At 56.0% G+C, this 230686-nt stretch carries 182 protein-coding genes and 1 pseudogene (2 of these 183 only partly in view); 119 read left to right on the top strand and 64 right to left on the bottom strand.

The features are described from left to right. The 5 genes from EQG79_RS16100 to EQG79_RS16080 form a co-directional block, all read left to right on the top strand. On the top strand, positions 1-894 hold the end of the coding sequence (locus EQG79_RS16100) for a SusC/RagA family TonB-linked outer membrane protein (RefSeq protein WP_129602562.1). Its footprint begins 2256 nt before the window's first position; 894 of the gene's 3150 nt are visible here — the last part of the coding sequence; its start codon lies beyond the left edge, outside the window; it ends in the stop codon at positions 892-894. Between the two features lie 30 nt (positions 895-924). Beyond that, positions 925-2514, top strand: a complete 1590-nt coding sequence (locus EQG79_RS16095) for a RagB/SusD family nutrient uptake outer membrane protein (protein ID WP_165358913.1) — start codon at positions 925-927, stop codon at positions 2512-2514. Between the two features lie 87 nt (positions 2515-2601). Further along, complete coding sequence (locus EQG79_RS16090; RefSeq protein WP_129602558.1) at positions 2602-4188, top strand: glycoside hydrolase; 1587 nt, start codon at positions 2602-2604, stop codon at positions 4186-4188. 8 nt (positions 4189-4196) lie between these two features. After that, positions 4197-7622: a VCBS repeat-containing protein gene (locus tag EQG79_RS16085; RefSeq protein ID WP_129602556.1), complete on the top strand. Its 3426-nt coding sequence runs from the start codon at positions 4197-4199 to the stop codon at positions 7620-7622. 135 nt (positions 7623-7757) lie between these two features. Next, complete coding sequence (locus EQG79_RS16080) at positions 7758-11087, top strand: tetratricopeptide repeat protein (protein WP_206445593.1); 3330 nt, start codon at positions 7758-7760, stop codon at positions 11085-11087. Between the two features lie 116 nt (positions 11088-11203). Here the strand turns inward: EQG79_RS16080 and EQG79_RS16075 are convergent, their stop codons facing one another. Further along, on the bottom strand, positions 11204-12079 hold the full coding sequence (locus EQG79_RS16075) for an AraC family transcriptional regulator (protein ID WP_077923258.1): 876 nt from the start codon (positions 12077-12079) through the stop codon (positions 11204-11206). 102 nt (positions 12080-12181) lie between these two features. Between EQG79_RS16075 and EQG79_RS16070 the strand changes: the two genes are divergently transcribed. The 3 genes from EQG79_RS16070 (at position 12182) to EQG79_RS16060 (ending at position 16928) form a co-directional block, all read left to right on the top strand. Next, entirely contained in the window at positions 12182-13534 is a 1353-nt protein-coding gene (locus EQG79_RS16070) for a sugar porter family MFS transporter (RefSeq protein ID WP_077923257.1), read from the top strand. A gap of 122 nt (positions 13535-13656) precedes the next feature. Further along, complete coding sequence (locus EQG79_RS16065; RefSeq protein ID WP_129602552.1) at positions 13657-16434, top strand: sugar-binding domain-containing protein; 2778 nt, start codon at positions 13657-13659, stop codon at positions 16432-16434. Between the two features lie 92 nt (positions 16435-16526). Continuing rightward, positions 16527-16928: a hypothetical protein gene (locus EQG79_RS16060; protein WP_129602550.1), complete on the top strand. Its 402-nt coding sequence runs from the start codon at positions 16527-16529 to the stop codon at positions 16926-16928. Positions 16929-17047: 119 nt separating this feature from the next. On the opposite strand, the gene EQG79_RS16055 is transcribed toward EQG79_RS16060, so the two are convergent. The 3 genes from EQG79_RS16055 to EQG79_RS16045 all read right to left on the bottom strand — a co-directional run bounded on the left by EQG79_RS16055 (position 17048) and on the right by EQG79_RS16045 (position 19952). Beyond that, positions 17048-17524: an FKBP-type peptidyl-prolyl cis-trans isomerase gene (locus EQG79_RS16055; RefSeq protein ID WP_077923254.1), complete on the bottom strand. Its 477-nt coding sequence runs from the start codon at positions 17522-17524 to the stop codon at positions 17048-17050. 70 nt (positions 17525-17594) lie between these two features. Continuing rightward, positions 17595-18971, bottom strand: a complete 1377-nt coding sequence (locus tag EQG79_RS16050) for a sensor histidine kinase (RefSeq protein ID WP_129602548.1) — start codon at positions 18969-18971, stop codon at positions 17595-17597. A 6-nt stretch (positions 18972-18977) separates the two neighbouring features. Then, positions 18978-19952 (bottom strand): acyl-ACP desaturase, encoded by a 975-nt coding sequence (locus tag EQG79_RS16045; protein ID WP_236648877.1) that lies wholly within the window; start codon positions 19950-19952, stop codon positions 18978-18980. A 224-nt stretch (positions 19953-20176) separates the two neighbouring features. Here EQG79_RS16045 and EQG79_RS16040 point away from each other — a divergent pair, with 224 nt between their 5' ends. Beyond that, positions 20177-20944, top strand: a complete 768-nt coding sequence (locus EQG79_RS16040; RefSeq protein WP_129602546.1) for a lysophospholipid acyltransferase family protein — start codon at positions 20177-20179, stop codon at positions 20942-20944. Positions 20945-20949: 5 nt separating this feature from the next. On the opposite strand, the gene EQG79_RS16035 is transcribed toward EQG79_RS16040, so the two are convergent. Further along, positions 20950-22344, bottom strand: coding sequence for a sigma-54-dependent transcriptional regulator (locus EQG79_RS16035; RefSeq protein ID WP_129602544.1), 1395 nt, complete (start codon positions 22342-22344; stop codon positions 20950-20952). 73 nt (positions 22345-22417) lie between these two features. Between EQG79_RS16035 and EQG79_RS16030 the strand changes: the two genes are divergently transcribed. From EQG79_RS16030 to EQG79_RS16005, 6 genes are all read left to right on the top strand, one after another. After that, positions 22418-24124: an ArnT family glycosyltransferase gene (locus EQG79_RS16030; RefSeq protein ID WP_129602542.1), complete on the top strand. Its 1707-nt coding sequence runs from the start codon at positions 22418-22420 to the stop codon at positions 24122-24124. A gap of 178 nt (positions 24125-24302) precedes the next feature. Beyond that, positions 24303-25550: an efflux RND transporter periplasmic adaptor subunit gene (locus EQG79_RS16025; protein ID WP_077923250.1), complete on the top strand. Its 1248-nt coding sequence runs from the start codon at positions 24303-24305 to the stop codon at positions 25548-25550. A 66-nt stretch (positions 25551-25616) separates the two neighbouring features. Continuing rightward, a complete protein-coding gene (locus EQG79_RS16020; RefSeq protein ID WP_077923249.1) occupies positions 25617-26294 on the top strand; it encodes an ABC transporter ATP-binding protein in 678 nt (225 codons plus the stop codon). A 271-nt stretch (positions 26295-26565) separates the two neighbouring features. Continuing rightward, positions 26566-28947 carry an ABC transporter permease gene (locus EQG79_RS16015; RefSeq protein WP_129602541.1) on the top strand — a complete coding sequence of 794 codons (2382 nt, stop codon included), beginning with the start codon at positions 26566-26568 and terminating at the stop codon, positions 28945-28947. A 72-nt stretch (positions 28948-29019) separates the two neighbouring features. After that, complete coding sequence (locus EQG79_RS16010) at positions 29020-31491, top strand: ABC transporter permease (protein WP_129602539.1); 2472 nt, start codon at positions 29020-29022, stop codon at positions 31489-31491. 2 nt (positions 31492-31493) lie between these two features. Continuing rightward, complete coding sequence (locus EQG79_RS16005; RefSeq protein WP_129602537.1) at positions 31494-33863, top strand: ABC transporter permease; 2370 nt, start codon at positions 31494-31496, stop codon at positions 33861-33863. A 65-nt stretch (positions 33864-33928) separates the two neighbouring features. Here EQG79_RS16005 and EQG79_RS16000 read toward each other — a convergent pair whose 3' ends face one another. Both EQG79_RS16000 and EQG79_RS15995 read right to left on the bottom strand, forming a co-directional pair. Further along, a complete protein-coding gene (locus EQG79_RS16000) occupies positions 33929-34225 on the bottom strand; it encodes a hypothetical protein (RefSeq protein ID WP_129602535.1) in 297 nt (98 codons plus the stop codon). A gap of 54 nt (positions 34226-34279) precedes the next feature. Then, the gene (locus tag EQG79_RS15995) at positions 34280-34723 is read right to left on the bottom strand and encodes a PDDEXK family nuclease (RefSeq protein ID WP_077923244.1); all 444 of its coding nucleotides are present in this window, start codon (positions 34721-34723) and stop codon (positions 34280-34282) included. A 286-nt stretch (positions 34724-35009) separates the two neighbouring features. Here EQG79_RS15995 and EQG79_RS15990 point away from each other — a divergent pair, with 286 nt between their 5' ends. The 9 genes from EQG79_RS15990 to EQG79_RS15950 all read left to right on the top strand — a co-directional run bounded on the left by EQG79_RS15990 (position 35010) and on the right by EQG79_RS15950 (position 52142). Next, positions 35010-36143 carry a glycoside hydrolase family 88/105 protein gene (locus tag EQG79_RS15990; RefSeq protein ID WP_129602533.1) on the top strand — a complete coding sequence of 378 codons (1134 nt, stop codon included), beginning with the start codon at positions 35010-35012 and terminating at the stop codon, positions 36141-36143. 4 nt (positions 36144-36147) lie between these two features. After that, positions 36148-36462 (top strand): L-rhamnose mutarotase, encoded by a 315-nt coding sequence (gene rhaM / locus EQG79_RS15985; protein WP_129602531.1) that lies wholly within the window; start codon positions 36148-36150, stop codon positions 36460-36462. A 144-nt stretch (positions 36463-36606) separates the two neighbouring features. Then, positions 36607-39021: an ABC transporter permease gene (locus EQG79_RS15980; protein WP_129602529.1), complete on the top strand. Its 2415-nt coding sequence runs from the start codon at positions 36607-36609 to the stop codon at positions 39019-39021. 210 nt (positions 39022-39231) lie between these two features. Next, positions 39232-41682, top strand: a complete 2451-nt coding sequence (locus tag EQG79_RS15975) for an ABC transporter permease (RefSeq protein ID WP_129602527.1) — start codon at positions 39232-39234, stop codon at positions 41680-41682. Positions 41683-41742: 60 nt separating this feature from the next. Beyond that, on the top strand, positions 41743-44133 hold the full coding sequence (locus EQG79_RS15970; RefSeq protein WP_165358912.1) for an ABC transporter permease: 2391 nt from the start codon (positions 41743-41745) through the stop codon (positions 44131-44133). A 17-nt stretch (positions 44134-44150) separates the two neighbouring features. Continuing rightward, entirely contained in the window at positions 44151-44789 is a 639-nt protein-coding gene (locus EQG79_RS15965) for a GIN domain-containing protein (RefSeq protein WP_129602523.1), read from the top strand. A 9-nt stretch (positions 44790-44798) separates the two neighbouring features. After that, on the top strand, positions 44799-47243 hold the full coding sequence (locus EQG79_RS15960; RefSeq protein ID WP_077923237.1) for an ABC transporter permease: 2445 nt from the start codon (positions 44799-44801) through the stop codon (positions 47241-47243). Between the two features lie 12 nt (positions 47244-47255). After that, on the top strand, positions 47256-49688 hold the full coding sequence (locus EQG79_RS15955) for an ABC transporter permease (RefSeq protein WP_077923338.1): 2433 nt from the start codon (positions 47256-47258) through the stop codon (positions 49686-49688). Between the two features lie 60 nt (positions 49689-49748). Beyond that, positions 49749-52142, top strand: coding sequence for an ABC transporter permease (locus tag EQG79_RS15950; protein ID WP_077923236.1), 2394 nt, complete (start codon positions 49749-49751; stop codon positions 52140-52142). 4 nt (positions 52143-52146) lie between these two features. Here the strand turns inward: EQG79_RS15950 and EQG79_RS15945 are convergent, their stop codons facing one another. Then, positions 52147-52512, bottom strand: a complete 366-nt coding sequence (locus tag EQG79_RS15945; RefSeq protein WP_129602521.1) for a hypothetical protein — start codon at positions 52510-52512, stop codon at positions 52147-52149. 7 nt (positions 52513-52519) lie between these two features. Between EQG79_RS15945 and EQG79_RS15940 the strand changes: the two genes are divergently transcribed. After that, the gene (locus tag EQG79_RS15940) at positions 52520-52825 is read left to right on the top strand and encodes a LytR/AlgR family response regulator transcription factor (protein WP_129602519.1); all 306 of its coding nucleotides are present in this window, start codon (positions 52520-52522) and stop codon (positions 52823-52825) included. Between the two features lie 397 nt (positions 52826-53222). Here EQG79_RS15940 and EQG79_RS15935 read toward each other — a convergent pair whose 3' ends face one another. Together EQG79_RS15935 and EQG79_RS15930 are read right to left on the bottom strand one after the other, a co-directional pair. Then, positions 53223-54116 carry an NAD(P)H-binding protein gene (locus tag EQG79_RS15935; RefSeq protein WP_129602517.1) on the bottom strand — a complete coding sequence of 298 codons (894 nt, stop codon included), beginning with the start codon at positions 54114-54116 and terminating at the stop codon, positions 53223-53225. A gap of 4 nt (positions 54117-54120) precedes the next feature. Next, positions 54121-54558, bottom strand: coding sequence for a nuclear transport factor 2 family protein (locus tag EQG79_RS15930; protein WP_129602515.1), 438 nt, complete (start codon positions 54556-54558; stop codon positions 54121-54123). Positions 54559-54716: 158 nt separating this feature from the next. Here EQG79_RS15930 and EQG79_RS15925 point away from each other — a divergent pair, with 158 nt between their 5' ends. Continuing rightward, positions 54717-55100 (top strand): winged helix-turn-helix transcriptional regulator, encoded by a 384-nt coding sequence (locus EQG79_RS15925; RefSeq protein WP_077923230.1) that lies wholly within the window; start codon positions 54717-54719, stop codon positions 55098-55100. Positions 55101-55680: 580 nt separating this feature from the next. Here the strand turns inward: EQG79_RS15925 and EQG79_RS15920 are convergent. From EQG79_RS15920 to EQG79_RS15910, 3 genes are all read right to left on the bottom strand, one after another. Next, a complete protein-coding gene (locus EQG79_RS15920; RefSeq protein WP_077923337.1) occupies positions 55681-56595 on the bottom strand; it encodes a helix-turn-helix domain-containing protein in 915 nt (304 codons plus the stop codon). Between the two features lie 50 nt (positions 56596-56645). Beyond that, positions 56646-57647: an aldo/keto reductase gene (locus tag EQG79_RS15915; protein WP_129602513.1), complete on the bottom strand. Its 1002-nt coding sequence runs from the start codon at positions 57645-57647 to the stop codon at positions 56646-56648. 387 nt (positions 57648-58034) lie between these two features. Then, positions 58035-58451 carry a winged helix-turn-helix transcriptional regulator gene (locus EQG79_RS15910; RefSeq protein ID WP_077923228.1) on the bottom strand — a complete coding sequence of 139 codons (417 nt, stop codon included), beginning with the start codon at positions 58449-58451 and terminating at the stop codon, positions 58035-58037. Between the two features lie 102 nt (positions 58452-58553). Between EQG79_RS15910 and EQG79_RS15905 the strand changes: the two genes are divergently transcribed. Continuing rightward, positions 58554-59417, top strand: coding sequence for an SDR family oxidoreductase (locus tag EQG79_RS15905; RefSeq protein ID WP_129602511.1), 864 nt, complete (start codon positions 58554-58556; stop codon positions 59415-59417). Positions 59418-59558: 141 nt separating this feature from the next. On the opposite strand, the gene EQG79_RS15900 is transcribed toward EQG79_RS15905, so the two are convergent. The 7 genes and pseudogenes from EQG79_RS15900 to EQG79_RS15865 all read right to left on the bottom strand — a co-directional run bounded on the left by EQG79_RS15900 (position 59559) and on the right by EQG79_RS15865 (position 65777). Continuing rightward, positions 59559-60311: an alpha/beta fold hydrolase gene (locus EQG79_RS15900; RefSeq protein ID WP_206445592.1), complete on the bottom strand. Its 753-nt coding sequence runs from the start codon at positions 60309-60311 to the stop codon at positions 59559-59561. 152 nt (positions 60312-60463) lie between these two features. Then, complete coding sequence (locus tag EQG79_RS15895) at positions 60464-61045, bottom strand: TetR/AcrR family transcriptional regulator (protein ID WP_129602509.1); 582 nt, start codon at positions 61043-61045, stop codon at positions 60464-60466. Between the two features lie 440 nt (positions 61046-61485). Continuing rightward, a pseudogene (locus EQG79_RS31320) lies at positions 61486-61888 on the bottom strand (ABC transporter permease); the annotation flags it as partial. Between the two features lie 81 nt (positions 61889-61969). Continuing rightward, positions 61970-62794, bottom strand: coding sequence for a helix-turn-helix domain-containing protein (locus EQG79_RS15880; protein WP_129602507.1), 825 nt, complete (start codon positions 62792-62794; stop codon positions 61970-61972). Next, positions 62791-63594, bottom strand: a complete 804-nt coding sequence (locus tag EQG79_RS15875; RefSeq protein WP_129602505.1) for an alpha/beta fold hydrolase — start codon at positions 63592-63594, stop codon at positions 62791-62793. Before EQG79_RS15875 ends, EQG79_RS15880 begins: the two co-directional genes overlap by 4 nt. A gap of 438 nt (positions 63595-64032) precedes the next feature. Continuing rightward, positions 64033-64959 carry a helix-turn-helix domain-containing protein gene (locus tag EQG79_RS15870; RefSeq protein WP_129602503.1) on the bottom strand — a complete coding sequence of 309 codons (927 nt, stop codon included), beginning with the start codon at positions 64957-64959 and terminating at the stop codon, positions 64033-64035. 110 nt (positions 64960-65069) lie between these two features. Then, positions 65070-65777: an NAD(P)-dependent oxidoreductase gene (locus EQG79_RS15865; RefSeq protein ID WP_206445591.1), complete on the bottom strand. Its 708-nt coding sequence runs from the start codon at positions 65775-65777 to the stop codon at positions 65070-65072. A gap of 486 nt (positions 65778-66263) precedes the next feature. Between EQG79_RS15865 and EQG79_RS15860 the strand changes: the two genes are divergently transcribed. From EQG79_RS15860 to EQG79_RS15830, 7 genes are all read left to right on the top strand, one after another. Further along, on the top strand, positions 66264-66842 hold the full coding sequence (locus tag EQG79_RS15860; RefSeq protein WP_077923219.1) for a Crp/Fnr family transcriptional regulator: 579 nt from the start codon (positions 66264-66266) through the stop codon (positions 66840-66842). Positions 66843-66946: 104 nt separating this feature from the next. After that, positions 66947-67624, top strand: a complete 678-nt coding sequence (locus EQG79_RS15855) for an NADPH-dependent F420 reductase (protein ID WP_077923218.1) — start codon at positions 66947-66949, stop codon at positions 67622-67624. Between the two features lie 43 nt (positions 67625-67667). After that, entirely contained in the window at positions 67668-68585 is a 918-nt protein-coding gene (locus tag EQG79_RS15850; protein ID WP_240699371.1) for an alpha/beta fold hydrolase, read from the top strand. Between the two features lie 55 nt (positions 68586-68640). Further along, positions 68641-68997, top strand: a complete 357-nt coding sequence (locus tag EQG79_RS15845) for a nuclear transport factor 2 family protein (protein WP_077923217.1) — start codon at positions 68641-68643, stop codon at positions 68995-68997. Positions 68998-69049: 52 nt separating this feature from the next. Next, on the top strand, positions 69050-69622 hold the full coding sequence (locus tag EQG79_RS15840) for a PPC domain-containing DNA-binding protein (protein WP_201723576.1): 573 nt from the start codon (positions 69050-69052) through the stop codon (positions 69620-69622). A 149-nt stretch (positions 69623-69771) separates the two neighbouring features. Then, the gene (locus tag EQG79_RS15835) at positions 69772-70740 is read left to right on the top strand and encodes a zinc-binding alcohol dehydrogenase family protein (protein WP_129602501.1); all 969 of its coding nucleotides are present in this window, start codon (positions 69772-69774) and stop codon (positions 70738-70740) included. Positions 70741-70777: 37 nt separating this feature from the next. Beyond that, a complete protein-coding gene (locus EQG79_RS15830; RefSeq protein ID WP_077923215.1) occupies positions 70778-71458 on the top strand; it encodes a hypothetical protein in 681 nt (226 codons plus the stop codon). 41 nt (positions 71459-71499) lie between these two features. On the opposite strand, the gene EQG79_RS15825 is transcribed toward EQG79_RS15830, so the two are convergent. The 3 genes from EQG79_RS15825 to EQG79_RS31685 all read right to left on the bottom strand — a co-directional run bounded on the left by EQG79_RS15825 (position 71500) and on the right by EQG79_RS31685 (position 73161). Beyond that, on the bottom strand, positions 71500-72195 hold the full coding sequence (locus EQG79_RS15825; protein WP_077923214.1) for a LamG domain-containing protein: 696 nt from the start codon (positions 72193-72195) through the stop codon (positions 71500-71502). Positions 72196-72580: 385 nt separating this feature from the next. After that, positions 72581-72841 (bottom strand): recombinase family protein, encoded by a 261-nt coding sequence (locus EQG79_RS31690; protein WP_317126254.1) that lies wholly within the window; start codon positions 72839-72841, stop codon positions 72581-72583. Then, positions 72817-73161, bottom strand: a complete 345-nt coding sequence (locus EQG79_RS31685; protein WP_317126253.1) for a recombinase family protein — start codon at positions 73159-73161, stop codon at positions 72817-72819. Before EQG79_RS31685 ends, EQG79_RS31690 begins: the two co-directional genes overlap by 25 nt. A gap of 330 nt (positions 73162-73491) precedes the next feature. Between EQG79_RS31685 and EQG79_RS15815 the strand changes: the two genes are divergently transcribed. Then, the gene (locus EQG79_RS15815) at positions 73492-73866 is read left to right on the top strand and encodes an antitoxin Xre/MbcA/ParS toxin-binding domain-containing protein (RefSeq protein WP_240699370.1); all 375 of its coding nucleotides are present in this window, start codon (positions 73492-73494) and stop codon (positions 73864-73866) included. 3 nt (positions 73867-73869) lie between these two features. Then, positions 73870-74337 (top strand): RES family NAD+ phosphorylase, encoded by a 468-nt coding sequence (locus EQG79_RS15810; protein ID WP_077923212.1) that lies wholly within the window; start codon positions 73870-73872, stop codon positions 74335-74337. 302 nt (positions 74338-74639) lie between these two features. Here the strand turns inward: EQG79_RS15810 and EQG79_RS15805 are convergent, their stop codons facing one another. Further along, on the bottom strand, positions 74640-75041 hold the full coding sequence (locus tag EQG79_RS15805) for a nuclear transport factor 2 family protein (protein ID WP_099084725.1): 402 nt from the start codon (positions 75039-75041) through the stop codon (positions 74640-74642). Positions 75042-75150: 109 nt separating this feature from the next. Further along, positions 75151-76014 carry a helix-turn-helix domain-containing protein gene (locus tag EQG79_RS15800; RefSeq protein ID WP_129602499.1) on the bottom strand — a complete coding sequence of 288 codons (864 nt, stop codon included), beginning with the start codon at positions 76012-76014 and terminating at the stop codon, positions 75151-75153. Positions 76015-76492: 478 nt separating this feature from the next. Between EQG79_RS15800 and EQG79_RS15795 the strand changes: the two genes are divergently transcribed. The 8 genes from EQG79_RS15795 to EQG79_RS15760 all read left to right on the top strand — a co-directional run bounded on the left by EQG79_RS15795 (position 76493) and on the right by EQG79_RS15760 (position 86701). After that, the gene (locus EQG79_RS15795) at positions 76493-77311 is read left to right on the top strand and encodes an SDR family oxidoreductase (protein ID WP_206445590.1); all 819 of its coding nucleotides are present in this window, start codon (positions 76493-76495) and stop codon (positions 77309-77311) included. Positions 77312-77369: 58 nt separating this feature from the next. Next, positions 77370-78275 (top strand): helix-turn-helix domain-containing protein, encoded by a 906-nt coding sequence (locus EQG79_RS15790; protein WP_129602495.1) that lies wholly within the window; start codon positions 77370-77372, stop codon positions 78273-78275. 253 nt (positions 78276-78528) lie between these two features. Then, a complete protein-coding gene (locus EQG79_RS15785; protein WP_129602493.1) occupies positions 78529-78921 on the top strand; it encodes a DoxX family protein in 393 nt (130 codons plus the stop codon). 853 nt (positions 78922-79774) lie between these two features. Beyond that, a complete protein-coding gene (locus EQG79_RS15780; protein WP_077923208.1) occupies positions 79775-80116 on the top strand; it encodes an acyloxyacyl hydrolase in 342 nt (113 codons plus the stop codon). 247 nt (positions 80117-80363) lie between these two features. Continuing rightward, positions 80364-82727, top strand: a complete 2364-nt coding sequence (locus tag EQG79_RS15775; protein ID WP_129602491.1) for an ABC transporter permease — start codon at positions 80364-80366, stop codon at positions 82725-82727. A gap of 196 nt (positions 82728-82923) precedes the next feature. Beyond that, positions 82924-83361, top strand: coding sequence for a S41 family peptidase (locus tag EQG79_RS15770; protein ID WP_201723575.1), 438 nt, complete (start codon positions 82924-82926; stop codon positions 83359-83361). Positions 83362-83572: 211 nt separating this feature from the next. Then, positions 83573-85996, top strand: a complete 2424-nt coding sequence (locus EQG79_RS15765) for an ABC transporter permease (protein ID WP_129602489.1) — start codon at positions 83573-83575, stop codon at positions 85994-85996. A gap of 312 nt (positions 85997-86308) precedes the next feature. Then, positions 86309-86701 carry a VOC family protein gene (locus EQG79_RS15760; protein WP_129602963.1) on the top strand — a complete coding sequence of 131 codons (393 nt, stop codon included), beginning with the start codon at positions 86309-86311 and terminating at the stop codon, positions 86699-86701. Positions 86702-86721: 20 nt separating this feature from the next. Here the strand turns inward: EQG79_RS15760 and EQG79_RS31640 are convergent, their stop codons facing one another. From EQG79_RS31640 to EQG79_RS15725, 7 genes are all read right to left on the bottom strand, one after another. Then, positions 86722-87009, bottom strand: a complete 288-nt coding sequence (locus EQG79_RS31640) for a peptidase associated/transthyretin-like domain-containing protein (RefSeq protein ID WP_394343311.1) — start codon at positions 87007-87009, stop codon at positions 86722-86724. Between the two features lie 358 nt (positions 87010-87367). Beyond that, positions 87368-88666 (bottom strand): M20/M25/M40 family metallo-hydrolase, encoded by a 1299-nt coding sequence (locus EQG79_RS15750; RefSeq protein WP_240699369.1) that lies wholly within the window; start codon positions 88664-88666, stop codon positions 87368-87370. 269 nt (positions 88667-88935) lie between these two features. Continuing rightward, positions 88936-90039, bottom strand: coding sequence for a phosphopantetheine-binding protein (locus EQG79_RS15745; RefSeq protein WP_129602485.1), 1104 nt, complete (start codon positions 90037-90039; stop codon positions 88936-88938). Continuing rightward, positions 90036-90455: a hypothetical protein gene (locus EQG79_RS15740; RefSeq protein ID WP_129602484.1), complete on the bottom strand. Its 420-nt coding sequence runs from the start codon at positions 90453-90455 to the stop codon at positions 90036-90038. The genes EQG79_RS15745 and EQG79_RS15740 overlap by 4 nt, the downstream gene beginning before the upstream one ends. Continuing rightward, positions 90455-90832, bottom strand: coding sequence for a photoactive yellow protein (locus EQG79_RS15735; RefSeq protein ID WP_077923200.1), 378 nt, complete (start codon positions 90830-90832; stop codon positions 90455-90457). The genes EQG79_RS15740 and EQG79_RS15735 overlap by 1 nt, the downstream gene beginning before the upstream one ends. Positions 90833-90880: 48 nt before the next feature. After that, on the bottom strand, positions 90881-93649 hold the full coding sequence (locus EQG79_RS15730) for a PAS domain-containing protein (RefSeq protein WP_129602482.1): 2769 nt from the start codon (positions 93647-93649) through the stop codon (positions 90881-90883). Between the two features lie 862 nt (positions 93650-94511). Further along, complete coding sequence (locus EQG79_RS15725; RefSeq protein WP_129602480.1) at positions 94512-95735, bottom strand: ABC transporter permease; 1224 nt, start codon at positions 95733-95735, stop codon at positions 94512-94514. 189 nt (positions 95736-95924) lie between these two features. Between EQG79_RS15725 and EQG79_RS15720 the strand changes: the two genes are divergently transcribed. The 3 genes from EQG79_RS15720 to EQG79_RS15710 all read left to right on the top strand — a co-directional run bounded on the left by EQG79_RS15720 (position 95925) and on the right by EQG79_RS15710 (position 97841). Beyond that, entirely contained in the window at positions 95925-96302 is a 378-nt protein-coding gene (locus EQG79_RS15720; RefSeq protein ID WP_129602478.1) for a MerC domain-containing protein, read from the top strand. 29 nt (positions 96303-96331) lie between these two features. After that, positions 96332-97285: an NAD(P)/FAD-dependent oxidoreductase gene (locus EQG79_RS15715; RefSeq protein WP_129602476.1), complete on the top strand. Its 954-nt coding sequence runs from the start codon at positions 96332-96334 to the stop codon at positions 97283-97285. A gap of 109 nt (positions 97286-97394) precedes the next feature. Beyond that, on the top strand, positions 97395-97841 hold the full coding sequence (locus EQG79_RS15710; RefSeq protein ID WP_236648872.1) for a hypothetical protein: 447 nt from the start codon (positions 97395-97397) through the stop codon (positions 97839-97841). A gap of 187 nt (positions 97842-98028) precedes the next feature. Here the strand turns inward: EQG79_RS15710 and EQG79_RS15705 are convergent, their stop codons facing one another. The 3 genes from EQG79_RS15705 to EQG79_RS15695 form a co-directional block, all read right to left on the bottom strand. After that, on the bottom strand, positions 98029-98991 hold the full coding sequence (locus tag EQG79_RS15705) for an NAD(P)-dependent alcohol dehydrogenase (RefSeq protein ID WP_129602474.1): 963 nt from the start codon (positions 98989-98991) through the stop codon (positions 98029-98031). A gap of 189 nt (positions 98992-99180) precedes the next feature. Further along, positions 99181-99663, bottom strand: a complete 483-nt coding sequence (locus EQG79_RS15700) for a hypothetical protein (protein ID WP_240699368.1) — start codon at positions 99661-99663, stop codon at positions 99181-99183. Positions 99664-99688: 25 nt separating this feature from the next. Then, on the bottom strand, positions 99689-100261 hold the full coding sequence (locus tag EQG79_RS15695; protein WP_129602472.1) for a TetR/AcrR family transcriptional regulator: 573 nt from the start codon (positions 100259-100261) through the stop codon (positions 99689-99691). A 229-nt stretch (positions 100262-100490) separates the two neighbouring features. Between EQG79_RS15695 and EQG79_RS15690 the strand changes: the two genes are divergently transcribed. Genes EQG79_RS15690 through EQG79_RS15680 form a run of 3 tightly spaced genes read left to right on the top strand, consistent with a single transcriptional unit; the run spans position 100491 to position 104488 of the window. Further along, the gene (locus EQG79_RS15690) at positions 100491-101309 is read left to right on the top strand and encodes a 2Fe-2S iron-sulfur cluster-binding protein (RefSeq protein WP_129602470.1); all 819 of its coding nucleotides are present in this window, start codon (positions 100491-100493) and stop codon (positions 101307-101309) included. An 18-nt stretch (positions 101310-101327) separates the two neighbouring features. Then, positions 101328-102341, top strand: a complete 1014-nt coding sequence (locus EQG79_RS15685) for an FAD binding domain-containing protein (RefSeq protein ID WP_077923192.1) — start codon at positions 101328-101330, stop codon at positions 102339-102341. A 20-nt stretch (positions 102342-102361) separates the two neighbouring features. Then, on the top strand, positions 102362-104488 hold the full coding sequence (locus EQG79_RS15680; RefSeq protein WP_129602468.1) for a xanthine dehydrogenase family protein molybdopterin-binding subunit: 2127 nt from the start codon (positions 102362-102364) through the stop codon (positions 104486-104488). 176 nt (positions 104489-104664) lie between these two features. Here the strand turns inward: EQG79_RS15680 and EQG79_RS15675 are convergent, their stop codons facing one another. After that, a complete protein-coding gene (locus tag EQG79_RS15675) occupies positions 104665-105225 on the bottom strand; it encodes a GrpB family protein (protein WP_129602466.1) in 561 nt (186 codons plus the stop codon). A gap of 241 nt (positions 105226-105466) precedes the next feature. After that, on the bottom strand, positions 105467-105982 hold the full coding sequence (locus EQG79_RS15670) for a hypothetical protein (protein WP_129602464.1): 516 nt from the start codon (positions 105980-105982) through the stop codon (positions 105467-105469). Between the two features lie 227 nt (positions 105983-106209). Here EQG79_RS15670 and EQG79_RS15665 point away from each other — a divergent pair, with 227 nt between their 5' ends. The 5 genes from EQG79_RS15665 (at position 106210) to EQG79_RS15645 (ending at position 111816) form a co-directional block, all read left to right on the top strand. Then, positions 106210-106728: an RNA polymerase sigma factor gene (locus tag EQG79_RS15665; protein WP_129602462.1), complete on the top strand. Its 519-nt coding sequence runs from the start codon at positions 106210-106212 to the stop codon at positions 106726-106728. Further along, positions 106712-107512 (top strand): HEAT repeat domain-containing protein, encoded by an 801-nt coding sequence (locus tag EQG79_RS15660; protein WP_077923186.1) that lies wholly within the window; start codon positions 106712-106714, stop codon positions 107510-107512. Before EQG79_RS15665 ends, EQG79_RS15660 begins: the two co-directional genes overlap by 17 nt. A 184-nt stretch (positions 107513-107696) precedes the next feature. Continuing rightward, positions 107697-108476, top strand: a complete 780-nt coding sequence (locus EQG79_RS15655; protein ID WP_129602460.1) for a DUF4097 family beta strand repeat-containing protein — start codon at positions 107697-107699, stop codon at positions 108474-108476. 39 nt (positions 108477-108515) lie between these two features. Further along, positions 108516-109217 carry a DUF4097 family beta strand repeat-containing protein gene (locus tag EQG79_RS15650; RefSeq protein ID WP_129602458.1) on the top strand — a complete coding sequence of 234 codons (702 nt, stop codon included), beginning with the start codon at positions 108516-108518 and terminating at the stop codon, positions 109215-109217. Positions 109218-109368: 151 nt separating this feature from the next. Further along, on the top strand, positions 109369-111816 hold the full coding sequence (locus tag EQG79_RS15645) for a TonB-dependent receptor domain-containing protein (protein WP_129602456.1): 2448 nt from the start codon (positions 109369-109371) through the stop codon (positions 111814-111816). A 2-nt stretch (positions 111817-111818) separates the two neighbouring features. Here EQG79_RS15645 and EQG79_RS15640 read toward each other — a convergent pair whose 3' ends face one another. The 5 genes from EQG79_RS15640 to EQG79_RS15620 form a co-directional block, all read right to left on the bottom strand. Then, the gene (locus EQG79_RS15640; protein WP_077923182.1) at positions 111819-112103 is read right to left on the bottom strand and encodes a hypothetical protein; all 285 of its coding nucleotides are present in this window, start codon (positions 112101-112103) and stop codon (positions 111819-111821) included. 43 nt (positions 112104-112146) lie between these two features. Beyond that, positions 112147-113121, bottom strand: coding sequence for an arabinan endo-1,5-alpha-L-arabinosidase (locus tag EQG79_RS15635; RefSeq protein WP_129602454.1), 975 nt, complete (start codon positions 113119-113121; stop codon positions 112147-112149). Positions 113122-113208: 87 nt separating this feature from the next. Beyond that, positions 113209-113880 carry a DUF3823 domain-containing protein gene (locus EQG79_RS15630; protein ID WP_077923180.1) on the bottom strand — a complete coding sequence of 224 codons (672 nt, stop codon included), beginning with the start codon at positions 113878-113880 and terminating at the stop codon, positions 113209-113211. Positions 113881-113885: 5 nt separating this feature from the next. After that, complete coding sequence (locus EQG79_RS15625) at positions 113886-115733, bottom strand: RagB/SusD family nutrient uptake outer membrane protein (RefSeq protein ID WP_129602452.1); 1848 nt, start codon at positions 115731-115733, stop codon at positions 113886-113888. Between the two features lie 21 nt (positions 115734-115754). Next, entirely contained in the window at positions 115755-118919 is a 3165-nt protein-coding gene (locus tag EQG79_RS15620; RefSeq protein WP_240699367.1) for a SusC/RagA family TonB-linked outer membrane protein, read from the bottom strand. Between the two features lie 850 nt (positions 118920-119769). Between EQG79_RS15620 and EQG79_RS15610 the strand changes: the two genes are divergently transcribed. The 4 genes from EQG79_RS15610 (at position 119770) to EQG79_RS15595 (ending at position 127124) form a co-directional block, all read left to right on the top strand. Further along, positions 119770-120549 (top strand): phytanoyl-CoA dioxygenase family protein, encoded by a 780-nt coding sequence (locus tag EQG79_RS15610; RefSeq protein ID WP_129602446.1) that lies wholly within the window; start codon positions 119770-119772, stop codon positions 120547-120549. 279 nt (positions 120550-120828) lie between these two features. Next, the gene (locus EQG79_RS15605; RefSeq protein WP_129602444.1) at positions 120829-123213 is read left to right on the top strand and encodes an ABC transporter permease; all 2385 of its coding nucleotides are present in this window, start codon (positions 120829-120831) and stop codon (positions 123211-123213) included. Between the two features lie 134 nt (positions 123214-123347). Further along, positions 123348-125765, top strand: coding sequence for an ABC transporter permease (locus EQG79_RS15600; protein WP_129602442.1), 2418 nt, complete (start codon positions 123348-123350; stop codon positions 125763-125765). 219 nt (positions 125766-125984) lie between these two features. Beyond that, complete coding sequence (locus tag EQG79_RS15595) at positions 125985-127124, top strand: PA14 domain-containing protein (protein ID WP_129602440.1); 1140 nt, start codon at positions 125985-125987, stop codon at positions 127122-127124. A gap of 741 nt (positions 127125-127865) precedes the next feature. Here EQG79_RS15595 and EQG79_RS15590 read toward each other — a convergent pair. Beyond that, positions 127866-128645 (bottom strand): hypothetical protein, encoded by a 780-nt coding sequence (locus tag EQG79_RS15590; protein WP_129602438.1) that lies wholly within the window; start codon positions 128643-128645, stop codon positions 127866-127868. A 46-nt stretch (positions 128646-128691) separates the two neighbouring features. Next, a complete protein-coding gene (locus EQG79_RS31030) occupies positions 128692-128853 on the bottom strand; it encodes a hypothetical protein (protein WP_165358910.1) in 162 nt (53 codons plus the stop codon). An 81-nt stretch (positions 128854-128934) separates the two neighbouring features. Between EQG79_RS31030 and EQG79_RS15585 the strand changes: the two genes are divergently transcribed. From EQG79_RS15585 to EQG79_RS15495, 19 genes are all read left to right on the top strand, one after another. Then, a complete protein-coding gene (locus tag EQG79_RS15585) occupies positions 128935-130506 on the top strand; it encodes a sensor histidine kinase (RefSeq protein ID WP_129602436.1) in 1572 nt (523 codons plus the stop codon). Positions 130507-130585: 79 nt separating this feature from the next. Then, on the top strand, positions 130586-131272 hold the full coding sequence (locus EQG79_RS15580; RefSeq protein WP_129602434.1) for a LytR/AlgR family response regulator transcription factor: 687 nt from the start codon (positions 130586-130588) through the stop codon (positions 131270-131272). Positions 131273-131458: 186 nt separating this feature from the next. Beyond that, on the top strand, positions 131459-131989 hold the full coding sequence (locus EQG79_RS15575; RefSeq protein ID WP_129602957.1) for an RNA polymerase sigma factor: 531 nt from the start codon (positions 131459-131461) through the stop codon (positions 131987-131989). After that, the gene (locus tag EQG79_RS15570; RefSeq protein WP_240699366.1) at positions 131973-132815 is read left to right on the top strand and encodes a HEAT repeat domain-containing protein; all 843 of its coding nucleotides are present in this window, start codon (positions 131973-131975) and stop codon (positions 132813-132815) included. Before EQG79_RS15575 ends, EQG79_RS15570 begins: the two co-directional genes overlap by 17 nt. 71 nt (positions 132816-132886) lie before the next feature. Then, positions 132887-133753 (top strand): DUF4097 family beta strand repeat-containing protein, encoded by an 867-nt coding sequence (locus tag EQG79_RS15565; protein WP_129602432.1) that lies wholly within the window; start codon positions 132887-132889, stop codon positions 133751-133753. A gap of 5 nt (positions 133754-133758) precedes the next feature. Beyond that, a complete protein-coding gene (locus EQG79_RS15560) occupies positions 133759-134586 on the top strand; it encodes a DUF4097 family beta strand repeat-containing protein (RefSeq protein WP_077921722.1) in 828 nt (275 codons plus the stop codon). 175 nt (positions 134587-134761) lie between these two features. Then, positions 134762-137161, top strand: a complete 2400-nt coding sequence (locus EQG79_RS15555; RefSeq protein WP_129602430.1) for an ABC transporter permease — start codon at positions 134762-134764, stop codon at positions 137159-137161. A gap of 316 nt (positions 137162-137477) precedes the next feature. Beyond that, entirely contained in the window at positions 137478-138038 is a 561-nt protein-coding gene (locus EQG79_RS15550) for a hypothetical protein (RefSeq protein WP_129602428.1), read from the top strand. Positions 138039-138070: 32 nt separating this feature from the next. Next, positions 138071-140488, top strand: a complete 2418-nt coding sequence (locus EQG79_RS15545) for an ABC transporter permease (protein WP_129602426.1) — start codon at positions 138071-138073, stop codon at positions 140486-140488. 245 nt (positions 140489-140733) lie between these two features. Beyond that, the gene (locus EQG79_RS15540) at positions 140734-141141 is read left to right on the top strand and encodes a hypothetical protein (RefSeq protein WP_129602424.1); all 408 of its coding nucleotides are present in this window, start codon (positions 140734-140736) and stop codon (positions 141139-141141) included. 22 nt (positions 141142-141163) lie between these two features. Further along, positions 141164-141622: a hypothetical protein gene (locus EQG79_RS15535; RefSeq protein ID WP_077921718.1), complete on the top strand. Its 459-nt coding sequence runs from the start codon at positions 141164-141166 to the stop codon at positions 141620-141622. A gap of 12 nt (positions 141623-141634) precedes the next feature. Then, on the top strand, positions 141635-142573 hold the full coding sequence (locus EQG79_RS15530; RefSeq protein ID WP_129602422.1) for a winged helix-turn-helix domain-containing protein: 939 nt from the start codon (positions 141635-141637) through the stop codon (positions 142571-142573). Between the two features lie 67 nt (positions 142574-142640). Further along, positions 142641-143708, top strand: coding sequence for a DUF4097 family beta strand repeat-containing protein (locus EQG79_RS15525; RefSeq protein ID WP_129602420.1), 1068 nt, complete (start codon positions 142641-142643; stop codon positions 143706-143708). 165 nt (positions 143709-143873) lie between these two features. Then, complete coding sequence (locus EQG79_RS15520) at positions 143874-146870, top strand: FAD-binding and (Fe-S)-binding domain-containing protein (protein ID WP_129602418.1); 2997 nt, start codon at positions 143874-143876, stop codon at positions 146868-146870. 122 nt (positions 146871-146992) lie between these two features. Next, positions 146993-148075, top strand: a complete 1083-nt coding sequence (locus EQG79_RS15515) for a hypothetical protein (RefSeq protein ID WP_129602416.1) — start codon at positions 146993-146995, stop codon at positions 148073-148075. A gap of 115 nt (positions 148076-148190) precedes the next feature. After that, on the top strand, positions 148191-148892 hold the full coding sequence (locus EQG79_RS15510; protein ID WP_129602414.1) for a 3-keto-disaccharide hydrolase: 702 nt from the start codon (positions 148191-148193) through the stop codon (positions 148890-148892). 102 nt (positions 148893-148994) lie between these two features. Further along, positions 148995-150176: a CaiB/BaiF CoA transferase family protein gene (locus EQG79_RS15505; RefSeq protein WP_129602412.1), complete on the top strand. Its 1182-nt coding sequence runs from the start codon at positions 148995-148997 to the stop codon at positions 150174-150176. Between the two features lie 49 nt (positions 150177-150225). Continuing rightward, positions 150226-150507, top strand: a complete 282-nt coding sequence (locus EQG79_RS15500) for a hypothetical protein (protein WP_077921711.1) — start codon at positions 150226-150228, stop codon at positions 150505-150507. A 39-nt stretch (positions 150508-150546) separates the two neighbouring features. Further along, a complete protein-coding gene (locus EQG79_RS15495) occupies positions 150547-150861 on the top strand; it encodes a hypothetical protein (RefSeq protein WP_129602410.1) in 315 nt (104 codons plus the stop codon). A 74-nt stretch (positions 150862-150935) separates the two neighbouring features. On the opposite strand, the gene EQG79_RS15490 is transcribed toward EQG79_RS15495, so the two are convergent. From EQG79_RS15490 to EQG79_RS15470, 5 genes are all read right to left on the bottom strand, one after another. Then, the gene (locus tag EQG79_RS15490; RefSeq protein ID WP_129602408.1) at positions 150936-152126 is read right to left on the bottom strand and encodes a DUF748 domain-containing protein; all 1191 of its coding nucleotides are present in this window, start codon (positions 152124-152126) and stop codon (positions 150936-150938) included. A gap of 111 nt (positions 152127-152237) precedes the next feature. Further along, positions 152238-153005 (bottom strand): pentapeptide repeat-containing protein, encoded by a 768-nt coding sequence (locus tag EQG79_RS15485; protein WP_129602406.1) that lies wholly within the window; start codon positions 153003-153005, stop codon positions 152238-152240. 126 nt (positions 153006-153131) lie between these two features. Further along, the gene (locus EQG79_RS15480; RefSeq protein ID WP_077921707.1) at positions 153132-153479 is read right to left on the bottom strand and encodes a hypothetical protein; all 348 of its coding nucleotides are present in this window, start codon (positions 153477-153479) and stop codon (positions 153132-153134) included. 43 nt (positions 153480-153522) lie between these two features. Further along, the gene (locus EQG79_RS15475) at positions 153523-154317 is read right to left on the bottom strand and encodes a PD-(D/E)XK nuclease-like domain-containing protein (protein WP_129602404.1); all 795 of its coding nucleotides are present in this window, start codon (positions 154315-154317) and stop codon (positions 153523-153525) included. Positions 154318-154383: 66 nt separating this feature from the next. After that, a complete protein-coding gene (locus EQG79_RS15470) occupies positions 154384-155037 on the bottom strand; it encodes a hypothetical protein (protein WP_077921705.1) in 654 nt (217 codons plus the stop codon). 241 nt (positions 155038-155278) lie between these two features. On the opposite strand from EQG79_RS15470, the gene EQG79_RS15465 reads away from it, so the two are divergent. The 8 genes from EQG79_RS15465 (at position 155279) to galU (ending at position 169086) form a co-directional block, all read left to right on the top strand. After that, positions 155279-155644, top strand: a complete 366-nt coding sequence (locus EQG79_RS15465; RefSeq protein ID WP_077921704.1) for a helix-turn-helix transcriptional regulator — start codon at positions 155279-155281, stop codon at positions 155642-155644. Between the two features lie 222 nt (positions 155645-155866). Continuing rightward, positions 155867-159016 carry a SusC/RagA family TonB-linked outer membrane protein gene (locus tag EQG79_RS15460; RefSeq protein ID WP_236648765.1) on the top strand — a complete coding sequence of 1050 codons (3150 nt, stop codon included), beginning with the start codon at positions 155867-155869 and terminating at the stop codon, positions 159014-159016. Positions 159017-159052: 36 nt separating this feature from the next. Further along, positions 159053-160840 (top strand): RagB/SusD family nutrient uptake outer membrane protein, encoded by a 1788-nt coding sequence (locus EQG79_RS15455; RefSeq protein ID WP_077921702.1) that lies wholly within the window; start codon positions 159053-159055, stop codon positions 160838-160840. A gap of 276 nt (positions 160841-161116) precedes the next feature. Further along, the gene (locus tag EQG79_RS15450) at positions 161117-164644 is read left to right on the top strand and encodes a SusC/RagA family TonB-linked outer membrane protein (protein WP_240699365.1); all 3528 of its coding nucleotides are present in this window, start codon (positions 161117-161119) and stop codon (positions 164642-164644) included. Positions 164645-164662: 18 nt separating this feature from the next. Further along, positions 164663-166432 carry a RagB/SusD family nutrient uptake outer membrane protein gene (locus tag EQG79_RS15445; protein WP_129602401.1) on the top strand — a complete coding sequence of 590 codons (1770 nt, stop codon included), beginning with the start codon at positions 164663-164665 and terminating at the stop codon, positions 166430-166432. A 117-nt stretch (positions 166433-166549) separates the two neighbouring features. Further along, on the top strand, positions 166550-167026 hold the full coding sequence (locus EQG79_RS15440; protein WP_077921700.1) for a hypothetical protein: 477 nt from the start codon (positions 166550-166552) through the stop codon (positions 167024-167026). A 161-nt stretch (positions 167027-167187) separates the two neighbouring features. Continuing rightward, positions 167188-168183, top strand: a complete 996-nt coding sequence (locus tag EQG79_RS15435) for a mevalonate kinase family protein (protein ID WP_077921699.1) — start codon at positions 167188-167190, stop codon at positions 168181-168183. A gap of 36 nt (positions 168184-168219) precedes the next feature. Then, entirely contained in the window at positions 168220-169086 is an 867-nt protein-coding gene (gene galU / locus EQG79_RS15430; protein ID WP_129602399.1) for a UTP--glucose-1-phosphate uridylyltransferase GalU, read from the top strand. Positions 169087-169149: 63 nt separating this feature from the next. Here the strand turns inward: galU and EQG79_RS15425 are convergent, their stop codons facing one another. The 6 genes from EQG79_RS15425 to EQG79_RS15400 all read right to left on the bottom strand — a co-directional run bounded on the left by EQG79_RS15425 (position 169150) and on the right by EQG79_RS15400 (position 187228). Further along, on the bottom strand, positions 169150-174378 hold the full coding sequence (locus tag EQG79_RS15425; protein ID WP_240699364.1) for a hypothetical protein: 5229 nt from the start codon (positions 174376-174378) through the stop codon (positions 169150-169152). 89 nt (positions 174379-174467) lie between these two features. Next, positions 174468-176951, bottom strand: coding sequence for a CotH kinase family protein (locus EQG79_RS15420; RefSeq protein WP_129602396.1), 2484 nt, complete (start codon positions 176949-176951; stop codon positions 174468-174470). Between the two features lie 181 nt (positions 176952-177132). Then, the gene (locus tag EQG79_RS15415) at positions 177133-180129 is read right to left on the bottom strand and encodes a sialate O-acetylesterase (RefSeq protein WP_240699363.1); all 2997 of its coding nucleotides are present in this window, start codon (positions 180127-180129) and stop codon (positions 177133-177135) included. Positions 180130-180298: 169 nt separating this feature from the next. Continuing rightward, positions 180299-183280: a sialate O-acetylesterase gene (locus EQG79_RS15410; RefSeq protein WP_240699362.1), complete on the bottom strand. Its 2982-nt coding sequence runs from the start codon at positions 183278-183280 to the stop codon at positions 180299-180301. A gap of 575 nt (positions 183281-183855) precedes the next feature. Then, on the bottom strand, positions 183856-185637 hold the full coding sequence (gene aspS / locus EQG79_RS15405) for an aspartate--tRNA ligase (RefSeq protein WP_129602394.1): 1782 nt from the start codon (positions 185635-185637) through the stop codon (positions 183856-183858). A 121-nt stretch (positions 185638-185758) separates the two neighbouring features. Further along, positions 185759-187228: an amidohydrolase gene (locus EQG79_RS15400; RefSeq protein WP_129602392.1), complete on the bottom strand. Its 1470-nt coding sequence runs from the start codon at positions 187226-187228 to the stop codon at positions 185759-185761. A gap of 105 nt (positions 187229-187333) precedes the next feature. On the opposite strand from EQG79_RS15400, the gene EQG79_RS15395 reads away from it, so the two are divergent. From EQG79_RS15395 to EQG79_RS15380, 3 genes are all read left to right on the top strand, one after another. Beyond that, entirely contained in the window at positions 187334-188299 is a 966-nt protein-coding gene (locus EQG79_RS15395; protein ID WP_129602390.1) for an HNH endonuclease, read from the top strand. A 521-nt stretch (positions 188300-188820) separates the two neighbouring features. Further along, positions 188821-189090, top strand: coding sequence for a hypothetical protein (locus EQG79_RS15385; RefSeq protein WP_099085126.1), 270 nt, complete (start codon positions 188821-188823; stop codon positions 189088-189090). Next, entirely contained in the window at positions 189090-189500 is a 411-nt protein-coding gene (locus EQG79_RS15380) for a type II toxin-antitoxin system VapC family toxin (RefSeq protein ID WP_129602388.1), read from the top strand. The genes EQG79_RS15385 and EQG79_RS15380 overlap by 1 nt, the downstream gene beginning before the upstream one ends. A gap of 284 nt (positions 189501-189784) precedes the next feature. On the opposite strand, the gene EQG79_RS15370 is transcribed toward EQG79_RS15380, so the two are convergent. Both EQG79_RS15370 and EQG79_RS15365 read right to left on the bottom strand, forming a co-directional pair. Next, entirely contained in the window at positions 189785-190957 is a 1173-nt protein-coding gene (locus EQG79_RS15370) for an ATP-binding protein (protein WP_129602386.1), read from the bottom strand. A gap of 48 nt (positions 190958-191005) precedes the next feature. Further along, entirely contained in the window at positions 191006-192163 is a 1158-nt protein-coding gene (locus tag EQG79_RS15365) for a cysteine desulfurase family protein (RefSeq protein WP_129602384.1), read from the bottom strand. Positions 192164-192241: 78 nt separating this feature from the next. Between EQG79_RS15365 and EQG79_RS15360 the strand changes: the two genes are divergently transcribed. Further along, positions 192242-192520, top strand: coding sequence for a hypothetical protein (locus tag EQG79_RS15360; RefSeq protein ID WP_129602382.1), 279 nt, complete (start codon positions 192242-192244; stop codon positions 192518-192520). A gap of 174 nt (positions 192521-192694) precedes the next feature. Here EQG79_RS15360 and tnpA read toward each other — a convergent pair whose 3' ends face one another. Continuing rightward, the gene (tnpA, locus tag EQG79_RS15355) at positions 192695-193156 is read right to left on the bottom strand and encodes an IS200/IS605 family transposase (RefSeq protein ID WP_129602380.1); all 462 of its coding nucleotides are present in this window, start codon (positions 193154-193156) and stop codon (positions 192695-192697) included. A 1156-nt stretch (positions 193157-194312) separates the two neighbouring features. On the opposite strand from tnpA, the gene EQG79_RS15345 reads away from it, so the two are divergent. The 5 genes from EQG79_RS15345 (at position 194313) to EQG79_RS15325 (ending at position 200821) form a co-directional block, all read left to right on the top strand. Continuing rightward, positions 194313-195785, top strand: a complete 1473-nt coding sequence (locus tag EQG79_RS15345) for an MFS transporter (RefSeq protein ID WP_240699361.1) — start codon at positions 194313-194315, stop codon at positions 195783-195785. A gap of 133 nt (positions 195786-195918) precedes the next feature. Continuing rightward, positions 195919-197733 (top strand): arginine--tRNA ligase, encoded by a 1815-nt coding sequence (gene argS, locus EQG79_RS15340; protein WP_129602373.1) that lies wholly within the window; start codon positions 195919-195921, stop codon positions 197731-197733. Between the two features lie 23 nt (positions 197734-197756). After that, positions 197757-198377, top strand: coding sequence for a glutathione peroxidase (locus tag EQG79_RS15335; protein ID WP_077921683.1), 621 nt, complete (start codon positions 197757-197759; stop codon positions 198375-198377). A 79-nt stretch (positions 198378-198456) separates the two neighbouring features. Beyond that, positions 198457-199365: a 1,4-dihydroxy-2-naphthoate polyprenyltransferase gene (locus EQG79_RS15330; protein ID WP_077921682.1), complete on the top strand. Its 909-nt coding sequence runs from the start codon at positions 198457-198459 to the stop codon at positions 199363-199365. Between the two features lie 445 nt (positions 199366-199810). After that, positions 199811-200821, top strand: a complete 1011-nt coding sequence (locus EQG79_RS15325) for an IS110 family RNA-guided transposase (RefSeq protein ID WP_077919261.1) — start codon at positions 199811-199813, stop codon at positions 200819-200821. A gap of 207 nt (positions 200822-201028) precedes the next feature. Here the strand turns inward: EQG79_RS15325 and EQG79_RS15320 are convergent, their stop codons facing one another. Further along, the gene (locus EQG79_RS15320) at positions 201029-201961 is read right to left on the bottom strand and encodes a TatD family hydrolase (RefSeq protein ID WP_129602371.1); all 933 of its coding nucleotides are present in this window, start codon (positions 201959-201961) and stop codon (positions 201029-201031) included. 150 nt (positions 201962-202111) lie between these two features. On the opposite strand from EQG79_RS15320, the gene EQG79_RS15315 reads away from it, so the two are divergent. Then, entirely contained in the window at positions 202112-202780 is a 669-nt protein-coding gene (locus tag EQG79_RS15315; RefSeq protein ID WP_129602369.1) for a DUF4136 domain-containing protein, read from the top strand. Positions 202781-202889: 109 nt separating this feature from the next. Beyond that, positions 202890-203561, top strand: a complete 672-nt coding sequence (locus EQG79_RS15310) for an OmpW family outer membrane protein (RefSeq protein ID WP_077921679.1) — start codon at positions 202890-202892, stop codon at positions 203559-203561. 22 nt (positions 203562-203583) lie between these two features. Here EQG79_RS15310 and EQG79_RS15305 read toward each other — a convergent pair whose 3' ends face one another. The 3 genes from EQG79_RS15305 to rpsU form a co-directional block, all read right to left on the bottom strand. Beyond that, positions 203584-204258 (bottom strand): EboA domain-containing protein, encoded by a 675-nt coding sequence (locus tag EQG79_RS15305; protein ID WP_129602367.1) that lies wholly within the window; start codon positions 204256-204258, stop codon positions 203584-203586. Positions 204259-204319: 61 nt separating this feature from the next. Then, the gene (locus tag EQG79_RS15300; protein ID WP_129602365.1) at positions 204320-205219 is read right to left on the bottom strand and encodes a tyrosine-type recombinase/integrase; all 900 of its coding nucleotides are present in this window, start codon (positions 205217-205219) and stop codon (positions 204320-204322) included. Between the two features lie 184 nt (positions 205220-205403). After that, complete coding sequence (rpsU, locus tag EQG79_RS15295) at positions 205404-205601, bottom strand: 30S ribosomal protein S21 (protein ID WP_077921676.1); 198 nt, start codon at positions 205599-205601, stop codon at positions 205404-205406. Positions 205602-205658: 57 nt separating this feature from the next. Between rpsU and EQG79_RS15290 the strand changes: the two genes are divergently transcribed. From EQG79_RS15290 to EQG79_RS15255, 8 genes are all read left to right on the top strand, one after another. Further along, a complete protein-coding gene (locus EQG79_RS15290) occupies positions 205659-206606 on the top strand; it encodes a Ppx/GppA phosphatase family protein (protein WP_077921675.1) in 948 nt (315 codons plus the stop codon). A 136-nt stretch (positions 206607-206742) separates the two neighbouring features. Continuing rightward, positions 206743-207738, top strand: coding sequence for a bile acid:sodium symporter family protein (locus tag EQG79_RS15285; RefSeq protein ID WP_077921674.1), 996 nt, complete (start codon positions 206743-206745; stop codon positions 207736-207738). Positions 207739-207816: 78 nt separating this feature from the next. Continuing rightward, on the top strand, positions 207817-208233 hold the full coding sequence (locus EQG79_RS15280) for a MarR family winged helix-turn-helix transcriptional regulator (protein WP_236648756.1): 417 nt from the start codon (positions 207817-207819) through the stop codon (positions 208231-208233). 35 nt (positions 208234-208268) lie between these two features. Beyond that, complete coding sequence (locus EQG79_RS15275) at positions 208269-208742, top strand: DinB family protein (RefSeq protein WP_077921673.1); 474 nt, start codon at positions 208269-208271, stop codon at positions 208740-208742. Then, positions 208739-209269, top strand: coding sequence for a DUF4442 domain-containing protein (locus tag EQG79_RS15270; RefSeq protein ID WP_129602362.1), 531 nt, complete (start codon positions 208739-208741; stop codon positions 209267-209269). Before EQG79_RS15275 ends, EQG79_RS15270 begins: the two co-directional genes overlap by 4 nt. 157 nt (positions 209270-209426) lie before the next feature. Beyond that, positions 209427-210029, top strand: a complete 603-nt coding sequence (locus EQG79_RS15265) for an alpha/beta hydrolase (protein WP_317126256.1) — start codon at positions 209427-209429, stop codon at positions 210027-210029. A 230-nt stretch (positions 210030-210259) separates the two neighbouring features. Beyond that, a complete protein-coding gene (locus EQG79_RS15260) occupies positions 210260-211060 on the top strand; it encodes an alpha/beta fold hydrolase (RefSeq protein WP_077921671.1) in 801 nt (266 codons plus the stop codon). Next, positions 211057-212634: a sensor histidine kinase gene (locus tag EQG79_RS15255; protein ID WP_077921670.1), complete on the top strand. Its 1578-nt coding sequence runs from the start codon at positions 211057-211059 to the stop codon at positions 212632-212634. The genes EQG79_RS15260 and EQG79_RS15255 overlap by 4 nt, the downstream gene beginning before the upstream one ends. 26 nt (positions 212635-212660) lie before the next feature. Here the strand turns inward: EQG79_RS15255 and EQG79_RS15250 are convergent, their stop codons facing one another. Continuing rightward, positions 212661-213356 (bottom strand): hypothetical protein, encoded by a 696-nt coding sequence (locus tag EQG79_RS15250; protein WP_077921669.1) that lies wholly within the window; start codon positions 213354-213356, stop codon positions 212661-212663. A 16-nt stretch (positions 213357-213372) separates the two neighbouring features. Beyond that, a complete protein-coding gene (locus EQG79_RS15245) occupies positions 213373-214119 on the bottom strand; it encodes an SDR family NAD(P)-dependent oxidoreductase (protein WP_129602358.1) in 747 nt (248 codons plus the stop codon). Positions 214120-214508: 389 nt separating this feature from the next. Between EQG79_RS15245 and EQG79_RS15240 the strand changes: the two genes are divergently transcribed. The 14 genes from EQG79_RS15240 to EQG79_RS15175 form a co-directional block, all read left to right on the top strand. Further along, positions 214509-215495 carry a glycosyltransferase family 2 protein gene (locus tag EQG79_RS15240; protein ID WP_129602356.1) on the top strand — a complete coding sequence of 329 codons (987 nt, stop codon included), beginning with the start codon at positions 214509-214511 and terminating at the stop codon, positions 215493-215495. 114 nt (positions 215496-215609) lie between these two features. Further along, complete coding sequence (locus EQG79_RS15235) at positions 215610-216773, top strand: 3-dehydroquinate synthase (RefSeq protein ID WP_129602354.1); 1164 nt, start codon at positions 215610-215612, stop codon at positions 216771-216773. A gap of 81 nt (positions 216774-216854) precedes the next feature. Beyond that, positions 216855-218084 carry a metabolite traffic protein EboE gene (eboE, locus tag EQG79_RS15230; RefSeq protein WP_077921749.1) on the top strand — a complete coding sequence of 410 codons (1230 nt, stop codon included), beginning with the start codon at positions 216855-216857 and terminating at the stop codon, positions 218082-218084. Positions 218085-218127: 43 nt separating this feature from the next. Continuing rightward, positions 218128-219516: an alkaline phosphatase family protein gene (locus EQG79_RS15225; RefSeq protein ID WP_129602352.1), complete on the top strand. Its 1389-nt coding sequence runs from the start codon at positions 218128-218130 to the stop codon at positions 219514-219516. Positions 219517-219555: 39 nt separating this feature from the next. Beyond that, the gene (locus EQG79_RS15220; protein ID WP_077921664.1) at positions 219556-220113 is read left to right on the top strand and encodes a hypothetical protein; all 558 of its coding nucleotides are present in this window, start codon (positions 219556-219558) and stop codon (positions 220111-220113) included. A gap of 154 nt (positions 220114-220267) precedes the next feature. After that, complete coding sequence (locus EQG79_RS15215; RefSeq protein ID WP_236648754.1) at positions 220268-220726, top strand: hypothetical protein; 459 nt, start codon at positions 220268-220270, stop codon at positions 220724-220726. A gap of 59 nt (positions 220727-220785) precedes the next feature. After that, positions 220786-221961, top strand: a complete 1176-nt coding sequence (locus tag EQG79_RS15210; protein WP_129602348.1) for an Rpn family recombination-promoting nuclease/putative transposase — start codon at positions 220786-220788, stop codon at positions 221959-221961. Between the two features lie 157 nt (positions 221962-222118). After that, positions 222119-225601, top strand: coding sequence for an isoleucine--tRNA ligase (gene ileS / locus EQG79_RS15205; RefSeq protein ID WP_129602346.1), 3483 nt, complete (start codon positions 222119-222121; stop codon positions 225599-225601). Between the two features lie 108 nt (positions 225602-225709). Next, the gene (locus EQG79_RS15200; RefSeq protein ID WP_129602344.1) at positions 225710-226465 is read left to right on the top strand and encodes a hypothetical protein; all 756 of its coding nucleotides are present in this window, start codon (positions 225710-225712) and stop codon (positions 226463-226465) included. Continuing rightward, a complete protein-coding gene (locus EQG79_RS15195; protein WP_165358909.1) occupies positions 226462-226866 on the top strand; it encodes a hypothetical protein in 405 nt (134 codons plus the stop codon). Before EQG79_RS15200 ends, EQG79_RS15195 begins: the two co-directional genes overlap by 4 nt. Before the next feature lie 6 nt (positions 226867-226872). After that, positions 226873-227901, top strand: a complete 1029-nt coding sequence (locus EQG79_RS15190; protein WP_129602340.1) for a sensor histidine kinase — start codon at positions 226873-226875, stop codon at positions 227899-227901. 2 nt (positions 227902-227903) lie between these two features. Next, on the top strand, positions 227904-228587 hold the full coding sequence (locus EQG79_RS15185; RefSeq protein ID WP_129602338.1) for a LytR/AlgR family response regulator transcription factor: 684 nt from the start codon (positions 227904-227906) through the stop codon (positions 228585-228587). Between the two features lie 545 nt (positions 228588-229132). Then, the gene (locus tag EQG79_RS15180) at positions 229133-229537 is read left to right on the top strand and encodes a hypothetical protein (protein WP_240699360.1); all 405 of its coding nucleotides are present in this window, start codon (positions 229133-229135) and stop codon (positions 229535-229537) included. Positions 229538-229620: 83 nt separating this feature from the next. Beyond that, positions 229621-230686 carry the 5' portion of a metallophosphoesterase gene (locus tag EQG79_RS15175; RefSeq protein ID WP_129602335.1) on the top strand. 1274 nt of this gene lie beyond the right edge of the window, so the window shows 1066 of its 2340 coding nt (coding positions 1-1066); its start codon is at positions 229621-229623; the stop codon falls past the right edge of the window.

Raw genomic sequence — 230686 nt, 5'->3', positions numbered from 1 at the left:
CTGCGGAACCGGGGCTGGGAAGCGACCATCAACTACGGCGACAAAAAAGGCGACTTCGGCTATAACGCCAGCCTGATCTTCAGCCACGTAAAAACAACGGTACGTCAGCTGTACGGTACGCTGGCCTACCTCGACGGCGGGGGCAACGACTACCGCGAAGGCGAACGGTTCGGTACCATTTCGCGGACCTATGCCGGTGGGATTCTGGGTGCTTTCTATGGCTACAAAGCCGATGGTATTTTCCGGAATCAGGAAGAGGTCGATGCATACCGGGGTCCCGACGGACGGCCTATCCAGTCCGATGCCAAACCCGGCGATCTGCGCTTTGCCGACGTGAACGGCGACGGCGTGATCAACAGCGACGACCGTACCATCATCGGCAACCCATACCCCGACCTGACGGCTAACTTCAACCTGCGGCTGAGCTACAAACGCTTCGACCTGACGGCCGACATGTATGGTGTCTTCGGGCAGGACGTGTTCAACACCGTGAAGCGCTACTTCACCCTGGGCGATTACTTCTCGAACGTACAGGCGGGGTCGTACAACAACGTATGGCGGCCCGACAACCAGGACGCGCCCAACCCGAACCCCAACGCTACGGCGGGTAACTTTCAGTCGTCGAGCTACTACGTCGAGAAAGGATCGTTTGTTCGGGGGCGCAACTTCGTCTTCGGCTACAACCTGCCCGACAACCTGATCAAAGGCATTCGGGCGTGCCGGGTATACGTGGGCGCGCAGAACCTGTTCACCATCACCAACTATACGGGGGTTAACCCGGAGGTGCAGTCGAACAGCGGCAACGGCACCACGCCCCAGTTGGGCATCGGTATCGACCACGCCCAGTATCCCGTATCCCGCAACCTGCAGGTTGGCTTGAACCTGTCTTTCTAACCGTCTTCGCAGCAAATCCATATGAATACAATGCGTCTTTTTCAAACGTCAATCGTAGCGGCTGCGCTGTCGCTCAGCGCCATCGGTTGCAAAGAAAGTTTTACCGATCTCCCGCTCAATGGTATCCAGACCGTCGAGAACCTGAAGGTGTTCGACACGCCGGAAGGGACGGTCAACTACGTAAATTCCTGCTACAGCGCCCTGAACTGGGACGACTGGTGGCAGGTGCAGTTCCGGCGGATGGTCTTCGAGTCGGCCACGGACGATGGCTGGCTGGGAAATACCGAGCAGTGGGGTAATGCGGCCGGCGACCTGCCCGTGGCCCACTTTCAGGGGTTAAGCCCGAACGATGGTAACACCGAAAACTACTGGACCTTCAATTACTTTGGCGTACAGCGGGCCAATGTCGGTATCGAGCGGGTCGCTACGGCGCCCGTCAACGATGCGCTGCGGAAACGGCTGGTGGCCGAAATGAAGTTTCTGCGCGGCTGGTTCTACTTCGAGCTGGTCAAGAACTGGGGCGACGTGCCGCTCTACACGGTTCCCCGAACGGCCAACGATACGCCGGTGCCCCGTACGCCGAAGGCGCAGGTATACGAGCAGATCATGAACGATTTTCAGGAAGCGGCTCAGGACCTGCCCCAGCGTAAAGACTATACCGGGCTCGACAAAAGCCGGGCCTCGAAAGGGGCCGCGCTGGCGTTTCTGGCCAAAGCCGCCTTATGGGCCGAGAAATACGACGTTGCCGAACAGGTAGCCAAACAGCTAATGGACCTCAACGAGTACTCGCTGGAGCCGGAGTTCGGCAACATCTTCCAAGCCAGCTACTACAACGGACCCGAGTCGATTTTCGAGATCAGCTCCAGCGTGCTGAACGGCAACGTACGGGGCGTTACAGCGGGCTCCCGCAATGATGGAGGCTGGGGCTGGAACGTACCCAGCAGCAACCTGGAGAGCGCCTTCCTGGCCGAGAACGACACCGTTCGGCTGACCCGTACCATCATCAAACACGGACAGCGGGTATGGGGCGATCCGGCGGCTTCGGGAACGGGTATATTCGACGCCCGGCCGAGCGGCAACAAGTCGGGCCGGATCTGGCGCAAATTCTACGTGCCGCGGGGCAAACGGGTTGTGCCGAACCAGAGCTACCAGTCGGTATGGGTGCCGGTGCCGTATATTTTTATCCGCTACGGTGAGGTGATGCTGATCTATGCCGAAGCATCGGCCCGGCAGGGTAAAGCCGCCCAGGCACTCGACGCGCTGAACGCCATTCGCCGGCGGGCCAAACTGCCCGTCAGAACCGGCCTGTCGGGCGAGGCCCTGACCGACGCCATCATTGCCGAACGGCGGCTCGAACTGGCGGGTGAGCTGAGCTTCCGCTGGGACGACCTGCGCCGGGTACGCAAAAACGGGAAACTGCTGATTGCGTCGGTACTGGGTCCTAATGGTAGCTTCGTACGCTACAATGCAGCCAGCAAAGATCCGTTCGAAACGGCTACCAATACCGAGCCGCAGAATAAAGGCACGCTATTCAGAGAAGGTGTAAACGAGCTGCTGCCCATTCCGGCGCGCGAGGTCAACGCATCGAACGGCGTGGTGACCCAGAATCCGGGCTACTAACCAGTAAGGCCGGGCAGATGATGGCTACGTGAGCCCGTCTGCCCGGTTTTGTTTATTTCCTGACCTGTCTGTGACGATCCTAGCTACATGAACAAACTGCTTATCTATACATCGGTTCTGCTGCTGTCATGCTCCAAAGGGGGCGTTGTACCGGCCCTGCCACCCGCCCAGCCGGAGCCCGCAAAAAAAGTCGTGGTTACGCTCGACAATGAGTTTCAGACCATCCATAGTTTTGGCGCATCGGACTGCTGGTCGGCAAAGTTTATCGGCAAATGGGCCGACGAAGCCAAAAAAAACCAGATCGCCGACCTGCTGTTCAGCCTCGATACGCTGGCGAACGGGCAACCGAAAGGAATCGGACTGTCGCTGTGGCGCATGAACATCGGGGCGGGGAGCTTCGAGCAGGGCGCTGCCAGCAATATTACCGACGAATGGCGCCGGGAAGAATGTTTTCAGAACGCGCAGGGGCAGTACGACTGGACCAAACAGGCCGGCAGCCAGTGGTTTCTGAAGGCGGCCCGGCAGCGTGGCGTTCCGTATACCCTCGGGTTCAGCATCTCGCCACCCGTTCACATGACCGTTAACGGAAAAGCTTTTTCGCCCGGCGGAGGTTCGCTGAACCTGAAAGCCGACCGCATGGCCGACTTTGCCAATTTTCTGGTAGAGGTCTGCCGGCATTTTGAGTTCACCTACCTCAGCCCGATCAACGAACCACAGTGGGACTGGAAAGCAGGCAACGACGGCAAGGCTTCGCAGGAAGGATCGCCCGCCCAGAACAGCGAGCTGCTGGCCGTTAGCAAGGCCCTGTCTGACAAGCTGGTCTCGACGGGTAGCAAAACGACTATCGTAACGGGCGAAGCCGGTCAGATCGACTACCTCTACCAGCGGGCCGAGTCGGGCCGGGGTAATCAGCTGGCGCAGCTGTTCGGTACCAGCGGCCCGTCGCTGGCGAACCTGCCCAAAACGGAGCGGGTGCTGGCCTACCATAGCTACTTCAGTACCTGCGACGATGCGAATCTGGTCAACAGCCGCCAAACCGCCCTGCAGGCCGCCCGAGCCGCCGGGAATACAGCCCTCTGGCAGAGTGAATTCGGCATTCTGGGCGATATCTGCGGGAAGTACAACGGCTATCCGCGCAATACCGGCATCGATTACGGCCTGTACGTAGCCAAAGTGATTCATAATGATCTGGCGGTTGCTAATGTAACGTCGTGGCAGTGGTGGCTGGCCATCAATCCCTACGATTACAGCGACGGACTGGTCTATATCAATGGCCTCGACGGTCAGTACAAAAACCATGATAATGCGCGTGAGTCAGGCCAGGTCATCGATTCGAAGCAGCTGTGGGCCTTCGGTAACTACGCGCGCTTTATCCGGCCGGGTATGAAGCGGGTCCGTGTGCAGATCGAGAATAATCCGGACCCGGTTGCGCAGGCGGGTAGCTACATGCTGTCGGCCTATAAAGACGAAGCCAGCCGGAAAATTGTGCTGGTAGCCGTCAACATGACCGATCAGGCCGTGTCGCTGCCGCTCTCGGGCCTGTCGGTAACCAGCAACCGGTTTACGACCTATACCACCAGTCAGGTCAAAAGCCTGGCCCGGGCCACTGCTGCTGCCGATGTGATTCAGATGGAGCCTAAATCCGTAACGACCCTGGTCGGCACGTATAACTAAGCAACGGCATGCGTACTGGCTGGTTTTGGTGGCTGTATGTGCTGGTCGGCTTCAGCAGCGGGTGCGCGCCGGATCCGGAAACCGCCAGCCGCTTCGTCGTACTGTCGCCCGCAAAAACGGGTGTCCGCTTCACCAACCAGATTTCCGAAAACGATTCGGTGAATCTGGTGGTGAACGAATACACCTACATGGGCGGGGGCGTTGGCATCGGCGATTTCAATCGGGATGGGTTACCCGATCTGTTCTTTACCGGCAATCAGGTCAGCAGCCAGCTGTATCTGAACCGGGGCGCCTTCCGGTTCGAAGAGGTGACGAAACGGGCCGGGCTACAAACCCACAACTGGTGTACAGGGGTTAGCGTGACTGACATCAACCAGGACGGCTGGCCCGATCTGTATGTTTGCACAACCGGCGCCGGCCAGACTCATCACAACCTGCTTTTTATCAATAACGGCCGCATCGAACCCGGCGGAGTGCCCACCTTTACCGAGTCGGCCATAGCCTACGGACTGGCCGACTCGGGCTTTTCGACCCAGGCCGCTTTTCTGGACTACGACAAAGATGGCGATCTGGATATGTATCTGCTGCGGCATAAAACCGGGGCCGAAAACCCGAACGACATCCGCCCCAACACCATCGACCCCGCCGACCCGTCGGCTGACCGGCTATTCCGCAACGAAGGGACGGTCCCGGGCAGGAGTGCCCCGGGCAGGACTGCCCATCCGGTATTTCGCGACGTATCGGTCCGGGCGGGGATACAGGGCGGGGGCTACGGGCTCGGCATCGTGGTTACCGATCTCAACCAGGACGGCTGGCCCGATCTGTACATCGGCAACGACTACCTCGGCAATGATTTTCTGTGGCTCAACAACCAGGACGGTACGTTCTCCAACACGGCCCCGACCAGCCTGCGCCATCAGAGCTACTCGACCATGGGAACCGATGCCGCCGATCTGAACAACGACGGTCGGCCGGATCTGGTCACGCTCGATATGATGCCGGCTACCGACGAGCGCAAAAAAATGATGTTCTCGTTTCTGAGTTTCGAGCGTCACGAGCTGGAACGGCGGGCCGGATACGCGCCTGAATTCATGCGTAATATGCTTCAGCTGAACGTAGGCGACCAAAACCAGGCCCGAAAACGGGTGCCGCTCTTTGCGGAAGTAGGACAGATGGCGGGTGTTGCCGAAACAGACTGGAGCTGGAGCGTACTGCTGGCCGACTTCGATAACGACGGCGCCAAAGATGTTTACATTACCAGCGGTATGGGCCGCGACCTGATCAACGCCGACTTTGTACAGTACCGTGCCGACATCCCCGACGATCCGCAGACGGGCGCGGTGGGCCGGCAGCGGGCCGTCCGGCAACGGCTGGCCGAACTGGGCGAGGTGCCGCTGCCCAATCATTTCTACCGCAACCGCGGCACAACGGGCGGGACTACCCCGCGGTTCGATGACGAGTCGGCCCGGATACGCGGTGCCGAACCAGCCCTGTCGAACGGAGCTGCCTACGCCGACCTCGATAACGACGGCGACCTGGATCTGATTGTCAGCATGCTCAACAAACCGGCGTCTATCCTGGAGAACACGGCCCCGCCGACCGATGCGCACGCCATTACGCTGCGGCTGGAAGGCCAGCATCCGAACCGGCAGGGCATCGGCGCTACGGTTCGGGCTTACGCGGGCGGGCAGCTGCAAACGCTGGAGCAACACCCCGTACGTGGCTTTCTGTCGACGGTCGACGATCGGCTGCATATCGGGCTGGGTCGTGCTACTCAGCTCGACTCGCTGGTCATTACCTGGCCCGACGATCGGCAGCAGACCCTCCGCCATTTGCGCGCCGACAGTGTATACACTCTTCGGCAGGCCAGTGCAACCGCCCGCCCGGCCGACAGGGTACAACAACAGGTGCCCTGGCTGACCGACGTGACCGACCAGCTGGGCGTGGGGTACCGGCACCAGGAGACGTTTTTCAACGATTACTCGTTTCAGCGCCTGTTACCCCGCCGGTACTCGCAGCCCGGCCCCTATCTGGCCACCGCCGATCTCAACGCCGACGGCCGTACCGATTTTTATGTGGGGGGCGCCTTCCGGCAGACGGGGCAGCTGGGTATTCAGCAGGCAGACGGTCGCTTTGCGTTGCAGCCGCTGCTGGCCGGACTGAAACTCGAAGAAGATACCGACTGCCTGTTTCTGGACGCTGACGGCGATACCGACCTCGATTTGCTCGTAACGAGTGGGAGTGTAGAGTTTGCTCCCGACTCTCCGCATTACAAACCCCGGCTGTACCGGAATACGGGTTCGGGCCGGTCGCCCCGGTTCGTGCTGGACACGACGGCTTTTCCGGCCAGCGTGCGTGTCAGTACGGGCTGTGTGGTAGCTACCGATTTCGACGCTGATGGGAAAACAGACCTGTTTCTGGGGGGGCGTATCGTGCCGACCCGCTATCCCGAAGCCCCGCGCAGCTACCTGTTACGAAACACCGGACCGGTTGGGCAGCCGGTCCATTTTGAGGATGTTACGGCCCGGCTGGCTCCCGAACTGGTCACGCCCGGTATGGTCACGTCGGCGGTCTGGACCGACACGAACCAGGATCACCGCCCCGACCTCGTCCTGGCGGGGGAGTGGATGCCGGTTCGGGTATTTGTGCAAACGCCACAGGGCACCTTTCAGGATACCGGCACGGGCAAAAACGGACTGGCTGCCAGTGCCGGCTTCTGGCGTCGGCTGGCCGCGGCTGACCTGGACGGGGATGGCGATACGGATATCCTGGCCGGGAATATGGGGCTCAATCACTCGTTTCATGTGTCGGCCCGGCAACCGGCCTGGCTCTATGCCGCAGACTACGACGATAACGGGACCATAGACCCCATTCTTTGTCACTACATCCGCCAGCGCGACGGGGCGTATACCCTCAGTCCGGCCCTCACCCGAAATCAGTGGGCGGCCCACATGCCCGCCATCCGGCAGCGCTTCCCCGACAACAGCAGCTATGCACGGGCTTCGCTGGAGACCATCCTGCCCGAAACCATGCGTACGCGGGCCCGGGCCCTGCGCTGCGAAGAAACCCGGACAGGCTATTTCGAGAACCGCGGCAACGGACGGTTTATGTTCCATCCGTTGCCTGACGAGGCTCAGTGGGCACCCGTCAACGCCCTGCTGGTAGCTGACCTGACCGCTGATCGGATTCCGGACCTGTTACTGGCGGGTAACGATTACCAGACGGAGGTGGGCCAGGGGCAGCAGGATGCCTCGTACGGGCTGCTGCTGGCCGGTCGGGGCCGGGGCCGGTACGCGGCTGTGTCGGCCCGGCGCAGTGGTCTCCGACTGCCGGGCGAGGTGACCGACCTGAAACTGGTTCAGATGCGGGGTCAGCAGGCGGTACTGGTGGCTACCAACAACGACCGGCTGCGCGTTCTTCGGGTTCGGCCATAAGGGGAGCGGCAGGTCGGCCCGGCTGCGGTTAGTAAAATCGTAACATTCTCCATCTTTCTTTTGATTTATCCATTTTGTAGCCAGCCACGATTGCTGAATTTTGACCTTCATTCAGTACCTGAAAAAATGGCAAGTATGACTACGGATGGTCAGGCAGTAAGGGCCTGGGAGGAGCCGGTATCCATTCCCACGTATGAAGTAGGGGCGCCTGAGAAAAACCCCATGTTTCTGGAAAAACGGGTGTATCAGGGCAGCAGTGGCATTGTTTACCCACATGCCGTGATCGAAACCATTGCCGATACCCGGGTCGACAAAACCTATCAGGCGGTTTATCTGGAAAATGCGTACCTCAAGATCATGATCCTGCCCGAGCTGGGCGGACGGATTCAAATGGCGTATGATAAGGTTAAACAACGTCATTTTGTCTATTATAACAGCGTCATAAAACCCGCGCTGGTGGGGCTGACCGGCCCCTGGATTTCGGGAGGTATCGAGTTCAACTGGCCGCAGCACCACCGGCCCAGTACCTTTGAGCCGGTCGACTTCAGCATAGAAGAGCAGCCCGACGGCGCCAAAACGGTTTGGGTGAGTGAAGTGGAGCGTATGTTCCGAACCAAAGGGATGGCCGGGTTCACCCTGTATCCCGATCAGGCATACCTCGAAATTCGCGGGGTGCTGTACAACCGAACCCCGGTGCCGCAGACCTTTTTGTGGTGGGCCAATCCGGCCGTACGGGTCAACGAGCATTATCAGTCGGTGTTTCCGCCCGATGTGTACGCGGTTTTCGATCATGGCAAACGCGACGTGTCGGCTTTCCCCATTGCCAAAGGGACCTACTACAAGGTCGATTATGCGCCCGGGACCGATATCTCCCGCTATGCGACTATTCCCGTACCGACGTCGTACATGGCTATTGCCTCGAAATACAACTTCATGGGTGGCTACGAGCACGACAGCCGGGGTGGCCTGCTCCACGTGGCCGACCATCACGTATCGCCGGGCAAAAAGCAGTGGACCTGGGGTAACGGCGAGTTCGGCTACGCCTGGGATCGTAACCTGACCGATACCGATGGCCCGTACATCGAGCTGATGACCGGCGTGTATACCGATAACCAGCCCGATTTCTCGTGGATCATGCCGAACGAAGAACGGCGGTTTACGCAGTATTTCATGCCCTACAGTGAAATCGGTCTCGTCAAAAACGCTACCCGGGAAGCGGCTATCAACCTCGAGATCGAAGCGGGCCACGTGCACCTGAAAGCCTACGCGACGGCCCGGTATCCCGACGCTGTTATCCGGCTGACGAAGGACGGAGCGCCGGTTTTTGAGCAGACCCTAACCATTTCGCCGGAGCGGCCTTTCCTGCATACACTGGCCCTGTCTGTCGACCAGCCGGAAACCCTCCGGCTGAGTCTGGAAACCGCCGACGGCACCGAACTGGTTGCGTACCAGCCCGACGCGCCCGTCGAGAACGAGATTCCCAAACCCGCCGAAGCCGCCCTCGATCCGCAGGAGATCGACAGCAATGAACAGCTGTACCTGACCGGCCTGCACATCGAGCAGTACCGGCATGCCACCTACGCAGCCACCGATTATTACGAAGAAGCGCTGCGCCGGGACCCCGCCGACGTCCGCTGCAACAACGCTATGGGGCTCTGGAATTACAAACGCGGGCAGTTTGCGCAGGCCGAGCCGTACTTCCGCCGGGCGGTACAGACCCTGACGCAGCGTAACCCCAACCCGTACGAGGGTGAGCCCTACTACAACCTGGGCCTTTGTCTGCTCATGCTGAACCGGCCCGACGAAGCTTACGACGCTTTTTTCAAGGCCACCTGGAACGGCGCCTGGCAGGACACCAGCTACCTCGAGCTGGCTCGCATAGCTACCCGCCGGAAGCAGTACCGCCAGGCGCTCGAGCTGGTCGATAAGTCGCTGATTCGCAACGGTCACGGTCACCAGGCGAGGCATCTGAAGGCGGCTCTGCTCCGGAAACTGAACCGGCTGGCCGATGCCCGCCAGGCCAATGCCGACGCCCTCTTGCTGGATGGGTTCAACTTCGGGTGCGGCTATGAACAGGTGCTGCTCGGGCAAACGGACATGGCCAATCTGAACATACGGATGCGGCAGTACGTACACAATTACCTGGAATACGCCATCGACTACATGCGCGCCGGGCTGTATGACGAAGCCGTTGGGTTGCTGATGGAAACCGTTCGGGCCGACCGCCCCACCTACGCGCTGGTCTATTACTTTCTGGCCTATTGCCGGGCGCAGCAGGGGCAGACCGATGCCGTAGCCGACTGGCTGCAGCAGGGCGCCCAGGCGAGTCCGGACTTTGTTTTCCCGAACCGGCTCGAAGAGCTTGTGGTGCTTACGTGGGCCCTTGAGCAGCAGCCGACCGATGCCTTTGCCCACTACTACCTCGGAAACTTCTGGTATGCCAACCGGCAGTACAACAACGCCATTGCCCACTGGGAGCAGGCCGCAACGCTGAATCCGGCCTTCCCCACGGTTTTCCGAAACCTGTCGCTGGCTTATTATAACAAACGGCAGAATCCGGAGAAGGCGCTTCAGGCGCTGGAAAAAGCATTTGCCCTCGACCCTGCCGACGCGCGGGTGCTGATGGAGCTGGATCAGCTTTACCGAAAGCAGCAGGTGCCGCATACCCGGCGGCTGGCGTTGCTGGAACAGTATCTGCCCCTGACAGAACAACGCGACGACCTGTATCTGGAGCGGATCACTCTGTGTAACCAGCTGGGGCAGCACGAAAAAGCCCGGACCCTGCTCGCCAGTCGTCAGTTTCATCCGTGGGAGGGCGGAGAAGGAAAAGTTGTTCGACAGTACCTAATCTGTCATATCGAGCTGGCCAAACAGGCGCTGCAGGCCGGTAACTATGAACAGGCGCTGGCCCTGCTGACGGCCGCCGAAACGTACCCGACCAATCTGGGCGAAGGAAAACTGTATGGCGTGCCGGAGAACGATATTTTTTATCTGAAAGGACAGGCCTATCAGGCCCTGCGCGATGTACAGCTGGCCCGGTCGTATTTTGAGCGGGCAACCCAGGGGCTGAGCGAGCCGGTGCAGGCCGTTTTTTACAACGACCCCCAGCCCGACACCATTTTTTATCAGGGCCTGGCCTGGCGGGCGCTGAACCAGCCCGAGCGGGCCGAGCTGCTGTTTCGGCGGTTGATCCAGTTTGGTGAGGCTCACCTCAACGACACCATCCGGATCGACTATTTTGCCGTTTCGCTGCCCGACCTGCTGGTGTTTGACGCCGACCTGAACGAGCGCAACCGGATTCATTGCTACTACCTGATCGGACTGGGCTATCTGGGGCTAGGGAGTGCCTACGCCCGGCAGGCCCTGGATGCCTTCGATCGGGTGCTGCAGCTCGACCGGAACCATCAGGGGGCAGCCCTCCACCGAAAAGGGGTGAACCAGCCGGCTGCTGTCTCTATTTTGTGAGTTCGTTAGTTGCCCATATTAGCTGATTGTGGACTGGCAGCCGGCCGATCGCTTCCATCGGAGCAGGCATGGCTGTCAGTTTTGTGTTTACCCGAACGGGAGCCAGGCATACTTCGTTAGGTCGTTTCTTTTCGGCGAAAGTCGCGGGGTGGGATGCCCATCACCCCCGTAAACACCCGGCTGAAGTGGTAGGGGTCGCTGTAGCCAACCTGGTAGGCCACTTCTTTGATCCGGAGGTGGCTGTACTTCAGCAGCTGACAGGCTTTCTGCATTTTGAGGTAGGTAAAGAAATTAATGGGCGCGCTCTGGACTTTCTGCCGAAACAGGGCCGAGTAGTGCGAAGCCGACATATTGGCCACCCCGGCCAGTTCATCGAGGGTGAGACTCTGGCTCAGGTGCTGCTTCATGTAGGCAATGGTCCGGCTAACGGGGTCCTGGCTGGCCGACGCGTCCCGGTCGGGGTTGTAGACCGAGGTTTTGAAGGTGGACAGAAAATGGGCGAGGCTATTGTTGGCATAGACCAGACTGTCTTCATTGAATGACATTTCTACGTGGGCGATGATGTCGTCGAACAGTGAAAACCGCTCATCGCGGGCCAGTACGGTAACCGGCCCCGGCTCCTGCTGCAGGAAGGTCAGGAAATGGGCCGATCGGGTGCCGGTAAAATGTATCCAGTAAATGGTCCAGGGGTTAAGCTGATCGGCTCCGTAGGCGTGGGAGACATGGGCCGGTAGAATACAGAATTGATTAGCGGTGATGGCGTATTTACTGGCGCCAGTCCGGCACCAGCCTTCGCCCTGTACGCAGTAGATCAGGATATGCTGCGGGCAGCCGCTGCGCCGTTCGCGGTCGTGAAACGCAGCCTTCGGGTAGTAGCCTATATCGGTGATGTACAACGATTCGCAGAGCGGATGAGTCGCCATCTGGGTCAATACATCAACGGGTAAACTGGCGCTGCGCTGGCCGGTGAAACCTTCCTGTTTTTTGATCATGATCGAATGCGTACAGTAATTTCGTCCATCTATTTAGTAAGAATGACTATGTAAAAGTACAATATGAACTGGTATTTTTGCTACTTTATAACCGAATAGTGTATGAATTCAACCCTGTCAACCTCTCCTGCCAACACGCATTATTCACTGGGCATCTCGTTTATTTCGGCCCTGGGAGGCTACCTGTTTGGGTTCGATTTCGCCGTCATTTCGGGGGCTCTACCGCTGCTGAGGGGCGTTTTTGGGCTAAATGCCTGGTGGGAAGGGTTCATGACCGGCTCGCTGGCGCTAGGCTGTATGGTTGGCTGCGTCGTGGCCGGAAAACTGGCCGATCAGTATGGTCGGCGCCCTGCCCTGATGGTAGCCGCGGGGATCTTTGCGGCCTCGTCGGTCTGGATGGCGCTTTCCAGCAGTTTATCTATCTTTATGCTGGCCCGGTTTGTAGCTGGTATCGGTGTTGGGATGGCATCCATGCTCAGTCCGCTCTACATAGCCGAGGTGTCGCCCGCCGAAATTCGGGGGCGAAACGTAGCCATCAACCAGCTGACGATTGTGATTGGGATCCTGATCACCAACCTGGTCAACTACGGCCTGGCCGATAACGGGCCCGATGCCTGGCGCTGGATGTTTGGCCTGGGGGCTGTTCCTTCGGTGGCGTTTCTGGTGGGGGTAATCTGGCTGCCCGAGAGTCCCCGCTGGCTACTACAGAACGGGCATACCGCGCGGGGTACGGCTATCCTCCAGCGCATCGGCGGCCCGGCCTTCGCCGATAAAACGGTGGCCGATGTCAACAGCGCTTCGGTAGGGCAGGGCAACATATCCCTGTCGACCCTGTTCGAACCCGGTATCCGGTCGGCGGTGGGGGTTGGAATCGGGCTGGCTATTTTTCAGCAGCTGTGCGGCATCAACGTGGTATTCAACTATACATCCACCATCTTCGAAACCGTAGGCGCCAACCTGGACCGGCAGTTGTTCGAGACGGTAGCGATCGGGCTGGTAAACCTGGTTTTTACGGTCGTAGCCATGTGGCAGGTTGACCGACTGGGGCGCAAGCCGCTGATGCTGACCGGCGCTATCGGGCTAACGGTGCTGTACGTCGTCATTGCGATGCTGCTGCAGAACGGCGCAACGGCGGGGCTGCTGTCGGTGTTTGTGCTGCTGGCTATTGCCACTTACGCCACATCGCTGGCTCCTGTAACCTGGGTGCTGATTTCCGAGATATTTCCGAACCGGGTTCGGGGGCTGGCCTCGTCGGTAGCCATTCTGGCTCTCTGGGGTTCCTATTTCGTACTGGTATTTACCTTTCCCATTCTGGCCGAGACGCTGGGTACGTACGGCCCGTTCTGGCTCTATGCGGCTATCTGCCTGGTCGGCTTCGTGTTCGTGCTCCGTAATGTCCGCGAAACCAAGGGCAAAACGCTGGAAGAGATGGAAGACGTTTTTCGGCCCCACTGACTCCGGTTCGGCGCTCAGTCTCCGCTGTTTTGTCCGTTCGGTCACGCGCTACGGGCCAACCGTCACGACCCCTCAGGAAGCGCCGGGCGTGGCTTAATCGACTACTAATCACTTTGCTTGTTATGAAAAAAATAGGTCTGCTGGTACTGGCTGCTCTGGCTGGCGTACCCGGATTGGCTCAGGATAAACTGTCGCTGGCGGGTACCTGGGAAGTAGCCTTCGACAAGGGCGACGACGCGGGCGTTCACCGATGGCAGAACCGGTCATTTCCGCACAGGATGCAGCTGCCCGGCACCACCGACGAAGCCCGGCTGGGCGACTCGCTGACCCTCAAACCGGCGCTGAACCGGGAGTCGCTGTATCAGCTGGCCCGGCGCCATCGGTACGTAGGAACGGCCTGGTACCGGTGCATCGTTACCATTCCGGCTGGCTGGCAGGGTCGGCAGATCATCCTGTCGCTGGAGCGGGTACTCTGGCAAAGCCGGGTCTTTGTCGACGGGCACGAAGCCAGCGGACAGGAGGAAAGCCTGACAACGCCCCACCGGTACGACCTGACCCGATGGCTCAGCCCCGGCCAGCATACCCTGCTCATCCGCATCAACAACACCCGCCAGTACGACATCAGCTACCAAAATCTGGCCCATGCCTATACCGACGGTACCCAGACCATCTGGAACGGTGCTATCGGTTCGCTGACGCTGACTGCCCACGACCCGGTTTGGATCAGCCATGTCCGTGCCGATCCCAGTCTGGCCGCCAGACAGGTAAAAGCGCAGGTTCAGTTGCACAACGGCAGCGGACAGCCCGTATCGGGAAAAATGCAGCTGGTAGCGCGGCTGAATGGTACGGACCTACCCGTATCGGAGCAAGTGGTGCGGCTGGACACCGGTCGGCACCACCTGACGTTTACCTATGATCTTGGCCCGGCGGCCCGGCCTTGGGATGAGTTCTCGCCCAATGTGTACCAGCTGACAACCGTCTTTGTGGCCGACGATGGCAAAAGCCGGAGCCGCTACCAGACCTCGTTTGGATTGCGGCAGCTATCGACCGAAAACAGTCTGCTGCATATCAACGGACGCCGATTGTTTCTGCGTGGCACGCTCGAATGTGCCATCTTTCCGCTGACAGGGCATCCGCCCACCGACCGCGCCGGCTGGCAGACCGTGTTTATGACGGCCCGGCAGTACGGCCTCAACCACCTGCGTTTCCATTCGTGGTGTCCGCCCGAAGCGGCTTTCGACGTGGCCGACTCGCTGGGTTTCTATCTGCAGGTCGAGTTGCCGATGTGGAGCTTACAGGTGGGACAGGACCCCAAAGCTGACCGGTTCATCCGCAGCGAGGCCACCCGTATCAGCCGGGAGTACGGTAACCATCCGTCGTTCTGCTTCTGGTCGATGGGAAACGAGCTGGAAGGGAATTTCGATTTTCTGAGCCAGCTCGTGAATGAGCTTAAACAAAACGATGCGCGCCGGTTATACACCACCACTACCTACAGCTTTCAGCCCCCGCACGGCAGCTGGCCCGAAGCCGCCGACGACTACTTCATAACCCAGCAAACCCGGCTGGGCTGGGTACGCGGCCAGGGTATTTTTAACTCTCAGTCGCCGGCCTTTACCGACGATTACTCGGCTTCGCTGAAAGGGCTGCCCGTTCCGCTGGTGACGCATGAAGTCGGCCAGTACGCCATGTTCCCCAACATGGCCGAAATAGATAAGTACACGGGTGTGCTGGCGCCGGTCAACCTCATGGCTATCCGCGATGACCTGGCCCGCAAACAACTGCTTCCCCTGGCCGATGCGTATCTGAAAGCGAGCGGCCGGCTGGCGGCCATCCTCTACAAGGAAGAGCTGGAACGGATTCTGCGCACCCGGGAGGCCAGCGGCATTCAGCTCCTCGATCTGCACGATTTTCCGGGGCAGGGAACGGCCGATATCGGCCTACTCGACGCCTTCTGGGCGAGTAAAGGAATTCTGACGCCGGAGACTTTCCGGCAGTTCTGCTCGCCCGTTGTTCCGCTGCTGCGCTTCCCGAAGGCTACTTACACCAATCAGGAGACCTTCCGCGCTACGGCCGAGCTGGCCAACTTCGGCGCTGGTCCGCTGGTGGGCATAACCCCCGAATGGATTTTACGGGACGATGAGGGCAGGCAGCTGGCCGGTGGGCGACTGCCCCGCAAAACCGTAGCGGTCGGTAACGGACACGAACTGGGGCCGATTGAGGTGCGCCTGTCGGGTGTTAAAACCGCCCGTCGCCTTACCCTGACGCTGTCGCTGCCGGGTACGCCTTACCGCAATAGCTGGTCGATCTGGGTTTATCCGGCTACGCTGCCTGCCGAACCGGCCGATGTACTCGTGACGCAGTCCCTTTCCGAAGCCGGACAGGCACTTCGGGCGGGCCGTAAGGTGTTGTTCAACCCCGACTATACCGCGCTTAAAGGCGTTACCGGTAAGTTCGTACCTGTATTCTGGAGCCCGGTTCATTTTCCCGATCAGGCGGCTACCATGGGACTCCTCTGCGACCCGAAACATCCCGCTTTCCGGGCTTTCCCGACCGATTTTCATACCGACTGGCAGTGGTGGGACCTATGCACGAAATCGACCAGTCTGGTATTGCCCGACAACCGGCTGACACCGCTCGTCCGGCAGATTGACAATTTTGCCAACAACCGGCAGTTGGCCAGCCTGTTCGAAGCCAATGTAGCCGGCGGACAACTGATGGTGTGTAGTTTCGATATCAGCCATGATTTGGCCAGTCGTCCGGTAGCGCGGCAGCTGCGGCATAGTTTACTGACCTACATGAGTTCTTCGGCCTTTGCGCCTTCGGTAGCGCTGGAGCCCGGTCAGCTGGCGTCGCTGATGCGTACTGAAGCGGTACCGGCCCTCGACAAAAGCGGTCGGTAGGCGGCCCGGCCGATGGGTTTGTCGGAGATCAGGCAGGTAGCGTGTTGAACAAACGAAGCCGCGAATGGGTAGTTATAAGAGCACTCAACATCATGAAAAATCTGCTTATACTACTGACGTTGCTGCTGATGGGAGTATCAGCCCCGGCGCAAAACAAACCGGCTACCACGACGCCCCCCGCTGTGGTATCGCTGGTCGAGGGCATTACAGACAAACGCTTCCTGCCCGATACGGCCTTCGCGGCCCTGTCGGAAGAAGACCAGACGCTGCTTGCCAAAGAACCCGTAGCCAACTGGGGGCTACCCCAGGAGTCAGGCCAGTATATGACCTACTACAATCTGGTAATCGGCACCCGGTCGTACCAGCTGGTGGTTACCCGGGCCCCGCGGTCATCGTACCCCACGGCTACGCTGCTGCGGTTTACCACCCCCAAATCCAAGCCGGAACCAATAGCGCGGGGTACCCTCAGGCCGAAAGAAGAGAAGCCGAAGTAGACTGGGTCTATGAACGAGGCCGGAGCAGTTGGTGGGGACACGAACAGCAGTTTTGAACGGCGCCCGGGTCCATTGGTCGTTCGGGTGGCGTAGGCGCGTAACACGGCACCGGCCCGTACCTAGTTGATCCGAACCAGATCGATGTCGAACACCAGGATCGAATTGCCCGGAATACCCGGCTGATCCTGCGCGCCATACGCCAGCGAGGGCGGCAGGTAGAGCGTGATGCTGCCGCCAGGCGCAACGAGTGGAATCCCTTCCTGCCAGCCCAGAATCAGCTGGTTCAGTCCGAAACTTACGCCCGAGCCACTGTCGAACGTAGTACCGTTGGTGAGTTTGCCGACATAATTGACCGTTACGTTCGAGCAGACCGTTGGTTTGGCGCCCGAACCCGGCGACTTAACGACGTAATAAAACCCCCGTTCGTCGGCGGTGGCGTTGATCCCTTTACTGTCGAGAAATTGTTTGAGGGCCGTTGTTTCGGCCTGGGGCGCCCGGGTGGTTACGGCCGTCGCGTCGCAGGGGGTCTGATCGTTCTGGCCACAGCTGCCAGCCAGTAGGGCAAGGGCCAGTAGGGCCACGGTGTAGTTCTTCATTCGGTTGGATTGGCTCAGTAGAGCTATTCGGTTTGGTTGGTATTTGTGGGTTGCTGCGATGGGCATCCGGTCAGAAAATCAGTCTGAACGTACTGCCCTGACCCGGTACCGAATCGGCAGTAAGATGCCCGCCGTGCAGCTGCATGATCTGTCTCGACAGGCTCAGTCCGATGCCCGACCCGGTTTTTTTGGTGGTAAAAAAAGGAATGAAAATCTGTTCGAGCGCTTCGGGTTCAATACCGGGGCCGTTGTCCGACACCGAAATGACGACGTGCTGACCGTCGGGTACGGCTTCGAGCTGAATACGGGGGTTTTGTGTTTTCTCCAGACTCTCGACGGCGTTCTTGATCAGGTTGATCAGGACCATTTCGATCTGGCCCAGGTCGGCTTTAACGATCAGGTTCGGCGAACTCGTGCTGAACTGAATGCCCAGCTTCTGGGCATTGGGCAGCACCAGCTGCTCGATATGCCGAAGCAACTGCTCGACCGATACTTCGTCGAGCACCGGCTGCGGAATGGAGGTGAAGTGCCGGTAAGCATCCACAAATCGCATGATGCCTTCGCCCCGCTGCTCAATGGTCATCAGGGCATCGCGCAGGTCGGTGAGCGCCCCAGCCATGGCCGCCCCCGATGCCGCTTCCGGCTGATCGGCGGGCCCGGCAGGGTCAGGCTCCAGGGCCGGCACGAGGTCTGTCTCCACAATGTCGCGCATGGTGCCGGCCAGCGACACAATCGGCGTAATCGAGTTCATGATCTCATGGCGCAGCACCTTGGTCAGGTTTTGCCAGGCTTCAAGTTCGCGCTGCTGCAGCTCGGTGCCGATGTTCTGGAGCGACACGACCGTTACCAGCCGCCCGCGCAGCCGGACCGACGTGCAGCGTACCGACAGCTCGTTGCCATTGCCGGGCTGGTAGACTACCGGGGCCGACGACTGCGTTTCGGAGCGGAGCAGGGCCACCAGATCCGGATGGGTGGCGTTGAGGTCGGAGAGGGTGCGTAGCCGGTAAATACCCAGCAGCCGCAGGGCCGTCTGGTTCGTTAACTCAACCTGGCCGGCCGCATCGAAGGTGAGCAGCCCTACGCTGACGTGCTGAACAATGGTATTGACGTAATGCAGGTTCGCTTCTTTCTCGGCCCGCGCCTGTCGGAAAGCCCCCAGCACCTCGTTGAACTGATCGTTCAGGCTATGAAAGGTAGGGCCCAGGTTACTGTCGGCCCGGAACGCCACCGCAAAGTCGGAGTACCGGACCGACTCCAGAAAGCGCGTCAGCTTCCGGTTCAGCCCCGTCGTATAATGGTACAGGTTGACCGCCAGGACGAAGGCCGGAATCAGCAGGAGCGTCAGCCAGAACGAGTTCGCCTGCTGCCAATACAGCGTGACGATCGTGCCGGTGAAGACCACGATACCCGCAATACGCCAGCCAATGCCGAGGGCGAACCGGTTCATAATGGCTTACCCGATCCAGCTGAATTGATACTCGAGCGTCGGCACTTTGGTGCGTTCGGCAATCCGGCGCAGCCGGGCGGGCAGGGCCATCAGGTAGTCGCGGGCGCGCTGACCGGCATCGTTCAGGTCCGTCACGTTGGCGATGTTCCAGTCGGTCAGCAGCGAGTCGGCAATATCGATGTAGTCATGGGTGGTATATACGCCCAGGCGCTGGGCCGCGTCGGAGAAGTGGCTGAATGTCTGGCCGATCTTTACGCCGGTTTCGCGCAGGAAATGGGCGGGCATCACGATTTTCTTGCGCATCATGTCCTCGAACGCCAGCATCATTTCTGACGGGTCTACGTCGAAGATCTGGCCCACAAATGCTTTATAGGCTTTGGCATGGCGCATTTCGTCCGAAGCGATAACTCCGCATATTTTAGAGAGCTGGGGGCAGCCTGCCTGCTTGGCCAGGGTAGCGGTCCGGCGGTGCGAGACGTTGGTAGCCAGCTCCTGAAACGAGGTATACACAAAGTTGCGGTAGGGGTCGCGGCCGGTACCGATGTCGAAACCGTCGGCAATCAGGTACTGGGTCGATACCTCCATCGCGCGCATGTTGACCCGGCCCGACAGATACAGAAACTTGTTAAGCAGGTCGCCGTGGCGATTTTCCTCGGCCGTCCAGCCCCGGATCCACTGGGTCCAGTTTTCGGCTTTTCCCTGCTCGACGCCTTCCATCCCCATCAGCCACGACTCGTAGGTAGGCAGGGCTTCTTCGGTAATGGTATCGCCAATCAGCACGGCAACGTAGTCGTACGAGAGTTCGCGGGCGCTTTCGCGCAGCTGTCTGATATCGTCCAGAAACGACTCTTTCGTGGCATCGGGCAGCAGATCGGCCGGTTGCCAGTTGGTCTCGATGGGCTTGAGGTAGTCGCCGAGGAGCGTATCGATTTTTTCGCCCACGAAGCGCATGACTTCAATACGGGAGCCGGACAGTGTCATTGGGGAGGTCACGATATATCGGGGTAAGGGGTACTGGCTTACGCTTGTTTACCGAATCGGAAGGCAGTAACCGCTGTGAAGATTAGGTTAAATAAAAAGACAAAGTACGTTTAAAACGCGCGATCGTTCTATTGAATTCCACCTTTTATCTATGCGTAGCGACCTGCGTTGCTAAATTTGGTCCAAAATGCATGTTCGGAGCGAGTCTGCTCTGGTCGGGTGGTATGAAAAAACTTCTGGATTATGTGCTGAGCAGTATCTATCTGCTCTATTTCGGGTTGGTCCTGCTGGTCTTCCACGTGCTTCAGGTTGGCGCGTTTCACCTGTTCGGCAAGTCGGCCCACAAGACGGTCGTCGACTGGCTGAACGCCAGTATTGCGTTTGGGTGGTACCTGACCGGCTCCCGTATCCGGTTTAGCGACGTGAGTCACCTGCCCACCGACCGGCCCATTATCTTCGTGGCCAACCACCAGAGCATGTTCGATATTTCGCCGATGATCTGGTTTCTGCGTCGCCACACGCCTATTTTCGTGTCCAAAAAAGAGCTGGCCCACGGGATTCCCAGCATCTCGTATAACCTGCGCCGGAGCGGGGCCGCCCTCATCGATCGGAAAGATCCCAAGCAGGCCATCACCGAAATTGCCCGGCTGGCCAAACACATTCAGCAGACCAGCCACTCGGTGGTTATCTACCCCGAAGGAACCCGATCAGCATCGGGCCAGATGCGGCCGTTTGCTACGGGTGGCCTGGCGGTGCTGCTCAAACGGGCTCCTGCTTCGCTCGTAGTACCGATCGCCATCCGCGGTACGGGTCATTTTAACCCCACCGGCATCTTCCCGCTCCGGTCGTTCTCGCGGCTGTCGTGGACGGTGCTGCCCGGTATAGAGCCCGCCGGTAAGTCGGTCGATGAAGTGGTTCGCCAAGCCGAAGAGGCCATTGCCCACGAGCTGAACGTAGCCGTACCCGGCACCCGGACGGGCGCTATCGACTGAGCCGACTACAAGCCGAACTTCTCCAGCCGCCGGTACAGCGCCTGTCGCGACAGCCCCAGTTCCCGGGCCACATCGGTGATGCTCCCCTGGTATTTCAGCATGGCCTGCTGAATGGCTTTGCGTTCCAGATCTTCCAGTTGCAGGGTTTCGCTGACGGGCGAAGCGGTAGAGGGGTTTTTCCGGAATACGAAATCGCCCGGTTCGAGGGTGGCGCCTGCCGACAGGATGACGGCCCGCTCAACGGCATGTTGCAGCTCGCGCACGTTACCCGGCCAGCCGTACTGTTTCATCTCGGTCAGCAGCGCCGGACTCAGGCCCGTTACCGGCCGGTTATACTGTTTGGCGTACTGCCTGACGAAATGTTCGGCCAGGGGTTTGATATCGTCGGGGCGCTGGCGGAGGGGGGGCAAGGCCAGCTCGATGGTGTTGATGCGGTAAAGTAAATCCTGCCGAAAGGTTTTCTCGGCTACGCGTTCGTTCAGGTCGGCGTTGGTCGCGCAGATCAGCCGCACATCGACCGGCCGGCCTTTGTTGCTGCCTACGCGGGTCACCTGCCGCTGTTGCAGAACGGTGAGCAGACGGGCCTGCTGCGACGGCGTCAGGTTGCCGATCTCGTCGAGAAAAATGGTGCCGCCTGCCGCTTCTTCAAACCGCCCGGCCCGGTCGTCGCGGGCGTCGGTAAATGCCCCTTTCACGTGGCCAAACAGTTCGCTTTCGAACAGACTCTCGGTCAGGGCGCCCACGTCGACGCTGACAAACGGCTTGTTGTGGCGGTTCGACTGTTCGTGGATAGCCCGCGCAATCAGGTCTTTACCGGTGCCGTTTTCGCCCAGAATCAGTACGTTGGCATCGGTAGGAGCCACCCGCTCAACAGTGTCGAGAACGGGGCGCATGGCCGTTCCGATGATCGACGTGGCTTTACCGGCAGCCGGGCTACCGCCCGGGCCCGACCGGCCCCCGCGGTTGGCTCCGGGTCGACCCGACGATTTGTTGGTGTCGCTGGATGAGCTATCATCGTCGGGTCGGTTGATGGCCGCCCGGATCGTTTCGAGAAACTTGTCGTTCTGCCAGGGTTTGAGTACGAAGTCGACCGCTCCGGCTTTCATAGCCCGCACGGCCATGTCGACATCGCCATAGGCCGTAAAAAGCACCACCCGCGCCTGCGGGTCGATATCCAGAATCCGCTCGAGCCAGGCAAATCCTTCGCGACCACTGCTGACGTCGCGCTGGAAATTCATGTCGAGTACAATGGCATCATAGTGGTTGTTGTTGAGCAGGAATGGTAGTTTTTCGGGATTTTTCTCGATATCTACCGTACCCAGATGTCGTTTGAGCAGCAGCCGAGCCGCCAGCAACACATCCGGATCGTCGTCTACGACTAGGAGTTTAGCAGTTTGCATAGATCAAAGATAGGGTGATGAGGTATTTCGTTGCTTACTTTGGGAAAAATCGCTTACGGGCACTACCTGCCGAATGACCCAGACTTATGTTTTGCCGGACCGCTGGTTCTATGCCCTCACGGCGGTTGGCGTGTTGCTGAATGCCACGGGCCTGTTTCCGCCCGTACTCGAACCCGATGGAGCGCTCTACGCCTGTATTGCCAAAACGATGGCGCAGTCGGGCGATTTTGTCAATCTCTACGCCGTAGGGGCCGACTGGCTCGACAAGCCGCACTTCCCGTTTTGGGTGGTAGCGGCCAGCTTTCGACTGTTTGGGGTCAATACCGTGGCGTATAAGCTACCCGCACTGCTGTTTTTTCTGGCTGGTGTAGTCTACACCTATCGGTTTGCGCGACTAATGTACACAAAAGGGGTGGCGCAGGTTGCCGTACTGGTGTTGCTGACGGCTTTTCACGGGGTATTGTCGAACAGCGACGTCCGGGCGGAACCCTACCTGACGGGGCTCATCATTGGGGCGGTGTATCATTTCTGGCGGGTGTACTGCGGTTCCGACCGGGCGCCTGGCCAGTGGCTTCAGCTGGGGCTGGGGTCGTTGCTGACGGGCTGCGCGCTGATGACAAAGGGAGTTTTTGTGCTGGTGCCCATCGGCGCCGGCCTGGTGCTGCATTGGTTGCTGACGGGCAACTGGCGCGAGCTGCTGCGGCCGCGCTGGTACGGGGCGGTGGCGCTGTCGCTGCTGTTCACCCTACCCGAAATCTATTGCCTGTACCAGCAGTTCGACCTACACCCCGAAAAAGTGGTTTTTGGGCAAACGGGCGTGTCGGGCGTGCGATTTTTCTTTTGGGACAGCCAGTTCGGCCGGTTCTTCAACACCGGGCCGATCAAAGGCGAGGGCGACAAGTTTTTCTTTGTTCACACCCTCCTGTGGGCCTTTTTGCCGTGGTCGTTACCGCTCTACCTGGGCGTTGGTCGGGCCGTGGCCGGGCTGGTCAAACGCCGGAATCCGCTGCCGGAGTACGTATCGCTGGGGTCGGGGCTGGCTACGTTTGTCCTGTTCTCGCTGTCGGGCTTCCAGCTGCCGCATTACATGAATATCGTCTTCCCCTTCTTTGCTATCCTGACGGCTCAGTATCTGGTAAGCCTCTCTCCTGCGGTGCTGCGCCGGTGGACCCTTGGCCAGTCGGTTATCGGGGGGCTGCTGGTGGTGCTGTCGGTTGGATTGCTGCTGGTGGCGCAGCCCGACTACCTGAGCGGAGCGCTGGGCTGGGTGGCGGCCATGGTGCTGGCTACGATGCTGCTGTTCCGGACAACGGATCTGCTGTCGCTGATGGGGCGTATGGTGGCGGCTGTGCTGGTGCTGTTCGGGGTGGTGAACCTGTTTTTGTATCCGGCCTGGCTCGATTATATGGCGGGTCGTACGGCGGCCCGGCTGGTCAATGAACAACCGGCCCGCCCCCGGCCGGTCACCCTGCTCTACATGCCGGGAACGGGCGTTGGCGGGGGCAGTTTCTGGTCCTATGAGTTTTATGCCAGCGGACCAGCGCGCTACGTCCGGTCCGACTCGGCGGTGCAGGCGCAGCTCCGCCCGGGGCCACAACTGACATTTACCACGGCTGCCGACGCTGACTCGCTGGCGGCCCGTGGATTCGGGATTCGTCGGCTGGCTACCCTGCCTTATTTCCACGTCAGCACCCTGTCGTACGAGTTTATCAACAAACAGACCCGTGCCAAAACCCTGGAGCCCTACGTGCTGGTGCAGATCCGCAGCCGGGCTGACTGAGGGCCGGGTGCTGAAAGCGGACAGGAAATGTCCGATAGCGGACAGCCAGACTCGCGAATATGCTGATAATTGCTTCGTTATCAGGGTTATAGTAAAATTGGCATAGCATTGGCACAATCAGGGGTAAATGACCAGGTTCGAGTCGTTGCTGCTCGTTTGCCTTTTGACACGTTAACTTATGGATCGCGCCTTACCTAAACGCTTCTGGACTCAACAACGCCTGCTGCTTTCGGGCGGTAGTGTATTGATTCTGGGTTTGCTGGCTTACACACTTTTTTTCGCCGACCGCCGTTCGAAACTGAACGTCGAGAAAGACAAGATCACCGTATCTGCCGTCACGACCGGCCCCTTTGAAGATTTTATTGCGGTAACGGGCGTGGTGATGCCGCTGAAAACGATCCGGCTCGACGCCATCGAGGGGGGCTACGTCACCGATAAACTGGTGGAGGGCGGTACCCAGGTGCAGAAAGGGCAGGTATTGCTCAAGCTGGAAAACCAGAACCTCAAGCTCAGTTTCCTGCAATCTGAAACGGAAGCCAACCGGCTCGTCAACGATCTCCAGAACACCCGCCAGCGGCTGCAGATCGAACGCTTTACCCTCCGCAAAACCCTGGCCGACCTCGACGCCCAGATCGAGCAGGCCAAAGATGCCTACGACCGGCAGGTCAAGCTTTTCAAAGATAAGGTCGTTTCGGAAGAAGATTACCTGAGGGCCAAACGCACGTACGAGCGGCTGTCGGGGCAGCGGAAGATCGAGATCGAGTCGCAGAAATACCAGGAAGACAACGCCCGGATACAGATCAAGCAGCTCGAAGAGACGCTGGCCCGCACGCAGCGGAACGTAGCCCTCTGGCAGCAAACCCTCGACAATCTGGTGGTGAAGGCACCCGTAACGGGGCAGCTTTCCAGCATCGATGTCGAGGTAGGGTCGAACATTAACCGGGGGCAGAATATTGGCCAGATCGATGACCTGAACGGGTTCAAGATGCGGGTCGGGGTTGATGAACACTACATCAGCCGGGTGTTTGCTGGTCTGAACGGCTCTTTCGAGTTCAACGGTAAAACCCACGCCCTGACCATCAGCCGGGTGTATCCGGAAGTGAAAAGTGGCCGCTTCGAGGTCGATATGATCTTTCCGAACGGCGCTCCGGCGGGAATCAAACGGGGCCAGTCGTCGCCGATTCAGCTGGAACTGGGCAAAGCGGCTCAGGCTACGCTGCTGCCGGTGGGTGGTTTCTTCTCCGATACGGGCGGTAACTGGGTTTACGTGGTCGACAAGTCCGGCAAACGGGCTACGAAGCGCCCGATCACCCTGGGTCGTAAAAACCCCGAATATTATGAAGTGCTGGAAGGTCTCCAGCCCAGCGAGCAGGTCATCACCAGCAGCTACGAGAATTTCGGGGATAACGAAGTGTTGGAGTTTTAATCTTTTGCCAGGAAAACCTAGTCTGTCTATCCCTGCCCATCGTGCAGCCCTGTCCAGAATATAACTATGATCCAGACAATTAACCTTCAGAAACTGTTTGCTACCGAAGAAGTAGAAACCACCGCCCTCAATGGCATTTCGATGGACGTCAAAGATGGGGAGTTCGTCGCCATCATGGGTCCGTCGGGTTGCGGCAAATCGACCCTGCTCAATATTCTGGGTCTGCTCGATAACCCTACCGACGGCGAATATAATTTCTACGGTACGGCGGTGGCGAGGATGACCGAACGCCAGCGGGCCCAGCTGCGCAAAGGCAGTATCGGCTTTGTGTTCCAGAGCTTCAACCTGATCGATGAGCTGACGGTCTACGAAAACGTCGAGCTGCCGTTGCTTTACCTGAAAACCCCCGCCGACGAGCGCAAACAGCGCGTAGAGGCCGCCCTGGAGCGGATGGCCATCATGCACCGCCGTAATCACTTCCCGCAGCAGCTGTCGGGTGGTCAGCAGCAGCGTACGGCCATTGCCCGGGCGGTAGTGGCCAAGCCCAAACTGATTCTGGCCGATGAGCCGACGGGTAACCTCGATTCGAAAAACGGCGAAGAGGTCATGAAACTGCTCGGTGAACTGAACGACGAGGGAACAACTATCATCATGGTAACCCACTCGCCCTACGACGCCGGTTTCGCCCACCGCATCGTAAACCTGTTCGACGGTAAAGTCGTCACCGAGAATTTCCACGTCTAAAGACCGGCCCGGGTGGTGACGGTAACCCACGCCATCCGGATAAGTGGTCCGTGGGGACACGGACCGTGGTGCGTGGGGTCAGTCACCGTGGTGCGTGTCCTCACGCACCACCCATGCGTCAGAAAAGCCATCCGGATAAGTGGTCCGTGGGGACACGGACCACGGTGGTGGGGCGGGCGGCTGCCACCGTGATCAACCACGGGGACTACGGCGCCGACCGTACAGGCCGTTGTCAGGAGACAGCTTGATTTGGTTATAAATAGTACCCTTTATGTTTCGGAATTATTTGACAATCGCCCTGCGGACGCTGTGGCGCAACCGGCTGTTTACGGCTATCAATATAGTAGGGCTATCGGTCGGGCTGGCTTGTGTGGTTGTGCTGGTGCTGTTTGCCCAGCAGGCGCTGACCTTCGACGGGTTTCATACACAGATCGATCGGATCTATTCGGTGCAGACGCAGTCTGACGGCCAGGCTTACAACCAGACCGTATACCCGATTCTCGATCAGATGCTTCGTGATTACCCCGAGATCGAGACCGGAACCCACGTGCAGAGCTGGAACAACCCCTGGATCCAGTATGGCGACAAATACATTCAGAAGCAGACGGCCTATGTCGACTCTACCTTCTTTCGTATTTTCAGCTTTCCGCTCAAGTATGGCGATCCGGCTACGGCCCTGCGCCAGAAACGATCGGTCGTCCTCAGCGACGAGACGGCACAGAGCCTGTTTGGGGATGTGAACCCGGTTGGAAAGGCCGTCACCCTGGACGATTCGCTATCCTACACCATTACGGGCGTGCTGGACAAAATACCGTCTAACTCGTCGCAGCAGTTCGAGGTGCTGATGCCAGCGGCCAACCTGATGGATTTTCCGGGCTTCAGCGAAAATGCTGACTGGTACAACGGCTTCGCTACGGTCTTTGTGCTGCTTCGGCCCGATGCCGACAAAGCCGGGCTGGAAGCCAAACTGCCGCAGCTCGTCAAAAAACACTTTGCGCCGGAAGGGCAGAAGCGCATCATCCGGCTGGGAGCCTATAAAGAGTTCATTCATACCGAAAACCCTACCTTTTCGAACCTGATCTACGGTGCCGTTACGATTGCTGCCTTTCTGCTGATCATCATCAGTATCAACCTGATCAACCTCAATACGGCGTCGGCGCTGCCGAGGGCCAAAGAAGTAGCCATGCGGCAGGTGGTTGGCGCCACGCGCCAGCTGGTGCTTCGTCAGTTTTGGGTCGAATCCGGGCTGGTGGTGCTGGCGTCTCTGGCCTTGTCGGTCCTGTTTGCCGTATTTTTCCTGATTCCGCGTTTCAACCAGCTGCGCGACGGGCGTATGCAGTTGGAAATTGCGTGGGCAACCGACTACCCAACCATACTGACTGTTGCCGGTATTGCCATCCTGGTGGCGCTCGTAGCGGGTACGTACCCGGCTTTGTATCTGTTGGGCCTGAAAACGACTGAGGCCGTAAAAGGTAAACTCGCGGCCAGTCCCGGCCGGGGTCGCCTGCGGCAGAACGCCCTGATTGTACTCCAGTTTACGCTGGCTGTCATCTTTATGCTTGGCACGATCGGGTTGCGGGAGCAGATCCAGTTTATGAAACAGGCCGACCTGGGCTACGACAAAGACAAGGTGCTGGTATTTAAAACAGATCTGGCTTACCGGAACGAAGCGGCTGCCCGATCGCAGGGCCAGGCTATTCTGGCTAAGCTCCGGCAAGACCCTAACGTGGTTTCGTTCACCAGCTCGGAGCTGACGCCGGTTAACTTCTGGAACAACTTCAACAGCTACTACCCCGACGGCGACGAAGCCCGGCAGGTGCGCATTCGACACGTAACGGGGGCCGTCGGCTTTACCGAAACGTTCAAAATTCCGCTCCTCGAAGGGCGCAACTTTTCGGACAAGACACCGGCCGATTCGGTCAACCACGCCGTCATCCTAAACGAGTCGGCCATGAAAGCCTTTGGCTGGACAACGGCGGTCGGTAAGAAGCTGCGCCAGCTGAATAACAACGAGGTTTTTACCGTGGTCGGCGTCACTAAAGATTATCATTACCGCAGCCTGAAAGAGCGGGTCGAGCCCATGCTGCAGTGGTACGGCGGTCGGGAGCAGCTGAGCAGCTTCCTGTCGGTGCGGCTGGCTGATGAAGACAAGGCCCCGGCGCTGATCCGGGAGCTGGAAACCCAGTTTGGGAAAATACCGGCCCGCCGAACGCTGTCGTATGTCTACCTGGCCGACGAGATAGGAAAGACCTATCAGTCGATCGAAAGCATCTGGCGGATGGTCAGCTTCGTGACCATAATAGCCATCCTGATCGCCTGCGCGGGTATTTTCGGGCTGATCTCGCTCGTGGCCCGGCAGCGAACCAAAGAGATTGGCGTTCGAAAAGTGCTGGGGGCCTCGGTGGTCAGTATAGCTGCGCTGCTCTCGTCCGACTTCATGAAACTCGTGGCGCTGGCCATTCTGATTGCTTCGCCCCTGGGCTGGTGGCTGGGGGTTAAACTGCTCTCTTATTTTGCGTACCATACCCAGGTGCAATGGTGGTACATTGTGGTAGCCGCTTTGCTGGCTATCGGTATCGCGCTGGGGTCGGTTATCTTCCAGGCCGTTCGGGCGGCTCTGGCAAATCCGGTGACCTCTCTACGGTCGGAATAAAAAACAATGAATGGATGATGTACAACGAATACCGTTCATCAGCATCCCCATTATCCGGTACTCCCCAACGTCATGCTAACGAACTATCTCAAAATCACTTTTCGCGGTTTGGCCAAGAACAAGGCCTTCTCGTTTATCAACATCGTTGGGCTGGCAGCGGGACTGTCGTGCTGCATGCTTATCTGCCTCTACGTCTACGACGAACTGAGCTACGACACGCATCACCCCGACATAGCGCAGTTATACCAGGTCGGGACGGTGTTCGTAAACCCCGATGGGGAGGAGAAAACGGCCGCCACCCCCTACCGCCTGGCCGATGCGCTGCAACAGGAATACCCCGAAATTGGCAGCACAACCCGACTGGTGGGTCTTTTCGGCGACGACAAGACGTTGCTCCGCGCCAACCCTGTCGGGAACATAGCGAACAGTAAACCAGCCGTCTTCTACGAATCGAAAGGTTACCTGGCCGACCCAACGTTCTTCTCCTTTTTTCGGTATGACTTTGTAGAAGGCAACCCCAAACAGGCCCTGGCCAATCCTCACGCTATTGTGCTGTCGGAGACAATGGCGCGTAATCTGTTCGGTAATCAGTCTGCCCTGAACCGGACCATTCACATCGAGAGTAATACCAACGGCGTGGGCGACTACACCGTCACGGGTGTGTTCCGGCCCGGCACCGTGCCCTCGCACATCGACGCCCGGTTTTTTCTGTCGTATGCCGGGGGGGGCCTGTCGCAGTACATCAACGGCACTACGGGCATGGTAAGCAACAACATGTTTTTTACCTACCTGAAGCTGAAGCCCAGCACCGACGCCCGCAAGCTGGAAGCCAAACTGCCCGCCTTCGTGGAGAAATACATGCGGAAAGACCTGGCCGTGGCCGGGCGCGACAAAAAGCAATTTCTGACCGCCGTGCGCGATATTCACCTCCATACCGACCTGACGCACAACGTAACACCCAACGGGAGTCTGACGTACCTCTATGTGCTGGGCAGTATTGCGCTGTTCACGCTGCTTATTGCCTGCATCAACTTCATGAACCTCAGCACGGCACGGTCGGGCAAGCGAGCCGCCGAGGTGGGCGTCAGGAAGGTACTGGGCGCCGAGCAGGCGTCGTTGGTGCGACAGTTTCTAAGCGAAGCGCTGCTGTTCAGCGGGTTTGCCTTTGTGCTGGCTCTGGGGCTGGTTTGGCTGATGACTCCGGTTTTTGAAGCCGTATCGGGCAAAACGATGCATTTTTCGTTGGGTCAGCGGCTGGGACTGGTGGCTACCTTCTTTGGGATTAGTTTGGCTACGGGTCTGCTGGCGGGCAGCTACCCGGCTTTCTACCTGTCATCGGTCCGGCCCATCACCGTGCTGAAAGGCGGGGTTGGCCGGGCGGGTGGGTCACTGGCAGCCGTATCGTTGCGCAAAGGGCTGGTGGTCATGCAGTTCACGCTGTCGGTGATGCTGATGATCGCGCTGGTGGTCATTGCCCGCCAGATGAATTACCTTCGCTCGGCTGATCTGGGATTTGCCTCAGCGCATCAGCTCATTATTCCGCTTCGGAGCGAAACGGCAAAGACCAGCTACCCAGCCCTGAAACAGGCATTGGTCAGCACGGCGCAGGTACGTTCGGTGGGGGCATCGGCCTATTATCCAGGTATTTTCAACCCCGAAGACGCCCGGCTTTACGGCGAAAAGCAAGTTGCGGCCGATGCCAAAGTGACTCGCATGAATCGCGTCGATGCAACGTACCTGCACACAATGGGCATCGAACCCGTGGCGGGTCGGCTCTTTTCGGTTCAATTTCCCGGCGACACGAGCAACCGGGTTATTTTGAACGAGAAAGCGGTGAAGGAACTGGGCTACCCTTCGGCTCAGGCAGCTATTGGCAAGCCCGCCATCGCCAACCGAGACTCGGAAAACTACCGCAGCATAATTGTCGGCGTAGTGAAGGATTTTCACTTCGAAGACCTGCACGTACCCATTACACCCTTTGGGTTCACGCTCAATCTGAACGGCAACTACAATTACGTCGTGGTGAACCTCAAGCCCGGCGATATGCAATCCACCCTGCAATCACTTGGCAGCGTCTGGCAGCGGTTCAATTACGCCGAGCCGTTTGAATACAGTTTCCTGGACGCCGAATTTCAGAAGAATTACGAAGCCGAAAATCGCCTTTCGACGCTGGTAAGCTACTTTACGTTTATCGCGATTCTGATTTCGTGTCTGGGTTTGTTCGGGCTGGTATCGTTCAATGTAGAGCAGCGGGTGAAGGAGATTGGCGTTCGGAAGGTGCTGGGCGCAACCGTCGGCAACGTGGTGATGCTGTTGTCGAAAGACTTCCTGAAACTCGTGCTGATGGCGGTGGTGCTGGCCTCTCCGCTGGCCTGGTGGGTCATGCACCGGTGGTTGCAGGGCTTCGCCTACAAAATCGATATTGAGTGGTGGTACTTCGCGCTGGCGGGTTTGCTAGCGGTGGGCATCGCGCTGCTGACGGTGAGTTTTCAGAGCGTAAAAGCCGCTCTGATGGACCCGGTAAAATCACTAAGAGCAGAGTAACTATGCTTAGAACCTATTTTCTCCTCGCCTGGCGAAACCTACTCGCCAACAAACTGGCCTCCCTCATCAACATTGTGGGGCTTTCTATTGCAGTGGCCTGTAGTATTACGGTGTTTCTGACGTTGCGAAACTTCTGGACACTCGATGATTTCCACGCCAATGGCGACCGGATTTACATGCTCGAGTACGTGCAGAAACATCAGGACGAAACCCGCACCTTCGGCGATGCCCCCGCACTTATGGCCAACGCCCTCGCGGCCGATTTTCCGCAGGTGAAACACACGGTGCGGGTCGAGCGAGAAAACGTAACGGTCTATCGGAACGAGAGCGTCATCAGTGAGATGATTACCTATGCCGATGCTAATTTCTTCGATGTCTTTACGTTCCCACTCGCCCAGGGTAGCCCGGCCGCCCTCCGCGACCCGTCGGCCCTGATTCTGAGCCACGACATGGCCCTGAAATACTTCCCCGATCAGAATCCCATCGGGCAACCGTTCACCGTTTTGACCGGCAGTCGTGAACAGAAACAGTTTGTGGTGCGGGGTGTGGCTGCGGACTTTCCAGACAACATCGGCTTCAAATTCGCACTACTTACGGGTTACCATCCGGTGCATACGGCTCTGAAAAATCAGGACTGGAGCAGCCACATCAGTGCGGTTTTTGTGGAATTGCACCCGCGGGCCAACATTGCCACGCTGGCCCGCCAGATGAAGCCCTATATGGTCCGTTACAACGCCCGCAACCCCGAAAAACCCATCGAGTCGTTTGTGTTCGATAACCTTCGGCAACCGGCCCAAAACGCCTACGACGTGGATCGCCGACCCGCCGAAGCCAACCATCCGCTCATTTCGCTGGTGTTTGGCGCTATTGCGCTGGTTATGATGGCCATATCGTGCGTCAACTACGTCAACATTTCGTTGGGGGGTGTCACACGTCGGCTTAAAGAAATCGGCATGCGGAAGGTGCTGGGTGGCACCCGGCAGCAACTGATCGGGCAGTTCATGATCGAGAACCTGCTGCTGTGCGCGTTTGCGCTGGCGTTCGGGCTGCTCATCACCGAGCTGTTCCTGATTCCGCTTTTCAATGACATCATGACCATGACCATCTCGCTGAATGTTGGCCAGAACGGTACACTTTGGGTGTTTCTGATCGGTTTGCTGCTGTTTACGGCGGTGGTATCGGGCGCCTATCCGGCCCTGTATGTGTCGGCGTTTCGGCCCACGGTGGTATTTGCCGGGAAGCTGAAATTCAGCGATCGGCGTACCGTGGCGCGGGTGCTGCTGGTAGGGCAGTTTGCGCTGGCGTTCATTGCTGTCATCATTGGTGTAGCGCTTACCCACGCAGGCAAGCAGTGGCAGAACATAGACTGGGGCTACACACCCGACAACGCGCTGGTGCTACGCCTGACCGACAGCACGCAATACACCATCCTGAAAAACGAGTTAGGGCAACTGCCCAACGTTCGGGCCGTATCGGGGGCGCAAAGCCACGTGGGCGAGTCGATGAATAGTCAGTCAGTTTGGGTTGGTGGCATAGAAAAGCAGGCGCTGGTGTTTGACGTTGGTCCTGACTACCCCCAAACGCTCGGCCTGCAACTGGCGCAGGGCCGTTTCTTCGACCCTCAGCGTCGGGCCGAAAACACGCAGTCGGTACTGGTGAATCAGACGTTTGTGGAGCAACATGGCCTGAAACAACCCGTTGTGGGTCAGAGCATGCGGCTCGACAGCCAGTTGGTGACTGTGGCCGGGGTGGTTCAGGATTTTAAATGGTTCGGGTCCGGTGCCGAACGTCCGGCTATTTTACGGCCCGCGCCCGAATCCCGTTTTACGTATCTGATTGCTGATTTTGAGCCGGGCCGTGGGCCACAGGTCGCTACAGCCGTTACGCGCATCTGGAAGGCCCATGTGCCGACTATGACCCCGTCCTGGTTTTACCAGAAAGATGTTTTCGAAAACTTCAACACGACGTCGCGAAAGCTGTCGGCAGGTTTTGGGGTGCTGTCGGGGCTGGCGTTGCTGATTGCCTGCATGGGGCTATACGGCCTGGCTACGCAGCATTTCGTACGCCGGATCAAAGAAGTGAGCGTTCGGAAAGTGCTGGGCGCAACCGTCTCGCAGGTCATTCTACTGGTGAACCGGGAGTTCATCAGCCTGCTGCTGGTAGCCGGTGGGCTGGCCAACGCCCTGTGTTTTACGGGAATTCAGTTGCTGTTGCAGCAAACCCAGCCGTTCACAGGCGGTTTGCGGCTGGGTCTATGGCCTTATCTGGTGGCCAATGGGGTGGTGTTGCTCACAGCGGCCCTGGCTGTGAGTGTGCAAAGCTGGAAGGTCGCTACTGTAAAGCTGGCCGAGTCACTGAAAAATCCGGACTAACACCATGCGCTGAAATAACCTCAAAACCGCTTTTCGCAGTCTGGCCCAATACCGGCTCGTTGACTTTAGCGCATCAAAGCCGCACTAATAAACCCTGTTAAAGCCATCAGAACCGACTGAAAACGTATCTCACTTCCCTGCTCCTCGGGTCGGGCCTTTAGGCAGCCGCACAGGCGCGCAATACTAACCTGACGACCCGTATCGAGAATACCGACAATACCATGTCGATTGAGGTCAACGGGAACGCCCGGGGTAAAGACATTAGCTACATACGGCAGTTTCGCGTGGCCGGCATGAGTCGTAGCCAGAAAGAAGCGCTGAAAAAAACGGTTTCCCGACTCGCTCGGTGTTGATAAATCCACTCGATCTTCACGAAAAATGCGGGTGAGAAAAAACGAAGCGAAGGCGAGATTACATTACAGGAAGCTGTTCAGGTCCCGCTGGAGCAGGATGGAGAACGAAGACGGTTCTACCAGGCCGCCGTCGCCGGAACGATAGCGGAACCACTGCCGGGTCTTGTAATTATAGACGAACCCTTCCTGTATACCATAGTCGCAGTCGTCCATCAATCGAATTACCTTTCGGATGTCATTTTTCTGCCCGCTGGTTTGACAAATTTCAATAATCAGGCGGGTAGACTCCGTATGGTGATCGAACAGAAGCAGGTCTGGAACCGGGTTCCCGTACCCTTCAGTGAGCATGGTTTCGGTCAGTGGCTCGTATGGAATACTATTGGTTTTGTAGTAGAGTATACCTAACTCAACATGCAGCTTCGAGATGACCTGCTGGTGGCGAAGGGGGGCATTGACACCCATGTCGTCCTCATGGGCGAACCAGGGCGAATGCTGCGATTGGTACATACGGTTGGCGTGATGAGTACGTCTGAAAACCAAAAATACTCAAAAGGATAGCGCTGCGCAACAGCGTTCCGAGAAACGAACGGGACAGCGGGTATTATGTAATGTGCTGTTTTTGAGTTATATATGCTATGTGCCTGCCTCTCTGTCTGGGTTTCTATGTTGTCAGACCTGGTCGGGAATGAGCCGAGAGGCCTGGCGCAGACGCTGCATCCTGGTGGGGTCATAAGGCCGGGGCGCCGGGTGGCCGAAAGGAGTAAGACCGGGCGGGAAGTTTCTTTTCGGGGCAATGACATCGATTCGTACCACCGTAGTAGTCGTTATGGGCGGCTGGCTGCTGACCGGCTGGGCTTCGGCGCAAAAACTGCCGGCTACGCGGGCCATCCGGCAAACCATGACCCTGGCCAATGACTACTTTATGAAGACCTGGCCCGACCCCGGTCTCGAGATTGTAACCAACAAAGTCCGGCCCAGCAACATCTGGACCCGCGCCGTGTACTACGAAGGGCTGATGGCGCTCCACGCCCTCGATCCGCAGCCGCGCTACCTCGACTATGCGCTGGACTGGGGGCAGAAGCACCACTGGGGACTTCGGTCGGGCGTTACTACCCGCAACGCCGACGACCAGTGCTGCGGACAGACCTACATCGACCTTTACCAGCTTGACCGGCAGCCCGAACGCATCCGCGCCATAAAAACATCCATCGACGCCATGATGCAAAGCCAGACCGTAAGCGACTGGACCTGGATCGATGCGCTGCAAATGGCTATGCCGGTATTTGCCAAACTGGGCGTGCTGGAAAAGAACCCGGCTTATTTTGAGGCTATGTACCGGCTCTACTGGCATACGAAAACGGTAGAGGGCGGCAAAGGCCTGTACAATCCGGTCGATAAGCTGTGGTGGCGCGACAAGGACTTTGTGCCGCCCTACAAAGAGCCCAACGGTGAGGACTGCTACTGGTCGCGGGGGAACGGCTGGGTGGTAGCCGCGCTGGTTCGGGTGCTGGACATCATGCCCGCCGATGCGCCCCACCGCGACGAATACCTGCAAACCTACCTCGACATGATGCAGGCTATCAAACCGTTGCAGCGTCCCGACGGGTTCTGGAACGTCAGTCTGCACGATGCCAACCATTTCGGGGGTAAGGAGCTGAGCGGCACCGCGCTGTTCGTATACGGCATGGCCTGGGGGATGAACCACGGTTTGCTGAACCGGAACGAATACGGGCCGGTGGTGGCTAAAGCCTGGAACGCCATGGCTACGGAAGCCGTACATTCAACCGGTTTTCTGGGCTACGTGCAGGGAACTGGTAAAGAACCCAAAGACGGACAGCCCGTTACCTATACCAGCAAAACCGATTTTGAGGACTATGGATTAGGGTGTCTGCTGCTGGCAGGCACCGAACTCTGCAAACTGAACTGAACCTATGCTGCCCATTGCCTTCACAATGCAGCTCAAGCCCGGCAACGAAGCCGAGTACAAGCGTCGACACGATGAAATCTGGCCCGAGCTGGCGGCTGCACTCCGCGAAGCGGGCATCAGCGACTACGCCATTTTTCTCGATCACCGCACCGGTACGCTGTTTGCCGTACAGAAGCGCACCGACAGGCACACGGCCGATCAGCTGCCCGACCTGCCGGTTGTACAGCGCTGGTGGGCCTACATGGCCGATCTGATGGAGACGAACCCTGACCACTCGCCCATTACTGCCCCGCTCAAGCCGGTGTTTTACCTGCCCTGAACGGCTGTCCGCAAACGAACGGCTCCGTCCGAATACGGACAGCTTGGCTCATATTTGCGAAATGTAATAATTGAAAATCAGCGTGTTATACCCTGGTATGACATTTGGGAATGACGTTGACAGTTCAACTTTTGGTAGGCTGTCATGATTCGTAATTACCTCAAAATCGCCTTTCGCACGCTCTGGAAACACAAGACCCACACGGGCATCAATGTCGTTGGTCTGGCCGTGGCCTTTGCCACGGCCACGCTGCTTTTCCTGACGTCCTGGTTCGAGTGGAGCTACGACCGGTTCCATACCGACGTTGACCGGATTTACCGGGTGTATCTGCAGGAGTCGACGGGCGATGTAACGAGCATTATGCCCTACCCGCTGTCGCCGGCGCTGCAGGCCGAGATGGCCGATGCCGAATCGGTAACGCGGATGATGTGGTCCCAGACCGAATTTGTTGGGGAGAAACACGTCGCCAAGGATATCCGGTTTGCCGATCCGGGGGTGTTCAGGACGTTTACCTTCCCGATGCTGGCCGGCGACCCCAATACGGCCCTCCAGGATCTGAGCAGCATTGTCATTACCGAAGACATGGCCCGGGACCTGTTCGGTGATCAGAATCCGATCGGGAAACCGCTGCGTACCGATGGGCTCAACATGGGCCGCGATTTCATCGTCACGGGCGTACTGGCCAACATACCCACCAACTCGACATTCCGTTTCGACGCCCTGGTACGCCCCGAAACCCGGGCAGACTATCAGGCGGCCAAAGCCGAATGGGGGAGTCGTAATCACGAAGTGTTTGTCCGGTTAAAGCCGGGTGTCGATGCGCAGACGGCCGAAAAGCGACTCCGCTCGTTTACCCGGAAATACTGGCAGACCGATATCGCCGAAGCAAAACAGCGCGGGCAGAAACCCGACGCACAGGGCGAGTACATAAGCCTCCGGCTGCAACCCCTGACCGATATCCGGTTCGATACCAAAGGCGTTATGGGCGGTGGGGTGAGTCGCACGTACGTGTATGCGCTGGCTCTGATTGGTCTGTTTATCCTACTGATCGCCGGTATTAACTACGTCAATCTGTCGCTGGCCCGGTCGGTGACGCGGGCGCGGGAGGTAGGGGTGCGAAAGTCGCTGGGCGCGCAGGCGGGCCAGCTATTCGGGCAATTCTGGGCCGAGTCGCTGGTGATTTGTCTGGTGGCGCTGGTGGCCGGTGTGGCCCTGGCCATTGGGTTGCGGCCGTTTTATAACCAGCTGTTCGGCACGCGGCTGTCGTTCGATCTGCTGACGCATCCGATCACGATCGGGTGTATAGGGGTCGCCTTTCTGTTCATTACGCTGCTGACGGGCGGATACCCTGCCTGGATTATGGCGCGCTTCGAAGCCGTTACGGTGCTGAAGGGGAAAGTAAAAGGACCGAAGTCGGGTGGATTGCGGAGCATCCTGATCGTGGCCCAGTTTGCGCTGGCCAGCCTGCTGATCATCTGTACCTTGCTGATCGGGCAGCAGCTGCGTTACCTGCGCGAGCGCCCACTGGGTTTTTCGGAAGAGCAGGTCATCAGTTTACCGCTCCGTAACCGCGACAACCTGACCGGGGCCCGGGCGCTGCAACAGCTGCGCGACCGGCTCCGTAACAACCCCGACGTGGTCAGCATCTCAGGAACGGCCACCAACATCGGCAGCGGGCTGGACGGGTCTACGTCGCGGAGCATGAGCGGCTGGACCCATAAAAACCGGGAGGTAGAAACCGACTGGCTACGGGTCGATTTCGACTACCTAAAAACCCTGGGTATGACCCTGAAAGCGGGCCGCGACTTCAACCCGGCCTTCCGTACCGATACGCTTTCGGCGGTGATCATTACCCAGAGCCTGGCGAAGCAGCTGGGCGAAAAAGATCCGGTAGGCGTCGTGATTCAGCCGGATACCGCCGACCGGAAATACGAGATTATTGGCGTCATCCCGGACTTCAACCTGTTTTCGCTGCATCAGAAAGCCAAACCGATCACCCTCCACCTCGATAGCCGCACCGGGGTTAGTTACGCCCTGATCCGGACAACGCCCCAGGGAATGGTCCGGACCATGGATGCGCTCAAGTCGCTCTGGAAAGAGATGGCCCCTTCGGCTCCCTTTCAGGCGTCGTTCGTGAATGAGAACACCAACCGCTGGTACGATAAGGAAGAGCGGTTCTCGACCATCTTCAGAATAGCGGCTGGTCTGACTATTCTGCTGTCGTGCATGGGCCTGTTCGCGGTGGCCTTACTGACCATCGAACAGCGCACCAAGGAAATTGGCGTTCGGAAAGTGCTGGGCGCTTCGGTAACCAGTATCGTAGCCCTGTTGTCGAAAGACTTTCTCAAGCTGGTCGTTATTGCGATCGTGATTGCGTCGCCCCTGGCCTGGTATGCCATGAACCAGTGGCTGCAGGACTTCGCCTACAAAATCGACATCGAGTGGTGGGTGTTTGGGTTGGCGGGTTTGCTGGCGGTGGGCATCGCCCTGCTGACAGTGAGTTTCCAAAGTATCAAAGCCGCCCTGATGAACCCGGTCAGAAGCTTACGATCTGACTAAAAAACGCCCGGCCCAGCACCGGTTCGCTGGTGTATTGCTGTGGCCGTAGGTCGGTTCATTCCGTGTCACCCGAGGCCGTGTCCTCACGGCCTCCTATGCGTCAGCCATTGCCGTCTGGACAGGGGCCGTGCGGACACGGCCCCGGGTGGTTCGGGGGTTGATTTCCCAGCCCTGGGTAGGTACGTACTGGTTCATTAGCTCTCTTCTCTTATGCTTAGAAACTACATCCGCATCGCTATTCGTAACCTGTGGACGCATAGAACCTTTACGTTGATCAACGTAGCCGGGTTAGCCACGGGAATAGCCACCAGTCTGCTTATTCTGGAGTACGTGAGTTTCGAGCGTAGTTATGATCTGTTTCATCAGGATGTTGCCGACATCTATCGGATTCGGTATAACCAGCTGAACGGGGAGGGCGAACTGGCGGCCAAAGCAACTACGGTGGCATCGGTCGGGCCGGGGCTGCAGCAGGCCTTTCCAGAGGTCGCATCGATGGTGCGGTTTCATCGTTCCCGCGCGCAGCTTAGCTATGAGACCCCGCAGCTGGTCAGGCGGTTTCGCGAAGACAACGTGCTGGCGGCCGACCCATCGTTTCTGACCTTTTTTTCGTTTCCGCTGCTCAAAGGCAACGCGGCAACGGCCCTCCGGAACCCGACATCGATCGTTATCACGCAAACCCTGGCCAGGAAGTACTTCGGGAACGAAGAGCCCGTCGGTAAAACGCTGAAGATGACCGGCGGTTACGGCGACTGGGCCGGGGGCAGCTACCGGGATGTTAGCTACTATACCGTAACGGGCGTACTGGCCGACAGTCCGGCCAACTCGCACCTGTCCATCAACGCGCTTGTTTCGTTTACCCTCTTTTCGCGGGGTGAGGCTGAGCTGTCGAACTGGGGCGACTCGTTTTATACCTATGTGCGGCTCCGACCGGGGGCGTCGGCGGGGGGGCTGGACGCCAAACTGCCCGATTATATCCGGCAAACCCAGGGCGAAGCCAGCAAGGATGAGTTGCAGCTCCAGCCGCTGAGCCGTATTCATCTGGACCCGCCCTTGCTGGGCGAACCGGGCACTAACGGCAGTCGGCTCATGGTGGGGGTGCTGCTCGTGGTGGCGCTGTTCACCTCCCTGATTGCGTGGATCAACTACGTCAACCTGGCCACGGCACGCGCTACCGAGCGGGCTAAGGAAGTGGGAGTTCGGAAAGTAACGGGCGCGTCGGGTGCCGATCTGCTGCGGCAATTCCTGCTGGAAGCGCTCCTGCTGAACACGATCAGTATGGCCCTGGCGGCTGGGCTGGTCTCGCTCGTGCAACCCACTTTCAACGAACTGGTGGGTCAGCCTTTATCCCTGCGGATGCTGACCGATCAGGTATGGCTGCTGGTCTGCGCCAGCTTTTTTGCGGGTGGCGTGCTGCTGTCGAGCCTGTATCCGATTTTTGTCAACATCACGGTTCAGCCCGCGGCCGTCTTGCGGGGGCAGTGGGGGGCGCCCGCCCGGGGGCTGTCGCTCCGGAAAGGGCTGGTCGTGTTTCAGTTTGTCCTGTCGATGCTGCTGATTGCCGGGGCGCTGGGTATGTATCATCAGCTGACGTTCATGCAACGGTACGACGTGGGCATCAGGCTGGACCAGCGGCTGGTCATCAACGGGCCGGCCACAACCGACTCGACCTACCAGACCAAACTGAACGAAATCAGGGCCCGGCTGCTGAATACGCCCGGTGTTCAGCAAGTTACGGCCTCGAATCTGATTCCGGGTAAACCCATTACGGGCTTGTCGCGGGCGGGGCTGGTACGTCGGTTGAACCAGCGGGAAGAGGAGTCGGCCGGGCGGTACTATTTTTCGGCGGTCGATTATTCGTTTCCGCAGACGTTCGGGGCCCGGCTGGCGGCTGGTCGCTGGTTTTCGCCTGCTTTCGGCGCCGATGCCGCCGGGGGGCAGTCGGTGGTGATCAACGAGACGGCGGCCCGGATGTTGGGCTACGCCCGCCCGGCTCAGGCCATCGGGCAGCGGATCAACTACCGGATGCAACAAACGCCAACGATCGTCGGGGTGCTCCGCGACTACCACCAGCTGTCGCTCCGGAAGGCGCTCGACCCCATTATTTTTGAACTGGGCGACGCCCCTGACGGCTACCTCACGGTCAGTCTCCGCCCGGATCAGCTGCCGCAGACGATGGTCACTATTCAGCAGATCTGGCAAAAAACGTTTCCGGACAGCCCATTTTCTTCGTTTTTCCTGGACGAGTTTTTCAACCGGCAGTACCAGTTGGACTGGACATTCGCTTATCTGGCCGGCCTCTTTGCCGGGCTGGCCATCGTCGTGGCGTCGTTAGGTCTGTTCGGACTGGCCTACCAGACCACCTTGCAGCGAAACAAGGAAATCGGCGTTCGGAAAGTGCTGGGAGCCTCGGTGGCCAGCATCGTAGCCCTGTTGTCGAAAGACTTTCTCAAGCTGGTCGTTATTGCGATCGTGATCGCGTCGCCCCTGGCCTGGTATGCCCTGCACCGCTGGCTGCAAAATTTCGCCTACAAAATCGACATCGAGTGGTGGGTCTTCGCCCTGGCGGGTTTACTGGCGGTGGGCATTGCGCTGCTGACGGTGAGTTTTCAGAGTGTGAAAGCCGCGTTGATGAACCCGGTGAGATCACTACGTTCCGAATGATGAATGCCACAGTCGTTATCAGCTCATTCATCATTTATCACTCATCATTTTTTAAGAATCATGCTGACGAACTACCTCAAAATCGCCTGGCGGAACTCGCTTCGTAACAAAACCTACAGCGCGCTTACGTTACTGGGGTTGGCCGGTGGCATGACCTGCGCTTTACTGTTGGGGCTTTACGTCAGCGACGAACTAAGCTACGACCGATTTCACGCGAACGCCGACCGGATTTTTCGCCTGAATCTGCACATTAAGTGGGCCGACAATGAATACAAAATGGGCGTTGGATCGGCCCCAATGGCCCCGGCTTTGCAACAGGAATATCCCGAAATACAAAACGTATTGCGGGTAAAAACGGGCACTGAAACTTTGCTCCGGGTTGGCGAGAAAGCCCTGTACGCCAAAAACGTCATCTTCGCAGACTCGACGCTCTTTACTTTTTTCGATTATCAATTTATCGAGGGAAGTCCACAAACCGCGTTCATCAGCCCTAACAGCTTGATTCTGACGCAGACGATGGCTCTTAAGCTGTTCGGGAAGACAGACGGCATACTGGGTAGCGTTGTCAGGGTGAAAGAACAGCTACCGTTTACGGTGGCGGGTGTCATCAGGGAGGTACCCCTGAATCATCACTTGCAGTTCGACGCGATTCTGCCTTACTCCAATACGGCTGCCAGTACCATCAATCTGAATGGTTGGGACAATTTTGGCTCAAAAATCTATGTGTTGCTGAACCAGGCAAGTGACCAGCCACAACTGGAAAGCAAAATGGCCGCGTTCTACCAAAAATACATAGCCAGGGCCATTGGAGCAGAGGGTGATTCGAAGGTGACTTTCGAGATTACGTTTCAGCCATTGGCCGATATACACCTGCACTCGACGCACCTGATGGGCGAAGAAAACGGCGGGAATATGGCCTTCGTGTACACGTTTTCAGCCATTGGCTTATTTATTCTGCTCATTGCCATTGTCAATTACGTGAATCTGGCCACGGCTCGCTCTGCCGGGCGAGCCAGAGAGATCGGCGTTCGCAAAGCCATTGGCTCAGGTCGGCTTCAACTCATTGGGCAATTTCTGACCGAATCGCTGTTGGTGTCGTTTCTGGCTATTCTTTTGAGCCTACTGTTGTTCGTTTTACTGCTGCCCTTTTTCAACGCCATTACGGACAAATCGCTGACACTTGATGTAGCAAGTCCTCGAACGGCTGCGCTACTCGTTGGCTTTACCTTACTAATTGGCTTGATCAGTGGGCTTTACCCGGCCTTTGTGCTCTCCAGGTTTAAGCCAGCTCTGGTGCTGAAAGGAAGCGTTTCAGTCAGTGGGAAAGCTGCTTTACTACGCAGATCGTTGGTCGTGCTTCAGTTCACGATTTCGACAGCCATGATTGTGGGGACACTTGTCGTCTACCAGCAACTGCAATACATGCGCCATACCCAACTGGGCTTTAATCAGGAGCAGGTGCTCAACATTCCGCTCAAAGTGCCGTCGGTTCAATTGTCTGCCAATTCTCTAAAGAACAGGTTGTTACAAAGCCCGCTGATCAAAGGCGTGAGTTTAACCAATGGCTCAATTGGTGGTGAAATGAACAACAAGAGTACGTTCGATTTCTACGCCCGTGGAACCGAGCAGCCAGTCAGTACCGAGCATTTCCGGGTTGACGAACACTTTCTTGACGTGCTCCAGATAAAACTGAAAGAAGGCAGTGCCTCTACAGCCGGGCCAATGGCTGACTCGGCTGGTGCAGTATTTATCAATGAAGCGATGCTGAAGCGCCTGGGCTGGAAAAACCGCACCACGGGCTTAGTCGAACTCGACGCAAAACGAGTGGAAGTTGCCGGTGTCATCAGCGATTTCCATTTGCGTTCGTTGCACAACAGGATCGAACCGCTGGTGCTGGTTCGTTCTAAAAAACCAGGCGACCATCTATTGATTCGGGTATCGCCACAGCAGGTACCGACTGCTTTGGCCTACGTAAAGAAAATGTACGAAGCCGTTAACCCAAATCAACCGTTTGAATACACCTTTCTGGATCAAACCTTCTCGTCGCAATACCGCTCCGACGAGCAGAAAGGGAGCTTGTTCCTGGCATTTTCGGGTATCGCTATCTTCATTGCCTGCCTGGGTCTGTTTGGTCTGGCCGCGTTCACCGCCGAGCAGCGCACTAAAGAGATCGGTGTCCGCAAAGTGCTGGGCGCGTCGGTGGCCAGCCTCGTCGCGCTGCTCTCTAAAGATTTCCTGAAGCTGGTGCTGGTAGCCATTGTGATTGCCTCGCCCATTGCGGGGTACGCCATGAACCGCTGGCTACAGGACTTCGCCTACAAGATCGACATCGAGTGGTGGGTGTTTGCGGGGGCCGGTACGTTGGCGGTAGGCATCGCCCTGCTGACGGTCAGTTTTCAGAGCGTCAAGGCGGCCCTGATGAACCCGGTGAAATCGCTGCGTTCCGAATGATCTCTAAGCGCTCGTTTATGAAAACAATCTTTGTTGCTCTTCTCGGGCTGTTGTCAGCTACCCTGCAAGCGCAGGACCCCAAATACAGCTCCGCTCATGAGCTGCGCGGCAGCGGACGCGTCGTGCGGGAAGTTAAGTCTGTGCCCCCGTTCACCGAGATTCAGACGCAGCAGTTTCCGGCCAGAATTACCGTTGAGGTCGGTGGTCCTGAATCATCGGTGGCCATCAGCCTGGACGATAACCTGCGCCCGTTCCTGCGGATCGATCAGCAGGAGAACATCCTGAACCTATCGTTTGCCGAGCCATCAGGTAAACCCTTCTGGATCAGTCAATCGACCATCAGCGTTACGATCCGAACCCCCCGGCTCCTTGGTCTCCGACACGGGTCGAACAGCGACGTGCTGGTGACTGGCCTAAGCGGAGTATCCTTCGACCTGACTAACCAGGCCAATGGCAACGTCACGCTACGGGGCAAGGTCGAGATCTTCAATGTGGCCAGTGCCGCCAATGGTGGTGTTCGAGCCGACGGGCTACTTACGCAAACGACCAATGTGGTGGCACAGGCCAACGCAACTCTTCGCGTCAATGCGCAAACCGTGAACGAAGTCAGGACCGGACACGCTCGGGTTATCAATGTTGCCAAACCCTCTAAATAAACCAACGCCATGCTTCGCTCTTACCTCAAAATCACCCTGCGCAGTTTTTGGAAAAACAAGGTTTTTTCAATCGTCAACATGGTCGGCCTCGCGCTGGGTATTGCCGTCTTCGGGCTAATTATGGAATATATCAGCTTTGAGCGAAGCGTCAATAGGTTTCATGAAAAGCTGCCGTCGCTCTACCGCCTGACGGGTCAGAATGAAGATGGGAACGTGTATACCGATATGGCCCCGGCCATTGCCCCACTGGTGAAGCAAACGTTTCCCGATGTGCGTGCGTACTGCCGCATTGCCGAGCATTCGGCCAACGGAATCATTACCGCAGAACGAACCAAGGGGGCGCCACAGGCTTTCCGGGAAGACAAACTGGTGTATGCCGATGCGAGTTTCTTCACACTCTTCACGTTTCCGCTCGTGCAGGGCAGAGCCGCTATGGCCCTGCTTCAGCCCAACACGGTGGCCCTGTCGGCGACAAAGGCCCGGACCTATTTTGGCACCGATAAGGCCGTTGGCCGGTCGCTGACGCTCAACAACCGATTTGGCAAGACCCTCTACACCGTGTCTGCCGTTTATGCCGATATGCCGCCCAACTCTGATTTTCAGTTCGACGCGGTGTTTTCGCTACAAACGCTGGCCAACCCCGCCAACCTCAATGGCAACGACTGGGCGCGGCTCGACGGGTTCAACGGGAACTACCTGACCACGTTTCTTCAGCTAACCGAACCTAAAGGCCCCGGCACCGCCGATTATCACGCACTGGAAGCCAAGTTCAACGCTTACAAAAAACAAGCCACCCCCGACGATAAGAGCATTCTACTGCTTCAGCCCGCTACCACCATGCACCTGGCCGCTTCGCTGAGTACGCCCTACCGGACTGCGGGAAGCTTAGGGTTCATTTACCTGCTCGGCGGCATCGCGGGCCTGATTCTGGTGATCGCCTGGTTTAACTACGTGAATCTATCGACGGCCGGGGCACTCAAAAGGGCCAAAGAAGTAGGCGTTCGGAAGGTGGTTGGCGCGGGAGTGGGGCAACTCATGGGGCAGTTTCTGGGCGAATCGGTACTGCTCAATGGGCTGGGTGTAGGGCTGGCTTTGGCGCTGATGGTGACTCTGCAGCCTTTTTATAATGATTTTGTGCAGCAGGATTTATCAGTAGGTATGTTGGCATCGGGTGGTTTTGGACTGGCCGGGCTGGGGCTGCTCCTGGTCGGCACGTTGGCATCGGGCGGCTACGTGGCCTTCGCGTTGGCCTCGTTCCAACCCCGACAAACCCTGAAAGGCAGCCAGCAGGCAGGGAGCGGGTGGCTGCGGCAGACGCTGGTCGTGGCGCAGTTCAGCGCGTCGGTAGCCCTGATGGTCGGTACGTTCGTGCTCTACCGCCAATTGCAGTATATGCAGCGCACGAACCTCGGCGTTCAACTGGCCCAGCGAGTCGTGATTCAGCGACCGTCGGTTGGGGAGGAAGCGGCCCTAAAACCCCGCATGAATGCGCTGGAACAGCAGCTTTTGCAACGGCCCTACGTAAAAAGCTTTTGCCTGACGGGCAGCGCACCTGGTAACCCGCATGACTTCTCCACAACGGGCATTGCCAAACAGAACCCACGCCCGCAAGCCGACAAACAAGGCTACTCAATGGGCGTTATCGACAACCGTTTTCTGGCTACCTACGGTATTCAACTGGCCGCTGGCCGGAACTTCACCCAGCAGGAGGCCGAACTGGCCTGGGAGAAAAGTGCGAAACTACTTGTCAACGAAACGGCGGCCCGGCAGTTGGGGTTTGCCTCGGCTGCCCAGGCGGTTGGTCAATCCATTAACTGGGGAACGACTGGCTACGAAATTGTGGGGGTGGTAAACGACTATCATCATCAGGGATTGCGGCAGTTGATCGACCCCGTTATTTTCCTGCCCCGTCGTTCGGTGGGTGATTTAACCATACAACTCACCACCGACGATCTGCCGCGCAAACTGGCTGAGTTAGAGCGGCTGTACAAGGCTGCCTATCCCGGCAACCCTTTTGCCTATTATTTCGTGGATGACCATTACAATCAGCAGTACCGCCGTGAGCAGCAATACGGGCAGGTGTTCACCATCGCGTCGGTGCTGGCCATTTTCATCGCCTGCCTGGGCCTGTTTGGTCTGGCGACGTTCACCGCCGAGCAGCGCACCAAAGAGATCGGCGTTCGTAAAGTGCTGGGGGCTAGTGTTGCCAGTATTGTTACGCTGCTCTCCAAAGACTTTCTGAAACTGGTGCTGGTGGCTATTGTCGTTGCCTCACCCCTGGCCTGGTATGCCATGAATCGGTGGCTACAGGACTTCGCCTATAAGATCGACATCGAGTGGTGGGTGTTTGCGCTGGCCGGAACACTGGCCGTGACTATTGCCCTGCTGACGGTGAGTTTTCAGAGCGTCAAAGTGGCCCTGATGAATCCGGTCAAATCGTTACGTAGTGAATAAATGCTCAGAAGTATGCTGACGAACTATCTCAAAATCGCTTGGCGGAATTTGCTCCGTAATAAGATCTTTTCGGCTATCAACATCGTCGGGCTGGCGGTTGGACTGGCTACCTGTCTGCTTATCGTTCTCTTCGTGTTGCACGAACTGAGCTACGACCGTTACCATACCCACGCTGACCGCATCTACCGCATGACTACCCACGGACGGATAGGCGGAACCGACATCAACGCGGCAGGGGCTGGCGCACCTGCGGCATCGGCATTAGTCCGGGATTATACGGGTGTCGAAGCAGCCACGCGCTTAAATACGGATGGTTCGTTTATCGTCAAGCACGGCACGGATAGTTTTAAGGAAGAACACGTTGCGTTCGTCGATTCCAACTTTTTTACCATCCTGTCCATTCCGCTGGCAACGAATTATTCGGGCATAAATCCGAAAACGATGCTCACCGAACCCAACACAGTGGTGCTGACCCAGACAACGGCCCGCAAGTATTTTGGCGATCAAAACCCGGTTGGTCAAACGCTGACGATGGGCGATAAGGGCGCGTTTCGGGTGACGGGCGTATGCGAAGACGTACCGTCGAACACACATTTCCACTATGATTTTTTCTGTTCGATGCGCTCCATAAAACAGAGCGGTAAGTGGCTGAACGACGCGATGCACACCTACCTGCTGTTGCGAGAGGGCTACTCCGTTGACCAACTCCGGGCCAAAAGCACTGAAATGGTGGCGCGGTATATCGGGCCGGAATTACCGCAGTTTCTGGGAATCAGTCTGGCAGAATTCCTCCGTAAGGGTGATCAGCTCCGGTTTCAGTTTCAACCCATTACCGACATTCACCTGCACTCAGACTATGAAGATGAACTTGAACCCAACAGCAATGTCCAGTACATCTACATCTTCGTGGCCATTGCCGGATTCATCCTGTTGCTGGCCTGTATCAACTTCATGAACCTGTCAACGGCGGGTTCGGCGGGGCGGGCCAAAGAGGTGGGCGTGCGGAAGGTGATGGGGTCGGAACGGGGGCAACTGATGGGTCAGTTTCTGGCTGAATCGGTATTGCTGACGTTTCTGGCCCTGCTACTGGCGTTGGTTTTGGTGGCCGTGTTGTTGCCGGGGTTCAATCAGTTGGCGGGCAAACAGTTCGGAATCGGGGCTATCGTATCCGGTTGGATGTTGCCGGGCATTGGGCTGGCCTGCCTGCTGATTGGCTTGCTGGCGGGGAGTTATCCGGCCTTTGTGCTGTCGGCATTCCGGCCCGTGAGCGTGCTGAAAGGCCGTGCCGTAAACATTGGCGCACGGAGCGGCTGGCTGCGCAATACATTGGTTACGGTGCAGTTTGTGGTATCCATCACTATGATTGTCAGCACGATACTCGTTTCCCGGCAACTGAACTATATCCAGAACAAGAAAGTGGGCTTTGATAAAGAGCAGGTGCTGATTCTCAATGACACCTATACGCTGGCCTCGAAACTGGATGCGTTCAAAGCCGAAATAGCCAAACTCTCGCCTGTGGTGCGGGTTACGTCGGCGGGGTACATGCCCGCCGGTTCGTCCAACAGTGGAAACAATGCGTTTCAGCCCGACAACGGATCGGTCCAGCCCGAAACCTACCGCAACCGCCACTATTTCGTTGATGAAGATTATCTCCCTACGCTGGGCATTGGCCTGGCTCAGGGCCGTAATTTCTCCAAAGCCTTTCCGTCCGACAGTTCGGCGATACTGATCAATGAAGCAGCCGCCCGACAATTCGGCTGGAAAAACCCGATTGGCCAGCGGCTCAAAACGGCCGGCGATGGGAGTGGCGAAATCCAGCGACTGTACACCATTGTGGGCGTAGTGCGGGATTTCCACTTCGAGTCGATGCGGCAGCGAGTTGCCCCGTTGGTCCTGTTTCGTGGACAGGATAATTACCAGATGGCTCTGCGGGTGAAAACCGACGATATGCCCGCCCTGCTGAAAACGATTGAGCAACGCTGGAAAGCGCAGACTGATATGCCATTTACCTATTCGTTCCTGAGCGAACGCTTCAGCCTGATGTATGCTTCGGAGCAGCGCGTGGGGCAGTTGTTTGGCATCTTCGCGGGGCTGGCCGTGCTGATTGCCTGTCTGGGTCTGTTCGGTTTAGCGGCCTTCACCACCCGGCAGCGCACCAAGGAAATCGGGGTTCGGAAAGTGCTGGGAGCCTCAGTGGCCAGCATCATTACGTTGCTCAGCAAAGACTTTCTGAAACTGGTGCTGATTGCGATCGTGATCGCGTCGCCCATTGCGTGGTACGCTATGAACCGGTGGCTACAGGACTTCGCCTATAAGATCGACATCGAGTGGTGGGTCTTCGCCCTGGCAGGTTTTCTGGCGGTGGGCATTGCGCTGCTGACGGTGAGTTTTCAGAGTATCAAGGCGGCCCTGATGAACCCGGTGAGATCACTACGTTCCGAATGATGAATGCCACAGTCGTTATCAGCTCATTCATCATTTATCACTCATCATTTTTTAAGAATCATGCTGACGAACTACCTCAAAATCGCCTGGCGGAATCTCGCCAAGAACAAACTCTTTTCGGGTATCAATGTGTTTGGCCTGGCCCTCGGTATGGCCTGTAGTTTGCTCATTGGCCTGTGGGTGAGCGACGAACTGAGCTACGACCGGTTTCTCCGCAATGCCGAAGCGATTCATTACGTGCGGGTCAATTTTCAGCATCCGGTCACGGGCGAAATAGCAACAAACTCTGTTACCCCCGGCCCACTCCAGGAAGTCATTGCGAAGAATATCCCCGAAGTAGCTGCTGTGACGAAGATCAACTACGGCCCGGAGTTACTACTAAAATCGGTGGGGCCATCGGCTGCCGACAAGTCAGATAAAGTAAAGGGGTATTATGCCACCGACGATTTTTTTGGCGTGTTCGACCTGCCGGCGCTGGCCGGTAACCCCAAAGCTGCGTTGGCTCAAACCAATCAGATTGTCATTACCCGCGCCGTTGCGGAGAACTTCTTTACCGGATCAGGCACCGACTACCAACAAGCCCTCGGCAAAACACTTCAGCTCGACAACGACAAACTCTACGTCGTTGGCGCCGTGATCGAAAACCTGCCGCATGCGTCCAGTCTGCAATTTGGCTGGCTCGTAAACTGGAAGGTGCAGCAGCAGGACTGGATGACAAAGTGGGGAAATGTCAGCTTTTATACGTTTGTCAGACTACAGCCCAACGTAACGATGGCCCAGGCCGAAACGGCCATGAAGATGATTTATCCCCGCTTTGCCGGCAAAAATTTCGACATAGGAAGGCCGGTGCTGCAACCGATCACGGACCTGCATCTGTATGCCGACTATAAAAATGGAAAGGCTGTAGGCGGTCGCATCGAGTACGTGCGAATTTTCTCGTTGGTAGCCCTTTTTATTTTGCTGATTGCCTGTATCAACTTCATCAATCTGGCCACGGCCCGCTCAGCCCTGCGGGCCCGCGAAGTAGGGGTTCGGAAAGTGGTAGGCGCCTTGCGATCGTCGCTGATCGGGCAGTTTCTGAGTGAGTCGATGCTGACCAGTTTGCTGGCGGTTGTACTGGCGATTGGGCTGGTCTGGCTGGTCTTGCCAACCTTCAACACCACATTTGGAAAACAACTGGCCATCGACCTGGCGAGTCCGGCTTTCTGGTTAAGTCTTGCCGGGCTGGTCTTGATTACGGGCTTTCTGTCTGGAAGTTATCCAGCCCTGTTTTTGTCGGGATTGCAGCCGGTCAGGATCCTGAAAGGTAAAATGCAACTTGGCCATGGCCCCGCTCTATTCCGAAAAACACTGGTCGTTTTTCAGTTTTCGCTGTCCATTTTCCTGATTGCGGGTGTGCTGGTCGTTGGTCAGCAGATGATGTACCTGCGCACCAAAAACCTGGGTCTCGACCGGGAAAACCTTATTTACATGCCGCTGGAAGGCACGTTGACCGAAGGTAATAAAACGGAAGCATTCCGGCAGGAGGTGATGCGTCAGCCATCGGTAGTGACGGCCACCACATCCAGCGATCTGCCCATGAACGTACAGAATTCATCCGGCGATCTGGAATGGCCGGGTATGACGCAAACCACCGAAAGCAACGTATCGATTTTACAGGTAGGGGGCGATTTTATCCGGACAATGAATATAAAGTTGCTTGATGGCCGTGATTTCAGAACGACGGGTCTGGCCGATTCATCCAGCTATATTATCAACGAAGCGGCTGCCCGGATGATGTCGATGAAATCGCCGGTAGGGCAGGAGGTGAAATTCTGGCGGGGAAAAGGGCGTATTATCGGCTTGATGAAAGACTTTCACCTAAAGTCGCTCCACGAAGCCATTAGCCCTGTCATTCTGCTGTATAATCCGTTGGGAAACAGCTATCTGCTGGTGAAATCCCGCGCCGGGAAAACGCCACAGACCATCGCCGATCTCGAACGCCTGGCCAAACAGGTCAACCCCAACTACCCCTTCACGTACCATTTCGTGGATGAAGCGTACGAAAAGCTTTACAGTGCTGAGCAGCAGGTCAGTACACTGGTCAATTATTTCGGGATACTGGCCATTCTGATCTCGTGTCTGGGTCTGTTTGGGCTCGCGGCCTTCACTGCCGAACAGCGCACCAAAGAGATTGGCGTCCGTAAAGTGCTGGGTGCCAGTGTTGCCAGTATTATCGGGCTGCTCTCCAAAGATTTTCTGATGCTGGTTATGATCGCGCTTGTGCTGGCTTCGCCACTGGCCTGGTATGCGCTCAGGCAATGGCTTGGTACGTTTGAATACCGCACCGATTTGTCGTGGTGGGTCTTCGCGCTGGCGGGTTTGCTGGCCGTGGGCATTGCGCTGCTAACGGTGAGTTTTCAGAGTATCAAGGCGGCCCTGATGAACCCGGTCAAGAGCCTGCGCTCTGAATAAATTGCTACTTACCAACGCCCCCCTTGTGGCCGTTCTCTGATGGCCACAAGGGGGGCGTTGGTGGTTGACAGACCACAAGTGCACATCTGAGTGCTGGCTTACTGTTATCGAACCACATAGACCGGCGTGGGGCTACGTAGACCGGATGCGGGGCTATTACGATGAGTATGCGCTGAAAGCCTTCCAGCTCAACAGCATCGACTACTTGCTGAAACCCCTGGAAGAAGCCGACCTGAAACGCAGCCTGGACAAACTGGCCACCCTGCGGGAACACCTGGGCGACTGGCCCCAGAAACTCCTGAACTGTTTCGGCCAGCCGCCCCCCCGCCCGGCCGTCGGGCGGAAAAACCAGCTTTCTGGTGTCGCTCAAGGGCTAAATGTTTCCCGTATCCACGCAGGAGGCCGCCTATTTTACCATTGAGGATGGGCTGTCGTGCATGATTACCTTCGACGGGCGTAAACTGCCGCTGTCGCAAACGCTCGATGTGATTGAGGAGCAACTGGACCCGCACCAGTTTTACCGGGCCAACCGCCAGTATCTGATTGCCTTTGGAGCCGTGAAAGAGGTAGAGCCATATTATACCCGCAAACTGGCCGTAAAGCTGAAAAGTGTGAAATCCGAAACCGTGTTTGTCAGCCGCGAAAAATCAACCAGCTTCCTGCACTGGCTCGAAAACCGGTAATTAGCATATTCACTGAAAAGAAGCAGAGTGCGTAGCCCTGGTGAAGTCGTGTGCTACGGATAGCAGTTAACAGTTATTAAAAGAGGTGTTGTCCTACAAAACGCCCCATTTTTGAAGCAGATACATGAAACTTGCTTCGTCTCTAGAAGGGGGATTTTGTGAGAATAATCAACTTATATCTTCCTCCAACGGATGGTAAGCCACTGCTGGCAGCTGTACACGTCAAGTAACCTATAGCTGTCAAGTGCAGCAAGCATGGCTAACCCCTATGCACAATAAGGATATCCCGATTCCATATCGACTGGCGTAGCCGCGGGGCCTGCAAACTGCTCCCTGCAGGCGAAGAAGCAAGTATGCAGACCTCGGTCGCCAGCGTGTCACCGATTACGTCGTTGTTCTACCACACGGCATCGGCTAACAACGGAGCCAATTTTGTCCGCGCGAAATCTTCGAACCGGGTAGGGGTATGGGCTTCCGGGGTGCGGGGGGTAGCATAAGCCCCATTTGGGTCGCCCAGGGCAACAAACAAATCAAGCAGTTCCTGCTGGACGGTTTCGGTTAAGCCCCCCTGTCGTAACTGATCTTGTACGGTTTCCAACGCAAGCCGCTCGTACCGGATGGGGTGGCTAAGGGCGTTCGACAACCGTACGGCCACCTCCCGGAGGGTAATGTTTTCCGGTCCCATCAGGTTGAGCGTCCAATGACCGGCCCAGGTTGGGTCGAGCAGGTAGCGAGCGGCTGCATCGCCGATGTCATCCGTACTAATAAAGGGAATATCATGGTCGGGATCGTACGTGAAATGAAAGGCGCCCTGCTCCAATAAGCTATGCGTTTGAAGCAGCAAATTTTCCATGAAATAACCCGGACGTAGCGTCAGGACATTGGTCGGGAGTGCGTTGAAGGCCCGCTCCGTATCGCTAATGAAACTGATTGTGCCTAAGTTTTCTCCCGCTCCGGCTCCCAGGGACGACACCAGCACCACGCGTTTGATCCCATTCCGGCTAACGGCCGCAACCCCTGCCTGCGTTACCCGTCGGTACCAATCGGCTAAACTGCCAACGTGGTTCACCGGCGGTACTATCCAAAGCAAGGCATCACAGTCCCTCGTGGCTGCCGTGACCTGATCGACATCGCTCACATCAGTAATCGAAAGTATGGCCCCGTCGATGCCCAGGGCGGTTAGTTTGGCTGCGTCCCGACCCAGCAGGACAGGTGTCGCTCCTCCGGCGGCTACGGCACTGGCGACCCGGCTACCAATATTTCCGGTAGCCGCTGCAATGGCAATTTTCATTTGATCAGGATTTTAGGAGGGGCGTAGTAAGCGTATCCTGACCAGACGCTTGCAGAAAAGCAACTGGATTCCAGTACTCCCGGTACCGGCTAAACTGGTTGCCAGCGATCGTGAAAAACATCACATAATCCTGGCGGTACAGATTGCCGGTTGCGGGCATCGTTGTTTCCCCGTGAACCTCCGCCCAGTATGTATAAGGCTGTTGAAGCGGGTAAACCCGAACATTAGAAAATGCGATGCCAGGCATCTGAGGCAGAATATTCTGTAAGTGAGCCCGGTAGTTGTCCTTATTGAGCCGGGCCGGTACACCGATAGAGGGCGCGTAGGGGTACTCAATAAAAGCGTCGTCGGTAAATAAGTCGATGACGGTTTGCCAGTCCTGATTAAAGGCATCCAGTAATGTCTGGAAGAGGGCCTGCCCCTGATTTGGATTCGTTTTCATAGCATTGACGTTATTCTTTTGCAAAAGTATAGCCAATACTTTACTTTAGATAGTAGGCACCCGAAAGTGGGGTAAGTACCCTAGGGAATTATATGGACAAATACATCGGAGAAGGCTCTATGGAGAATCAAAATTTTTTAGACTTACAGAAATCGTTGATGGTAAAGTCCATTCTTGATGAAAGTTGCATCCTCAATCAGTCGCTGACGCTGATTGCTGATAAGTGGACGCTCCTGATTTTAATGGCCCTGATGCAGGGCACCAAACGCAACAGCGAACTCAATCGGCAGATCAACGGGATTTCGCCCAAAATGCTGACCCAAACGCTGAAAACACTCATCCGCTACGGCATGATCGAGCGGACGGTGTATCCCGAAGTACCACCCCGCGTCGAGTATACGCTCACCGAATTTGGGAAAAGTACCGCCGACCCGCTGATGGCTCTGCTGAAGTGGTCGGTAGACTGGGAAGAGCAGTTGACCACGTTATACAAAAACCGCCAAACGGGGCCAGCCGGAAACGATCAATCGGCTACAAACTAAACTGGCAGGCCGATGGCCAGGTCATCATGACTGTGCGAACACCTATAGTTCTGATCACCAGGCTATTGGTCAAAGCCCTGCGTTTTGGAACAGCATTAAGCCTAAAGAAGGTTTAATAGGGGTTTTGTGGCAAATAGAAACGAAATAGTAACTTAATTTTGATCGACTGCTTAACACCACCGGGTCAGACTATTAGCTACGAAGCAAAGACATATGACCTACCTATGCCACACATAGCGTTATGGTGATCGGTCGGAATGCCAAGCGTGGTCCGGCCTGGATCGTCCCGCACCTGTGGTGGCCCGGCCAATCCAGGCCGGACCACCATAGGTGCGGGACGATTAAGCATGTATTCGTAGGCTACGTATTCGAGTTGACATGTATTTAAAACTAGCTTTCCACTTAATTGAGCGTTAGAAGGGAATATAAAGCAACCTTAACTTTGTTTCCCTAGGCTTGGAAAAACGCTGATTTCTGCAAAAAACAAGACTTGTAGGGCCGCATTTTGAGTAATGTGTCCTTAGGCTAAAGAATTAGTAAGGAAGACCTTTTTAGAAACTACACTATACTAATTCATCGCTTAATTAAACGATTGTCGGTATTGTAAGGGAGTCACGTTAGTCTTGTTCTTGAACAACCGGCTGAACGATTGTGGAAAAGTAAAACCTAGTCGCAAGCCTATTTCGCTAACGCTTAACCTAGTTTGCGTGAGCAATTCTTTGGCCCTTTCGATAACGTAGCGATGAATGTGCTGCTGGGTGTTTTGACCCGTATACGTTTTCAGAAGGTCGCTTAAATAGCTATCCGAGTAATTCATCTTTTCGGCCAGATAGGAGACTGAAGGCAACCCTTCGCTCAGGGTCTTATCACTGGCAAAGTAATCTGATAAGATGGTTTCCAGCCGGATCAGTACATCATGACTAATTGGCTTCCTGGTTATAAACTGCCGACTGTAAAATCGTTGCGTGTAACTCAATAACAGGTAAAGATGGGCTATAAGCACAGCTTCGGAATACTGGTCAATCCGAGAGTTAATTTCATGCCGAAGCATATTCATCACCGAAATCATCAACGTTTCTTCCTGATCTGACAAGTGAAGTGCCTCATTAACGGTGTAGTCGAAAAAACCATACTGCTTTATTCGCTGACAGAAAGGATGCCCTCGGATGAAATCGGGATGGAACACGACACACCAGCCGCTTGGTTTGTGATCGTCGGTAATGTTACTCGTCACTTGGCCTGGCGCGGTGCAAAACAGGATGCCTTCGTCAAAATCACAGTAGCCCTGTCCGTAGCGCACTTTACCCGTTACATTGCGTTTCAGCGAGATGCAATACAGGTCAAGTAGAAGTGTTGGCGGACGTTTGTCGGCCCGGATATGATCTATGTCATCGAAATTGAAAACGCTGATCAATGGATGCACAGGTTTGGGCAATCCAAGGATCCGGTGTTGCTCCGAAATGGAATGGATCAGGTGAGGTGATTGCTGTTTCATACGCTGAGAATAAGCTGCAGGCAAGGCTTAAACCTTGCCTGCCTGATTGGCTATTGGTCAATGGCTTGCATGCCCGCCTGATCATACCGATCACCCGTCTGGGTTCCTAGCGGAATAATTGCTTCCAGACGCTCCAACTCGTCATCACTGAGCCGGATTTGGGTAGCGTCGATATTTTCGTCCAAGTAGTTCCGCCGTTTGGTACCGGGGATCGGCACAACGCCTTTCGCCAGCACCCAAGCCAGGGCCAGCTGGGACGTGGTGACCTGTTTATCGACCGCCATTCCCTTAATTTCGGCCAGCAGCTCCAGGTTTTTATAAAACTGTTCACCCTGAAAGCGCGGTAGGGAACGCCTGAAATCATCGGGGGCCAGATCGTCCGGACTTTTCAATTCGCCCGTAATGAAGCCTCGGCCAAGGGGCGAATAGGCAACAAATCCAACGCCCAGTTCGCCAAGGGCACGCAAAAGGCCTGTTTCTTCCGCGCTACGTTCGAAAAGCGAGTACTCTGTCTGTACAGCCGTAATGGGGTGGATCGCATGGGCTCGCCTAATCGTCGCTGAGGATACTTCTGACAAGCCAATGTAACGGACCTTACCTTCCTTGACTAACTCGGACATAGCTTCCACAGTTTCTTCAATGGGTACAGCCGGATCCAGCCGATGCAGATAATACAGATCAATGTAGTCCGTACCCAGGTTTTTTAAGGATCGTTCGGCTGCTTTCCTGACATAGGCCCTGTCGGCTCTGAACTGCCAGGTTATCTGATTTGCATCATCAATTTCCCAGCCGAATTTGGTGGCAATGAGATAATCGTCCCGTCGGCCGTTGATGGCTCTTGCGATCAATTGTTCGTTGATCAAAGGCCCGTATAGATCCGCCGTATCGAGAAAGTTCCCACCCCGTTCGCGGGAGCGATGAATCGTTGCAATAGCCTCCGCTTCATCCGCTTTTCCATATATATCCATGTGCGCCATAGCTGTCATACCCATGCAGCCCAGACCCAGTGCGGGTACCACTAGTCCCTGACTTCCTAACTTTACCTGTTTCATAAGACAGTATTAATCGGTTTAGTTGACCGCTACAAAAGTAGGGTAGCGCTAGGGGTGCAGATGAACCGTTTTCGGCCGGGTTGTATCCGAATTCAGGACATTAGACCTTCAGGGGCTTCAGAGAGGAACAGTTATTGACTACGTCCTATTCAGGATAGGATCGTTTGTCTTAGGAAGGAGCGTTTCAGGAGACAGACAATTTTCGAATACCTCTCAACAGCAATCCGTCGCATACGATTCCGCTCGTGGATGGGAAGACTATCATTCCTGCTGGCGGCAAGCATATAGATTGGGACTTAGGGCACGGTAAGCTGGCAATGGCCGCAAGCGTAGAAAAGTGGGTTTAGAATCCCGCTGCTTTCTGGGGTAGGGACACAACACGCTTAGTTAAGCCAGGGCCTTTTCGCGGGCGAGCCGTTGATACCGCTCAACAGCCGCGTCTTTCCCGGCCTCCAGTTCTTCCATCAAGCCAGGGTCGACGACGGTAGAACCATGTTTGCTGCCCCACTGAACGAGCGCTATAATAATGGGTATGGTATCTACCCCTTTTTCTGTCAGGCGGTAGGTGAACTTCGATTTCTTATCCGAAGCCACGGACTTGCTCAAGATGCCTTGCGACTCCAGGACCGCCAAACGATCGGCCAGAACGTTAGTCGCTATTTTTTCCGCTGACTGCACAAATTCCCCGTACGTAGACTTCCCCGCGAACACCATATCCCGCAGAATGAGTAAGCTCCATTTATCCCCCAGTATGTCAAGCGCTGTGCTGACGGGGCAGGTAGACCGCTGTTTTAGCTCCTTCATACAAACAATTTGTCCTTTTACTTGCAAAAAGCAAGTAATTTATTTTACCTTTACACTTGCAAATTGCAAGTAAATATACGTGAATTTTTAGTTCGGTTGATCATGATTCTAGTAACTGGAGCCACTGGTGGGTTAGGCCACCAAATCATCGACGTCTTGCTCACCACTACCCCGGCCACCGAAATAGCCGCCCTGGTGCGTGACGTTAATAAAGCTACCGACCTGGTGAAGCGGGGCGTAGACGTCCGGCAAGCCGACTACGTTGACTATCCCGCGCTCGTGCAAGCCTTCCGGGGCGTCGATAAGGTGCTGCTTGTTTCCGCCGTGGCCTTTACCGACCGGGTACGTCAGCACCGCAATGTCATCGATGCGGCTAAGCAAGCCGGGGTGAAGCACCTGTTTTACACCAGTATTCAACGCGATACAAACTTTGTCCTGTCGCAGGTCACCGAAAGTGACCTGGCCACGGAAGCCTACCTCAAAGCGTCCGGGCTGACATACACCATTCTAAAAAACGGCTACTACCTGGAAGGCCTTGAGTCGATGATCGGGAGTGAGTTACCGGACACCGAGATTCGTTTCCCGGCCGGCGAAGGTAAGATAGCGTTCGTTAAGAGGACTGAACTGGCCGCTGCCACGGCTGCCCTACTGACCAGTGAAGGGCATGACAACCAGGATTATACCCTCTCCGGGAGCGAAGCCTATTCGTTTCACGATATTGCCCGGGAGCTCTCCGCGTTAGCGGGTCGGCCCATCGCTTACCAAAGTAGCGAGCTGGCTACCTACGTCGCGCAGAAAGTAGCTGAAGGTTTCCCCGACTTCGTCGCCAACTTCTTTGCCCAGTGGGGTGCCGCCACCCAACACGGCATGCTGGCTGGCACGCACGATACGGTCGAGCGTCTGCTGGGCCGTAAGCCAACGTCGCTGCGGGAGTACCTGAAAACGACTTATTTTCCGGGTACCTAACCCTTGAAGTGGCGGGCAATTCTTCTGTATGTATTCATCCAGCTCAGGCCAGTGAACTTCCTTCAGGAGTCCACTGGCTTAATCGCAGCCTATCCATGCGATCATTTTAATCTGCTAGAAATCAGATATTTAACACCCTGCCTAGCCAAGAAAATCCTGGATGAATCTGATCGTTTCCAGGGGCCTCTCCTCCTGCACAAAATGGCCTGATCCTTCTATTTCTTTTACGTCTAACTGGTCAATGTAAGGGGGTAAGGCATACGAAAGCATCTGGTAGCCAGCTCGACCCGCTATGCCAAGGGTGGGGGCCTCGATTCGCTTGCCCTTACTATCGTCAATGTCTTCAGGAAAGGTCTGATACCAGCCATTGGAAGCTCTAATAGCATCCTGGCTGGTATAAGCCTGGGCATACACTTGCCGGTCAAACGCGTTTATGGCCGTCTTGTCCTCCAGCAGTTGGTCAAAAAGCCAATTCTGTACGAAATGGAATCGCCCTTCCAGTACTTGTTCGGGCAGATCTCGGACTTGGTTAAAAGCGACCCACCACGGATGAACGCCCCCACCCGTGGGGAGCATGGGAAGCTTATACAGGTTCTCATCAGGATGGGGCGTGTCCAACAAAACCAGCTTTTCGGTCTTTTGAGGAAAATGGGCCGCGAAGCTGAAGGCTACAGCAGCCCCGATGTCATGACCGGCGATGTTGGTTCGCTCAATGCCCAATTGGTCGAGTAAAGCCGATACATCACCCGCCATCCCTTTTTTCGAATAGCCTGCCATCGGTTTATCCGAGCTCCCCATGCCCCGCAGCTCAACCACAATGACCTGATAACTTTCTGCTAGCAAGGGCATGATTTTGTGATAGCTCCACCAGGTTTGAGGCCAGCCCGGTAACAAGACGAGCGGCTTACCCTGCCCCCCAGGATATAATGCAGTTGAATGCCATTAACCGTTCGATAGTTGCTGGTGAAACCGGGAAGCTGTTTGACTAATTCGCTATCGATATAGGTGTCGGATGTGTTGAGTAATTGCATACGTTGGATGGCTGGTTATTGAAGGCCGATACTTCCTTTGAATGAGGTCCATGAAAACGATTTAATGTCGTTGCGAGCAACATCGCCGGCTTGCTGGGCTTCAATAGCGATATCGACCATGCCGCCAAACAAATTGTAGATCCAAGGAATAGAGAGCTTTTTATCAATGGCTCCTTGTTGCTGAAGGATCTCGACTAACTTGAACCAGTTGGCTTTAACGTCATCATAGGCCCGTTCCTGGTTGTTGACCAGATTCGTGTACTGATTTCGCTTGAACAGTTTTTTGACAAACGAGTATTGAATCCCCACTTCCAAGGCGGCATAGAACATGTTTTCTAGCTGGATGGCAGGTTGCTGACTACTTTGATAGGCCTGCGTCATTTTGAGATTGCAAACTTGGAGCATGGTTTGTTTACATTCCTGGACTAATGTATTACGGTCGTTGAAATAGCGATGGACCGTTCGTCGGGTCACTCCGGCCATGGTAGCAATCTGTTCAATGGTGGCTGATTCATCCTGGTTAAGGGCGACAACTGCCGCTTCAATCAATTTGTCTCTCGTCACGCTCATGTCACAAAGATAGCGCAAATGACTCATAAATGTGACATTTATTAGTGTTTGTTATGAAATAGCCTACTCTCACTAAACGCCCGTTTTAAGGAACAGCCGTTATTTTACTTCTTGCCAGGCTAAGTAACGGTAAACCGTCGCTCGGCTTAGGTGAAATAATTGGCCAGTCTCTAAAATCGTGTGAGTTTTAAGAGAATACATAGACTTAACAGCCCGTGCTTTCGCTTAAGCTGTTGGAGCCCACCCCAACTCCTCGCCCAATCGCCACGACAAAACGAGGGGCTATTGATTGGAATATTAGGCACACCCTGTACCACTGTGGGCAGATTGGGCTCATTAAGCGGGTGGTAGATAAACGCTACGATTTCGGTTTAAGGCTAGCGAAATGACTCATTTCTCGAAGCAGACACTCACTATTCCCGCCGTCTCTCTGGGGAGGGATTCATGAGACCAGCCAGCTTATGGCACTATGTACTTCGTAAGGACATTACGGGCTTTATCAGGGCGGCTTTAATGCTTTGTGAACAGATGGTTAGCAGGGCAATGCTCATCGCTGGCAGACCCGCTACGGCGAACACCCACCACTCAATGTTCACCTTATAAGTAAAGTTCTCTAACCACCGATGCATGCTATACCACCCCAGCGGTGAGCTAATCACGATGGCGATAAATACCAATCTGAGAAAATCTGTACTGAGCAGCTCAACGATGCTGGGCACACTCGCGCCCAGCACTTTTGCGAACCCCAATTTCTTTTCGGCGCTGCTCGGCGGTGAACGCTGCCAGGCCAAACAGACCTAAGCAGGGAATGAAGATGGCCAGACCCGCAAAAACCGTAGACAGTGTCCCAACAGTCGTTTCGCTTTTGTAGACTTGCTGATAGGCAGTAACCAGAAGAGCCGGTTTAACCACCGGTTAGGTCGGAAATTTCGGTCGTATGATTCGGTCAGTTCAAAGATTCACGATAATCTCGGGACGTTGGGCATACTCTTGCATCAACAAACTTGGCGTAACATGGGCAAACTGCTTAAAATCTTTCGCCAAGTGGTAATAATCAGTGTAGCCAAATTTAACAGCTACGGTCAACCAATCCTGATCAGGGTGCCTTTCTTTATAATTTATCGTTTGAAAAAACCGACCAATCCGACTATAGAGTTTGGGCCCAATACCAATACGTTCATTAAATTTTCGCTCAAATTGCCGGGGACTTAGATTGGCTTGATCCGCCAGCCAATCCAACGAAAAAGGCACTGGGTGATGAAGTAATAGCTCCCCAATCCGATCAATAGGATGAGCGTCCCGCCTGGCTTTTTTCAGCTTACTTACCATGTACTGCTCGACCCGTTCGATCATCTCAGTCTCGTCTTTCGCATTCGCCAGCTGATCATGTACGGTCTGTAGTTCCGAATTAAGGACGGATTCCCCATCACAAAACTGGCCGGTCAGCGCCGTACCTGGTATTCCTACTAAACGATAGAGGGCCCCCGGTTGAAAAATAACCTGTATCATGAGGAAGTCGGTCTGCGCAACGCATTGAAAGTCAAGCCGGGACACTTGTTGGCCAAACAGGGCGTTCTGGGCGATAGGTACCGTTCTTCCTGTTAAGGGATCATAGGAGGTAATTAAGCCCCGAACGAAAAAGACCAGGGCTTGCTCGATCCGGGTTGGATAGGGCGTTTTGGGAAAATCAGCTGGATGATAAAACAGATTAACCAGCAGATAATTCCTTACATAAGGCTGCAGGGCCAGACAAGGACGTACTTCACGAAAGGTCATAGCGCCTGAAGAATGGCCACCAGTTTTTCGGGCATCGAGAAAAACGGGGAATGACTACTGGCTAAGGTATACATTTTCTGGATCGGTACGTTGTTCGCTATACTCCGTTTATCCAGGTCTTTAGCCCGGGTACAAAGAATATATACTTTTGGAATAGCCCCATACTGAGCATCTGACACCTGTACCGGTGTCCCCAGACAACCCATTGGTTGAGGCCCTAGATGCGCTTTGGCAAAGGCTACGTCGTCGGCTGAACAATCATGGTAAAATAATTGGGCGACTCGATCCAGATCGACCCTGGAAGTCTGCTTATCGTCCGATAGCAGAAGGCACTGACTGAGGGAGGGTTCTGTCGTAGGTTTACCCTCGGCTTTATTCAACTCCTCGGCTTTGGCAGCCAGGGCAAAAACAGACTCGCCATTTTTAGGCATAAAGGCATCCAGAAAGACCAGTTTTGCCACTTTTTCTTTACCTAAAACCTCCGCAGCCTGCGCAATAATAACGCCCGCCATGGAGTGCCCAACGAGAATAACGGGACCCGTTTGCGCCTTGGCAAGCTGAACGACCTTTTTCGTGTACTCATCCAGGGTAACCCCAGCGGGGGACGTTTTGTCGTCACCGTGCCCTGGCAAATCAATGGCTACCACCCGACTGCCATTCGTTTCGAGCAGGGGAACTACCTTTTTCCAGCACCAAGCCCCATGCCAGCCCCCGTGAACGAGCACATAGGTTCTCGATTGAGCGTTCGAAACGGTTTGACATAGCGCGGTGATTAGCAGCAAAAGAAGGCTGATTTTCATGTTTGTAGTGGTTTAATGTCCGCTACAAACCTATCCGTCTTAAGGCAAATACAACAAGTAAAAAACCGACATCTATTTCCGTGTAGTACAGCCTGTTACCGATCGTACATGCCTTGCTCTGCCAGTGTATTAAACGCTCTGTGAGAAACCGTATCCTTACTGGCCCGAATGATTGAGCAGATGTATGAATACTTCGTTGTCTCACATTAGAGCGTTTTTGCGAGACAGTGATTTTTTCTACTATCTGTCAAAAGTAATCCGTCGCAGAACTGGTATCAGTTATGAAAGCTTTATCGTTCCCTACTGTTATCGTTTTATTTTTCACGAACGTTTTTCTTAGTGTTTATTCATTATCAGTAAATAAGGAGTGCCTTTGCAGAACGTTCACCAGGAGAAAAAACAAACGATTGAACGAAGCAACTATCTATAGTTTGTCCGTCACTGGAATGATTGCCGGAATTCCAAAGGGGTCTGATGCGTCTTTTCTTTAAACAACCGGCTAAACGATTGAGGGTGTTCAAAACCTAACTGATAAGCAATCTCACTCACCGATAAACGGGTGGTCGATAGCTTCTCTTTGGCTTTCTCTAGTAATCGCTGGTGAATGTGTTGCTGCGTGTTAAGGCCCGTTAACTGGCGGAGTAAGCCACTTAAATAATCAGACGACGTGTTTAACTGCTCGGCAACGGCCTGCACGGTCGGCAGGCCGCTGGACAAGCGTTCTTCATCCGCCAACCAAGCCGTCAATAACTGATCTACCTGATCTAAAAGCTGATGACCACTAATGCGACGGGTAATAAATTGGCGTTCGTAAAAACGTTCCGAATAGTTCAGTAGCGCTTCCAGCTGCGTGAGAATAATTTGCTGACTAAACTTATCCAGGTTGGTCTGGTATTCCTGGTTGATATGGTCGATGAGCTGATTGAGAATCGCTTCCTCTTTATCCGATAGAAATAAGGCTTCGTTGACCCCATACCCAAAAAAATCGTACTGCCGAATTTGCCGGGCCAAGCTAGTATTCCAAAAAAAATCGGGGTGTACAAACAGCATCCAGCCCGATTGGGTATGACTGCTGAATTTCTCTACATCCAGTCCGAACACCTGACCGGGGGCCATAAAGGAAAGCACTCCCTCATCAAAGTCGTAGACCTGCTGACCGTATTTAATCTTGAGGGGTCCCAGAAACCCTTTTTTGAGCGAAATGATATATACATCGGTGACGACCAGCTTAGCCGATGCGCTAGGCAGTTCGGCAAAGGGCTTAATAAACACCACGCTTAGTAAGGGATGCTCTGGTTTAGGCAAACCGTACAGTCGATGCAGCTCACTAATAGTTCGGATTCGTTGCGGGGGGGCTTTTTCCATAACATTGCTTCATCATTGATTGCCCAACCCGTCAGGTTAGCGAGCCTGTTGGCGTTACGTCGCTATGCGTCCTAACGGTCTACTTTCATCAACCTCTTTTTTGGCTTCTACTACGGCTGATAATAGCTTAAGTCGTAGGTGTGGATAGCCGAATTATCGCTTAAAAGATGATAGTTATAGGTGGCACAATCGATAAAAGGAGCAATACTGAATTTCGTTTTAGACCTCGTTAAAATACCCTTGGAAGGGTCATCCCCATAGAGACCTGCCCTATGGACCATCCACTCAATATCTGGTGCTTCTTCAACCAAGTAGTTTATCACCGCTTCATTATCTCGGTGCTGCCCCAGCAACCCCGAAAAACGCACCAGGGTCTGTTTTAATAGCCAGTTCATAAACGGAAGTTCTTTTTTATATGGTCGGGTAAATCCTCCCGCCTGATACAGGAACCGTTTTACCGATTGGCGACGCATGGCAGGAATTAGTTTTCTGACAAACAAGGCATTAACAGTCTGTAGCTTCTGCATTTGCGCATCTCCCAACATGCTTATCACAAAATCGACACCCTTCAACAGATCATCAATAGGTTCGTAATCAGTAACAGACCCTTTCACTAATTCTAGATTTGGATGGTGAATGTCTATCTTTTCTGGCTGACGAACTAATGCCTTTACTTTATGGCCATCATTAAGTACTACCGAAATAAAATGCCTTCCGGTTCGGCCTGTACCGCCAAAAACAAGATAAGTGTGTGTTGAATGAGTCATTTTACGGTTTTTTAACGTTCCGGTTGCGCCCGAATAATCGGAGCTGCTCATCCGGGAAAGCGTGTCAATCGATTGCTACCTTACGCAAGCGGAGATCCCCTTCTTAACACGTCACAAAGGTGGCGGTAACCCCTTTACGCCTATTAGCCAAATCCGGCTATGTTGTAACCAAAAGCAACTTGTCTATCTGGCGAAGACAACGACGACCTCAGGCCTTTCAAGGTATCGGGATTTGCCTCCTGGCTGCTTTCTCCTTCACGAAATACTATATTGAAAGGACCACTTTCTTAGCCGACACTCCCTTCCGTTGCTGCTCCAGCCCGGCCTGCACATAAGCCTGGCGTATGCTACAGACACTACCGCGGTGGTGTACCACTTGACAGTCATTAAAATAAGCCGTTCAGTTAAACAGATTGTTTAAAGAGTAGATATATGCAAGCTCCTTTGTCTCACAGGGGAGCATTATTTGAGACGATTAATCCAGCGCCCTTATTAGCGAATAGATGTTTAGATTTGTAGGAAAGTACGCTTCATCCAATGTCGATACTGCCTCTAATTGCTCATTTTGAAAGCTACATTCCACTAAAGGAAACGGAAAAACAGTTGCTGGAAGGTCGAGTAACCCGTCGGCAGATTAAACGGAAACAGGCCATCTTACAGGAGGGTTTTGCCTGTAGACACTATACATTTATTGTTGAGGGCTGCTTTCGGATGTATGCCGTCGACAAGAAAGGAACCGAGCATAATTTACAGTTTTCGGCTGAACAGGATTGGATTGCTGATATCGGAAGCTTTCATGCCGGCAGGCCCAGCGCCTTGTTCATTGAAGCCATCGAACCAGCGGTTGTATTACAAATCGAAAAACAGGACCTCTACTTTCTGTACACCAATATTCCCAAGCTGGATCGAATCTTCAAAGTCATCGTTGAGAACAAGTACGTAGAACTGCAAAACCGGGTTTTGCAAAGCATCAGCTCAACGGCTCAGGAACGCTACCTTACCTTTTTAGAGCAATACCCAAAGCTTGCCTTACGGCTACCCAATACACAGATCGCTTCTTATCTGGGTATAACACCTGAGTTCCTGAGCAAAATCAGAAAAGACATTGCTTCCTGATGCCGTCGGGCTTAAACTAGTTTAAGCCTATTTCTTAAGATACCTTATTGGCGCACCTGGGCCGTTGGACGGACCTTTGTCTGGTTATTTAGTCAACAAAGACCATGTCACAAACTCAGGAATTAAACGTCGCTATTATTGGTCTACGCGTTATTGGCCGCACACTAGCCATCAATCTAACAAAAGGTTTTCGGACGGTTATGCTAGCCTCCCGAGATTATACAGCGGCCCAGAATTTGGCGAACGAGTTGGGCAAATTCGCACAACCCAAGGAAATATCGGCGGCTGTTAAAGAAGCTGACATTATTGTTTTAGCCATCTGGTTCGATGCCGTTGGCGAGTTTTTACAGCAGTACGCCACTCAGCTAAAGGGTAAAATCATCATTGATTCGTCTAACCCGATTGCACCGGACCCTAAAGGTGGTTTTATCAAAATCATTGGCGAAACCGAGTCCGCCGGTCAGATCAACGCTTCTTTACTCCCTAAAGGGGCAAAGCTCGCCAAAGCGTTCGGCACACTAGGGGCAGCATCGCTGGCGCAGGCCTCCGGGCAAACGCCGGAGCAGGCGGTTCTATTTTACGCCACAGATGACCACTCTATTCAGCCAGCCATCGAGGAATTGATTATCGATGCCGGGTTTGAACCCCTGTACGTTGGTGGGCTAGATCAATCTATCCGCCTGGAAGTATTCGGTGATCTGCATGAGTTTGGGGCGTTAGGCAAAACGGTCCATTTAGAGGAAGCGAAAGAAAAGCTCCTGAACCCCGACTTGGCTAAGTAGGACAAAGGGAACTCGCTCTACATAGCCATGCGGCCTTGTTCATATGAAAGCGTACTCCTCGACAAAGACCCAGCTCTGCCTGGTTTTTACTATCAAAATGAAATCCCTATTTTTCTTTTTATGGCTGCTCACCAACGCAGCCGCATTCAGTCAAAGTCCCAATCGACTGCGCGCGTTCATGCAGCAGGCTCCTTCACCAGCACAGGCGATTCCCTACGGGAACAATCCTACAGCGGGCCAGTATGCGCAAACGAAAGACGCCAAGATTTATTACGAAGTCTATGGACAAGGAAAACCCCTGGTGGTCCTGCATGGTGGTATCGTGGGGTCTACCTACGAAATGGCCCAGTTTATTGATAGCCTGGCCAAAACCCATCAGGTCATTGCCATCTCTACCCGCGGACATGGTAAGTCGGAAATGGGTTCCGGCGTACCTTCTTACGAGCGTAAAGCGGATGATGTCAATACCATTATCGAAGCGGTAACCAAAGACAGCGTGCTTGTTTTAGGCTTTAGTGATGGCGCTTACACGGGCTATTTTCTGGCCGCGTCGCACCCGGATAAAGTTAAAAAGCTGATTGCCATTGGTGCCGGAGAGTGGAAAAAGGGTTGGCGAACATTTGACAATACGCGCCAATCACTTTTTGGTCTGGACAGCCTCTACTTTACCCAGCAATTGGCCCTACTGCCCCAGCCTGAACGCTTTGATGAGTGGCTCTTGTCGGTTAACCACTACTATAGTACCGTTCGTATCGGCAAACTGATACTAGGTATGATTCAATGTCCCGTGTTGGTTATGGCGGGAGAAAAGGACCAAAACGCTCCCTTGAAAACGGTCATAACGGCCTATGAGATGATTCCGAAGGCCCAACTAAGCATTATTCCTAATGCCCCCCATCCGGTGTTCCTGACGAATTTTCCGGCGGTCTGGGCAAGTATGCAGCCTTTTTTAAGGCGCTAGTTTTCCCCAGTAAGACAGCATAGCAAATGCTGATTCACAACCATTTTTTTTAGCAATGAACGCAAACGAAGCAATAACAAACGACATATTGAGCCATCACCTGACGGCCTTTGGCAACAACGACCTGGCAGAGATTTTGAAAGACTATACCGAAGAATCTCAGGTATTAGCCCCAAACGGCCCCTTGATAGGATTAGCGGCTATCCGCCAGTTTTTTGCTGATTACTTTTTGGCCATCCCAACGGGTTCGGTCTTTACCATGAAACAACTGACGGTTAGGCATCAGGTCGGGTATGTTGCCTGGGCTAGTGATTCAGCCATTGCTCAGATCCCGATGGGAACCGATACCTTCTTTTTGGAGGGAGATAAAATAATCGTTCACACCGTCGCCGATTACCGGATATTGAAATAGCGGTTTTTGGGTAGCAGAAGCGTTTCTGCTACCCAAAAACCAACCCGATCTTATGAAAACTACCAAAATTAGCTATGTACTTACCGTCGTTATGGCGCTGCTTGCCATCCAGACGACGGCCTATGCACAAGAATATAGCTCGCCCACACAACCCGTTGAGGTGGGCAAAGCTCCCGGCGTCAAGGTCAAGTTACTGAGCACCAACGGACCCCTCAAAAACTACGTATTGATTTTCGCTATGGGGGATGAAATACGGTCGGGCTTGACGGAATTTGCTCAACAGTATGGGGTAAAGACGGCCCACTTTACCGCCATTGGCGATGCCACCTCAGCCAAGTTTGGTTTCTTTGATTACGGTCGTAAACTCTTCAAAGTCATCCCCATTAGCGAACCCTGTGAAGTATCGTCGTTAACGGGTAACATTGCCGTACTCAATGGTAAACCCATCGTTCATATTCACGCCACGGTGGCCGCCGAGGATGGCACCGTTCGGGGCGGCCATCTGCTTGAACTAGTTACCGGCCCTACTTTGGAAGTGTTTCTCACTGTTGAGCCAACAACGCTCTACAAAAAGGTAAACCCTCAGTTTGGGGCTGGCCTGATTGATCCCTCACTAACGAAGTAACTATTACGGATAGAAGTCATAGTAGATCGAAACGAACCAGCTAGTACGTCGTTATTTTGGGAGTAGAGTAACGACCCTGAAAAATAGACTGCTAACTAGTTGCCAACGTGAAGCAGCCATAGCCTTTCTGTAGCACATACCGACCCCTTATGAAAGTAGCCGTAGTATATCAACCCGGAGGCCCGGAAAGCTTTGTTTTAGAGGAACGCCCCCTACCCACGCCAACGGGTGAATGGGTACTGATAAAGGTGAAAGCGTTTGGCCTGAATCGTTCGGAGTTGATGACGCGCAAAGGCTACTCACCCGGCGTTCAGTTTCCGCGTGTACTTGGTATCGAGTGCGTTGGCGAAGTAGAATATGACCCCTCTGGCCACTATGAAAAAGGTCAACCGGTCATGGCTTTAATGGGTGGTATGGGACGGGATTTTGACGGTAGCTATGCCGAGTATACGCTCTTACCCAAAAGCCTGCTCCATCCCTTTGAGAGCACGCTTACTTGGGAAACGCTGGGCGCTATTCCCGAAATGTTTCAGACGGTTTATGGCTCGCTGTATCCAGCCTTGGACATTCAGCCCGGAGAAACGCTGTTGATTCGGGGGGGCACGTCATCGGTGGGCCTGCTGGCAGCACAACTCGCTCACCAGGGGGGGCTGGCGGTAGTAGCGACCACCCGGAATCCCCAAAAAGAAAAAGCCATGCTGGACAATGGGGCCACGCATGTGCTGATCGATTCGGGCCAGGTAGCCGAATCGGTTCGGGCGCTTTTTCCACCGGGTATCGACAAAGTGCTGGAACTGGTCGGTACGGCTACGCTGCACGACTCCTTAAGTTGTCTTAAACCAGGCGGAACGGCTTGTATGAGTGGGATGCTGGCTGAAAGCTGGACGATCTCTGATTTTGCTCCCATGGAGTATATACCGGCTACCGTTCGACTCACCACCTATGACAGCGGTCAGCTTACCAGTCCGACAAGCGTGTTTCAGGACTTTATCCGTCAAGTTGAAGCCCGTCAGGTGAAACTCCCCGTTAGTCGGACGTTTAGGCTGGCGCAAATCGCCGAGGCCCACCAATTCATGGATAGCAATCTGGCCACGGGTAAGCTTGTCGTCATACCTTAACTGACTCTTAATCAATTAAACACTTGCATTTCAGGATATGAAACAGATCGTATCGGCGCTGATCAGTAGCCTACTGCTCGGCGCAATGAATGGGAACGCCCAAACCATAAAGCTGGATAAAGCTAAGCTAGCTCCCAACCTGGTATCGATGTCGCTTGAACGAATAAAGGGCAAAGATGCGCTCCGGGTCATCAAGGATTCTACCCTACAACAGGTGGACGAACCTACGTTTGTGCGGCTCATCGACGTTGATTTTACCAACGGCACCATCGAAGTCAAGGTGCTGAGCCGACTCCTGAAAAACGCGCCGGAAACGGCCCGTGGTTTTATTGGGGTTGCGTTCCGGATCAACGCAACCAGTTCGAGTTTCGAGAGTATTTACATCCGCCCCACCAATGGCCGGGCCGACGATCAGATCCGTCGTAATCACTCCATCCAGTACTTTTCTTACCCTGACTACAAATTTGATCGGCTACGGAAGGAAGCACCGGAGCGTTACGAGTCGTATGCTGATATGGCCCTGAATGAATGGATCACAATGAGAATTGTCGTAAACGGGCAGGAAGCAAAACTTTACCTGAATGACGCAAAACAACCCGCCCTGCTGGTCAAGGATCTGAAGCATGGCGTAGGCGCTGCAACAGCGGGGGGCATTGGCCTTTGGGTTGACGTAGGTACCGAAGGCTACTTTGCTGACCTGAAAGTTACCCGGCAATAGAGGTCGTTACCTAGTTCAATTCCCATTGAGCCCGTCTACATTTACTTTTTCGTAATCTTTAAGTCTTTAAAGTAGCCTTCGGTTCCGATGTCTACCCACAAGCCAACGGCCCCTGATTTTAGATTTCCTTTTAGCTGTTTTATAGAAAGAGACGGTTCTTTTTTATCATTGATATACAGGGATGCTTGCTGACCCTCCACTTCAATACGTAGGGTTATCCATTCATCAAGACCAATATCGGCACTTGCTTCAAAGGGACCGCCCGGCGACCGGCCAATATTGTCCATTTTGTAATTAGGATACGAGTAGTACTGAATCGCCTGATTTCGCACAACTGGGTTTCTTACGCGCCCCACTTTAGGCCGTATGTACATCGACTCGAATGCTGAATTGTCGCTGTTGATTCTAAAGGCAAGGCCGATAAATCCCCAGGAATCGCGATAGGGCGTGTTCTTTTGTATCCGGCTTAGCACTTTGACTTCGATCGTTCCGTTTTCAAAATCGGAGTTTTTTAGCCTTGCATAGAGCGGACCGTTAACCGTTGCTCCCAACCGTTTCTCATCAAAAGGCAGTGCTTCTAAATCTCGTTCTACTTTCAGAACTTTCTCGCCATGAAGATCAGCGACCGATCCGGTCACGTTCACCAACTCGAATGACTGATCGTTGAGACGTACTTCCGGCTTACAGGCTACCAGTAAACCAAGGTAATAGACAAAAAATAGGCTATTCTTCTTCATTATCGTTGGTTGAATGATAATGCAAAGTTGCGGTAGCACGATTGGTAGGCCAATAAACTATCTTAAGAAGTAGGCTTAAACTAGATTAAGTCGGCCCAAGACGCTGGGCCGACACTCGGCTCACTGGTTGCGATTTAAGAGCCAGGTCTTCTCTGCTTTTATTCAAAAATTAGGGTAATGGTCAGGTCAACTGGCAAGAAATTCATGAGCTGGCTGAGCCTGAAACAAGGTCAGATGGCTATAATTTTATATATACATTAACAACAATATGTCAGGAATCCGTAATGTTGGTTGCCCCCTTTTGACGGCAAACTGACAACGTATTTTGCAGACCATGCGGTGTAAGGAAAGCGTCTTTTCAAACGCCCATTTAATGAAGCAGCCGTTATTTTACCTCTTGCCAAGCTAAGTAGCGGTAAACCGTTGCTCGGCTTATGTGGAATAACTGACCAATCTCTAAAATCGTATGAGTTTTGAGAACATATATAGACTTAACCGCCCGTGCTTTCGCTTGTGCTTCGGGCGTAAGTCCTTTGGGTCGTCCGCCGATGCGACCCCTAGCTCGAGCCGCAGCTAAACCGGCTTTGGTTCGTTCCCGGATCAGATCACGTTCAAATTCAGCTAATGAAGCAAATAGGTTAAACACCAAGCGGCCTTGAGCGGTGGTGGTATCAATCGCCACCGTGGCGCGGCATCATTTAGACTACGGAAGCCAATTCTTTTGGCTTGAAAGTCGTTGATCAGTGTGAAGAGTTCTTTCAATGACCTACCCAGTCGGTCGAGTTTCCAAACGATGACCATATCATCTTCTCGTGGCATTTCTAGTAACTTTCCTAACTGGGGCCTCTCTTTAGCTGAAGAAACCTTCTCCTGGAAGATCTTTTGACAACCTGCTTTTTTCAGGTCATCCAATTGCAAGTTCAGATTCTGATCTTGGGTCGAAACGCGGGCGTAGCCGAATAGCATACTATTATTTCAATAAAGAAAAGGAAGCGAGTCTGAACTAAGAGCCGCTAACCATATACTCCGTAAGTGAATCACTAAGGGTGGAGCCGATTGGCGAGCTATGACTTCTGCTATAGTTTCTTAGGGAGATGCGACTATCAATCCGTCAGTTGCATCTCCCTAAGAAACTATCGTTTTGCGGTACGCTCACTATCACAGGCTATCAAGCTGGCCAAGCATACGGCAAATTTGATCGAGTGAACTTTTGTAGTTATTTTAGTGGAAAAATTCATTCCTATGGCCATCTCTTTGCCTTTCTTACCGCCTAATCAAGCCCTGTTACCCAGGCTCATGACCGAACAGGAGATTATCACTCGCAGTCGACAAGGCGTGCTACGAGCGGAAGCTGACCGCGTAGCAAGGTTAGTTGGGTTAACCGACAAAGAAATGGCTATTGCTTTAGGCTTATCAGCTTCATACCTGCATCGGCTGAAAGTCGATCAACGCATTAGTCAGGATGCCTCCGAGCGACTGCTGCTGTTAGAGAACTTACTTCTACACATGTTAGATACCTTTGAAGGACGTGCTTCAACTGCTCTCAACTGGTTGCGCGCCCCCTTACGTGAACTTGACTACCAAACGCCCCTCCAGATATTAGATACTGTTACGGGCTATACTTTGGTGGATCGGGTACTGGGCCGTATCGACTATGGCATCTTCGGATAAGCGATGGCTATTGTGTATCGAGTGGTGCGCCAGAAGTATGCCGCACAACCCCTAGATGTTACCGGTACATGGCTCAATGGAGGCCGTTGGAATCCACCGGGTGTTGGCATCCTCTATACGGCTGAGCATCCCGCTCTAGCTTTAGTCGAAATCCTAGTACATATGCCACAAGTGCCTTATGATGAGCTACCGGCCTACCGGTTGTTCAGTCTGGAGTTACCCCAGGATAGCCAACGGGTAATAGACGCGGTTGATCTACCGCCTTACTGGCAGGAGAATACCTATAACCGGAGTCAGCATCTTCTGGCTGACTGGCTAGCTAAGCCGGATGTGTTAGCTCTAGGTGTGCCCTCCTCGGTGATGCCATCGGGCATCAATTACTTACTACATCCTGCCCATAGTGGCTATGGCTTTATACGGGTAATTGAAGAGAAGCCTCTAGTGATTGATCCCCGCCTGTGGTCGAAGTAGCCAAGGCAACAGCAATTTTCTTCATCTCACATAGGAGCGATTAATGAGATAGTTATTTTCTAATAAATGTCAAGTGGCCCGCCACCGCGGTCCAGTTAGTAGTATAGGATATAAGAGGCTTTCGTGGCGAATTTAATTCCGAATGTGTTTGCTACCACAGCTATCAAACGCCATTGCGGATTTAAAAGAAAGCCTGCTCAGCTAGCAGGCCATCTAGTTGTTGTATGTGATAAGTGGTAGGCCATTAAATCGGCCTCTTTACCTGAAGTGCGACTAGTACCCTTATTTTGACGTTCGGCATATCATGCAAATACAGGTGATACATCCTGATATACTCGCACCGATTCAACCTGGCCCGTTTCATTTAAATCAGTGAAGGCTACGGCATGGACTGTTGCTTTTTGTCCATCGTGACGAACATAATGATTAAGCGCTTCTAATACATAGTTTCTGTCCGAACCGTAGATATTCGTCAAGTCATGTTCAAGGCCAGCAAACGATTGCCAGTACTGACCCAGACCCTGTAAAACGGCCTCTTTCCCACCTTGTATGGGCGTATCGTTGTTAAACTGCACCGTTATGTTATCGGCTAGAAATTGGCCATAAGCCTCAACGTCCCGGTCGTCCATAGCTTGTAGATAGGCCAGATAACGTTCATAGGCCTGGGTAGAAAGTTGATTGATACGGAGATTGTCAATAATCATGGCTGATCGGATTTGAGTTACTTGAATAACACAAAGTTACGCCAACCAATAGGGTTAGGGGTAGGACAAACTACGGCCTGACTGGCAGTTTCTACTGCATGTAAGCGAGTTAGCCACGATAGGCTAGGGGTGTAACCCCCGTCTTACTTTTGAACAACCGGGTGAAATAAGAGGGGTCATCATAACCCAGCCAGTACACAATCTCTTTGATGCTCATCGCCGTTTGTTTGAGCAGGCTCTTGGCCTCAAACAACACCAACTCGTCAATGCTTTGTTTGGCTGATTTGCCGGTTTCTTGCTTGAGCAACTCCGACAGGTGTTTCGCCGATACATTCAGTTGATCCGCATAGAAACCAACCTCTTTCTGTTGTTGAAAGTGGGTATGTAGCAGCTGGTTAAACTGGCTGACCAACTGGTGATTCCAGCCAACGGCAGTAGTCGAATGGCCCTGTTGGTCGTACAATGCGTTGATGTACTCCAGGAGTGCGAACATAAGTCCTGCCGCTATCTTCGGTACGTCACTATACTGTTGCAGCGGCCTCATCAAGTCCTTCACCCGAGCGTATTCTTGGTCTGACAAGACGAGCACGTGCTGGGCCCCTGCTCTGAAAAAAAGATAATCAAGTAAGAAGTTGTTGTAGAAAGGAGGGCCAAACAAGTCGGGCGTGAAAAAGAAAGTAGTATTCTGAACGTTCCAATTGTTTTCAAGCCAAAGACGGGTTATACCCGGCCCAATCAGGGTTAGTGCTTGCTTAGGGACCTCAAAGTCACGAATACCAATTCGAATCCGACATTGATCTTCATGCATGAGCCCAAAGGCATAGAAGTAGCTCCGGTAGGGAAACGAGATGTTACCCGCCCTGGCAAAGTCGGCTTCGGTGGCCACATACAGGTGCCCATCAAGTGCAGGCGTGCCAACTACTTGCCGTAAGAACTGGTGAAACACAAAGTTGAATGGAGTCTGCTGAACCATAGTGATAAATGCTGGACACTAGGAATACTATTTATTTTCTCTTCCGAAAAAATCCCCCACCCTAATATATCGTTATACTTGGTTTGTCCAGTCCTGAAATAACTAAATATTGAGCTTATTAGGACTAGACATAGCTTATCGCGACATACTCAATAAGCAAGCAGCCCCTGCTAGGGTTCATTTTGACAACAGCAACAGCCAATTTTCAGAGTCATCAGAATTGCAACATCTTACATTGAGAGCGTTTGGTGAGAATTTATAAATGGTGAAAATAAACGGAAAGTGACTATTGTAGATTCGTTGCCCCAGACAAATCAATGCTTTTGCAGTAAAGCCAAGGATATATGTTTGAGGGGCTTTATTCTGGTGCTGGCTTGGTAAATGTATAAGAAATCCTGGGCTATATATACGTGGAAAAGTAGCTATCAAGCTGACCTTTGTCTGGTCATCACAACGTTTTTACTTACTACTAAATATCATGAGCAAAGTGATCTTTGTTACTGGCGCTTCGAGGGGGTTCGGTAACATTTGGGCCAAAGCGGCTCTCGAACGCGGCTATCGAGTAGCGGCATCAGCCCGTAACTTGCAGGCACTGTTTGAGTTAGTGAGTCAGTACGGCGACGCGGTCTTACCACTTCAACTAGACGTGACCGATCGGCAAGCCTGTTTTTCAGCTGTCCAACAGGCGTATGATCATTTTGGTCAGATTGATGTGCTGATCTCCAACGCGGGCTATGGCCATTTCGGTTATATCGAAGAAATTACCGAAGAAGAGGCCCGTCAACAGATGGAAACCAACGTGTTTGGTTCTCTCTGGATTATTCAAGCTGTTCTCCCCCTGATGCGGGCTCAGATGAAGGGTCATATTATTCAAGTCTCCAGCATTGGCGGCATTATGGCATTCCCTAGTTTAGGGATTTACCATGCCTCAAAATGGGCAATGGAAGGTATTTGTGAAACCCTAAGTCAGGAAGGCAAACTGTTTAATATCGACGTTACACTGATTGAGCCGGGGGGATATTCCACTGACTGGGGCACCACCTCAGCTGCGCATAGCCAGCCTATTGACGCCTATCAGCCCCTGCGAGATGCAATGAAGCAGCAATCGTCAGATCCCGCCATGATTGGCAAGCCCGAAGCAACGGCTGATGCGATAATGCAAGTTATTGAAGCCCCAAAACCGCCCCTTCGATTGCTGCTGGGCAACATGCCTTTACGAATGATCGAACCTACGTATCAACAACGGCTGGACACCTGGAAAGCCTGGCAACCTACCTCGGAAGCTGCCCAGGGGTAAGCCGTACCAGTCCGACTAAAGGCGATTTGCTTTTAGTCGGACTATATGCTTAGACACTATGAAAACGATCGTAACCATTGACTCAATCAGTGTACTGCACGAGCGCTTAGGCTACCCCAAGCCGAAACACCCACTAATCACCCTAGTCGATCTGACCAAGATTTCTCCTGGCCAGACCAAGCAATGCGCCGATCAGACGGTAAGCCTCGGCTTTTACGCCATCGTCTGTAAGCGCTTTGAGGGGCTATTGACGTATGGAAAGAACTATTATGACTTCGATGAAGGAACCTTACTGTTTACGGCCCCCCATCAGGTCATGTCAGTCAATGCGGATTTGCATATCCAGGCAGGGTGGGCGTTATATTTTCACCCGGATCTGTTGTATGGAACCGAGTTGGGCCGTAAAATCTACCAGTACAGTTTTTTTCAATATGTTACGCGCGAAGCCCTGCACATTTCCGAAGCCGAGGATGCTATTCTGAAAGAATGTGTCGAGCAGGTCAAACGAGAGTATTCTCAATCGATTGACAAGCATACCCAGGGTGTAATCGTGAGTCAGATTGATCTACTCTTACACTACTGTAGCCGCTTCTATGATCGGCAGTTTCTGACCCGAAGCAAACAACATTCGGATCTGCTCCAGCAGTTTGAGATACTACTGAGGGCCTGTTTTGATGACCAAAACAGAGCGGAGTCCGGTTTGCCCAGCGTAGGCTATTTTGCCCAGCTGTTGAACGTCTCCCCTGCGTACCTAACCGATACGTTACACAAGCTGACGGGCAAGACTACCCAGGAGCTAATTCATCTGGAGGTGATCGAACGGGCCAAATCGATGCTATGGGGGAGCGAAAAATCAGTCAGCGAAATTGCCTATGATCTAGGCTTTGAGTATCCGTCTCATTTCAGTAAATTATTCAAAAGCCGAACCGGCAAAGCGCCAAGCGAATTTCGGCATTTGAATTAGGCCTTATGATGTTAATCTGGCCCTTATGGACTCTCATCCAGTTTATTAGTCAAGGATTACTGATAATGCCACCGGTGGTCTGGGAAGCGCAAGCAGCCTGATTAAGCTTACCAGATGCGCCAAATGACAACAGTAAATAATATCCTAACGTTGGGTAGTGGCTCCAGGTCAGTTCTGCCACGTCACTCTCAGCAGCCAACGAACAAACAACTCATTGTCTTGCTGCTCAACCAGAAAACGATACATGCACCTTATGAAGAACGTGTTGCTTTGGATTATGGCCGCTTTTTATGCTGGTATGGGTGGGTTCCATTTAATTAAACCAACTAATTATTTGACTATGGTACCCGACTGGCTACCGGCCCCCATGTTCCTGGTTGCCGGTAGTGGTCTGGTGGAAATTAGCCTGGCCCTTGGTTTGATTTGGGCTATCACGCGCCGGATAGCGGCCATGCTGATAATAGGGATGCTACTGGTCTACCTACTGTTGATTCATCTGCCCCAAACACTGCATTTCTACCAGACCACTGATCCTGCTTTGGGGAATAGCGTAGTACGAATTGGGATTCAATTTTTGTTGATTGGGTGGGCTTATCAGTATACCAAACCAGTTACTCAACCCGTCGTTCATCTGGCTACTAAGTAAGTTTTGTGGCCTGTCTAATCCGTGGATCATTTTACCGCCGGGACTATTTAATTATTCGTACGATAGCGCGATGGACTAGTCAACGAATCACCCCCTGGTAAGGGGGGGCTCGTTGTTTGGTATGTCTAGAGTAAGCAGTAGTGAAAGGAAATGGTCTCACTGAACGCCCGTTTTTTTCAGACGGCTTGTTTAAGCTGAAAACAATAATTATAGGAATTCGCTGCATTCTCAAATTGCCATCTCACTAATCAACGTTTTGCTTTCGTACTATTTGTTGAGTTGATGATGCATTCCAGACTGCCGAGTGACGGACTTTACAGTTGGCCACCGCTGTGCGAAACGGCAAACCTACTCGCTGTGGGGCCCTGTTGCTTCAGATTCCTGCTGACCAGTCTCAAGTTCGAGTTTGTCCATTCGATTATGTCAGGCTTGCGGGACCGGCTCAATCCTCCTTGCTTACGACGAACGGGCGTGTATCGTATTACAACGATCAAAGGCGTACGGGGCCATCGGTATCAAGTGACGGTACGCGTCGATCAGAATACGTACACGGCCCTGGCCACCATGCCGCCCAGGGTAGCCAGGGATCAGGTCAGCTACCGAACCGATTCCCGCTTTCAGAACACGGCTATTCAAAGGGTGGCCAGCTATCAGACCCCAGCCCAGGGCACCACCGCCCACCAGGCTGAGCGGTGGTGCCCTGGGCTATTTCAGCGCGCATACCGTGCAGCAACGAACCCTTGTGATCCCCTGAAGCAATGTATCTTCTCTCCCGTCAGGGGCTCACCATCGCCCTGTTTACCCTGATTACGGTTGCCCATGGGCAAGTATTAACCTATCCGCCCTTCATAAAATGGTATCAGAATCCATTGGGCTTCGAGCCGGTCAAGCTGCATACATCCAGCTGTTTTTCGAGTCCGGGGCCGGACTGATCCTGTTTGCGGAGCCATTCCCGCAACCCACCACTGGTTACGGCCTGTTCTCGGAGTCGCGAACCGGTACACAGCTCAATAGATCACCTAAATACGGCATCGGCAGCGAAATCCGGCTGGCCCGCACTATGTCCCTGCTGGCGGGCATTCGGCATGTGCATATCTCGAACGGAAATAATCCCGGTTACGAGCGCAACCCCGGCCACGACAGCAACGGATTTTACGTGGGCCTAACCTACCGACCAGCCAATAGCACCCGGTAATTTTTTGGATTGTTGGCTGGGCATACATACGAGCCAACAACCCTTCGGCGACACCAGTACCCAGTTTGCCGCTGCCGGGACCATGCTGAAACCGGACAGCTATTGTCCGAAAGCGGACAGGGAAAGCCCGTTTTTTCTGAGTCAAAAAGCCCTCAACAAGCCTCCAGGAGCCTTTCTCAGGAATTGGTCATTGATTTGCGAAGCGTATCGGCAAGCGCCTGTTTTTATCAAGCGCCTGCTCAGGACTATGCTCCGCAATTACCTTAAAATCGCCTGGCGGAATCTCGCCAAAAACCGGGTCTATTCAGGCATCAATGTGTTTGGCCTGGCCATGGGTATGGCCTGCGCCCTGCTCGTGGGCCTGTGGTTAAGCGACGAGCTAAGCTACAATCGGTACGTTCCCGATGCTGACCGGGTATTTCTGGTGCGGGTCAACTACAACCTGAACGGGGGCGAAACCCAAACTGCATATGCTACGCCAGGTCCCCTACAGGCAGCTATTGCCCGCGACATACCCCAGGTGATGGGCACTACTAAGCTTACCTGGCCTACAGAAGGTCTCGTGCGGGTGGGCAACAGGGTGGCCAAAGAGCAGGGCCAATACGCGTCGGCCAGTTTCTTCGATGTGTTCGACCTGCCTGCCGTGCAGGGCAACCCTAAAGTTGCGTTGGCCAACCCCAACCAGATCGTTATCAGCCAAACGATGGCCGCCAAATACTTCCCCGCCGGGCAGGCCATTGGCCAAACGCTTCAACTCGACAACAGCCGGGTTTTTGTGGTGGGGGCGGTGCTGAAAGACCTGCCCGCGACATCGACCCTTGCGTTCGACTGGCTGGCCAACTTTACCGTGCAGGAACAACCGTGGCAGAATCAGTGGGGGTTCAACTCGGTGCAGACGTACCTTCGGCTCCGGCCCGACGTATCGTCGGCGCAGGCCGAAACCGCCATGCGGGGTTTGTTTCGGCGGTATGCTACGTTCGACAACAAGGAGCGCATCGTATTGCAACCGATCACCGACCTGCATCTGTGGGGCGAGTATGAGAACGGTGTGGCTGTTGGCGGACAGATCGAGTACGTCCGGATTTTTGCGGTGGTGGCCCTGTTTATTCTCCTCCTCGCCTGCATCAACTTCATGAATCTCAGCACGGCCCGGTCGGCGGTGCGGGCCAAGGAGGTGGGCGTTCGAAAGGTCATTGGCTCGAGTCGGCGCGGGTTAATGGGGCAGTTTCTGAGCGAGTCGGTACTGTTATGTGCAGTAGGGGCGGGGGTGGCTCTTGGCATGGTGTGGTTCACGTTGCCCGAGTTCAATGCTGTTTTCGACAAACACCTCACACTCGATCTGACCGATCCACTACGTTGGGCAGGCATTATAGGACTGGTGCTGATTACGGGCTTACTGGCAGGCAGCTATCCGGCTCTATTCCTGTCGGGCCTTACCCCCCTTAGCATACTGAAAGGAGCGGGCTGGCGCCCGGCGTCTCGTGGGCCGGTGCAGCTTCGCCGGATGCTGGTTGTCTTTCAGTTTGCCTTGTCCACGTTCCTCCTGATCGGTATGCTGGGCATCGGTCAGCAGATGACCTACCTGCGCACCAAACACCTCGGTCTCGACCGCGATAACATGATCTATGTTCGACTGGAAGGCAAGTTAGACGATTACGAAAAGACAGAAGCCTTTCGGCAGGTGCTGCTTCAGGCCCCATCCGTTGCCGGAGCCACCACCACGGCCCACCTGCCGCTGAACATCCAGAGCCGCTCTACGGATCTGCAATGGCCAGGACGTAACCCTAAGCAGCTGGTGGAGGTATCGGCGATGTCGGTTGGCAATGATTTTATCAAAACAACGGGCATCCGGCTTATCGCGGGGCGAGATTTTCGGCCCAACAGCTATGCCGATACGTCGGCCTACATCATCAACGAAGCGGCCGCAAAACTCATGGGTATGACTAAACCCGTGGGGCAGCCAATCACGTTCTGGTTCGGCAAAGGGCCGATCATCGGCCTGATGAAGGATTTCCATCTTAACTCCCTGCACCAGTCTATTGGGCCTCTGGTGCTGACCTATATGCCGCCTAATGGGCAGTATCTGATGGTGAAACCCCGCCATGGTCAAACCCCGCAGGCTCTTGCCGATCTGGAACGATTGCTGAAACAGTTCAATCCAACTTACCCCTTCGCCTATCATTTTCTGGACGAGGCTTACGAAGACCTCTATCACCGCGAGCAGCAGGTGACTACGCTGGTGACGTCTTTCGGCCTGCTGGCTATTTTGATCTCGTGTCTGGGTCTGTTCGCACTGGCTGCGTTCACCGCCGAGCAACGTACCAAAGAGATTGGCGTTCGGAAAGTGCTGGGGGCTAGCGTGTCTAGCATTGTTACGTTGCTCAGCAAAGATTTTCTGGTATTGGTGCTGATCGCCATTGCGCTGGCAGTACCGCTGGCGTGGTGGGCCTTGCGGGCGTGGCTGAGCTCGTTTGCCTACCGCATCGACACCGCGTGGTGGCTTTTCGCCCTGGCAGGTTTGCTGGCCGTAACGATTGCACTGCTGACGGTGAGCGTCCAGAGCATCAAAGCCGCGCTGATGAACCCGGTGAGATCATTGCGGTCGGAATAGGGGCGAAACGACGTCGCTTGCAGAGACAACGTATGCGTTGTCTCTATAACCAAACCATCCAATAGTTTCCCCATCCAAAAAGCAACCGGATGCCCGTTTGATTGGATCGTATGATCGAAAACAAGGCGTTCTATGCGACACATACTTTGGGGCTTTCTACTGCTGTTTATAACCAGTCACAACCCTGGGCGAAGGTGTGGTTTTTGAACCCGTCCAAACCGACGATTCCGGCTGGCCTGCCAATGGCAAAAAACTATACATCAAACCCGTGGTGGTGCTTACCAGCGGACAGACGTTCTCCGCAGCCGAGGATTTTGCCGTCGTCTTCGACGCCATGAAACGGGGTACCATCATTGGCGAACCAACGGGCGGCAGCACCGGTCAGCCGTTGTCCTTTGCCCTGCCCGGTGGCGTAATGGCCCGCGTGTGTACCAAACGCGACATGTACCCCGACGGTACCGAATGGAACGCCAAAGGTATTCAGCCACAGGTGCTGGTCAAGTCGACGGTTGCCGACTGGAAAGCCGGTCGGGATACCGTTCTGGAAGCAGCTATAGTACATCTGGGCGTGAGCGGAACAGCCGTCAAAGGAAAGAAAGGCAAAAGAGCGAATCAGGCGATTTCCAGCCCATAACCCGTACAGTTTCGGACGGGCGTTGTCCAGTTTCGGACATGACATATAGTAAAATAGCCTTCAACAAGCCCCAAACAACGTTTTTTAGTCGTGGCATGACAGTTGTCTAACAGTTGCTGGGTGATTCTGTACGACAGACGGACCCCGAGCGGTGGTACTCCGTTGTACAGAATCACCCAACCTGATTCAACAACTCTTCCCTTCGACGCATATGCTCCAATCCTACGTAAAAATTGCCTGGCGGAATCTGGTTCGCAACCGGGCGTTCTCGGCCATTAACATCGTCGGGTTGGCGCTGGGGCTGGCGACTTGTCTGCTCATCATGCTGTTCGTGCTCGACGAACTCAGCTATGACCGATACAATGACAAGGCCGATCGGATGGTGCGGGTTGTTTTTCACGCCGTTATGAATGGCGGAGAGATCAACGAAGCCAATGTTATGCCCCCCGTTGCGCAGACGTTGAAAGCGGATTATCCGGAAGTCGAAGACGCCACCCGGATTCACACCGTCGGCTCGCCGGGTATTACTGTTGGCGACAAATCGTTTCGGGATGATCAGCTAGCATATGTCGACTCTAATTTTTTGCAGGTGTTCACGCTTCCCCTCATCCAGGGTGATGCGAAAACAGCGTTGATTCAGCCCAATACGGCTGTGATTACCCAGGAGATGGCCCGCAAATATTTCGGCAATGAAAACCCACTGGGCAAGTTCGTAACGATCAAAAGCTGGAACGCCCTGTTTAAAGTTACCGGTGTTATGAACAAAATGCCGGTTAACTCCCACTTCCATTTCGACATGTTTATGTCGATGGCGGGCGTTTCGGATGCGAAATCGCCTACGTGGATGACGTCGGGTTTCTTTACCTATCTGGTTCTGAATAAGGGGTATAATCCAAAACAACTGGAGGCCAAACTCCCCCAAATGGTCAGCAAATACATGGGGCCGCAAATCCAGAAGGTGTTTGGTCTGAACATGACCCAGTTTCGACAAAAGGGAAACGACATTGCTTTTTTGCTGCAGCCCCTGACCGATATTCACCTGCACTCGAATCTGACCGGAGAAATGGACGCCAACGGTGATGTTCAATACGTGTACATCTTCGGAGCCATTGCTGTGTTTATGCTACTGATTGCCTGCATCAATTTCATGAACCTATCCACGGCCGGAGCCTCGAAACGGGCCAAAGAAGTGGGTATTCGGAAAGTACTGGGGTCTGTCCGGCAAAGTCTGGCGAATCAGTTTCTGATCGAATCGTTGTTACTAACCATGATTGCGCTGGTGCTGGCCATTGGCATCGTTTACCTGGCCTTGCCACTTTTCAATGACTTGGCCGGTAAAACCCTGACCCTGAACTTTGGCGAGTCGGTCTGGCTATTGCCGAGCCTGCTGCTGCTGGGCGTCCTGGTGTCTATACTGGCTGGAAGCTATCCCGCGTTCTTCCTGTCGTCGTTCAAACCCATCGTCGTGTTGAAAGGCACGAAGTTCACCGGCGACAAGAAAAGTATTGGCTTACGCAGCGGCCTGGTCGTAGTTCAGTTTTCCATTTCGATCATCCTGATGATTGGCACGACCGTTGTTTACCGGCAACTGAGTTACATTCAGAACAAGAGGCTGGGTTATTCCAAAGAACAGGTGCTGGTACTACCCGATACATGGCAACTGGCAAAAAAAGAAGAGGTTTTCCGCAACCAGATCATGCAGGACCCTCGGGTAGTGCGGGTGAGTATGTCGGGCTATCTGCCAGCGGGGCCAAGTTACAACAACAACTACATGATGTATTCGGAAAGCAACCCCGACCAGTTTGTGAAGGGCCTCCGGTACGATGTTGATTATGAGTACATCCCAACACTGGGCATGGAGATGGCCGCTGGTCGAAACTTCGCCAAAGAATATGGCACCGATTCATCGGGCGTAATTTTAAACGAAACGGCTGTCCGAACGTTTGGCTGGCATGGCAATGTGGTTGGTAAATCCATCGGCCATACCGAAAACGACGGGTTGAAGAGAACGTATCGGGTGATTGGCGTCGTGAAAGATTTTCATTTTCGCTCCCTGCACGAGTCGATTTCTCCTTTGGTGATGATCCTCGGACGGAATAACGGAACAATGATTGTCAAAGCCAAAACGAAAGACGTGTCCGGGCTGCTGGCTTCGCTGGAGAACCAATGGAAACAGCTTGCCACGGATGCGCCGTTTACCTATTCGTTTCTCGACAAGCGGTTCAACGATACGTACCTGGCCGAACAGAAAACCGGGCGTATACTTGGTCTTTTCGCCGGTCTCACCATCTTCGTCGCCTGCCTGGGCCTCTTTGGGCTGGCCACCTTTACGGCTGAGCAGCGCACCAAAGAGATTGGCGTGCGGAAAGTGTTGGGGGCGTCGGTCGCCAGTATTGTTGGCCTGCTCTCCAAAGACTTTTTAAAGCTGGTGTTGATTGCCATTCTACTGGCCGTTCCCGTGGCCTGGTACGTAATGGACAAATGGCTACAAAGCTTCGCCTACAAGATCGACATGGCGTGGTGGGTCTTCGCGCTGGCGGGTGTGCTGGCGGTGGGTATTGCGTTATTGACGGTGAGTTTTCAAAGTGTGAAAGCCGCCCTGATGAATCCGGTGCAGAGTCTGCGGAGTGAGTAGCGCAGCGCCCTATGCGCCTGCCATGCGTTGACGTTGGGACAGGGGGGCGTGAGGACACGACCCTGTGTGGTTGGGTTGGGGTGAGATTAATGGGTTTTACCTTTTTTCGTTCTGGTCTTTCCCGGTATAATACGCAGGTGCGGAAAAGCCGCATCCCAGAAGCCGTTTCGGAACCGGCTTTATACGGGAATGGATGTAGCCGGTCGTTCGGCAGGGTAGCCCTGCTGTCTGCTCATCGCCTGTTGCTCGCCCGGCCCTGTTTCGTACCTTGCTGATCCTGTGAACGAAACCCGCCTGATCCCGGCAAAACCCATGGAACAACCGAAAGCGATCCTTCTGCAAGCCTGGCCTTACCAGCAGGATAAATTGAATTTGCCGGTGCAGAACCTCGAATCGGCCCTGCCGTTTTACGAAACTGCCCTCGGCTTTCGGGTGGTTTCCCGGACCGACCTGCCGCAGAAGTCGGCGCTGATCGTGCGCGACGATCTTCAGATTGGCCTGGCCGAAAACGGCGGTGATCCCACCCAGGACGGCTGCTTTTTTGAGGTCGACGACGTATCGGCGGCCCTGGCCGAACTGAAAGCCAGGGGGCTGACCCGCGAACTCTCCGGACTGAGCTTCCAGCAGCATGGCGACGTGAGCTGGCAGGTATTTTTCGTAGTAGCGCCCGACGGGCTGTGCTACAGTTATGGCCAGCGGCAATAAGCGTTGTACGACCTGCCCCACTAGCGGTGCGGAGCCGGATAATTGGGGATGTTGCGACCCAGGTAGATAGGCCGCTCGGCCTTGTACAGGTTGCCTGCGTCTTTGAGCTTCAGAATGCCGCTGCCACCCCGGTTAGCCAGCTTCTGGCGTTTGTAGGCGGTGAGCAGCGGGTCGTCGTCGAACAGGAATTCGTCGATGTAGTACTCGTTCAGGCCCGGCTCTTTGAGGGTGATATGAATATGAGCCGGCTCGTCTGCATGGGGGTAAGGAGCCGGGGAGCGTAACGAACTTGTATTCGCCCTGCTCATTGGTGCGCATCCAGCCGCGTAAGGACCCATGCCGACGTTCCCATCCCCTGGCGCCCTGCCTGGCTACATAACGGCCGGTCTGGTCGGTATGGTACACGTAAAGGACAACGCCCGGCGCAGGGGTTTTGCCATCGGCTTTATAAACGGTTCCGTTGATGCTCAACGGCTTGTTGCCGGTCCAGGTAGCATCGGACATCGTCAGGAAGCTTGTTAGTTTATCGAAGGGAACCGGGCTTTCGTGAATGGCCTCGCAGCCTTCACAGGGGCCACCCACGCGTTGAGTTTGCCCCGTGACGTTCCGGGCCACGAGGCAAATCAATAGCAGCAGCAAACGCCGGCTTTTCATGGGCAGATCGGGTTATTTTACACCGGCTTCGGCCAGCAGTACCAGCAGAATCCGCTGCATACCCAGATAGCCTTTGTCGTTCAGCCACCATTCGTTCAGCGAGTGGGCGCCCCCACCTGTGCCCCCGCTGCCAATCGTGACGGTGGGTATACCCTTGGCAATGGGCGTGTTGGCATTGGTAGAGCCTACGCTCAGCTGGGGCGTAACCCCCATAAATCGGGCTACGGCCATGGCCCGCTGTACCAGCGGCACGGTTGGCTCGATCCGGCCCGATGGTCGGTCTCCAACCTGTTTTACGTCGACCGTCAAATCGGGTCCGGCGCGTTTCATCTGATTTTCTTCGGTGAGCGCCCGCTGAACGGCAGCCTGCAGGAGCTTGTCGATGCCGTTCAGCTTGTCGGGGCTTTCTGACCGCATGTCGACTTCCATCCAGGATTCGTACGGCACGGCGTTGACCGACGTACCGCCCCCGATTACGCTGACGCTGTAGGTGGTTTTAACCCCCTCGCGGGTAAACTTGTCGGCTTCCTGAGTGAAGTAGTAGATGGCTTTCCCGAGTGCGCCATGCGGGTTCACGATCCCGAATGCGCCGTAGGAGTGGCCACCCGGTCCTTTGAAGGTAATCCGGTAACGGTGCGAACCCAGTCCGCGGTGAACAATGCCGTCGATCCCATCGCCGTCAACGGCGATGTACGAGTCGATTTTCGGGCCATTGGGTTTGAAGAGGTTCTTCACGCCCCGCAGGTCGCCCAGCCCTTCTTCGCCCACGGCCCCCACGAACAGCACATCCGCGTCGGTTTCGATGCTGTGTTTTTCGAGACCTTTCAAGACCGCCAGTACGGCGGTCAGGCCGCGGGTGTCGTCGCCGATGCCGGGTGCATACAGGGTGTCTCCTTTCTGTTTCACTTTCACATCGGTACCTTCGGGGAACACCGTGTCCAGGTGAGCTTCGAGCACTACGGTTTTCCGGCGGCCTTTGCCCCGGCGCAGGGCCAGTACGTTGCTTACCTCATCGAGCCAGACCGAATCGGCCCCGGCGGCTTTCATCATGTCGGCGTATTTTCTGGCGCGTACCTGCTCCTTGAACGGGGGAGACGCCGTTTCGGTCAGGCTGATGAGATCCTGCCTGGTTTGTGGTTCCAGTTCAACGAAGGTTTTGAAGGCACTCTGGACGGCCGGGCGCTTCGCCAAGGTTTGAATTTCGGTTTGGTAACGGGTGTCGATGGCTACCGGTTTTTCGTCCTGCGCCTGGACCAGACAGGCTGAGCCGATAAAAAAAGGAATAATACAAGCAGCTAAAGTTGGCTTCATCGGCATGAGATAAAAATCAGTAAGACAGAATAAAGAAGAAATGATATAATTCATTGTCCAAATTATATGGACTGTATTTGGCTATAATACTACAATAAATATGGCTATTGTCGTGGTGGGCGAATTGTCATAACGACCATGAAGCAACGGAGTTGGTGCCGATTTGGCGCGTAATAGTAAGGTGTTGATCTTTTGGATGGGTTTGCCGGGGTATTCGGAGAAGCCGGTAATCGCTGGTCTGTCGCCCTCGCCGGCTATTCCTGTTTCGCTTAGTACAGGTACAGGTGGTTTGGTAGTTCGGGGGCGCTAAGGTGCTGGCGGATCCAGCGCAGGCAAGCCTCCCGGCTGCTGTCACTGAGGGCACGTAAGTGAACGGCTGCATAGAGCTGCGTATCACCCGCTACCGCTTTGGCATATACATCACACTCAGCTACCAATGGACATTGTTCGATAATCTGCCGAATATGAGTTGGGTAAACATTCACGCCCGCTATCTGTACGGCGTCGTCCAGGCGGCCCAACAGCCTGATCTCACGAGAAGACAGTTGTTCGAGCCGGTCGGGAATAACAAAGGTTTCGCTGGTATCGGTGCGGGTAACCGTCAGCGGTTCTGAACGGGAAAGAACTACGTACGGAAAGAGAACAAAAGGCGCGTCGGGCGCATGACGGAATCCTAAACCACCCGTATCCGACGAGCCATACACTTCGGTCAATGACACCCCTGCCTCCATAAGCCTGGTAAACAGGCCCGGCGGCATAGGCGCGGTCGATGAAACACCCCGGCACGGGAGTTTAGCGGCTCCCAAAAATGACTGGTCTATGAATTGCCAGGTAAACGGGGTGCCAACAAGCAGCGAGTCAGCCTCAATATCGGCCATTGACACGTCGGTCAACAACCGCATTGGCCGTTTCCAGAGCGATGGGAGCAGAACCGTGTACAGGAATCCGTAGATGTGGTTGGCTGGCACCGAACTGATGATCTGACCTGGCGGAGCAAGCAGCTGAGCCAGAAACTGAGCCTCAGACACGAGCGACGCCATCGAGTGGGTAATGGATTTGGTAGCCCCACCCGTACCCGATGTGCGAAAGGTTAGAAACCGGTCATCGTCAGACCGCGCCCGCAAAATGCAGTTTGTCCAGTGTTCGAGCGTGGTTCCGGCCAGCAGGTAGTTGGTGGCTGACGTTTGTAAAAGGCCGAAAAGCTCGTTCAGGTAAGCGGCCAGCTCCATCCGTCTGAGGGAGTCCAGCCCCAGATCGAGCGAAAGGTCGAGATCGGCCCGAACCTGTGTGGGAAGACCAGCGTGAGGGATCTTCAGAATTCGGCCCGCTACGTCGAGAATGATTCGCTGAACGTTGTCGGTAGTCCAGATCATAACCCGTGGCGCATGGCGTCTGCTTTGATTAAAAAATCGGTTACATCGTCAAAGAAAACCAGCAGGGTGTCGGGCGATAGTTTCTCGATGGTGAGACAGAAGTGCCGATCAAACCAGGACTGCGAAACAGCAAACCGGATGGTATACGGCTCGTGGTCGATAATCAGGCCCGAGTCTGCACCAAAATCGGCAACTGCCTGACCAACGGATGGCAGGTAACCGGTCAGGACATCGAGCAGATTATGACCGGGTAAACCAAGGTGCGCAGCCAGGGGCATCATCAGTTGAACCGCTCTCGGATTGAGCTGACTGATAACTCCCTGCGCGTTGATTTCAGCCATTGCCAGGGGCGAATGGTGAAACAATGGGAGTAGCCGCTGCAGGTGTTGCTGGGCCTGTTGCGCTGGATTCGTCATTAGTCCACAAACTTGCGATTCACCAGGAAATACTGGTACTGACTCTGGGGCGACTTGAGCAGTCGCAATGTGACTTTGACGGGTTCACACACGTAGGTCAGGATATAGTCTAATTCTTCATCCAGAACCGGTTGCGCGTATTTGGCGGCCACCATCATGTTATTGGCGCAGGGGGCAATCTGAGTAAAGTAGTATTTACCTACTGCATAGGCGGGGTCAATACCGGTAATGTGCGATTCGGATTTGCAGTAGGCCACCACCACACCTTCGCGGGTCATGCGAACCACACCAAAGGGGGCATTGTCCAGTTGGTCGGGGGTTTGCTGTTCAAGCCAGTCGAGCAGGTTAGGATCGGAGAAAGTCGGAGAGGAGGTCATGTAGGCCGGGTTTATCGGGGTAAGTAGGGTGTTCGGGAATGGGTTTGTTTACGCCAGGTGAAGTTTGTCTTTGCTGATGGGTTCGCCAACCGGCAGGTAGACCCGGAACGTTGAGCCTTTACCGGGTTGACTCGTAGCCGTCAGAAGGCCCCGGTGGGTTTCGATCACCTTCCGGCAAATGGCCAGTCCTATGCCCGTCCCCGGGTATTTGCCTCTGCCGTGTAGCCGCTGGAACACCTGAAAAATGCGGTCGAGATAGTGCTCCTCAAAACCGATTCCGTTGTCAGCCACGCTGATTTCGTGAAACTGCAAATCAGACCCATCATCCATAGTCAGGATAGCCAGTGATTTTTCGATCAGTGCCGGGGGCATTTCCCGGATACTCACCGTACGGGCGGTCAGGTGGACCTGGGGCGAAACGCCTTCAGGCCGGAATTTTATCGCGTTCGACAGTAAGTTCTGGAAGAGTTGGTACAATTGATTTTTATCACCAACGATCATCGGTAGCGGGTCCCAGGTAACCCGGGCCTTCGATTCATGTACGACTACAAACAAATCACCGAGTACCTCATTCAGCAGATCGGACAGATGAACGGGCGAAAAGGGCCTGCGGTGCGTGGTAATCCGGGAGTACTCGAGCAGGTCTTTTATCAGCCATGACATCCGGGTGGCCGAGTCCTGCATGCGGGTCAGCATATCTTTGGTGCTATCATCCAGCACATGGGCATTGCGAGTGGCAATAATGTCGCCGAACGCCTGAATTTTACGCAGGGGTTCCTGTAAATCGTGGCTGGCGATATACGCAAACTGCTGCAGATTATCGTTGCTGTGGCTCAGTTCCATATTGGCTACTTCCAGCGCCTGCTGTTGCCGCTTTAGTTCGGTGACGTCGAGAAACGTAAACAGAATCTGCTCGCCGTGGGGAACCAGGGAGGCCTGGAACCAGCCCTGAATACCGTCGCTGAAATAGGGGAGCAGCCATTCCTGCCCCTGCCCCGTTTCGGCTACGGAAACCATCTTCTCGAATAACTGCTGACCGTCGTGGCTGGGAAACAAGGTTCTCAGCCGCTTCCCGATCAATTCATTAGCCGATCTGCCTACCAGTTCAAGCTCTGCTTTATTGGCCAGTTCGAACACAAAATCAACGATAGGCCCCGGCTGCCCCTCCTGAGTCGGCTCCCGCACTACGCCATACAGCACTATGCCTGCCGGTTGCCGGTTGATAACCGTCTGGAAAAGGTCGTATTGTGCCTTCTGGATCAGCTGGGCCTTGTACCCTTCGGAAACATCCATAAAGGTCATCAGGACGCCGTCGCCATGCCGCACAAACTGGGCATCGAACCAGGCACCGGGTCGCTCGTTGTAGTAGGTGAAAATCATGCGCTGGGTACGGCCTGTTTCAATCACTTCGCGCAGGCAGTACTCCAGTTCGGTCCCTCTGAAGCGCGGAAAAATTTCCAGCAGATGGTTGCCGGCCAGCTCACTGTCGGCATAGCCCGTCACCAGCGCGTTCATGAGGTTTGTCATCCGATAGCGGAAATCGACCACATTACGCTGGGGCGTATCGTCTCGTACGGCCTCCCAAAGTACCAGACCCGCCGGGGTGTTGTCGCTGATTTTCTGAAGGAGCTGGGCCTGGGTGCTATGTACCTGCTGCGCTTCTTTGGTGGCCGACACATCGGTCAGTGTCAGAATGAGCTGGCTGTCCTGGCAAACGATTGACACCCGGTACCAGCGCGTTGAGCCGTCTGTCATATAGGGTAAATCGTATTCCTGTTGTTGGCCCTGCTCAAACGCGGTTATACAGGAACTGAGTAGCTCTGATCTGCCCGCTGCCTGGAAAACAGTTGTCAGGTAATGTCCATACGAATCCGACGCCGACAGGTTCAGCATCCGCCGAAGACCGTTGTTCATACGCACTACCCGAAAGTTGGTAGCGCGATTTTGGCCCTCTGCCTGATTGTAAACCGGGCTTAGTACGGCGATACCCACCGTAACGCTCTCCAGAATAGTCTCAAACAGCTGAGTCTGCTTAAGCGTTGCCAGTTCCGTTGTTTTGCGGGCTGTTATATCGACGTAAGTCAGCATAACACCACGCTCAACCGGTACGATGGATAGTTCAATCCAGATATTGTATTCAGGATAATAGTGTTCTCCGGAATAAGGCTGCCCCGTTTCGCATACCTGCACTTTCCGATCGAAAAGGCCATTGATTTTGGTAGCCGGGTAAATTTGCCATACACTCTTTCCGATCACCTGCTCATGGGTGTGGCCACTCATACGCAGGCCCGCTTCGTTGATCATCACGAGCTGAAAATCATCGATCACCCCTCGCTCATTGCGAACAGCCTTGTACACCGCAACGCCGTGGATCGATGCCTCGAAGGCCTTCCCGAGCCAGTAGGCTTGCTGGGCGGCTTTCGTATCGGCTTTGGCCTGCGTAACATCCTGAAAGGAGACTACCAGATTACCCTCTAGGCGCATGACCGATATAGCGAACCAGGCGGGTTGGGGTTGGCCGGGTCGGGTACACTGAAACTCAACGTGAGCGGCCTCGCCGGTTTCCATCACCTGCCGATACTGTTCCAGTAGGGATGTCTCTTTCAGGTGCGGATACAGCTGGGTAAACCGCTGTCCTATCAACTCGTGAGCCGGACGGGTCATCTCCCGTTCGGCCATGCTGTTAAGCATCACCAGCCGAAAATCGACGAGTGCGCCCGTGCTGTCACGTTCGGGCAGATAGACCATAACGCCGTTTTGCGCTGCCGTCAGTACGTTCTGGATCAAAGCTGGAGCCGATGGGGTAGTCGATTTCATAGCATACTAGTCAGTCAGACGGTTTACGGAAACCCGGTGAGTCATAGCCATTCAGTCCTCTGGGGTAAACCTATACGAACTTGTGATAGCACCGGGCAGGTGTGCGCCCGGACCTTGGAAAGCGGCCCAAGAGCTACCATAGCTAACTACTGTTTGTTGGTCTCATCAGGTACTTACCCTTACCCGGCCTTCGAACATAAGAAGGATGTGAGAGTATTTATAACTAAGTATAATAGCTAAAAATACTTAATTATAAAGTTATTTTTTTTGTTCAACAATTCATCAACAGGAAGTATGGCGCGTTCAAGAAAGAGCCAGAGTTATCGTTCGGTAGGGGGGAGATGCCATAAAAAGAAGATAACCGGCTGTGCGGATAGCCGAAGGAAATGTTGTCCCTCAGCGATGGGCAGCCCCAAAGCAGAGGCAGACAGAGTTACTATGTAAGCCGCTTTCAGGTCTGTAATCGCCGTGAATAAACCTGAGTAAACAATAACAGTACCCCCGGGTGTGTTCCTCGTAGAGACGCGACCCATCGCGTCTCCCCTGCGTCAGCAATCATCTGCGCGTCAGCAACTCTTTTTTCTTCTTTTATCAATTACCGCCTATACGCTGGCAAGCAACCTAACCAGACTGATTGAAGCAGGAATAGGAGACGCCTGAATTGCTGACGCGTGTTAGACCTAAGGGATAAGGTAATTGCTGACGTACAGGAGACGCACAGAGACGCACAGAGACGCGAGGGAGATGTACAGAGACGTACAGAGATGTATAGAGATGTATAGAGACGCACAGAGACGCACAGAGACGCGAGGAGACGCACAGAGACGCGAGGAGACGCACAGAGACGCGAGGGGTCGCGTCTCTACTCGCGACGGATGGCTTCGACGGGGTCGAGCCGGGCGGCTCGCAGGGCGGGGTAGGTGCCGAAGATGACGCCGATCAGCATGGCGATGACCATGATCAGGATAAAGGTGTTCCAGGTGTAGGCCACCTGAAACGATACGTCGGTCAGCGCTTTCACGATGGGGATAAACGCCAGTGTGCTCAACAGACCCAGACCCAGCCCCAACAGGCTGCCAAAGGTCGAGATCGTGATCGATTCCGACAGAAACTGCCACATGATATCCCGCCTTTTAGCGCCAAGCGCTTTCCGAACGCCAATTTCTACGGTTCGTTCCGTGACCGAAATTAACAGTACGTTCATTACACCGATGCCGCCGACCAGCACCGAGATGCCTACAATCAGGCCCATGATCAGCCGGAACAGTAAAAAGCCCTGGGTCGCCTGGCTGACGCGCTGCTCGTTGGTGATAAGTACGAAATCATCCGGCTGACCCTTCATGTTGGCTTTCAGCCAGGTGTCTACGTCGGTTTTCAGCGCTGGTACATCTTCTACGGTATTGGCTTCGATGACACCCATGGGCGGAGATGCCCGCAACGCACTGTCGGGGAGCAGCGTTATCGGCATCAGCAGCTGGCCGGCTTTGGCATCCTTGTCGGCCAGAATACCGATCACGGTCAGCGTTGTTCCGCCGTAGCGTAGCTGTCGACCGAGGGCTGATTTTTCAGGTTGTTTGCCGACCAGCTGACGGGCCAGAATTTGGTTGACAACCGCCACCCCACGCGCCCTCTGCAGCTCCGGTTCGGTGAAGACCCGGCCGTGAACCAGCGTCAGATTGGGGTGGAGGGGCAGGCTGGTCCCCGTAACAATCGTACCGATTTTGCCCGTATCGGACACCACGCTGATCTCGCTGTTCTGCTGCCAGTAGAGGTAGGTCCCGGCGGGTTTGCTCAGCGATGACCGCATAGCCCCCCATCTTTTGGCGTCGAGGTAGTCGTATTCGCTTTTCCGAACCTGTACCTCGTTGACTACTTTATAGGGATTCGACTGTACCAGTACGGCTTTCAGCGAGGTGGTCCTGGTGATCTGCTCGCGCGCGTACTGCTCCATACCGTCAATCAGCGACAGAATAGCAACCAAAGCCGCTACCCCGATCACGATCCCCAGAATGGACAGCACCGTATGAAAAAAACGAGTGCGGATGTTTTGCAGCGCATGGGCGAACGACACCAGTATTTTTTTCATCGGGAAGGGTGCCCGCAATTAGAGGGGGGCTATACAAAATAGCAGCGTATGCTACAGGAAGCCAACCGGTATGTGACAAACGGTGAGGCTATTTGCAACCCCATCAGAGTCTACAGGATTCATTTTTGCAACAATGTTGCAAAAATGAATCCTGTTCTTTACCTTTGCCTATCGATCAACCCATCTGGTATGGCTACACACGTACTCCGTCGCCGGGCCGACTACATCGGTATCACCGGTTCGCTACTCTGCCTTATCCACTGTATTCTCACCCCGGTATTGCTGATGACCTCTACCTGGCTCACGCATGATTCGCTTCGGGCCGGCTTCCTGAGTCTGGATTATCTGTTCATCATCGTCAATATGGGGGCGGTCTGGTCAGCTACCCGGCATACCTCCCGCTCGATCCGGTTTGCCCTCTGGGGGTTTCTGGGGCTGTTCGCTACCGGGCTGGTGTTCGAGGAGCTGAACGAAGGATTCGAATACCTGGCCTACGCGGCCTCCCTGGGCCTGGTTGTGACGCACCTGGCCAATATCCATTACTGCCGTACGCATCACGTTCATTGAGCGGCCATTGACACCAACCAACATACAACATGACCATCCGCGAGCATTACGATGTAATTATAGTAGGGGGCAGCAGTGCCGGGCTTAGTGCCGCGCTGGTACTCGGCCGGGCGGTACGTCGGGTGCTGGTCATCGACGCGGGGCAGCCCTGCAACCGGCAAACGCCCCACTCGCACGGTTTTCTGACCCGCGACGGAGCAACCCCGGCGGAGTTAGTGACCGCAGCCCGCGAGCAGATCAGCCAGTACCCGGGCGTGCAGTTCTGGTCGGGCACTGCTACCCGGGCCGCCCGCACTGAGCACGGATTCAGCGTTACAACAACGTCGGCCGATGGGGGCGATTTACAGTTTTCGGGTCGTGCGCTGCTGCTGGCAACGGGGCTGTTCGATATCATGCCCGAGCTGCCGGGCTTTGCCGAATGCTGGGGCCGGTCGGTGCTGCATTGTCCTTACTGCCACGGGTATGAAGTACACGGGCAGCCGCTGGGTATCCTGGCCAATGGCGATGTTGGGTACGATATGGCCAGCCTGATTCAGCAGTGGAGCCGCCAGCTCACCCTGTTCACCAACGGACCGGCCACCCTGACCCCCGATCAGCGGCAGACCCTGGCTCAACTGCAGATTCCGATTGTCGACACCCCAATTGCGGCTCTCGAGCACGAAGAAGGCCGGCTAACCGCTGTGCTGTTCGCTGATGGGACACGGGCCCATCCGGCGGCTGTTTTTGCGCGGGTACCCTTCCGCCAGCATACTGATCTGGCCAGTCAGCTGGGCTGTACCCTGACCGAGCACGGCCTGATAAAAACTACAGAGGCCGGCGAGACGAACGTTCCCGGTGTCTATGCGGCTGGTGATGCAACCACCCTGTTTCGGCAGGTGGCTATCGCGGTGGCCAGCGGAGCCAAAACGGGCGCGTGGCTGAACCGGCAGCTGATCGATGAAGACATTCGTCGACAGACCCGACTGGCGGGAGCCTACGTCTGACCGGCCGCTGCGCATAAGGTTGCTCAACTCAGCCCAGGCCGCTTATTGGCTGATTTGTTTTTGCAACATAGTTGCAAATTTTTTATTTTGCTGGCTAAACAACCAGCCTATGCAACCGAATCGACTTGTTTACACGCTTTGCCTGATGGGTGCTTTATCCGCCTGTTCATCGTCTGGTCAGCAAGATCCACTGCTGGAAGAAGCAGCAACGTACCACCGGCAGGCTACCGATATTCAGGCCGTGCTGGAGCCGAAAATCGATCAGATCGATTCGCTGAAGGCGGTATATACGGCCCAGAAAAAGCCAGCCGCAGTGGTGGTTTCGCTCGATAGCCTGAAAAAAGCCTTTGAAGACTGGGAGGCCAATCTGGTCGAAGTACCCGGTATGCCTCATACCCATACGCATGAACACGGACACCATAGCCACCAGCATGCCGACGCTACCCTGGCCGATCTGCCGGCCGAACAGATGCGCGATCTGCAGCGCGCCACCCTGACCAGCATCAAACAGATACAGGTTCGGCTCAACGAGCTGACCCCAGCTCCGAATCCATAATTCATACCCCCACCGTCCGCTACGAACCAGGCCGTCATGAAGCCAATCGTTAGCCTCTTCGTTGTTCGTACATCCTGCACAGGCTCAGTACCGATGGGGCTGCGATTCTGATGGCCGCGCACGACATTTTCCGGGCCCGGGAGCTGGAAGCCATCTACCTGCAAACGGTATAGCGACCGAGCCGGGCTCAGGCCAGGGTGATGACTACGTTCCCTATTTTCTGCCCGGTTTCTACGTACCGATAAGCGTCGACGATCTGCGACAGCGGATACCGCCGGTCGATAACGGGCCTGAACGCTCCCTGGCTGACCAGGTCTCTCAGAAAAACGATGTCGTCTCGGGTAGTTGTCGGGAGCGGGAACAGCACCTTTTTGCCGCGCTGCAGCGGGGCCAGGAGGGCCCGAAAAACGTTCTCCCCGTTTTTGCCGAGTTCGGTAGATATGTAGTTGCCCGTCTCGCTGAGGATGGGTTTGCACTGCCCGAAAGAGCTTTTGCCAACGGCATCGAACACCACCTGAAATACCTCACCGGTTTTGGTGAAATCCTCGCGGGTGTAGTCGATAACCCGGTCGGCCCCCAGCGATCGGACGAGACCTACGTGCGGGCTGGCGCACACCGCCGTAACGACCACCCCGGCCTGCCTGAGCAGTTGCACCGCGGCCGATCCAATGGCGCCCGTGGCTCCGTAGACCAGGGCTTTCTGACCGCGCGTTATTCCGGACGCCCGGATGTTGCAGAGCGCGTAATGAGCGCCTTCGGCAATGGGCGCGGCTTCATCATAGGCGAGTCCGGCGGGGATGGTCGTTACGGCCGCGTCTTCGGGTAGGGTCATGTACTCGGCATGGCCACCAAACTGGCTGTCGTTAAACCCAAATACTCGGTCGCCGGGGCGAAAGAGCGTCACGTCGGTGCCAACGGCTTCGACCTGACCGGCAAACTCGCAGCCGAGCGTTTGCTGTTTGGGGCGCAGCAGCCCGCTGAACAACCGGGAAATTACGTACTCGGCGCTCCGAAATCCGCAGTCGGTGCGGTTCACGGTCGACGCATAGACCCGAATCAGAAGGTCGCGGGGGCCGGGCGTGGGTTTGTCGACCTCCCTGATCTGAACGACCTCGGGTGGTCCGTAGTGGGTGTGTATGGCAGCTTTCATGGGCGGTGAATGGGAACCGGCCAGCAGGCCCGGAAGAAGATGTTCGGCCCTGCTGGTCAGTAGTTTATCCGGTATTGGTCGGGCCCAAATGTATTCACCGCTGGCTGAACGGGCCGCCGGGTATGTGTTCTGTGGCTGAATAACGGGATAACCCCGCCGGTGGGGACAGATGGATGGTTACCTGGCCGGTCAGTGGCTGGCCGGGCGCCATAGCGGGCCTATCGCGATCAGCAGCACGATTATATTGAATACCACATTCGACGGGTTGCCCGACAGAACGGAACCGGTGCTGTCGCAGACGAACCAGGCCAGAATGCCCACGACAACGGTTCGGCGAACGGCTTCCGGTGCTTTGTCATACACCCAGACCGACAGCGCCCAGACCATGACGCCCCACCCGATGAGAAACCCGCCCGTCAGCGCCGACAGAAACCGCGTGTCGGGCGAGGCATAGGTCGTGGCGCCATCGATGGGCCAGCTTAACAGATCCAGCGTCAGCCGGGCGGGCTCGGCCGTAGCGACCATGGTTCCCAACGAGAAAACGGGGCCGAACGCGCCAACGACCAGGGCCGTGATTTTGATCCAGAACTTATGAAATCGGTGCGACGATCCTGTCGCCTGCTGTGGTGTTCCTGTCTCCTGCATGATGAGTTGGTTTGTGTGCAGGTGCATAGGTAGTTACAGCAGACCTCCGGTTTTAGACGCTACCGTCCAGAACGGCGGGGAGCGATGCTCCGGTGGTACTGAACGCCCGGACCAGGCCCTGCAGGTCGCTGAAATACTGCGTCAGCCAGCCGTGGTTCAGGGTTTCGTCGGTTATCTGAAGGTAGAAGTTGTCGAGGCTCAGGGTAAGCACCAGCCCGGCCAGGTGCGACTGATCGGTCAGACCCAGGATGGCGGACCAGATACCCATGATGGCGGGCACCGTGAGCTGGTTCGTTTTTACGAAACACGCTTCAAACTCCTTGTTCGTCCGATGAATCCGCAACTGTCGATTGACCAGCAGGTCCAGTTTGTGGGCAACGATAATATCGATTAGCTCGTCCAGTGACGTACACTGCGATTCTTTCCGGGCAATCTGGCCAACCTGCTCCATGTGATAGTCGAGCAGGATACTGGTGAACACTTCCAGATCGGCAAAGTGGTGATAGAACGACGATTTGTTCTTGCCCACAGCCGCGGCCAGCCGTTCTACCTTGAGTTCCTGAGGCCCGCCATACGCGAACATCCGGTACCCTTTTTCTATCCAGCTTTTCTGTATCTCTTTCATCGGCTGTCAATCTAGGCGTTTTTCCATCATCGTTGACGGGGACGCAAAAAACGGGTTGGGTTCTCCCGGCTCACCGGCGGGAACGTAGCGCTGCGTGGGGGTTTAGTTGATGTACCCGTTGATAGGTAATTCATAACAATAGCTGCGTTCGGGTGGTTACTTCGGGGTGATTCTATGCCCGATGAGGCTGTGCTGAGTAACCAGTCACAAAGCTTTGACAAACTGCCCGATGGACCAAAACGAAAACCTGGACCTGTCCGACGACGAGAAAAAACTCTTCGAGGATCTGATGCCCGAAGACCTGACCGAAATCCTCGATACGGGCGTCAACCGGCGGCACTTCCTGAAGCTGATGACCCTGGCCGGGGGTGGGGTGCTGGCCGCTCAGTCGGCCGTGGCCGAGCAGCTGTTTACCAAACCGATCAGTGGCGCCATGCCCGAAGAGCTGTCGGCCGCTGCCATCGAAAACGGCGTCAACCTGGCCCTGAACGTGAACGGATCCGCCCGGAAGCTGACCGTCGACTCGCGCATGACGCTGCTCGATACGCTGCGGGAACGACTCGACCTGACGGGTTCCAAGAAAGGCTGCGACCACGGTCAGTGCGGTGCCTGCACGGTACTCGTAAACGGCCAGCGGGTGCTGTCGTGCCTGACCCTGGCGGCCAGCTGCGAGGGCAAAACCGTAAAAACGATCGAGGGCCTGGCCCAGACCGGTACGGGTCGATCCCGCGCGGGCGATTCGGGCGCGCAGCTGCACCCTATGCAGGAAGCGTTCCTGAAACACGACGGCTTTCAGTGCGGGTTCTGTACGCCCGGCCAGATCTGCTCGGCGGTGGCGCTGCTGGACGAAGCCCGGCGGGGCGATGCCAGCTACGTCACGGAAAACGTGCGCCGGAAAACAGGCCCGGTTCAGCTGTCGACCGAGGAGATTCGGGAGCGCATGTCGGGCAACCTGTGCCGGTGTGGGGCTTACCCCAATATTGTAGCTGCCATTCAGGAGGTTCATAGCGGCAAGCCCGTGGAACAGACCTTCCGGTTTTCGGCCTAACCCTATACCCCGTATTCCATGAGACCGTTCACCTATACAAGGGCCAAAGACCCGGCCGCAGCCACGCAGGCCCTGGCCGGTAACCCGACGGCCCGCTTTCTCGCGGGCGGCACCAACCTCATCGACCTGATGAAAGAGGATGTCGAACGCCCTACGGCCCTCGTCGATATAACCAATCTCAGCCTGGCCGAGATCAAACCCATAACGGCGGGCGCCAGCAAAGGCGGTCTGTCCATTGGCGGACTGGGCAAGAATACCGAAGCGGCCAACCATCCGCTGGTGCGCCAGCACTACCCGTTGCTTAGCCAGGCCATCCTGGCGGGCGCGTCGGGTCAGATCCGCAACATGGCTACCAACGGCGGTAATCTGCTGCAGCGCACCCGCTGTCCGTACTTCTACGAGGTGTCGATGCCCTGCAACAAGCGCGCACCGGGCAGTGGCTGTGGCGCACTGGAAGGCATCAACCGGCTGCACGCCATCTTCGGCTGGTCCGAAAAATGCGTGGCCGTTTACCCCTCCGATATGGCCATTGCCCTGGCGGCTCTCGACGCAGTAGTCAGGGTCAGAACGGCCAGCGGGCAGGAGCGGAGTATACCCTTCGCCGATTTCCACCGGCTCCCCGGCAATACCCCCGAGCAGGATACCAACCTGGCCCACGGGGAGCTGATTACCGCCATCGACCTGCCGCAGAACCGCTTTGCCGACAGGTCGTACTACCTCAAAGTGCGCGACCGGGCGTCCTACGCCTTTGCCCTGCTTTCGGTGGCAGCCGCCCTGGAGGTGAGCGAAACGGGCAACCGCATCGTTCAGGCCCGCATCGCAATGGGCGGAGTGGCACATAAACCGTGGCGGGCGCTGACGGCCGAAAAAATGCTGATCGGTCAGGAAGCCACCCCCGCCAACTTCAAACGGGCTGCCGACGCCGAGATGGCCGCTGCCCAACCGCTGGAACATAACAAGTTTAAGGTCGAGCTGGGCAACCGAAGCATAGTGCTGGCGTTGCAGATGGCCCTGAACGGAGGCAAAGCCTGAGGAACCCTTCACCAACCGCCATGCAAGACAAAAACAAACTAACCGGCACGCCCGTCAGCCGCATCGACGGCATTGCCAAGGTGACTGGAAAAGCGGCCTATTCGACTGACTATCCGGTGAAGAATCTGGCGTATGCCGTTCTGTTCAAAAGCACCATCGCGGCCGGCACCATCCGGTCTATCGATACGGCCGCGGCCGAAAAAGCCCCCGGTGTGCTGGCCATCATCACCCACCAGAATGCGCCGAAACTGAACGTCGACGGCGGTATCCGGGGTGGGGCGCTGCTCCAAAGTCCGGAGATCGAATTTCACGGGCAGCATATCGGGCTGGTCGTAGCCGAAACGTTCGAGCAGGCCCGACACGCTGCGCACCTGATTAGCGTCACCTACGACCGGAAAGAGCCAAAAGCCGATTTCGAGAAGCTGATGAAAAACGCGTCGGTGCCCAAGGATAAGGACAAAGCCGACGCCAAACGGGGCGACGTCAAAGCCGCCCTGCGCGAGGCCGAAATCAAGGTCGAAGAGGTCTACGAAACCCCCATCGAGCACCACCACCCGCTGGAACCCCACGCCACCATTGCCGAATGGACCGGCGATCGCGTTACGCTGTATAACAGCTCGCAGATTGTAAACGGTGCGCAAACCGCAGCGGCCAAAACCCTGAACATCAAACCCGAGCAGGTGCGTATCGTTACGCCCTATATCGGAGGAGGATTTGGCTCGAAAGGGGGGCAGTGGGCCAACCTGGTGCTGACGGCCGTAGCCGCCAGACAGGTCAACCGGCCGGTGAAGCTTGCCCTGACGCGGCAGCAGATGGTGAACTCGGTCGGGCTGCGTCAGCGGAACCATCAGAAGGTGAGTCTGGCGGCTACCAAAGACGGGAAGCTCACGGCGCTGGCCCACGAGACCACTACGCACGGCGCTATCAAAAACGAGTTCATCGAGCCCTGTGGCGACTGCTCGAAGATCATGTACGACACGCCCAACTCGCTGATTACGTACCGGATTGTTCCGATGAACGTAATTCTGCCAACCTACACGCGCGGCCCCGGCAAATCGACGGGGAGCTTCGCGCTCGAGTCGGCTATGGACGAGCTGGCCCATAAGCTGAAGATGGATCCGATCGAGCTGCGCCTTAAAAACGAGCCCGAACGCGACCCCTCTAACGGCAAACCCTGGTCGTCGCGCACAACGGTACAGTGCCTGCAGGTAGGAGCCAAAGCCTTTGGCTGGGACAGGCGCAAGCCCGAGCCGGGCCAGAACCAGCAGGGCAACTACCTGATCGGCTATGGCGTATCCTGCGGTACGTATCCCGCGCATCAGCGCCCCACCTCGGCCATCGTGAAGCTGAAACGCACCGGCAACGACGTCATGGCCACGGTCGAGCTGGCCGCGGCCGATCTGGGAACCGGCACCTATACGATTCTGGCCCAGACAGCCGCCGACGCCCTGGGCCTGCCGCTCAACCAGGTGAAGGTCGTCATCGGCGATTCGGACCTGCCGCCGGCGGCCGGGGCTGTGGGGTCGGTAGGGGCGTCGAGTTACGCCAACGCCGTAAACGATGCCTGTCAGAAAATCACCGACGAGTTGCTGGCTCGGTCCGGCAAGCAGTTTTTTGCCCGTCCGACGGCGTCGCAGCTGATGCTTTCCGAAAAGCTGACCGACTTCCAGACCCGTATCGATGCCAAACCGCTGGAGAGCGCGGAGGAGTACTCGGCCCATAGTTTCAACGCCAACTTTGCAGAAGTGGCCGTAAACCGGTTTACGGGCATGGTTCGGGTTAACCGATTCCTGGCCGTAACCGGCGCGGGTACGATCCTGAACCCGAAAACGGCCCGTTCGCAGATCATCGGCGGCAACATCTGGGGCATCGGCATGGCCCTGACGGAAGAGTCGGTGGTGGACCCGCGCTGGGGCAACTTCGTCACCCGCTCCTTCGCCGACTACCACGTACCGGCCAACCTCGACATCGGCGCGATGGAGGCTATTTTTATCCGGGAAGACGACCAGAAAGCCAACCGGATGGGGATCAAAGGTATCGGCGAAGTGGGCATCGTTGGGGTAGCAGCCGCCGTAGCCAACGCCATCTTCAACGCCACCGGCAAACGAATCCGCGAACTGCCGATCACCCCGGATAAGCTGCTGTAATCCCTGCCACAACGAACGCCGTCCGGTACGACACCTTATAAACGGGTATCGTACCGGACGGCGTTCGTCTACGAATAATGATTTGCTGAAGGCAGTTGCAGCCGCAAGTATTGACCATTAAGTAATCTGGTTCAGTAATTTACCCGGCCGTTCCGGTTGTCCGATTCTAATAACAATCAAGAAAGCCGATTAGAATCGGTTCGTGTTTCGTCTAGCCGGGCTTTTTCGATGATGTCGTTGATGAATGCCGTTGCCTGCTGCTCTTTCAGCTGGGCGTAGCGCTTTCGGTCCTGGTTGGCGGCCCGGGCAAGGTCATATTTTAACCGCTGGTAATGCGCTCTGGCGTTCTCGTGGGCAATCAGGTAATTTCTGAACAGCCGGTGTTTCTGCCATTCGTCACTGTCGGCCCGGCAAACGTACAGGTGGTGGGGGATGGAATCGAGTACAGTATGGGCAGGGTCAGCGTGGGCGCGCTTGAATACCTCCCGGCCAGCAATGCCCTGATCGCCGGCATGGTAGTACCCAATCGCTTCGAGCCTGCTTTTGATATCATCAAAGACTATCGGCTGATCGAAGATCAGATCGATATCGATGACTGGTTTGGCTGCCAGCCCCGGAACCGACGTACTGCCGACGTGTTCAACGGAAACGGGCAGGTTTGTCAGCGCTTCCTCAAGCACCCGTTTCAGGGCGCTGAAGTCTCCGACCCAGGATTCTTTATACGGTTCAACTACCATGCAATCTTGCCGGACCTTGGCGAGTCTTGTTCAATCCGTTATGTATCAGCTAAGTGTGCGGGCCGTGAATTTGTTCCGGCCAGTCGCGGAGGTACCCCGACAACCCCGCTGCCAACGCCTGCTTATGCTTATGAGCCAGACAGGTTCGGGAACCAGTACGCCCTGATACGCCAGAAGGCCTGCAGGACGCCCGTAAACCGGGCACCTGCAGGCCTTCTGGCAATAGACGCTATTGATGTACTTATTTTGTTTTTTCCAGCTTCTCCGCCAGACCGTTTTTGAACGAGTAGTCCTGTGTGAATCGTATGGAATCCTGAAACAGAATCTGATACGTATCCTTGTAAAACCTGATTTTGAGCTGTTCGTCTTCGTTCTCGAAGAGTATAGGCATCGTTTCGCCTTCAACTACCTCTTTCTTTTCCAAAACAGCGGGTTTATCCGTTTCGCCGAAAAAGACTTCCGCTTTGGAATGGTCGTCAGACAGAACGACATAGGCGGTAGTGACCGGATTTTCGGGGGCCGTCGATTCGTATTTCTCAAACGGGGTGCCTTCTTCAAAAAAGCGGATACACTTTTTCTTTACGGCCGACCAGGTATAGCCAGCCGATCCTTTGCAGCCGCTGGGGTCGACGTCGTTCCCGACCATTACCGGTGAATCGGGCTTTTCCGAAGCCTGCTCAGACTCCCCGGTGCCAGACTTTTTACCTGAACAGGCCATAACTAAACACAATAGGGCAATAGATAGGGTCGATTTCATGATTTGCGTTTTACAGTGGGTTTCCTGATTTACTTTATTGTGATTGCCATCTGACTGGTTGTTTTGTGGAAGTAACCGGGCAGCTGACTCATGATTACCCGCAAATCGTATGCCGTTTGCAGAACTACCCGCCGATCAGGCCGAAAAAGCGGCCTGCCTGACCGGGCTTGAAAAAGAAGTGGTCGGCGCTGTAATGTTTTGCCGGCTCGGTCGTCTTTGCTCATGACATGGATCTACAGGCGTTCAAACAACAGATTCTGCCCATTCAGAATCGACTCTTCCGGCTGGCTACGATGTTTTTGCGCAACCGCGAAGATGCCGAGGATGCGTTGCAGGATGTGCTGATGCGGCTGTGGTCGAACCGGCAGCAGCTGAATACGTACCAGAGCGTAGAAGCCCTGGCGGTACAAATGACGAAGAATCTGTGTCTGGACCGGCTCAAGTCACACGCCCGGCAAAAAAACGTCGACAAGGCGGACCTGGGCAGCGTGGCCGCCAGCCAGCTCTCGCCTTATCGGCAACTGGAGCTGGCCGACAGTGCCGACCGGATGCGGCAGCTGATCGATCAGCTACCCAATGTGCAGAAGCTGGTACTCCATCTGCGGGATGTAGAAGAGTACTCCTTCGAGGAAATTGAGCAGGTAACCGGGTTGTCGATCAACGCGATCCGGGTTGCGCTCTCGCGGGCCCGGCAACGACTGCGGGACGGTTACCTTAAACTGAACGACTATGAAGCCGACTATTGACCAGTTGCTGGCCCGTTATTATGAAGGCGAAACCACGCTGGATGAAGAAAATCAACTGCGCGCCTATTTTCAGCATACCGAATCGATACCAGACCACCTGCTGCCCCATGCGTCGCTGTTTCAGTACGTGACCAGCGCCAGGGCCGGGCAGCTGTCGCCCGACTTCACCACCCGGCTGGATCAGAAACTGGTCCCGCAACCCGTACGGGCCATGGGCCGGGTTCGGCAACTGACTACCTGGGGTATGCGGCTGGCCGCCGGGGTGGCGCTGCTGCTGATCGGGTTTGCGGGCGGGCAGTTCTACTCGCGCCAGTCGCCTGATGCCGCCGAGTCGGTCGAGCTGGCAACGACCGGGCATCCGGCTGGCGAGTCGATCCGGAAAACGCTGGCGTTCGATGCAGTGGCGCAAACGTCGGCCAGCGATCGGATTCACGCCATCAACCAGAGCGCCGAGCTGGACCGGGCCGACCGCGAGATTACGCAGTTGCTTATCAACACGCTCAACTTCGACGCGAATGTCAACGTCAGGCTGGCGGCCTGCCAGGCTCTTGTGCGCTTTGAGCAGGAAGAAGGCGTTCGCGAAGCGCTCATTCAGTCGCTGCGGATACAGAAAGACCCGAATGTGCAGCTTACCCTGATCGACGCGCTGGTGGCGATCAAGGAGAAACGGGCAGCCGCCGACATGCAGCGACTCGCCCGTAACCAGCAGGTGCTCGACATTGTCCGGCTCAAAGCCGAAGAGGGCGCCGGTGCCCTGAGCCAGGTTGCTCGCTCGACATCGTGATCGGCGCCATCATCGTGGTCCGTGTCCGTCGTGCGTCACCGTGGTCCGTGTCCCCACGGACCACCTGACCGGATGGTCTTGCTGTCGCGAGAGTGGTCCGTGGGGACACGGACCACGGTGGGGGGGCATGGCGTGGCGGGACCACTGAACATCATTTGTATTAACTAGTCAACCACATATTCTTATGAAAAAAATGCTGTTACTAGGCATCGGATGCCTATGGCAATGGACTGTGCTGTATGCGCAGGAGTACAAGACGAAACTGGCTAACAATGGCGATCAGAAAGTGATGCTCATGCTGGACGCCAGCAATCTGAAAATTGAGGGTTACAACGGCAACGAACTGGTGATCCAGACCCAGAGTAAGATGGAAGCGCCCCCGGAGCAGGCAAAAGGGCTGCGGCCGCTGTACAACTCGGCCGTCGACAATACCGGCATCGGACTGGCCGTAACGACAGAAGGCAATACCGTCAGAGTCGAGAAAGCGTCGCGCCGGCACATGGCGTATACGATCCGCGTACCTAACAAAGCCGCTATCCTGTACGAACAGGTCAACTGGGGTAGCAACGGCAATGTACACATTCAGAATATGGATGGCGACCTAGAAGTCAAAACGCTGAACGGCAACATCAGCCTGGTCAATGTGACGGGTCCCGTCGTGGCCAACTCGACCAACGGCGAAGTCAAAGTGGTGTATTCGACGCTGAATCAGAGCAAGCCTACCGCCATTTCGACCATTAGCGGAGACATCGACGTCACCCTGCCGGCCAGCACCAAAGCCAGCTTCAAACTGAACTCCATCAACGGCGAAATGTATACCGACTTCGACCTGGGTATGGCCAAAAAAGACGGCCTGAGCCGCATGGGGGGCGGCCACGTCATCAACGGCACTGCAAACGGGGGCGGGGTGGAGCTACGGCTCAAAACCATCTCCAGCGACATCTTCATCCGCAAGCAGAAATAAGCGTTTGTCCCACTCTCTTTTCCTCTTTCTCCTGCAATTATGAAAAATCACTTGCTTCTGCTCCTGGTTCTGTTTCTGGCCAAACCCGTTTTCTCCCAGAAAATCATTACCAAAACGTTGCCGCTCTCGGCCGGTCAGGCCGTGCACCTTAATCTGAAGTTTGGCGACAGCATCGACGTACAGTACTGGGATAAGTCCGAGGTGTCGATGCGGATTGCGGTTACGATCAACAACGGCAAACTCAACGATGCGCTGGAGGTCAGTACCGAATCGACGGCGGACGCGGTCAGCCTCACGACCGATTTTGACTATGAACGGATCAAACAGGGCCGGTCCGAGGATTGCCCCGGCAACCGCCAATCCACCTGGCGGACCGACAAAGACGGCACCTCCCATTCGATATGCAGCACGATCAACTACACGGTCTTTCTGCCCAGAAAAGCCCCCCTGCGCGTCGAAACTATTTCGGGGAATATCCACATCAAGGGCGCTACGAGTGCCGTGTCGGCGAAGTCGATCAGTGGGTTCGTCGATATGAGCTGGCCGGGCTCGAAAGGGGCCAACGTAGCCATGAAAACCATTACGGGCGAAGTGTATTCTGACCTGACGATCGATTTCAAAGGAAAGCGCCCCAAAAATCCGTTAGTAGGCTACACGCTGGAAGGTACACTCCTCAGCGGTGGCCCGCAGGTGCGGCTGGAGTCGATCAGCAACAACATTTACCTGCGGAAAGAAAAATAATTGGCCGGTTCCCAGCCGCCGATGCAACACTAAGTTGTTTATCGTCTCTTTGGTAAAAACCGATAAACACAGGTTCATGACAGCCTGAAAGGTCCTGCAGGCCTTTCAGGCCTGATAGGCCCCGTCTCACCCCAGTTTAAGCCAACCTCTTATGAAACGTTTATGTACCGTAGCCGCCCTGGCGCTATGGGTTGGGAATGCTTTGGCCCAATCCAGCCCGACCGCCAGCGTAACCGGGTCGCTCATCGACTCAACAACGGCTCTGCCCGTGCCGTTTGCGACGGTGGCTGTGCGGGATGCCGCCACCCTGATTGCGGGCGTGACGACCGATAGTGCCGGGGTGTTTGCGCTGCCCAACCTGCCGCTGGGCAGCTATACGCTTACGCTTTCATCGGTGGGGTACCAGGCCCGGAGCCAGTCGCTCGTGCTGCGGGCCGACCAGCCGTCGGTTCGGCTGAGCGGGCTTCGGCTGCGGTCGGAGAGCCGTACGCTGGGCGAGGTGACGGTAGCCGCTCAGAAAGCGCTGATCGAAGAAAAAGGGGACCGGCTGGTTTATAATGCCGAAAAAGATATTTCGAACGCAGGCGGTTCGGCGGCCGATGTGCTGCGCAAGGTGCCGTCGCTGAGTCTGGATCTGGACGGTAACATTCAGATGCGGGGCAACAGCAACATCAGGGTGTTGATCAACGGCAAACCCTCGGCCATGATGGCCCGCAACCTGGCCGACGCGCTCAAACAGATGCCCGCCGACAATATCAAGTCGGTGGAGGTCATTACCAGCCCCGGCGCTAAATACGATGCCGAAGGGGCCGCGGGTATTATCAACATCATCACCAAAAAGGCGCTGCAGGGGTTCAACGGCTCGATCATGGCCTCGCTGGGGAACCTAAACCGCAGTACGAATACCAAGCTGGCCCTGAAAACTAAAAAGATCGGCTTTTCGCTGTCGGCCAACGGCTACCAGTTTCGCAACATACGGGAGGTGCAGACCACCCGTACGACCCTGCTGGCCGGGCAGCCGCTGAACTACCTCTTCCAGCGCAGCACCGCCGACAATACCGGTACCGGCGGCTACGGCGAGCTGAGCCTCGACTACGACCCGGACTCAACCAGCCGCATCAACTTTTCGGCCAACGCCTGGGGGGGCTATTATCCCAACAACAGCACCCAGATCAACCGGCTGACCGACCCGTCGGGGGCCATCCTGCAAAACTTCCGCAACGACATCCGGTTCAGCAACCCCTACGGCAACAGCCAGTTCGACCTGGGCTACACCAAGACCTTCCAGAAACGGGCCGGAGTAGCTACGCCCGCCGAGTTTACCCTGCTGACCCAGTACAGCCGCATGCCGGACAACTATTTCTACGACACCGACCGCTATACGCTGGGGGAGAATGAACAGCTCAGTTTCCGGCAACACAGCACCAACTACAGCCGCAACAAAGAGTATACGTTTCAGGCCGATTATACCTACCCCTTCCTGATCCGCACCGGCAGCGACACCACCCAGCTCAAACTCGAAACGGGCCTGAAGGCGATCCGGCGCGATATCGGCAGCGAATACCGGGTCGAGGAGTCGCTGGATGGGCAGCTGCCGCTGGTGCCGGACCCCAGCCAGTCGAACGACTTCGATTACAACCAGCGGATCGTTTCGGGCTATACCGCGCTTCGGGTCGAAACCAAACAGAAATGGACCCTCAACCTGGGCGCCCGGCTCGAACGGACCTTTATCGACGGTAATTTTCTGACGACCCAGACCACGCTGACCAACCAGTATACCAACCTGATACCGAGCGTAACGATCTCGAAAGGGCTAAAAACCCACACCCTGAAAACGAGCTACACCCAGCGGATTCAGCGGCCGCAGCTCTGGTTCCTCAACCCGTGGGTCAACGCCAGCGATCCGCGCAACCTGCAAACGGGCAACCCCTATCTGGACCCCGAACTGAACCACGCCGTCGAACTGGGGCATAGCGTCACCACCAAATCGAACCTGTCGGTCAACACGGCCTTTTACTGGCGCATGACCAACAACGCCATCGAATACGTGCGGACGGTCGACGAAGCGGGGATTGCCCTCAGCAAACCGCAGAACATTGCCCGGCGCATCGCCTACGGCATGAACATGAACCTGTCGGGGCAGGCTACCAAAACCTGGACTCTGAACGGTGGTCTGGACGTTCGGTACGTCGACCTGAACAGCCCCATGCTGAACCAGCGCAACAGCGGCCTGGTGGGCAACGCCAACATCAGCAGCACGTACAAGATGCCGCACAACTACACCTTCCAGGCCAACGGGAATTTCAACTCGGGCTGGGTCAATTTACAGGGGAAAGGGTCGAGTTTTTACTGGTACGGCTTCGCGCTGAAACGGGAGATGATGAACAAAAAGGCGAGTCTGACGCTGGGTGTCAACAATCCCTTCAACCGGGGCGTGTCGCAGCGCCTGCGCCAGTCGGCCCCCACGTTCGAGTCGGATACGCGGTTCTTCTTCGTGTCGCGCTCGGCCCGGCTGGCGTTCGAGTGGCGCTTCGGGCAGATGAGTTCGGGTGGCAAACAGAGCCGCAAAGTACAGAACGACGACGCCGGAAGCCGGTAAAGTCAGGCTGCCTGGTAACTGAACTGGATGATCACCGGGTCGGGGTCGGGGGGCAGCTCGTACAGGGGCGGGTCGGTTAGTTCTTCGATCTGCAGATCGGTCGGAAAAACGCCGGCCTGGTTGGCGGCTTCGGTGGCGTAGGCGCTGGCCACCCGATGAATCAGCGCCAGCCGGGAGTAGACCGAACCCGCCGGCGACTGGCTGAGGCTCAGCTGCCTGAGCCGCTCGCTGAAATCAGAAGCTGGTATGGAGATCGTTTGCCAGTGTCGGTCGGTTGGTGGCTGCATAGGGTTATAACCGATCCGGACCGGCTGCGGTTAAACCGGCGGGTTAGTCCGTACCAAATCGTTCGGGCGTCAGTATAGGCCAGCCGTTCTGAAAGCTGAGCTGACAGAACGCCAGTTTGGATTTGCCCCGATCGTTCGGATCGTAGACATGGATCGATACCAGGTTACGCCCTCCGTCGCGAAGCAGCCCCACGTGGCCCGGCCCCAGGTAGTTGCCTTCGGTGCGCAGCACGAGCGTACCACCCCCGGCCGTCAGGTCGCGGCCCGACTGGTCGACAAACGGCCCGAGCGGACTCGACGACCGCCCGACCACCAGATAGTAGGTACTGTTGATACCCTTGCAGCACAGGCCGTTGTTGGCAAACAGGTAGTAGAAGTTGCCTTCTTTGATCAGCGCAGCCGCTTCCCAGTCGGACTGACGCCCACCCGCCACCGTTTTCACCGGGGTGCCGGCTTTGAGTTTACCGGTGGTCGTATCGATTTCGGCCGCGCCGATGCCCCCGTGAAAGGAGCCGTAGACCATATACACCCGACCGTCCGTATCGCGCATGAGGCTGGGGTCGATGGCGTTGATGTCGGTTCTGACTTTGGAGGATACGACCATGCCCTGATCGGTCCAGCGGTACGATGGCGACTGCGGATCGAGCACCGGCGAGGTGGTAACCCCGATGGCCGACACCGGCGAGCCAAACGTGGAGCAGGAGTAATAGAGGTAATAGTTTCCGTTCATGCGGATGGCGTCGGGCGCCCAGAAATGACCTTTAAACCCCCGCACGGTACTATCGACCCAGCCAGGCCAGGTGTTTTTTTCGAAGACCGGTTTTTCGGATTTCCAGCTCCGCAGGTCGGCCGAGCTGACGACCTGAATGCCGTTTCCGGTCGAGAAATACCAGTAGCGACCGGCTGCTTTCAGGATCGTACTCGGGTCGTGGGTGGTGAGGGGCGCTTCCTGAGCCTGCGCAGCGAAGCGTCCGAGCAGGGTCAGCAGTACGAGCAGGAGCGTGTAGAATCTGGTCATAGCAGGACGGGGTTAGACATAAACAAAACAGAAAACCGGCTGAAAGTAAACGGGATCACTTTCAGCCGGTTCGGTGTTGGGGTTGATTTACAGCGTAATTTTCTGTACCGGCGTATAGATCATCTCGGCCACGCCAACGGTTTTGACGCCCAGCCGCGCGTAGCAGTATCCCTTGGCCACGACCGATGCGGGTGGCGCCATCGAGAACGACAGCGGCTTGGTCAGGTCGGCCAGGGCCGCCCCGGTCAGACTAACCGACCCGGCGTTGTTATTGATGTCTACGTACTGGGTGGTGCTGACATAGAGGGTAGCCCGCTCAATGGCGCGACCGGTTACCACCTGCGCTACGGTGGCGGTGGCCGTCAGGCTGGTCCCGCTTTTCTGCATGGTCGGGTTGCGGATCACGAAGAACGGCTGTACCGGCACGTCGATCTGAGCCGCCCCGCGCACCTGTACCGGAATCGTATCGGTATTATCGACCCACGGCCCGTTGCCCCGCAGCCGAACCAGTTTGTAGTCCCCATCGAAGACCGTGGCCGAGAAGGTGCCATCCTGCGCGATGTATACCGGAATTTTGGTAAACAGCTGAAATCCTGGTTGCCACAGCTCCAGCTGAACCCCGTTGGTACGAACCCCAACCGGCTGGTTGTCGTAGATGACCCGGCCCGTAATGGTGGAGGTAGGCGGTTCGAAGTTGTCTTTCGCGCAGCCGGCCAGCAGGGTCAGAGCCGCCAGCAGGCCCATATAAATAGCTTTCATGATCGTTAATGGAAAGGATTACGAACAATTTTGGGGTTGTTGTTGATCACCGCCTGATCGATGGATGAGTAGTAATTACCCAGCTGGAACAGGCGCGGAGCCCGGAATCGGGGCGCTACCAGCTTTACGAACACGTACTTGCCATCGCGCGGGTCGCCGGGGCGCACGATGCGGTAGGGGTAGAGGGCGTACATGACGGCATCGGGATTGGTGGCGTTGCCGTTCCAGATCTCGTGGGCAATGCGCCAGCGTTTCAGATCCCAGACGCGGTGGTCTTCAAAGGCCAGCTCGACCCGCCGTTCGTTCTGGAGCCGGGCCAGGGTCAGCGTGGTCAGGCTGTTGGCCGGGAAACCCGCCCGTTCGCGCACCTGGTTGACGTAGGTAAGCGCTTCGCCCGTCTGGCCTAGCTCAAAGGCCGCTTCGGCTGCGTTGAGCAGCACCTCGCCCAGCCGGAACCGTACCCACCACATATCGCTGCGGATACCGCGGGTGCTCGCCAGGGGCGTTGGATCGATGTATTTCCGCATGTAGAAACCCGTATTCGACACCTCGGTCTGCGACCGCTGCGGCCCCGACGTACCCGTCAGGAGTTTCCCGTCGGTATAAACCTGGCCCAGGGTGTTGCCTTCTACTACCTGGTAGTTGTTGCTGGTGGCATTCCAGACCATAACGCCAGCCTGAATCTGCACCTCCTGCCCCCGGAAACTGGTGCCGGGGTAGATAACGGTACCGTAGAGCCGGGCATCTTTGTTGGCAAACGGCCCGCTGAGGTTATCGTAATAGATAAAGTCGCGGTCGTCGGGGGTGCGGGTTTTCAGCTCGCCCGAGCTGCCGTCGAGGTATTCGAAATCCTCGACCAGGTTCAGGGTGGGCGTAATGTTCGACGACGAGAGGTTGTCTTCGCGGACGTTACGGGCAATGTTGTCGTAGGTGAACCCGTGCCGTTTGTCTTTGGCCGTCAGGAAATCCTTGGCCAGGATAACCTCCGAGTTGTTCAGCTTTTTGGTGATGGCCTCGAAGAAGTTTTCGCCCAGGTTGGGATTGACCCGGTAGAGCCGATAGGGACCGGCAATCACTTCTTTGGCGGCTTCCAGCGCTTTGGTATAGTACTCCTGCGCCCGGGCGGCCGGAATGCCAACCTCCCCACCCGGTGTGCTGATCGGCGCACCCATGCGGTTGTTGTATTTAGCGATCGACCCGGCGTAAAGCATGGCCCGGCTCTTCAGCGCCATGGCCGTATAGCGGTTGGCGCGGGTGTTGCTGCCCGTATTGCCCAGGTCGTTCTTCACCGCATCGAGTTCGCTGGCAATGAAGTCATACACCTCCGACTCTTTATTGCGCGGGAACTGGAGCGAACTTGGGTTGCCGCTGAAGTCGTAGATGAGCTGTTTGGTAATGATCGGTACGCCACCCATCCGCTTCACCAGCTCGAAGTACATAAAGGCCCGCAGGAACCGGAACTCGGCCGAAAACTGGGTTTTCTGAGCCGCCGTCAGCGCCGTACTTTTGGTTTCGATGTTCTCCAGCGCGAGGTTGATATCCCGAATCAGGCCGTAGTCCCAGAGCCGCCAGCGCTCGAAGCCGTACGAGATGATGTTGTTGGGGCCGTCGTTGTTGCCCGACCAGGACGCTTCGTCGTAGGCGGCAAACTGATCCCAGCCGTTATCGATCTGGGTATGAGCGGGGAGCCGGTCGTAGTAGTTGGCCAGCAGGCTCGTAATCAGTTTAGGGTCGTTCCAGACCTGGCTCTCCAGAATGATATTGGGCGGCTGGCGTTCCAGAAAGTCTTCTTTGCAGGCCGTCAGGCTGAGGGTCAGCAGGCCGATCGACAGGAATTTATGAATAGGCTTCATGCGTAAAGTCGTTTGTGAGGGTTAGAAACTCAGCGCAAAACCGGCGTTATACAACCGCTGGGGCGGATAAACCAGCGCGCCGTTCGACGAGATTTCGGGGTCGACCTGAATGGCTTTCAGGTTGTCGAACGATACCAGGTTGGTGCCGTTGATGTAGACCTTCATGGCCGATACGCCAATCTTGCTCAGGAAGGGCTTGGGAATGTTGTAGCCGATTTCGAGGTTGCGCAGGCGCAGGTAACGTACGTTGGTGACCCAGAAGTCGCTCCGGCGGCTGTAGTTCACGTGGCTCGGGCTGTCTTTCCGAACGGCGGGATAGGTACCGGCCACCCACGGACTGTCGTTATTAAACGGATCGGCGCGGTGCCAGCGGTCTTCGAAGAGGTAGTTGGGCGAGGTCCCGTTGTTCTGGAACGGAATTTTCTGCTCCACCTCGCGCCGGAACGTTTGCAGACCCGCGCCCACCACATCGACCTGGAGCGTAAAGCCCCGGTAGCCCAGCGTACCGTTGAAGGCGTAGTTGAAGTAGGGCGTAGCGCCTTCGGCATAGCCGATGGGCCGCTCGTCGAGGCCGTTGATAACCCCATCGCCGTTGACGTCCTTGTAGATGAAATCGCCGGGTAGCTGGGTGCGGTTGCCCTGGCCGTCGTTATCGACGCGGTAATCGTCGATCTCCTGCTGCGACTGGAAACGGCCTACTACCTGATAGCCCCAGTTGATGGCCGACCAGCGGTCAACGGCCGAGTTGCGGTACTGATCCCAGGAGTTGCCGAAGCGGGGTTTGTAGATGTCCAGACTCCGCTGCCGCGCCAGGGTAGCGTTACCCCCTACGGTATAGGTCAGCTCACCCGCTTTGCCCGTGTAGGACAGCGCCCCTTCTACCCCCCGAATGGCGTCGGAGTTGAGGTTGGCGTTCGGCAGGGTGTAGCCCACTTCGCTGGGGAGCAGTACGTCATACTGCGCGGCAGGCAGTCCCGACCGCTTCCGCTCGAACACGTCGAACTGACCCGAAATCTTGCCGCCCAGCAGCCCGAAGTCGATCCCTACGTTGGTCGAGATGTTGTTGACCCACGACAGGGTGGTGATGGGCAGGCCGCGCGGCTGAACCCCGATTACGTAGTTGCCATTGAAGATGGCACTGCCCGCCAGGAAGTTGTAGCCGGGCAGGTAGCTGAACGGCGCCACAATGAAATTGTCGTTGATCAGGTCGCTACCGGTGCGGCCGTAGCTGGCCCGCAGTTTCAGCTCGCTGAGCGTATTGCCCAGGTTTTCCTTGAAGAACGGCTCTTCGCTCACCCGCCAGCCCAGCGACGCGCCGGGGAAGAACCCGTACCGGCGACCGGGCGCAAACAGGAACGACCCGTCATACCGACCCAGCAGCTCGACCAGGTATCGCTGTTTGTAGTTGTAGTTGAACCGGCCAATGTAGCCCGCCCGCGCCGTCACGTTCCACTCGTCGATGAGCAGGTCCTGGTTGGCAAACGACATCAGCGGGATGTAGTTATTGGGCGGAACCGTATGCACGACCATGTATTTGTTATCGGTGTCGTAGCGTTCGTAGGCAGCCACCGCGGCCAGGCTGTGATCGCCCAGCTGCTTGTTGTAAGTAGCCTGCATCTGCATGAATCGGTCGGCCACGTTGCGCTTCCGCCGTTCGCGCCAGGGGTTCTGGTTACCCCCGCCCGGCACCGCGTTGTAGGTATCGGTGGCTGCGTCGTAGGTGTAGGCATCGTAGGTGTACTCGAAGCCGTCGAAGTCGAAGTTGGTGAAGTTGTAGGAGTAGGTACCTTTCACGCTCAGGCCAAAATCGAAGTCGTACTGCGCGGTGAAGTTGGCTTTAACGGCCCGCCAGGTTTCGTTGATGTAGCCCGTTACCTCTTTCCGATAGGTGGCCGGGTTTACGTTTACGTTATGCGTCTGGTTGATGTACTTCGGGTTGTCGTTGGCGTAGGGCCGCTCGGTGGGCCACATTGAGAAAATACTCAGGAACGGGTTGAAATAATCGTCCAGGCCCGGCACCCCGACCTGAAAACGGTCTTCGATCCGGCCGCTGATCTGCGTACCGATCCGGAGCTTTTTGCTGAGGCCGGCTTCGACGTTAGCCTGGAAGTTGCTCCGCTTGAAGTTATAGTCCCGGATCAGGGCGTCCTGGGTCAGGTGGCTGGCCGATACGTAGTAGGTGACGTTCTCCGACCCGCCCGATACGCTGCCGTTCAGGTAGGCCTGCGGTACGTTGGGGCGCATGACCATGTCGTAATAATCGAAGCTCTGGAATCCCTTTTCGGTGCCGATCCGCCATTTTTCCAGCTCGGTAGGGGTAATGGTCGTCGGAATGCCGCGGTTCTGGTCCGACTCGGCCAGGGCTCGAACGTGCTGGTAGGCGTTGGCCGGGCGCGGGTAGCGGGTAAAATTCTGCAAACCGTAGTAGCCCGACAGGCTGATGACGGGTTTCTGACCGGCTTTGCCGCGTTTGGTGGTAACCAGCACAACTCCGTTGGCGGCCCGCAGACCATAAATAGCGGCTGAGCCGTCTTTCAGAATGGAAATGTTCTCAATGTCGTTGATGCCTAAGTTGTTGAACTGACCCACATCGGCCACAATGCCGTCGATGACGTAGAGCGGAGCGCCCATATTCCGGATCTGGATATTCGTACCGCCACCGGGCCGGGCGTCGGTTTGTCGGGCCGTAATACCCGGAACGCGACCCACCAGCGCACTGGTAGCCGCAACGGCCGGCGTCCGGATAATCTCTTCGGCTTTTACCGACGCTACCGAACCCGTTACGGTGCCACGCGACTGGGTGCCGTAGCCCACTACCACCACTTCGTCGAGCGACTGATCATCGGCCACCAGCTTGATGGCGAGCTGACTGGCGTTACCGGCAACGATCTCCTGGGTGCGATACCCCACGAAGGAGAAAACGAGTACCGTGTTCGGGTCCGGCACCGTAATGGAGAAAAGTCCCTGCGCGTCGGTAGTGCTGCCGCGGGTCGATCCTTTGATCACCACGTTGACGCCGGGCAGGGCCTCTCCCTTGTCGTCAGTTACTTTTCCTGAGACAACCACATCGGCGTGCCGGGGCATGGCGTGCCAACCTTCCGTCCGAAATTTCAGGGCCGTCGGTCTGGCCAGCGCGTCTTTACACGGCATAGCGCAGGCCAGCGGAATGAGGGCGTACGCTGTCATTTTACGGGCAGTATACCTTTGTACTGATCGTCTCATAATGCTGACTGTTTAGGATGGAGTAAAAAGTAGAGGAGAAAAGAGCGGTTCATATTGGGTTGTTATCATTCAATTTACAAGTAGAATAATCCTAAAAATCAAAGCTATAGTGTTGATATATTAAAAGGAAATTAAAATCAAAATACAGTCAGCATTAGTCAATCCTTGCCAAATAAACAGCACAATTTGTAGGTTCGATGTAAATAAAGAGAAGATATTGACCTTAATTTGACATACGTCTACTGAATTGAGTTTAAATACAGTCTATATTGATCAACTATGAATTAGTTGACAACGATTCGGTCGTCTGATTGAGTTGGTTAGCCTCACAGGCAACTTCCTCCGGGCGCTGTGTCAGGCGGTACGCAGGTGGCTGCCGCGGTTTGTTTGGCGTTGGCGGGCCGCGAGGGACTGGGGTCGGTTCAGGCTTGTTCGATAAGCCGCGGTTTCGGCCGCCCGGCAGGTCCAATGACTGGCAAGCGGGGCGGAGAAACGGGCCGGCAGACGGCGGGTGAGCAACAGACTACGGGCCGCGTCTTTACCCGCAACGGGGTTTTTGCTATATTCGCCCCATGAGGATGGCACCCATGTTATAAGCTTCACTTGCCTGCTTTTCCAGACAGGCGGCCCTGATCCCGGGGCCCATTATTTCTTTTGTCTTTTCTCCAGTATATACGCCGGTTCGGCCCGTCAGCTGAACGGGGTTCCGACTGTCTCATCTGCCCAACTGAAGCTGGCTCGTGGCCAACGGCATCGGTATGGGTCGGGGCAGCGCATAACCGGCCAGTCAACGCTAGTTTTCTACTGATTCCTCATGGGCGATCAACTCACCAACCAACAAATCGAACAGTTTATCCGGGATGGATTTGTTCGTATAGATCAGGCCTTTACGGCCGAAACAGCGCAGCAGGCGCGTACGATTCTCTGGGCCGATATGCAGGCTGAGCCCGATGACCCGGCAACCTGGCTGGAGCCGGTGGTCCGGCTCGGGATGTACAGCCAGCCCCCTTTTCAGGAGGCCGCCAACACGGCGGTGCTGCATCGCGCCTTCGACCAGCTGGTCGGGCCTGATTACTGGATTCCGTGCCGCAGCATGGGTTCGTTTCCCGTTCGTTTCCCGTCGGCAACCGATCCGGGCGATACCGGCTGGCACGTCGATGCGAGCTTTCCGGGCGCCGATCCGGCCAATTATGTTGAGTGGCGGGTCAACGTCCGATCGACCGGGCGTGGTTTGCTGATGCTGTTTCTGTTCTCCGACGTGGGTGAACACGACGCGCCTACCCGCATTCGGGTTGGGTCTCACCAGGACGTTGCGCAGCTGCTGGAACCCGCCGGTGAGCAGGGCCTCTCGTTCATAGAGCTGGCTGAGCAGCTGCCCCGGCTGCCGGCGCGGGACGAGGTTGTTGCCACCGGAAAAGCCGGCACGGTTTACCTGTGTCATCCGTTTCTGGCCCACGCGGCTCAGCCGCACCACGGCACCGCTCCCCGATTTCTGGCCCAGCCTCCGCTGCTGCTGCGTCGTGAGCTGGAGCCAACCGTCGAAAAGGCGACCTACTCGCCCGTAGAAGCAGCCATCCGGGCCGCACTGACGTAGAGGACGGGTTTATTCCGGCTGATCCGGTAACCACTGGGTTAGCCGGGCTAAACCCGAAAGTAAAGCACGGGCTTTGTTCCGTATGGTGGGCTGGATTGGGCGCCGGGGCTACTGTCTTGTCTGCCTACGGCTGTCCGCAACTGTACGAAGCGCTGTCCATTTCCGGACAGAATGCGTGTTTGGTTATGCTGTTTATTAGCTGATTGTCAGTATGTTGTCTTTATGGTACAGGTTTTGGTGGTATAGAGACACAGGTTCGTATCTAAACATTGCAGACTCATGGTTCGTAATTATCTGAAAATCGCGCTCCGCAACTTGTGGAAAAACCGGCTGTTCAGCGGGCTCAACATGGGGGGTATGGGCGTCGGCATTGCGGCCGTTGGGCTGATGAGTCTGTATGTTATTCACGAGCTGAGTTACGATCGGTTTCATGCCAACGCCGATCGGATCGTTCGGGTGGTACACCACGCCAGCTGGCCGGGCGGCAGTCTGAACCTGGCACCTACCTCGGCCCGCTTTGCCGATGCGCTCAAAAGCGAGTACCCCGCTATCGAAAAAACGGTGCGGTTTCATCCCGAAGGCGGTGGCCAGATTACCTATAAGGATAAAAAGCTGGACGAACCCGCAATCCTCTTTGCCGACCCATCGGTGTTTGAGGTGTTCTCGTTTCCGTTTCTGTACGGAAATCCCGCTACGGCCCTGACCCGACCGCAGACGATCGTACTGACCAAAACCCTGGCCGAGAAGCTGTTCGGCGATGCCGCCCGCGCCGTTGGACAAACCGTTACCTTCTCCAACAACTTTCCCAATCAGGTTACCGGCGTCATCGACGATCTGCCCGCCAACTCGCACCTGCAATTCAGCGCGTTGCGGGCATTGCCGGCCAACTACACCAGCGGCTGGCAGAATTTTGAACTATACACCTATCTGCTGCTCAACAAAGGCACAGACCACAAGGCGCTCGAGTCGCGGCTGGGCAGTTTCTATCCCAACTACCTGAAGTCGGAAATGGGCGAGCTGAACTACCGGATGGCGCTTCAGCCGATCACCTCGATTCACCTGGAGTCGCATCTGGACTATGAAATCAGCCCGAACGGCAACCTCCGGACAATCTACACCTTTGCGGTGGTGGCCGCGCTGATCTTACTGATTGCGGGCATCAACTACGTAAATCTGTACACGGTTCGGGCGGTGGCCCGGACGCGCGAAGTGGGCGTCCGGAAGGCGATTGGCTCCCGGCGGGGGCAGCTGATCGGCCAGTTTCTGACCGAGTCGATGCTGATGGCGGTGCTGTCGTGTGGGCTGGGGCTGATCCTGGCCAATATGGTCCTGGCGCTGTTCAACGAACTGGCCGGTACGAACCTGGCCCTGACGCAGTATGGCTGGCTGCCTACGATACTGGTTGTTCTGGCCTTCACGGTGCTGCTCGGGCTGGTGAGCGGGCTGTACCCGGCGCTGCTGATGTCGGGTTTCCGGCCGGTGGTGGCGCTGAAAGGGCGTATCAGCAGCCCGCTGGGTGGGGGCCTGTTCCGGCAGTCGCTGGTCGTGTTCCAGTTCGTAGCGGCTGTGGTGCTGATTGCCTGTTCGTGGGTCATTTACCGGCAGATCGGCTATGCGCTGCACAAGGATCTGGGTTTCAACAAAGACCAGGTGTTAACCTTTCACCTCGACAGCGACGACGTTCGGAAGCAGGTTCAGGCCCTCAAAAATGAGTTGCGGAAAAGTCCGCTGATCGAGCAGGTAGCGGCTGCCAGCAACCCCATCGGCAATAACAATATCGGTGACAACGGGATGTTCTTCGAGCAGAACGGCGCCATCAGCAATACCGCGCAGGTGGTACAGACGTTCTCCGTCGATGCGGATTACCTGCCTACGCTGGAAATCAACCTGCTCGAAGGCCGCAACTTCCGGGAGTCGGCCAGCGACGGCCCGGGAGTGGTTCTGGTCAACCAGGCGCTGGTTCGGCAGATGGGGTGGCAGCGGCCGCTGGGTAAGCGGGTTAAGTACTTCGTCAACAAGGATGTGTCGTTCGAAGCGCAGGTGGTGGGTGTGGTCAGCGATTTCCATACGTATTCGCTCCAGCATAAGATTCAGCCGCTGGTCTTGCAGATGCCCGCGCCGACCGAGAAAGACAACCTGTACGTGCGGGTCCGGCCCGACCAGGCTACCGAAGCCCTGGCGTACATCCGGGCTGTCTATAAAACCTTCGATCCGTCGGCCGACCTGACGTTTCATTTCCTGGACGAGAACTTCTCGCGGCAGTATCAGGCCGAGCAGAAGCAGGCGCATGTGCTGCTGTCGTTTACGGTGCTGGCGGTGCTGATTTCGTGTCTGGGTTTGTTCGGGCTGGCTGCGTTTGCGGCCGAGCAGCGGACGAAAGAGATTGGCGTTCGGAAAGTGCTGGGCGCTTCGGTGGCCAGCATCGTAGGCCTGCTCTCGCGGGATTTTCTGAAGCTGGTTCTGATCGCGATCGTGATTGCCAGTCCGCTGGCCTGGTATGCTACCCACCGCTGGCTCCAGGATTTCGCCTACCGGATTGAGGTCGAGTGGTGGGTGCTGGCCCTGACGGGTTTGCTGACGGCCGGTATCGCTCTCCTGACCGTGAGTTTCCAGAGTATCAAAGCTGCCCTGACCAACCCGGTAAATTCGCTGCGATCGGAATAGGATTGTGAGTGATGAATGATGAGCGATGAGCGATGAGTGAGTGCCTCACCGTGGGTTCGTGAGGACACAGACCGCAGTGAAGAATGATACATGGTTGGGTTGGTGCGGTTGTCCTATCCCTTTCTCTTTTTGTTATGCTAACGAATTATCTAAAGATCGCGCTGCGGAACATCAGCCGGAACAAAGGGTTTTCCTTCATCAACATTGCCGGGCTGGCCATGGGGATGGCGGCTACGCTGCTCATCGTACAGTACGTTGCCTTCGAGCGAAGCTACGATCGCTTCCACGAAAAAGCCGACCGGATCTTCCGCGTCACGGCCGAGCGGTATGAACGTGGAGTTCTTTCGACCGAATGGGCGGGCGGTCCTTTTGCCGTGGGCAATCACCTGAAAAGCGCCTTCGACGAAGTAGACGAGTACACAAAGGTGTACATGCGGGATAAGCTGCTGCTGGAGGTCAACAATCGGAAATACAGGGTAGATAAGGGCGCGTTTGCTACGCCTTCGTTCTTCTCCGTTTTTTCGTATTCGCTGCTCACCGGCGATCCCCGAACCGCCCTGGCCGAACCCAACACGGGGGTTATTTCGGCCTCTCTGGCGCAACGCCTGTTTGGAACCAACAACCCCGTGGGACAGGTGATCACGATTGAGCGGGAATTCCCGATCCGGGTAACGGGCGTTTATCAGGACTTCCCCAAAAACTCACACCTGGCCGCTGACTACCTGATGTCGTTCAGCACGTTTCAGCGCATAGTCAACCCCAAAAATGAGCCCGACAAAAACTTCGACAACGCCTGGGACTGGGACGGCTGCCTGACGTATGTGGTCTTGAAAGAAGGCGCTAATCCTGCCCGGTTGGCGGCCAAACTCCCCGCCTGGCTGGCGACCCTGGATCAGCGCGACCCCAAAACCAACAGTGGGCTGATGTTGCACCTGCAAGCCCTGCCCGATATTCATCTGTACTCACATCTGATGTTCGAGGCCGGTGCCAACGGCGACGGCAATTCGGTGTATGTGCTGCTCTGTGTTGCGTTCTTCATCATCGCCATTGCCTGGATCAACTACATCAATCTGGCCACCGCACGGGCTGTTGGCCGGGCCCGGGAAGTAGGGGTGCGAAAAGCCATAGGCTCGTACCGGCGTCAGCTGATCAGCCAGTTTCTGATGGAGTCGGCTCTGCTCAACTTCATCGCCGTTTTGGTGGCGTTTGGTCTTATTCTGCTGGCCCTGCCGCTGTTCAATCACTTCACCGATCAGGAGCTGACGTACTCGTTCGTTCGGTCGGGGCGCTTCTGGCTCGGCCTGGGAGCCATGTATACCGCCGGTACGTTGCTGTCGGGGGGGTATCCTGCCTTTGTGCTCTCGGGCTTCAACCCGGTTTCAGTCCTGAAAAATGGCGTTTCCGCTTTCCGGGAAGGGGTTATCCTCCGAAAATCGCTCGTCGTTATTCAGTTTTCGGCTTCTGTTTTTCTGCTGGTTGGTACGATCACCGTATTCCGTCAGCTGCAGTTCATGCGAGCGCAGAGTCTGGGCATCGACATTGGACAAACGCTGGTGCTCAACAGGCCGATGAACGATTCGACTCGTATCAGCCAGACCCGGGCTTTCAAAGATTACCTGCTTCGTCAGTCGGCCATCAGGCAGGTGGCCGTATCGGGGAGCATTCCGGGCGAAAAGGTCGAGTTCAACGCTGGCGGCATCCGGCTGGAGAGCGCCCCGCAGGATGAAGGCAAGCAGTACCGCGTTATCGGTGTCGACTATGATTTTGTCGACGCCTTCGGCATGAAGCTTATTGCCGGCCGTAACTTCGATGCCGGGCTGGGCGAGAAAGGAGCCGTCGTGTTCAACAAAACGGGAATCCGGCAGCTGGGTTTCAGCGATCCGGAAAAGGCCCTCGGCAAAAAAATCGACTTCTGGGGCGATATTCTTACCATCGTAGGGGTCGTCGACGATTTTCACCAGCAGTCGCTTCGGGAAGCCTACGAGCCGCTCATCTTACGGCTGGATCCGGGTGTCAACGGATCGATCTCGATCAAGCTGGCTGACAAGGACCCCACCCAGGCCATTGCGGTGGCCCGGGACGCGTGGTCCCGTTTTTTTCCTACCGACCCGTTCGAGTATTCGTTTCTCGACGAACGGTACGACAAGCAATATCGGGCCGACGAGCAGTTCGGACAGGTGTTTGGCTTTTTCACCCTCATGGCTCTGCTGGTGGCCTGCCTGGGCCTGCTGGGCCTGGCTACCTTCACGGCTCAGCAGCGGACGAAGGAGATTGGCGTCCGTAAAGTGCTGGGCGCTAGTGTGGGGAGTATCATTTCGTTGCTTTCCGTCGACCTGCTGAGGCTGGTGCTGGTCGCTATCGTGATTGCCTCGCCGGTGGCCTGGTATGCCATGCATCAGTGGTTGCAGGGCTTTGCGTACAAAATCGACATTGAATGGTGGGTGTTTGCAGTAGCCGGGCTGCTGGCGCTGGCGATCGCCTTCCTGACGGTGAGTTTCCAAAGCCTGAAAGCCGCGCTGATGAACCCGGTGAAAAGCCTGCGATCAGAATAGAGCGATGAGCGATGAATGAGTGCCTTCTCACCGTGGTCCGTATCCGCACCGGTGAGGCAGTCGGGCCACTTGTTCGGATGGTTTTCTACGGCTGAAGCGAGGTGGCTGTATGTTTCTGCCAAATTCGGCGACGGCATGGCGGTTTGCGTGGACAGAAGCTTCTGTCATACGTAGCGTTTGACTATCTTGAGGGCAGGTTAAACACTAGGTCTCGCGGCTATGAAGTGTGCTGGCATCAAGACAGGATTTAGTTGGCTGTGGGTTTTCCTCTGGTTGCTGTCAGAACCGGCTATAGCGCAGCAGGGCCTGAAAGGAGAATACTACAACGGCAGCAATTTCGAGAAGAAGATCCTCACCCGTATCGACCCTGAACTGCGGTTCTCCTGGAAATCCAGCAGTCCGGCCTCGGGCCTCGACTATTCGTACTATTCCATACGCTGGACTGGAAAGATCCTGGCGCCGGCCTCGGGTCGTTATACGTTTTACGCCAAAGTGGATGATGGCATTCGGGTATGGGTCGGTAACCGGAAGGTTATGGACGTCTGGCAACTCAATGACTCCAATCATTTTACGGGAACCGTAGTGCTGGAAGCCGGGCGTTATTATGATCTGAAAGTAGAGTATTTCAACGCCATGCTTGGGGGCGTTCTGGAATTGTTCTGGCAACGACCCGATCCGAAAGCGCCCCTGTCGGTGGACATCAACCGCCCAATGGAGCCCATCGCGGCCCGTTATTTCCGGCAACAGGCTCCACCTGTTGCTGCAGCACCCAAACCAGCTGCGCTGCCACCGGTGTCGGGGCTGGTGCGGGCCACCCCGCCCAAACCGGTTGTCCGGCCGCCGGTACTGGCTACGGTAAAGTCTGTCAAACCGGCTCCAAAGTCTGTCAAACCAGCTTCTGCTCGTCCGGTGCCGCCTGTTACTGCCGTTCAACGGCCGGTGCCGCTCCCTGCGTCGTCATCAGCGGTCGTTGCCAGGGTGGTGCCCAGGAATGAACCGCCCGTTTCTGAATCGGCGGTTGCCACGCCTGTTACCCTGCGGCATGTCCAGTTCGAGCAGAGCAGCTATGTGTTGCTGCCCGAGTCGTTTCCCGAGCTGGACAAACTGGTTGAGCGCTTGCGGCAGCAGGCCCACTGGCGTATCGAGGTGATGGGTCATACCGACAACGTGGGCGATCCGCGCCTGAACCAGGTGCTGTCGGAATACCGGGCGAAGGTGGTTATGAATTACCTGATCCGGCATGGTATTGCCGATGATCGTATCGAAGCGAACGGATACGGTGGGTCGCGGCCCATTGCCGGCAACGACACCGAAGACGGCCGATCCCGAAACCGGCGCGTCGAATTCATCCTGAAATAAGGCGTATTACCCCCAAATCGTGCTGGCTACCGACATGCTACCGACATGCTACCGACGCTAGCGGGGCTAGCTGTTACGTCCCTACGGGACGATGGGTGGGGGTGGGGTGGGGTACCGCGTGATTACGACCAATACGCGACCGACGCGTTTGCTACCGACGCTGCGCTGTTGTGTCCCTACGGGACGGTGGGTGGGGTGTGCCTGTGCTACCCCGGCTACCGACGCTACGCTGTTACGTCCCTACGGGACGGTGGGTGGGGTGTGCCTGTGCTACCCCGGCTACCGACGCTGCGCTGTTGTGTCCCTACGGGACGATGGGTTAGGAGACACATAGGCGACGCGTTTGCTACCGACGCTAGCTGTTACGTCCCTATGGGACGGTGGGTGGGGGGCGGTGCGATATTCCACAGAGGTTAATAGTATCACATCGTAGATAACTCTTTGTCCCGTAAGTAAATATCAGCGCAGCGTCACTGACAACGAGCGTTCGCTAACTCCTTGTCCCGTAGGGACGTAACAGCTAGCCCCGCTAGCGTCGGTAGCATGTCGGTAGCCAGGTAGCCACCCCCACCCACCGTCCCGTAGGGACGCAACAGCTAGCCCCGCTAGCGTCGGTAGCATGCCAGCACCCCACCCCATCCACCGTCCCATAGGGACATAACAGCGCAGCGTCGGTAGCAAACGCGTCGGTAGCCAGGCACACCCCACCCACAACCCGGGTCACGCCCATCCTCCGTCGTTCTAGTTACCCGGGCGGACGGTGTATTGCTCGAATCGGAACACTTCCTGCCGGACAACCTCGAACGTACGGGTTAGCTGCTTCTGGGCGGCCGCCAGCTTAGGGTCGGCGGGCTCGGACAAGACGTTCAGACCGGTCATGGGGCGGGCCATGGCGAAGCCGTATCCTTTCTCACTGCCGTTGGGGACCATCAGCGTCGAAAACGCCCAGCCACCGAGCCGTTTCTGACTGATCTGCGCAGCACCCGCCTGCTTCAGCGACGCCACCGCCCCCGTCCCGTCGGCCAGCGGATCGCGGAGCTTGAGGAAGTCGACAACCACCGTCGAGGTTTTGCCGGGGCCGAAATCAGGGCCGAACAGAGCGTCGGTGTTTTCCCAGATTTCGATCTTCACCACCGGAGCCGTCAGCCGGTCGCGCCGGTTGAGGTCGGCCATGCGTACCTGTACACTGTCGCCGTAGAGTTTGGCCATTGCAGCGGCCGACGCCCCGTTGATACCCATGTTGGGCGAAACAATACAGGTGACGTAATCGTACTCGCTCGGGTTCGGGTTTGAGCTGAACTGCTTCACCATCATGTGCCAGCCGATGAGTTTTCCCTCATCGACGGCGGCCTGGTTGACGGTTTTCCATTCGCGCTCGACCGGCAGGGCATCCTGAATGGTTTTGCCCGGTGCCAGCTTATGAAAAATCAGGTAGGTGTAGGTCTTCGGCGGTACGGACTGAGCCAGCGCGGTAGCTGCGAGAAAGAGACAGAAGAACAAGGAGGAAAGTCGGTGTTTCACAGAAAAAGAGTTTAGTGACAAAATCGAACATCGGCCGGCTTTCTACTTATTCCAGGTCGTCATAAGCGGGATTTTTACCGGCAGCTTTCACCCGGGTTAATGCCCTGGCAGCCCGCCTGCGCAGCAGCCCAAAGCCGTGGGAGCCGGGTCGGGCGTGCCGCAGAAGATGACGAACGGGGGTGAAGACGTGGTCAGACACCAGGTTCATCCCATTTTTGGGTGGGTCTGTCCCATTTCTTCCCGGCGTCGCCCGGACCCGCTTAGCTTTGATCAAAAATCGAATAAAGCAATGCGGGATGGACGGGGTATTCGGCGGTATGAGCTACTATTTGTAGTGAGTGTTACGGTCCTTTACGTAGTCAGGCGGCTCCTCGAAGAGGTCGACCGGATCGATGGTATGGTTGGATCGGCTGCTGACAATGGGGTGGCGGCCGCTACGTTCTGGCGGCATCTGGGCTCGTATGACCATACCCTGCACACCAATGTTCCGCTCATAGCGGGGGCTTTCCTGTTGCTGGGTGCCTGGTATGTTTTTCATCATCTGGCAGCACCCGCCCTCCAGCGCCAGCCCGATGATCCGGGCGCCTGGCTTTATGCGGTCGTAGCGGGCGTGTTGATCCTGGCAGCTGTCTTTATTTACCAGTACATGCGGCTCTACGTACGTTATCAGCACGACGAAAGTGGTCGTGTAATCGGACTGGCTGTTTATTCGCTATACCGCAAACGGCTGGTGCTGGCCGATGCCATCGGGGTCGGCATTGTACTGACCGCCTACGAAGCCGCCTTTGGCTACTACACCTTTCTGGCGCGCCGGATTGCCGGCGAGTCCGAAGGCCATTTCAGGATCGTGAGTTTTTTGCTGTTGATGGGGGTGAGCGTGCTGGCAACATCGTTCGCGCTGACGGGAAGCCTGCCGCCGGTCTTGTGGCGCGCCGGGCTTCGTGATGGGCTGCTGATGCTGGGCCTCGTGCTGGCGATTCTTTTCCTGCAGGCCTATATCTACCGGTACGTGCTGCCCGCGCTGAAGACCCCCCAGTCGTCGGGTCTGTTTGTTCACATAGCGGCCGTACTGCTCCTGGCGGCAGCGGCAACGACGATACTGTGGGGCGCCAGCACAAACTTCTACTACTACGCGCCGGATACCATCGTCTCGTTTACGGCGGTCGTGGTGGTGGGGGCCGTAACGAGTGCTTACCTGCGCCGGGTGCTGACCCGGGAAAATCAGCTGTTACAGACGCAGGTATCGGCGAAATCGGCCGAGCTGGCGAGCCTGCGGGCCCAGATCAACCCGCATTTTCTGTTCAATGCACTCAACAGCCTGTATGCTACAGCCCTGAAAGAAAACAGCGAAAAAACGGCCGATGGTATCCAGAAACTGGGCGATATGATGCGGTTCATGTTGCAGGAAAACAACCGCGACCGCATTCCGCTCAATAAGGAAGTGGAGTACCTGCGCAACTACATCGAGCTGCAGCGCATGCGGATCGACCCGACCCACGACATCGACATTCGGGTTACCATTCAGGAGCCGGTCCGGGCTATTTATCTGGCGCCTATGATGCTGATTCCTTTTGTCGAAAACGCCTTCAAGCACGGCATCAGTCTGCGGCAGTCGTCCTGGATTTACATCACCCTGACGCTGGATGATACCCGGCTGTACTTTAAAGTTCACAACTCCCGGCCTGTCAGGTCGACCGACCCAGCATCGGCCGACCGACACGACCCGGAAGAAGACCGCTCGGGCGTTGGTCTCGATAACGTTCGCAAACGGCTCGACCTGATCTACCCCGGTCGCCACCAGCTCGACATTCAGCAGTCGGACCAGGATTACTTCGTCTCGCTGACGCTGGTGTACTGGTAGAGCCGTCGGATTGTTAGCCCCGATTGCAAAAACTGTATCTTGTTGGTCATATCCCGAAACAGTGATAAACTAGCCTGCTATGGCCCTGACTGCTCTTGCTGTTGATGACGAGCCCCAGGCGCTGGATGTCATTCGGCTCCACGCGGCCCGGGTTCCGTTTCTGGACCTGAAGGCCAGCTTCACCGATGCGTTCGATGCCATTGCCTGGCTCCAGACGAACCGCGTCGATCTGCTGTTCCTCGACGTCAAAATGCCCGACATTTCGGGGATCGACCTGGTCAAATGCCTGCCCAGAGTGCCGATGGTTATTTTCACCACCGCCTATTCCGACTTTGCCGTCGAAGGGTTCGAGCTGGATGCCGTCGATTATCTGCTGAAGCCGTTCTCGCTGGCCCGGTTTCTGAAAGCCTGTACCAAAGCACTCGATATACACACGCTGCGGGCGGGGGCCGCGCCGGAGTTTATATTCGTCAAAACCGGGTACGAAGAAGAAAAAGTGCTGCTGGACGAGATCCTGTATGTTGAAGCGGAGGGCAACTACCTGTCGCTGGTGCTGGCGGGCCGGAAGCTGCTCAGCCGCCAGACCATGGCCGACCTGCTCCAGCAGCTGCCGCCCGACCGCTTTGTGCGCGTTCACCGGTCGTACTGCGTGGCCATCCCCAAGATCACCCGGCTGGCCCGTCAGGAGATTACAGTGGGGAACCACGTTATTCCGATCGGAGCCTCGTACGAAGATGCCCTGGCCCTGATCCGAACCCGGCTGTAGCCTGTAGCTGATAGCCGGGCGTCGGGGGCGTTGCTGGTCAAGTACCACCTTTTGCGCCAGGTTCCGTACGGCCCGCCAAAAAAAATCTGACTTTTTCGGTAACCTTGATCCAGATCGGCGGTTTTCACGCCAAATTCCTGAACCTCTTTTTACAAACGCTTGAACGCACTGACGGACAATGCCCTGATGCTTAAGGTCAAGGCGGGCGATTTGAACAAGATGGGCTTGCTGTTCGAGCGGTACCATCGCGAACTCTTCGGCTTCCTGTATCACATGAGCAGCAACCCCGACGCCAGTGAAGACATGGTGCAGACGGTGTTTTACCGCATGCTCAAATACCGCCATACGTTCACCGGCGAGGGTTCGTTCCGAACTTGGATGTACCACCTGGCCCGCAACGTAGTGATCGATTCGGCGCAGCAGCATAAACGGTCGGCCCGCCACCACGATGTGGCCGATTATGCCGAACGAATCGGCGGAGGCCCGATGGCCGACGAGCCGCTGCAAAAAGAGCAGGAACTGGCCATGCTGGAAAAAGCGCTGGCCCGGCTCAGTGCCGAACATCGCGAAGTGCTGGTGATGAGCCGGTACCAGGAGTTAAAGTACGAGGAGATTGCCCGGATTCTGAGCTGTACGGAAGGCGCCGTGAAGGTGCGGGTTCACCGGGCCATGAACGAATTGAAAAAGATATACCTGAACAGTGAGTACAACCGATAAATCTATAGCCTGCGAGAGCGCCCGCCTGAGCCTGCCCGGCTGGCTGACCGACGAGCTGTCGATCACCGACCGGGCCGCCCTCGACGCCCACCTGGCCCAGTGTCCCGACTGCCGGGCCGAGCTGGTTGCCAGTCAGCAGCTCTGGCAGCAGCTCAAGGCCGTACCTACGCCTGCGCCGGGCCCGGCCATGCGTACCCGGTTCTACGCCATGCTCGACACCTTTGAGGCTACGGAGCCGGTGGCGCCACCTACCATCTGGGCCCGGCTCCGGTCGTGGGTGCCACCGATGGGGTCGGGTGGCGTGGGGCCGCGGCTGGCCTACGGACTGCTCCTGCTCGGCGTTGGGGTGGGTATAGGGTACTGGCTGCCGAATGGCCGGTCGGCCGATATAGCGTACCAGCAGCAGATCGATACGCTGTCGGTGCAGATGCAGGAAATGCGCGAAATGATGATGCTCTCGCTGCTGGAAAACCCGTCGGCTACGGAGCGGCTGCGGGCGGTCAGCTACACCAAAGACATCGGCGAGGCCGACAGCCGGGTGGTCGAGGCCCTGCTGACAACGCTCAACAACGACCCCAATGTGAACGTACGGCTGGTGACGCTGGAGGCCCTGGCCGAACGGGCCCACGATCCGAGGGTGCGCGAAGGGCTGGTGCAATCGCTGACGCGGCAGGAGTCGCCCCTGATGCAGGTAGCCCTGGCCGATGTGATGGTGAAGTTGCAGGAAAAACGATCGCTGAAACCGCTCCGCCAGATGCTCCGGCAGGAAGGCATCAACGATCTGGTGAAAACCAAGCTGGAAAAAACAATCCGCGAACTATCGTAAACCAACGGGCCGGTGAGCGGGTGCCCAGGCCCCGGTTATTCGTTCGCTCAGTCACTAACTCGTATCAAACCATGAAACAACTATTGCTCCCCGTGCTGGCGGGGCTGGTGATGTCTTGTGCCCAATCGGTGGCGCAGTCACAGGAAGACACGGAGCGGATCAGCCGCGAGTTTAGCCTGCCCGGCGGGGCAGCCGCCAGTACGCTGGTGATCTACAACATCCACGGCTTCATCAAGGTCGACGGTACAACGGGCGACAAGGTGACGTTCGAGGTGAACAAGCGCATCACGGCGAAGAACAAAGAAGAGCTGGCCACCGGCAAACGGGAGCTGAAACTTCAGTTCGAGCAGAAGGGCGACACCATCATGGCCTACATAGCGGAGCCGTTCGATTCGCGGCCCAACCGACTCAACCGCGATAATCGCAACAATCAGCACCTGGAGTATGACTTCACGCTCGACTTTACAGTTAAGGTGCCGCGCCAGATGAACATCAGGGTATCGACCATAAACCGGGGCGACGTAACGGTACAGGATGTGGCGGGTGCGCTGCGGGTTCGTAACGTAAACGGGGCTATTGCGCTGACCAATGTGCGTGGTGCTACAGACGCCCATACCGTAAACGGCAATGTCGACATCAACTACCTCGCCAGCCCGCCCGACGAGTCGTCGTATTATACCCTGAACGGTAATATCCGGGTCAATTATCCGGCCAATCTGTCGGCCGATCTTCAGTTCAAGACGTTTCAGGGCGAGTTTTATACCGACTTCCCCGACGCCGAGATGCTCCCCGCCCAGGTCACCAAAAACGAAGAACGACGGGGCGACAAAACGGTCTACAAACTCAGCCGGACAACCGCCATCCGGCTGGGCAACGGCGGCAAGGTCTTTCGGTTCGAGACCTTCAACGGTAATGTATACATCAAAAAGCAATCCTGATTTGTATGAATAAGCTAGTAAACATCCTCCTGGTCCTGCTCCTCACCGGAACGGCACCCATCCTGGCCCAAACCGACGTAAAAGAGCGGCTGGTGGTACCGCTAAGCGATCCGGGCAAACCGGGTATGCTGGAGGTTAACCTGATCAACGGGTTCATTCACGTAGTCGGCGCTTCGGGCAAAGACGTCGTTATTGAGGCCGCATCCGGTACCCGATCGTCGGGCCGGAGCAGCAGCGACCGATCCGGCGCCGACGGGATGCGCCGGATCCCGACTGGCAACTCGCTCGACCTGACGGCCGAAGAGCGGAATAACCGCGTTCGGGTCAGCGGCAGCAGCCACCACAAAGCCATTGACCTGACCATTCGGGTGCCCCAGCGGTGCTCGCTCAAGCTGCACACCGTCAACAACGGCGACATCACGGTCGAAAACGTAGACGGCGAGCTGGAGATCAACAACGTAAACGGACCTATTACGCTGACCAACATCAGCGGGTCGGCCGTGGCGCATACGGTCAACGGCGAGCTGAAAGCCTCCTTCCGGGAGGTCGGCGCCAATGCTCCGATGGCGTTCTCGACGCTGAATGGCCGCGTCGACGTTACGTTTCCGGCTTCGATGAAAGCCAACGTAAAGCTGAAATCAGACATGGGCGAGGTGTTCAGCGACTTCGACATCGACGTCGAAAAAAGCCAGCCCAAAGCTACCCGCACCAGCCAGGGCGGCATGTACCGGGTTTCGGTCGAGGACTGGGTGTACGGCAAGATCAACAACGGCGGCCCCGAAGTCATGATGAAAAACATGCACGGCAACATCTACGTCCGCAAAGCGAAGTGAGCCGTTGGTAGCAGCGTGGTGGCACAACTTAAAGTCGCGCCACCACGCTGTGGCCGGATTTGTTGGCCCGCATCGGTATCGAGTGAATGTAGCCTTCTGGTCAGCTTAACTTTTTTTAACAGGCTGTGCGCTAGTGATATCCGTACCTTGGCGCTGCAACAAGGACTAGCCCTATATGCTAACCAACTACCTCAGAATTGCCTGGCGGAACCTGCGGGCACAGCGCAATTATACGTTCATCAATGCCGTTGGCCTGACTATCGGTATGGCGGGTGGTCTTTTGATTTTTGTGTTTCTGCGCCATCACTTGAGTGTCGATCGGCATCATGCGCAGCTCGATCGGCTGTTCCGGGTCAATACGGATTTGCACCTCGCCGACGGCACGATCGAGTACAATCCAGAATCGCCCTTGCCGATGGCCCAAACGCTCCGGCGCGATTACCCACAAGTTGAGCAGGCGGCCTTCCTGATTATGAACCGACAATTGACGGTCAGTATTCGTCAACCCGGCGCCACGGCACCCGTGCGGTTTCTGGAACATAAGGGAACTGGTCTGGCGGAGCCGGAGTGGTTCGACATACTCAGTTATACCTGGCTACGGGGCGATTCGAGGACGGCTCTTCGCGAACCCGGCAGCGTAGTTCTAACCGAATCCTGGGCGAAAAAATACTTTGGTGATACCAACCCGATTGGCCGGCGCATGACGCTCAACAACAGCGTAGCGGCTACAGTGACGGGAGTGCTGGCTGATCCGCCCCTAATGACAGATACAAATCTGGGACTGTTTATTTCGATGAGTACCCTTAAACAACTCATTCCAGAGTATGACGAAACCGGCTGGTACTGGCTCAACAGCACCAACCGGCTGTATGTAAAGCTTCGTCAGCCCGAGGCAGCGGCCAGTCTGGAGGCTTCGTTTCCGGCGCTGTCTAAGAAACACTATGGTGCCGATGCACACGTATTTCAGTTTCACCTGCAATCCCTGCGTGCTATTCATACCGATGTGAAAAGGGGGGGCGAAACCATTCGGGCATCGTTGCTGTGGGCATTAGGAACCATTGGCGGGCTACTGGTGCTGGCGGCCTGTATCAATTTTGTTAATCTGGCTACCGTACAGGCACTCCGGCGCCGTAAAGAAGTGGGTATCCGTAAAACGCTCGGTAGTTCACGCTGGCAACTAATCGGGCAGTTTCTGCTCGAAACGGCTTTGATTACGGGAGTGGCAGCGGGGCTGGCGTTGCTCCTGGTGGCGGGATTGCTTCCGGCTTTTGCCGATTGGGTTAAGCTGCCTTTGTCGCTCCGGCCCGACTGGCTCACCGCAGTCGGTGTTGGGGGGCTGGTTGTGTCGGTGGTTTTGCTGGCGGGTGCTTATCCGGCACTGGTACTATCGGGGTTTGCACCATGGGCGGCTCTGCGTGGTAAAGGACTATCGGCAACGGGGGCGGGCTTAACCGTCAGGCGGGTACTGGTGGTGGCGCAGTTTGTTGTTTGTCAGGCTCTTCTGGTGGCGTCGGTAGTGGTGGCGAGTCAGATTCGGTACATCCAAAAGGCCGATCTGGGATTTACCCAAAACAACGTTGTTGTCGTGGCACTACCCAACCGCGAAAAATCGGCAAGAGAAGCCTTTCAGCAACAGCTGGCCTCGTATCCCGATGTGCGTTCGATCAGCTTCAGCCACCGCGCTCCGGCCAGCGCGCAGCTATTTGGCGGACAGTTTCGGTTCAACGGCCGCGCCGATTGGGAAGCCTACCCCGTCAGAGACCGGCTGGCTGATGCCAACTACCTCGCCACGTATGGCCTAACGTTACTGGCTGGCCGGAACATAGCGTCCAGCGACACCATCCGTGAATACCTGATTAACGAAACCCTGCTGCATAAGCTAGGCTTCCGCGATCCGCAACAGGTGCTGGGCAAGACGCTCCAGTATCACCTGTCGCCGGTGCCGTTACCTATCGTAGGGGTGGTAAAAGACTTCCACGAGAAATCGCTGCGGGAGCCCATCGCCCCCTGCCTGATTGCCAGCCAGAGCAGTTGGTATGCACAGGCTGGTATCCAAATTTCGGGACGTACCAGGCCACAAACCATGCAGCGTATTCAGGAAGTCTGGCAGCGTCTGTACCCGGCCGACGTCTTCGAGTATCAGTTTCTGGACGAGCAGGTTGCTGCCTTTTATGAAACAGAAACGCTGGTTGCCCGACTCGTCAACGTGTTCACTGGCGTTGCCATCCTGATCTGTTGCCTGGGGCTGTACGGACTCATAGCCCACGTGGTGATACAGCGTACCCGGGAGATTGGGGTTCGGAAGGTACTGGGAGCCTCGGTGACAAGTATCGTAGCCCTATTGAGTAAAGACTTTTTACAGTTGGTGGCAGTCGCTATTGTCATTGCCAGTCCGCTAACCTGGTATGTGATGGGGCAGTGGTTACAGGGTTTTGCCTACAGAGCCGAACTGACGTGGTGGTTTTTCGCGCTGGCAGGTTTGGTGTCGGTCAGTATTGCTCTGATGTCAATCAGTTTTCAAAGTATAAAAGCCGCCCTGGCAAACCCCGTTCAATCGCTGCGGTCCGAAACGTAGAGACATAACCGCCCGGTGGCCGCGTCTCCCGCCTGTATAGGAGGGGATAGCGTATGAACTATAAGCCTGCCTGGTAGCCGCGCCTGTAAAACGGTTTCTACGTGACTGGTTATCAGGTCGATGGGTGGCCTTGTTGAGGAGTGCTGGCTGATTGTCCGCTGTCGTACGAAACTGTCCGATATCGGACGTTTTGGGGATGTAGAGTTTTGCTAATGATCTGTCCAACAGCTATTTATCAGGTGTGGCATGATCGTGGCGGTGAATAGCCTATATGCTCGCTTCTGTTCCGTAAATCGACTCTAATTAATTGATACTCATGAGAACGCTGCTACTTCTCTTCTTTGCTACGGTCAGTTTCGGAGCCCTGGCACAACGCAGTTCCTACAACAAAAACGTAACGACCGACGGTCGGCGCTTACAGATTCGGGTAGACATTCGGGATGACGACCGATCGGTCCATTACAGCCGTTCGTTCGATGTGCGTCACATGAGCCGGGCGGAGGTGCAGGCGCTGGAGAAACACGTGCTCGACTCGCTCGACGTGGCCATGCAAGACCCCGATCAGCGTAGCCCATCAGATAGTCGGTTCAGCCAGGCAGTGGCGGATGTTCGGCAACCGTCCGCTTCCGGTCGGACCAATACCGTAGCCCTAGTGGCCAACAACCGGATTCCGTATCAGGAAACGGTTGAAGAAGACCTGGCCGAAGGACGGCTTAAAGTGCGGTTTACCTTCAAAGCCGACGGACAGGACAGCAGCGTGGAACGCTCGGCTACGATTCGCGATAACAGCGAGCGCGGCCTCCGGAAACTGCTGGAAGACGTGAAGCGGCAACTGAAAGCCGAAATGGAAGAACTCGTGGCGTTGTCCGACGTATAGCTTTTCTCGTTGCCTTCCTCTCTTTTACCACTATGCTGCGTAGCTACCTGACCACGGCTCTGCGGGCTTTGCGTCGCAACTGGAATTATACGTTCATCAACGTTGTCGGCTTAACGCTGGGGCTGGCCTGTTGCCTGCTGCTGTTTCTGGCCATCCGGTATGAGCTGAGCTACGACCGGCATCATACCCAGGCCGACCGCCTGTACCGGCTCATCACGTACTATACCGATGCTGAAGACGACCAGCGTAACGTAGGGGTGCCGCTGCCAATACTGGCGGCTCTGCGAACGGACTTCCCGGACATAGGTCGTCAGCTTACCCTGGTTCACGAAGTTGAAGGGGTGGTTCGGGCTGCGAATGGCAACAAGTTCGACGAGCCCGCCGGTGTCATGGCGTTTATCGAACCAGCCTATTTCCGGATGTTTGATTACCGCTGGAAAAAAGGAAGCGCAGAAACCGCCCTCTCGAACCCCAACACAGTGGTGCTGTCGGAGCGGATGGCGCAGAAATACTTCGGTACGGCCAACCCGATGGGCAAGACGATTCGGTTGAGTAACCGGATGGATTTTGTGGTAACGGGCATCGTACAGGCACCACCGGCTACCAGCAGCCTTCCTTTCGAGCTGATGCTGTCACTGGCCTCGCTGAAAACGTTTGGCGCCAACACCCGTTGGGACGACTGGGGGTCGAACTCGAGCCAGGCGCAGCTGTACCTGATGCTGCCCGAGACCCGGACACCGGCGGCTATGGAACGGCAACTGGTCGGGTTCACCAACAAATACCACAAACCCGACGACGCCAAACGCCTTCGCTACGAGCTACAGCCCCTCACCCAGATCCATGTCGACACCCGCACCGGCAACTTTGCCAACCGGACCGTGAGCCGACAAACCATCTGGGCCATGACGCTGATCGGGCTGTTTATTCTGGTTACGGCCTGCATCAACTTCGTTAATCTGGCTACGGCGCAGGCTATTCGTCGCGCCAGAGAAGTCGGAGTGCGGAAAGTGCTGGGTAGTTCACGGGCGCAGCTCGTGCGGCAGTTCCTGGGCGAAACGGGTCTGCTGACGGGGCTGGCGGTGCTGCTGGCGCTGCTGGTGGCCTACCTGTCGCTGCCCTACGTTGTCGGGCTGCTCGACGTCCGGCTCACGCAGGCGGTGCTGTTCGAGCCCGTCATCCTGGCGTTTCTGGCCGGCCTGGCGGTTTGCACAACCCTGCTGGCCGGGTTCTATCCGGCGCTGGTCTTGTCGGGCTATCAGCCGGTGCTGGCGCTGAAAGGAAGCATACGATCGGTGGGGGGCAGCCAGCTAACCCTGCGCCGGAGCCTGATTGTAGGGCAGTTCGCCGTGTCGCAGCTGCTGATCATCGGTACCATCGTGGCCTACAGCCAGATGCAGTATTTCCGGTCGGCCGACCTGGGGTATAACAAAGACGCCGTGCTGACGGTACCCTTACCCGACGGGCCTAAAACGGGGCAACTCGAAACGCTGAAGGCCCGGCTGGCTGGTCAGCCCGCTATCCAGTCGGTGAGTTACAGCCTGTCGACACCGTCGGCCGTCGGGAACTGGTGGACCAGCTTTCGGTATGGCAATGCCGATAAGGAGGCTGATTTTTCGCTGGTGATGCGTCCGGCCGATACCGCCTACTTCAGTACCTACGGCTTAACCCTGGTGGCAGGCCGTATTCATCAGCCGGCCGATACCATACGCGAAGTGGTTGTCAATGAATCGTTCGTCAACAAGCTGGGTCTGCGCGATCCGCAGCAGGTGATCGGCACATTCATAACCCTGGGCGGCAGCTCCACCAAAAAACCGATCGTCGGCGTTGTCAAAGACTTCAATACCTTCTCGCTGCATCAGCGAACGCAGCCCTGCGCGATAACGACCCTGCGCGACACCTATGGCCAGTTGAGCATCAAGCTGTCGACCCAGGCCGGCGGAACGGAGGCCATCAGTCGGTTAGTAAGCACCGTTGAGAAGGCATGGACCGCCACATTCCCGGACTTTGTTTTCACCTACGAGTTCGTCGACGAAGCCATCGATGACTTTTACCGCAACGAAGAGCGGTTGTTTTTGCTGTTCCGGTTGCTGGCCGGTATCGCCATCCTGATCGGTTGCCTGGGGTTATACGGGGTGGTGGCGTTCATGGCCGAGTCGCGCACAAAAGAAGTCGGCATTCGTAAAGTGCTGGGTGCCTCGACCCGCCATATTGTTGGGTTGTTTTCGGCGGATTTTGTTCGGCTGGTGCTCATCGCGCTGCTCATTGCATCGCCCCTGGCCTGGTATATCATGAGCGGGTGGCTCCAGGATTTCGACTACAAGATCGAGATCGAGTGGTGGATGTTTGCCCTGGCAGGCGCCATCGCCGTTGGCATCGCCCTGCTGACGGTCAGTTTCCAAAGCCTGAAAGCTGCCCTGACCAACCCCGTCCAGTCCCTGAAATCTGACTAACGTAGAGACGCAACCGCCCGGCGGCCTGGCCATTGCGTCTCCTGTCCGGAGGCTGATGTCGCCCGGAGGCCACTATCGCACCCATCTGTAGTCTGGCCTCTCCCATCCCGAGACTAGTGCCGCAGCCCGTTGGAAATCAGTAATAAAATATACTTTTACATTTCCTTTACAAGGTTTTACAGCCTATTGACAGCGTGCGGAGTACGGTGGGCTACATTTGCTTCATCACCCAATGGACAAGACCGATGAAGACAACAGCTTGCTTACTGCTCATCGGGCTGGCGTGTGCCGCGCCTGGCCTGACTTTTGCTCAACAACCTAACACCTGCTCGGCCGCTTTCGTGGGCAACCGCATGCTGGTCGATCAGTACACAACGACCGGAAGGTGCCGCCTGTCGGCCAAAACCACGGGCGAGCTGACCGTTCGCACCGTAGCCCTATCGCCGACAGCAACCCGGGCCATCGACAAAATCGGGTTCAAGGTAGCCATCCGCGACAAATCGACGGGAACCCTGCGCATGTATGCCGGCCATACGTTTCAGAAACTGCCCCTTCAGCGGGTGCTGGCCAGCTGCCGGAAAGGCGATCGTATCGTGCTACTCACCGTCGACAACCGGTATGCGCTGCCCCATAATGAAATTCTGGTTCAATAACTGTCTGGATAACACTCACCCCATGAAGTCTGTAACAACCCCTTTTAGAGTTGCGCTGCTGGGCCTGATTATCTGCGCTCAGGCTGTCTGGGCGCAGCAGCAACCGGCGGGTCTGTACTGCAACCCAATCACCCTGAACGGCCACCCGCTCAACATCGAGTCGTTCACCATGTATACCCGGGGGGTGCTGGCCGTTGTGCACGGCGATCCGGCCAGTGCCAACCACAAACCGCTGCCGTTTCGGGTCTACCTCCGGCGGGCGGGCACCATCATCCGGCAGGGCGCATCGAACGACACCCACGATGTCTATTCGGTTCAGCTGCAGGAGCTGATGCCGGTGGCCCGGGCGGGCGACGAACTGGTCATCGATCTGGCGGGCGATGCGAAAGCCCAGGCTGGTGGTCGGCGTACCCAGCAGGTAATACGACTAAAACCGTTTGACCCCTTGATAAGCTGGTTCAGGCGGAACGACAATTGCTAGATTAGTGCTGCCATGAAAGGGTTATCCATTGCTGCCCCACTTAGGCGCGTTCTGACAGGAGGAGCCTGCCTGCTCGGCCTGGCGCTGCTGTTTGCGCAGTTTATCGGCGCTACCCCCGATGGTTCACCCTCGGAAGCCCGCAGCCGGGACGACAACGTAAACCTGGCCCTGCGCCGGACAGCGCATCATCTGCTGCGCGCGGCCGGCGACTCGACCTCGCGCATCCTGCCGGTACAGCGGACGGGCCCGCATACGTTTCGGCTCCAGCTGACCCAGGCGTTTGACTACGACACCCTGCCCGCCCTGTTGCAGGCGTCGTTCCGGCTGCACCGGATCACCGAGGCCTACGACGTAGTGGTGCTGGACTGTACTACGGGCCAGGTGCAACTGGGCTACAGCGTCACCGATCTGATGGATAACCAACCGGTACCCTGTAGCGGCCGGGCCAGGCGGGCTGGCTGTTATACCTTACAGGTCACCCTGGCTCCTCCGGCCGCGCCCGCCCCGCGTACCCATACGGGCTGGCTACTCGCGGTCGGGGGGCTGCTGGTTGGTCTGCTGTATATGTCCTGGCAACGCGCCGTGGCTCCGCAGACCACCGTATCGACACAAACGAGACCCGCTGAACCGACCAACGTAAACCCCGATCAGGTACACTTCGGCAACACGGTTCTCGACCTGGGGCGGCAGACGCTCCGGACGGCCGGTACCGAGCAGAACCTGACCTACCGCGAGGCCAAGCTGCTGCGGCTCCTCGTACAACATGCCAATCGGGTGCTGGAGCGCGACGCCATCCTGAAAGCGGTCTGGGAAGACGAAGGCATTATCGTTGGGCGAAGCGTCGATGTGTTTGTTTCGCGGTTGCGGAAGCTCGTACAGGCCGACCCGGCGGTGCGCATCGTAGCCGTACACGGGGTCGGGTACCGGCTGGAAGTCCGCACCGGTGAATAATCGGTAAGTAGCCGTGCAACCTTCTGTTACCGAAACGCATCTTTCCTTCGAAAACAAACCATCAGCCATGAAACGCAGCCAGTTTTTCCTGACCCTGCTCAGCGCAGCCACCCTAAGTCTACCCACCTTTGCTCTCGATACCCACCGCGAGGATCGGGAAGAGCCGTTCCAGATCAAAACGTTTTCGGGTAATATCAACGCCGTACGGGCCGAAACATCGGGCGGAAGCCTGACGATCGAAGGCGGTACCGACCGGAACGCCAAGGTAGAAATGTACGTGCGCCCCAACAACTGGAACGGCCGCAACAACCTCGACAAAGCCGAGATCGAAGAACGCCTGAAAGACTATGACATAACCATTACGCAGGAAGGCGGCACCATCGTGGCCATCGCCAAGCGCCGGAATAACGACCGCGACCGCTGGAACCGGAGCCTCAGCATCGGCTTCAAGTTCTACACCCCCCGCAACGTAACAACGGACCTGCGTACGTCGGGCGGCAGCATCCGGCTGGCGGGCATCAGCGGCAAACAGCGCTTCCGGACCAGTGGCGGCAGCCTGCACCTGAACGATGTACAGGGCGATATCAATGGTCAGACCTCGGGTGGCAGCATCCACCTCGATCGTTGCCGGAGCACGGCGGGCATCCTCGACCTGCAAACCTCGGGCGGCAGCATCCACGCCAGCGAATCGTCGGGCGATATGCGGCTGCATACGTCGGGTGGCAGCATTGAACTCAACGGCCTCAAGGGGGATATCGACGCCCAGACCAGCGGGGGCAGCGTACGGGGCCGCGACCTCGACGGCGACATCAAAGCCGGCACGTCGGGCGGTTCGATTCGGCTGGCCAACGTGGCCGGCAGTATCGACGCCAGTACCAGCGCCGGCAGTGTAGAAGTAAGCATAAGCCAGCTCGGTAAATACGTTCGGCTGAACACCACGGCCGGCAGCGTTCGGGTACAGATGCCACTGGATAAGGGACTGGACCTGAACCTGAGCGGTAACCGGGTCAACATGCCCGAGCGGCTGGCTCGCTTTGAAGGAGACATCGAAAAGGACCGGGTGCGCGGCAAACTCAACGGGGGCGGTATTCCCGTCAATATTTCAGCCAGCAGCGGTAGCGTGTCGATCAACTAACAGGCGACCGCTGGTTTTTCTGATAACGCGCGCCGGCCGGATACAGGTAACATCCTCGTATCCGGCCGGCGCGCGTTTGGTGTAACTAGGGTTGATGCGCAGGCCAGGCAACCGTTCAACGTCAGTTTCTTCGTACTTTTAGGGGTCGATTGATCCCCGTTACGCATGTTCCGTCTTCCGTCTATAGTGCCCTTTGCCAGTCTGTTGCCCAGCTTCGAGGGCGACCTGTATTTCGATGAATCGCCGGCGCATACGGCCCAGCGGCTTCTGTATGCCACCGATGCGTCGGTTTATCAGGAAATCCCCGTGGCGGTAGCGCTGCCCAAAAGCCCGGCCGACATTAAGCGGCTGTTGCGGTTTGCGCAGACGAACGGCTTAGGCCTGATTCCGCGGGCGGCCGGTACTTCACTGGCCGGGCAGGTGGTAGGCAGTGGTATCGTGGTCGATATCTCCAAATACTTCGGGCAGGTGCTGGAGATCAACGCGGCCGAGCGGTGGGTTCGGGTACAGCCGGGGGTGATCCGCGATGACCTCAACGCCCAGCTTCGCCCACACGGACTGCTGTTCGGCCCCGAAACCAGCACCGCCAGCCGGGCCATGATTGGTGGCATGATCGGCAATAACTCGTGTGGCCTGCATTCCATCATCTGGGGCACCACCCGCGATCACCTCCTCGAAGTCCGCGCCGTACTCAGCGACGGAGCCGAGGTTACCTTCGGCCCACTCAGCCGCGATGCCTTCGAGGCCAAGTGCCGGGGCGAAAACGTGGTCAGCCCGCTCGAACAGCGCCTGTATACCCAGTTTCGCGACTGGCTCAGCCAGCCCGACATTCGTCAGCACATCCGCGATGGGTATCCCAAACCAACCGTTACCCGCCGAAATACCGGCTACGCGCTGGACGCGCTGGTATCGATGTGGGAACAGGAGAACGATACGGCGTCTGCGCCCTCGCCCTATTTCAACTTCGCGCCACTCATTGCCGGATCGGAAGGAACGCTCTGCTTCATTACCGAAGCCAAACTGAACCTGCTGCCGCTGCCGCCCGCCGAAACGGCCCTGGTCTGCGCCCATTTTGACACCATCCGGCAGTCGCTCGAAGCCAACCTGGTTGCCCTTGACCACCGGTGCGCGGCTTCCGAGCTGGTCGATGATTATATCCTGCAACTGACCAAAACCAACATCGAGCAAACCAAGAACCGGGCGTTCGTTGAGGGCGACCCCAAGGCGATTCTGATGGTCGAGTTCTTTGACGATACGGCAGCGGGGGTGCAGCAACAGGCAACGGCCTTCGTGAAGGCGCTGCAGCAGAAGGGGCTCGGCTATGCCTACCCAATTCTGTTCGATGCCGACACCAAAAAGCCGTGGGCGCTGCGCAAGGCGGGGCTGAGCATCATGTACAACATTCCCGGCGACGATAAGCCGGCCAACGTTATTGAAGATACGGCCGTTGACGTGCGCGACCTGCCCGACTACATCGATGAGCTGGACCGGATGGCCTGGGAGCAGCACGGCCTGAGGCTGGAGTATTCGGCCCATGCCGGGGCGGGCGAGATTCATGCGCTGCCGCTCATCAACCTGAAGTCGGGCGAAGGACGGCAGAAGTTCCGCGCCCTGCTGATGGATACGGCCCAGCTCGTGAAAAAATACGGCGGTTCGCTCTCCGGCGAGCATGGCGACGGTCGGCTGCGGGGCGAGTGTATTGCGTTCATGCTGGGCCCCGAAAACTACCAGCTCTGCAAAGACGTAAAAGCACTCTGGGACCCGCATAACACGTTCAACCCCGGTAAGGTGGTCGATACACCCGCCATGAACGAGTCGCTGCGGTCGGAAGCCGATACGCCTATTCCGCAGCCCCAAACCATTTTTGACTTCTCGAAAGACGGCGGTCTGCTCGAACTGGCCGAGAAATGCTCGGGCTCCGGCGACTGCCGCAAAACCCACCTCTCGGGCGGCACCATGTGTCCGAGCTACATGGCTACCCGGCGCGAGCGCGACACCACCCGGGCCCGCGCCAACATGCTCCGGCATTTCTACAGCCGGCAGAGCAAGCCGACGGATCATGACTACGAAGCCGTAAAAGACGTGCTCGACCTCTGTCTGTCGTGTAAGGCCTGCAAGTCGGAGTGCCCCAGCAGCGTCGACATGACCCGGATGAAGGCCGAGTTTACCCAGCAGCAGTATCGGGAAAAAGGCGTTCCGATGCGGGCGCGGCTGGTTGGAAATTTCTCCCGGCTGATGTCGCTGGCCAGTCTGGCGCCCTGGGCCTACAACGCTATCTATAACACGCCAGCCCTGCGCCGGATAGCCAACCGCACCGTAGGCTTTCATCCGGACCGTACCATGCCGGAGCTGGGCCATACCACCGTACGGGCGTGGGCCAAAAAGGCGGTAGGGCGCACCAAGTTGGCACCTGCCGCCGGCACGACAGCTCCCCGCGTTGTGCACCTGTTTCTCGACGAGTTTACGAACTACAACGATCTGTCGGTTGGCCAGAAAGCCATTCAGCTGCTGGAGCGGCTGGGCTATACGGTTTCCCTGCCGGACCACGCTGAAAGCGGGCGGACCTATCTGTCGAAAGGACTGGTCGAAGACGCCCGGGCCCTTGCCATTCGGAACGTGACCGGCCTGCGCGACCTCGTTTCGGCCGATACCCCGCTCGTTGGGCTGGAGCCGTCGGCCATCCTGACCTTCCGCGACGAATACCCTGATCTGGTGCCCGCCGAACTGAAGGCCGAGGCCCGGCGAATGGCTCAGCATACATTCCTGTTCGAGGAATGGCTCGCCCGCGAAGCCGAAGCGGGTCGCGTTGACCGGACTCGGTTCACGACCGATGCCCGGCAGGTGAAAGTACATGGCCACTGCCATCAGAAAGCCCTCTCGACTATGGAGCCGGTGAAGACGGTGCTGTCGCTGCCTGCCAACTATGCCGTTGAGCTGATTCCGTCGGGCTGTTGCGGTATGGCAGGCTCATTCGGCTACGAAACAGAGCACTACGAGCTGTCGATGCAGATTGGCGAACTGGTGCTGTTTCCGGCCGTGCGGCAAACGACCGACCGGGTTATTATTTCGGCCGCCGGTACCTCGTGTCGGCACCAGATCAAAGACGGAACGGGTCGGCACGCCCAGCACCCCGCCGAGATTCTGTTCGACGCCCTGGTATAGAGTTCGATACAACGGCGGCTAGGCAACTGGTTTGCGGGGCCGATCGGACCACCCGGCGATGCGGCCCCAAACCTTTTCCGCTCCCGCTGGTTTTCCATAGACCTTAAACATTCACAACGGGTATGGAAAACAACGCAAATCTCAGCGATGGTGCGCAACAGGCCGATATCGTATCGAGCGAACATGCCGAAACCATGTTCAGTGCCGATCAGGCCGAAACCAATATGGTTAAACTCGTTGACGGCAAACTGACGCCCATGGGCGACACCGAAGACGATGTGTCCGACGATATGCCCCGCATCCGGGTCGGCTCCGACGAAGAACGGGCACTGATGGGCGACGACAAAAAGAAATACGAAAATTCGGAAGCTGCGCTGCGGGCGGGGAACGTCATTGACCCGAGCGTGATGCCCAATGACCCGATTGCCGTAGGTAACATCACCGGCAATCCCGACGCCGGATCGACGGTCAACACGGGCCTGTCGTCAGAAGACAAGCCTGACAATGACCGCACCGACGCCGGAAAGGACGCTACGCCAACGCATGCATTCGGCATGTGGCAGGTAGGCAACGGCAGCTATATGCCCAGGAACCAATTCCCGATTCATGGGTACGAAGCCGAAACCTACAGCGTGCGGGCCGACATGGTTCCGCCCACGCCGGGTACGCCGGACCCGATGCAGCCCGTACCGGGTATTCCGGAAACCCCGCCCTACAATCCGGTGCCGGGTCCCGAAATTCCGGATCTGCCCGGCCAGCCCTCGCCCGACGAACCCGAAATCCAGGAGCCGGACCAACCCGACCGGTCGCACGAAATCAACGCCCGCGCTGGCTTCGTTACGTTCACGTCGGGAGCCGCTGGTATCCTGTCGGCCGATGACGTTGCCCCCGGCGAAGCCGTTCCCGGCAACCAGTATGAAGGTATGTCGGCGGGACCGAACGACGAAGGCATGGACGAAAAACCCGACACCGGCGATTCGGCCCATCCCTACGACGTAAACGCCCGCGACGCCGACGAATACCAGCCCGGCGAGCGGCCCGAAGAAGGCCAGGAAGCCCGGCAGCAACCCCGCGAAATGATGGACGAGAGCAGCATTACGGCCCAGGACATGGTGTCTGGCCCCGATCGCTCGGATCAGAAATCGACCGACGGCCTCGATCGTACCTACAACGATCCGGAAGCCGCCCGCGACATGGCGAGCTAGGCCCGGAGAAGTAAAGGGAGTGGGCACTGGTGCTTTGTACGATCAAACGGTCCTGCAAAGCGCCAGTGCCCACTCCCTTTTTTTATACCTTTACCCGGTTAACTCGTGAATGCCTATGAAAACCTTATTCATCTCATCGCTGCTGCTGGGAACCATGCTGGCGGCTACCCCTCCTGCCGAAAAACCCGGTAAATGGACATCGCTCTTTGACGGAAAAGCCATCAAAGGCTGGCACAGCTACCACAAAACGGGTGTGGTGGGCTGGTACGTCGAAGACGGCGCCCTCACCCCCGACGGTACCGGGGGCGACCTGGTAACTGACAAGGAATACGAAAATTTCGAGCTGGAGTTTGAGTTCAAGATTCCGAAAGGATCGAACAGCGGGGTGATCTATAAAGTGATCGACAGCCCCGACATCAAAAGCACCTACATGTCTGGCCCGGAATACCAGGTCATCGACGATCGCGGCTATGAGTGGAAAGACAAAGACGGTAAGCTCATGAAGCTCGATGACAAGCAGCTCAGCGGAGCCGCCTACGACATGGTGCCGCCGGCGGATAAAAACACGCTCAAGAACATAGGCGAGTGGAACAAAGGCCGTATCCTGGTCAACAACAATCATGTGGAGCATTACCTGAACGGCAAAAAAGTTGTCGAGTATGAATACGGCTCCGACGACTGGAAAGCCCGGCTGGCTAAAAGCAAATTTGCAAGCTGGCCCTATGCAACGCCCCATGCCAAAGGAAAAATAGCCCTGCAAAACCATAGCCCCGAAGAGAAGGTATGGTACCGCGACGTGAAAATCCGGGAGTTATAACCCATTGATCGTTACTACGTGGAGCGCCCCGGCAGGAGCAGCGGTTGTAGCACGCGTCTACACCGCTCGATACCCGCCGGGGCGCTCTGTTGATACCTACCCATGACTGATCGAAAACCGACTACCGGACCACTGCTGGGTCTGCGGATTCTGGACCTGACGCGCCTGCTGCCGGGACCGCTCGGTACCATGCTGATGGCCGATATGGGCGCCGAGGTGATCAGGATAGAACTACCCGATGCTCCCGACTATGTACGGTCGTTTCCGCCCTATCTGAACGGCGAATCGGCTCATTACCTGGCTTATAACCGATCAAAGCGCAGTGTCCTGCTCGACTACCAGACGCCCGACGGAAAGGCCCGGTTTATGGAGTTGGTAAAAACGGCCGATGTGGTGGTAGAACAGTTCAGGCCGGGCTATCTCGACCGGCTGGGTCTTGGGTACGCCCACGCCCGCGCCGAAAATCCACGGATTATCTACGTGTCCGTTACCGGTTTTGGCCAGACCGGCCCGTACGCTCACCTGGCTGGGCACGATCTTAACTACCTGGCGCTGTCGGGCGTGCTGAGTCTGACCGGGACCCATCCTGACGAGCCACCCGTCGTTCCCGGCGTTCAGCTGGCCGATATCGCGGGCGGTTCGTACGGCTGCGTTATGGCTACGCTGGCCGCGCTCTACGCCCGCCAGCGAACCGGCGAAGGGCAGCACGTAGACGTCTCGATGACCGATGCGGTGATGCCGCTGCTGTCGGCGGCTTACGCGCTTCAGTCGGGCGGTGCCGACCACGAGACGTCCGGGCCGGTGGCGCGCGGGCAGCTGCCGCTGTCGGGGGGCTTACCCAACTACGGCGTATATGGCTGTCGGGATGGTGGGTACGTAGCCCTCGGTGCGCTGGAGCCGAAGTTCTGGCAAAAATTCTGCAGGCTGGTCAATAAGCCCGACTGGCTGGGTTTTCTGCTGCCATCGGACCAGGAGCAGCTCCATTCGTTCAAAACCCGGATCGGGGCTTTGTTTCGGGAGAAAGACCGCGACGACTGGGCCCGTTTCGGGCTGGACAACGACCTGCTGATCACCCCCGTTTATACGCTGGCCGAACTCGACCGCGATCCGCAGCTGTCGGCCCGGCAGATGATCGTGACGCAGCAGCATCCGGTAGCGGGTTCGTTTCGGAGCATCGGCGTTCCGCTCAAGTTTTCGGCCACGCCCGCCCGGCCGGCCTGGCCCGCGCCCCAGCTGGGTGCCGATACCGAAGCGATCCTGGGAGCCACCCGCCCGGACGAATAACCTTATAGCCGGGCCGTTCGTTAAACAGGTATACGCAACGATCAACGTTATGAAACGCACCCTGTTTTTCACCACCCTGTTTAGCCTGGCTGTACTGGGGGCTGCTTCGGCCCAGAGCAACCAGTCGCCTACCATGCAGCAGTCGACCTCGACCGAAGAAACGCGACCGGCTAACCCGGTTCGGCCGAAGATGCAGCGCCGAACCCGCCAGGAACGCATGCAGATGGAAACCGGTCTGGACACCACTCTGCCCAAAAACCGGAAACAACGCAGGCTCCGGCCCGACTCGCTCCGTCGTGGCGGAGCTACCCGGGTCGATACCATACGGTAATACGCATTAGCATCTGAGAATACAACCAACCAACACGTTATGATTACGTATCTGATAGGGGCATGCCTGGCCGTATCGCTGGCGCAGGCTGACCCGCAATCGCCTAAACAAACGGGTTCTACAAAGGCTGCCTCAGGATCAGCCACTGCCGCAACGGCAAAGCCCGCATCGGCCACGGCACCAGCGCGCCCGCTTCCCGACCATCCGCTGTCTACCAAGTTGCAGGATGAGAACAACAGTAACCCCTACTACCGGAAGGAAAAAGCGAGTGGCCGGGGTACCAAGCGGGAGTACACCCCCCGCCGAACCGCATCGGGTGCCCGGCAAGACACCATGAACCAGCGCCGACCCTAAGGCCTGTAACGAAGCATGGCGCTGGCCACACGAACCGGTGTAGTTAGCGCCATGCTTCGTTAGTCAGGCTGGGGTTAGTCCGCTTTCTGTCGTTCTTCCTTGCGGGCCTCCCGTTTGGCTTTGCGCTCGGCTTTTCGCTCCTCACGCTTTTCCTGTCGCTCGGCCTTCCGCTCTGCGCGTTTGGCTTTAAAATCGTCTTTAAAGTCCTTGAGCGCATCCTGTAGGGTAATATTGTTGTCGAACTCGCCCCGGAAGGCTTCGATATACGCGTTGCGGAGTACGCCGAAGATCGTGGGCCAGACCGCCGTTTTTACATCATCGATGGTGCCGTTGAGCGGGATGCGCGTAGCTACCTGATCGAGCCGCTGATTTTTCAGGACCGCCGTTCCGCCCTGCGCCAGCAGTTCGGTGAAGAACCGCCCCACCGACCGACCTTCGTGCTCATTGAGCTTAAAGATCTTCATGTCTTTGGTCAGGGGTTTGAGATAGCCGTTCAGCTTGCTGTCGAGCATAGCCATCTCGCTATAAATGCTTACGGTACCGCGCTCAAAATCAATGTTGGCGTATTCGCGGGCCAGGTTGTTGATTTTGACCAGCTGCACGTCGGTGAAGCGCATGTTATAATCGAAGTCAGGCACGACTTTCAGCAGATTCATATTGGCCGAGAAGTCCATTTTGCCGCTATAGCCCGGCGCATCGGCCGTGGCGACTACCGGCGAAGGCAGCTTCTTGTTGGCGTCGTCTACGTTCCGGATGTTCCGGATTTCGGCGTTGAAATGCTGGAGCGACAGATCGGCCCGGGGCTGGGTAACCAGACTGGTCAGATCGATTTTGCCGTTGATGACCGCAAACCGGTTGATGTTAATCGGAAGAAGCTTTTTGAGATAGGCCGTCCAGTCGACTTCAGCACCAGTCTGATTACTGGCTTCGTCGTCGCTGAAGGCAAAATTCAGCTCCGGTTCGTACGCTTCTACCTCACTAACCAGCTTGCCTTTGAAGAGCGATTTCCACTCTACAGACAGGTCGGTCTTGGGCATGTACAGGAAAGGCTCTTTGATTTTGCCGTTCACCTTTCTGATGCGGAGGCCGTCGAGCTGGTAAGCGCCCCGAATCAGCTGGATGTCGATATCGTCGACGTGGCCTGTGTAATCACCCATATCGGCCAGCGTCCTGTTCACATACTTGAGTACGAAATAAGGCAGTAGCAGCCGGGCTATAATCAGCAGGGCGACCAGGGCCAGTACGATCTTTGTTGTGCGTTTCAAAACGTTGCGTGAATTGGTGTAACGTTTTGTTAACACATAAAAAAGAACTGGTGTTTAGCCCAGTACGTGAATAGACCAGTTGATCACGTACCGGGCCAGGGCGATGGAGGCCTACCGGTCGAGCGAGAAACGCCGGCCGTTGAGGGTGGTGTATTTAAAGTCGGTGCCTCCGTTGAAGGCTACGTCGTCGAGGTTGGTCTGCCGCGGAAAGTGAACATATTTGAAATCGGCGTTGCCGTCGAAACGGGCCGACTTAAAGGTTACGCCTTCGTCAAATTTGGTGTATTTAAAATCGGCCGAGCGGTCGAAATGGGCTTTGGCAAACAGGGCCTGCTCGTCAAATTTGGTATATTTGAAATCGGCATAGCCCCGGAAGTTCGAACCGCTGAAGTCGGCCGCCGAGTTAAACTTGGTGTATTTGAACAGGGCTTCGTTCCGGAAGGTGTTGCCGGTAAACTGCGCCTGTTGCCGAAAGGCTGAGTACTTGAAGGCCGCGTCATCGCTGAAGGTGCAGTTCTCGATCGTGACGGCTTCGTTGAAATCGGCATTGTAAACCCGGTTGCTGATCTTCATGAACCGGCCCTCTTCGCTCCGGTAGGCCAGAAACTTGCCATCGAACCGGCAGTTGCGGAACGTAAGCGGTACCTCCACCGTGCTCAGGTACTCTTCTGACTCGCCCCGCCAGTTACCATCCCGGACTTCGCGCCGGTTGGCGAGGCTGGTCAGGTCGAGGTCGCCGGTTATGGTAACGTTCTCGTACGAAACGGTTTGTTTCCGGTTGATCTTATCGATGATCTCTGTAGCAGAGACGGTACGCTGGGCCAGCGCCGGGGTCAGCAGTACGAGCGCCAGCAGGAAGGACATCAGGATGGTTTTCATGGAGTCTGTGTTGCGTTTGCGGTAAAGATGCAGACCGGCGCACGAAGGTTGCGCCGGCAACCAACAAAAACGCCGAATCCGTTTCCAGATTCGGCGCCAGCGGGTTCGGCCGCCTGTCGGCTGCTATTAGTCCATCCACATAACCTTATCGTAAGCGATTTCGTAGTCCATCTCCTGGAGGGGGAGCAGCCCACTGAATCGCCCGTGCTCATCGGTCTGGACGGCGTTCCAGAGACCCGACGCGTCGCGCAGCAGTAGTTTATAGCCGTACAGCGGATGCAGCGTTTTCTGATCGGTGCGATGGTCCCAACCGGTTTGCAGCTCGATAGCAAACCCGATCCGATCCAGCACATCGTCCATCTGGTTGGCCAGGCTGTCGGCCCCGTCGAGTTCTTCAATCCACAGAACAAGCCCGTCGGTACCCCAGTCGAACTGAAGCGGAGTAGCTGTCAGGGTGATTACGGATGCATTCATAGAGTTGTTGGGTTAAAATGCGACTGAACGCGTCTGTTGTGTGCTAAGCGGTCAGGCTTTGCCAGGCTGTCCTGCCTGCCGGCTGGGGAAGTTGTTGCTCCTCGCGCCATTTACGAAGCCAGAACCGGTACTTTTTGCGGCCATAGTCGATGAAGCCGGGAATAGACGTGGCATCGACCGCAAACAACCGGTGGGGGCGCTGTTTCATCACGCCTACGAAGACAAACCTGAACTGGCGGGTATCGGCCCAGTCGGCCGTTGAGGCATGCCGCAGGCTATCGATGTAGAAGGCAGCCTGCCGGTCGTAGTCGTAGGTATAGCAGGACTCCAGAAACTGGGCCTGCGTTCGGGCCGAAGTGGTCTTTATGTCGATAACGAGGGCGTTGCGTCGTTTGGGGCTGGTATATACCATATCCAGGCGGGATTTGCAGCCAACCCCCGTTGCCGGATCATCCCAGAGGATTACCCGTTCGCGTTCGGACAGGCGCAGGTAGCGTCGGCAAAACGTATCCCGCCGGATGGTTTGCATCAGCGTTGCCAGCTTGTCGGTCTGCTGAAGGGCCAGCTCGGGCGAGTGGGTATCGAACAGACCCGGCACCAGATCGGGCAGCAACTGCGTCAGCACCGAGCCTACCGTTTCAGGTTCGAGCAGATGCTGATGAAACGCCCGGCCAAACACTTTCGCTTTCTCAAAATTGGCCTGGGCCGCCGGAATACGCATCGGATGTCCCGTACCATAGCCCAAGTGTTCTTCTTTCAGGCGTGTCAGATCGGAGTTCGACACCCGCGCCAGCGCCCGGTAGTCGTCATCGGTACTGACCTGAGGTTGTATGATCATAAACGAAGGGGAGAGAGAAAGAATACGGAAAGCAAATAGGGCAGCTTCTGAAGCCGCCCTACTGATTTAGCCTGCTGCCAGCAGGTCTGGTTCGTCGGCCGTAATCAGGAACGGGTTGTAATAGTTCATCGCCGTTTTGATGTTGGCAATGTCGGTCAGCGTCTCCTGCCTGAAGATTTTGGTTTCCTGGGCAAACTGTTTCAGCGGAGCCGTTTGCGCGGGATCGGCCATTTTATAGGAGAAGGTAGCGATGTAATAAACACCCCGCGGCTGAATTTTGGTGTTCTCTTTTTTCTCAGCTACGGCGGTGATGACCACATCGGCCAGCGTGAGATCATCGTAGTACAACGGTTCGATCAGCCGGAATATATTGTCGACCGAATAGCCATGGAACAGGATCGCGGACACGCAGTTCTTATCGTCGATGAAGAAGATCTCCGCCCAGTTTTTAGTGCCCATGTTCAGGATATTATCGGTAAAAATCCGCCAGGCAATGGGCTGAAACGTCAGGGTCCGTCCTACTTTTTCGGTGCCGTTGATATTGAACACACCTTCTTTCGCATCGAAGCGATACTGACGCGGGTGTCCTTCCAGGTATTTGTAACGCCGGGGCAGGGCCGCAGTAGTTACTTCGTCTGGTTGTTCGTGTACCTTTTGATTCGCTTTCAGAGCGGTTTCGCTTTGAATTGTCGAAAGTTGGGTTTTGTTTTGTGTGTTCATTAGTATTTGTTGTTTACTGTTCAAGCAGGGGGCCCATTTTGCGGTCCCTTTTGCCTTTTATAAGGGTGTTGTTTATAGCATTAAATTTACACAGTTTTGCGTATAATACCAAGCCATTCCGGCGATTTGTTGGTCTAATTTTACAGGTAAATAGGTAAAAAAAGATCGTTACCCTTACCCGTGTTTATGCGTTCCTGGCAGGGGCCTGCCAGGTTGTATCTCTTCCTTTCACTGCCCGTCTATGATTCATTCGCGTCTGCAGGAATTAATTGATGCTCTGAACGTGAGCGTTCTTGAGTTTGCCCGCCAGCTAGGCGAACGCCGGGGCGAAAAAGTATACCATATCCTGCACGGCCGGCTGAAACCCCGCTACGATACGATCGAGAAAATACTCCTGGCCTACCCGCAGGTCAACGCCGACTGGCTACTCCGGGGCGAAGGACTTATGTTCAAACAGCTAAACTCGCCGTCGGCTGCCATTACGACAGAAGAGCGATTGCGGAACATGGAATTTCTGCTGTTTCAGCTAACGGAGCGGGTTTCGCTCCTCCAGGAAACCAACGACCAGCTGCTGGTAGAATTACGCAGACTGGGGGGAAAGCTATAAATTAGGTATTGTCTATATATATACTATTTTATTGAACTAATCAAAGATTTTTTAAAGTTTTTCTATTTATGAATAAGATTATTCTGATATGTAATTAGCTATAATTGATATAACTGAAAATTATACGGTATTTTGCGTAAGTACAAATACGCATTCTTAACCTAAACTATTGCTACACTTATGATGAACATCTTCTGTTCTACAGTAAGATTGTGTCTGCTGATGAGCTTATTACTCATCGGGACAGTGGGATACGGACAAGGCACCGTCCGAACAGGTCGGGTAACCGGCCAGGCCGATGGCGGGGGGATTCCCGGTGTCAACGTGTCCGTAAAGGGAACGACCCGGGGGGTAACTACAAACGCCAGTGGGGAATTTAGCATTCCGGTCAACAATGGGCAGGTGCTGGTTTTTTCGTTTATCGGCTACAAAGCCCAGGAAGTGGCGGTTGGAAACCAGACAACGATCAATGTAACACTGGCCGAAGATGTTTCGACGCTGAGTGAAGTCGTTGTTACAGGGTACAGCGCTCAGTCACGGCGCGACATTACGGGGGCGGTCGCTACCGTGAATACCAAGGAGTTACTGTCTATTCCGGCTACGGATGTGGCCCAGCAGCTGCAGGGTCGCGTGGCGGGTGTAACGGTTGTCAACGATGCTACACCGGGCGGTAGCGCTACCGTACGTATCCGTGGATTCGGTACGATTGGTAACAATGATCCACTCTATATCATTGACGGTGTACCCACCCAGAACCTCGGTACGATCAACCAGAACGACATCGAAACCTTCCAGGTGCTGAAGGATGCGTCGGCTTCATCGATCTACGGATCGCGGGCTGCCAACGGCGTTGTGATCATCACGACCAAGAAAGGAAAAGCCGGTGCTTCGAAGGTTACCTTCGATATGTACTACGGGTCGCAGCAGTGGGCTAAGAAAGGCGAAGTGCTGAACGCCGAGGAGCTGGGCCGGTATTTATACTTAGCTGACATAAACGCTGGCAAAACACCGTCTCACGGTCAGTATACCTACGGAACCAACGGTCAGGTAACGATTCCGGCGTATGTATTCCCCAGCAAAGGGGCTGAAGGGTCGGCTGGTGTAAACCCGAACCTGTACTCGCTCACGCCGAGCAACATCTATCCGATTACCCGTTCTGCCAACACCAACTGGTTCGATGAGGTATCGCGTACGGCGCCCATCCAGAACTATCAGCTGGGCGCTACGGGTGGTTCAGAGACGGGCCGCTACGCACTGTCGGTCAACTATTTCAACCAGCAGGGTACGGTTAGGTATATCGGCTATGACCGCTACTCGGTTCGGGCCAATACCGAATTCAACATCAAGAAGCGGATTCGCGTGGGCGAAAACCTGACGGTGGCTTACAGCAGCCGGAAGGGTGGTTTCAACAACAATGAAGAGCAGAACGCCGTATCGGGTTCGTACAAGCACCACCCGCTGCTGCCGGTTTATGATATCGCTGGTAACTTCGCCGGTAGCCGTGGTCTGAACCTGGGTAACAACTCCAACCCCGTAGCAACGCTGTTTCGGGAGCAGGACAACCGCTACAACAGCTTACGCGTATTCGGTAATGCCTACGCAGAAGTTGACCTGAGCTCGGGTCTGACGGCCCGCACAACCATTGGTATCGACGCCAATGGTGACCGCGCCAAGTACCTGGGCCGGGCTAACCCCGAGTACATCGAGGGTAGCTTCAACAATAGCCTGACCGACCAGAATCGTTATGCCTACCAGTGGGTATGGACCAACACCCTGAACTACTCGCGTACGTTTAACACCGTTCATAAAGTTGATGCCTACATCGGTACCGAAGCCATCCGTCAGTACCAGGAGTTCTTCGGCGCGGCCCGGAGCGGTTTCTTCAACGAGCAGCTGGCTATTCAGAGCTACCTGGATCTGGGTACCCAGTCGTCGGCCAGTAACGAAGGTCGCCTGGAGCAGGACTATACGCTGTTCTCGATCTTCGGTAAAGTCAACTACGCATTCGGCGATAAGTACCTGATTCAGGGGATCATCCGTCAGGATAAATCGTCGCGCTTCCTGTCGGCTTCGAACAGTGCTCTGTTCCCGGCTGTATCGGCAGGCTGGCGGATTTCGCAGGAGAATTTCTTTAAAAACAACGTGGCCTTCGTTAACGACATGAAGCTGCGTTTTGGATACGGTCTGACGGGTAACCAGGCTATCGGTGACTACAACGCGTATACGACCTACCAGTCGAACACCTTCAACTCGGGCTATCCGATTGACGGAAGCACCAGCACCGCAACGGCCGGTTTCGATATTCGTCGTTTCGGTAACCCCAATGCCAAATGGGAAGCTACGGCCTCGACCAACATCGGTCTGGACGTAACCCTGCTGTCGAACAAACTGGAGGTGAACTTCGACGTATGGAGCCGCAAAACAACCGACATGCTCTTCACGACGCCCTTTACCTTCACGGCGGGCGATGCTGAAGTACCCGCCTTCAACGTAGGTAGTATGCAGAACCGCGGTGTCGATCTGGCGATCAGCTATCGGGACCGGGTTGGTGATTTCCGCTACGGGGTCAGCGCTAACGTGGCTACCTATCGGAACAAGGTGCTGAAACTGGACGAAAGCGATAACACCCGCTACTTCGGTTACGGCTCGCGCGTACCGGCTGTAACGGTAACGCAGGCCGGTCTGCCCATCTCGTCTTTCTTCGGCTATAAAGTGCTGGGTATCTTCCAGTCAGAAGAAGAAGCAAAAGCCTGGGCTCCCTATGGTGACTACAACCGGGCCGGTAAATTCAAGATTGCCGACATCAACGGTGATAACGTAATTACCGATGCTGACCGGACGGTTATTGGCAACCCGCACCCCGATTTCACCTATGGTCTGAACGTGAACCTTGGCTACAAGAACTTCGATCTGACCATCTTCGGCAGCGGTTCGCAGGGGAACGATATCTTCAACTATACGCGCTACTTCTCGGATTTCAATACCTTCCAGGGTAACCGCTCACGCCGGGCGCTGTACGATGCCTGGTCGCCAACGAACCCCGGTGGTACGGTGCCCATCCCGGATGCCAACGACCAGGTTAGCAGCCGCCCTTCGTCGTACTTCATCGAAGATGGTTCGTATTTCCGCCTGAAAAACCTGCAACTGGGCTATACGCTGCCAACGACGCTGCTGTCTAAAATCGGTCTGAGCAGCGCTCAGGTGTATATCCAGAGCCAGAACCTGCTGACCTTCACCAAGTACGAAGGCCTGAACCCGGAGATCAGTATCTCCAACAACTTCAATGCGGATAGAAACCGCAACCTTGGCTTCGATGGTGGTTACCTGCCCGTATCGAGAACGTTGTTGTTCGGCCTGAGCTTAGGTTTCTAATTCAACTACTACCATTCGAAAAAACGCATAGATTCCATGCAGACAATTCATAAAAGAATAGCTACGACGGCCCTGACACTTGCTGGTGTGCTGGTGTTGAACGCTTGTAACGACAAATTCCTGACGCGGGAGCCACAGGGCCAGTACAGTCCGGCGTCGCTGACCAACGGCAAAGGAATTGAAGGCCTCCTGATCGGAGCCTACGGGATGCTCGATGGCGAAGGAATTGGAGGCCAGGCATCGTGGGAAAACGAAGTTCAGAACTGGGTATTCGGCGGTATTCCGTCCGACGATGCCTACAAAGGTACTGACGCGGGTGACCAGCCTGAGCAGACGTTTATCGAGCGCTATGACTTTCAGGCCACCAACGGCCACATCCGTAACAAATGGCGGGGTCTCTACGAAGGCGTTGCCCGTTGTAACGACGTGCTTGACAACCTGACCAACGTAAAGGATATCAGCGACGCCCGCAAGAAGCAGATCGAAGCCGAAGCGAAATTCCTCCGTGGCTACTACCATTTCGAAGCCCGTAAGATTTTCCGCTATGCGCCGTATATCGATGAGAAAGCGTACGATGCCAACGACCCGAACTCGACCAAGCTGCCCAACACCGCCGAGATCTGGCCAAATATCGAAGCTGACTTCACCGCTGCCGCTGCCACCCTTCCCGAAACGCAGGCAGAACCCGGTCGTCCAACCAAATGGGCCGCACTGGCTCACCTCGGAAAGACCTATATGTACCAGGGCTTCGACATTGCTACGGGTGCGCCCAACGCAGCTAAACTGCAGCAGGCCAAAACGGTGCTCGACCAGGTCGTGAACAGCGGTAAGTTCAGCCTGATCGACAACTTCTCGCAGAATTTCGATTCTGATACGCGTAACAACCGGGAGTCGATCTTTGAAGTACAGTATGCCAAGTCGGCTTCGGACGATGGCGCGTCGACCCGTGGTATGGGCCTGGCTCACCCGTATGCGTCGCCCTGGGGCTGCTGCGGGTTCTATCAGCCCTCGCAGAACCTGGTTAACGCCTATAAAACCGATGCCAATGGCCTGCCGCTGTTCGACACGTTCAACAATGTGGACGTGAAAAACGACCAGGGTATCCCGCTCGATGGTGCCTTCACGCCCGATGCGGGTACCTTTGACCCGCGTCTTGACTGGACGGTTGGTCGCCGGGGAATTCTGTATAAGGATTTCAAAATCCATAACAGCGACTTCATCCGCGATCAGACTTATGCCGGTCCTTACTCGCCGAAAAAGCACGTGGCTTCGAAGAAAAACACGCTGCTGGGCGTTGGCTGGCAGAACCTGACCGCCAACAACTACCGGCTTATCCGCTATGCCCACGTACTGCTGTGGCTGGCCGAAGCTGAGGTTGAAATCGGTAGCCTGTCGCGCGCTCGTGACCTGACAAACCTGGTTCGGAAACGGGCCGCCAACCCGGCTGATTTCGTGAAGAAAGCGATTCAGGGTTCAACCCGCGACGCGTATACCGAAACGGCGGAGCCGGCCGCTAACTACGTAATTAAGGAATATCCGGCGTCCGTATTTGCCTCGAAAGAGTCGGCTCGCAAAGCCGTTCGCTTCGAGACTCGCCTGGAGTTTGCTATGGAAGGCCACCGTTTCTTTGACCTGGTGCGCTGGGGTATCGCTGCCGACGTGCTGAATACGTACGTTACAAAAGAAGGTGACAAACGGACTTACCTGAAAGGCGCCCGCTTTACCAAAGGCAAACACGAGTACTACCCGGTGCCGCAGGAAGCGATCGATAACGCTTTCAAAGGCGGTCAGCCAACGCTGGTGCAGAACCCGGCTTACAAATAGTATACACTACTTAGTTAGTTTTTACCAAAAGGGGCTCTCCTGTTAACAGGAGAGCCCCTTTTGGTCTTGTATACGCATATAGGTGTCATTTTGTATATTAATAATATAGGGTGTATATATTTATAGGACTACAGGATAATTATAAGATGAATTAGGACTCATTAAGAGCGTATAAATCGGGTCAATTGTTGGCGTATTTCAGATTTACCAATAAGTTGTCATAGTTAGCTATGCTACTTAAGTAATTATACGTCAACCTATTAAACCGTTTGCTCAATGAAAAACTTCTTGAGGACTACTGTCCGTCTGGGGGTGCTGATGGGGCTACCACTGGCTGGTCTTACCGCCCTGGGGCAGGGAACACCTACTGGCCAGCCCAGTACAACCGCTACGCAGGGTACAGCGCAGCCGCCAGCTACCACACCCACACCCGCCGAGCGAGCTATCATGGGCGGAGAACCATCAACTCCGCAAAGCAGTACGCCTATCACCAGCACCGCTACCACACCCTCGGCCGCGACTCCGGCTCCGCAACCTGCCGCTCCGGCACCCGCCCCGGGTCAGGGAACGGGCGCTACTCAGCCCGGGCCCGGCGGCAACCGAACCGGTAAGGTGATTGACCGCGCTTCGGGAACGGGCCTGCCCGGCGTAAACGTAGCCATCAAAGGCACTACACGGGGCGTATCGACCGATGCGGAAGGCAACTTCCGGCTCCAGGCACCCGACGATGCGGTACTTGTGTTTTCGTTCATTGGTTACCGACCCCAGGAGGTGGCCGTTGGCGGACAAACCAGCCTGAATGTGACGCTGGTCGAAGATGTGTCGACGCTGAATGAAGTCGTCGTTACCGGATACGCTACCCAGGAGAAAAAAGACATCACCAGCGCCGTAACGGTGATCCAGACCAAGGAGCTGCTGTCGGTGCCGGCGGCTAACCTGGGGCAGCAGCTACAGGGGCGCGCGGCCGGGGTGCAGGTGTTGCAGGATAACTCGCCCGGTGGAGGAGCCAGTATCAGAATCCGTGGGTTCGGAACGCTGGGTAACAATAACCCGCTCTACGTGATCGATGGCGTGCCAACCCGCGAAAATTTAAATAACCTAAACCAGAACGACATTGAGAGTATCCAGATTCTGAAAGATGCCACCTCGGCGTCGATTTACGGATCGCGGGCCGGGAATGGCGTCGTTATCATCACGACCAAGAAAGGGAAATCGGGCGAGCCGCGCCTGACGTTCGATTCCTACTACGGAACCCAGCAGCCAACCCGCTACCTCGACCTGCTCAACACCCGCGAGTATGGCGAGTATCTGTGGGCCAGCAAACGGAATGCGGGGGTCGTTAACCCGGCCAACGGAAATCCGCAGCAGGCGCAGTACGGTAACGGTCCCGAGCCTGTCATTCCGGCCTTTATCGTTCCGGACGGAGCCTCGGCCGATGATCCGCGCGTAGCCCGCAATCCGGACGGGACCTATCGAAACTACAGCATCGATCGCTTCAATGATCCGCTCTTCGGGTCGCAGCGGTTCCAGATCACCCAGGCCAATGCCGAAGGGACCGACTGGCTGCGTGAGATCATGACGTCGGCGCCCATTCAGAACTACAACATTGGTTTGTCGGGCGGTACGGAAAAAGGGCGCTACGCCCTCTCGGTAGGGTATTTCAACCAGGAAGGGATTATCCGGGCCAACGGGTTCAAGCGCTACACGCTGCGGGCCAATACCGAGTTTACCATCAAGAACAAAGTACGCGTCGGCGAAAACCTGCAGCTGGTACTGGCGCAGCGGACGGGTGGTTTCCGGAACGAAGGTACCGAGGGTAACGGAATCCTGATGGCTATCCGGATGCAGCCTATCGTTCCGGTATATGATGTGGCCGGTAACTACGCCGGTACGCTGGGCAGCAACCTGGGTAATGCAAAAAACCCGGTAGCCCTGCTCGAACGGGCCGGGCAGAACGGCTACCGCGATCTGCGGGCGCTGGGCAACGTATATGCCGAAGCGGACATCCTGAAGGACTTCACCCTCCGGAGCAGTTTTGGACTCGACGGCACCATTGCCTACGGCACCTATTACGGTATTCCCGAGCCCGAAGCCTCGGAGCCGGTGCGAACCTACAGCGTGCGGAAAGACGGTCAGTACCGGTATTCGTGGACATGGACCAATACCCTTTCGTACAAGAAGACCTTCGCCAGTGTACACAACGTCAACGCCTTCGTAGGGCTTGAGTCCATTTCGGCTTTTGGCGAATTCATCGAAGGCTTCCGCGATCGGTATTACAGCGGAGATCCCTCGCTGCTGTACCTCGACATAGGCGACCAGGCTACCCAGACGAACCGGAACTACGCCTTCAACGACTACCGGCTGTTCTCGTACTTCGGGCAGGCCAACTATTCGTATCGCGATAAATACCTCTTCCAGGCTACCCTGCGTCGGGATGCTTCGTCGCGCTTCCTGGCGGCTCAGCGCTATGCTACCTTCCCGGCCGTATCGGCGGGCTGGCGCATTACGGGCGAGCCGTTTATGAAAGGGATTCCGACCATCAGCGACCTCAAACTGCGGGCGGGCTGGGGCCAGACGGGTAACCAGGAAATTGGCGATTACAACGCCTACACCACCTACGCGGCCGACTTCGACCGGGGTGGCTACAGCCTCAACGGCAACCCGAACGCCTATAACACCGGTTTTGCGATTCAGCGCTTCGGGAACCCTAACGCCCGCTGGGAGACTACGACTTCTATCAACGTGGGACTCGACGCCGGTCTGTTCAACAACGCGCTCGAAGTAAACCTCGACGTGTACGAACGAAAGACAACCGGACTCCTCTATACCCGCCCCCGGCCGGCAACGGTAGGGCAGGGCGATCTGCCCGCCGAGAACGTAGCTGCCATCCGGAACCGGGGTGTCGACCTGCAGGTCAGCTACCGCGGTAAAGCCCTCGATAACAACATTCGCTACACGGTGACGGGGAACTTCTCTACCTATCGGAACCAGGTGCTGGAGCTGAACCCCGCCAGCCCGAACGAGCCGCTGCTGGGACTTGGGTCGCGTTTGCCCGCCGTAACCCGGTCGGTGGTAGGACAGCCGATTTCGTTGTTCTACGGCTATATCATCGACGGTATTTTCCAGACGGCCGAAGAAGCGGCAGCGGCCCCGCAGTTCCCGGGCTACAACGATGCCGAGGTAGTAATCAACGGCCAGCGCGTTAAGGGTGTGGGTAAGTTCAAATACCGCGACATCAACAACGACGGCCAGATTACGGCCGACGACCAGGCGTTTATCGGCAATCCGCACCCCAAATTCAACTACGGTCTGAACGTCTCGGTCGGGTATAAGAACTTCGATCTGACGGTGTTTGGGCAGGGGGTTGCCGGCAACGATGTCTTCAACTACGTGCGCTACTGGACCGACTTCAACACCTTCCAGGGCAACCGGACGAAAGACGTGCTCTACAACTCCTGGACGCCCGAGAATCCCGGTGCCAAGCTGCCGATTCTCGACGAGAACGATGCCATCAGCAGCCGCGCATCGAGCTATTTCATCGAAAAAGGGTCGTACTTCCGGATGCGTAACATCCAGCTGACCTACTCGCTGCCCAAAGGGTTCGGGAGCCGGCTGGGCCTCAACGGTGGCAGCCTCTACGTGCAAACCACCAATGCGTTTACCATTACCAAATACAGCGGACTGGACCCCGAAATCACCCTGCGGAACTCATCGGCCACCGGCGAAGATCGCCAGCTTGGCGTTGACGAAGGTCGTTACCCAACACCCCGGCAGTTTCTGGTGGGTCTGAATCTGGCTTTTTAACTCTTGCTGCACATACTCATGAAAAACATAAAGAAATGGGGCTATGCCGGTATGCTATCGGTAGTAGTCATGACAATGAACGGCTGCGGTGAAGATTTTCTGACCCGTACGCCACAGGGCACCTTCAGTCCCGATGCCGTAACCGATGCCCGCGGTATCGAAACCTTGCTGACGGGCGCCTACGGCCTGCTGGATGGTATTCCGGCCAGCGGGTCAACCTGGCACGGGGCGGTTTCGAACTGGGTGTTCGGGGGCGTCACGTCCGACGATGCCTATAAAGGGACCGATGCGGGTGACCAGCCCGAGCAGACCGCCCTCGAACGCTACGTGTGGGTGGTTACCAACGAACACGTGCGGGGCAAATGGCGAACCCTCTACAACGGGGTGTCGCGGACCAATGACGTGCTGGATAACCTGGCCCAGGTCCAGAATCTGGATACGGCCCGTCGGCGGGTCATTACGGCCGAAGCCCGGTTCCTGCGCGGCTTCTACCACTTCGAAGCCAAAAAGATGTGGAACAACATTCCGTATATCGACGAGCAGGATTACAACAAGGAAGTGCCCGATAGCGCCAAGGTGCCCAATACCGAAAACGCCTGGCCGCGGATCGAAGCCGACTTTCAGTTTGCCATGCAGAACCTGCCCGATCAGTTTTCGGGCGAGCCGGGCCGGGCTACCCGCTGGGCTGCCATGGGTATGCTGGCCAAATGCTACATGCATCAGGCTTTCGATCCGTATACGGGAGCACCCAACAACGCCAAACTGCAGCAGGCGCAAACCCTGCTGAATCAGATTATAGCCAGCGGGCGGTTTGCGCTGATGCCCAATTTCGGCGACAATTTCTCGGCGGCTCCGGCCAATCGGAATAACCGCGAATCGCTGTTTGAGGTGCAGTACTCGGTTACGTCGTCGGCCGGTGGGGGCGGGGGGCTGGGCGATGAGCTGGCCTGGCCTTACAATACCGGGCCGGGGGGCTGCTGCGGATTCTATCAGCCCTCGCAGAACCTGGTCAATGCCTATAAAACCGATGCTAACGGCCTGCCGCTGCCAGCTACCTTTAATAACACCGACGTTACCAGCGACCAGGGCATTACGTCGGACCAGCCGTTTACGCCCTATGCCGGCCCGCTGGACCCGCGTCTGGATCATACGGTAGGGCGCCGGGGTATTCCGTTCAAGGACTGGGGCGTTCATCCGGGTCGCGCCTGGATTCGGGATCAGGCCTATGCGGGACCCTACTCGCCGATCAAGCACATTCCGGAACGGCAGTTTTTTGGCGTAAACCCCGGCAACAACCGGCTTCACTCCAACAACTATCGGTATCTGCGGTATGATCATATTCTGCTGTGGGCCGCCGAAGTCGAGGTCGAAATCGGGAGTCTGGCCAAAGCCCGCGACTACGTGAACCAGGTCCGGCGCCGGGCCGCCAACCCCGACGGCTTCGTTAAAACCGCTGCGGGTCAGCCCGCTGCCAATTACGTGATCAGGGAATACCCGGCTACCTCAACGGCCTTCGCCACCAAAGAAGCGGCCCGGCAGGCGGTGCGGTTCGAAAACCGGCTGGAGTTTGCCATGGAGGGGCATCGTTTCTTCGAGCTGGTACGCTGGGGTATTGCCGAACCCACCCTGAATGCTTACCTGACCACTGAGCGAACCAAACGGACTTACCTCACCGGGGCTACGTTCGTGAAGAACCGGAACGAGTTTTTCCCGATTCCGTTCGAGGAAATTCTGAACAGCAACCTGAACGGCCGACCCACGCTGACGCAGAACCAGGGGTATCAATAGCCAACTGTCGGCACATACGGCACAAAAGCAGGCACCCTTTACCGGGGTGCCTGCTTGGTTTAGATGCAAACAACCCGTCCTGTTTGCGAGTTATAGCTGGTAAAAACACACAACGTTATGGCTACTACATCACCATTCGATCCCGATAAAGTTGACCCTGAGTTTTATTCGAATGACCCCAACCAGCACGGCGATTCTGATTTCGGTCGCGAGTCGGAGGGCGTCGGTACAAATACGTTTTCCGCTTCTACCTCGGGTATAGACATGGAAGACGAAAACCGGGAAGAAACACGGGAGTCCCGCGAAGCCAATGTCAATGTTGGCAAGGCTGAAGAGCCCAAAGGCGAGTCATACGGCTCTACCCAGGCCTGGGACGTCGAGGCTGATTCGGTAAACGATACCGACCTGCCGAAAGGAAAAATGATGAGCGACGAAGCCGGTCGTAAACTGGATCAGGTGGCCGAAAACCCGTCTGACGATGCGCTCTTTCACCGGGGCGACGCCACCTACCTCGAAGAAGGCGATGACCCGAGTAAAGGCTACGATCCGCACAACAAAGGATACGACGGCAAAGACAAAGAATCGGCCCAGTAATTCGTTCTATACCATACTTTATGGCAAGCGACCGCGTCGGAGAAACGCGGTCGCTTTTTTTGTCTGTACCACTCAGCTGGATTTCTGCAGGGTGTGTGCGATTCTTTCGTAAACTTGCCCCACATCATTCGTTGGGCTAGTACTCCTATCGCGTTACAACCTTGCTTATTGAAACCCGTGCTTATGCCCGGGCGGGGCTGCTTGGCAACCCGTCTGACGGCTTTTTTGGCAAAACCATTGCCATCAGCGTCCGCAACTTCGGCGCATCTGTTACCCTGTATCCGTCGCCGGAGCTGACCATCGAGCCGCAGCTGCAGGATACTAACGTATTTCGGAGCCTGCATCACCTGCGCGATGCGGTGGGCACGCTGGGGTACCATGGTGGTGTTCCGCTGCTGAAGGCGGCCATCAAAAAATTTGCCGAGTACTGCGAGAACGAAGGCATTCGGCTACCGAACCACAACTTTTCGATTCGGTACAGCACCTCCATTCCGCGTCAGGTGGGTCTGTCGGGGTCGAGCGCCATCATCGTGGCTACCTTCCGGGCGCTCATGCAGTTCTACAACGTCGAGATTCCGCAGCCGGTGTTGCCCAATCTGGTCATGGCTACCGAAACCGAAGAGCTTGGTATTGCGGCTGGCCTTCAGGATCGGGTTATTCAGTGCTACGAAGGCTGCGTGTACATGAACTTCGACCGGCCGATTATGGAACAGTATGGCTACGGACAGTACGACCCGCTCGACCCGCATCTGCTCCCCAAACTCTACATTGCCTACAATACCGACCTGGGTAAACAGTCTGGTCGTATCCACAACGACGTACGGGCCCGCTGGCTGGCTGGCGAACCGCTGGTGATCGACACCATGAGCGCCATTGCCGACGTAGCCCGCGAAGGCCACGACGCCCTGCTTCGGCGCGATACCGAGGCTCTCCACGAACTCGTTAACCGCAACTTCGATTTGCGGAGCCAGATCTATTCCATCAGTGATCGGAACCGGGCGCTGATCAACACCGCGCGGGCCTGCGGGGCGTCGGCGTCATTTACCGGTTCGGGCGGGTCGATCATTGGCATATACCGCGACGATGCCATGCTGAACCGACTCTTCGTTGCCCTGAAAGCCATTAATGCCCGCGTCATAAAACCATACGTCGTATAGCGACGCCACCGATTACCGGTCTCTACCAGAGAAATCATGATCAAAAAAGCTGTTATACCCGCTGCCGGGCTGGGAACCCGGTTTCTGCCTGCCACCAAGGCGCAACCCAAAGAGATGCTGCCGATCATTGACCGGCCTACGATTCAGTATGTGGTGCAGGAGGCTGTCGATTCAGGAATCGAAGACATTCTCATCATTACCGGAAAGGGAAAACGCGCCATCGAAGACCATTTCGATCGCAACTTCGAACTGGAAACCCGGCTCGAAGAAAAAGAAGACCAGCTGCTGCTCGATGAGATGCGCCGACTGTCCGACATGGCCAACCTGCACTATGTTCGCCAGCGCGAACTGAACGGACTCGGCGACGCCATCCGGTACGCGCGGCATCACGTAGGCAATGAGCCGTTTGCGGTGCTGCTGGGTGACACCATCATGGATTCGGTCATTCCGGTTACGCAGCAGCTGATCGATACCTACGCCCAATACGGCGGATCGGTCATTGCCGTTGAGGAGGTTCCCCACGACAAAGTAAACCGTTACGGTATTGTGGGTGGCCGTTCGCTGAGCGACCGGATTCTGGCCATCGATACGCTGGTCGAGAAACCGGCGCTGAACGAGGCTCCTTCCAACCTGGCCATTGCGGGTCGCTACATTCTGACGCCCGATATTTTTACCATGCTCGAACAGACACCGGCTGGTAAGAACAACGAAATTCAGCTGACCGATGCTATGCTATTGCTGCTCAAGCGGGAGAACCTGTACGCGCACCATATCGAAGGGAAACGCCACGACATTGGCAATAAGCTCGACTTCCTCAAAACCACCGTCGAGTTTGCGCTGAAGCGCCCCGAGTTTGCCGATAAATTCCGCACCTTCCTGGAAGAAATTGTCCGGAAAGGCTGATAGAACTGGCCGGTTGATCCTGACGATTTATACGCCAGGCTCAACCGGCCAGCTCTTGTTTTGTCAGCGAACCCGAAGCGTCAGACTGCTTGTGTCATCCTCGCCGTTGGTATAGCCGTTGCCGGGTGTGCTGTCAGGGTCAGTCTCTGTAACTTCCTGAATTTGAGTCTGCAGCGTAGCCGAACTGTTCACCCGAACGGCCAGTAGCAATGTGGCCGACTGGCCGGCGGCCAGCTTGTTGACGTATCCCCGAAGCAGTTGGCCGTTCGCAGTCCAGCCGCTACTACCGGTTACGACCCAGCCTGCTGGCAGTTGGGTTTGAACGACAATCGAGTTCGCCGATGCGCCACCCCGGTTACTGACCGTCAGCGACAGACTGACCACCTCGCCGGGCTGAGGAGTTAGCGTACTGATCTGCGATGAAAGGCTCAGATCGGCTTTGGTTGGGTCCGTTGCTGGCTGACTGGTAGCAACCCGCGGCAGAGGCTGCTGGTTCGGGTTCGCCGATACGACCAGAGGGCCACTCGCACCGACCGTCCGCAGGTCTGTCGTGACGGCATCGTCTTGTCCGTCGCCAGTACCGGAGTTGGGCTGGCTGTCGGGGTCGGGTGTTTGCGTAGCCGTTATCTGGGCCGATGTAGCAAAGACGCCCGGCAGGGTGGCTCTGGTCCGAAAGAGAAAGCTTCGGTTACCGCCAACTGGCACTGTACCTACCTCCGCCGTTACAACCCCGTTTGCGGCACTGATACCCGGCGAGGGAGAATCGACAAACACCAGCCCGGCTGGCAGCACACTCCTGACTTGTACCCCTGCCGACTCCTGGGGGCCAGCGTTGGTCAGAATAAGTGTATAGCTGACAATCTCATCGACCTTAGGAACCCGGTTGCTGACCTGCATCTGTAATGCCACATCGGCGCTACCCGTACCAACGGTAACCGTAGCTGCGCCCGCTACCGCGCCGGTACTACAGGCGTTGGTCAGCGCCGACAAACTGTACGTGGTTGTACTGGTAGGCGATACGGGCATCAGATACGGATTCTGGTACACCGCCGACGCCGACTGGCCGTTGGTGAGCGTAACCGACCAGGGCGCCGGACCGCTGAAGGTAATGGGCAGTTGGGTCGTTTGCCCGCTGCTGATGAGCGCCCCCCCAGTCAGCGTAGCCGCCGTTGGCTCCCCAATCCTGACCTCGACTGGGTCTGATTCGGCAGAACAGTCGCCATCAGGTAATACAACACTGTAGAGGCCCGACTGAGTGGCAAAGTACTGGTAACCAGTGGCCACAACGACTCCATTTCGTTTCCATTGTGGGGCGAAAGAGCCTAGGTTAGTTACCATTGAGACAGCATTGCCTGCACACACTTGCCCGGAGGCTGGCTGCATATTTATAGTAGGCTTTGCTGCACCACCAATCTGAACAAACAGGCCTTTCGAGAGTCCGGTACAGACACCATTGGTCACGCGCACGGAGTAGATGCCTGACTGATTTGCCTGCACACTTGAATTTGTCTCTCCTGGCATAGTGACGCCATCTTTAAACCACTGATAGGTAGTACCTGACAAAGAAGATCGAAAATCAGTGTAGACAGTCAAATTAGAACATGCCTTCGAGTTCTCCCTATAACTGTAAGCAGTTGGCCGGATTGCATTTGTGAATGTAAGGGAAACCGGGTCTGAGGTAACCTGACACGAGCCGCGCGTCACCCGAATGGTGTACGTTCCTGATGTCTGCGCCGTATAGCCCGAACTGGTAGCGCCCGGAATATCAACGCCATCTTTTTGCCACTGGTAACTCCCACCGCCATAGTACATAGATATGTACATATAACGTGACTCACCAGGGCAGAGTGTTTCGTTCGAAGAATTCCATATAGTTGGCTTGGCCAGTGTACCCTGCCGAACTACAAAGGCATTACTGCGGGTTGTACAGCTTCCCTGAGTGAGTTGAATCCAGTACGTGCCCGGCTGACTAGCAAAGTAATAAGCCTGGGTAGCTCCATTCAGTGCCACATTATCCCGATACCATTGAACACTGTAACCGCCTTTTTCTAACTGGTAATCGGCCAGTTGATCGATAATCAGGTAAATACTGTAGCCACTGGAGCAGAGGACCGAGTCGCCAGGCACATAACTGACCAACCGGGCATATAGCGACTGACCAAAATTCAGATTCTGAGGAGAAGCTGTTGCGGAGCAGACTCCATCCGTCATCCGGAAGCTATACTGTCCGGTTTCCGACACAGTCAGCGCGCTGGCTGTAGCCCCGGCAACATCGATTCCGTTACGGGTCCACTGGTAGGCAGCAGTTTCGCCTACATAAGCAGAACTAAGTGATTGTGGTTGGCTGGCACATTGAGGCTCTTCGCCAACCAGCGACTCTATATTTACGGAAGGATTGGTCGACGTAGAAAGCTGGTAACTACCGCTCTGTACGGTACAACCAGCCTGCCAGATTGTGGCCGAGTAGCTACCGGCCTGCTGTGCCGATACAGTCTGCGAGGTGGCTCCGGTAATCGCACTTCCGTTCAGCAGCCACTGATAGCGCTCGGCGCCTGTCGGGCTATAGTTGCCATTACGAGGAAACAGAGAAAGAGTCGCACGGCTGCCGGTGCAAACCTCTCCACTGATAGAATAACTACGTAAAGTACCCCGCCTGTCTGTGGCGACGGCTCCGGCCAGGTCCCCAATAGCCAGCGAAGTGCTGGGATTACTCGTTACTTCGGCTACCGGTGCCATCAGTTGCAGGCGGTAGCCAGTACCGAAGGGAAGGGCATTATAACCCGTTGGCAGCGTTACCGAAACAGGGCTGCTGGTGCCGCTTCCAATTTTGCGCTGGTTGGCAAAGCTACCGCTTGCGTCCGATACCCAGACCTCAACGGTCGCTCCCGTTGGCAAAGCCGGGCCGGTTGTCGTGTAGGAAACATTGACCACGTTACCCGCGCAGAGCGTCGTGTTCGATACACCGGTCAACGTAATAGTTGACGGCGTGTAGGGAATGGCCAGCGCATCGGTTTGCCAGACACCCCGCCCCTGGGTAGCCGCCAGCACACGCCCGTCCGACGCCCGGTATCGTATCTGATTGATGCGAAACGGCCCCATTCCGCTGCCCGAGTACGTCCAGCCGGGGTTGGTCAGCGTAATATCCGACGTAGACCAGATGCCGGCATCGGTGCCCAGCAGCACCTGTTTCCGATTCTGGGGGTTAAACAAAGCTGTACGCACCGGTACATCGGGCAACCCAAAATTAGTTTGGTCTTTACCCGTCCAGGTGGCGCCCCCGTCCTGGGTGTACCAGACCGACTGCACCCCGTAGCTCGATAGCGTAACGAGCAGTTCATTGTCATCGGCCCCCACATCGATGCAGGAAATGACGGCGTTGGGCGGTAAGGCCCCATTATCGATGGCTACAACGGTAGGCGTCGCCTGGTCGAGGTTGGTTACCTTCACCAGTTTTCCATAGTAATTGCTCACAAACAACGCATCGCGATTACGTCCCAGCTTCAGGGCTGATACGTAATTGGTAAGACCTGGCAGCGAAAAAGTGGTGCCGACAGGTGTCGTGCCTACCCCTGTTACTCGCCGAATGCTGCTCAGGCTATTGGCATAGGTAGCCGTGTACAAGATATTTGCCTGGCTATCATAATCCGATGGGTTCAATGTAGAATAATTACTTAGCGAGGTAAGAAGCGTTAACGATCCGTCTGAACTATTATATAGATAGAAATTTGAATACGCCTGAATTACATAAACAGAAGGCTCATTATCATCAATAAAAGCTGCCCCCGGATACTGAATAGACCAAAAATAACTCCCGGTAGCAAGCCCCGGCGCCGTTACCTGAAAATAGCCGGACCCGGTGGTGCCACCTAACAAAAATGAGCCACCCGGAGCCGCTCGCATGGACACCGAACTGACTTCACCCGCCCGATAGCCGCTGTTTCGATCCAGAAACGTAGGGTTTGTTAGGGCGTTATCGCCCCAGTTGGATGACCAGCGTATGCCTTTATCGTCGGCAAAAACGGCTCCAATACCACCCGGTTGAAACCAAAGTCCCTGTTGACCCGTGTATTGATTTGTCAACCGGCTGCTCCAAGTAGTGCCGCCGTCAACAGAACGGAACCAGTCGTAGCCACCCGCATAAATTGTATTAGGATCAGTAGGATGAATAGTCAGGCTTAGCTGCCTCCAGCCGTCTCCATTGGTGAAATGATTGCCCCCGCTTAACGTCGGGATAACGAGGTCGGTCCAACTGGCACCCCCGTTACTGCTTTTCTTAAACCACTTTACATCCTGGTAGTAGTTCAGGCTATTATACGCGCGGGATACGGCATACACCACCTGGCTATTACCGCTGGTTGTAGGGGCCAGCGCCAGTTCGGTGCGTTCACCACTGGTATTAGGTGGGGTAATTTCGATCCAGCCTGTACCGGCAGTAGTGGTCGATCGAAATACGCGGCTGGGGTTAAACGCTGCGTACAGAATACCGTCCGATGCCAGCTCAAGGTCTGTTACCAGATCGTTGTAATAATTCCCGGTATTGCTGCCTGCCCCAATACCCTGATTAGGTGCCAGCACAAACGCCCAGCTTGCCCCTCCGTCGGTGGATCGAACGAGGCCGTAATTGGTAGCTGCAAAAACCTGGCCGCTGGCACTAACCACCAGGCGTTGAATAAAGGTAAAGGATCGACTGATGGAGGGGTAATCACCGCCCGGAATGGTGCTGCTCAGGCGGGTCCAGGTGGTACCTCCGTTGGTGGTTTTCCAGATACCGCCCCCGTTAATACCGCTATAACCATCGCCTGTGCCGGCATACATAATCTGCGGATTCGACGGATCGGCTGCCAGAGCGGTTACCACGGTATTCTCCCAGTTGTCGCTAACGGGTATCCAGCCCGCGTTGCTGTCGGTGATATCGTTGGTGTACCACAGGCCACCCGCCGGGCTGGCGGCCCACACCTTTTTACGAGCCAGGTCGTTGGGGTCGAACAGCAATGCCCGGGTACGGCCACCCGCGTTGCTGGGGCCACGCTCCTGCCAGGTTATGCCCGGAATAGCCGCCTGGGTACTTATTCCGCCCGATAACTGCTGTCTGTTAAGCAGACGCCGGGCCTCGTCGAGTCGTTCGAAGGGCACGCGACCCAACGCCGGATCGAGTGTTCGTAAGCGCTCCTCTTCGGCCATTCGGGCCAGGGTATCGCGCGGGTCAATAGCTGAAGGAGACTGGGCTCGGGCAATGACGAAGCAGAGCAGAAACGCGATGGTCGTCTGCAGCCGAAAAAATGGATAAAGCAAAATAGTTACGGTTGTTGATTTTGATAATAGGTTACAAGATGCGTACCAATATCAAGTAAACTACGGTAATACTTACTTTTTTGTTTGTTTTAGCGAACCCGAAGCGTCAGGCTAGCCGTGTCATCTTCGCCGTTGGTGTAGCCGTTGCCGGGCGTACTGTCGGGATCGGCAGGGGTGCTACTTTGAATTTGGGCTTGTACTGTGCCTGCCGTACTGGCCTGAAGCGGCAAAACTACAGTAGTCTGCGCATTGGCTCCCAGCGATGGCACGGTTCCTGATACGACCTGGCCGCTAACGGTCAGGCTCGCATTACTGGTCAGTTGCCAGCCGACAGGGAGCTCGGCCTGCACCCCCACATTACCCGCAGCGGCACCACCCCGGTTGCTGATAATCAGGCTGAGGCTAAAGGGCTGGTCAGGCAATACCGCCAGCTGACTGCTGACGAGGGCCACGCTCAAATCTGCCAGGGTGGGGTCGGTGGGCGGCTGATTGGACAGGACGGGGGGGAGTGGGGTCTGATTGGGATTGGGTGAAACAAACAGACTGACCGAACTGCCCACCCGAAGGTCGGTTTCGGCCATGTCGTCCTGCCCGTCGCCCGTTCCGGAGTTGGGCTGGCTATCGGCGTCGGGCAGGCTGGCCGAAACAATCTGAGCCGCATTACGGAACGTTCCCTCCGCGGTAGCCTGCACGGTATAGCTGAACAGCATGGTCTGACCCGCTGCGAGGTTGGTAGTGGTCATGGATACTACCTCGCTGACAGCCGTTACGCCCGGCATCGAACTGCCTGTAAAGGTAAGGTTCGGAGGCAGGCGGTTCTCGAGCTGAACCAGACTGACCGATTCGGGGCTGCTGTTGGTCACGGCCAGCTGAAACTGGATCGGTTCTCCAACCGAAGCTGTCCGCCGGTCGCTCGAGAACGCCAGCGACAGATCAGCGGGCATCAGGACAGTTATAACGGCCGTACCCGACGCTGTACCACTTCCGCAGCCGTTGCGGATAGCTGTCAGGGTGTAGGTAGTCGTAGTAGTGGGCTGTACGGTCAGTGTGACCGGACTGCTGACGGCCGAGCCGCTCAAACCCGGCGAGAGGGTGTACGACCACGGTCCTGAACCGGTAAAGGCCAGCGTCAGCTGGGCGGTTTGTCCCTGGCCAATGGCCGAGGCCGTTGTAGACAGGGCGCCCGTTGCCAGTGGCTCCACCAGCAGGGAGTTGATGTTGGCATCCATCCAGGCCAGTCGGTTGGTCAGCCACGTTTTTACCTGATTGACTTCATCGAGCTGGGTGGCCCCCACGTAGGACGGCTGGTCATTCCAGACCTGTACGCCGATGATAGGCCATTTGGTGAAGTTGCGGTTCAGCGAGCCCTGGTTCAGCAGCGCGTACTGCGTATCAATATAAGCCAGTAACGTATTCGTCTGCCAGACGGTCTGGCGGAGTTGCTTATACCGGGTCACCAGTTTATTGGCATACTGGCAGCAGGTCAGCAGCCTGGCCCACCAGAACGGTACCGGAAAGGTGCCGTCGCCGGGCGCCGAATAGCGCCAGCCCTGATACGTTTGGGTGTTGCCGTCGAACGGGGTTGTCAGAAACCCGTAGGCCAGGTTGAAATCCCAGGCTGGTCCGGCCGATAGCCTGCCCCCGTCGGCGTCGCGCTGCTTCGACAGGTAGGCACTGATGCGAAACCCGTCGGCATTGCTGGTCGCTTCCTGAAGCAGGAAATAATCGATGAAGGTATCTTCAACGATGAATTTCGAGTAGCCGTTGGTCGCGTTGCAGCAGGAGGTGCTGTTGACCGTAGTTTCGAACTCGTCGATGTAGCCCTGTATGTAGTTGAACTGCTGGGCGGTAATGTCTTCATCATTCGGGTAATGGGTGGCCCACTGGTGGGGAATAGTGCCGCCCGGACTCATGTAGTTCGATGACCAGACATGGTTCGGATCGAAGTCGCCACAGTTTTTGTCGACCTTAACAATATAACCACCGGTAATGCGGGCGGGGCTGGTATCGTCGGGGTTGAGGCTTCTGACATTGACCCGGTTGGCGTCACGCTTCACCCGCTCCTGAAAAATATAAATACCCTGGTAGGCACCATTGATAATCAGCTCGACGTATTTGACCCGGGAGGCATAACGCCCCGACTGGTTGGCCATGTAGTAGGTTAGCGGGTCGCGGACGAATGATTTGTCGGTATAGGAGGCATTGAGTACCCAGTCGCTTTCAGCCGGAAAGCCGAACAGCGCCCTGTCTATGGATTCCGTTACCAGCGTGGAATTGCGGAGTTCGATTCCGTACGGTTTTTTCGGAAAGTTCTGGCTGGAACACCCTCTGAACTCGACTTTGGCCTTTCCCTGGTACTCGTTGGGTATATCGGTAATGGAGTTGATGCCACTGGCGTTGTTAATGATACTCAGGCTGGTAACGATACCTGGTTCGTCGTTAATGGTTTGCCCTTCGGTGTCGATAATGACGATAGGCAGGTTGGAGGAGGTCAAGGTTTGTGCGTTACTCTGAAGGCCTGACAGGCACAGCAGCGTAACCACCAGTGTGGCTATCTGGCTTGGTGTGGTCATGGTTAATAAAGAGGTGTAGTATAGATGATGACAACCCAGGTCGGCTCACAAAACCGACCTGGATTACACTAGGTAAAGTAAACAATCTGCCTCAAATCCGTTACGTCATTTTATTAATCGGTATGCTTACTTTGCTTATAATAGATCTATTGTTTATTTGTAAAATGATATATAGGTTGTCCTAGTAAGGGATAGTTAGAAACAGGCTGGCCGTATCGTCTTCGCCAGTGAGGTATCCGTTACCAGGGCGGGAGTCGGGATCGGCTGCCGATGCGGCTATGATCTGAGCCTGAACGAGGGCCTGAGCGGCTTGCGTAGCGGTAGCTCTAAACCAGAAGGTACCCGACTGTCCCGGCGCAATGGAAGCAAACGTACCCGCTACGAATCCGTATCCGCCACTCAGCGCAGGACTGTCCAGAAAGGCAAGGCTGGGCGGAAAAGAGCACCCAACCCGTACGGAGTTTGCGGGTAGCCCACCCTGGTTGGTAACGGTAATACTTACGCTTACAATCTGGCCGGGCTGCATCAGCAGGCGGTCACTGACGATCGACAGGTTCAGGTCGGCTTTGGTCGGATCGGGCGCCGGCTGGTTGGGCAGTACAGCCGGTAGGGGCGTCTGATTGGGGTTGGGCGATTCGAACCGGCTGGTACTGTGGTCCGGGGTGCGCATGTCGAGCCGGGCGGTATCGTCCTGCCCATCGCCGGTGCCGGAGTTGGGCTGGCTGTCGGGGTCGGGGGCACTGCTGCTGGTTAGCTGAGCCGTTGTTATATAGCTGCCGGGTTGGGTAGGGCGTAACCGAAATACAAAGTCGGCCTTAGAGCCGGTCGGCAGGCTGGCCACACTGGCAGTAAGCGTCTGATCGGTTACGCGAATGGCCGGCGATAGGATCTCGACAATCTCTACGTTGGCGGGCAGCAGGCTCTGAACGGCCACATCCGCAGCGCTGGCCGGACCGGCGTTAGCTACCGTCAGCGTAAAAGTGACCGGCTCTCCAACCGCTACCGTGCGGCTACTGCCTGTCATTGACAGCGACAGGTCGGCCTGGCTACAGAGCGAGAAGTAAGGGCTGGGCGCGCTGCTCACGGCCGGGTTGGTAGCCGTTATCCGCAACCGGTACTGATTGCCCGCTGGCGTTGCCGCCGGTATAGGCACAGACATCGTTGCCGGGTTGCTGGCGGCTGAACTGAACTCCTGCAGGGTGATGGGATTGGCAAAGGATCCGCTCGCATCGGACAGCTGAAGCCGGTATAGGTTGCCGCTGTTCATCGGGCCGCCTTCAACCAGCATCTCGACCAGCAGCGGGCTGCTGACGCAGGGGGTTCTGGCCGATGCCATGCCTATGTTCAACACCGGCGGAATAGAACTTATAGGCTCCGGGGCTGCGTAGAGGATGACACGGCCGTTGAGCAGTTGGGTTTCGAAGAAAAGCCCGGCTCCGCTACTGCCCTGTTGCCGGACAGACACCCGATACCGGCCCGGTTCGACCCCACCCACGCCCCCGGCAATAGGCGGGTAGTTGCGGAGGTAGTTGAAATCGGCAAACTGTTCGTAGTCGGGGGCCTGGCTGCTGGGCGGGGCCAGGGTCCAGCCCGAATCGCCGAAATTACCGCCGTCGATCCGCTCCAGCCGTACTTCTACGGCCGCGGTTGCCTGTACCATCAGGTAAAAACTATGGCTGGCCGTTTCGTAGCGGTAGCCAACCCGCTGCAAAATAGGCGCCGGGCTTCCGCCCGCAACGGGTTGGGTAAGCACAGACTGGGTCGGCGTTGGCGTCGCAAAGTAGTTGACAATAAATGGTTCTCCTGGCTTACCAACGAGCGCCGGGCTGGTTGAAACGGTTCGAAACTGGTACTGTCCGTCGGGCAGGTTGCCGGGTAAGGTCAGCGGAATGGGGTTGGCGGTGCTTCGGGCCGATTCCGTAACGACTTCACCCGTGCTGGTCCGGATCAGCTGAACAAAATAGCTGTTATCCGTCAGTTGTGGATTGCTCCGCACCGAAGCCGCCATGATCGTTTCGCCGGGGCGTCGTGCCAGCGGCAGGGTGTAGCCGCTGGTGATGAGGGGGGCGTCGGCAGGGGGGAGGTAGGGCTGGGCCTGCTGAAAGAAAGCAGGAGTCAGCGATTGTAGCCAGGTGGTGATAAATTTGGGTATGCCCGCACCTGCCAGATGAATATTGTCGGGCCGGTTGGCGGAGCCGACGAGACTATCGGTGGCCGGGCCGGGGAAAACGGCGGGTAGTTCGGTAATGAGCCGGTTCTGGGCGGCAATGACATTGGGAAACGTTTGCCCATTGATATAACTCACCCGCGACATGACCCAGGGTAACGTAAAGCCGGTCTGCTGGCGGCTCTTCTCAATAACCTGCCGGATGTTATCGAAATAGGTTTGCGTATCGGTATAGGAGTCGCTCTCGCCCTGGTGCCAGAGTACGGCCCGGGCTCCGGTGCGGCTTACGTAATGCAGCAGCGCTACCCCCAGCCGCCGATAGACGGCGGTGTTCTGCGTGGGGCCAATATTCCCGACGGCCGACTGCTGCCATTGGCTGCTGGACGTACCGCCGAGGGCTGCCCCCAGAAACAGGACCGGTACGTTGAGCTGTTGTACGAGCCGGTCGCCGAGGGTACTCCAGATGTGGGGCGGTTGGCTGGGTCCGATGCTGCTGCCGTAACTCGCCCGGCTGAACCGGAGCGGGAGCAACTGCTCGCTCAGGCTATCCTGCCGGAAATCGACGCACGATACCCGATCTTCGGCTGAGTTGCTGGCCCGCTGGAACCCGCCGTATACGTTCGACTGGCCGGCAATGACGAAGACCTCGCCCACGCCTACCCGGTCTACGTTGGTCTGGCTCAGCAGGGTGCTGCCGTTTTTGGCCCGCACCTCCAGCCGGTACCAGCCACCGGTCGCCAGCAGCGGCCCCCGAAAGGCTTTGGTCGTGGCCAGAAACGGCAGGCTGGTCCAGGCCGTGAGCTGTCCCTGCCCCAGGGCGAGGGGCACCAGACGGGCTTCGACGGCGGTGGCGTTGGCGGGGGCGAGTCCGGCCACCAGGATGTTGGCTTCGTTGTAGAGGTTGCGCTGGACGACCATGCGGGCCACCGGGCTGCTGATACTCAGCTGGGCGGATACAATAGTAGGAAGCAGACAGCCGACCAGCAGCCATCTATAGCGGGATAAAGCCATGAAGGTGTACAAGTAAGAACGGTGGGTCTTTTACAACTCACATTGTACACAAATGAAAGGGCTTGGGCCAGTAGCGAAAAATAAAGTAACTGAACGGCGTATTTGCGTATATATAAAAAGTATACCTGTAGGAATTGAGTATTGAGTAGGTCGATAAGAATACTGAAAGCTATTGAGTACGCAGATTTAGTGAAGCTTCATCGTCTTCGCCAGTCTGGTAGCCGTTGCCGGGAACGGAGTCCGGGTCGGCCTGGGTAGACGTCTGAATCTGCGACCGTACTGTGCCGGAGGTGTTGGCCTGAACGGATAAAACGACAGTATTGGCGCTGTTGATCAGGATGTTATTCAGGGTAGCCGTGACGGTCTGCCCGCTTACGACCAGACCCGCGTTGTTGGTTAGCTGCCAGCCGGTTGGGAGCTGAATCTGTACCGTTGCCACACTGGCAATAGTACCTCCCCGGTTACCGACGGTGATACTGAGGCTAAACGCCTGGCCCGACTTTGGCGTCAGCGTACTGCTGGCCATGAGCAGGCTTAAATCGGCTTTGGCCGGGTCGGTTGGCGGCTGGTTCGACTGAACGGCCGGTAGCGGTGTCTGATTGGGGTTGGGCGACACGTATACGGCTGTCGAACTGTCGGGGGTGCGCAGGTCGAGCTGGGCGGTATCGTCCTGGCCGTCGCCGGTGCCGGAGTTGGGCTGGCTGTCGGGATCGGTAATGGTGCTGGCGGTGAGCTGGGCGGTGGTGATAAACCGTCCTGGCTGGGTTGGCTTGAGCCGGAAGGTGTACCGGCGTGTTGACCCGCTGTTGAGCGATCCGGTATTGATGGTAACGGTATTGTTGGCTACGCTCACCTCGGCCGACCCGGCATCGACAAAAGAGAGGCCCGTAGGCAGCATAGACGCTACTATGATACCGGCTCCCGCAAACGGCCCGGTATTGGTAACCGCAGCCGTGACGGTGACGGGCTGTTCGACCCGAGGGGTTCGGGTGCTGACGCTGAGCGCTAAAGACAGGTCGGCCAGGGGTGTACACAGATCGATGGGAAGGGGAGCGCTGGCAACCGCCGGGTTGCTCGCCACAATCCGGATGCGGTAATTTGAGCCGGGTAAAGATGCGGGTAGGGTAGCCGTCAGGGGGCTGCTGGTACCCGTACCGATGGTCGTTTCGTCGGCAAAGGAACCGTCGGCGTCCGATAATTTCACCAAGAAAACATTGCCGCTGTTGACCGGGCTTTCGGTCAGATCGAACGCGACCGTAAATGCATTACCCCGGCAGGGTACCGCTGGCGACAAAACCGTTGGCGTAATAACGGTAGGAATGTTCGAAACGGGTTCGTTGCCAATGAAGAGCGTATTCCGGCCTTCCTGTAATGTCGTTTCAATCCACATACCCGCTCCGCTGTCGCCCTGCTTCCGGACGGAGATGCGGTAGCGGCCGGGCGGAACCCCGCCCACGCCGAAGGTAATGGGCGGGTAGTTGCGCAGGTAGTTATAATCAGCAAAGTCGGTATAGTCGGGCCCCTGCGAACTGGGCGGAACGGTATACCAGCCGGTATCGGAGAAGCTGCCGCCGTCGATCCGTTCGATCCGGCACTGAACGGCGGTGGTGGCTTCGGCCATGAACCAGAAAGCCGGCACAACGGCTTCGTAGCGGTAGCCCATCCGCCGAATGGCCGGGTCGGGCGTACCACCCCGCACGTTCGGCGCGGTGGGGGTAGGCGGGCTGAATGAGGGCGCAAAGAAGTTGACGGTGAACGGTTCGCTCAGAGTACCGGCCGCACCGGGCAGGGTCGAGAGCGTACGCAGGCGGTATTGCCCATCGGGTAGGTTGCCGGGCAGGGTCAGGGGAATAGGATTGGCAGTGGTCCGGGCCGATTCAGTGACGAGGCTATTGTCCGACGCCCGCAGGAGCTGCGCAAAATACTGGCTGGACGCATCGTTAGGGTCGGCCCGGAGCGAAGGAGCCAGTACCGTTTCGCCGGGTCGGCGGGTGAGCGGAAGTGTGTAGCTGCTGGTGAGCAGGGCCGACTCATCGGTGGGGGTAAAGGGCGCTGTCTGATAGAAAAAATCGTCGGTCAGTGCCTGGTTCCAGCGGTCGGCAAAGCGTCGGAGGCCGTTGCCACCAATGTGTACGTCGTCGCCCAGCCGATTGTCCGGGCCGATCATGTCGTCGGTCGAGGGTCCTGGATATACGTTGTTGACTTCGGCAATGAGCCGGTTCTGCGCAGCAATGACGTTGGGGTTGGTCTGGCCCTGAGTGTAGCTCACCCGCGACATAAGCCAGGGCAGCTGGTTGAAACCGACCTGCTGGCGGGTTTTCTGAATAACGTACTGAAGGTTAGAGAAATAGGTATTGTTGCTGCTGCCAATGTCGCCTTCGCCCTGATGCCACAGAATAGCCCGTACACCGGTTCGCAACGCATAGTGCTGCAAGGCTACCCCCAGCCGCCGATAGGGGTACGGCCTTCCCTGGGCGTCGGTACTGCCTGCCGCCGACTGTCGCCACTGGTCGCTGGAGGTACCGGGCTGGCCGCCACCCAGAAACAGAACCGGAACGTTGAGCCGCCGAACGAGCATGTCGCCCAGCATACCCCAGATATGAGGAGGGTGGCTGGGCCCGATGCTGCTGCCGTAACTGACGTGACTGAATCGCAGTGGGAGTAACTGCTCATCGAGCGCGTCCTGCCGGAAATCGACGCACGATACCCGGTCTTCGTCGGCGCCGGGCTCGCGCTCAAACCCCCCTACGGCATTCGACTGGCCGGCAATGACGAAGACCTCGCCCACGCCTACCCGGTCTACGCTGGTCTGGGTCAGCAGGGTGCCACCGTTTCGGGCCCGCACCTCCAGCCGGTACCAGCCACCGGTCGCCAGCAGCGGCCCCCGAAAGGCTTTGGTCGTGGCCAGAAACGGCAGGCTGGTCCAGGCCGTGAGTTGTCCCTGCCCCAGGGCGAGGGGCACCAGACGGGCTTCGACGGCGGTGGCGTTGGCGGGGGCGAGTCCGGCCACCAGGATGTTGGCTTCGTTGTAGAGGTTGCGCTGGACGACCATGCGGGCCACCGGGCTGCTGATACTCAGCTGGGCGAAAACTGTACCGGACGACAGACAGGCCAGAAAGAGCCATATCCAGCAAACGTAATATTTCTTCAAGGGCGTTGGACGGAATCAGATGGGTACTTACAAATCTACTATTCCTAGTGTCTATTAGGAAGGCAGTGCAGTATGGCCATATGGTTGGGTACTGATTCTCGATAAGCAATAATTAGGCCTAAACGACTATAAATAATTTTTGTTTTTGATGAAACGTAAATTTATTAGCGACGCAATTAGCTATTTTTTGTATATATGTTAACTTAATGATTGAGTGTGACAGTGTGCTTTACGTATTATTTTTCTGAACGTAGCCTAAAATAAGTACAGGAATTACGCTGTAGAAGCGCATTACTTCATTGAGTTATTTGTCATGCTGGCGCAGGAAGCCTCTTCGGCCGACTGCTTTGAGAGGCTTCCTGCTTCAGCATGACAAAAACAGGTCGTTGGGCCTGGTTGGATCGGGCTGGTCGGAGCGGGTTTACTAGAGCTTGTCCGGCTTTCGTTTATCGACGAAGCAACAGTGGTTTTATCATTCGATGTAAATGAGCGAAGAGCAGCCGGGTCATTCATTGAAAAACCCCTGGCAGGGCTTTGGCCACTACCAGGGGTTCGTATAAAGTACAGGGCTGGGGTTAGACAACCGTCCTGATTTTCAGTTCGTCGAGTTGCTTGTCGGCAATCGTTGAGGGAGAATCGATCATAACATCGCGGCCGGAATTGTTTTTCGGGAACGCAATGAAATCGCGGATCGAGTCGGCCCCGCCGAAGAGCGAACACAACCGGTCGAAACCGAACGCAATGCCACCGTGTGGGGGCGCCCCGAACTCGAACGCATCCATCAGGAAGCCGAACTGCGCTTTGGCTTCTTCGTCCGAAAAGCCGAGCAGGCTGAACATCCGGGCCTGCAGGTCGCGGTTAAAAATCCGGATAGACCCACCCCCTACTTCGGTGCCGTTGATGACCAGGTCGTAGGCGTTGGCCCGTACGGCGCCGGGGTCGGTTTCCAGCAGCGGGATATCTTCTGGTTTGGGCGAGGTAAAGGGGTGGTGCATAGCAAACCAGCGTTCCTCTTCTTCGCCGTATTCGAGCAGCGGAAAGTCGAGTACCCAGAGCGTGCTGAACACGTTCGGATCGCGCAGGCCCAGCCGGGTTCCCATCTCCAGCCGCAGTTCGTTCAGCTGCTTGCGGGCTTTGGCCGCATCGCCCGAAATGATCAGCATCAGATCGCCCGGCTTGGCCCCGAACCGTTCGGCCCAGGCCTTCAGCTCACTCTCGGTATAGAACTTATCGACCGACGATTTCAGGCTGCCATCTTCGTTGTAGCGAACATAAATCAGGCCTTTGGCGCCGATTTGGGGCCGTTTTATCCATTCGGTCAACTCGTCGAGCTGCTTGCGGGTGTAGGACGCACAGCCCGGCGCGTTGATGCCGACAACGATCTCGGCCGAGTCGAAGACGCCGAATCCTTTGCCCGACGTAAGGTCAACGGTGTCGAACGTACCGGATTGGTGGACCGCTTTCAGTTCGGCGAACTCCATGCCAAAGCGGGTATCGGGTTTATCGGAGCCGTAGAGCCGCATGGCGTCGGCGTAAGTCATGCGCGGTACGCTGGCCAGGTCAATGCCTTTCACGGCTTTGAACAGGTGGCGCACCAGTCCTTCGAACATCTGCAGAATATCTTCCTGCTCGACGAACGACATTTCGCAGTCGATCTGGGTGAATTCGGGCTGGCGGTCGGCACGCAGGTCTTCATCGCGAAAACACTTCACAATCTGGTAGTAGCGGTCGAAGCCCGATACCATCAGCAGCTGTTTAAACGTCTGGGGCGATTGCGGCAGGGCATAAAACTCGCCGGGATTCATGCGGCTGGGCACCACAAAATCGCGCGCTCCTTCGGGTGTCGACTTGATCAGAACCGGCGTTTCGACCTCAATAAACTGCTGCCCGTCCATGTACAGCCGCGTTTGCTGGGCCATCCGGTGCCGCAGTTCGAGATTCCGGCGTACCGGATTCCGGCGCAGGTCGAGGTAGCGGTACTTCATGCGGAGGTCGTCGCCCCCGTCGGTTTCGTCTTCGATCAGGAAAGGCGGCAGTTTGGCGGGGTTCAGCACCGTCAGGGCCGATACGCGTACTTCAACGTCGCCGGTGGGGATATTTGGGTTTTTCGATTTCCGTTCCACAACCTGCCCGGTTGCCTGTAGCACAAACTCGCGGCCCAGCGTGCGGGCGGTAGCAAACAGGTCGGCGGCTGTTACGCCTTCTTCAAGGATTAACTGGGTGATGCCATAGCGGTCGCGGAGGTCAATCCAGAGTACACCTCCTTTATCGCGGATGGTTTGTACCCAACCCGACAGGGTAACGGTCGTGCTGGCGTCAGAAAGGCGGAGTTCTCCGCACGTGTGCGTTCGAAGCATTTTACGAGTAGTAAGTTAGCGAGTACGTGATTGAGTAGTTGGTTCATAGCGCAGCTATTCGCTCAATCACTCAATCACGTAATCACTCCATAAAATTTGCTCCAAAGGTACACACTCCGTCTTATTTACGGTAGTCCAGCGCGGGTTTCCGGTCGCCGAGCAGGGCTTCGTATTTGAAATCCTGGCCGCGCTTCTGTACCCACTCGGCGCGGGCTTTCTCGATCAGGGCCGGGCTTTTGTACAAATCGAGGGCCGTTAGCGCTAAGGTCTTGGCCGCTACGATCATACCTTTCTGGCCAATGCTCATCCCGCTGGCCGCCGTCGACTGCCAGCTGTGGGCCGATGAGCCGGGTACCCAGGTGGCCGTTGAGAGGCCTACCGTCGGCACGGTCCAGCTCACATCGCCCACGTCGGTAGAGCCGCCACTGGTCGCGCTTTCTGACGCATCGCGGAAGTCTTTGACGAGGGCCGCGTTGGTGATGGGTACTTTCTGGCCTTCGCCGAAGGTTTCGCTGATTTTCTGAGCAAAAGCCGTTTCGTCGGGGGTATAGGTAATCCCGCCAACGGTTTTCAGGTTCTGGTGCATCACCTCGGCCAGGGTTACGTTGGGCAGCAGGTTAAAAACGCCCCCCAGCACTTCCCACTCCACTTTGGTGCCGGTTCCTTTGGCGGCTCCTTCGGCTGCGTTTTCGATGCGTTTCCAGACGCTTTGCAGCACCTCGCGGTCTTTGTGGCGGGCGTAATAGTATACCTCCGCGAAAGCCGGTACGACGTTGGGTGCTTCGCCCCCTTTGGTGATGACGTAGTGAATCCGGGTGTCGGACGGGATGTGTTCACGCATCATGTTTACCATATAGTTCATCGCTTCTACCCCGTCCAGGGCCGACCGGCCGCGTTCGGGCGAGGCTGCTGCGTGGGCCGCGATGCCCCGAAACCGGAATTTGGCGTTCTTGTTGGCCAGCGAGGTGCCCGCATCGGCGGCATTCTGCGAGCCGGGGTGCCAGTGCAGCACCACATCGACGCCGTTGAAGAGGCCTTCGCGCACCATATACACTTTTCCGGAGCCGCCCTCTTCGGCCGGGCACCCGTAGATCTTGACCGTACCCGGTCGTCCCGTCGATTTCAGCCAGTTTTTGACCTCAACGGCCGCGGCCATCGACGCCGTACCGAACAGGTTATGGCCGCAGCCGTGGCCTCCTTTCTGGCCGGCAATGGGTGTAAACTCGGGTTTGGCTTCGGTAGCCAGACCGGGCAGGGCATCGTACTCCCCGAGAATACCGATTACAGGTTTGCCGCTGCCGTAGGTAGCCACGAAAGCCGTTGGAATACCGGCCACGCCCGCCTGAACGTCGAACCCTTCTTTTTTCAGTTGTTCCTGCAGCAGCAGCGAGCTTTTTTCTTCCTGGTACCCGAGTTCGGCAAAATCCCAGATCTGTTTCGAAATACCCGCGTACTCGCCGAATCGATTGTCGAGGTTGGCCAGTACGGTCTGTTTGTCTTTGTCAGGGGCGGGCAGGGCCGCCTTTTTCGGTTTGGGCTGGGCCAGCGTCAGCAGGGGCAGCAGGGTAAGCGCCAGGAGTGGTGTTTTCATGCAGGTTGTCTGTTAAAAATGATTGGGCGTTTAAAAATAGGATTTTGTCCGATAGTATCGTCAATCCGGTAGTTTCTGCATATTTGACGATCAATGTCCTGACTCATGAATACAGCCGAAACTCAACGTCTGGCGGTTTATAAACGAAAATTTACCACACTCAGGCAGGGGGGGACTCCCTATGGCAAAGCACCCCATAAGCCGGTTTTTCTGCTAACGCTCTTGGAGTTGATCGAGCAGCAGCATATTACAGAGAATCGAATTGGCATCACGCCTGAACTGGTGGCTACCTTTAAGGAGAACTTCGCCCTGCTGGTCGACACCGCTCATACAGATGACTTTACGCAGCCTTTCTTCTACCTCAAAAACGAAGGGTTCTGGCTACTGAGTCCGAAAGCAGGGGCCACCATCGACTCCCATATCAAAAGTGTGCAGGTACTTAGTGATCGACTCGATTACGCCTGCTTTACCGATGATCTCTACCGGTTGCTGACGACCGATATGCCGCGGCAGATTCTGAAAAATGCACTTCTGGACACGTACTTCCCAACTCGCAAAGCCGAATTTATACAGGTTAAGCAGGCTGGGCGTAGCTATGTGCAGGATCTCGAAACCTATCTGCTAAACGAGCGGACGGTGGCGTATCAGACAACTCTGCAACCAACCACCGACGACGAAGAGACACGTTTTGTACGCGGGGGCCTGTTCAAGAGGCTGGTGCCCAAAGTATATGATTTTACCTGCGCCATCTCGGGCATGAAAGTCATTGCTGTAGGTGGCTCGTCACTGGTTGAGGCCTGCCATATTGTTCCGATCAGTATTTCTGGTGACGATAGGGTCACGAACGGCATTGCCTTATGCCCGACATTACACACCGCTTTCGACCGGGGTATGATCGGGGTAGATGATCAATTCAGGGTGATCGTGTCTCCTTTGCTGACCGACAATATAGCCAGTCCGTACAACCTCCGTCAGTTTCACGGTCAGCCGCTTCGATTACCAGTTGGGGCGGTGCATTATCCTAACCGAGAAGGTTTCGATTGGCATCTGAAAGAGCGGTTCAGGGCGTGATGCTGTCGTGGGTACACGCCGAGTTTTTGAACGACTCATGCAGACACAGCTATTTACAATGGTGGTCAACTGGATATATAAAAACACAAAGTAAAATTCCGGCTGGAAGAATAATTGTGGCGTGAAGTCTGTGTCGGTCGGCCTCGTTCACTGACTTCTACTAACGATACCCCAAGGATAGTTCAATAAACCGCCGGTGCCACATACCCCTGATCCAACTGCGCTACGGGGAAAATTAAATCTCGATGGTGGCCCCAGGCTAGGTTGCCGCACTCGATATAAAAGCGCTTGAAGTGGGCTAAATGGAGGTATTTGTTGTGCTGAGAATGAGGGTGGTGCAATAGAAAAGGCCCAAAATCAACGACTTACGTAGTTCCAGCTGATAAACGCAACCGTAAATGGTGCTTTTCTACGTGTTCTGCTCCTGTTACTGCCAGCGCTCTGATAGCTCTCCAGCGTTTATACCAGCACAAAGCAGGTCGAAATTTCGTTATCTTGCCAACAGTCAATCACATACGACTATGGAAGCAACGTTTGTAATCAAAAAAGAGGAACTAACTCTTGGGTGGTTAGAGAAGCTCAAGAGTCATTTTGCTGAAGACGGAACTATCATAATCACAGTGAATGGTCCCGAAAAACGGCTGTCAGTTGAGGAGCAGCGTGTTATCACGCAACAGAATATGTTCAAACAATTGCAGGAGACGCAAATGCAACACCCACCCAAAACTATAGATGCCGATGTGGACATCAATAAACTTATTGATGAAATGTACTGGCAAGGTAATCACTGATGATCTATATTGATACCGATGTGCTGGTCAACTTCTTTGTCATCCAGAAGCAGGCACCACAACTCCACCCAATAGCCATAAAGGCAGTGAAGCAGGCCACCGATAAGGGCCTGCTTTTTATTTCTATCCATTCGCTCAATGAACTCGGCTTTGCACTCGCCAAGTGTGGCGAAAATCGAGACGCCATAACCAGCTATGTATCAAGCTTATACGCGGCCGATCCAGTAAGCGTTACGTTAGATCATTTGAAACGAGCGACTCAGATAGCTTACAAGGTGAGTTTTTATCACACCAGCGACTGTTTGCATACAGCCATTGCTGAACAATATTGTGATGAGCTTATCACATTTAACGGCTCTGAGTTTAACCTCATTCGCCATCACACCAAATTGAAAATTACCGTATTATAATGCTCGATCAATACACCGCTGGCCCCACATACCCCTGATGCAATTGCGAGACGGGGAAAATCAAATCCCAATCCCGTCCTCAGACTACGTTACCGCGCTCGATTCGGAAGCGCTTGAAGTTGGCCAAACGGTGGTATTTGTCGTGCTGTGGGTAAGGATGGTTCAATAGAAAAGGCCCAAAGTCAACGACTTGCGTAGTTCCATCTGAGAAACTTAACCGCAAACGGTGCTTTTCTACGTGTTCGGCTCCTGTTACTGCCATCGTTCTCCTAGTTTTTTAAGATTTAAGCCAACACACCTGACTCCGCCAGAACCTCCCAAACGTTGGTAATGCTGCATACGCGAACATCTTTTCGTAACCAGTAGCCGTCGGCTTCGGGCGTAACAATCAGGGTTTGTTCCAGGCTGAGGTCCATAATAGCCTGCGTGTTTCCGCGTGTTAAATTGGGGGCGTTGGAGTACCGAATTTCCAGCGCAACAACCGGCTTAACGCCTTTCACCAGCAACAAATCCAATTCGGCTCCATTTTGCGTCCGGTAGTAATAGGGCGTTACGTTCTGGGCCAGCCGCGAAACAATTTGCTGCACAACATAGCCTTCCCACGAAGCGCCTAACAACACACTACCCAATAATGCATTGAAATCATCGATACCCGTTAGCCGATGTACCAGGCCGCTATCGCGCACAAAGACTTTGGGAGCCTTCACCAATCGTTTGCCGATATTGACAAAGAAGGGCGGCAACCGACGAACCAAATACGCATTTTCCAGAAAACTGATGTAGTTCTGAACGGTTGATACGGACAAATCAAGCGAGCGGGCTATATCGCTGTAATTCAGTTGCCCTCCCTGGATACCTGCCAGCATAGTCAGCAAATTACGAACGGTAGAAGCCGGAGCCGACAAACCCAGGTCGGGCAGGTCGCGCTGTACATACGTTTGAATAAAGCTATCCATCCAGAGTTGCCAAATCGGTTCAGTCGGCGCTTGCAGCGCATCGGGGAAGCCGCCCCGTATCCAATGATCGCGGTAGTTGTATTGCGCTTCTACTTCCAGCAGATGTAAAGGAGCAAGTTCCAGGTAAACAACCCGGCCCGCCAGGGTTTCGGATGAGTTCTTGAGTAGATCCGGCGACGCAGACCCCAGCAGGACAAACCGACCGGGAATCCGGTGCTGATCAATCAAGGACCGCAACAAGGGGAACAACTGGGGCATCCGCTGAATTTCATCCAGCACGACCACCTTATCCTGATTAGCCTGAAAAAAAAGATCGGGCTCCCGCAGCCGATTTTGATCGGCAAAGTATTCCAAATCCAGATAAATAACTTCTTTTTCGGAAGTACTTAGCAGTGTTTTGACCAGTGTAGTCTTGCCTACCTGACGTGGACCCAATACAGCCACAGCCGGGAAATAGCTTATACTGGTTTCGAGTAACTTTTGAAGGTGACGGGCAAACATTAATCAAGTAAATTTCCAACGAAGATATAAATTTACTTGATTAATCCGCTAAACCAGCGCCCGCAAGCTCTCCACTGCCTCCTTAATGGCTTTCACAGTAGTAGTAACATCGGCTTCGGTGTTGAAGCGCCCCAGGCTAAAGCGCAGGCAGGAGAAGGCTTCGGTTTCGTTCAGACCCATAGCCAGCAACACGTGTGACGGGTCAATGGAAGCCGCCGTACAGGCCGAGCCGTTCGAAACAGCCATGCCTTCCAGGCCCATAATCAGCGCGTCGGAGTCGCAGTTTTCGAAGTAAATGTTGGTGGTGTTATAAAGCCGATGGTCGCGACTGCCATTAACCCGCGTTCCCGGAATGGCGAGGAGTGCCGTTTCGAGTTGATCACGTAGAGACGCGAGCCTTCGCGTCTCCTTTGCGTCAGCCACGGGGGCCAGTTCGGCTGCCATACCCATGCCCACAATACCCGGCACGTTTAGGGTGCCACTCCGCAAACCGCGCTCGTGACCGCCCCCGTGCAATAAGGCTTCCAATTTCACTTTATTCGGCAGTCCAGCCCGGGAACGTCGTTGGCGGACAAACAGACCACCGATGCCTTTCGGGCCATAAAATTTGTGTGCCGAGAAGGTAAGTAAATCGATACCAAGCGCATCCACATCAATCGGCAACTTACCCACCGCCTGCGTAGCATCGGTCATGAACAGGGCACCGGCTTCGTGAGCCCGTTGGGCAATTTGCTCAATCGGCTGAATGACGCCCGTTTCATTATTGGCCCACATCACCGACACCAAAATGGTATCCGGTCGAAGGGCCGCTTTTATGTCGTTCAGATCGAGCAGTCCGTCGGGTTGAACGGGGAGGTACGTTACCTCAAAGCCGCGCTTCTCCAGATACTGGCAAACGTCCAGCACCGCCTTGTGCTCCGTCTGGACGGTAACGATATGCTTTCCTTTGTGCTGATAACTCTCCGCAATGCCTTTAATAGCCAGATTGATGGCTTCGGTTGCGCCGGAGGTAAACACCAGTTCGTGGGTTTCGCACCGCAACAGGTCAGCCAGTTGCTGCCGGGCTCCCTTCACGGCTTCGTGGGCCGACACACCGAACGGGTGAGTACTGGCCGCGTTGGCGAAGTTATCGGTCAGGAAGGGCATCATGGCGTCAAGCACGCGCGGATCAAGACGGGTTGTGGCGTTATTGTCGAGGTAAATCATTGGGTGAAGTTACGCAGATCCGAGTAGTTTCTCCAGCCAGATGGCTCATTCTGGTACGTCGTTAATCACTCGATAGTCATGAAAACCATCACATTCTCGATCGACCTGAAATCGTTCTGCCTAGGCGCACTTACCCTGGGGGGCGTTCTTGTATTAGCCAACTTTACACCCGCCAGCCAGCGTCAGCCGGAGCCGGACGTGATCGACACGCGCCGGTTTCAGGCCGTATCCAGCGAGCGCGAGTCCATTATCCTCGACACCAAGACGGGCCGGTTCGTTATTTCGCCCAGCTATATAGGCAAACCACGCTGGATTCAGGGAGATTTCGAGTCGATACAGCAGGGCGAAAAGCGATGACGAACCCGCCCCGTCCTCCGCTAATTAAAGGCCTATCTACCTGAAAAACATATTGCCCTCACCATAGAAACCCCCAACCCACCGTCCCGTAGGGACGCAACAGCTAGCCCCGCTAGCGTCGGTAGCCAACGCGTCGGTAGCAAGGGATAGCCTATCGGTCGCCACCCGCATCGGTCAGGCCAGGGGCTTGAACACATAACGTTCGTCGTAATCGATGCCGAGGGTATCCAGCATTCGGCTGTATTCATCAATGAACGATCGGGTTCGGTGATGCTCTTCCTGGGCGTCGATGTATCGGATAACCGCCGGTAGCTGGCTTTTGCTGTAGGAGAATGCGCCGTACCCTTCCTGCCAGGCAAATCGATGGCTTGTCCGCCGGTTGTCGTTGATCCATCCAGACGATTCCTGCTTGAGTTGCTGCATCAGGTCGGAAACCGATTGGGTCGGGCGCATGCCGATCAGGATGTGGACATGGTCGGGCATACCATTGATGGCGAGTACCTTGTGCGAATGGTTTTGGATGATGCCCGTCATGTAGCCATACAAATCGTATTTCCAGTCGGGGGCGATAACGGCGGCCCGGTGTTTGACCGCAAAGACAAGGTGAAGGTGAATTTGCGTATAGGTGTTGGCCATGGTTGGTAACGGAGCAGGTGAGCAGAAGTACAGTTGTTTCGGGCCCGTTTGACGATAGATTGTATACCCGGTTTCACCAGCCACGATGCCGGTTGGGGTTGGGTATATGTATCGGCGCCGTGACCGAATACGTCATGATCATATTCGGCCACGGCCAGCGGGGTTTATTCCAACGATGCGTTCGCTACCGACATGCTACCGACGCTGCGCTGTTGTGTCCCTACGGGACGGTGGATTGGGGCGTTTGGTGGGTGCCGACGATGCGCTGTTGTGTCCCTACGGGACGGTGGATATGGGGTGGGCGTGCTGGCTACCGACGCCAGCGGGGCTAGCTGTTACGTCCCTACAGGACGGTGGGTTTTGGCAGGGATGTGGCGTTTGGGGCGTTGAGGTTACCGACGCGTTGGCTACCGACGCGGTGCTGTTGCGTCCCTACGGGACGGTGGATGTGAGGTGAGGTGGGGCGTGGTGTTCGGGGAAGCATGGGTTACCGACGCGTTGGTTACCGACACTGCGCTGTTGTGTCCCTACGGGACGGTGGATTGGGGCGTTTGGTGGGTGCCGACACTGCGCTGTTGTGTCCCTACGGGACGATGGATTGGGGCGTTTGGTGGGTGCCGACGATGCGGCTGTTACGTTCCTATAGGACGATGGGTTGGGGAATGCTCGTTACAGGCGATAGTAAGTTACTATATTTCTGCGGGACAAAGGATTATCTGCTATATGGTGTCGTCGTGCCTCTGAGGAATATTGCACTGCCCAGAATCTTCGTCTCGTAGGGACGCAGTAGCCGCAGCGTCGGTAGCGAATGCGTCGGTAGCCTCCCATCCCACATCCATCGTCCCGTAAGGACGCAACAGCCGCAGCGTCGGTAGCATATTGGTCGCCTAGGCGTCTCCCACCGTCCCGTAGGGACGTAACAGCGCAGCGTCGGTAGCCAACACGTCGGTAACCCATTCCTCCCCAAACACCACGCCCCACCTCACATCCATCGTCCCGTAGGGACGCAACAGCGCAGCGTCGGTAGCATGTCGGTAGCCAACACACGTGCCAATGATCCCAATCCGTGGCGCGTGGGCCGGGCGAATCGACGATCATCTTTGCAAACAACCCGGCAGGGGAGGAGTTATCAAAACGACTCCTTTCCGGTAATTCTGTGATTGCTAATTCGACGGTTTCTCCCCCGGCTGCACCCAACAAATGGCTCGTTCTGGCCACCCTGGCCTTTGGGACGTTCATGGCTACGCTCGACAGCAGCATCGTCAACATTGCCCTCCCGACCATCCGACGTGAACTGAATGCCGGCGACAGTGTGGAATGGGTGGTGCTGAGCTACCTGCTGACGACAACCAGCACACTGCTGATCATGGGTAAACTGTCCGACTGGCTCGGTCGCCGGCCGATGTACATAACCGGGTTTATCATTTTCGTGCTGGGGTCGCTGCTGTGCGGACTGTCGTGGAACAGCGCGTCGCTGATCGGGTTTCGGGTAGTGCAGGGGCTGGGCGCATCCATGATTTTTGCTATTGCGCCGGCTATTATCTCCGATACCTTTACCCCCGCCGAACGAGGACAGGCCCTGGGGCTCATGGGCGCCATCGTTGCGGCCGGTTCCAGTACCGGGCCCGTTGTGGGCGGGCTGCTGCTGGGGAAGTTCGGCTGGTCGAGCATTTTTTTCGTCAACGTGCCCATTGGCCTGATTGCCATCTGGCGGGCGTCGGTCGTGCTACCCGCGAGTCCCAAACAACCGAGGCAACCGTTCGATCTGGTTGGGGCGGGCCTGTTTCTGGTTGGGGTAACGACGCTGCTTACCGGGCTCGATTTCGGTCCCGAGCCCGACTACGGCTGGGGCCATCCGCTGGTACTGGGGCTGCTGGGTACGGGAGTCGTACTGCTGGTGCTGTTCTTTTTCTGGGAAGGCCGCACGCCAGCCCCCATGCTGCAACTGAGCCTGTTCCGGATTCGGCCCTACACCTCGGCCATTCTGGCGGCCTGGCTGGGCTTCGTCGCGTCGGGTGGTAATCTGTTCATTATCCCGTTTTTTCTGCAGCAGCTACTCGGGTTTACGCCCCAGATGGCCGGATTGGTTTTGTTATCAGGGCCGTTGACCCTTAGTATCATTGCTCCCATTGGCGGCTACCTGTCGAGCCGGGTCAGCACGCGCTGGCTGGCCAGTACGGGGCTGATGCTGACCGCTGCGGGGTATTTCTCGTTTTCGTTTCTGTCGGCCGACTGGGTCTGGCAGGATGTGGTCTGGCGGAGCTCGCTGGTCAGTTTCGGGTTTGCTCTCTTTCAGTCGCCCAACAGCAGCAGCGCGCTCAACGCGGCTCCGCTGGCGCAACGGGGGGTGGCCAGCAGCGTAATTGCCTTCATGCGCAACATGGGGCTGGTCGTTGGCATTGCGCTGGCGGCAGCGGTCTGGTACAGCACCCGAAACCAGTACGCGATATCGCACCAGATCGATCCGGCCAGTCCGGCTGCGCAGCTGGTCGGTATGCGCTACGTGTACTGGGCCATGACGGCGCTGATTGTGACCGCAGCCGCTGTTTCGTTCTCGCGCGGGAGCGTCAACACCCGTACCCGCGAACCCGAAGTGGCCGGCGAAGGCGTATCGACCCTGGCGGGTTAGTCGAATTATACCAACTTCCCGGCTTAGTATCGCAACAAACGCGGCCTGGCCATTCGGGTGGCATGGGATAGATGTCCCCTTCTTCGTACTTTTGCCCCCGCAAAACCGGGCTTGCGTGTCCGGGCTATCGTCGATGAATATTCAGGAAGAAATACAAAGTGCCATTCAGCGCGCCGTTACCGAACTGTATCAGCAGACCGTAACGGAGGTGCCGCTCCAGCCAACCAAGAAAGAGTTTGAAGGAACCTACACCTTCGTCACGTTTCCGCTGACCAAAGCCCTTCGCCAGGCGCCCGCACAGATCGGGCAGGCCATTGGTACGTGGCTGGTCGATCATACGACCGTAGTGAGTGGTTTCAACGTAGTACAGGGATTTTTGAACATCAGCGTGGCCGATGCGGCCTGGCTCGATGTGCTGCGCGACATGGCCGGCAATCCCGCGTTTGGCACCCTTAGCCAGCCCGACGGCGCGTCGGTCATGGTTGAGTTTTCGTCGCCCAACACCAATAAACCGCTGCATCTGGGCCACCTGCGTAATAATTTTCTGGGCGACTCGGTCAGCCGGATTCTGGCGGCCAACGGGTATCGCGTAACCAAAACCTGCATTGTCAACGATCGGGGCGTGCATATCTGTAAGTCGATGCTGGCCTACCGGATGTTTGGTACCGACGCGTCCGGACAACCCGAAACCCCGGCCTCGTCGGGAATGAAAGGAGATCACCTGATCGGTAAATATTACGTACTCTTCGACAAAGCCTACAAAGCACAGGTCGAGGAGATGGTAGCGGCCGGTACGCCCAAAGAAGAAGCCGAAAAGACGGCTCCGCTCATGCAGGAAGTGCAGCAGATGCTACGGCTCTGGGAGCAGGGCGATCCGGAAACGGTAGCGCTCTGGCGGCAGCTCAACAGCTGGGTATATACCGGCTTCGACGAAACCTACCGCAACATCGGGGTGAGCTTCGACAAGACGTACTACGAATCGAATACCTACCTGCTGGGTAAGGAAATCGTTGAAGAGGGGCTGGCCAAAGGCGTGTTCTACCGCAAAGACGACAGCTCCGTCTGGATCGACCTCACCGACGAAGGCCTCGACCAGAAACTCGTACTGCGGTCCGACGGAACCTCGGTCTACATGACGCAGGACCTCGGCACGACCGATATGAAGTACACCGATTTCGGTACCGATCGGCAGATCTGGGTGGTAGGCAACGAGCAGGACTACCACTTCAAGGTGCTGTTCGCCATTCTGCGCCGGCTGGGACGTCCCTATGCCAACGGGCTGTATCACCTCAGCTACGGCATGGTCGATCTGCCGACGGGCAAGATGAAATCCCGCGAAGGTACCGTTGTCGATGGCGACGACCTGATTGCCGAAACCACCGAAGCCGCTGCCACAGCCGCCGACGAAGCTGCCAAGGGGAAACTCGATGAGTTCAGCGATACCGAAAAAGCCGATCTGTTCCGTATGCTGGGGCTGGGCGCGCTGAAGTACTATCTGCTCAAGGTAGACCCGCAGAAACGGATGCAGTTCAACCCGGCCGAGTCGGTCGATCTGCACGGCAATACGGGGCCGTATATTCAGTACGTACACGCCCGCATCCGGTCGGTACTGCGGAAAGCAGCCAGCGAAGGAATATCGGTCAATCTGGCCGACCTGACCGTTGAAGCCGCCGGTCAGCTGGACCCGATCGAGCAGCAACTTATCTTCCTGCTAAGTCAGTACCCACAGCGCGTTCAGGAGGCCGGTACCGACTATGCGCCCTCGTATATTGCCCAATATGCGTATGAGCTGGCCAAGACCTTCAACCAGTTCTACGATAAACTGTCGATCCTGAAAGAGAGCGACACTACTAAACTGAAAAATCGCTTAATTCTATCGGCGTTACTGGCTGAAACTATCTGTAAAGCAATGGGTTTATTGGGTATCGAAGTGCCCGAAAAAATGTAACGTCCTGATCCCGGCAGACAATCATGAAGAAACCCATTGTTTTCACCTTAATTGGCGTCACCCTCGTGGTAGCGCTTACCAGTTTTATGTCCTTAACAACGCTCGTAAAGGGGCTTTTCAGCGACAAGAAAGAAGCCGCTGCCGCGCCCGCCAATGCCAGTGCTCCCACCAAATCGCTGTACGATTTTACCGTCAACAGCATCGATGGCAAGCCCGTTGCGCTGAATGCGTACCGGGGCAAAAAAGTGATTATCCTGAACGTAGCCTCCAAATGTGGCTATACACCCCAGTATGCCGACTGGGAGAAGTTTTACAAAGCCCACAAGGACAAGTTCGTGGTGCTGGGCTTCCCGGCCAATAATTTCGCTAACCAGGAGTCGGGCAATAACGAAGAGATTGCAACCTTCTGCCAGAAAAACTACGGGGTTTCGTTCCCGATGTTCGAGAAGGTATCTGTTGTAGGTAACGACCAGGCTCCGCTGTACAAATGGCTGTCGACCAAATCGCTGAACGGCTGGAACGACAAGGCACCCACCTGGAATTTCTGCAAATATGTCGTCAATGAAAAAGGGGAGCTTACCCATTTCTTCGCATCGGGCGTAAAACCCGACGACGCCGAATTCCGCAAAGCGGTCAATCTCTAACGATGAATGATGAACGATTGGGATCATTCGTCAACTGAGCCAATCGTTCATCATTCATCATTTATAATTCATCATTTTCATGAAGTCCTGGATTGCTGCGGCCCGGCCGCGCACCTTGCCGCTGGCGCTGGCCAGTATTATTCTGGGCAGTTTTCTGGCGGCTTCCAACGATCCGCTGGCTGCGGGCCATTTCAGCTGGAAGATTGCCGGACTGGCTGTTCTGACCACCATTTTTCTGCAAATCCTGTCCAACTTCGCCAACGATTACGGCGACGCGGTATCAGGTAAAGACACTGAACTGCGGGTGGGGCCGCGCCGGGCCGTAGCTACCGGCGATATCTCGAAAGAAGCCATGCTGCGGGGGATTATCGTTACGGCGGTGCTGTCGCTGGTGTCGGGCGTATGGCTGCTGGTGGTAGCCCTGTTCGGCGCGGGGTCGCGGGCTTTCTATACGCTGCTGGCGCTGGGGCTCCTTTGTATTGCGGCTGCGGTGGGGTATACCAATGGGAAGCGGCCGTACGGGTATGCCGGCTTCGGCGATATTGCCGTGCTGCTTTTTTTCGGCTGGGTAGGGGTGCTGGGTACCTATTACCTGCACACGCTGGAGTTCCGGCCCCTGTTGCTGTTACCCGCTACGGCCGTTGGTTTGTTTGCTACAGGAGTACTGAATATCAACAATATCCGCGATATCGAAACCGATACTATGACGGGTAAAAAGTCGATTCCGGCCCGGCTGGGGCTGCCGCTGGCTATTCGATACCACTGGGGGCTGCTGCTGGCCGGGATGGCCTGTGCGGTGGCCTATTCGTTTCTGGTCGATGCGCCCCCAACGGCTTACCTCTACCTGCTCTCGTTCCCTTTGTTCATACTGAACGGACGAGCGGTAGCCACGCACAAACGGGCTGCCGAGCTAAACCCCCGACTGGGTCAGCTGGCCCTTACTACCCTGCTGTTTGTGATCCTATTCGGCATCGGGCAGGTGATCTAAGAAAAGGACAGCCCATTCCAAAGCCCGCAAGAGCTTGTTTGGGGAAGGTATCTGCTGACTTTAGTCGGCTGGAAGGGCTGCCGTTTCACCCCCCAGCCCCCTAAAGGGGGAGCCGTCCGCGCCGAATGGGCTCCCCCTTTAGGGGGCTGGGGGGCGAAAAGGCAGCCCATTCGGGCTAGTGGAATTCACATAAAGCCCTTCCCCAAACAACCTTTAGTTTTGAGCAGTAGTAAGAAATTAAGAATATTACACCCTGTAATGCTACTCTCAGTCAGGCACTTTAGCAAACATGCAAGGCCACCAAGCCTATTTAGAGATTGAATCCTGGCTGAGTTTTTCAAACCCTACACTGGATAGAAATGCAGGCTTTCAGGCCTATTAGTAAGGTTTAAGTGCTGGTTTGAAAGCGTAGCTTAAAGCTGTTCTCATCTAACCAATTCCTGCCATGTCATTCGACTTCTTCCTGGGTATCGACGTCGCTAAACAGACCCTCGATTACGCCTTATTAGATCAGGCTGGCAATCTGAAGCACCAGGCTCAGATTCCAAACACGCAGAAAGCCATTGAGCAATTAATGCAGCAGCTCAATCAGCTTTTCGGTACACAGCCAGCTACCACCTTGGTCTGTCTAGAACATACTGGAATTTATAATAACCACCTGTTGGAAGTCTTTACCCGGCCAGACTACTGCGTGTGGTTGGAGTCGGGCAAGCAGATCCGGTATTCAACGGGTATACAACGAGCTAAAACCGATAGCGTAGATGCCCTCAACATCGCTCGCTATGCTCAGCGGCATCACCCGCAGGCTCGGCTTTGGAAGCCAGCTAACAAACTCATTACCAATCTAAAGGCGTTAACTTCACTTCGTAATCGGCTCCTGCTGGCGGCCAACACGCTCAAGCAACCTCTTAAGGAAGCAGAGTCCTTTATGGATAAGCGCATTTTACGATCCTTAGAAAAAGCATCGGCTAACTCATTAAAAGCTTTGGAAAAGGATTTAGACGCTGTGAATAGCCAGATTGAGTCGCTACTAAAAAACGATCCGGAGCTTAATCGCCTTTTTCATCTACTGACATCGATCGTTGGTATCGGCGTGGTTACGGCAACGGGTCTTATTTTGGCTACCCATGCCTTTACAGACGGCAAGACAGCTAAACAGTTCGCTTGTTATGCGGGCGTAGCCCCGTTTCCTTATCAATCCGGTAGCAGCATCCGTGGCAAAACACGCGTATCGCCCATGGCCGACAAGCACATGAAAACATTACTTCACTTATCGGCCATGACCGCTATTCGAGCCAAGGGAGAACTACGGGATTACTATCAGCGGAAGGTCGGTGAGGGTAAGAATAAGATGGCCGTTCTCAACGCCGTTCGCAATAAGTTGATAGGGCGGGCCTATGCGGTAGTAAGCAAGAACCAAGAATATGACAAAACCTATGCGTATTCACTTGCTTAAACCATAGAAATCTCTTAGGCCGGGCCGCCGTCGCGGGGCTGGGGGGTGGAAAGTCTGGTCTCTTCACGGCTTTAACGTCTTATCAATCCTTCCCAAACAGCTTTTCAGAGCGAGACATACTGCAATACGAAGCACCGCCGGCCCTGTTCGAATGGACGGTGGTCCGGACTCAACGCGATTCCTGTATAGTCAATCCTGTATGGGTGTTTATCGGATAATAGTCGATTCTTTATCGACGCGCGGGGCCTGTCCACCACGCAGGACCGAGCTACCATTAAAGCGCTGGCTCTGGTCGATGGTGAGGGGCTGCGTCAGATCGTCGAGGCTGAGCTGGCCGCTCTGGGCAAAGGCCGTTACCGCATTTTCGAACGTAACGAGCCGGATGGCCTCGTCCGATATGCCGTGCTGCTTCATCAGAGCCGCGGTTTTAGGGACGGCGAGCGGATCGCTGATACCCCAGTCGGCGGCTGAGTTGATCATAATGCGTTCGGGACCGTATTGCTTCACGATCTCGACCATGCGCTCGTTGCCCATCTTCGTGAATGGATAAATGGTGAAGCCAGCCCAAAACCCCCGATCAAGCACTTCCCGAACGGTTTCTTCATTGTTATGATCAACGATAACCATACCGGGTGCAAGGCCGTGTTCGATAGCGATATCCATGCTGCGGCTGGTGCCCTGTTTCTTATCGCGGTGGGGCGTGTGGATCTGTACCGGCAGGGATGCTTCGCGGGCTAGTTCCAGCTGCGCCCGGTAGTATTTTTCCTCGGCCGGCGTCTGATCGTCGAACCCGATTTCGCCGATACCGACCACGCCTTCCTTGTAAATGAACAGCGGCAGGATGTCCATGACCTGCTCGGCCAGGGCTTCCTGATTGGCTTCTTTCGAGTTGAGGCCAATGGTGCAGTAATGCCGGATGCCAAACTGCGACGCCCGAAACCGCTCCCAGCCAACGAGCGTCGCAAAATAATCGCGGAACGAGTCGACGCCGGTGCGGGGCTGGCCCATCCAGAAGGCCGGCTCAATAACCGCCACTACACCCGCGTCGGCCATAGCCTGATAGTCATCGGTAGTACGGGAAATCATATGGACGTGCATGTCGAAAAAGGACATGCCACGTATCGAGTCCAGAAAATCCATGAGTGTATAGGGTTCGTTGTAATCTGTCGTCGCAAAAGTACGGCTTATAGAAACACCGTACCGGGCTATTTCTAATCCGATTCTAACTACATTTCTGTAAACTTCAGCTTAGTCTATTCGTTAAGATGATAAGTAGGATAACATACAAGTATGAAAGCGCTCCAACAGATAAATGGAAAAACATGGGGAATCTATGCAGTGCTACTGCTAACCCTCAGCGGTGGGCTTGTTGCCTGTCGGGATAATGCACTGAACGGCCTGACTCCGCAGGATAGTCAGGTATACATTACGAACTACGACCGCTCTGTTAATTTCAGCCAGTATCGCACCTTTAGCCTGCCCGATTCGGTCGTGATTCAGTCGAACGACCGGTTTACTACATCGACGGGCAGTGTTGAAAATCGATTTGTCACTAACGTAGCCAGCGCGCTGGCGAGCCGTGGTTACCAGCGGGTGGCGCAGGGCCAGCCGGCCGATCTGGGCGTAGCTGTCGTGCGGGTCAATAACCGCTTTACGGGCGTGGGAGTAGACCCGTATTCGTATTACTCCAACTACTGGCTAGGGTATGGCGGCCTGGGTGGATATGGTTTAAATCCATACTATCCGAGCTATTATACGTACCAGGTGAGTGAGCAGTACTGGCAGGTGCAGATCGTCGACCTGAAAAACCGGCCGATCTCCAATGGTCCCGACCAGGTACAGCTGAACGTGATCTTCGACGCTACCATCCGCGGGGCCGATATCACCGAAACGGCCGATGTCGATACGGCGATCACCACCATTTTCAACCAGTCGCCATTCCTGCGGGCTAACCAGTAAACCGGTTCACGGTCTGCGGTGGGTTAGGGAGATCACTCTTGTGTCAGCAAAACCGTCTGGTAATCAACTGCATTACCGAAGACCGAAAACTTATCTCATCAGAGTTATCATGAAACGCATCTTAAGTATAGTAACCCTGTCGCTGCTGAGTGTGGCGAGTTGGGCGCAGCAGACGTCACCCCGCAACAACGATGTATTTGCGTCGCCTTTCGACCGGTACGTGTCGTTCAATATATCGGCTCGCTATGGAGTGGCGATGCCGCTGGGTGGGCAGAAAACCTACATCGATCAGGTATCGCCAGCCAACCTCGCCATTGACGGGGAGTGGTTGTTTCCGCAGCGGTTCGCTATCGGTTTGAAAACCGGCTACCAGTACAGCCAGCAGCGACGACCCCGTGAGCTGGTGTCGTTTACCGACGGCAACAGCGTACAGGACGTCTCGGCTGTGCAGACGCGCACGCTGACCGTTATACCAGCCATGGCGTCTCTGTCGTATTATTTCGCCGAAAACTCCGCGGCCCTGCGTCCGTATGTGCAGGTAGCCGGGGGGGGCGCCTATGTCGATTACGTCAACTTCTTCGGGTCGCTGTCGGATCAGAAAACCGGTTTCCGAACGGCATTTGCGCCGGCGGTTGGCGTGAAGTATTACGGTCAGCGCGAACAGGGGTTCGGGGCTGAGCTGCAGGCCCAGTACCAGCGCATCAACTTCAACTACGACCGCTTGCCCGGCAATGCGTCGTCGGTGATGCTCTCGGCGGGTATCGTATACCGGTTCTATTAGCCGGATGGCTTAACTTTTTTGATTACATAAGCCGCTCTATATGGGGCGGCAGGCTGCGCCCGGCAGCCCGGCGTTCGGCGGCATAGTCGGCCAGCGTCTGGGCGAGCCGGGCGTTTTTGCGTTCGTTCAGACCGATGATCTGCGTTACGTCTTTGTCGGTAAAAAAAGCTTTCAGAATAAGCTGATTCCAGGCGGCTTCGTCGAGGTAGTCGGCGGGGTAGGGGTTATGGAGCATGATGGCCGACTGCACATCGGCAATGTTGTTCCGGATGCCTTCGGTAGCCTGAAACCGCCAGGCTTCGGGGTAGGCCAGCACGGGCAGGGCCGAGTACAGCGCCACTAGCTCGTTCAACTCCCCGGCTTTGAACAACTCCGTGATGGTACTGACGTAGGTCGACTGCTCATCGGCGGGGAGCTGCAGTAGCCACCACACCCGCGCCAGCCGGTCGCGCGTCCAGCCCGATACGGTGAAACCCGGGCGGGCCTGCTGAAGCGCAAACGCCATATCGGCCGGAACCGTAAGGGGCTGTTTGCCAACAAAGCGGGGGAGCGCCGTAAAGACCCGGTAGAACGCGCTCTTCTGGGGGCTGGTATGAAACGCATCGACCTGCTGGCGGAGGTAGTTGACCGCAGCGGCCGAGTCGGGTTGTTGTTCGATCAGGTAAAATAAGGTCTGGCTAAGCTGGAGACTATTCATAATACAATACAGCGCAGATGCGATCCGCTGGTGGGGTTGTTGCGACCAGTGTGCACCCGTATCACTTTTTAGCCTTCGGATGGGCCTGGTCGTAGGTTTTTTTGAGTTGTTCGAGGCTGGTATGGGTATAAATCTGGGTAGCGGCCAAACTACTGTGACCCAGCAGATCTTTAATCGCGTTCAGGTCGGCCCCCCGGTTGAGGAGGTGCGTGGCGAAGGTATGCCGAAGTACGTGAGGACTGCGGGTCGATAAGGTCGTGACGAGCGTCAGGTGCCGTTTGACAATCCGCTGAATCAGCACCGGGTAGGCCGCTACACCTTTGTCGCTCACGATCAGCACCGACCCGTCGGCTTTACCGCCAAACTCGGTTTCTTTCAGCTGGCTGTAGTGCCGGATCAGGTCCAGCAGGGGCTGGGTAAGCGGAATGATGCGGTGCTTGTTGCGTTTCCCCAGCACCATAATGCTTTGTTTGTACAGATCGACGTCGTTTGTTTTGAGGCCGATCAGCTCGCTCAGGCGGATACCGGTGCCGTAGAGCAGTTCAAGAACCAGCTTGTCGCGAACGCCATCGAAGGTATCCGGAAAATCGACGTCCGTGAGCAGCGTTTCCATGGGTTTTTCTTCCACATAGACCGGCAATTTTCGGCTGGTTTTGAGCGCCTGAATTTTGGCCATGGGGTCGGCCTCGATCAGCTTCCGGCGCAGCAGAAATCCGTAGAAGCTACGCAGGGTCGCAATCTTACGGTTCACCGACGATTTGTCGAGGCCGCTCTCGACCAGACTGACGATCCAGGACCGGATCTGCCGGAAATCGGCCCGGTCGGGCTGGCTTACGTTGCATTCTGTAGCGAGAAAGGAGCTGAACTGCTCCAGGTCTTTGGCGTAGGCGGTGAGCGTATGATGACTCAGCCGTTTTTCGTAACGAATATGCTGGAGGAAGTCGTCGGAACCGAGGCTCATAGTTGTCAGCCGATGCGTATACCGTCAAAGCTACAGCATTTTGCCGAGGCAGGCTAACGAACGGGCCAACAAAAAAGCAGCAAACATCCCTGCTTGCTGCTCCTGTTCTCGGGTCAGTGACCTCCTCTGCTGACTGCGCATTCAACAGATAGCGGTCTACTGCGCACCACCGGCGGCCTATGGCCTATTGCTCGGTGTGGTTGCCGTACATCCGCTCTTTGTACGTGGCTTTGATGATCTCGGTGCGACGTTTTACCGACGGTTTCTGGAAAGCCGTCCGCGCCCGCAACTGCCGCAACACGCCCGTCTTCTCAAACTTCTTTTTGAAGCGCTTCAGGGCCTTGTCGATCGACTCGTTGTCTTTAACGTTAATGATAAGCATGTTCTAAATGTTGTGTTTTAGCTAAAACCGGACGGCAAAGGTAGTAGTTTTGCTGGTATGAAGCAAGCGATTATCGACTTAGGCACCAATACGTTTCATCTCTTTATTGCCGATAAAAGCGATACGGACCACCAGACTCTTTTTCGCGAGAGCCGACCGGCCAAAATTGGCATGGCTGGTATCAATCAGGGAATTATCACCGACGAAGCCATTGGCCGGGCGCTGGATGTGCTGAGTTACTTCCGGGAGGTGCTCGATCAGTATGGCGTGGCGCCGGAGCAGGTCGTGGCCATCGGTACCAGTGCCATTCGCGTAGCCCGCAATCAGGCCGAATTTATAGACAGAATCCGGCAGGAAACCGGCATCCGGATTCGGGTTATTTCGGGCGAGCAGGAAGCCGACTATATCTACCACGGCGTTCGGGCGGCCGGGGCCCTCGATGACCGGATGGCGCTGGTAATCGATATTGGCGGGGGGAGCGTTGAGTTCATCCTGGGTAATCAGCAGCGTATTTTCTGGAAACAAAGCTTCGAGATCGGCGGCCAGCGACTGCGCGAACGGTTTATGCCCGGCGACGGTACCGAGCCTATCAGCGCGGGCAGCATTCGCCGGCTCAACGATTTCTTTCAGGAAAAGCTGCTGCCGCTGGCCAATGCCGTTCATCAGTATCAGCCGGCCGTGCTGGTTGGGTCGTCGGGTTCGTTCGACACGCTGGTCGATATGTGGTACAAGCAGGAGCGGGGCTACCTGCCTCCGCCCAACCATACCGCTTTCGACCTGCCCATAGCCGAGTTTTACCGGTCCTACGAACTGCTCATCAGCCGCAACCATGCCGAACGGATGCAGCTGCCCGGCATGATCGAGTTGCGTGTAGACATGATCGTTGTGGCTGTCTGCCTGATCGACTACGTACTGAAAGCCTACGGGATCAACCAGATTCGGACATCGACCTATTCGCTGAAAGAAGGTGTAATGGCCCTGGGAGTGATCGGGGAGCAACGCTGAATGCGTAGCGATGCGTAACGACGGAGTGAAGTAGCTCAGTCACAAACGGGTATGAGTTAGGGAAAAGGTGCTTTACTAGGCAATCTGAATGCGTATTGTACATAACTCATTCTTCTTTGTACATTCCTTATTGGTTATGAAGTCTGAAACCAACGCCCGATCCTCTTACCAGAACCTGATCTACACGGCCCTGATCATCATGGCTGTTGTCGTCGCGCTATCCTTTCCCGACCCGTTTCGAGAGATCAATGGGTTTCAGCTAAAAAAACTGATCGTGCCGCTGCTGCAGGTCATCATGCTGGGCATGGGTACAACCATGTCGCTGGCCGACTTTGAAGGCGTCATCAAGCAGCCCCGGGCGGTTTTCATTGGCGTGGCCTGCCATTTTGTGATTATGCCGCTGCTGGGCTATACCCTTGCTAACACGTTTAATTTCCCCCCTGAGATTGCGGCTGGAGTAGTGCTCATCGGTTGCTCGCCGAGTGGCCTGGCCAGTAACGTAATGTGCTTTATTGCCAAAGCCAACGTGCCGCTGTCGATTACCATCACCACGCTGGCTACGTTGCTGGCGCCGTTTCTGATGCCTGCGCTGATGAAGCTGCTGGCCGGGCAGTTTATCGAGATATCGTTCTGGAAAATGATGATCGAGATCATGCAGATCGTTATCCTGCCCGTTGTCGTTGGGCTGGTGCTGAACCGGATTTTCCGGAAATCGGCGGTCATGATCAACCGGGTGATGCCGTTGGTGTCGATGGCTGGTATTGTCCTGATCGTAGCGATCATTACGGCCGCCGGGCGCGACAGCCTGCTGGCCGTCGGCTGGACCCTGGCTCTCTGCGTCCTGATTCACAACCTGACCGGGTTCGTGCTGGGCTACTGGAGTGCCCGGCTGTTCGGGATGGATGAGCAGAGCTGCCGAACGGTAGCCATTGAAGTTGGCCTGCAAAACGGCGGACTGGCTTCGGGTATTGCCGTTCAGATGGGTAAAGTAGCAACGGTAGGCCTGGCTCCGGCCCTGTTCGGACCGATCATGAACACAACGGGATCGCTGCTGGCTACGTACTGGAGCCAGCGCCCGCCCAGGTCGGTTGCCGATCCGGTATCCCAGCCCATATCTGCCCAGAAAGCATGAGCGAATAAGCCCGTTCTGACCGGACTTTATCGAGTCCGGTTATTTTTTGTCTATAAAGTTGCATATACAACTTTTGGTATGCATGTTTACGGTATGGAGGCTGGTACTTATTGTATTGCGGGGCGGCTGCGGATGCTGGCGCGCTTAATCACGGGGCGCTACAACGAAGCGTTTGCGGCCGAGGGGGTTACGTTTGCCCAAGCGGGGTTACTCATGCGCATCTTCGCCCAGCCCGGTATTCGGCAGAACGTCCTCGCCCGCCAGTTGCAGATCGAAAAGTCGGCCATGAGTCGCGATGTGCAGCTGCTCCAGAAAAACGGCTGGCTGACCGACAACCGGCGCAAGGGCCTGTTTCTGACCGAAGCGGGCACCATACTCGCTAAGCGATGTCATAAACGGTGGAAAGTGCTGAACGCCCAGGTCCACGATGAACTCGGGGCCGAGGTCGTTGACGGCCTGACCCTGCTTTCCGAAAAAATGATCCCAATCCCATAAACCAGCACCGAAGCCTTGCGGTGCTTCTACTGACTATGACTGCTAAACTATTGGCTAATCTCTGGCGCATCAACCAGGCTTCGGCGGCCGGGGCTATTCAGAAACTGACCCCCGAAACCTACCGTCATCGGCTAACCCCCCAAACGGCTTCGGCGGGTTTTATTGCGCTGCATACGGCCGAGTCGATGCATCGCTTCGCGGCTATGCTCTTCGGTCACCAGACCACTCTCGAGATGCGGGCTTCGGGGGGCGTTTCGGACGATGGCAGCCCGCTCGACCTGGCGGCTATTCAACAGGCCGTTGCGGATGCCTACGCGATGATTGCGGCCTATATTCTGGAAACACCCGACGAACAATGGGCGGAGGTAATTCCGACTCCGTTTGGCGATACTCCCCGCATGGGTGTACTGGCCTTCCTGATGCACCATAATTCGTACCATGCCGGTCAGATTGCGCAGGCCGTTAAAAAAGGCCAATCCCTGGTAAGCGAACCCCGCCCAACGGTATGAAACCTGCTTTTCTGCAAACGAACCGGACCGAGTCGTTCAGCTCCTGGCGGTTCCGGACCCTGATGAACTGGTACCCGATGTACGTCGGTACGGGCGGTAAAATCCTGTTCTGGTCGGCCGATTCGCGGGAGGTGCATCTGCGCCTGCGCCGGAACATATGGACCTACAATTACGTCGGTACCATTTTTGGAGGCAGTATGTTTGCTGCGTCGGACCCGTTCTATATGCTGATGCTGCTGCGCGTACTGGGGCGCGAGTACGTAGTCTGGGACAAGTCGGCCAGTATCCGGTTTCGGAAGCCGGGCCGCACGACGCTCTACATGCGGTATGAGCTGACCGACGAGCTGATCGACTCGATTCGTAGCGACGTGGCGGCTCGCGGCCAGACTGAGCGAACCTTCAGGCTGCAGTGGGTCGACGAAGCCGGTACCGTTCATGCGGAGCTGGAGCGGCTGTGTTACATGGCCGATAAAACCCACTATGAACAGCGGAAGGGAGATCGGCAGCGCTCCCGGTTTCAGCGGTGAAGGGGCCAGTACGCTGGCCCGGTCAACGAGCGGGCCGGGCTTTTTCTGCTGCTAACCCAACCAACCATCTACCCGGCCAGATGGCCTTACAGAACATGACTGAGCATCACTTCACGGTACAACGAACGGCCCGCTACTATACTATACGCTTGGCCAACTGACCAGCAAGACCCGGCATGTCTGGTTCTGTCTCCACGGGTTCGGGCAGCTGGCCCGGTATTTCAGCCGTAAATTTACCGACTTTGCCGACGAAGAAACCTGCATTGTAGTGCCCGAGGGACTGTCGCGGCTGTACCTGAACGGCGCCTACGATCGGGTAGGGGCGTCGTGGTTGACCCGCGAAGACCGCGATGTCGAAATACAGGATTTTCTTGCGTATCTGAACGGGCTCTACGACCACATCCTGGCTGGCCGCTCGCCCGAGACGCTTCAGATAAACCTACTGGGGTTCTCGCAGGGAGCCGCTACGGCCTGCCGCTGGCTGGCAAACGAGCACATCCGGGTCGACAGACTGGTGTTATGGGCTGGCTTCTTTCCCAATGGATTCGCGGATATGATCGATCCGGCCCGGCTGGCTACCGTCGATGCGCACTACGTATACGGACGGCAGGATGAATACATCCGCGACATGCCCGACCCGCAGGCCTATATCGATCAGATACAACGTCACGCTCCGGGGCTTCGCATAACCGCGTACGAAGGCGGCCACAGGGTCGAGCCGGCTGTGCTGAAAGAAGTACTCCGAAGCGGGTCAACGTAGTAACTGCCGGGGCAAAATGCCTGGTTAGGCTTATGAAGCGATTTTAGAAAAAATGGTATTATTCGAAGAAGGTATGGATAGCTACATCTAAATTGTTACTCTTTTCGTATATACTTCTCATAAATCATATAGCATTATTTCATATATCCGCTATTTGGTGTCTGTTTTGACATTAAAATTGGCTTAATTTGCTTTTTATTAACCTGTGAAGTATCGATAAAACTATACCTATGTCGGTTGTAAAACGCAACAATGTTCAGGTGCTGGGCAAACCTGATGCTGCGGAAACTCTTGTTTTTGCGCACGGATTTGGCACCGACCAAACCGCCTGGCAGGACGTTGCAGAAGCCTTTGCAGATAAGTACAAAATTGTATTATTTGATTATGTAGGGGCCAATGAGAAGACCACTCCGTTCTTCAATACCCGAAAATACAAGCACCTGCAGGCGTACGCGGATGACATACTGGACGTGCTGGAAGAACTGGCTCTCCGGCAGGTAACCCTGATTGGCCATTCGGTAGGCGGCATGACCGGCGCGCTGGCGGCCATTCAGGAGCCATCCTGGTTTTCTAAACTGATTCTGGTCAACGCGTCGCCCCGCTACGTCAATGACAACGACTATCAGGGTGGATTCGACCAGCAAACGCTCGACGAATTGTTTGCGCAGATGCAGCGCGACTTTCACGCCTGGGCCGGTGGGTTTGCGCCCCGGATTATGGCCAATGCCGATCGACCTCACCTGGCTAACGGATTTATTCAAACCATTTCGGCCATGCGTCCGGATGTGGCGCTGGCCATTGCGCGGGTTATCTTTCAGTCTGATCACCGGGCCGATATTGCGCAGCTCCAGCATCCAACCCTGCTCATTCAGGGTACGCACGATCTGGCCGTACCCCATGCAGTCGGGCACTATATGGAGAACCATATGCCCAATGCCTGGCTGACCTTCATTGATGCAGAAGGCCATCTGCCTCACATCAGTCATGCCGATAAAGTCGTGCAGGCCATACGGCCATTTCTGTTCTCATGATCATGCTGGATTGCCGTATACTCGAACGAAACTTTCAACGAATTGCCACCGATGTGATTGGTCCTAAACGACTGGAGGCCTATGCTGCCGAAGTGGTGGCTCATCTGGATGCTGACTATTGTTACGTTGTTCAGGAGCGCGACGAGTGGACCGCTACGGTGCTGTTTTCAACCGCGTCGGCCGAGTCATTGCCAGCCTTCAATCCGGTTCAGCTAACCGAAATGACGGGCGAAAGCCCTTTTTTTCATCAACAGCCCTTTGTGGCCCGACGGGCTCTGAAAAGTCTCTTCGGTACATGTAAACAGGTATCGGGCTTCCGGCTGGAACATTACACCTTCAAAGGCTGGATACTCATTGGCTGGATAGAACCCGTAGAGCACACCACGTTCGATATCGAGAACGCCCTGTTTCGCTTCGGCGACAAAGTGCTGATCAACTACCTCTCGCTGCAACGCATAGCCCTGGAGCAGCAGTACCGGTTTCTGTTTTCGGTGGTGCCACAGGCCATTGTGCTCATCAACGAGCTGGACGATGTGGGCTGGGTAAACCAGGCGGCCATCGAATTGCTGAACCTGGAACCCGATGAACTGCGCCCCCCGGCGGCTGCTTTGTCGGCGGGTATGCTGGCCCTGCGTAACCGGACCCTGAACAAAGAAGCGATCCAGGAAACGGCCGCCCAGTTGCTGAGCAATCCCAACTTCATGAGTAAAGAATGGATATGGACGTTTCCGGAGCAGGTACTGTCGGTGCTGACGCGACCCATTCACTCGCCGTATTTCAAAGGTCGTATCTGGCTCTTTAACGATGTGTCGGAGCTGTATACCAAAACGCAGCAACTGACGGAGGCCAACCGCGAAATTGAAAACCTGATCAGCGTTATTGCCCACGATCTGAAGTCGCCCCTGGCTACGCTCAGCTTTATCTTTAATTTTCTGCCGATGCACGGCCCGCTGAACGACGAGCAGACGGAGAACATCGAATACGGCCAGAAAACCATCAAGCGGGGGCTCGATTTGATCGATAGTATCGTTTATTTCAACAAGCTGATTAGCTCGAACCAGCCGCTGACCATGTACGATGTCGAGCTGGATGATCTGATCGATGTGGTGGTGGACGGATTTGCGGCTCAGGCTTACCAGAAGGAGATTACCATTCACCGCCAGCGAACCGACCAGCCGGTGCTGCTGCATACCGACCCGGAGTCGCTGGTGCGGGTACTGGACAACCTGATCAGTAATGCGCTTAAGTTCTCGCCGTTTGGGCGGCAGGTATATGTAGAAACCGAATGGCGAGGCCCGGAGCTGACCATTGCCATCCGCGACGAAGGCCCCGGCATCTCGCCCGACGATCGGGTCAAGCTATTCCGGCGTTTTCAGCGTCTGTCGGCTCAGCCTACCAACAATGAAGGCTCGTCGGGGCTGGGGTTATCCATCGTGAAATCGCTGACCGAGAAGATGGGAGCCTCGGTTGAAGTTGACAGCACACTCAACGTGGGTACGGTGTTCAGACTGGTATTCCCGGCCGAATACGTACGCATTGGTGACGAAGAAGAAGTCGGTAACGATCGGGCGTAAGATCGTTTGCTGAGCCGCCCCCAGGCCTAGTTCAGGTTAAGCCCGAACAGAACCCCGAACCAGGGCCGGTGCTGATACAGCCACGACCGGCGGTTACTGTCCATCAGGCTGTCGACACCAATGGCCAGCCCGACGTTGAAAATGTGCGCGTCGAAGATCGTGGCCACCCCCGCGTTGATCACAACCCCTTCGTACTCATAGGGAATCTGGCTGCTGGTAACGAGGTCATTGATCGTGGCCGAACCGATGCCCATGAACAGACCATAGCCAAACCCCTGGCTTTTCAGCGTGCGCGTGCCGAAGCTGGGCGTAACAGACCGGTAGCCGTACCGATGAAAATCGAGACGCCGACCCAGATACACGGCCGCGTTAAAGTTCGAATTGAGCTGGGGCGGTAACGCGCCTTTGGCCGGTCTGATCTTGAACGGCAGCGTGAATACGTCTATGTCCACTTCCGTTTGCGCAAAGGTCCAGTCCGCGGAGGCTTTTCCGGTAATCTGCCGGCGCCCGTCCGTATGGGGTAGAATCAGTTGCATGCTATCCTGGCTGTCGGTCAGGTACACGCGTTTATGGAGCAGGCCAGCCTCGGGCGACCGGCGCACCGAGTAATAACCGGCATCAAGCGTTTCGGTCGGCGCACTCACCCGGCAACCCGTTACCAGTCCAATAAGAGACAGGCTGACCAGCCACAGAAATCCCGGCCAGCGGGTAGTTACTTTCATCAGCAAATCAGGTTGGCTATTTCCGGACAATCGTGGTAGCGGCTGCCTGCGCGTTGGCCAGAATGGTCAGATCGGCAATGGTAACATGGGCCGGAGCCGTTACCGCATATACGATGGTGTCGGCAATATCGTCGGCCGTCAGGGGCGTAAAGCCTTCGTATACTTTAGCCGCCCGTTCGGCATCGCCTTTAAAGCGAACCATCGAGAATTCCGTCTCGACCGCTCCCGGTGCTATGTTGGTCACCTTGATGCCATGCTGGGTAAGGTCCAGGCGCATGCCGGTGCTGAGTGCTTCTACGGCGGCTTTGCTGGCGCAGTAAACGGCGCCGTTGGCATAGGTCTGTTTACCGGCTACAGAGCTTAGGTTTACGATATGACCCCGCTGGCGCGCTACCATACCCGGAATAACGGCCTTCGATACGTAGAGTAATCCCTGTACGTTGGCGTCGATCATCTGGTCCCAGTCGGCCGGGTCGCCGTCCTGAATGGGCGACAGGCCGTGGGCATTCCCGGCGTTGTTGACCAGAATATCGATAGCCTGCCACTCGGTCGGCAGCGACTGGATAGCGGCTTCTACGTCGTTTCGGTCCCGTACGTCGAAAGCCAGTGTCGTTACCCGTGTCTGTTCGCTGAGCTGGTCTTTCAGCGCGTCGAGCCGATCCTGACGACGGCCGCACAGAATGAGCTGGAAATCGAGGTCAGCAAAGGCCAGGGCGGTGGCGTATCCAATGCCTGACGTGGCGCCGGTAATAAGAGCGATCATAAAAAAGCAGTTAACGCATGTAGATGCTGCAAAGCTACAGGAAAACCGCAGCACGTTTGTTGTCGGTTCCGGAAGATAAAGGGGGTTACAAGCCCGTGAAAACAGTTTTTATTCAGTGAACGTATAGGAACAGGCGGTTTCGGCCTGGATTTTGCATGTTACCGATAATGGGGATTTATCAATATTTTTTTATTGATAAATTTACTTATTTTTCTGATGGATATTACTTCGGGCCGTTCGCTCAGTATAGGCCGGCCTTGTAAACTGACAGGATGATAACCGGCGTTATAGGTCCCTGATAGACAGCCATTCACAATCACACGGGTAGCCTGCCCCGGTCGTTTCGGACAGGAAACCGGCCTGCCCGTTTGGTACACACCGTTTTACCCATGATCCCGCATTTTTCGGTAGTCATACCGACCTATCAGCAGCCGGCTTTATTACTCAAATGCCTCGATGCGTTGGGTAGGCAGCGGCTCCCGCGCGATCAGTTCGAACTGATTGTCGTAGACGATGCCAACTCGCCCGAAACCGCGGCTGCCGTAGCGCTGTTTACGCGACAGATTGCGCGGGCGGGTGGTCCGCTGGAGGTGCGCTATCTGGCTCAGCCCGACGAGCGGGGGCCTGCTGCCGCCCGCAACCGGGGCTGGCGTGCGGCCCGGGGGCGGGTGGTGGCGTTTACGGACGAAGATTGTCTGCCCCAGGCCAACTGGCTGGCCTCGGTACTGCCCAGCTTCGAGCGGGGGGCGCAGGTTATTACGGGGCAGATGCACCTCACATTACCCGACGGAACAGCACCCTACAGCCCCAAGAGTCTGTACCTGGACTCCAGCGAGTTGATCTCGGCCAACTGCTTTTGTCGAAAATCAGCGCTGGAGCGGGTGGGCGGTTTTGAAGAAGCGTTCGATTTGTCGTGGCGCGAAGACAGTGACCTTCAGTTCAAGTTTATCCAGGCTGGTATTCCGATCATCAAATGTCCCGAAGCCGTCGTGGTGCACCCCATGCGGGAGACGCCCTGGTACGCTCCGCTGGCCAACGAGCAGAAAAGCCGGTATGATGCCTTGTTGTACAAGCGCCACCCCGAGCTTTTCCGGCAACGGATCGAAACCGACCGGGCGCTCGTGCTGGAGTACTATGCATCGGTGCTGGGCGTGTTGATGGGGGTGCTGGGCGCGCTGATCAGCAGTTCATTAGTATCCGTAGTTGGTTTCGGCATCTGGGGTGTACTGTCGGTCAACCTGATCCGGCGTCGCTGGCCCGACCAGCCCAGTCGCCCGCTGGTTCAGCAGACCATTCTCACCTCGCTGGCAACGCCTTTTCTGGCCGTCTACTGGCGTCTGTACGGCGCTATCAAATACCGGGTTCTGTACTGGTAATAACCAATATATGCTGTTTTTTTGCCAGAATGCCGAATTCGGGGAATCATTCTCGATTTGATTGTATTTTTGAGAGATGAAAGCGGCCCTATTTTACTCCGCTTTTGTCCGTTCATGGATCATTTACACCAATCGTTCGCGGTTCGGTTCTCGTATACCGTATTCTTTACCGAACGACTTTTTGATATAGCCAATCCTCTTTTTGCCGACTACTTCAGCCAGCCGACAGTTTCTGAAACACCCAAAAAGCTGCTCTTTGTGCTCGATTCGGGGGTGGTTGAGGCACACCCGACTCTGCTGTCGGCTATTCGGCAGTACGTTGATCGGCCAGGTATGCCGGTTGCGCTGGTGCCCGACCTGCTGGTCATACCCGGTGGCGAAGCGGCCAAGAACGACCCGGCGCTGGTTGAACGGATCGTGGACGCTGTTGACCGGTATGGTATTGACCGGCATTCGTACATCGTGGCCGTTGGCGGGGGCTCGGTACTCGATCTGGTTGGGTATGCTACGGCCATCTCGCACCGGGGTATTCGTCATATCCGGATTCCTACAACGGTACTCTCGCAGAACGACTCGGGAGTGGGCGTTAAAAATGGGGTAAACTACCGGGGTAAGAAGAATTTCCTGGGTACGTTTGCCCCGCCGGTAGCCGTGTTCAACGATAGCGATTTTCTGGCTACGCTCGACGATCGCGACTGGCGGGCGGGTATCTCCGAAGCGCTGAAAGTGGCGCTGATCAAGGACCAACTCTTCTTCGACTGGATCGAAGCGAATGCGGCCCTGCTGGCCGCCCGTGATCTGTCGGCTATGCAGTACCTGATCCATCGCTGCGCCGATATGCACCTTCAGCACATTGCCGGGGGCGACCCCTTTGAGCAGGGATCGTCGCGCCCGCTGGACTTTGGCCACTGGAGTGCCCATAAACTGGAACAACTCACCAACTTTACCCTCCGTCATGGCGAGGCCGTTGCCATCGGGATTGCTATCGACACTCTCTATTCCAACCAGCTGGGCTGGCTTTCGGAGACCGATACCAACCGAGTGCTGACGACCCTCCGGACGCTCGGTTTTTCCCTGTATCACCCCATGCTCGACGCCGATCATAGCGCGGGCATCCTGAAAGGGCTGTCGGAGTTTCGGGAGCACCTGGGCGGCCAGCTTACCATCATGCTGCTGCAGGCGCTGGGGCAGGGCGTTGAGGTTCACGAAATACAAACGGATGGGGTTCGGCAAGCCATTGCCTCCCTGCGCGAAAGCGAATTGTCGGCTACGGTCTAACCCGGTTTACTCATGAGCGGGCCAGCAGCCGGTATGGTCCGTGCTGTGGGCATCATGGAGGTATTTGCTTTGTCAGTACGTATGAAAACACCCCTCGGACATCTCGGTTACTGCACCAATATTCACCCCGGCGAGTCGTGGGCCGATCACTTTGCCGCCCTGCGGCAGGCCCTTCCAGAGCTGAAACAACGACTGTCGCCCGATGCGCCTTTCGGCCTTGGCCTCCGATTGTCGAACGAAGCCAGCGAAGAGCTCGAACAACCTGAAAACCTGGTGGCGTTTCAGCGCTGGCTGGCCGAAAACGACTGTTACATATTTACCATGAACGGGTTTCCGTTCGGAGGCTTTCATCATACCAGAGTGAAGGACCAGGTGCACGCGCCGGACTGGACTACCGAAGCCCGGGTCGAATACACCAAGCGACTATTCCGGATCCTGTCCGTACTGCTCCCCGTCGATGAGCTGGCCAACGGTATACCGGGTGGGGTGTCGACCTCTCCGCTGTCGTATCGGCACTGGTTCGAGTGGGAGCAGCCAGCCGCCCGCGACTATATATTTTCGCAGACTACGCAGAATGTGCTCGAAGTCGTGGCCGAGCTGATCAAACTCCGGCAGCAGACCGACCGGCTGATGCACCTCGATCTGGAGCCCGAACCGGATGGCGTGATCGAAACCGCCGATGAGTTCATTGCCTGGTTTACGGATTATCTGCTGCCAATGGGTATCGAGCAGCTAAGCGAGCAGTTTGGGCTGACCGACGAAGCCGCCGAAGCCGCCATCTGCGAGCACGTTCGGCTGTGTTATGACGTATGCCACTTTGCGGTCGGGTACGAACGCCCGGCCGAGGTGCTCGATAAACTGAAACAATATGGCCTGCGGGTCGGTAAAATCCAGATCAGCGCGGCTTTGAAAGCTGAGTTCCCAACCGATCTGGCCGGCCGCGAAGCCGTACGGAAAGCCTTTGAGCCGTTTAATGAGCCAACTTATCTGCACCAGGTCGTGGCCCGGACTAGCTCGGGCGAGCTGGCGCGGTTCCCGGATCTGCCCGAAGCACTGGCGGCTTTTGACGATACGCACACCGAATGGCGGTCTCATTTTCACGTGCCTATCTTCGTTTCGGACTATGGACTGCTGCAATCGACGCAGGACGATATTCGGGAGGTGTTACGGCTACAGACCGAACGGGCCTTTACCAATCAGCTGGAGGTAGAAACCTACACCTGGGACGTGCTGCCCGTCGAGCTGAAAGCCGATCTCGTGGACTCGATTGAGCGGGAAGTAAAGTGGGTAAAAGATGTAACAAACGAGTGACGCCACCCGGCAGGCACCCCTTCACTCGTTCATCCTGTTGCTTATGAAAAAGACCGTAGTACTCGACGTAGTAGGGCTATCGTATTCGCTGATTGGCGAACACATGCCTTTTCTGAAACAGTGGATAGCCGGTAAGCAACGCGCTACCATCGATCCCATGCTGCCGGCCGTAACGACTTCGGTGCAGTCAACGTTTGTTACCGGCCAGTGGCCATCCGAACACGGCATCGTTGGTAACGGCTGGTACGACCGCACCGACGCGGAGGTGAAGTACTGGAAACAGTCGAACAAACTCGTGGCCGGCGAGAAGATCTGGGAGCGCGCCCGTAAACTCGACCCCGGTTTTACGGTCTCGAAAATGTTCTGGTGGTACAACATGTACTCGACCGCCGATTTTTCGGCCACGCCCCGGCCGCAGTATCCGTCAGATGGGCTCAAGTTCCCGGATTGTTACACCCAGCCCGGCGACCTGCGCGATCGGCTCCAGCGCGAACTGGGCACCTTTCCGCTGTTTCAGTTCTGGGGCCCGTCGACGACCATCAAAAGTACCCGCTGGATTGCCGATGCAACGATGCTGGTCGACCAGTGGCATAACCCAACCCTGACGCTCGTTTACCTGCCGCACCTGGACTACTGCCTGCAGAAGTTCGGTCAGGACATGACCCGAATTGCCCCTGATCTGCGCGAGATCGATGACGTATGCCGGGATATGATCCTGTTCTACGAAAAACAGGGGGCCGAGGTCATCGTACTGTCGGAGTACGGCATCACAAACGTGCATAAACCGATTCATATCAACCGGATTCTGCGCGAAGCCGGTATGATTCGGTACCGCGAAGAGCGAGGCCTGGAGCTTTTCGATGGGGGAGCGTCGCCCGCTTTCGCAACCGCTGATCACCAGATTGCTCACGTATACGTGAACGACCCGTCGGTGTACGACAAAGTCCGGTCGATTCTCGAAAAAACGCCGGGTATCGAACTCGTGCTCGACCGGGAGCAGCAGAAAGCTTATCACATTGACCACGAGCGCTCGGGCGATTTCGTGGTCATGGCCGATGCCGACAGCTGGTTTACGTATTACTACTGGCTCGACGATGCGCGCGCGCCCGATTTTGCCCGCCTGGTGGCCATTCACCAGAAACCCGGCTACGACCCCGTAGAGCTGTTTATGGACCAGACAAATCCGCTCATCAAGCTGAAGGCGGGGTATAAGCTGGCCCGGAAAAAGCTCGGGTTCCGCTACCTGATGAACGTGATTTCGCTGGATGCTACGCTCATAAAAGGATCGCACGGGCGGCTGGAGGCCGACCCGCGCTACCATCCGATATTTGTCGGGAGCCATCCGGTGTCGGAACGGCTGACAGCCACCGAGGTGTACGACCAAATCTGGCAAACACTGACGGCCGACGTTCTGGCAAAACAGACAGACTGAATTCTTGGTTGTTAGAGCGAAAAGACGTAATTTAATTCTATGAAAGCCTGCGTCGCCCTTCTCCTCCTGGCTGCGGCCTGTACCAGCAACCGCCCGCCCGCCGTGAACGCTCCGGCCGACGGGGCTGAATATTACCAGCCTGGCCAGCCCACCTATGGGGGGCAACAACGGCTCTATCCTGATCCGCAGGGCGGAATGGGGCATTCGCAGGACCCCGACATCCGCGTTACTGACGTTCGGCTAACGGCCAGCTACACGGTTGTGTATATGACCTTTGCCAAAGACCGCAACGATCGGAACAGCAACTTCTTCGGAGCAAGCAGTATTTCGTTCAACCCCAAGGCCGTGCTGGCCACCCGCGACGGTAAACGGACATACAAGCTCGTCAAGACAACCGGCATCCCGCTCTCGCCCGAAACCCGCGAAATCCGGAACGACGAGCGCGTGCCGTTCGTGCTGTATTTTGAACGGATCGATCCTGACGTGAACCAGTTCGACTTGTTTGAGTGCCAGAGCGATAGCAACAATTCGTGCTTCAACGTGGCTGATATCAACGTCGAAAACAATCCACAGTCTACCTCCACCCGGTCAAACTAAGTATATATTTTTCGAACTGCCCGCACAACGAAGTCGGTGAGCAGGCGTTAGAATTATATTGTTGCTTAGTAGACTTAGTGTAATTATGTCCTCTTTCTCTTTATCAGGCAAACGTTTTCGCATCTCCCGTTCTCTTGTCATTATCTCTCTCTTTTTGTCACTAAGCCTGTTTGCGCTGGCTCAGGTTAACCTCAAATATCGGCTGCTCAACGGCTATTCGCTGAGTACAGAGGCCACCGTCAATAAGGGAAAGCCTACCTTATTTGTGTTCGAACAGGCCGAAACGTTCGAGCAGGTATTCAAAGCCGCTCCTACATCGACCAAACGTCCCGACCAGCCTAATTTCAGTAAAGAAATGGTCGTTGGCGTCACCATTACCGCTACCAACAAGCCTCCGCGCCTGAGTGTCAGCCGGGTATTCGTGCAGGATTCAACGCTGACTGTTCGCTACATCCGGCAAGTCGACAGCTCCATGATCAATAACCCCCAGGCATTTATGTCGCAGCCCATGCTACTGATTGCGATTCCAAAACAGACCGTGTTGCGGACCAAACTGGTCGAGAACGGCCGCGTGGTTCAGACGCTGAAGAAGAAAGAAGAAAAAGATCAGTAAGTCATTAAATTGAAAAAAATGTAGATATATTGTCGGGTTGACCTGAGCCGTAGTCCGTTATGTCACCCGACAATCCACACGACAAATTTTTCAAGGAAGCGTTTTCGCAGCCCGAGGTGCTGATCGACTTTCTGCACGTGTTCGCGCCAGAAGCCGTTTGTGAGCGTATTGATTATGCAACGCTGGTTCGGGAGGCCGACTCGTTTACAGACGATCAGCTGGCCGAGCATTTTGCCGATCTGGTCTTTTCGGCCCAATACGGCGAGCAGTCAATCCGGCTCGTATTGCTGCTCGAACACAAAAGCTACACCGAAGAGCATCCGCATTTTCAGATCAACCGGTATCTGCTCAACGTATGGGAGAGTCAGCTTAAACAGAAGCAACCCCTTACCCCCGTACTGCCCGTTATTGTTTACCACGGCAAACGGCGCTGGAAGCAGCGTCGGGTAGCAGATTATTTTGCTCCGGTCGATGAGTCGCTGCGCGTCTACCTGCCTGATTTTGATTATTTGCTCATCGACTTATCGACCCTGGCCGACGAGCGGTTACCCCTGCTGCGGTCTGACTATGCCCGGCTGACAGCCATACTCCTGCAGAACAGTCGGCGTAAGCGTGAACTGGCCCGCCTGCTCGATACATTTGCCGATGTGGTTAGGCGGTTGGTCGAAACGCCGGCTGGCCAACGGTTTGTGGGCACCGGCTTCCTGTATTTGACCTACACATCGGCCTTGACCCGGGTTGAACTATTCACTATTTTTAGCCGTATCTCATCACAAACCGATACAACGACCATGACAGTCGCCGAAGAATTAATCCGCGAAGGCGAGAAACGAGCCATAACAGTCGCCGAAGAATTAATCCGCGAAGGTGAGAAACGAGCCATAACAGTCGCCGAGGAGCTGATCCGCGAAGGTCAAAAGCGAGCCATGAAGGCCGCTGAAGAACTGGTCCGTGAGAAAGAGGAACGAGCCATGAAGGCCGCTGAAGAACTGGTCCGTAAGAAAGAGGAACGAGCCATGAAGGCGGCTGAAGAACTGGTGCGCCAGAAGGAAGAGCACGCTATGAAGGCTGCTCAAGAACTTGTACACCAGAAAGAGCGGGAGGCTTCGGTAAAATTTATTGGCGCGATGCTGAAACTGAACCTGGACGTGGTAACGATTGCATCGGCAGCAGAATTACCACTGACCGACGTAGAAGCGATTGTCGCTGAAATTAACCGCACGGGAACCGCCTGACGGTAACGCTACGCAGGATACAGAGAAAAGCGAACCTACGGGATTCGCTTTTTTGTTGCTCTAAAATAGAGGGTATGGTAACGAACTGACGTCCAGAGCAGACGTTTTCCGTATCTTTGCACTTATTTTTTTCGAACCGCTCCGGCGGCTTTCTCATATGCCCGGCTTGACATATCCTCAATACGAATCCCTCGACTACGCCCAGATCGCGGCCGAGGTTCTGACTTACTGGAATCAAAATCAGGTATTCGATCGGTCGGTAACCACCCGCGACGGAAACCCTACGTTCACGTTCTACGAAGGTCCGCCATCGGCGAACGGAGCGCCTGGTATTCACCATGTCATGGCCCGGACTATAAAGGATATCTTTTGCCGCTACAAAACGCTGCAGGGCTTTCAGGTCGAGCGGAAAGGAGGCTGGGATACCCACGGCCTGCCCATCGAGCTACAGGTTGAGAAAGAACTCGGTATTACTAAAGACGATATTGGGAAGAGCATCAGCGTGGAGGAATACAACCGCCGGTGCCGCGAAACGGTTATGCGGTTTACGGATCAGTGGAACGACCTGACCCAAAAAATGGGCTACTGGGTCGACCTCGACAATCCGTATGTGACCTATAAAAACGAATACATCGAGTCGGTCTGGTCGTTGCTTCGGCAGTTATATGACAAAAACCTGCTCTACAAAGGCTACACCATACAGCCTTACTCGCCCAAAGCCGGTACAGGTCTAAGCTCGCACGAACTGAACATGCCCGGTACGTATAAAGACGTTCGGGATACCACCATCGTGGCGCAGTTCAAAGTCAAACACAGCGGTAAGGCGTTCTATCTGTTCGATGCGGCTTATGAAGCTTCTAACGGCGTGCAGAATGATATCTTCATCCTGGCCTGGACCACTACCCCCTGGACCCTGCCCGCTAACTCGGCGCTGACCGTTGGGAAAGACATCGATTATGTCTTGATCAAAACGTTTAACCCGTATACGTTCCAGCCGATGCATGCCGTGCTGGCCAAAGCGCTGGTAGGCCGGTGGTTTAATGAAAAGGGACGGCAGGATACGGTCGACAGTCCGGCGTTCGACGCTTATCTGCCAAACGATAAGGTAATACCCTGGGCCGTAGTCGACATCCCCGGCTTCAAGGGCGAACACCTGGAAGGAGTCGAATACGAGCAGCTGATGCCGTACGTACAGCCCGCCGGATCGTCGGCATTCCGGGTGATTCTGGGCGATTTTGTGACAACCGAAGATGGAACTGGGGTTGTGCATACCTCGCCGACGTTTGGGGCCGACGACTTCCGGGTGGCGCAACAGGCGGGTATTCCACCCATCATGGTCAACGATGAAACCGGTAAGGAGGTGCCGATCGTAGACCGTCAGGGTCGGTTCGTCGCCGAGATCACCGACTTCGCGGGCCGGTACGTGAAAGAAGAATATTACAGCGATGACGAGCGGGCCGATCCGGACTTTAAACCGACCGACGTACTCATTGCCATCAAGCTGAAAGAAGAGAACAGGGCGTTCCGGGTCGAAAAATACGAGCACCCGTATCCGCACTGCTGGCGGACCGATAAGCCCATATTGTATTACCCGCTCGATAGCTGGTTTATCCGCACAACGGCGGTGAAAGACCGGCTGGTTGAACTGAACAAAACCATCAACTGGCAACCCGAAAGCACCGGTACCGGCCGCTTCGGCAACTGGCTCGAAAACCTGGTCGACTGGAACCTCAGCCGCAGCCGCTACTGGGGAACGCCACTGCCGATCTGGCGCAGCGAAACCGGCGAAGAACTATGCATCGGGTCGGTAGCCGAACTGCTCGAACGCGCGAAAAAGGCGATTGAAACGGGCAAACTGAACGAGGAGCAGCTGGCTAAAAACAAAGCCTTTGTTGCCGCCGTAGAGGCTAGCCAGCTGAATCCCGATGGGGCGTCGTTCGATCTGCACCGCCCGTATGTCGATGAGATCTATTTCGTATCGGAGACGGGGCAGCTGATGCAGCGCGAAACGGACCTGATCGACGTCTGGTTCGACAGTGGCGCTATGCCCTACGCGCAGTGGCATTATCCGTTCGAGAACAAAGACGTCTTCGAAAAAGCGTTTCCGGCCGACTTTATCTCGGAAGGCGTTGATCAGACGCGGGGCTGGTTTTTTACCCTGCATGCCATCGGCGTGATGCTGTTCGACTCGGTTGCGTTCAAGAACGTAGTGTCAACGGGCCTGGTGCTGGACAAGAACGGCAACAAAATGTCGAAGCGGCTGGGTAATGCCGTCGATCCGTTTGCTACCCTGGCGCAGTACGGTCCTGATGCCACCCGCTGGTACATGATCACCAACGCCGAGCCCTGGGACAACCTGAAGTTCAATATTGAGGGCATCGGCGAGGTGCAGCGCCGGTTCTTCGGTACGCTGTTCAACACCTATAGTTTCTTTGCGCTCTACGCCAATCTGGACGGCTACACGATGGCCGGCCGGGTGCCGCGCGAGCAACTGCCCGAACTCGATCGCTGGATTCTGTCGAAGCTGAACACGCTGATCCGTGAGGTTACGGAGCAATACGAGGCCTATAACCCTACCAAAGCCGGGCGTTTGATCCAGGACTTTGTGAGTGATCAGCTCTCAAACTGGTACGTCCGCCTGTCGCGTCGGCGGTTTTGGGCCGGAGCCTCTAACACAGGGTCTGTTTCGGTCGACAAACAGGCGGCTTATGAGACCCTGCACCAGTGTCTGACAACAGTAGCCCAACTGATGTCGCCCATTGCGCCGTTTTTTGCCGACTGGCTGTACCGGAGCCTGACCCATGCCCAGCGGGCGGAGTCAGGAGCCAGCAACTCGCTACTCGGGCCTGATTCGGTGCATCTGACCGACTGGAGCCGGGTCGATGAGGACTGGATCGATACTGACCTGGAGCGCTCGATGGAGCTGGCCCAGCAGGTATCGTCGCTGGTCCACTCGCTGCGGAAAGGGCATAAGCTGAAAGTACGCCAGCCGCTGAGCCGCATCCTGATACCGGTTCTGAACGCCGATACGCGTCGGCAGGTCGAGCACGTCAGTCCGCTCATTATGTCGGAGGTCAACGTGAAAGCCGTCGAGTTCGTCGACGATGCCAGCGGGATCCTGAAAAAGCGTGTCAAACCGAATTTTAAAGCCCTCGGGCCCAAGTTCGGGAAGCAGATGAAAGAGGTGGCTGCCGCTATTACAGCCATGACCGAAGAGCAACTGAAAGAGCTGGAAGCTGTCGGGAGCTGGCAGTCGTCGGTGGGTACGATCTCACTGGCCGACGTTGAGATTGTAACTGAAGATATTCCGGGCTGGCTCGTAGCGAGCGAAGGCGGCTTAACCGTTGCGCTCGACGTAACCGTAACCGACGACCTGCGCCGGGAAGGTATTGCCCGCGATGTGGTTAACCGCATCCAGAACCTGCGTAAAGACCGTGGTTTTGAGGTGACCGACAAGATCAGTATCGAACTCGAGCGCAACGATGCGATGCTGGCCGAAGCCGTGGAGGCCAACCGGTTGTATATTCAGCAGGAAGTTCAGGCCGTCTCGCTCCAGCTGGTCAGCGACCTGAACGGGTCGGCGGCCGAGATCGAGATGGACGAGTTCGTTCTGCGCGTGAAAGTAGAGGTGGCCCGCTAGAAGACCACGTAAAATACGGGTTTCATCACAAACCCCGCTTCGTTGACCACACGCCTTTGGCTGGTTAGCGAAGCGGGGTTTGTTTTGGGACATTCCCCCGACAACCGTATGAAAACTTATCTTTTACTCGCGCTGCTAACCGCCCCCGGCGCCTTTTGTCAGCCCATCGATTCCAGCAGCACATTCCCGGCAAAAAGCCATTTCAGGCGTGGCATAATTACCGAGTTTGGCCTGGCAGGAACCGTTACCGGACTTTCTAACCTTCGTTCGTTTTTTCGGAGTAACCAGATTCGGGGCGCATCTATCTTTGATTTATACGTGAGTATAGGGGGTGGCGTTCGGCTAAACCGGGTTAAAATTCTGGCACAGTATGGGTTTGGCCTTAAAGACGACAAAGCATATATCGATCCACCCCAAAATGGGAGTGAGCTGGTAGCGAGAAATACACTCGCCAATTATTCGGCGCTTTTTGTCGGCTATGACCTCATCAATACGCGAAACCGACGTCTTTACCTCAAAGCAGGACTGGGTGGCCTGGAGTACGGATATAGCTTATTCAGGCGAAGCAGCCAGCCCGTTTCGTTCCCGGCTATTTTATCGACCAGCCAGCCCGGTACGGTGCCGTCGCTGCTGCTGCGGAATGCGGGATATGTAGATGTTAACCTGGAGTATGCCCAGCGCGAAAAGAAGAAGCGAAGCATTGAGTACACCATTCGCCTGGGCTACCGGCGTGGTCTGTCAGCCAGGGCCTATGAGTCAGATGCATTTCCGTTGGTTAACGCCCCCCGCGACCGAATTAACCAGTGGTATCTGCAAACCGTTTTCAATATGTCGTTGAACGGAGAAAAACTGCGTTTCCGATGAACTGGCTATTGAATATAGGCTGGTGGATACTGTTACTCGTACAGCAGCCGCGCGCGGAGTCGGCCCGGGTGGTTATCTACCGGCAGAAAGAATTTGGTGGCAACAGCTACCGGATCTATATAAATGGCAAAACGAAAGAGGTTTTACCACCCAACCGATATTGGCAAGTCGACGTATCCCCCGGTAGAACAAAGATTGAGTCTGGTAAGGATTACTATACCGATGTGCAGACGGTATGGCTGACGCTTCAGCCTGGTCGAACGTATTATATTAAGGCTATAGAAGAAATTGACTTTTTGTCACGTACCTTGCTCATGAAGCCTGTAGATGAGAATCAGGCTCGGCAGGAGCTTCGTAAAATAAAGCCAATTGAATCGTCGCTGGTAAATCAACTGGACTAGTCAGCTGTGTTGTCCATCCGAAAATCGTACGCTATCCTGTTACTGGGCAGTGCGCTGGGTAGCCTGCTCGCGTACTGGGCCTGGCTCCTGTACAAAGCGGGCACATGGCAGCCCATAAACGACGTCTGGCCCGATGTTGGTGGCCTGATGCGCTATTTGCTGGGTATCGTTGTCGTGCTGGCTACGCTGGTCGCAGTGGCTGAAGCGAACTACCGGCTGGCCTTTCAGCGGTGGCTGCTCAGACAGGAAACCCAATGGTATTACTGGGTCTGGCAGTGCTTACTAGCCTGGCTGGCGTTTGAAGCCCTGCAATGGCGCACTGGGCATGATCCTGACTTCGTCGATGAAAATATAGTCGTTACGGGTGTACTGCTCGCGTTTATAGTAGCCTATGGGTATGTGGCTGATTCGTTTCGTACCCGTCGGGAGCGGATTCAACTGCGTCAGCAGAAAACAGAAGCGGAGCTGACGGCGCTCAAAGCGCAGATTAATCCGCATTTTCTGTTCAATGCGCTGAACACCATTTATAATGAAGCGTTGCTGGCCGATAATGAGCGGGTTGCTGACCTGATTCAGCAGCTGGCTGGTATTATGCGCTTCACTTTACAGGAGGCCCGGCATCCGCTAATCTCAATCGATACCGAATTACGATTCCTGGAAAAATACCTGGCTCTTCAGCGCGCCCGCTTACCGCAGACCAGCCCCATCCGATTAGACACGCAACTCGACTGGGACGGTCAGGAAGCTCAGATTGCGCCTTTGTTGTTAATTCCGTTCGTAGAAAATGCGTTTCAGTATGGTATCAGCCTGGTGCGCCCATCCTACATCAACCTCGATCTGCGCGTCGAAAACCGGCAGTTGTGTCTGGAGCTGGCCAACAGTTGCCCGCCTGTGCAGGTCGACAAACGAGGTATGGGAACAGGTATAATCAACGCCCGGCAACGGCTTGCCCTGATCTACCCGGCCCGGCATGCACTGACCATCCGACAGACTACCGATTCTTTTATTGTAAGCCTGACGCTCGATCTCAACTAACTATGGTTAACGCGATTGCCATTGACGATGAACCGGCGGCTTTGGAGGTACTCCGTCGCTATGCCGACAAGGTTCCCTTTCTCAACCTGGTGCAAACCTTTGTGGGTACGGCTGATGCGCTGGCTTTTCTGCATACCGAACGGGTAGATCTGATTTTTCTGGATATTCTGATGCCCGACCTGTCCGGTACTGATTTCGCCCGGAGTATAGCTCCGCTGCAAAAATCAATCATATTTACTACCGCCTTTTCCGACTACGCCGTAGAAGGCTTTAACCTGCAGGCGCTCGATTATCTGCTAAAACCCATCGAATATGGCCGGTTTCTGCAGGCCTGTAACCGAGCGTATGCGCAGCTGATGACCCAGCGCGGGGCGTTATCGAGCATATTCGTCAAGGACGGTTACGACTGGATTCGGGTCAACCTCGACGAGATCCTGTACATTCATTCTGATACGAATCTGCTGTTCATTCACGAACAGAACCGCCTGATTTCTACCCGCATGACGATTACAGATATGCTGGCTACGCTACCCAATGATCAGTTCATTCGCATTCATAAATCGTACATCGTAGCCCTGAAAGCCATTCGGCGAATTGAGCGTCATCAGCTAACGGTTGGGACCGTGACGATCCCATTGGCAGGCAGTTACCGGGATATGGTGGAACGGCGTCTTTTACGAAAATGACCGGATTACTCCTTTTGTCAATTGATTAGTTTGATAGAGCAAGTACAACGTAGGGTGCAGAGGTTATTTTTTGTGTACATAAAATACGTATAGTGTATATAAAGAAAAGCTGTATGAAATAACAAAAATTATGCCTTACATAAATCTATAAAACCAATATAAGTAAATACATATAGGGAAAATGTCGCTAATACATATCGCTTTTTGCCTACAGAAATAGACTCTGCTGGCTGTATAAATGCCTTCCCGATTCTTTTGACACCGGCCCTTGCCCACCTTAAAAAAATAAATTATACAGGTGGCATAGTTTTCGTAAAGCCTTAGCTGATAAGTAACATCTGGATATGCTGGACCAGCCGGCTTCTGCCTGTCTCTTCGCGGGTATGTAGAGCGTCGGAGCGGGGCGGTCAGCGTGGCAGGATCACAAGAGCACCGGCTTTACCAGTCATCAGTGCTTAACGCGACCAGTTCGCGTACCCATGTAAGTACATTCCGTAACTCGTATAGCAGATACATCTGCTACCTCATTAAATCCTCTCATGGCTTTGACAGATCATTTACTTAACTCACTTCGCTCGTTTGTCAATAATTACCAGGCCGTTATGTGGCGGCTGCGCGAGTGCTCACTCAATGATGAGCAATTGGGAATAGCCCTGGGGGTCAGCGGGAACGCGATCCGGAACCGGCGGGCCAAACCAAGCCTGTGGAAATTGTCTGACGTTCAGCGGTTAGCGGATCATTTCTCCCTGCCGACAACAGCCTGCACCCAGTTGAATCAGCTTTTACACGAACTGCCCGACCGGCTCCGGACAATGCCAGCCGCTGAACGTCGGCGTATTGAACGGATGATGGCGATTAAAGTACCCCAGCTGGAGACCTACAATCGAAGCGACTGGCCCGTACGTCACCTGCTCCGTATTCAGCAGGCATTGGTAGATTCCAGCCAATAGGAGTTGCCAGATTTGTAGCTCATATATGCCGATAGGAATGTCCTGTCGGCATATGTACTTTTACGGTGACCTAAAGACACCGTATGATTATTCCTCTCCGCATTTTAGTGATCTTATTTCTCGCTGGCTATCAGGCGGTAGCGCAGTCGCCCGTTCTGACCCGGGGGCCTTACTGGCAGGTCGTTACGCCTACGTCGGCCATCGTGCGCTGGCAGACGAGCCAGCCCACTACCGGCCGGGTTTGGTTCGGGACTAACGCCAACTCGCTAAGCGGCACTATCCGCGAAACACAGCCGTCAACGGACCATGTGCTAACGCTGACGGGACTGCAACCCGCCACGCGCTATGCCTATGCCGTTGGCTATGACGACACCCAACTGGCCGCAGGACCCGATTATTACATCAAAACGGCTCCCTTGTCGGGTAGCACCCAACCGTTTCGATTATGGGTACTGGGCGATTTCGGAAACGGGACGGATAACCAGCGGGAGGTGTATCGGGCTTACCGGGCCGCTACAACCAACCGACCCTCTGACCTGTGGGTCTGGCTGGGCGATAATGCGTATTGCTGCGGAAAAGACGATGAGTACCAGCGATATGTATTCGACGTGTATGGGCCAAGTCTGCGTAACATCCCTATCTTTCCGACACCCGGCAATCATGATTATGCCGATAGCCGCACTAACTTCGACATTGCTTATTACCGTCTTTTCTCTTTTCCGGAGCGGGGCGAGGCCGGTGGGGTAGCTTCCGGTACCAAGACGTATTTTTCGGCCAACTACGGCAACGTACACCTGATCTCGCTCGACTCGCAGGCCCAGCAGCCCGATGATCAGAAGCGACTGTACGATACGACCGGTAGCCAGGTGCAGTGGCTCAAGCGCGATCTGGCGGCCAACCGGCTTCCCTGGACCATTGTTATCTTCCATCACCCACCCTACAGCAAAGGGTCGCATAACTCCGATACGGAAGAGCAGATGCGACTCCTTCGCGAGAACCTGACGCCTATACTGGAACGTTACGGCGTCGATCTGGTGCTGAATGGACACAGTCACGGCTACGAACGTTACTATCGGATGCGTGGCCAAACAGGATTAGCCAATACCTTCGATCCGGCCAGACATATTGCCGAACCGACATCGGCCCGGT

This window comes from Spirosoma sordidisoli (assembly GCF_004138325.1).
GTDB lineage: Bacteria > Bacteroidota > Bacteroidia > Cytophagales > Spirosomataceae > Spirosoma > Spirosoma sordidisoli.
Note: the sequence above shows the minus strand (reverse complement) of the source record. Positions and strands in the feature narration are given on the sequence as shown.

Bases quoted from the DNA above. Each gene is read 5' to 3' on its own strand.
- EQG79_RS16095 (WP_165358913.1), top strand. From the start codon at position 925: ATGCGTCTTTTTCAAACGTCAATCGTAGCGGCTGCGCTGTCGCTCAGC.
- EQG79_RS16090 (WP_129602558.1), top strand. From the start codon at position 2,602: ATGAACAAACTGCTTATCTATACATCGGTTCTGCTGCTGTCATGCTCC.
- EQG79_RS16085 (WP_129602556.1), top strand. From the start codon at position 4,197: ATGCGTACTGGCTGGTTTTGGTGGCTGTATGTGCTGGTCGGCTTCAGC.
- EQG79_RS16080 (WP_206445593.1), top strand. From the start codon at position 7,758: ATGACTACGGATGGTCAGGCAGTAAGGGCCTGGGAGGAGCCGGTATCC.
- EQG79_RS16075 (WP_077923258.1), bottom strand. From the start codon at position 12,079: ATGATCAAAAAACAGGAAGGTTTCACCGGCCAGCGCAGCGCCAGTTTA.
- EQG79_RS16070 (WP_077923257.1), top strand. From the start codon at position 12,182: ATGAATTCAACCCTGTCAACCTCTCCTGCCAACACGCATTATTCACTG.
- EQG79_RS16065 (WP_129602552.1), top strand. From the start codon at position 13,657: ATGAAAAAAATAGGTCTGCTGGTACTGGCTGCTCTGGCTGGCGTACCC.
- EQG79_RS16060 (WP_129602550.1), top strand. From the start codon at position 16,527: ATGAAAAATCTGCTTATACTACTGACGTTGCTGCTGATGGGAGTATCA.
- EQG79_RS16055 (WP_077923254.1), bottom strand. From the start codon at position 17,524: ATGAAGAACTACACCGTGGCCCTACTGGCCCTTGCCCTACTGGCTGGC.
- EQG79_RS16050 (WP_129602548.1), bottom strand. From the start codon at position 18,971: ATGAACCGGTTCGCCCTCGGCATTGGCTGGCGTATTGCGGGTATCGTG.
- EQG79_RS16045 (WP_236648877.1), bottom strand. From the start codon at position 19,952: ATGACACTGTCCGGCTCCCGTATTGAAGTCATGCGCTTCGTGGGCGAA.
- EQG79_RS16040 (WP_129602546.1), top strand. From the start codon at position 20,177: ATGAAAAAACTTCTGGATTATGTGCTGAGCAGTATCTATCTGCTCTAT.
- EQG79_RS16035 (WP_129602544.1), bottom strand. From the start codon at position 22,344: ATGCAAACTGCTAAACTCCTAGTCGTAGACGACGATCCGGATGTGTTG.
- EQG79_RS16030 (WP_129602542.1), top strand. From the start codon at position 22,418: ATGACCCAGACTTATGTTTTGCCGGACCGCTGGTTCTATGCCCTCACG.
- EQG79_RS16025 (WP_077923250.1), top strand. From the start codon at position 24,303: ATGGATCGCGCCTTACCTAAACGCTTCTGGACTCAACAACGCCTGCTG.
- EQG79_RS16020 (WP_077923249.1), top strand. From the start codon at position 25,617: ATGATCCAGACAATTAACCTTCAGAAACTGTTTGCTACCGAAGAAGTA.
- EQG79_RS16015 (WP_129602541.1), top strand. From the start codon at position 26,566: ATGTTTCGGAATTATTTGACAATCGCCCTGCGGACGCTGTGGCGCAAC.
- EQG79_RS16010 (WP_129602539.1), top strand. From the start codon at position 29,020: ATGCTAACGAACTATCTCAAAATCACTTTTCGCGGTTTGGCCAAGAAC.
- EQG79_RS16005 (WP_129602537.1), top strand. From the start codon at position 31,494: ATGCTTAGAACCTATTTTCTCCTCGCCTGGCGAAACCTACTCGCCAAC.
- EQG79_RS15995 (WP_077923244.1), bottom strand. From the start codon at position 34,723: ATGTACCAATCGCAGCATTCGCCCTGGTTCGCCCATGAGGACGACATG.
- EQG79_RS15990 (WP_129602533.1), top strand. From the start codon at position 35,010: ATGACATCGATTCGTACCACCGTAGTAGTCGTTATGGGCGGCTGGCTG.
- rhaM (WP_129602531.1), top strand. From the start codon at position 36,148: ATGCTGCCCATTGCCTTCACAATGCAGCTCAAGCCCGGCAACGAAGCC.
- EQG79_RS15980 (WP_129602529.1), top strand. From the start codon at position 36,607: ATGATTCGTAATTACCTCAAAATCGCCTTTCGCACGCTCTGGAAACAC.
- EQG79_RS15975 (WP_129602527.1), top strand. From the start codon at position 39,232: ATGCTTAGAAACTACATCCGCATCGCTATTCGTAACCTGTGGACGCAT.
- EQG79_RS15970 (WP_165358912.1), top strand. From the start codon at position 41,743: ATGCTGACGAACTACCTCAAAATCGCCTGGCGGAACTCGCTTCGTAAC.
- EQG79_RS15965 (WP_129602523.1), top strand. From the start codon at position 44,151: ATGAAAACAATCTTTGTTGCTCTTCTCGGGCTGTTGTCAGCTACCCTG.
- EQG79_RS15960 (WP_077923237.1), top strand. From the start codon at position 44,799: ATGCTTCGCTCTTACCTCAAAATCACCCTGCGCAGTTTTTGGAAAAAC.
- EQG79_RS15955 (WP_077923338.1), top strand. From the start codon at position 47,256: ATGCTGACGAACTATCTCAAAATCGCTTGGCGGAATTTGCTCCGTAAT.
- EQG79_RS15950 (WP_077923236.1), top strand. From the start codon at position 49,749: ATGCTGACGAACTACCTCAAAATCGCCTGGCGGAATCTCGCCAAGAAC.
- EQG79_RS15940 (WP_129602519.1), top strand. From the start codon at position 52,520: ATGTTTCCCGTATCCACGCAGGAGGCCGCCTATTTTACCATTGAGGAT.
- EQG79_RS15935 (WP_129602517.1), bottom strand. From the start codon at position 54,116: ATGAAAATTGCCATTGCAGCGGCTACCGGAAATATTGGTAGCCGGGTC.
- EQG79_RS15930 (WP_129602515.1), bottom strand. From the start codon at position 54,558: ATGAAAACGAATCCAAATCAGGGGCAGGCCCTCTTCCAGACATTACTG.
- EQG79_RS15925 (WP_077923230.1), top strand. From the start codon at position 54,717: ATGGTAAAGTCCATTCTTGATGAAAGTTGCATCCTCAATCAGTCGCTG.
- EQG79_RS15920 (WP_077923337.1), bottom strand. From the start codon at position 56,595: ATGAAACAGCAATCACCTCACCTGATCCATTCCATTTCGGAGCAACAC.
- EQG79_RS15915 (WP_129602513.1), bottom strand. From the start codon at position 57,647: ATGAAACAGGTAAAGTTAGGAAGTCAGGGACTAGTGGTACCCGCACTG.
- EQG79_RS15910 (WP_077923228.1), bottom strand. From the start codon at position 58,451: ATGAAGGAGCTAAAACAGCGGTCTACCTGCCCCGTCAGCACAGCGCTT.
- EQG79_RS15905 (WP_129602511.1), top strand. From the start codon at position 58,554: ATGATTCTAGTAACTGGAGCCACTGGTGGGTTAGGCCACCAAATCATC.
- EQG79_RS15895 (WP_129602509.1), bottom strand. From the start codon at position 61,045: ATGAGTCATTTGCGCTATCTTTGTGACATGAGCGTGACGAGAGACAAA.
- EQG79_RS15880 (WP_129602507.1), bottom strand. From the start codon at position 62,794: ATGACCTTTCGTGAAGTACGTCCTTGTCTGGCCCTGCAGCCTTATGTA.
- EQG79_RS15875 (WP_129602505.1), bottom strand. From the start codon at position 63,594: ATGAAAATCAGCCTTCTTTTGCTGCTAATCACCGCGCTATGTCAAACC.
- EQG79_RS15870 (WP_129602503.1), bottom strand. From the start codon at position 64,959: ATGGAAAAAGCCCCCCCGCAACGAATCCGAACTATTAGTGAGCTGCAT.
- EQG79_RS15865 (WP_206445591.1), bottom strand. From the start codon at position 65,777: ATGAGCAGCTCCGATTATTCGGGCGCAACCGGAACGTTAAAAAACCGT.
- EQG79_RS15860 (WP_077923219.1), top strand. From the start codon at position 66,264: ATGTCGATACTGCCTCTAATTGCTCATTTTGAAAGCTACATTCCACTA.
- EQG79_RS15855 (WP_077923218.1), top strand. From the start codon at position 66,947: ATGTCACAAACTCAGGAATTAAACGTCGCTATTATTGGTCTACGCGTT.
- EQG79_RS15850 (WP_240699371.1), top strand. From the start codon at position 67,668: ATGAAAGCGTACTCCTCGACAAAGACCCAGCTCTGCCTGGTTTTTACT.
- EQG79_RS15845 (WP_077923217.1), top strand. From the start codon at position 68,641: ATGAACGCAAACGAAGCAATAACAAACGACATATTGAGCCATCACCTG.
- EQG79_RS15840 (WP_201723576.1), top strand. From the start codon at position 69,050: ATGAAAACTACCAAAATTAGCTATGTACTTACCGTCGTTATGGCGCTG.
- EQG79_RS15835 (WP_129602501.1), top strand. From the start codon at position 69,772: ATGAAAGTAGCCGTAGTATATCAACCCGGAGGCCCGGAAAGCTTTGTT.
- EQG79_RS15830 (WP_077923215.1), top strand. From the start codon at position 70,778: ATGAAACAGATCGTATCGGCGCTGATCAGTAGCCTACTGCTCGGCGCA.
- EQG79_RS15825 (WP_077923214.1), bottom strand. From the start codon at position 72,195: ATGAAGAAGAATAGCCTATTTTTTGTCTATTACCTTGGTTTACTGGTA.
- EQG79_RS31685 (WP_317126253.1), bottom strand. From the start codon at position 73,161: ATGCTATTCGGCTACGCCCGCGTTTCGACCCAAGATCAGAATCTGAAC.
- EQG79_RS15815 (WP_240699370.1), top strand. From the start codon at position 73,492: ATGACCGAACAGGAGATTATCACTCGCAGTCGACAAGGCGTGCTACGA.
- EQG79_RS15810 (WP_077923212.1), top strand. From the start codon at position 73,870: ATGGCTATTGTGTATCGAGTGGTGCGCCAGAAGTATGCCGCACAACCC.
- EQG79_RS15805 (WP_099084725.1), bottom strand. From the start codon at position 75,041: ATGATTATTGACAATCTCCGTATCAATCAACTTTCTACCCAGGCCTAT.
- EQG79_RS15800 (WP_129602499.1), bottom strand. From the start codon at position 76,014: ATGGTTCAGCAGACTCCATTCAACTTTGTGTTTCACCAGTTCTTACGG.
- EQG79_RS15795 (WP_206445590.1), top strand. From the start codon at position 76,493: ATGAGCAAAGTGATCTTTGTTACTGGCGCTTCGAGGGGGTTCGGTAAC.
- EQG79_RS15790 (WP_129602495.1), top strand. From the start codon at position 77,370: ATGAAAACGATCGTAACCATTGACTCAATCAGTGTACTGCACGAGCGC.
- EQG79_RS15785 (WP_129602493.1), top strand. From the start codon at position 78,529: ATGAAGAACGTGTTGCTTTGGATTATGGCCGCTTTTTATGCTGGTATG.
- EQG79_RS15780 (WP_077923208.1), top strand. From the start codon at position 79,775: ATGGTATCAGAATCCATTGGGCTTCGAGCCGGTCAAGCTGCATACATC.
- EQG79_RS15775 (WP_129602491.1), top strand. From the start codon at position 80,364: ATGCTCCGCAATTACCTTAAAATCGCCTGGCGGAATCTCGCCAAAAAC.
- EQG79_RS15765 (WP_129602489.1), top strand. From the start codon at position 83,573: ATGCTCCAATCCTACGTAAAAATTGCCTGGCGGAATCTGGTTCGCAAC.
- EQG79_RS15760 (WP_129602963.1), top strand. From the start codon at position 86,309: ATGGAACAACCGAAAGCGATCCTTCTGCAAGCCTGGCCTTACCAGCAG.
- EQG79_RS31640 (WP_394343311.1), bottom strand. From the start codon at position 87,009: ATGAGCAGGGCGAATACAAGTTCGTTACGCTCCCCGGCTCCTTACCCC.
- EQG79_RS15750 (WP_240699369.1), bottom strand. From the start codon at position 88,666: ATGAAGCCAACTTTAGCTGCTTGTATTATTCCTTTTTTTATCGGCTCA.
- EQG79_RS15745 (WP_129602485.1), bottom strand. From the start codon at position 90,039: ATGATCTGGACTACCGACAACGTTCAGCGAATCATTCTCGACGTAGCG.
- EQG79_RS15740 (WP_129602484.1), bottom strand. From the start codon at position 90,455: ATGACGAATCCAGCGCAACAGGCCCAGCAACACCTGCAGCGGCTACTC.
- EQG79_RS15735 (WP_077923200.1), bottom strand. From the start codon at position 90,832: ATGACCTCCTCTCCGACTTTCTCCGATCCTAACCTGCTCGACTGGCTT.
- EQG79_RS15730 (WP_129602482.1), bottom strand. From the start codon at position 93,649: ATGAAATCGACTACCCCATCGGCTCCAGCTTTGATCCAGAACGTACTG.
- EQG79_RS15725 (WP_129602480.1), bottom strand. From the start codon at position 95,735: ATGAAAAAAATACTGGTGTCGTTCGCCCATGCGCTGCAAAACATCCGC.
- EQG79_RS15720 (WP_129602478.1), top strand. From the start codon at position 95,925: ATGGCTACACACGTACTCCGTCGCCGGGCCGACTACATCGGTATCACC.
- EQG79_RS15715 (WP_129602476.1), top strand. From the start codon at position 96,332: ATGACCATCCGCGAGCATTACGATGTAATTATAGTAGGGGGCAGCAGT.
- EQG79_RS15710 (WP_236648872.1), top strand. From the start codon at position 97,395: ATGCAACCGAATCGACTTGTTTACACGCTTTGCCTGATGGGTGCTTTA.
- EQG79_RS15705 (WP_129602474.1), bottom strand. From the start codon at position 98,991: ATGAAAGCTGCCATACACACCCACTACGGACCACCCGAGGTCGTTCAG.
- EQG79_RS15700 (WP_240699368.1), bottom strand. From the start codon at position 99,663: ATGCACCTGCACACAAACCAACTCATCATGCAGGAGACAGGAACACCA.
- EQG79_RS15695 (WP_129602472.1), bottom strand. From the start codon at position 100,261: ATGAAAGAGATACAGAAAAGCTGGATAGAAAAAGGGTACCGGATGTTC.
- EQG79_RS15690 (WP_129602470.1), top strand. From the start codon at position 100,491: ATGGACCAAAACGAAAACCTGGACCTGTCCGACGACGAGAAAAAACTC.
- EQG79_RS15685 (WP_077923192.1), top strand. From the start codon at position 101,328: ATGAGACCGTTCACCTATACAAGGGCCAAAGACCCGGCCGCAGCCACG.
- EQG79_RS15680 (WP_129602468.1), top strand. From the start codon at position 102,362: ATGCAAGACAAAAACAAACTAACCGGCACGCCCGTCAGCCGCATCGAC.
- EQG79_RS15675 (WP_129602466.1), bottom strand. From the start codon at position 105,225: ATGGTAGTTGAACCGTATAAAGAATCCTGGGTCGGAGACTTCAGCGCC.
- EQG79_RS15670 (WP_129602464.1), bottom strand. From the start codon at position 105,982: ATGAAATCGACCCTATCTATTGCCCTATTGTGTTTAGTTATGGCCTGT.
- EQG79_RS15665 (WP_129602462.1), top strand. From the start codon at position 106,210: ATGGATCTACAGGCGTTCAAACAACAGATTCTGCCCATTCAGAATCGA.
- EQG79_RS15660 (WP_077923186.1), top strand. From the start codon at position 106,712: ATGAAGCCGACTATTGACCAGTTGCTGGCCCGTTATTATGAAGGCGAA.
- EQG79_RS15655 (WP_129602460.1), top strand. From the start codon at position 107,697: ATGAAAAAAATGCTGTTACTAGGCATCGGATGCCTATGGCAATGGACT.
- EQG79_RS15650 (WP_129602458.1), top strand. From the start codon at position 108,516: ATGAAAAATCACTTGCTTCTGCTCCTGGTTCTGTTTCTGGCCAAACCC.
- EQG79_RS15645 (WP_129602456.1), top strand. From the start codon at position 109,369: ATGAAACGTTTATGTACCGTAGCCGCCCTGGCGCTATGGGTTGGGAAT.
- EQG79_RS15640 (WP_077923182.1), bottom strand. From the start codon at position 112,103: ATGCAGCCACCAACCGACCGACACTGGCAAACGATCTCCATACCAGCT.
- EQG79_RS15635 (WP_129602454.1), bottom strand. From the start codon at position 113,121: ATGACCAGATTCTACACGCTCCTGCTCGTACTGCTGACCCTGCTCGGA.
- EQG79_RS15630 (WP_077923180.1), bottom strand. From the start codon at position 113,880: ATGAAAGCTATTTATATGGGCCTGCTGGCGGCTCTGACCCTGCTGGCC.
- EQG79_RS15625 (WP_129602452.1), bottom strand. From the start codon at position 115,733: ATGAAGCCTATTCATAAATTCCTGTCGATCGGCCTGCTGACCCTCAGC.
- EQG79_RS15620 (WP_240699367.1), bottom strand. From the start codon at position 118,919: ATGACAGCGTACGCCCTCATTCCGCTGGCCTGCGCTATGCCGTGTAAA.
- EQG79_RS15610 (WP_129602446.1), top strand. From the start codon at position 119,770: ATGGGCGATCAACTCACCAACCAACAAATCGAACAGTTTATCCGGGAT.
- EQG79_RS15605 (WP_129602444.1), top strand. From the start codon at position 120,829: ATGGTTCGTAATTATCTGAAAATCGCGCTCCGCAACTTGTGGAAAAAC.
- EQG79_RS15600 (WP_129602442.1), top strand. From the start codon at position 123,348: ATGCTAACGAATTATCTAAAGATCGCGCTGCGGAACATCAGCCGGAAC.
- EQG79_RS15595 (WP_129602440.1), top strand. From the start codon at position 125,985: ATGAAGTGTGCTGGCATCAAGACAGGATTTAGTTGGCTGTGGGTTTTC.
- EQG79_RS31030 (WP_165358910.1), bottom strand. From the start codon at position 128,853: ATGAACCTGGTGTCTGACCACGTCTTCACCCCCGTTCGTCATCTTCTG.
- EQG79_RS15585 (WP_129602436.1), top strand. From the start codon at position 128,935: ATGCGGGATGGACGGGGTATTCGGCGGTATGAGCTACTATTTGTAGTG.
- EQG79_RS15580 (WP_129602434.1), top strand. From the start codon at position 130,586: ATGGCCCTGACTGCTCTTGCTGTTGATGACGAGCCCCAGGCGCTGGAT.
- EQG79_RS15575 (WP_129602957.1), top strand. From the start codon at position 131,459: ATGCTTAAGGTCAAGGCGGGCGATTTGAACAAGATGGGCTTGCTGTTC.
- EQG79_RS15565 (WP_129602432.1), top strand. From the start codon at position 132,887: ATGAAACAACTATTGCTCCCCGTGCTGGCGGGGCTGGTGATGTCTTGT.
- EQG79_RS15560 (WP_077921722.1), top strand. From the start codon at position 133,759: ATGAATAAGCTAGTAAACATCCTCCTGGTCCTGCTCCTCACCGGAACG.
- EQG79_RS15555 (WP_129602430.1), top strand. From the start codon at position 134,762: ATGCTAACCAACTACCTCAGAATTGCCTGGCGGAACCTGCGGGCACAG.
- EQG79_RS15550 (WP_129602428.1), top strand. From the start codon at position 137,478: ATGAGAACGCTGCTACTTCTCTTCTTTGCTACGGTCAGTTTCGGAGCC.
- EQG79_RS15545 (WP_129602426.1), top strand. From the start codon at position 138,071: ATGCTGCGTAGCTACCTGACCACGGCTCTGCGGGCTTTGCGTCGCAAC.
- EQG79_RS15540 (WP_129602424.1), top strand. From the start codon at position 140,734: ATGAAGACAACAGCTTGCTTACTGCTCATCGGGCTGGCGTGTGCCGCG.
- EQG79_RS15535 (WP_077921718.1), top strand. From the start codon at position 141,164: ATGAAGTCTGTAACAACCCCTTTTAGAGTTGCGCTGCTGGGCCTGATT.
- EQG79_RS15530 (WP_129602422.1), top strand. From the start codon at position 141,635: ATGAAAGGGTTATCCATTGCTGCCCCACTTAGGCGCGTTCTGACAGGA.
- EQG79_RS15525 (WP_129602420.1), top strand. From the start codon at position 142,641: ATGAAACGCAGCCAGTTTTTCCTGACCCTGCTCAGCGCAGCCACCCTA.
- EQG79_RS15520 (WP_129602418.1), top strand. From the start codon at position 143,874: ATGTTCCGTCTTCCGTCTATAGTGCCCTTTGCCAGTCTGTTGCCCAGC.
- EQG79_RS15515 (WP_129602416.1), top strand. From the start codon at position 146,993: ATGGAAAACAACGCAAATCTCAGCGATGGTGCGCAACAGGCCGATATC.
- EQG79_RS15510 (WP_129602414.1), top strand. From the start codon at position 148,191: ATGAAAACCTTATTCATCTCATCGCTGCTGCTGGGAACCATGCTGGCG.
- EQG79_RS15505 (WP_129602412.1), top strand. From the start codon at position 148,995: ATGACTGATCGAAAACCGACTACCGGACCACTGCTGGGTCTGCGGATT.
- EQG79_RS15500 (WP_077921711.1), top strand. From the start codon at position 150,226: ATGAAACGCACCCTGTTTTTCACCACCCTGTTTAGCCTGGCTGTACTG.
- EQG79_RS15495 (WP_129602410.1), top strand. From the start codon at position 150,547: ATGATTACGTATCTGATAGGGGCATGCCTGGCCGTATCGCTGGCGCAG.
- EQG79_RS15485 (WP_129602406.1), bottom strand. From the start codon at position 153,005: ATGAAAACCATCCTGATGTCCTTCCTGCTGGCGCTCGTACTGCTGACC.
- EQG79_RS15480 (WP_077921707.1), bottom strand. From the start codon at position 153,479: ATGAATGCATCCGTAATCACCCTGACAGCTACTCCGCTTCAGTTCGAC.
- EQG79_RS15475 (WP_129602404.1), bottom strand. From the start codon at position 154,317: ATGATCATACAACCTCAGGTCAGTACCGATGACGACTACCGGGCGCTG.
- EQG79_RS15470 (WP_077921705.1), bottom strand. From the start codon at position 155,037: ATGAACACACAAAACAAAACCCAACTTTCGACAATTCAAAGCGAAACC.
- EQG79_RS15465 (WP_077921704.1), top strand. From the start codon at position 155,279: ATGATTCATTCGCGTCTGCAGGAATTAATTGATGCTCTGAACGTGAGC.
- EQG79_RS15460 (WP_236648765.1), top strand. From the start codon at position 155,867: ATGAGCTTATTACTCATCGGGACAGTGGGATACGGACAAGGCACCGTC.
- EQG79_RS15455 (WP_077921702.1), top strand. From the start codon at position 159,053: ATGCAGACAATTCATAAAAGAATAGCTACGACGGCCCTGACACTTGCT.
- EQG79_RS15450 (WP_240699365.1), top strand. From the start codon at position 161,117: ATGAAAAACTTCTTGAGGACTACTGTCCGTCTGGGGGTGCTGATGGGG.
- EQG79_RS15445 (WP_129602401.1), top strand. From the start codon at position 164,663: ATGAAAAACATAAAGAAATGGGGCTATGCCGGTATGCTATCGGTAGTA.
- EQG79_RS15440 (WP_077921700.1), top strand. From the start codon at position 166,550: ATGGCTACTACATCACCATTCGATCCCGATAAAGTTGACCCTGAGTTT.
- galU (WP_129602399.1), top strand. From the start codon at position 168,220: ATGATCAAAAAAGCTGTTATACCCGCTGCCGGGCTGGGAACCCGGTTT.
- EQG79_RS15420 (WP_129602396.1), bottom strand. From the start codon at position 176,951: ATGACCACACCAAGCCAGATAGCCACACTGGTGGTTACGCTGCTGTGC.
- EQG79_RS15415 (WP_240699363.1), bottom strand. From the start codon at position 180,129: ATGGCTTTATCCCGCTATAGATGGCTGCTGGTCGGCTGTCTGCTTCCT.
- aspS (WP_129602394.1), bottom strand. From the start codon at position 185,637: ATGCTTCGAACGCACACGTGCGGAGAACTCCGCCTTTCTGACGCCAGC.
- EQG79_RS15400 (WP_129602392.1), bottom strand. From the start codon at position 187,228: ATGAAAACACCACTCCTGGCGCTTACCCTGCTGCCCCTGCTGACGCTG.
- EQG79_RS15395 (WP_129602390.1), top strand. From the start codon at position 187,334: ATGAATACAGCCGAAACTCAACGTCTGGCGGTTTATAAACGAAAATTT.
- EQG79_RS15385 (WP_099085126.1), top strand. From the start codon at position 188,821: ATGGAAGCAACGTTTGTAATCAAAAAAGAGGAACTAACTCTTGGGTGG.
- EQG79_RS15380 (WP_129602388.1), top strand. From the start codon at position 189,090: ATGATCTATATTGATACCGATGTGCTGGTCAACTTCTTTGTCATCCAG.
- EQG79_RS15370 (WP_129602386.1), bottom strand. From the start codon at position 190,957: ATGTTTGCCCGTCACCTTCAAAAGTTACTCGAAACCAGTATAAGCTAT.
- EQG79_RS15365 (WP_129602384.1), bottom strand. From the start codon at position 192,163: ATGATTTACCTCGACAATAACGCCACAACCCGTCTTGATCCGCGCGTG.
- EQG79_RS15360 (WP_129602382.1), top strand. From the start codon at position 192,242: ATGAAAACCATCACATTCTCGATCGACCTGAAATCGTTCTGCCTAGGC.
- tnpA (WP_129602380.1), bottom strand. From the start codon at position 193,156: ATGGCCAACACCTATACGCAAATTCACCTTCACCTTGTCTTTGCGGTC.
- argS (WP_129602373.1), top strand. From the start codon at position 195,919: ATGAATATTCAGGAAGAAATACAAAGTGCCATTCAGCGCGCCGTTACC.
- EQG79_RS15335 (WP_077921683.1), top strand. From the start codon at position 197,757: ATGAAGAAACCCATTGTTTTCACCTTAATTGGCGTCACCCTCGTGGTA.
- EQG79_RS15330 (WP_077921682.1), top strand. From the start codon at position 198,457: ATGAAGTCCTGGATTGCTGCGGCCCGGCCGCGCACCTTGCCGCTGGCG.
- EQG79_RS15325 (WP_077919261.1), top strand. From the start codon at position 199,811: ATGTCATTCGACTTCTTCCTGGGTATCGACGTCGCTAAACAGACCCTC.
- EQG79_RS15320 (WP_129602371.1), bottom strand. From the start codon at position 201,961: ATGGATTTTCTGGACTCGATACGTGGCATGTCCTTTTTCGACATGCAC.
- EQG79_RS15315 (WP_129602369.1), top strand. From the start codon at position 202,112: ATGAAAGCGCTCCAACAGATAAATGGAAAAACATGGGGAATCTATGCA.
- EQG79_RS15310 (WP_077921679.1), top strand. From the start codon at position 202,890: ATGAAACGCATCTTAAGTATAGTAACCCTGTCGCTGCTGAGTGTGGCG.
- EQG79_RS15305 (WP_129602367.1), bottom strand. From the start codon at position 204,258: ATGAATAGTCTCCAGCTTAGCCAGACCTTATTTTACCTGATCGAACAA.
- EQG79_RS15300 (WP_129602365.1), bottom strand. From the start codon at position 205,219: ATGAGCCTCGGTTCCGACGACTTCCTCCAGCATATTCGTTACGAAAAA.
- rpsU (WP_077921676.1), bottom strand. From the start codon at position 205,601: ATGCTTATCATTAACGTTAAAGACAACGAGTCGATCGACAAGGCCCTG.
- EQG79_RS15290 (WP_077921675.1), top strand. From the start codon at position 205,659: ATGAAGCAAGCGATTATCGACTTAGGCACCAATACGTTTCATCTCTTT.
- EQG79_RS15285 (WP_077921674.1), top strand. From the start codon at position 206,743: ATGAAGTCTGAAACCAACGCCCGATCCTCTTACCAGAACCTGATCTAC.
- EQG79_RS15280 (WP_236648756.1), top strand. From the start codon at position 207,817: ATGCATGTTTACGGTATGGAGGCTGGTACTTATTGTATTGCGGGGCGG.
- EQG79_RS15275 (WP_077921673.1), top strand. From the start codon at position 208,269: ATGACTGCTAAACTATTGGCTAATCTCTGGCGCATCAACCAGGCTTCG.
- EQG79_RS15270 (WP_129602362.1), top strand. From the start codon at position 208,739: ATGAAACCTGCTTTTCTGCAAACGAACCGGACCGAGTCGTTCAGCTCC.
- EQG79_RS15260 (WP_077921671.1), top strand. From the start codon at position 210,260: ATGTCGGTTGTAAAACGCAACAATGTTCAGGTGCTGGGCAAACCTGAT.
- EQG79_RS15255 (WP_077921670.1), top strand. From the start codon at position 211,057: ATGATCATGCTGGATTGCCGTATACTCGAACGAAACTTTCAACGAATT.
- EQG79_RS15250 (WP_077921669.1), bottom strand. From the start codon at position 213,356: ATGAAAGTAACTACCCGCTGGCCGGGATTTCTGTGGCTGGTCAGCCTG.
- EQG79_RS15245 (WP_129602358.1), bottom strand. From the start codon at position 214,119: ATGATCGCTCTTATTACCGGCGCCACGTCAGGCATTGGATACGCCACC.
- EQG79_RS15240 (WP_129602356.1), top strand. From the start codon at position 214,509: ATGATCCCGCATTTTTCGGTAGTCATACCGACCTATCAGCAGCCGGCT.
- EQG79_RS15235 (WP_129602354.1), top strand. From the start codon at position 215,610: ATGGATCATTTACACCAATCGTTCGCGGTTCGGTTCTCGTATACCGTA.
- eboE (WP_077921749.1), top strand. From the start codon at position 216,855: ATGAAAACACCCCTCGGACATCTCGGTTACTGCACCAATATTCACCCC.
- EQG79_RS15225 (WP_129602352.1), top strand. From the start codon at position 218,128: ATGAAAAAGACCGTAGTACTCGACGTAGTAGGGCTATCGTATTCGCTG.
- EQG79_RS15220 (WP_077921664.1), top strand. From the start codon at position 219,556: ATGAAAGCCTGCGTCGCCCTTCTCCTCCTGGCTGCGGCCTGTACCAGC.
- EQG79_RS15210 (WP_129602348.1), top strand. From the start codon at position 220,786: ATGTCACCCGACAATCCACACGACAAATTTTTCAAGGAAGCGTTTTCG.
- ileS (WP_129602346.1), top strand. From the start codon at position 222,119: ATGCCCGGCTTGACATATCCTCAATACGAATCCCTCGACTACGCCCAG.
- EQG79_RS15200 (WP_129602344.1), top strand. From the start codon at position 225,710: ATGAAAACTTATCTTTTACTCGCGCTGCTAACCGCCCCCGGCGCCTTT.
- EQG79_RS15195 (WP_165358909.1), top strand. From the start codon at position 226,462: ATGAACTGGCTATTGAATATAGGCTGGTGGATACTGTTACTCGTACAG.
- EQG79_RS15185 (WP_129602338.1), top strand. From the start codon at position 227,904: ATGGTTAACGCGATTGCCATTGACGATGAACCGGCGGCTTTGGAGGTA.